Raw genomic sequence first — 208913 nt, forward strand, 5'->3', positions numbered from 1 at the left:
CTAGAGCTGCTTTGTAGGGCTTTACCGCAGGATGCTCGCTCGGCTCCAGCAGCAGTTCCGTTCCATCGGGCGCTTCACTCGATATAACCGTGAGCCAGCGGTTTTCGCCCAACGGCACGTCGTTCTTCACGACGAAGCCAAGGGTTTTGGTGTAGAATTCTAACGCCTTGGATTGGTCATCGACGAAGACACTTGTGACATAGATTTTCATGGGTCTTTCCCTTCTTGAAGATGCTTGTGAAGCCAGATGTCCGCCGCCTTTCGCAGCGGCATGAGGTCGAGAGTGTGGAGTTTGGTCCGGCCAGACCAAGAAACTTGAACCAGTCCGGCTTTCTCCAGCATGTCGAGATGTTGGGAGATCGCCTGCCGGGAGATGGCTTTTTCACCCTCTACAGCGGCCACGGCACAAATCTGGAAAAGCGACTGGTTGGGCTGCTTTCGCAGCCGATCTATGATCCTGCGACGGATAGGGTCGGCCAGTGCCTTGAAAATTTGGTCAAGCTGTTCGTCATCCACACCAGGGAATATGCAATGATTTTATTGCATGTCAATCGGCCGCGTATGGGACTTGCAAACCAAGCCCTCTCTGCCGCCCTGCACGACGCCCGTGATCTCGCGGCCGAACTGGCGGTCGATGAGCGACATACAAGGGAACGAAAGGGGTGGTTATGGCGGGCAGGCCATGATAGGTTACATGTAACTATAGATGCTAAGGCCGATCATGGCGACACCATCCAATTCCAAGCCCGTGCGGGTGAAGGTGCGCGAGCACCGCGACCGGCTGCGCGCCCAGGGATTGCGGCCCATCCAGATCTGGGTGCCGGACGTGCGCGCACCCTCTTTCCGGGACGAGGCGCATCGCCAGTCGCAGGCGGTCGCCGCAAGCGATCATGCACGCGAGGATCAGGCGTTCATCGACGCGGTTTCCGATTGGGACGATGAATGAGGCGCGGCGAGATCTGGACCGTCTCGGCCGGCAAGGACTATGCGGGCAAGCCGCGCCCGGTCGTGATCGTGCAGGACGATAGTTTCGACGCCACCGATTCCATCACGATCTGCTCCTTCACCACCGACCCGACCGACGCGCCTCTGTTCCGCCTTGTCGTGGAGCCGAATAAGCGTAACGGCCTGCGGTCCCCTTGCCGCTTGATGGTGGACAAGATCACCACCGTTCCCAAGACGAAGATGGGCGCACATGTTGGGCGGCTCGACGATGAGGACATGGTGCGGCTCAACCAAGCCATGACGGTATTCCTCGGCATGGCGGTCTCTCCCCGAACCGGAGTGAAGAAAGGGGCATGAGCATTGGAGCATCGACCTTGCCAGTAGGGCAGCGGCGGCAATCGGCGGCGTTCAGAGTTCTGTTCTGAAATGGCGCACCCGAAGGGATTCGAACCCCTGGCCTCTGCCTTCGGAGGGCAGCGCTCTATCCAGCTGAGCTACGGGTGCTGACCGGGCGCCGGTTGGGACCGGCCGGTTCGGTTCTGATACAGGAATGAAATCGTCTCGGCAACGGCTTTTCTGTTCTCTCGCGTGGATAGCAGGAAGGCGCAGAGTTGCGAGGTTCCGGCAAGACCTTGCGGCCTCATGCCTATGCCGGGTTCAGACCGTCCTTGTCCTGCGGCACGCGGCCTTGTTGGCGGCGTGGCGGGCTCCTCCTGTCAGTCAAGCCGGCAAGGAAAGGCTTGTGTCCATCTTCCGGCCATGCGGCGATGTTTCTTCGCCCGGACCAGTGATACAGCGCTGCGCCGGTTGCGTAGAGGTGGAAAAGGGAGGGGGGCTTGCCCGATCTCTCGCCATGCCCCCTCCGGCACCCTGCTGACGGCAGGGCCTGCCGGACAAAAGAGCTGCCTTTGCCCATGTCCCATCTGCCGGAAGCAGACGCCGCAACTGCCCGTAACTCTACCTTTGCGGATGCTCCGGCCTTTGCCGCTGCCCTTGCTGCTGTACCGCATGCACCGGCAGGTCCGGTGGAGACGCTTGTGCCCGTGCTGGGTGACCAGCTGTCGCTGAACCTGCCCTCGCTTGCCGCCGCAGACAGGGAGCGGTCTGTGGTGCTGATGGCGGAGGTGATGCGCGAGGCCAGCTATGTTGGCCATCACAAGCAGAAGATAGCCTTCATCTTCTCGGCCATGCGCCACTTTGCCATTGCTCTGCGCAAGGCCGGCTGGCGGGTGGACTACATCACGCTGGAGGACCCGGAGAATACGGGAAGCCTTGCCGCAGAGGTGCAGAGGGCAGCCGCGCGCCATGGCTGCGGCAGGGTCCTTGCCACAAAGCCCGGCGAATGGCGGGTGCTGGAGGACATGAGCGGCTGGGGCGCACTGACCGGATGCGAAACCGTGCTGCTGGAGGACACCCGCTTCCTCTGCCCGCTGGATGAGTTTGCCGCCTGGGCGGAAGGGCGCAAGCAGCTGCGCATGGAATATTTCTACCGCGAGATGCGGCGCAAGACCGGCCTTTTGATGGAGGGAGACGAACCGGCAGGGGGGCGCTGGAATTTTGATGCGGAGAACCGCAAGCTGGCGGAAGGCAGCCTGTTCCTGCCGCGGCCCTTCCGCGCCGTGCCCGATGCGGTGACGCAGGAGGTGCTGGTGCTGGTGGCTCAGCGCTTTGCGCAGAATTTCGGGCGGCTGGAGGGCTTTGCCTATGGCGTGACGGCGCAAGACGCGCAGGCGGCGCTGGACTGGTTCCTGCGCGAGGCGCTGCCCTGCTTCGGCGACTATCAGGACGCGATGCTCAAGGGCGAGGCCTGGCTCTATCATTCGGTGCTTTCGCCCTATCTCAACACCGGGCTTCTCGATCCGCTGGAGCTCTGCCGCCGGGTGGAGGCCGAATGGCGGGCCGGGCGGGTACCGCTCAATTCGGCGGAAGGCTATATCCGCCAGATCATCGGCTGGCGCGAATATGTGCGGGGGATCTACTGGCTGAAGATGCCCGGCTATACGGAAGAAAACGCGCTCGCAGCGCACCGGCCCCTGCCTGCCTTCTACTGGACGGGCGAAACGGACATGCGCTGTCTGCGCGAGGCCATCACCCAGACGCGCGACACAGCCTATGCCCATCACATCCAGCGGCTGATGGTGACCGGCAATTTCGCCATGCTGGCAGGGGTCAACCCGCGCGAGGTGCATGAATGGTATCTGGCGGTCTACATTGATGCCTTCGAATGGGTGGAGGCGCCCAACACCATCGGCATGAGCCAGTTTGCCGATGGCGGCCTGCTCGGCTCCAAGCCCTATGCGGCGGGGGGCAACTACATCAACCGCATGTCGGATTATTGCGGCAGCTGCCGGTATGACGTGAAACAGAGAACGGGGCGCGATGCCTGCCCGCTGAATGCCCTCTATTGGGACTTTCTGGTGCGCAACGGCGAAAAGCTGCGCGGCAATCCGCGTCTGGCACAGGTTTTCAGCACATACGGCAAGATGCCGGAAGAGGCCAAACGGGACCTGCACCGGCAGGCTGACGCTTTCCTCAAGGCGCTTTAACACCGGGGCATGCGGGAGGCTGGCGCCTCACGCCTGGGAATTGCTCGGGCGCCGCAGGGGCTTGAGCAGACCCTCTTGAGCCAGGCGCATTGAAGCTTTTGCATAATTCCTGGGCAGTCTGAAGCAGATGAAAAAAGCCGCGCCCTTCGGACGAAGGTGCGCGGCTCAAGTTTTGTGCACATGGCCCCATCGACCACGACGGCGAAATGTAACGTTCGCCTCTGATGCTGTCATTACTTAATGTCAGAGATCTTCATAAATAATGCTTCGCTCTTGCGGCGGAAGATAAAATGGCGCCTGTGCACCCGCATTATTAACAGTGCTTGCCGGCCTTAAGCTCACCATGCGGGCCAACGACCTTGACCCGGGCGGTCCCCTTGCCGGTGAAGCCCAGCTCGTTCGCAGCCTGCCGGGTCACGTCAATGACGCGGGACCGGATGAAGGGACCGCGATCGTTGATGCGGACCTTCACCTGCCTGCCGTTGTCCAGGTTGATGACCGTGACCACGGTGCCGAAGGGCAGGGACCGGTGGGCGGCTGTCAGCATGTTGGGATTGGCGCGCTCGCCACTGGCGGTCTTGCTGGTCATTGCATACCAGGATGCCATGCCGCACTGGCCGGATGTGGCGGCAGAAGCTGTCGCAGAGGCGGCCGCTGCCATGGAAAAAGCCAGTGCTGCCAAAGACCTGGCGTATACCGCGCGCGAGGCGCTGGTCTTCATTTCATATTCGGACTCTATTGTCTCATCCCCCGGTGATCTTCCTGCGGCGGCGTCCAGCACAGGGCTGAAACGGAATGGTAAATCCGCCAGGAGGGGCACGCAGCTACAGCCAGCCCTCACAGGATAGTCAGCAGTTCATCTGGAGCCAAACCTTCGATGACTCCGGAAGTCGATGGCGGCCTGATGCCTATACAATCGGGCCATATTGTGACGCTGCGTCTGAGCGCATCGTGGCCGGGTGCGGCGGAAACCCTCGCCAGCGCGTTAACAGTTTGTTAAGGTCACGGGGAACGCCATTGGGAAAACTGTCCGCGTCCCGGTTGCCCGCAGCGCGGTGGTGGTCCACTTCTGGAGATCGATTTGGGGGGAGAGAGGATCAGGAAGCCTGGTCCTTTTGCTGAGGGACACGGTTTGACTGAAGAGACCTCGATTTCTCCGCAGACCCATGTAGATGTCAGGCCGCTGACGGAACTTGATCTCGCCTGCGCGGCGGGAACATTGCTGCACAGCGTGCGCCATCCGGCTGCCCTGCTCACGGCGCGGGGAAGGTTTCTGCTGGCCAATCAGGCCTTGCTGGAAGAGCTGGCCTGCAGCAGCGCGCTTCTGACCGGGCGTCCCCTTGAAGCTGTGATCAACGAGCCGGCCCTGCGCCGCCTGAGGCCGCTGATCGAGATGGCGGCGCGCGGCAAGCCGGCCATGGCCGAGGGCATGTTTGCCTTTGACGAGGGGCGCGGGGCGCCGATGCGGCTGACCTGCACTCCCTTGCGCACCGCCGCTGCGCCGCGCCAGACGCAGCTGCTGTTTCTGGAGTTGCGCGAGCTTGCATTTGTTGGTCCTGCCGAGCGGCGCATGCGCATTGCCCAGCAGGCGGCGCATCTGCTGGCCGGGCGGGTGCTGATGCTGGGGCGCAATGGCCGGGTGGCCGATGTGCTCCCGGTCGATGACCATGATCCGCAGCTGGCCACGCTCCAGGATATGGATGAGAGCGCCCTTACCGGCATGCATCTGGCAGAGCTTGCCGGCCACGAGCTTTTCCGCCGGGCGCTGGAGCCGGCTTTTGATGCGGCGCTGGAGGGCGAATGCACCCATGTCACTCTGCCGTCCGGTCAGATGACGGGTGCGCTGGCGCAGCTGTGCCAGCGCAAGGCCGGTGCACCGGGCAGCGCGGAAATGCTCAAGGATGTGGTGCTGACCTTTGCGCCCAGCCGTGACTGGGTTGGCCGCGCCGACGGGGTCATGCTGGTGCTGGGCACTGCCTTGGGAGCCGGTGCAGGCCGCGAGCCGGAAGCGCGCACGCGGGAGCTGGAGCGCCTTGCCATGGAGGACCCGTTGACGGGCCTGGCCAACCGGCGTGCCTTCCAGCAGGCGCTTGAGACGGAACTGACCCGGGTGCGGGCGGGCGCCTCTGCCGGCATTACGGTGCTGGTGGTGGATCTTGACCAGTTCAAGATCATCAATGACCGGGCCGGGCATATGGCAGGCGATGCCATGCTGGAGCGTATCGCCGCCCAGCTCCGCCAGATCGCGGGGGAAACGGCGCTTGTGGCGCGGCTTGGCGGTGACGAGTTTGCCATCATCCGCTTCAGCGCCGATGAGGATGGCGCCCATGGCTTTGCCGGCACCATCGCGGCCTCTCTGGCCCAGCTCAACTTCCCGTGGGACGGCGCGGTTTACCGCACCGGCGGCAGCATCGGCTTTGCCGTTCTGGACCGGCAGTTTGCCCGTACGCTCAATGCTTCGGCAGCGGATGTGCTGCGCTGGGCCGATCAGGCCTGCATTTCCAGTAAGGCGCTGGGCGGGGGCAAGGTGCTGCAGTTCCGCTTTGATGAGCATCTTCTGGCCTCCTACAAGGCCTCGCGCTCCAATCTGGAGCGGATCGAGCAGGCGCTGGCCGCTGACCGCCTGCAGCTCTTTTCCCAGCCGGTGTGCTGCACGGCCACGGGCCGCACGGTGATGACCGAATTGCTGCTGCGGGTGGACGACGAGGAACTGGGCCTTCTGGAGCCGCAGGGCGTGCTGTCGGCCGCCGCACGGCATGGCCTGCTGCCGCAGGTCGACCGGCGGGTGGTCGAACTGGCGCTGGCGCGGCTGCGCCGGGGCGGCCGGGCCGCAGCCGGGCAATTCTCCCTCAACCTGTCGGAGCAGTCGCTGGGCGACGGCGGATTTCTGGAGTTCCTGGATGGCGCTCTTGCTGGAAACCGGGGCATCGCCACACGGCTGGCCTTTGAGGTGTCCGAGCTGGCGGTCGCGCGCGAAACCGCAGGCATGACGCGGCTTGCCGCCATCCTCAAGGCCCATGGCGCAACGCTCATTCTGGACGATTTCGCCGGCAACTGGCCGAGAACCACGCATCTGAAGGGCCTTGGCCTCAAGTGGCTGAAGATCGACGGCAGCATGACGGCGAGCCTGCTGAGCGACCGGGTGCAGCGGGTCCAGGTCAAGGGCATCGTGCTGGTGGCCGCCTCGCTGGGGGCAAGGGTCATCGCCGAAGCGGTGGAGAATGAGGACACCGCCGTTTGCCTCGCCGAGCTTGGCGTCTTCACCGCGCAGGGCTTTCATTTCGGCGCCCCGCAGCCCTGGACCAGCGCCGCCGACCTCCTGAAAAAAGCCGCGTGAGGCGCCCCCGCAGGGACGCGGCGCAGAGCTGGAAGGCTGGGCTCTGCGCAGGAGCGGCTTGACAGCGCGGTTGCGCAAGGGCTCAATGAAGGTGGCTCAGGAATAATGCGTAGAGGCGGCAAGCCGTCCGCAAGCGCAAGGCACAGACCGGAATGACCGGAGCCACCTTCACATGCGGATGGGGCGTGGCACGCCATGAGGGAGCATTTCGCAGCACACGATTTTTCCGGCATCGGGGCCTTCCGGGAGGGGATCGCGAAGGTCTGCGGCTGCTTTGACGTGCGCGCAGCAGAGGGCGGAACGGCTTCCGCCAGCCCGGCCTTTCAGGCCAGCACGGCCTTGCGCCAGTCGAACGGGCTGGAACTGGCCTATGTGGCGGTGGCGGGCGCCAGCGTGCTGCGCAGCGGGCAGGCCTTCCGCACGGATCATCTCGATCATTTTGTCCTGACCATCCAGAACCGGGGTTCGGCCCGCATGCGCCAGCTGGAGGGGGATGTGGTCATGCGCCCCGGCGACATGTTCCTGATGGATGCGGCAAGGCCAAGCCACTTCAATTTCGAGCAGGGTTTCAGCGAACAGCTCTCCGTGCATCTGCCGCGGGAGGATCTGATCCGCCGCATTCCGGGCCTGCCGGGCGGGGGAATTGCGATCCGCCGGGAGGACAGCATCGCCATTGCCATGCAGGCGGTGCTGAACCGGCTCTGCGAAAGCCGGGAAGAGGCGGCAACGCCGCTGCAGGAGGCCTTGTTCGCGCTCTTCGGCAGCTACATGCATGATCTTGCCCGTGGCTCTGCGGACCATGGTGTGCAGGGAGAGGGGCTTTTCGGCGAGGCGCTGCGGCTGATCCGGCAGAATTTCCGTGATCCTGATTTCAGCGCCGGCACCCTCTGCGCGCTTCTGGGGGTTGCGCCCCGGCAGCTTCAGCGGGCCTTTGCCCGCCACGGGGACAGCCCGCGCGAACAGATCCTCGCCATCCGGCTCGATGCAGCGCGGCGGCGCCTCATGGCCGAGCCGCAGCGCACGGTGGCCGATATTGCCTATGAGCAGGGCTTTGGCGATCTGTCGCATTTCTACCGCGCCTACCGCCGCCGTTTCGGCCATGCACCGGGGGCCGCCAGCCATCACTGAAAACGGGCGGCCGCTGTGTCTGTTGTGACGCTTCACACCAAGGCATCTGTCGCATGCGCCCAAGACCGCACCCGGCGGGCGCGCCTAACCTTCCTTCATAATAATCCTGAAGGAGGGAACTGACATGACCTTGCATGCTTCGGATGCCGCTGCATCCGCGCCCGTCTATCCGCTCATCATCAATGGCCAGAAGGTCAATCTGGATACTGTCTTCGCGGTTGATGATCCTGCCACCGGTGCTGTCGTCGGCTTTGCCCCCAATGCGGGCGAGGCGGAGCTGAATGCCGCCGTTGCCGCAGCCGCTGCGGCCTTTCCGGGCTGGTCCTCGCGCCCGGATGCGGACCGTGTGGCTGCCTGCCATGCGATTGCAGACAAGTTGGAAGCCCATGCGGATGAACTCTCGCGCCTCATTACCCGCGAGCAGGGCAAGCCGCTCAACGGCGTTGGCTCCCGTTTCGAGGTGCAGGGTGCTGCGGGCTGGTGCCGCTACACGGCCGGTCTGACCTTGCCGGTGGAGGTGCTGCAGGACGGCGAGGCCGGGCGCGTCGAGATGCACCGCAAGCCGGTTGGCGTCGTCGGTTCCATCACGCCGTGGAACTGGCCGATGATCATTGCCGTCTGGCACATTCTTCCGGCCATCCGCAGCGGCTGCACGGTCGTATGCAAGCCCTCGCCCTACACACCGCTCTCCACCCTGCGCATGGTGGAACTGATGAACGAGGTCCTCCCCGCCGGTGTCGTCAACGTGGTGACCGGCGATGACAAGGGCACCAGCCTCGGCGGGCTCATTTCCGCCCATCCGGACATCCGCAAGGTGGTCTTCACCGGTTCGACGGCCACCGGCCAGAAGGTGATGCGCTCCGCCGCCGACACGATGAAGCGCCTGACGCTGGAGCTGGGCGGCAATGACGCGGGCATCGTGCTGCCCGATGCCGATCCGCAGGCCATTGCCGAAGGCCTGTTCTGGGGCGCCTTCATCAACATGGGCCAGACCTGCGCCGCGCTGAAGCGGCTCTATGTGCACGACAGCATCCATGATGCGGTGGTCGAGGCGCTGGCCGCCTATATCCGCAACATCCCGGTCGGCAATGGCCTGGAGGAAACCTCGGTGATGGGGCCGGTGGCCAACAAGATGCAGTTCGACAAGGTGGCAGCGCTGGTGGAAAGCGCCAAGGCCAAGGGCACTGTCGTCACCGGCGGGGCTCCGGGCGAAGGCCTGTTCTTCCCGCCGACGGTGATCACCGGCCTGTCGAACGGGGATCCGTTGGTTGATCAGGAGCAGTTCGGCCCGGCGCTGCCGGTCATCCGCTACACCGATCTGGAGGAGGCGATCCGCGCCGCCAATGACAGCCCGTCCGGCCTTGGCGGCTCGGTCTGGTCATCCGATCCGGAGAAGGTGCGGGCGGTTGCCTCGCGGCTCGAATGCGGCACCGTCTGGATCAACAAGCACGGCATGATCCAGCCCAACGCCCCCTTCGGCGGCACGAAGATGTCGGGCCTTGGTGTCGAGTTCGGCCAGGAGGGGCTGCTCGAATACACGGACATTCAGGTGATGATTCTCTGAGGGGGGCAGGCATGACCAAAGAGATGAACAACGGGCTCACCCGGCGCAGCTTTATCGGCAAGGTTGCCGTCGCCAGCGGTGTGCTGGTGCTGGCCAACGGCCTGCCGGGCGCATCCATCAACACGGCCGAAGCGCTGGACGGCAGCTTTGACTACATCATCTGCGGGGCAGGCAGCGCGGGCTGCGTGCTGGCGGCAAGGCTCAGCGAATCGGGGGCGAAGGTGCTGCTGATCGAGGCGGGAGGCCCCGACAACAGTGAAGCCATCTCCACCCCTGTCCGGCTGATCGAGCTGTGGCGTTCGGAATATGACTGGGCCTACCGCACCGTGCCGCAGAAACATGCGAACGGACGGCGGATCGACTGGCCGCGCGGCAAGACGCTGGGCGGATCGTCCTCGCTCAACGGCATGATCTATGTGCGCGGTGCGCCCACCGACTATGACCGCTGGGCCTCCTTCGGCAATGAGGGCTGGGCCTGGAAGGACGTGCTGCCCTATTTCCTCAAATCCGAGGATTACGATGGCGAGGCCTCGGCCTATCACGCCAAGGGCGGGCCGCTGCATGTGCGCTCGAAGATCACCCCGCACCCGGTCTGCAAGGCCATGCGCGATGCGGCCATCGAGGCCGGGCATGCGGACAATCCCGATTGCAACGGCGAAAGCCAGATGGGGGCGGGCTATTGCCACCTCAACATCAAGGACGGCAAGCGCCAGTCCACCGCCGTTGCCTTCCTGCGCCCGGCGCTGGAGCGGCCCAACCTGACGCTCATCACCAATGCCCGCGTGCTGAAGGTGGAGATCGAGAATGGCCGCGCCACCGGCGTCACCTACATGCAGGACAGCCAGATCCATACGGTCAAGGCGGCAAAGGAGGTGGTGCTGACGGGCGGTGCCATCGAAAGCCCGCGCATGCTGATGCTGTCCGGCATCGGCCCGAAGGCGCATCTGGAAGAGATGGGCATCGAGGTAAAGCTGGACCTGCCGGGTGTTGGCGAAAACCTGCATGACCACACTCTGCTGCCGGTCATCTGGGAAGCGTCCCAACCCGTGCCGCCGCCGCAGGATCCGGGGATGACCGTGCTGCATGTGCAGCTCTTTACCAAGACGAGGCCGGATCTGCCTGAGCCGGACCTGCAGCCGCTCGGCTTCCACGTGCCCACCTATGTGGAAGGGCAGGATGCCTCGGTCAGCAACGGCTTCACCTTCAACGCCGGTGGCGTGCGGCCGGTTTCGCGCGGCACGCTGCGGCTTTCCTCGGCCGATCCGGATGCAGAACTGCTGCTCGACCCGCAGCTTCTCTCCGCTCAGGAAGATGTGGACGCGCTTGTCCATTGCATCCGCCTGCTGCGCGAGGTGGCGGAACAGCCCTCGATGAAGGCGTGGGTGAAGCGGGAAATCTATCCGGGGCCGGAGGCGCAGTCGGATGAGGCGCTGGCAGACTATGCCCGCTCGGCGCTGGTGACCTATCACCACCAGTGCGGCACCTGCAAGATGGGCGACGATGAGCTGTCGGTCGTGGATGCGCAGCTGCGCGTGCGCGGGATTGACGGCCTTCGCATCGCCGATGCTTCGATCATGCCCGACGTGCCCACCGGCAACACCAATGCGCCGGTCATCATGATCGCCGAAAAGGCGGCCGACATGATCAAGGCGGACGCCTGACCCCGCAGCCTGAAAGGCATGCTTCGCGCCCCGGCTGCAGGAGACTGTGGCCGGGGTTTTTTGTTTTGCAGCAGCCTGCTGGCCAAAAGGAGGAAACTGCCGCAGGCCTTGCGGCTGGCCTTCGGGACTCTGGCAGGTTAATGTCGCGGCTCAGGGTGCAAGGCCAGTTCCTGCGCCGCAATGACTTCCCGCGGGACCCATGCAGGGACGCGGACCGGGAGCGCTGGGCGCACGGGGGAATGATGACGAGACGGGTTCGGGTCATCGGGATTGGCGCAGGCAATCCCGAGCATTTGACCATGGAAGCGGTCAATGCGCTGAACAGCTGCGACGCGCTTTTTCTGCCAAGGAAAGGCGGGGAAAAGGACTTCCTCGTGCGGCTGCGCGAACAGATCTGCGGCCGCTACATCACCCGCAATGACCCGAAACTCGTGCATTTCGACATGCCCGTCCGCCGCAAGGACAGCAACTACCCGGCGGCCGTGGACGACTGGCATCTGGCGATTGCCGGAATCTACGAGCAGCTTCTGGCGGAAGAGATTGGCCCGGAGGGGACCGCAGGCGTGCTCGTCTGGGGCGATCCCATGCTCTATGACAGCACCATCCGCATCATGGAGCACCTGCGCGACCGCGGGCGGATCGCCTTCGACTATGACGTCATTCCCGGCATCAGCAGCCTGCAGGTGCTGTGCGCAAGGCACAGGATTCCGCTCAACCGCATCGGCCAGCCGGTGGAGATCACCACCGGCCGCCGGCTGGCGCAGGGCTGGTCCGCAGGGTCCGAGGATGTGGCGGTGATGCTCGACGGGGTTCAGGCCTATGAGGGCGCCGGTGAGCCGGACGCGCAGATCTTCTGGGGCGCCTATCTGGGCACGGAGATGGAAATTCTCGTCTCGGGCCGGCTGGGAGACGTGGCGGCGGAGATTTCCCGCCTGCGGCAGGCCGCAAGGGCAAAGCATGGCTGGATCATGGACACCTATCTCATCCGCCGCCCGGCATCCAGTCTGACGGCGCAGGATGAAACCGTCCCCCTGAACCGGGAGGATGCGGCATGAGCGCGCTGAAGACACCGGCTCTGGCCGTTGGGGAGGCTCCACGTGTTCCGGTCAGGCGGGGGGCGTGCCCGTCGCTGGCCGCGCCCATGGCCACGGGCGATGGCCTTCTCGTGCGGCTGCGTCCGCAGGCGCCCGGCCTCAGCCCGGCCGGATGGATGACGATGGCAGGGCTTGCCCGCCGCACCGGCAACGGTCTACTGGAGGTGACCGCGCGCGGCAATCTGCAGATTCGCGGCCTGACGCCGGAGAGCGCCGCTCCGCTGGCCGAAGGGTTGCAGGCCGCCGGCATCGAGACGCGCACGGGCACGGCCATCGAGGTTCCGCCCCTGTCCGGGCTCGATCCGTCTGAAACGGCGGATGCCACAGAGCTTGCCGAAGCGATCCGGCAGGGCATTGCCAGCCATGTTCCGCCGCTCGCCCTTGCGCCGAAATTGGCAATCACGGTCAACGGCGGCGGCTGTTTCAACCTGTCCACGGCCAGCGCGGACATCCGGCTCGATGCGGTGAAGGCAGAGGGCGGCGTGCTTTGGCGCGTGGCACTGGCGGGCGATGCCGGATCGGCAAAGCCCGTTGCCCTTCTGCCGGAGGAAGCTGCAGTGGCCCGGGTGATGGAGCTGCTGCGCGCCCTGTCGCAGCGCGCCAGCCACGCACGCGGGCGGGATATTGCCCCTGATATCGAGGGGAGAGAGGACGGCGCAGATCCTGAGGCCGGCTTCCCCGCGCCGGTCAGGCCAGCGGGTGTGATCCGCAGCGGTGCTCTCCTCGTGCTGGCGCTCCGGCTCGCCTATGGCCGCATCCACGCGGATGAGCTGGAAGCACTGATGGCTGGGCTTCAGCGCCTCGGCGCCACGGAAATCCGGCTTGCGCCGGATCACGCGCTGCTGGTGCTGGGGCTGACGGAAGAGACGGTGGAAGCCGCCGCAACCCTTGCCGCGGCGCAAGGGCTCATCACATCGCCGTCTGATCCGGTGCATTTCATTTCCGCCTGTCCCGGCACCGGCTTTTGTGCGGCGGCAAGGATCAACACCCGCCAGCTGGCAGAATGTCTCATCAGCGCCGCTTCGGCCGCAGAACCGGGTGTGCTCGATGGCTCCTGCCGCGTTCATGTTTCCGGCTGTTCCAAGGGCTGTGCCCATCCGCAGGCGGCGGCGCTGACGGTCACCGGCACGGAGCAGGGGGCAGCCATCGTGCTGGGCGGACGGGCGGACAGCCGGCCGGACCTGCAGCTTTCTCCGCAGAGGCTGGAAACAGTTCTGCCCCGCCTGCAGCGCGGGATTGAACTGAACCGCCAACCGGGGCAAACAGCGCAGCACGTGCTCGGCGCAAGCGGAGCCGCCATCCTCGCCATGGCCGGGGCAGAAAGGGCATGATGCATTACGACTATATCAAGGACGGGACAGCCATCTACGAGCAGTCCTTCGCCATCATCCGCGCGGAGGCGGACCTGTCGCGGTTCTCCGTGGCGGAAGCGGATGTTGCCGTCCGGATGATTCATGCCTGCGGCCTGGTCGAGGCCGCCGCGCATTTCAGCTTCTCACCGGATTTCGTGTCTGCGGCGCGTCAGGCGCTGCTTTCGGGCGCGCCGGTGTTCTGTGATGCGGAAATGGTCGCGCGTGGGGTCACCGCGGCGCGCCTGCCGGCCAACAATGAGGTCATCTGCACCTTGCGCGATTCCCGCACGCCGGAGATGGCGGCTGAGATCGGCAACACCCGCTCGGCGGCGGCCATGCGGCTCTGGCTGGACCGGATGGCTGGCTCTGTCGTGGCCATTGGCAATGCCCCGACGGCGCTGTTCTACTTGCTGGAGCTGCTGCGCGATGGCGCGCCGAAGCCCGCAGCCATCATCGGCATGCCGGTGGGATTTGTCGGCGCGGCGGAGTCCAAGGAAGCGCTGGCGGATAACCCCTGGGGCGTGCCCTTTGCCACGGTGCACGGACGGCTGGGCGGCAGCGCAATGACGGCTGCCGCAGTCAACGCTCTGGCGAGGCCCGGCCTATGAGTGCGCAGAACGCTGCCCCCGGCCGCCTTTACGGGGTGGGAACGGGGCCGGGTGATCCGGAACTGATGACCGTCAAGGCCGTGCGCATATTGGGTGAGGCGGATGTGATCGCCTGGTTCGCCAAGGCCGGACGCACCGGCAATGGCCGCCGCATCGCGGACAGCATGATCCGGCCGGGCGTGGAAGAGCTGCCGCTCTACTATCCGGTCACCACTGAGATCGACAAGCATGAGGCGGCCTATACCTCCTGCCTTGAAGCCTTCTACGAGGAGTCGGCCGAGGCGATTGCGGCGCATCTGAATGCCGGGCGCACGGTCGCGGTCCTGTCCGAAGGCGATCCGATGTTCTACGGCTCCTACATGCACATGCATGTGCGGCTGGCGGACCGGTTTGACGTCGAAGTCATTCCCGGCATCACGGCAATGTCCGGCTGCTGGTCGCGCACCGGCGTGCCTATTGCGCAAGGGGATGACGTTCTGTCCGTGCTGCCGGGCACCATGGCCGAAGCCGAGCTGCAGCGCCGGCTTGCCGATACGGAGGCGGCGGTGATCATGAAGATCGGCCGCAACCTGCCGAAAGTCCGGCGGGCGCTGGCCGCCTGTGGCCGTCTGGAGGACGCGATCTACGTGGAGCGCGGCACCATGGCGGCGGAAAAGGTGGTGCGTCTGGCTGCCAAGCCGGATGACGCGGCGCCCTATTTCTCGCTGGTGCTCGTGCCGGGCTGGAGCGGGCTGCGATGAGCGGGCGCCTCTATGTGATCGGCACCGGGCCGGGCAATCCCTTGCAGATGACGCCGGAAGCCCAGGCTGCCGTGGATGATTCAACCGCCTTCCTCGGCTATCTGCCCTATCTGGAGCGGCTCACCCTGCGCCCGGATCAGATGCGGATCGCCTCGGACAACCGGGAAGAGCTGGCCCGTGCCCGCGATGCGCTGGAGAGAGCCGCGAGGGGCGAGCGGGTCTGCATGGTCTCCGGCGGTGATCCGGGCGTCTTTGCCATGGCGGCAGCCGTGTGCGAGGCCATCGAGCATGGGCCGGACGGCTGGAAGCAGGTCGATCTCGTCATTGTTCCAGGCATCACCGCCATGCTGGCCGTTGCTGCCCGGATTGGCGCGCCGCTTGGCCATGATTTCTGTGCCATTTCCCTGTCCGACAATCTGAAGCCTTGGCCGCTGATCGAAAAGCGGCTGCGCCTTGCCGCAGAAGCCGGGTTTGTCATGGCGTTCTACAATCCGGTCAGCAAGGCCCGGCCCTGGCAGTTGGACCGGGCCTTCGAGCTGCTGCGGGAAGTTCTGAAGCCGGAGACGCTGGTCATCTTCGGCCGGGCTGCGGGGCGTCCGGATGAACGGATCGTGGTGGCGCCGCTTTCCGCAGCCCATGCCGGAATGGCGGATATGGCCACCTGCGTCATCATCGGCTCGGCGGAGACACGGCGCGTGCCGCGTGAGGGCCTGCCGGATCTCGTCTACACGCCGCGCTTTGCAGCATCTTCAAGCCAGTGACTGATCAGGGTCATGGCTTCATCGGCACTGCCGGCACTGAGGGGCGCCTCATGAGCACTGCGTTCGATCATCATCACCGGAAGGCCGAGGTGGCGGGCGGCCTCCAGTTTGGCATAGGTCGCCTCGCCGCCGCTGTTCTTGCAGATGATGACGTCGATGCCCTGGCCGGTCAGAAGATCCAGCTCCGCCTCCACCGTGAAGGGACCGCGCGCCAGAATGTTCCGGGCATAGGGCACGGCAGGCGCCGGATCGACGGGATCGACGCTGCGGATCAGGTAGTGGTGCTGCGGCGCGGCCTCGATGGCCGAAGCCCCCTGCCGTCCTGTTGCGAGAAAGACGCGGCGTGGCGCGGCGCCGAGGGCTTCCACCGCCTCCCGGATCGTGCGGAACGGGGTCCAGTCGTCCCCCGGCTGCGCCGTCCAGGCGGGCCGCTCCAGCTTCAGCAGCGGTATTCCGGTCTGCCGGCTTGCTTCCACCGCATTGGCCGTCATGCGCCGGGCAAAAGGATGGGTGGCATCGATGAGCAGGCGGATATTCTCCTGCCGCAGATAGGCGGCAAGCCCCTCCGCGCCGCCAAACCCGCCGGAGCGCACCGGCGCGGGCAGGGCGGCAGGATCCAGCGTGCGGCCCGCAAGCGACAGGGTGACCGTCAGGTCCTCACGCTGAACGAGCCGTTCCGCCAGTGCCCGCGCGTCTGCCGTACCGGCCAGAATGAGGATATGTCTCGTGCCCAAGCGTGATCTCCCGCCGTCTCCCCAGCATCCCTGGCTGACCATCATCGGCATCGGTGAGGATGGTTTAGCGGGCATTGGCGAGGCTGCCAAGGCAGCGCTTGCAGCGGCGGAGGTGGTCTTCGGCGGTGTCCGGCATCTCGATCTTGCCGGGGCTGCGATCACCGGCGAAGCCCGCCCCTGGCTCAGCCCGTTCGAGCGCTCGGTCGGGGCCGTTGCCGCCGAACGCGGGCGGGCGGTTGTTGTGCTGGCTTCAGGTGATCCGTTTCTTTATGGCGCAGGGGCGACGCTTGCCCGTCGGATACCGGTGAGCGAGATGCAGGTCATTCCGCACCCGTCGTCCTTCAGCCTTGCCGCCTCACGCCTTGGCTGGGCTCTGGCGGAGACGGTCTGTGTGTCCGTGCATGGCCGCCCCGTGGAGCTGATCCGCCCGCATCTCCATCCCGGCGCCCGCATACTTGCGCTGACCTCGGATGAGCACGGACCTGCCGTCATCGCAAGCCTTCTGACCGCGGATGGCTTCGGCGCCTCGCAGGTTCATGTGCTGGAGGCGCTCGGCGGGGACAGGGAGTGCATCAGCTGCCAGACCGCCGGGGCTTTTGCCCCTCAGGACTTCCATGCGCTGAATGTCTGCGCCATCGAAGTACTGGCAGGTTCTGGTGCGCGGGTGCTGCCCTATGCGCCGGGGCTCGATGACAGCCTGTTCGAGCATGATGGCCAGATCACCAAGCGCGAGGTCAGGGCACTGACCCTGTCCGCCCTTGCCCCGAGGCGCGGGGAACTCCTGTGGGATGTTGGCGGCGGTTCCGGCTCGGTCAGCATCGAATGGATGCTGGCAGATGTTTCGCTCAAGTCGATCGCCATCGAAAGCGATGGCGAACGCGCCTCCCGCATCCGCCGCAATGCCGCAAGCTTCGGCGTGCCCGGCCTGCAGGTCATTGAGGGCGAAGCGCCTGCAGCGCTGACGGATCTGCCTGCGCCCGATGCCGTGTTCGTTGGCGGTGGCGGCACGAACCCCGGCGTCATGGAAACGGTCATCGAACGGCTGAAGCCGGGCGGCCGCCTTGTGGCCAATGCGGTGACGACAGAAATGGAAGCCGTGCTTCTTGCCCTGCATGCCCGCAACGGCGGCTCGCTGACGCGCATTGAAATCACCCGCGCCTCACCCATCGGCTCGATGCACGGCTGGCGGCCGGCCATGCCCGTCACCCAATGGAGCTGGACGAAGCCGGGTGCGGCTGCAGACCCAATCAAAGAGGAAGAATGATGAAGGTCCATTTTATCGGCGCAGGCCCGGGCGCGGCTGATCTGATCACCGTTCGGGGCCGCAGCCTGATCGAAAGCTGTCCGGTCTGCCTTTATGCCGGATCTCTCGTATCGGAAGAGCTGCTGGCTTTCTGTCCGGAGGGCGCGCGGATCATCGACACGGCGCCGCTGTCGCTGGACGAGATCGAGGCCGAGTTCCTGCGTGCTTCCGAAAACGGGCAGGATGTTGCCCGCCTGCACTCAGGCGACCTGTCGGTCTGGAGCGCGGTGGCCGAGCAGATCCGGCGGCTGGACCGGCTGGGCATCGGCTATACGATGACACCGGGCGTCCCTGCCTTTGCGGCGGCCGCCTCGGCGCTCGGGCGCGAGTTGACGATCCCCGCCGAGGCCCAGAGCCTTGTGCTGACCCGCGTGTCAGGCCGGGCATCGCCCATGCCGGAGGGGGAAACGCTTGAGCGGTTCGGTGCCACCGGCGCGACACTGGCGATCCACCTCGCCATCCATGCGCTTGACAGGGTGGTGGCGGAGCTGACCCCGCTTTACGGCGCGGATTGCCCGGTTGCCATCGTCGTCAAGGCGTCCTGGCCGGACGAGCGGATCGTCTCCGGCACGCTGGCGGATATCTGTGCCAAGGTGGCGGAGAACCCCATCGAGCGCACGGCGCTGATCTTTGTGGGCCACGGGCTTGGCGCCAAGGAGTTCCGCGAAAGCGCGCTCTACGATCCAGCCTATCAGCGCCGCTTCAGGGGCCGGGAAGGCTTGTGACGCAGCAAGCCGCCGCGTGAAAAAAAGAACAGGGCCTCACGCGCAAGCGTAAGGCCCTGAAATCATCCAAGCTTCTGGCCGGCTCTCAGAAATCCCAGTCTTCGTCTTCCGTCGCCACGGCCTTGCCGATGACATAGGACGAGCCGGAGCCGGAGAAGAAGTCGTGATTCTCGTCGGCATTCGGCGAAAGAGCCGAGAGAATTGCCGGGTTCACCTTGCAGGCCTCCGCCGGGAACAGGGCTTCATAGCCGAGATTCATCAGCGCCTTGTTGGCGTTGTAATGCAGGAACTTCTTCACGTCCTCGGTCAGGCCCGCACCGTCGTAAAGGTCTTCGGTGTAGCGGGTCTCGTTGTCGTAAAGCTCCAGCAGCAGGTCGAAGGCGAAATCCTTGATCTCCTGGCGGCGGGCTTCCGGCTCCCGGTCCAGCGCGCGCTGGAACTTGTAGCCGATGTAATAGCCATGCACCGCCTCGTCGCGGATAATCAGGCGGATAAGGTCCGCCGTGTTGGTCAGCCTGGCGCGGCTCGACCAGTACATCGGCAGATAGAAGCCGGAGTAGAACAGGAAGCTTTCGAGGAAGACGGAAGCCACCTTTTTCTTCAGCGGGTCGCCGCTCCCGTACTGCTCCATGATCAGCGCGGACTTCTTCTGCAGGAACTCGTTCTCCTCCGACCAGCGGTAGGCCTCGTCCACATCCGGCGTCAGGCAGAGCGTCGAGAAGATGGAGGAATAGGAGCGCGCATGCACCGCTTCCATGAAGGAGATGTTCGACAGAACCGCCTCTTCATGCTGGGTCACGGCATCTTCCATCAGCGTCACCGCGCCAACACCGTTCTGGATCGTGTCCAGCAGGGTGAGGCCGGTGAAGACGCGGATGGTCAGGCGCTGCTCTTCCGGGCGCAGGGTGGCCCAGGACTGAATGTCGTTGGACAGCGGAACTTTCTCGGGCAGCCAGAAATTGCCGGTCAGGCGGTTCCAGACTTCCAGATCCTTGTCGTCCTCGATGCGGTTCCAGTTGATGGCGCGCACGCGGGAGGCGGGCTTGATGTGCATGTTCATGATGCTTTCTCCACGGGCCAGACAGCTTATACCAATGCTCGATGAGCTTGACTTATCGAGCATTGGCTAAGCCCTTGCGGCGCTTGAGCATTTTCAAGGCGTGATGCGTCAGCATCTCAGAGCCTTGGTATTAGAGAGTGCAGGACACGCAGCCCTGAACCTGCGTGCCGTCCAGAGCCATCTGGCGCAGGCGGATGTAATAGATGGTCTTGATGCCCTGCTTCCAGGCGTAGATCTGCGCCCGGTTGATGTCGCGGGTCGTGGCCGTGTCGCGGAAGAACAGCGTCAGCGACAGGCCCTGATCCACGTGCTGGGTGGCTGCGGCATAGGTGTCGATGATCTTCTCCGGCCCGATCTCGTAGGCATCCTGATAATAGTCGAGGTTCTCGTTCGACATGTAGGGCGCCGGATAATAGACGCGGCCGATCTTGCCTTCCTTGCGGATCTCGATCTTCGACACGATCGGGTGGATCGAGGAGGTCGAGTGGTTGATGTAGGAGATCGAGCCGGTGGGCGGCACGGCCTGCAGGTTCTGGTTATAGAGCCCGCCTGCCATCACCTCGGCCTTGAGGGCGCGCCAGTCGTCCTGCGTCGGGATATGGATCCCGGCATCAGCGAAAAGCTGCGCCACGCGCTCGGTCTTCGGTGCCCAGACCTGATCCGTGTACTTGTCGAAATATTCGCCCGAAGCATACTTGGACTTCTCGAAGCCCTTGAAGCTGCGGCCCTTTTCGACAGCCAGACGGTTCGACGCGCGGACCGCATGATAGGTCACGGCGTAGAAGTAGATGTTGGTGAAGTCGATGCCTTCTTCCGAGCCGTAGAAGATGCGCTCGCGGGCGAGGTAGCCGTGCAGATTCATCTGGCCAAGGCCGATGGCATGGCTCTCCGCGTTGCCACGGGCGATGGAGGGCACGGAGGTGATGTTGCTCATCTCGGCGACCGCCGTCAGGGCGCGGATGGAGGTTTCGACCGTGCGGCCGAAATCATCCGAATCCATCGTCTTGGCGATGTTCAGCGAGCCGAGATTGCAGGAAATGTCCTTGCCGAGGTGCGAATAGGACAGGTCCTCCTCATAGAGGCTGGCCTCGCTCACCTGCAGGATTTCCGAGCACAGGTTGCTCATGGAAATGCGGCCGGCAATCGGGTTGGCCCGGTTCACCGTGTCCTCGAACATGAGGTAGGGATAGCCGCTCTCGAACTGGATCTCGGCGATGATCTGGAAGAACTCGCGGGCCTTGATCTTGGACTTGCGGATGCGCGCGTCCTCGACCATCTCGCGGTACTTCTCCGTCACCGAAATCTCGGAGAAGGGCACACCGTAGACCCGCTCCACGTCATAGGGCGAGAACAGGTACATGTCCTCGTTGTTGCGGGCGAGCTCGAAGGTGATGTCCGGCACGACGACACCCAGCGACAGGGTCTTGATGCGGATCTTCTCGTCCGCATTCTCGCGCTTGGTGTCGAGGAAGCGCATGATGTCCGGGTGGTGGGCGTTGAGATACACCGCGCCCGCACCCTGACGGGCACCCAGCTGGTTGGCATAGGAGAAGCTGTCTTCCAGCAGCTTCATCACCGGGATGACGCCGGAAGACTGGTTCTCGATGTGCTTGATAGGCGCACCCGATTCGCGCAGGTTCGTCAGGCACAGGGCCACACCGCCGCCGCGCTTGGACAGCTGCAGCGCCGAGTTGATCGACCGGCCGATGGACTCCATGTTGTCTTCGATGCGCAGCAGGAAGCAGGACACCAGCTCGCCACGGCTCTTCTTGCCCGCGTTGAGGAAGGTCGGCGTTGCCGGCTGGAAGCGGCCGGTGATGATCTCTTCCATCATCGCCATGGCCAGGGCTTCGTCGCCGCGCGCCAGCGCCAGCGCCACCATGCAGACGCGGTCCTCGTAACGCTCCAGATAGCGCTTACCGTCAAACGTCTTCAGCGTGTAGGACGTGTAATACTTGAAGGCGCCGAGGAAGGTCGGGAAGCGGAACTTCTTTGCATAGGCAGCGTCGAACAGGTCGCGCACGAAGGCAAAGGAATACTGCTCCAGAACCTCGGGCTCGTAGTAGCCTTCGGTGACCAGATAATCGAGCTTCTCCTTCAGGTTATGGAAGAAGACCGTGTTCTGGTTCACGTGCGAGAGGAAATACTGGCGCGCGGCCTCGCGGTCCTTCTCGAACTGGATCTTTCCCTCATCATCATAGAGGTTCAGCATCGCGTTCAGCGCGTGATAGTCCAGCGCCGTGGACTGGCGGGCATTGCTGCCGCCGGAAGCCGGGGCAACGGCTGCGGAGTGGGTCTTTGCGCCCGCGTCCTGCGGGGAATCCGTGTCTAGCATGTCCAAAACCGTTCCAGTCCGAGGGTGACGTTCTCGACATCCTCCGCCGTGCCCAGAAGCTCGAACCTGTAGAGGAACGGCACGTTGCACTTGGCGGAAATGATGTTGCCGGCAATGGCATAGCCTTCGCCGAAATTGGTGTTGCCCGCTGCGATGACGCCGCGGATGAGCTTGCGGTTCTGCTCCTCGTTGAGAAAGCGGATCACCGGTTTCGGCACCGCGCCCTTCGCCGTGCCGCCGCCATAGGTCGGCGTCACCAGCACGAAGGGCTCACTCACGAGGGGCACGGGCGCGCTGGCGTCCACGGGCAGGCGGATGGCGTCATACCCCAGCTTCTCGACGAAGCGGCGGGTGTTTTCCGACGTGCTGGAAAAATAGACGAGCCTGCCCATGGTGCACGCGCCCTTCAGGGGTTCAGCCGAGGCCGCCGATCAGGTCCGGGCGGAAACCGGCCCAGTGGTTTTCACCGGCGACAACCACCGGCACCTGACGGTAGCCAAGGCCGGTCACGTAGTCATAGGCCGCCGTGTCTTCGGAAATGTCCACCAGCGTGTAGTCGATGCCCTTGCGCTCCAGGGCGCGGGTGGTGGCATTGCACTGAACGCAGGCGGGCTTGCTGTAGACGGTGACGGTCATCGGTCGATCCTCATATGACGGACGTGACAAAGGGTTCGGCCACGCATCTGCGCAGCCGGCATCAGATAAAAACTCAAGGACAATTCCCACGCTGCGGCATCCGGACCAATCCGGTGGAGCGGGAGAAAACGGGCCGCAGGTGACTACCCCGGCGGAAACTCGAAAACGGCTCTCTTGATCATGCCTGCACCCCGAAGCACTGCTGCCGAAGCAGATGGCGCTGGCCAGAGGGAGCGGACAGCCCGGCAGAGCCGGACATGAACTGACCACACCCCTCCGGCACCCCGCCGGTGGACGTTACGCTCAAGGCAGGTCTCCTGGCTCACGGGTCATCACGCCGCCCCGCCTTCCCAGGCCTTGCGGCCAAGTGGCAGAATGGGACGAACGCTCACCGTTCACAGTTGCGGGGGCAGCCTGGGAATTGCCGGATTTCCGCCGGTTTCACCCTGTTCCCGTCTTAGCTCATCGGCGTTTCCGCCGGAGAACCCTGAACAGGACTCAACATAGCGGAGATTCGATTTTTATCAATCCCTATGTGAGCTGACGCAGGATACCCACAAGATGTAGTTATCTGGCTCAGAGGCCGGAGCGGGCCAAAATCTCTTCGAAGCGCTTGAGAGAGGCAGGGGGAACGCTTGCGTCGGGAAAACCCGCAGGCCGGGCGGCATCGCCGACCCGAATCACCATGACCATACCCATGGTATAGTGCGGTGAGCATTTGATGCCATAGAGTCCCGGTCGATCAAAGGTGATGGAAATCTCCTCGTTGATCTTGCCGGTGAAACCGGCGAAGCCCTCGGGCACCATTGTGGCGATAGAAGCGGCATTGTGGCTCTTGTGGCCAACCCGGAAGGTCACCGTATCGCCCGGCGCGATCTGCACGAAATCGGGCTCGAACACCATGGTGCCATGGGCGCCCCGGTTCAGCATCTGGACGTCGACAGTCCCGGCTCGGGTTGCAGCGGTGCTTGCCATGAGCAGGGACTGGGCAGAAACAAAGCTGAGGAAAAGGGTGCGGGCGAGGCTGCGCATCATCATGCTGCTGCTCCTTGAAGCGGGTGTTTGCTGCGGCGGCTGGATGGCCGGGCATACCGGATATGGCACTCGCCCTCCGGTCCCGTTTCCACCGTGGCCTCGACCTTGAAGACCCTGGCCAGAAGATCTGGGGTGAGAATGCTGCCGGGACGGCCCTGCGCAGCGATCCGGCCAGCGTCCATCACGATCAGCCGGTCGCAGAACATGGCCGCGTGATTGAGGTCATGCAGCGCGGCAATGACGCTGAGCCCCTGCGAGCTGACAAGGTCCAGCAGGCCGATCTGATGCTCGATGTCGAGGTGATTGGTGGGTTCATCCAGGATGAGGATCGCCGGCTGCTGTGCCAGGGCACGGGCGATCTGCAGCCGCTGCTTTTCCCCGCCGGAGAGGGTTAGCCATTCCCGTGTCTCGAACTCCTGCATGCCGGCCGCCGCGATGGCGCCCGAGACGATGGCATCGTCCTCGCTGGACCATTGCCGCAGAATGCTGAGATGCGGGGTGCGGCCAAGCTCCACGACCTGGCGCGCGGTCAGCCGCTCGCTGGTCTCCGCATGCTGCTCGACCACGGCAATCCGGCGTGCAATGTCACGCCGGGACAGATCCGTCATGGGCGTGCCCATGACGGTCACATGTCCGGATGCGGGCCTGCGCAGCCCGGAGAGCATGGACAGAAGGGTCGACTTCCCTGAGCCGTTGGGTCCGGCAATGCCCAGAAACTCGCCTTCTGCGAGATCAAGGCTGACCTTGTCGTTGATGAGGCGGCCTTGCGCGCGCCATGTCAGGTCATGAGCTGTCAGCATCATCGTGTCACTGGCCTGTGGATCAGGAGAAGGGCAAAGGCAGGGGCACCGGCAAGGGCGGTCATCACGCCGATGGGCAGCACCTGTCCGGGGATCAGGATCCGCGACAGAATGTCGGCAAAGATCATGAACACCGCACCGAGCCAAGCTGAAACCGGCAGCAGCAGCCCATGCCGGACGCCAACCAGCAGCCGGGCGGCATGGGGAATGACCAGTCCGACGAAGCCGATCGACCCGGCTATGCTGACCATGACGGCGGTCATGATGGCCGCCGTGGCGATCAGGATCATATAAACCCGGCGCACCGGAACCCCGGCAGATGCGGCGGCGTTGGTTCCGAAGGCAAAGGCGTCCAGATGCCTTGCATGCAGCAGGCAGACGAGGAAACCGGCCAGGGCCACCGGTACGGCCAGCCCGGCATCCGGCCAGCGCACGCCCGACAGATTGCCGAGCAGCCAGAACATGATGCCGCGTGCCTGATCGGCCGTCGCCGACTTGGTGACGATGAAGGAAGTGACCGCGTTGAAAAGCTGCGAACAGGCGATACCCGCCAGAATCACGGCGGCACTGCTGCGTCCGGCGAGGACGGCCAGCAGGCTGACCAGGCCGAAGGCCGTGAGCGCACCGGCAAAGGCCCCGAGGGGAAGGGACAGCAGCCCGCCCCCGAGCCCGAGAATGGCAACACTGACCGCGCCAGTGGAGGCTCCCGCCGAGATGCCCAGGATATAGGGGTCGGCCAGGGCATTGCGCAGCAGCGACTGGAGGATTGCCCCGCACAAGGCCAGAGATGCGCCGCAGGCCGCAGCAGCAACGGCACGGGCAACCCGGTAGTTCCAGATCACCCCTTCGTCGATCGGGTCAAGGACATAACCGGCTGCCCAGAGCCGGTTGGCGGCCGTCTGGAAGACGGTATCAACCGGGATGGAGGTCTCGCCAATGGCAGCCCCGGCGGCAAGAGCTGCAATGAGAGAGACGGTGCCAAGCGCACCGCCTCCCCATTTTCCTGCGTGGAAAGGAAGCGTCATCACTTGGCGAGACCGAAACCGGCCAGCGCATCGGCCAGCACTTCCATGCCTTCGATGGTGCGGATCGTCGGGTTCATGGCCTGTGCATCCATGACGATGATTCGGCCTTCCTTGACCGCAGGCATCAGACTGGTGACCGGATCCTCCTTGAGGAACTTCTGCTTCAGCTCCACGTCATCGGCGGGGAACCGGCGGCGGTCCATCTTGCCGGCGACGATCACCGTGGGGTTGGACCGGGCAATCGTCTCCCAGCCTACGGTCGGCCACTCTTCGTCGCTCTCGATCACATTCTTCAGGCCAAGGCTCGCGGTCATGTAGCCGGGTGCGCCCTTCTGACCCGCCACGTAAGGGTCGATTGCCAGATCGGCACTCGAGAACCAGAAGACGGCCGAGACTTCGCCGTTGACGGCCCCGATCTTCCGGCGTGCGGCCTCCTCCCGCTCCTTCAGCTCTGCGATCAGGGCAGCGCCCCTGTCCTCGACATCGAAGATGCGGGCGAGGTCGTCGATCTCCCGGTAGATCAGGTCCATGGAGAAGCTGGCCTTGCGCAGCCCGTCATCCCCGGCAGAATTGTCCTTGCCGGTGCAGTCGGCCGGAGAGGTGTAGACGGCGATCCCCAGTTCCTCGAACTGTTCCACAGTGGCAACGACGCCCTGCGGGCCGATCTGCCACTGAAACTGGGTGGTCACCAGCTCCGGCCGGGCCCCCGTCACACTTTCAAAGCTGGGCGCATTGTCTGCAAGGCGCGGCACCGTGGCGTTGACCTCCTCATAGCCCTCAATAACGGGGCCGATCCAAAGGGCTGTCCCGGTGATCTTGTCCGCCTGTCCCAGCAGATAGAGAATCTCGGTGGTGCTCTGGCCCACGGAGACGGTCCGCTCCGGTGCCCTGGTGAAGGTCAGTTCCTTGCCGCAGTTCTCCAGCGTCAGCGGATACTGGGTCTTTCCGGCGTGAGCGGCACCAGACAGGGCGAAAGATGCGCAGGCAGCAAGGCCTGCGGCGGCAGCAAAATTGCGCAGAAGCACGGGAGGTTTCCTTCCTTTGGGCAGATGTCATGTCAAGGCGCCGCAATGCGGTTGCATCACGCCTTGAAATGCTCAAGCTCCGCGCGGACCAGACAGCAGTCCGCTGAAGCGGCTGGAGCCAGCGCAGGACCGGGAAGGCAGGGAAGCGCATGCCCCCCGGAGGAAAGGGCAGCAAAACGTCTTGCAGGCTCGAAGGCCTGAGGCAGAAATACCGTCATTTTGATCCTCCTTGAGCATCCCCGCTCAAGCATCTGGATTTCACATGACGGCAGGTCTCCTGGCTCACAGATTTCAGGCTGGTCATTTGCCTTCCCGCACCAGTTGAGGACTGGCGCAGTGACCCGGCGCCTCGAAGGAAGCGCCGCAAGAATGACCGGCATCTGCTTACAGTTGCGGGGGCAGCCACGGATTTGGCCCCTGATTGGGTCGTCCGTACCGTGTTCCCTTTTAATCCCGGCAGCTCTCACTGCCAGAAACCGTCGCAGAAGTAGTATTTTCCGGAAGGCGAACCGTCAAGCTGCAGCTGTGCGGCGGTGCCAACAAAAAAGGCGCCCCTTGCGGGAGCGCCTTTCCGGATGTGCTCTGCGGCAGGCCAGTGGCCGGCGCCGCTCTGAGGATCAGTCTGCCAGATCCTCGACGCTGACCACCTGGCCGTCTTCATCCAGACGGTAGACGACCGGTGCGCCGGTGCCCAGTTCACGCTTGAGGATCTGTTCCGGCGTCAGCTTTTCCAGTTCCATGATCAGTGCGCGCAGGGAGTTGCCGTGGGCGGCAACGATGACGCGGGTGCCTTCCATGACGCGCGGCAGGATCTCGGCGCGGTAATAGGGCAGCACGCGCTCGGCGGTCATCTTCAGGCTTTCGCCGCCCGGAGGGGGCACGTCGAAGGAGCGGCGCCAGATGTGCACCTGCTCCTCGCCGAATTTCTCGCGGGCTTCATCCTTGTTCATGCCGGTGATGTCGCCGTAGTCGCGCTCGTTCAGGGCCTGATCGCGGATCGTCTCCAGACCGTCCTGGCCGAGTTCGGCAAGGATGAGCTTCAGCGTGTGCTGCGCGCGGGTCAGGTCCGAGGTGAAGGCGACATCGAACTTCAGCTTCATGTCGCGCAGCTTGCCGCCGGCGGCCTTGGCTTCACCGATGCCCTGTTCGGTCAGGTCCGGGTCCTTCCAGCCGGTGAAGAGGTTCTTGAGGTTCCATTCGCTCTGGCCGTGGCGGACGAGCACCAAGAGACGTTCCATGCACCGATCTCCTTGAATTTCTGAAGGTCTGTCAGTCGTTGAGGCCGAGCACGTCGGCCATGGAGTAGAGGCCCGGCTTGCGGTCGCGCGCCCACAGGGCCGCCCTGACTGCACCACGGGCAAAGATCTGGCGGTCTTCCGCCTTGTGGGTCAGCTCGACCCGCTCCCCCTCACCGGCGAGGATGACGGTGTGGTCGCCGACGACAGAGCCGCCGCGCAGGGTGGCAAAGCCGATGGTGCCGGCCTCACGCGGGCCGGTATGGCCGTCGCGCACCCGCACCGAATGCTCCGCCAGGCCGATGCCGCGCCCTTCGGCTGCAGCCTCGCCCAGCAGCAGCGCAGTGCCGGAGGGGGCATCCACCTTGTGGCGGTGGTGCATCTCGACGATTTCCAGATCGTAATCGGGGCCAAGGGCCGCAGCGGCCTTCTTCACCAGCGCCGCCAGCAGGTTGACGCCAAGGCTCATGTTGCCGGACTTGACGAGCCGGGCATGGCGTGCGGCAGCCTCCAGCTTCGGCAGGTCTTCATCCGTCCAGCCGGTGGTGCCGATGACATGCACGATGCGCGCCTGGGCGGCGAGTTCGGCAAAATGCAGGCTGGCCTTGGGAGCGGTGAAATCCAGCACGCCTTCGGCGGCCGCAAAGGCGGTCAGCGGATCATCCGTGATCCTGACGCCGAGGGGCCCGAGACCGGCGAGCTCGCCAGCATCTTTGCCGAGGGCCGGTGAGCCTTCCCGTTCGATGGCGGCAGCAAGCACGCTGCCTTCCATGGCGGTGATGGCGCGCACAAGGGCCTGGCCCATCCGGCCGGCAGCCCCGACGACGACAAGACGCATCTGGCTCATGTGTGTTCCTGAATTTGTTTCCGGCCCGATATATCAGGCGGGAGGGGCGCGCGAAAGGGTTTGTGGCGGTGAAGCTGTGTGCCCGGGCCACGTGTATTCGTGCCCGGGGTGCCTTGTCCGCACACGCGGGAGGGACGCGAGGGTGCCGCAGGCCGCAAGGGACGCAGCGGCAGCGCAGATCAAACCTGCCGGGCGCTGCCGGGCAAAAGAAAAGACCCGGGCTTGCGGCCCGGGTCCCATGTCTTTCAGGATGTGAAAGCGGATTATTCCGCTTCCTTTTCCTTCTCGATTTCCTTGCCGGTTGCCTGATCGACAACCTTCATGGACAGGCGGACCTTGCCGCGCTCGTCGAAGCCCATGAGCTTGACCCACACCTTGTCGCCTTCCTTGATCACGTCGGTGACCTTGGCGACCTTCTGCGGGGCGAGCTGGGAGATGTGGACGAGGCCGTCCTTGGCACCGAAGAAGTTCACGAAGGCGCCGAAATCGACGCACTTCACGACCGTGCCTTCGTAGATCATGCCGATCTCCGGCTCAGCGGCGATGGAGTTGATCCAGTTGATCGCAGCCTTGATCGCCTTGCCGTCGGAGGAGGCGACCTTGACGGTGCCGTCATCCTCGATGTTGATCTTGGCGCCGGTCTTTTCCACGATCTCGCGGATGACCTTGCCGCCCGAACCGATGACTTCACGGATCTTGTCGACCGGGATCTTCAGCACTTCGATGCGCGGCGCATGTTCGCCGAGTTCCGAACGGGCTTCGGTGATCGCGTTGGACATTTCGCCGAGGATGTGGATGCGGCCATCGCGGGCCTGATCCAGAGCGACCTTCATGATCTCTTCGGTGATGCCGTCGATCTTGATGTCCATCTGCAGCGAGGTGACACCCGTGGAGGTGCCGGCCACCTTGAAGTCCATGTCGCCGAGGTGGTCTTCATCGCCGAGAATGTCGGACAGAACAGCGAACTTGTCGCCTTCCTTGATGAGACCCATGGCGATACCGGCCACCGGAGCCTTCAGCGGAACGCCTGCATCCATCAGCGCCAGCGAGGTGCCGCAGACGGTTGCCATCGAGGACGAGCCGTTGGACTCGGTGATCTCGGAGACGACGCGCAGGGTGTAGGGGAACTCGTGGTGGTTCGGCAGCATCGGGTGGATGGCGCGCCATGCCAGCTTGCCATGGCCGATTTCACGGCGGCCCGGCGAGCCCATGCGGCCCGTCTCGCCCACGGAATAGGGCGGGAAGTTGTAGTGCAGCATGAAGTGCTGCTTGTAGGTGCCTTCCAGCGCGTCAACGAACTGCTCGTCTTCGCCGGTGCCGAGGGTGGCAACGACCATGGCCTGGGTTTCACCGCGGGTGAACAGGGCCGAGCCGTGTGCACGCGACAGGATGCCGACTTCCGAGACGATCGGACGGACGGTCTTCAGGTCGCGGCCGTCGATGCGGTGGCCGGTCTCGATGATGGCGCCGCGAACGATCTCGGCTTCCAGCTTCTTGAACAGCTCGCCGACAACGGTGCCAGCCGGAGCTGCGTCGCCGCCGTTGGTGATGACGGCTTCCACGACCTTGGCCTTGGCCGCGTCAACGGCGTTCTTGCGCTCGGTCTTGGAGGTGATCTTGTAGGCGGCGGTCAGATCGGCGGCAGCAATGCCCTTGATCTTGCCATAGAGTTCGGAGTGATCCGGCAGGTTGAGAGCGCGCGGCTCCTTGGCTGCGGTCTCGGCCAGCTTGATGATGGCGTCGATCACGGTCTGGAAACCGCGGTGACCGAACATCACGGCGCCGAGCATGATGTCTTCGTTCAGTTCCTTGGCTTCGGATTCCACCATCAGAACGGCGTCATTGGTGCCGGCGACGACGAGGTCGAGCAGCGAATCGGCCATGGTGTCAACGGCCGGGTTCAGCACGTATTCGCCATTGATGTAGCCGACGCGGGCGCCGCCGATCGGGCCCATGAACGGAACGCCCGACAGGGTCAGGGCAGCAGAGGCTGCGACCATGGCGAGGATGTCCGGGGCGTTTTCCATGTCATGCGACAGGACGGTCACGATCACCTGGGTGTCGTTCTTGTAGCCGTCGGCGAAGAGCGGGCGGATCGGGCGGTCGATCAGGCGCGAGGTCAGGGTCTCGTGCTCGGACGGACGGCCTTCACGCTTGAAGTAGCCACCCGGGATCTTGCCGGCCGCGAAGGCCTTTTCCTGGTAGTTGACGGTGAGCGGGAAGAAGTCCTGACCGGGCTTCGGCTCCTTGGCGGACACGACAGTGGCCAGCACCTTGGTCTCGCCATAGGTGGCCATCACGGCGCCGTCAGCCTGACGGGCAACCTTGCCGGTCTCGAGCACGAGCGGGCGGCCTGCCCAGTCGACTTCAACACGATGAATATTGAACATGCAATGTCCTTACATATGCGTCCGCAGCCCCTTGGCATGCGGGCGGTTTCCGGCTGGCCCCGGACGGGCCGGTTACCGGGGACAGATCATGGGCAAGACGGCAAGACGCTTCCCGTGCCCCTTGGCACTTCCGGGAGAGCATCCGGCGATCCTGCCCCATGACTGTCATGAGACTTCCTATAAGCAAACGCGGCGGGCAAATCCACCCACCGCGTTTCCTTGTTATCCTTAGCGACGGATCCCGAGGCGGCCGATCAGCGTCTTGTAACGCCCTTCGTCCTTGCGGTTCAGGTAGTCGAGCAGGGAACGGCGCAGGGCCACCATCTTCAGCAGGCCACGGCGGGAATGGTTGTCCTTGCCGTGTCCCTTGAAGTGTTCGGTCAGGTTGTTGATCCGTTCGGTTAGAACGGCGACCTGCACTTCCGGAGAACCGGTGTCACCTTCCTTGATGCCATATTCCTTGATGAGCTGCGCCTTGCGCTCTGCAGTGATCGACATCGGTATGTCCTTTCATGGGATGAAGCTGGCCGGGCCAGCTATATATTGGCGGCGCGTGGCCGCCGTGTGCCGCTCCTGCCGTTCAGCCAGGGCCGGGATGTCGTCCAGCAAAGGTCGGGCAGAAGGGATCGGGGCCATCATTGGCCCGATTGCGCGGGAATATGACGGAGACGGCCTGCAAATTCCAGAAGAATCTTGAAAGGCCGCACCCCGCCGTTCCTAAAGGTGAAGAATGCGCGAAGGCTGGAACCGGCCCTTGTCAATGAAGCCGAGCGCCACCGGCGTGCCGCCATGGCTGGCGAAGGCCAGATCGCAGGACAGCGGCGCATTGCGCCCGCGCAGCAGCACTGCCATGCCCTGACGGATGCGGGCGGCATCGTCGCTGCTGACCGGCACTTCCGGCAGGTCCTCCAGCGCCTCGCGCACGGGCAGCAGGAAGTCCATCAGGGCCTCCACATTGCCCTCCGCCTCTTCGGCTGCCTCGCTCAGCTCCTCCAGCGTCACCATGTCGGCTTCGCCAAAAGGCCCGACCAGCAGGCGGCGCAGCTCGGTGACATGGCCGCAGGTGCCAAGGCGGCGGCCCAGATCGCGCGCCAGAGCCCGGACATAGGTGCCCTTGCCGCATTCTGCCTCGAAGACGGCGCGGTCCGCGTCCGGCATGTCCACCAGCGTCAGGCGGTGCACGTCGATGGGCCGGGCTTCCAGCTCCACGTCCTCGCCGTCGCGGGCAAGGTCATAGGCGCGCTCGCCGTCCACCTTGATGGCCGAGAATTTCGGCGGCACCTGCAAGATGGTGCCTGTAAACTCGGGCAGCACGGCGCCGATGGCGGCAGCATCCGGCCTCACATCCGAGGTGGCGATGACTTCGCCCTCGGTGTCATCCGTATTGGTTTCCGCGCCCCAGGTGACTTCAAAGCGGTAGATCTTGCGCCCGTTCATCACCATGGGCACGGTCTTGGTCGCCTCGCCAAAGGCAATCGGCAGGCAGCCGGAGGCACGCGGGTCCAGCGTGCCGGCATGGCCCACCTTTTCCGGATGCAGGATGCGCTTCAGGCGCGACAGGGCGTCATTGGAGGTCAGGCCATAGGGCTTGTCGAGCACCAGCCAGCCGTCAATGGCGTTGCGCGGGCGGCGCTGCTTCTGCGGACGGGACATGTTTGTTTCCTGAAATTCCGGATGGACCCAAGGGCGCGGTTCAATCCTCGTGCTCTTCACCGTCATCGCCGTCTGCAATGTCGCGCTTCACATCGGGTGTGTGCAGCAGCGCGCCGATGCGGTCGTCGTCATCAAAGCGGGTATCGAGGATGAAGCGCAGGTCCGGCATGAATTTCATGGTCATGCGGCGGGACACCTGGCCGCGGAAGTACTTGGCGCTGCGGTTCAGCGCCTTCACCACCTTGTCGCCGTTCTGGCCGCCCAGCGGCATGATCAGGCAGGTGGCCAAACGCAGATCCGGCGTCATCCGCACTTCCGGGATGGTGATGATCACCCCGTCCAGGTCCGGGTCGGACAGCTGGCCGCGGGTAAGGATTTCCGACAGTTCCTTGCGCACGATTTCGCCGACGCGAAGCTGGCGCTGCGAGGGCATGCCGGCGCCCTCTCCTGATGTTCTGGCCATTGGGTCATCCACTCAAACAGGCCCACCGGGGACGGCCGGTGCCCTGCGAAAACAAACCGCCGGCGCAAAGGAAGCTCCTCGCGCCGGCGTGCAATCCTGCCAGCATTTCATCTGGCTCGATGCCCGGCGGATGCCGCCGGGCCTGGCGCTTGCCTTACAGCGTGCGGGCGATCTGCTCGACGCGGAAGCACTCGATGACATCGCCGACGCGCATGTCCTGGAAGTTGACGAAGTTCATGCCGCATTCCTGACCGGATTCGACAGACTTGACGTCATCCTTGAAGCGCTTGAGCGTGCCCAGCTTACCTTCGTGCACCACGACGTTGTCGCGGATGAGACGGACTTCGGCGCCGCGCTCGACGATACCTTCCGTGACAAGGCAGCCTGCCACCTTGCCCACCTTGGTGATGTCGAAGATCTCGCGGATCTCGGCATAACCGATGAAGGTTTCGCGCCGCTCGGGTGCCAGCATGCCGGACATCGCCGCCTTCACGTCATCCACGAGGTCGTAGATGATGTTGTAGTAGCGGATCTCGATGCCTTCACGCTCGGCCGCTTCACGGGCCTGCTTGTTGGCGCGCACGTTGAACGCGATGATCGAGGCATTCGAGGCGGTCGCCAGCGTGACGTCGCTCTCGGTGATGCCGCCAACGCCGGACAGGAGGATGCGGGCGCCGACTTCGTCGTTGCCGAGCTTCTCCAGCGCATGGGCGATGGCTTCCGCCGAACCCTGCACGTCCGCCTTGACCACCAGCGGGAAGTCCTTGCGGCCGCCGCTCTGCAGGCGGCTCATCATCTGCTCCAGCGAGCCGCGCGAACCGGCCTTCAGCACGGACAGCTTCTCGCGCTTCTGACGCTGACGGTAGTCCACGATCTCGCGGGCACGGGCCTCGTTCTCGACCACGGCGACCTGGTCACCGGCGTCCGGCGTGCCCTGGAAGCCGAGGATTTCGACCGGCTTGGAGGGACCTGCCTCCTTCACCTGGTTGCCGTCCTCGTCCAGCATGGCGCGGACCTTGCCCCACTCGCCGCCGGCGACAAGAATGTCACCAACGCGCAGGGTGCCCTTCTGCACCAGAACGGTTGCCACCGGACCACGGCCCTTGTCGAGCTGGGCTTCGATGACGAGACCTTCGGCGGTGCGCTCCGGGTTGGCGCGCAGTTCCAGAACTTCCGACTGCAGCAGGATCATTTCCAGCAGGCGGTCGAGGTTCAGGCCGGTCTTGGCCGAAACTTCCACGTCGATGGTGTCACCGCCCATGGATTCCACGACGATCTCGTCATGGAGCAGTTCGGTGCGCACGCGGTTCGGGTCAGCGGCCGGCTTGTCGATCTTGTTGATGGCAACGATGATCGGAACACCGGCAGCCTTGGCATGCGAAATCGCTTCCTTGGTCTGCGGCATGACGCCGTCATCGGCAGCCACCACCAGCACGACGATATCGGTCGCCTTGGCGCCACGGGCACGCATCTGCGTGAAGGCGGCGTGGCCCGGCGTATCGATGAAGGTGATCTTCTGACCATTCTTCTCGACCTGATAGGCGCCGATGTGCTGGGTGATGCCACCGGCTTCGCCCGTCACCACCTTGGAATTGCGGATCGCATCCAGCAGCGAGGTCTTGCCGTGGTCAACGTGACCCATGATCGTGACGACCGGCGGACGCGAGATCAGCGTGCCTTCCTCGTCGGCTGCGGAGAACAGGCCGTCCTCCACGTCCGCTTCGGAGACGCGCTTGACCGTGTGGCCCAGTTCGGAAGCGATCAGTTCGGCCGTGTCTGCGTCGATCACGTCGTTGATCTTCAGCATCTGGCCCTGCTTCATCAGCAGCTTGATCACGTCCACGGAACGCTCGGCCATACGGTTGGCGAGTTCCTGGATGGTGATGACTTCCGGCAGGATGACTTCACGCGAGATCTTCTCGCGCACAGCCTGCATGCCGCCACGCTTTTCCTTTTCACGGCGGCGGCGCAGGGAGGCAAGCGAGCGCGAACGCTGCTCGTCCGACCCGCCGGTCGCGGCAGAAATGGTCAGCTTGGAACGGCGGCGGTCATCGCCGGTGCTGCGCTTGGCAACCGGAGCTGCCGGAGCCTTCGGGCGTTTGACGGTTCTGAGGCCGTTCTTGCGCTCTTCCTCGGTTTCTTCCTCGGCAGTGCGGCCGACGGCCGGGCGCGGACGCTCGGGGGCAGCCGTTGCTTCGGGCTTGCGCGCGGCAGGGGCTTCAGCACGGGCAGCGGGAGCGGGCGCTGCAGCCGCCGGCTTCACCGGCTCAGGCTGAACTTCCGGCTCGGCTGCGCGGCGCTCGGCCTCTTCGGCCTCGCGGCGTGCGCGCTCTTCTTCCTCGACCTTGCGGCGGGCTTCTTCCTCAACGCGGCGGACCGCCTCTTCCTCGGCCCGGCGGATGGCTTCCTCTTCGGCGCGCTTGCGCTCCTCGATCTCGCGCTGCTGCGCAAGCTTGAGGGCGGCGGCACGGGCGGCTGCCTCTTCCTGGGTCAGGGAGCGGAGCACGGCACCGCCACCGGGGCGCTGCTGCTGGCCGCGGTTCTGCTGCTGCGGCCCACGGCGCTGCTGCTGATTGCGGTCGCCGCCCTGGTTCTGATTCTGGGGCTGCTGCTGGCGCTGGGGCGCCGGGGACTGGGCCTGTGCGGGGGCAGGAGCTGCCTCACGCGGACGCTCGGCCGGCGCAGATGCTGCTGCCGGGGCCTCGCCCTCGGGGCGCCCTTCCTGGCCGGGAACCACCACCCGGCGTTTCTTCTTTTCCACGACGACAGCCTTCGACCGGCCATGGGAGAAGCTCTGGCGAACAGTTCCCTGTTCGACGCCGCCCCGCTTGAGGCCGAGGGTCTTCCGCTCGACGTTGATCGTCTTGTCGCCTGGATTCTTCGTATCGTTCATATTTGCCTTCAGTCCTGCGCTACCGCACTGTCCGCGCCACAGCGTTCATACGTGACGGAACCTGCCCGGAAAGCCTCCAGTTGACGCACACGTTCAAGGAAGCCTTCGCTCGCCCGGCCAGCGAGCAGTGCAGCATGTATCACATTAGTGCGACCCAATGCCAAATCCAATTGAGTCGAATCGAACAAACGGACGACCGGACGGCCGCTTGCCAGCTCTGTCTGGCTCGCAGCGGCTGCCGCGAGCTTTCGAATCCCGTCCCCGGATGCATCCGAGGCATGAATGAGGGCGATCACCGGATCGCGCCGCAACGCGGCCTCGACCTTGGAAAACCCGGTCACCAGTTCCCCGGCCTTGCGGCACAGGGACAGTGCGGACAGCGCGCCCTTGACGAGCAGCGTATCGATAAGATCCGCCAGTCCGGGCTCCGCCTTCACCTCTGCCTTGAAGGCCTTGGCAAAGACACGCTTTTTCACGGCCGTCTCGACGGCCTCACGCTTTGCCGTGACCCAGACCCCGCGCCCTGGCAGCTGGCGCTTGAGGTCCGGCACGACCTGACCTTCCGGGTCCAGAACGAAGCGCATCAGCTCCGAAACCGGCAAGACCGCCCGCGAGAGCGCACATTGCCGTTCCAGCGGCTCGTTCTTCCTCGGCACCCGGTGGGCCTCCATTCCTTCCGCCCGCCTGCGCCTCACACAAGGCCGCAGGCAGGTTCTGGTTCCCGTTCATCCCGCAAGGCGGGCGCCGGCGCTGTGCCCCTGCCCGTCCTGCGGATGCGCTTCCCGGCGAAACCGCCCCGGAAGCCTTTTCGTCAGGCGGTCTCGCCGGCGTCTTCTTCTTCGCCGTCTTCCGCCTCTTCCTCGAAGGTGCCCATGTGGGCCGCAAGCTCTTCCTCGGTGATCCAGCCTGCCGCAAGGCGTGCAGCCATGACCATGCCCTCAGCATCGGTGCGCGACACCGCGAAGGACGACAGGGCGCCGTCGAAACGCTTGGTCTCGCCGTCCTTGCGCTCGGTCCAGCCCACCAGATCATCGGCGGCGCAACCCGCCAGATCCTCGATCGTCTTGATGCCTTCCTTGCCCAGGGCAACCAGCATCGCGGTGGTCAGGCCATCGATCTGGCGCAGCTCGTCGGCAACACCCAGAGCGCGGCGCTCCTCGTCCTGCTTGGCTTCCAGCTCGGCGAGGTAATCACGGGCACGGGCCTGGATTTCCTCGGCGGTGTCATCATCGAAGCCTTCGATCATCGAGATTTCCTCGAGATCGACATAGGCAACTTCCTCAACCGACGTGAAGCCTTCGGTCGCCAGCAGCTGGCCAACCATCTCGTCCACGTTGAGGCATTCCATGAACAGGGTGGAGCGCTCCTGGAATTCCTTCTGGCGCCGCTCGCTTTCTTCCTGCTCGGTCATGATGTCGATGGCCCAGCCGGTCAGCTGCGAAGCCAGGCGCACGTTCTGGCCGCGGCGGCCAATGGCCAGCGACAGCTGCTCGTCCGGCACCACGACCTCGATGCGCTCGGCATCCTCGTCCACCACGACCTTGGCGACTTCCGCCGGCTGCAGGGCGTTGACGATGAAGGTCGCCTCATCCGGGTTCCACGGAATGATGTCGATCTTCTCGCCCTGAAGCTCGCCCACAACGGCCTGAACACGCGAACCGCGCATACCGACGCAGGCGCCGACCGGGTCGATGGAGCTGTCCTTGGAAATGACGGCGATCTTGGCACGCGAACCCGGGTCACGGGCCACGGCCTTGATCTCGATGACGCCATCATAGATCTCCGGGACCTCCTGCGCAAAGAGTTTCGCCATGAATTGCGGATGGGTGCGCGACAGGAAGATCTGCGGGCCGCGCTGTTCGCGGCGCACGTCGTAGATATAGGCACGGATGCGGTCACCGGTGCGGAACAGCTCGCGCGGGATCAGCTCGTCACGGCGGACGATGCCTTCACCACGGCCAAGGTCGACGATGACGTTGCCATATTCGGCGCGCTTGACCGTGCCGTTGACCACTTCACCGATACGGTCCTTGAACTCGTCGAACTGACGGTCACGCTCGGCCTCGCGCACTTTCTGCACGATCACCTGCTTGGCGGACTGGGCGGCAATGCGGCCGAAGTCGAGCGGCGGCAGCGGCTCGGCGATATAGTCGCCGATGGTGGCTTCCGGGTTGCGCTGCTTGGCATCCTCGAGCGCGATCTCGGTGGAGAAATTCTCCACCGTCTCGACCACCTGGAGCAGGCGCTGCAGACGGATCTCACCGGTCTTCGGATTGATCTCTGCGCGCACTTCCGTCTCGGTGCCGTAACGGGAACGGGCCGCCTTCTGGATGGCGTCCTCCATGGCAGCGATCACGATGCCCCGGTCAATCGTCTTTTCCCGGGCAACCGCATCGGCGATCTGGAGCAGTTCCAGCCGGTTCGCGCTGATAGCCATTCTCGTTCACTCCTCTTGCGCGCCTGTTCTCCGCGCGCTTGTCTCAAAGCGTTGAAAAGGGGCAGGCCTCAGTTGGCCCGGTCTCCGGAGGAGCCGGAGCCGTCCCCGTCATCATCTTCGTCGTCGTCGTTATCGTGCTCGTATTCGAATTCCGTGTCCTCGTCGTCAAGGTCATCGGCATCGATGCCGCGGGCGGCAAGGGCAGCCTTTTCGGCCTTGAGCGCGGCGCGGATCAGGTCGTCGGTCAGCACCAGCCGGGCTTCGCCGATCTCGCCAAGCGGCAGCAGAACCGGGTTCGGCGTGCCTTCCGGCGCGTCGGAAAGACGCAGCACGGCAGCCCCGCCTTCAACGCCGGTGATGACGCCGCGGAAACGCTTGCGGCCATCCTGCGGCACCGACATTTCGACCTTGGCCTCGTGGCCGGACCAGCGGACGAAATCGCTCTCGCGCACCAGCGGGCGGTCGATGCCAGGCGAGGAGACTTCCAGATGATAGGCGCGGTTGATCGGATCGTCCACGTCGAGGGCGGGCGAAACGGCGCGGCTGATCTCTTCGCAGTCATCCACGGTCATCGTGCCGTCGGGCCGCTCGGCCATGATCTGCAGGGTGCAGCCGTTTGCGGCGCTGATCTTCACGCGCACCAGCCGGTAGCCAAGGTCGGCGATCACCGGCTCGACAATGGCCGCAACGCGGGCATCAAGGCCGTCTTCGATGACGATACGGGGCTCTTGCAAACTCAATGCATGTCTCCTGTCCGGGGGCGGTCCGGCGCCGGGATCTTCCGGCCGTCCATTCCGCCAGCATCACGACCGGCCTAAACAAAAAAGAGCGGGTCCTTCGCGGGGCCCACTCTCATACTGCTCCGATCGAGCCGCTAGAGAAGATGAATGTCGCCTTTATACGCAAGTCTGCCGGAAAAGCAAGGGCAAAGCCCGGATGCCGCCTTCCGGCAGATGCTCCTTCTGCGGGCTCAGCGCCGCAGGAAGGTGAGATAGCGCGGCACGCGGCCTTCCCTGAGGGCCTTGGCCTCATAGCGGGTGCCCGGCCAGCCGGCCCAGGGCTGGCGCCAGTCATCAGCCGTTTCGGCCGTCCATTCAAAGGCTTCGTGGTCACGGATGTGGCGCAGGGTCCAGTCCACATAGGTGTCGATGTCGCTGGCAAAGCGGAATTGCGATCCCGGACGCAGGGCGCGGGCGTAGCGGTCGAGGTTCTTCGGGCTGATGAACCGGCGCTTCCAGTGGCGCTTCTTGTGCCAGGGGTCCGGATAGAGCTGGTAGGCAAGAGACAGGCTTGCCTCCGGCAGCCAGTCAAGGATCTGCACCGCATCGTCGTCATAAAGGCGGACATTCTTCAGCCCGCCATCCACCACCTCGACCAGCGCCTTGCCCATGGAGGTGCTGAAAGGTTCGATACCGATGATGCCGACGTCCGGATTCTCGCGGGCCCGGTGCAGCAGATGCTCGCCGCCGCCGAAGCCCACTTCCAGCCAGACTTCGCGCACGGGCGCTTCAAACAGGCTGGCAAGATCCGCAGGCGCGGGAACGGACGGATCCAGCCGCAGGCGCGGCATGTCCGTTTCCATCAGCGTGCTCTGGCGCGGCGTCAGCGGCTTGCCCTTGCGCCGTCCATAGAAGGAACCGTCGTAGAAATCAGTCATGGGTCCATGCGGTCAAACGAATGGCTGGGCGCTTCAGGAAACGCGCCCCCGGATAGGAAACGCCGGCCGCCATCGGGCAGCCGGCGCTCCGGTTCATGAAGACGGGCTGCCTCAGCCGGCAAAGCCCTTGAGCGCGCCCACCAGATCGGTGGCTTCCCAGGAGAAGCCGCCATCGGCTTCCGGCGCACGGCCGAAGTGGCCGTAAGCGGCGGTGCGCTCATAGATCGGGGCATTGAGCTTCAGGTGCTGGCGGATGCCGCGCGGGGTGAGGCTCATGATGTCGCGCAGGCCCTTTTCGAGTCTGGCTTCATCGCAGCGGCCGGTGCCATGCAGGTCGACATAGACCGACAGCGGCTCGGACACGCCGATGGCGTAGGACAGCTGGATGGTGCAGCGGTCGGCAAGGTCGGCGGCCACGACGTTCTTGGCGAGGTAGCGCGCGGCATAGGCGGCCGAACGGTCCACCTTGGTCGGGTCCTTGCCGGAGAAGGCGCCGCCGCCATGGGGCGCTGCACCGCCGTAGGTGTCGACGATGATCTTGCGGCCGGTCAGGCCGCAGTCGCCGTCCGGACCGCCGATGACGAAGGCACCGGTCGGGTTCACGTGCCATGCGGTCTGCTCGTCGATCCAGCCATCCGGCAGGGCGCTGCGGATGTAGGGCTCGACGATGGTGCGCACATCGCGCGAGGTGAGCGTGGCATCGAGATGCTGGGTCGACAGCACGATGGAGCTGACGCCAACCGGAACGCCGCCCTTGTAGCGGACGGTCACCTGGCTCTTGGCATCAGGCCCCAGCACCGGCTCGCGGCCCGACTTGCGGGCTTCGGCGAGCAGGCGGAGAATCTTGTGGGAGTAGTAGATCGGCGCGGGCATCAGCTCCGGCGTCTCGCGGCAGGCATAGCCGAACATGATGCCCTGGTCGCCTGCGCCTTCGTCCTTGTTGTCGTCGGCGTCAACGCCCTGGGCGATATGGGCGGACTGGGCGTGCAGGTACACGGAGATGTCGCAGTTTTCCCAGTGGAAGCCTTCCTGGGCGTAGCCGATATCCTTGACGGCCAGGCGCGCCAGATGGGCCACGTAATCCTTGGTGATGGTCGCAGGACCACGGGTTTCACCGGCAATCACGATGCGGTTCGTGGTTGCAAGGGTCTCGCAGGCAACGCGTGCCTCGGGCATTTCACGCAGGTAAGCGTCAACGACGGCATCGGAAATGCGGTCGCACACCTTGTCGGGATGACCTTCCGAGACGGACTCGGAGGTGAAGAGATAGTCCTGACGGGCCATAGCCGAACGTCCTTCTGGGAAAATATGAACATGGCGGCGGAATTTCTCCGCCGCCAAGTCAAGTGATGAAGCAGATTGGCCAGCGAGCGTCAAGTTCCCTCGCCGTTGAAGATCATGTGACGCTGCATCCCGGTGAGCCTGTTTCTCCGGAGCGTTATCAAACCCTTATGCCGTCTCAGCATCTTCGAGGCGTGATGCAACAGTATCTTCAAAGCCTTGTGTCAGGCCTCGTCGCCGGCAAGCGCGCGGACCAGATCGACGATCTTGCGGCGCACCTTGGGGTCCTCGATCCGCACAAAGGCCTTGTTCAGGGACAGGCCTTCGGAGGAGGAGAGGAAGTCGACCACATAGGAGGTCGGCTGCGACTCGCCAAAGCCTTCGAAGTCGTCCGGCGAACCGGGGGCGTCCTCGAAGAAGAAGGCAACCGGCACCTTGAGCACGGTCGAGATGTGCTGCAGGCGCGAGGCACCGATGCGGTTGGTGCCTTTTTCGTATTTCTGGATCTGCTGGAACGTGATGCCGAGGCTCTCACCGAGCTTCTCCTGGCTCATGCCAAGCATCATGCGGCGCAGACGGACGCGGCTGCCGACATGCACGTCGATCGGGTTAGGTGCTTTCTTGCTGGGCATTGCCCTCATCTTTCGGTTCAGCGTGTCCTCCGGCCAGAAGGTGCACGCGGGTTTTCAAGAACACGAAACACACGTTGAGCTGCCATCCTGGCGCTTCGGGTGCGGACCGGACCACCCACTGCCGGCCCTCTGTTTCGCGGTTTCCACTGCTCCTCCGGAAGCTGCGGTTGTACTACACTATGCTGACGGACTCTCTCATTCAATATCAATTATGACGCGAAGGCAGGTTGAGGCTCGCTAAAGTAAAAAATGTAGTAAAAATGATCAGGAGTCCGGCCAGTCCCGCATCGCCATACCGGGCATAAAGCGTTGCCGGCAACGGAGCGGTGAGGTGTGCGTCAATCACGCCGGACCGGTTGAGGGCAAGGGACCCTGTTACCCGGCCATATGGATCGACAAAAGCTGATATACCTGTATTGGCAGATCTGACAAGGGGTAATCCCTGCTCAATGGCCCGGAACCGGGCTTGCGCCAGATGCTGATAGGGTCCTGCCGTATCGCCGAACCAGGCATCATTGGTGACATTGAGCAGCCACTCCGGCCGGTTTCCGGCCTCTGACGCCATTTGCGGAAAGATCGCCTCGTAGCAGATCAGGGGCAGAAAGGGGGGCAGTCCGCCCGTCGCCATGACGCGGGGTGCGTAGCCGGCGGTGAAGGCGCCAGGGGCATTGACCAGCTTGCGGATACCCAGCCGTTCGAGCAGGTCCGACAGGGGGAGATACTCTCCGAAGGGCACGAGCCGGACCTTGTCATAGGCGTCCAGAATCTCGCTGCCGTCGCCAATGACGTAGATGCTGTTGTAATATTTGGTTTCGTCAGGTCCTCTTTCGGCGCGGATTGCGCCTGTAACAAGTGTCTGATGCGGCTCCAGAAGAGAATCTATCTCGGATAAAGCTTCAGGAGAACTTGTCAGAAGAAAAGGAAATGCAGATTCGGGCCAGACAAAGACCGTGCGCGTGGTGCTGGCCATTTCATCATTTCTGGCAGATCGGCTCAACCCAAGATAGCTTCTGAAAATCGAAACTTTATTCTCGGGAAGCCATTTCTCTTTTTGCGCGATATTGGGTTGTATTATGCGGATGACGGCCGGAGGCTGCGCCAGCACGGCTGGTTCTGCAAGCCTAGCCGTGCCCCAGCCCCACAGCCCGGCGAGCAGTGCCAGGCTCAGGCCCAGCGGCAGCCAGTTGCGGCGCCCGGTATCGGCAAGGGCCGCCGGTGCGGTTGCACAGGCGATGACAAGGGCGCTCAGCCCGTAGATGCCGATGAGACTGGCGCTCTGGGACAGGGCGAGGCTGCCGGACACACTGTAGCCAAAGCTGTTCCAGGGAAATCCGGTCAGGATATGGCCGCGGAGCCAGTCCGAAATGGCCAGAAGCCCCGCAAGCAGCAGCATGCGGCCCGCATGTTCGGGCCAGAAGCGGGTGGCCAGTGCAATGGCCACAGCATGAAACAGCGCCAGCCCGGCCGGAAGACCCGCAATGGCAAAGGGCAGCATCCAGGCATATTGCTCGGCTTCCACCAGAAAGGCGCTGCCGATCCACCACAGGCCGGCAAGGAAATAGCCAAAGCCGAAGCACCAGCCAATGGCAAAGCCGGCCCGCATCCGCCGTCCGGGGGGAACGCTGTCCTTTGCGCCCGCCGCACCGTCGATCAGCCACACGAGAGCCGGCAGGGTGACAAAGAGCACGGGGAGAATGTTGAACGGCGGCAGGGCCAGAACCGACGCTGCGCCTGCGGCAAAGGCCAGAAGCCACCGTCTCTTGCCGTGCGCCAGAAGGAAGGGGCTGGCGGCGCGCCGTATCAGGTCTGGCAGGAAGGGCATTGTCATATTTCTCCGCCGCTTACGGCCTGCAGCATGTGGGAGGCGTCAGAGCGCAGGTCAAGCCTCCGGAAGCAGCCTTTGAGCTGGCAAGCCCGCGCGGCGGCCGGGCAACCTGAAGGCATCATGAGCCAGCGTTTCAAAACCTTGGCATTTACGTGGCCGGAGGCTCCGTGCCTGCTGTCTTATCGTCGCGCTTGGGCCGCCGCCGCTGGTCGCCCGTGCGGACTTCCACCCGGCGCTTGCGCACTCTGAGGCGCTTGATCCGGCGCGGGTCCGCATCCAGCACCTCGAATTCGTAGCCGGTGACCTCCTTGGGGGCGATCAGCTCGCCGCGCACCGGCACCCGGCCGAGCAGGGTGAACAGCAGGCCGCCCAGCGTGTCCACTTCCTCGGCCATTTCCCCAGCGTTGAAGTCGGTGCCCAGCTGTTCGGACAGTTCTTCCAGCGGAATGCGGGGATCGGCAATCCAGACGCCGTCCCCGGCCGGCTGAAGCATTGCCTCTTCGTCCTCGTCGTGCTCGTCCTCGATATCGCCGACGACTGTTTCGACGATATCCTCCAGCGAGACGAGACCGTCCGTGCCGCCATATTCATCGATGACCAGCGCCATCTGCACGCGGCTCGCCTGCATCTTGGCCATCAGGTCGGTTGCCGGCATGGAGGGAGGCACAAACAGAAGCGGACGCAGCAGGCCGGTCTCGGCGAGCGTCAGCGTCAGATCGACCGAGGTCAGATCGAGGGCGGAATTCTTCGCTGGCAGATCGGTGTCTTTTGCGGCCCCGGCCCCGGCCTCGGACGACGGCGTGGCAAGACGGGCGATGAAGGCCATGAGGTCCTTGATGTGAACCATGCCGCGCGGGTCATCAAGGCTCTCGTGATAGATTGGCATGCGGGAGTGGCCATTCTCGCGGAACACCTCCATGAGGCGGCCCAGGGTCACGCTATCATCCACCGCCTCGATATCCGCGCGGGGGACCATCACGTCATCGACGCGCAGCTCGCGCAGGCGAAGGATGTTGCCGAGCAGCAGCCGCTCTTCCGGCGAGAACGCCGTATCCCCGCCTTCAACCAGTTCGCGGGCCAGTTCATCCTGGAGATTTTCCCGCAGGCTCGACGCGCTGCTGCGCCGCAGCCGTGCCAGGCGCCCGGCAATCCGGGCCAGAGGCCCCGGTTTTCGGGGCCCGGATAGTCGTGGGTCGGCGCCGTCTTCCTGAACCGGCACGGAAGCCGGACTGGCCGCAGGCGTTGCGATACTGCCACTGTCAGAAACTGTCATCTGTCCATTCGTTCGTTGTCCCTGCTGTCACCCTTGCGGGGTCAGGGCTCCTGCGGGTCGTCCGCCACAAGCGGCGCATCCGCATAAGGGTCGGCAATGCCCATGCTGGCAAGGATCCGCCGCTCCAGATCTTCCATCTCTTCGGCTTCGGCCTCCATCTGGTGATCATACCCGAAAAGGTGAAGGAGTCCGTGCACTACAAGATGCAAAAAATGATCCTGAAACGAAATAGCCTGCTCTTCAGCCTCCTTCGAGACTGTTTCCAGCGCAAATACGATATCACCAAGCAGAGGGCCGTAAAGCCCGTTCATCTCTTCCCCGCCGGGGAAGGAGAGAACATTCGTGGCCTTGTCCTTGTTCCGCCACTCGGCGTTGAGCTCGCGGATGCGCGCATCATCGACGAAAAGGAGCGACAGTTCGGAGCCGGGCATGGCCTTGAGCCCGCCAATGCGGAAGGCGGCTTCCGCAGCGCGCAGGCTCAGGGCCTCCAGTTCGTCTTCTTCCGGCCAGCCATCACATTCGATGCTGAGGTCCAGCAGGAAATCTTCCGGCAGGCCGCTGGCGGCCGCAGAGGCAGGGGGCACAGGGCTTACTCCTGCTGCTGCGCGGCGGCAGCGCGCAGGGCATGCCGGCGCTCCCGCTCCTGCAGCTCTTCGCGGCTGGCGTCGTCATAGGCACGCACGATGCGGGCCACCAGCTCGTGGCGTACCACGTCCACATCGGTGAACTGCACGTGGGCAACACCCTCGATGTCCGGCAGCAGTTCCAGCGCCTCGCGCAGGCCCGACTTCTGGCCCATGGGCAAGTCGATCTGGCTGGGGTCGCCGGTGACGATCATCTTGGAGTTCTCGCCCAGACGGGTGAGGAACATCTTCATCTGCATCGTCGTGGTGTTCTGCGCCTCATCCAGCAGCACGACGGCATTGGAGAGCGTGCGCCCGCGCATGAAGGCGAGCGGCGCCACTTCGATCATGCCGGACTGCAGGCCGCGATCGACCTTTTCCGGCGGCATCATCTCGTAGAGCGCGTCATAGAGCGGGCGCAGATAGGGATCGACCTTCTCCTTCATGTCACCCGGCAGGAAGCCGAGGCGCTCGCCCGCTTCCACGGCCGGGCGGGAGAGGATCAGCCGCGAGGCATCACCGCGCTCGATCAGGGCAGCGGCATAGGCCACCGCAAGGAAGGTCTTGCCCGTACCGGCAGGGCCGGTGCCGAAAATCAGATCGGCGCGGTCCATGGAGCGGATATAGGCGTCCTGTGCTGCCGTGCGGGCGACAACGGTCTTCTTGCGGGTCGAGATCTGCGCGAAGGAAAGGCGCGAGCGCGGCTCCAGCGTCGGCAGCGGCAGCTGGGCATCGGCGGCCACCGCCATGCGCAGCGCGCCTTCCACGTCGGCCGGGTGGATTTCGTGGCCCTGCTGCAGGCGCTGGTAAAGTGATTCGAGGGCGTGGCGTGCCTGCACGCACTGGCGGTGCTTGCCCTTCAGCGTCACCTGATTGCCGCGGGCGATGGCATCGACGCCAAGGCGCTGCTCGATCAGGGCGAGGTTCTGATCAAACTGGCCGAAAAGGTCACCAATCAGCCTGTTGTCTTCGAACGCAAGGACAATGTGGGTCATGTCAGAGGCGGGGACTGCTCCCCGGTCAGAGGGCTTACGAAGCGTTGTCTGGCTGTCACGCGTCAATGGCCGCCTCCTTGGCAGGGCTCGTGGAACTGAGCTGAGCATCAGTGTGCCCTGCAATCAGCCGTCCGAACAGCGAATTGGAGCCCGTGTCGTAAATTTCCACGGTTTGGATTGTGCCGATCAGATCCTGCGGCCCGTCCACCTGCACCGGCTGCAGCCAGGGGGACTTGCCGGTGATCTGGCCGGGCATGCGCCCAACCTTCTCGAACAGCACGTCCATCCGCATGCCGACGCGGGACCGGTTGAAGGCGCGCTGCTGATCGGCGAGCAGCCCCTGCAGCTCGAGCAGCCGGGCGGTCTTCACGTCCTCCGGCACCTGATCTGCCATGGTTGCCCCCGGCGTGCCGGGGCGCTGGCTGTATTTGAAGGAGAAGCAGGCGGCATATTCCACGCGCCGCACCAGATCCAGCGTGTCCGCAAAGTCCTGATCCGTCTCGCCGGGGAAGCCGACGATGAAATCACCCGAAAGCGCCAGACCCGGCGCCGCTTCGCGGATGCGGTCAATCAGGCGGAAATAATCCTCGCGCGTATGGCGGCGGTTCATCGCCGCCAGAATCCGGTCGGAACCTGACTGCACCGGCAGATGCAGATAGGGCATCAGTTCCTTGAGGTCCCGGTGCGCGGCGATCAGTTCGTCATCCATGTCGCGCGGGTGGCTGGTGGTGTAGCGCAGCCGGTCGAGCCCCGGAACTTCCGCAAGGCGCCGCAGCAGATAGCCAAGGCCGAGGGGCTTTCCGTCCGGGCCATCGCCATGCCAGGCGTTGACGTTCTGGCCCAGCAGCGTCACCTCGCGCACGCCCTGCGCGGCCATCTGTTCCGCCTCGCGCAGGATCTGGGCCAGCGGGCGCGACACTTCCGAGCCGCGCGTATAGGGCACGACGCAGAAGGTGCAGAACTTGTCGCAGCCTTCCTGCACGGTCAGGAAGGCAGAAGGCGCCCGCTTCAGGCCCGGCTTTGCCGCTTCCTTCGACAGGTGCTCGAACTTGTCCTCGATCTCGAATTCGGTCTCGACCACGCTTTCCCCGCGTGAGGCGCGGGCGATCAGATCCGGCAGGCGGTGATAGCTCTGCGGGCCGAAGACCATGTCCACGACGGGCGCGCGGCGGGCGATTTCCTGCCCCTCCGCCTGCGCCACGCAGCCGGCAACGCCCACCATCAGCGGCTTGCCGCCGGGGCCGCGCTCGTCCTTCAGCTTGCGGATGCGGCCAAGCTCGGAATAGACCTTCTCGGCAGCCTTTTCGCGGATGTGGCAGGTGTTGAGGATCACCAGATCCGCGTCATCCATGCTGTCCGTGGTGCGGTAGCCCTGCGGGCCCAGCACATCGGCCATGCGGTCGCTGTCATAGACATTCATCTGGCAGCCATAGGTGCGCACGAAGACCTTCTTCATGCCGTCCTGATCACTGCCTTCCGCCCGTCGGCTGACCACAGCCTCGTCAGAGCCTTCGCCGCCCGCCGTCTGGCTGCCATTGGTGTGGGAATGGGCCGGGCTGGCCGGATGCAGTTCACTAGAACGCTGGGTCATGAGCTCCTCACGGCGCCCGGACGGTCAATACCATCACGCGGGCTCGCGCAGATCAGATATACAGGGGCCATGTGACGGTTTGCCGTCACAGGAGAGGTCACCCTCGATTTCCGCCAGCTTTAGCCGCTTTTACCGCCGATGAGAATAGGCGAGGCGTCATTGTGCTGTTTCGCTGGCCGGAACGTCAGCCTCACCGGCCTCCGGATCCAGCGGCTCGCGGCCCGTCAGCCCGGTAATGGTCATGCGCTCCACATCGGCGTGAAGGCGCGCGGTCAGGGCCTTGCGGTCGGTTCCGGGGCTCACTTCAACCGGCTCGCCCCAGGTCAGCTCCACATCGATGGCCCCATTGCAGAACACGCCCCACAGGTGGCCGCCCAGCTCCATGTCGCCATACCAGGCAATGCGTGCACGGGTCCGCCGGTCCAGCGGAATGCCGTGCTGGCGGGCATAGACGATGGACAGCGGCTGCACCTCAACCGGCGCGCCATTTTCCAGCGCCTTGGTGGCTGCGCCCAGCAGGGCCGAGCGGAAAGGCAGAACCCGGTTGCCGTCGTTGGAGGTGCCTTCGGCAAACAGCACCATGGCATCGCCGCTGGCCATGCGTCCGGCAATCTGGCTGGCGACAGCCCCCGTCTCGGTCCGGCGGGTGCGGTTGACGAAAACGGTGCGCTGAAGCTTGGCGAAAAGCCCGAGGATGGGCCAGCCTTCCACTTCCGACTTGGCGATGAAGGACAAGGGCATAACGGCGCCCAGAACGGTGATGTCCACCCAGGACGCATGATTGGCGACGATCAGCAGCGGCCGGTGGGTGGCGGGCTTGCCCTTCTGCGTGATGCGGATGCCGACAAGCCTTGTGGCAATGCGGTGCCACAGATACGGCAGCTGCCGCTGCACCGGATGGCCGGCCTTCATCGCCAGCCACTGCAGCGGAATGAGGATCAGGGAGACGATTGTCAGCAGAAAGATGACGCAGACCGCCTTACTCTGCTGCATCGCTGCCCTCCGGGGCCTTGGGCGCCAGCGGCACGCAGTAAAGCTCCAGCCGGTGGTCCACCAGCCGGTAGCCGAGCCGCTTGGCGATCAGCTCCTGCAGCGCCTCGATTTCCTCGCTGCGGAATTCGATCACCGTGCCGTTGCGCAGGTCGATCAGATGATCGTGATGCTCGTCCGGCACGGTCTCATAGCGTGAGCGCCCGTCGCGGAAATCGTGCCGTTCAATGATGCCGGCATCCTCGAACAGCTTCACGGTGCGGTAGACGGTGGAGATGGAAATGCGGGCATCGAGCGCCGAAGCACGGCGGTAGAGTTCCTCCACATCCGGATGGTCCGTCGCTTCCTCGATCACGGAAGCGATGATGCGGCGCTGCTCCGTCATGCGCATGCCTTTGGCGATGCACTGATCGGCAAGCGAGTTTTGCCGGTCACCGGACATGCCTGACCCCTTCCTTCCGCGTTGAACCCTGTCTTGAGCGATTAGCCAAGATCGGCGCGCATGACAAGCGCAGTCCCGTCTTTCTCGCTCTGCCGGTAATAGCCCTTGCGCTCGCCCACCTGCTGGAACCGGAGGCTCCGGTAAAGATGCAGAGCGGCTTCATTGGCGGCATCCACCTCCAGAAAGACACTGGCGCAGCGCTCGCCATAAAGGCGGAACATCGCTTCCTGCATCAGCCTGCGGGCAACGCCGCGCCCGCGCTGGCGCGGATCCACCGCCAGCGTCAGCACTTCCGCTTCATCGGCCACCTGGCGCATGATGACGAAGCCGACAGGCGCACGCGTGCCATAGGGGCTGGCGCGGCGGGCAAGCAGCATCAGCACGCCATCCTGCGAACGCAGGCGTGCCAGTTCGTCTTCATCCCAGCCATGGGCAAAGGATTTGGCGTGGATATCCGCAAGGCGCGGCAGATCCTCGTCTTCGACGGGCTCAATCACGGGCGGGGCTGACCAGAACCACCAGAAACTCATATCCGCTCGATCCTCCCTTTGAGCTGCGGCTTGGCATCCGGCGGGCGCAGGTAAAGCGGCACCGGCGGCAGGCCGCTGGCCTGTGCCGCCGCTCCGAGCCGCGCCACCGTGGCAATATCCGGCACGCTGGCCGCGCCATGCACCTTCACCCCGGCAAGGCCGCAAGCATCCGCCAAAGCAGGTGCTGCCGAACCGGTCAGCACCATGTCCGGCGTGATGCGGCCCGCCAGATCGTGCCTCAAGGCCACCTCCGGCTCGCCTGCCGGATGGCCCGTTTCATCATAAAAGGCTGCGTAGATTTCGTCTTCGCGGGCTTCCAGCACGGCCAGAACGGGCCGGCCTTCCGCCTCTGCCCGGGCCTCGGCGGCAAGGCCGTCGAGGACGGAAATGCCGATGGCCGGGATCTGCCGCACCAGCGCAAAGCCGCGGGCAACGGACAGGCCGACCCGCAGCCCGGTAAAGCTGCCGGGGCCACAGGTGACGGCGATCCGGTCAATATCCGCAAAGGTGACGCCCGCTTCGCCCATCACCGCCTCGATCATCGGCATCAAGGCTTCCGCATGGCCCCGGCCGATGGCCTCGCTGCGGGACACCAGCGTTTCGCCGCCGTCTGTCAGCGTCAGCACGGCAACCGCGCAATTGGCCTGGGCCGTATCGATGGCAAGCAGTCGGGTCATCGGCTGTCCCGGCCTCCGCAAGGCTTACTGGAGCGGCACCGGACTGGGGTGCGGCTTAAAGAAAATCCGGATGCAGCGGCTGCTGCATCCGGATTGCTGTAGTGGCCCGAACCCCGCTTGTCGAGAGCAGCTTTCGGTGAACCGGCTTACAGAGCGCGGACTTCCTCGACCTCGGGCACGAAATGCCGCAGCAGGTTCTGGATGCCGTGCTTCAGTGTCGCGGTGGAGGAGGGGCAGCCGGCACAGGCGCCGCGCATGGACAGGTAGACGATACCTTTCTTGAAGCCCTTGAAGGTGATGTCGCCGCCGTCCTGCGCCACAGCCGGGCGCACGCGGGTCTCGATCAGGTCCTTGATCACGGTGACGGTCTCTTCGTCGGCGGCGTCGAAGAACTCTTCGCCGTCCACCCCGTCATCCGTATTGCCGCCCATCTGCATCACGGGCTGGCCGGACATGAACTGCTCCATGATCGCGCCCAGGATGGCCGGCTTCATGTGCTGCCAGTCGGTGTCGTCCTTGGTCACGGTGATGAAGTCATGGCCGAAGAACACGGCCGAAACGCCCGGCACGTCGAACAGGCGCTGCGCCAGTGGCGAGGCGGCAGCGTCATGGGCCGAGCGGAAATCATGCGTGCCTTCCGGCAGCACGACACGGCCGGGCAGGAACTTCAGGGTCGAGGGATTCGGGGTTGCCTCGGTCTGGATGAACATGGGTCTGATCCTCAGTCGATCGTCGGGGCAAGGTCTCTTCGACTGGCGGTAACGGCTTGCCGGACGCGCCCCAGATTGGAATCTTTATAAACTACTTAGGTGCGTTTGACCACAGGTCAAGCACATCCGCGCGCGTCCGGCAGAAGAATTGGCGCTTCGTCCGCCCTCATGCAAGGGCGGCGATCTCGTCATCACCCAGATTGCCCGGCACGATGGTGACGGGGATCGGGAAATTGCCGGCTGCCTTGCCGGCGATGGAGGTGACCAGCGGTCCGGGGCCTTCCGAACTCATGCCGGCCGCCAGCACCAGAATGGCGATGTCGTCGTCGGATTCGATCAGCTTGACGATCTCGTCGGACTTGTTGCCCTCACGGATGACCAGTTCCGGCTCGGTGCGGGCCACAGCCCGGGCCCGGCCAGCGGCCCTGGCGAGGGTTTTCTCCGCCTCTTCCTGCGCTTCGGCGCGCATGATGTCCTCGACGCCCAGCCAGTGCTGGAAATCGCCGGGGGCAATGACGAAGAGCAGGGTGACCACGCCGCCCGTGCGGGCGGCGCGTTTTGCGGCGTAAATGATGGCACGGTCGCATTCCGGTGTGTCGTCCACGACCACCAGAAATTTGCGCCTGTGCCCTTCTTCAAAGCTTTTGCGGATCGCTACCATGGCCGCATGCTGCCATCTGGCCCGTCCGCCTGCAAGCGCGGCAAATTGCCGGATCTGTGCATGACGCAAAAGTTGTGATGCATCGCTGCGGCCTCAGAGGATGAAGCGGGACAGATCGACATTCTTCGCCAGTTCACCGATGTTGCTGCGCACGAAGTCCGCCGTGATCTCCACCTTGCTGCCGGACTGGTCCGGCGCGGTGTAGGACACCTCGTCCAGAATGCGCTCCATCACGGTCTGCAGGCGCCGGGCGCCGATGTTTTCGACGCTGGAATTGAGATCGACGGCGATGGTGGCGATCTCGTCAATCGCGTCATCGGCGAAGCTCAACTCCACCCCTTCGGTGCCCAGCAGCGCCACATATTGCTTGATGAGGCTGGCTTCCGGTTCGGTCAGGATGGCGCGGAAATCCTCCTGCGTCAGCGCCTTCAGCTCGACGCGGATCGGCAGGCGGCCCTGCAGCTCCGGCAGAAGATCGGAAGGCTTGGCCACATGGAAGGCGCCGGAGGCGATGAAGAGGATGTGGTCGGTCTTTACCGGCCCGTGCTTGGTGGACACCACCGTGCCCTCGATCAGCGGCAGCAGGTCACGCTGCACGCCCTCGCGCGACACATCCCCGCCGGTGCGGCCATCGCGGGCACAGATCTTGTCGATCTCGTCGAGGAAGACGATGCCGGAATTCTCCACGAGGTTGATGGCCTCGCGCACCACCTTCTCCTCGTCCAGCAGCTTGTCGGACTCCTCGGTGATGAGGATGTCGTGCGATTCCTTCACCGTCACGCGGCGCGGCTTGGTCTGGCCGCCAAGCGCCTTGCCGAGAATATCGGAGATGTTCATCACGCCGACGCTGGCGCCGGGCATGCCGGGCAGCTCGAAGCTGGGCATCTGCGGCTGGGCGCGGACCTGGATCTCGATTTCCTTGTCATCAAGGTCACCCTCGCGCAGCTTCTTGCGGAAGCTGTCACGGGTGGCCGGGCTGGCACTGCTGCCAACGAGGGCATCGAGCACCCGCTCTTCCGCCAGCACATGGGCCTTGGCCTTCACCTCCTCGCGGCGCAGCTCGCGCACCAGCGTGATGCCGGCCTCCACAAGGTCACGGACAATCTGCTCCACATCGCGGCCGACATAGCCGACCTCGGTGAACTTGGTGGCCTCCACCTTGACGAAGGGCGCATTGGCGAGGCGGGCGAGACGGCGGGCAATCTCGGTCTTGCCGACGCCCGTGGGTCCGATCATGAGAATGTTCTTCGGCAGAACCTCCTCGCGCATCGGGCTTTCCAGCTGCTGGCGGCGCCAGCGGTTGCGCAGGGCGATGGCCACGGCGCGCTTGGCATCCTTCTGCCCGACGATGTAGCGGTCGAGCTCGGAGACGATTTCCCGGGGTGAAAAATTGGTCATCGTGTCAGCTTTCAGTCATCAGGATCATTGGGCGGCAGGCACGTAACGCATCAGGCGCGTGCCGGTGAAAGGCGCAACCAGCCGCCGCCGCACGGGCACCCAGGCGGAGCCCAGCAGCAGGATGAAGCTGCCCAGCACCAGCAGCGTGATGGACGTGCCGGCCATGTTGGAAACTTCCGCGCTCCACAGCAGCATGCTGACGGCCACACCAAAGTAGCCGAGGCCCGAGACGAGGATCGCCCGCCGGTCCACCAGCACGGCGACAAAGGCCAGCATCAGCACCAGCGACAGCATCACCATCGCCTGCAGGATGTCGCCTGCGCCCGAACTGTCCAGGCCGGACAGCAGGAGGAGCTGCGTCGAATGCACCAGCAGGGGAGCTGCCAGAAAATGCAGCCAGAAGGCCTTGTCGCTGTTGGCCGTGCGCCGTGTCAGGTCACGGCTGTCAAAGCGCATGGCGACAGTGAAGGCGGCAAGACCGGCGCCGAGGCTGATCCACGGCAGATAGTTGCCGACGAAGGTCCCATCAATGGCATGTACCGTTGCCAGCAGGCTGCAGATCGCCCCTGCACAGATGACCGACACACCCACCGGGACGCGGAAGCGCCAGTAATGCAGCGCGGCGATGGCCGTTGCAGCCACTGTCAGCAGCACGAGCGCGGAACCGGGGAGTGCATCCAGCGCGGTCTGGAACTTCTGTGATGCATCCGGAGATGATCCTCCCGCAAACTGCGCCGCAACGAAAATCACCGCCAGCAGGGTTGCAGGCAGGAACAGGATCGACAGGATGAAGGAGGGCAGGGCAAGGCGCATGCGCCGGGCGAAAACCTCTGACAGCCCCCAGATGGCCAGTGCCTGAACGGAGAAGTTCAGGCCCCAGTTGCGGGAGAAGGTCAAAAAGAAAAACAGGCCGAACAGCAGGGTCAGAAGGCCGATGGAGATGAAGATGTCATGGAAGCCGCGCACGAAGCGCAGTTCCTCGGCATCCACGCTGGAGATGGCGGGCTGGCGCAATCCCTCCAGATAGGTGGAGAGCGCTTCGAGCTGCGGCGGCGAGAGGATGCCGGCGCGCACCGCGCCCTGCAGATCCTCCCGTGTGAAGGCCTCGTTGGTCATCTGTGGGTATCCGGTGAAGGGGCGGGATCAGCTGGCGCTGTCGAGGCTTTCAATCGTCAGATTGCCGTTGGTGTAGACGCAGATGTCTGCCGCGATGGCCATGGCCTTGCGCGCGATGGTCTCTGCATCAAAGTCCGTTTCCACCAGCGCACGGGCGGCGGCGAGCGCGTAGTTGCCACCCGATCCGATGCCCATGACGCCGCCTTCCGGCTCCAGCACGTCGCCCGTGCCGGTCAGCACCAGCGACACATCCTTGTCGGCCACCAGCATCATGGCTTCGAGGCGGCGCAGATAGCGGTCGGTGCGCCAGTCCTTGGCCAGTTCCACGCAGGCGCGCATCAGCTGGCCCGGATACTGTTCCAGCTTGGCTTCCAGCCGCTCGAACAGGGTGAAGGCGTCCGCCGTCGCCCCGGCAAAACCGCCGATGACGGTGCCCTTGGCCAGAGGGCGCACCTTGCGCGCGGTGTTCTTGATGACGGTCTGGCCTAGAGAGACCTGCCCGTCACCGGCAATCACCACCTTGCCGCCCTTGCGCACCATGAGAATGGTGGTGCCGTGCCAGGTGCCCATGCCGTGTTCTGAACTCATGCCTTGTCCGATCCTGCAGATGATTGGCTTGCATCGCCAAAAAAAAGGCGGCCGCAGGGCCGCCAGCGTTGTCTTCTATTTAGGAGGGAAAACCCCATCCGCCAAGCGGCAGGCTTTCACGGACCTGACCGGCCGGTGAAAAGCGCGTGGCGGTGAAGCCGGGTCAGACGAGAGCGCGGGTTTCGCGGATCAGCCGCTGCACGGCGGCATCCAGGGCGCGCGATGCCTTCTCGTTGACGAGATTGCCTTGCGGATCAAAGGCAGAGCCTGCATCCGGCACCATGGCCATCTCGGGCAGAACCAGCGCACCAAGGCCCACTTCCAGAACGGTGCGCGTGCCCATGAGCCCGCGGATGCCGCCCAGTGCGCTGGGCGAGGCGGCGCCGAGGCAAAACACCCTGTTCTTGAAGGCAGCGCCCGGCACGTCTCCCGGATCGCCCACACGGCTGATCCAGTCCAGTGTGTTCTTCAGAAGCGGCGTGATCCCGGCATTGTATTCCGGGCAGGCGATGAAAACGCCGTGCTGCTCCTGCATCAGGCGCTTGAGCTTGCGGGCGGCTTCCGGCGGGCCTTTTTCCTGTTCCAGATCGCCGTCATAAAGCGGCATCTGGTAGTCGGCGAGCGAGATGCGCGTCACTTCCGCATCGGCCAGGGCCAGCCGTTTGGCGGCAAGGCCTGCAAGGCGCGTGTTGAGCGAGCCGCCCCTGATGGAGCCTGAAAAAACCAGAATCTTCGGATGGCGCATACTGTCTCCTCATGGTGCCGCACCGCAGCCGGACACCCCCGGGAAGAAGGGGCATGATCAGTCGGCGACAGAAATTTCGCGCAGCCTGCCATCGCAGGGACCCGCAGCGCAAGCACAAAGGCAGGCTGTTCACCAGCTGCCGGCGAGCCTGATTACGGCTTGCGGTAGACCCAGACGCGGGCCGGCGGCAGGTTGGCAAAAATCCAGCCGGTCTTGTCGAGGTTGAGAACGCCCGGCTCCGGCTTCACCGGCGGTACCATGGCGTAAGAAAACTGGATATAGGGCGCGCCCGGCTCGCACAGATCGAGCGCATCCAGGATCAGCGCCTTTCTCTTTTCCACCGGCTGGGTGAACAGCGGCAGGCCGGAGACAATGCCGGCGAACATGCCATTCTGTACAGGCATAGCCGTTTCCAGCGTCTCGCGCAGCGCATAGGCATCGCCCTGAATGGTCGTCATGCGGGGAAACCGGTCGCGCAGCATGCGGCAGAATTCGCTGGTGTATTCCAGCGCGGTCAGCTGCGGCTGGGTTATGCCGCGGTCAAAGATGGCCTGTGTCACCACGCCGGTTCCGGGGCCAAGCTCCAGATAGCGCCCATCGGGCCGGACCGGCACGAGGGAGGCGATCCGGCGGGCAAGTTCGGGACCGGACGGAGAGATGGCACCAAGCGTCAGAGGGCTGTCGAGCCAGTTCCGGAAGAAGCGGAATTCGTCCTTGAGCTTTTTCTTCAAGGGCTTAGCGTCGAGCGTCCTGAATGCCGCCATAATGTCCTCCGGTCAGATTGGTAAAAACATCTAGCCGGGCAACAGTGGCCATTTCAAGGCCCCTGGCGGCAGTCAGCCTCCGGGGCCCTGACTGAAAGCGGCGGTCAATTGCCCAGGTTGTCGAGGAAATCCTTGACGCGGGCAAAGAAACCGGTGCTCTCCGGATTGTTCTCACCAGAGCTTTCTTTTTCGAATTCGGCCAGCAATTCGCGCTGGCGTTTGGTCAGGTTCGTCGGCGTTTCCACCGTGACCTGAATATACATGTCACCATGCTGCGTGGTGCGCATCACCGGCATGCCCTTGCCCTTGAGGCGGAACTGGCGGCCGTTCTGCGTCGCCTCCGGCACCTTGACCCGGGTCGTGCCGCCCTCGACGGTGGGCACGTCGAACTGGCCGCCAAGGGCAGCCGTCGTCATGGAAATGGGCACGCGGCAATAAAGATCTGCCCCGTCGCGCTGGAAGAACTCATGCGGCCTCAGCGACAGGAAGATATAGAGATCGCCCGACGGCCCGCCGCGCAGGCCCGCTTCGCCCTCGCCGGCAAGACGGATGCGCGTGCCATCCTCGATGCCGGCCGGGATGTTGACCGAGAGGGTGCGCTCCTGCGTCACCCGGCCAACGCCGGAGCAATGCGGGCAGGGATCGGAGATGACCTGGCCGCGCCCCTGACAACTCGGGCAGGTGCGCTCCAGAGTGAAGAAGCCCTGTGCCGCCCGCACGCGCCCCGAACCGCCGCAGGTGCGGCAGGTGGTGGGGCTGGAGCCGGGCTTGGCGCCGGAGCCGCTGCAAGGCTGGCAGGTGACGGAGGTCGGCACCTCGATCTCCACGGTCTTGCCCGTGAAGGCCTCTTCCAGCGTGATTTCCAGATTGTAGCGCAGGTCCGCACCGCGCTCGCGCCCGCCGGAGGAACGGCGCCCGCCGCCCATGCCGAAGAATTCCTCAAAGATGTCGGACATGGTGGAGGCGAAGTCGCCGCCGCCGCCAAATCCGGCACCGCCGCCGCCAAATCCGCCATTCTCAAAGGCGGCATGGCCATAACGGTCATAGGCAGCCCGCTTCTGGCCGTCCTTCAGGATGTCGTAAGCTTCGTTGACTTCCTTGAAGCTGGCCTCGGCCGAGGCATCGCCCGGATTGCGGTCCGGATGAAACTGCATCGCAAGCTTCCGGTAGGCGCTTTTCAGCACCTTCTCGTCCGCATCGCGCGCAACGCCGAGGATTTCATAAAAGTCGCGCTTCGCCATGAATTGCTGCCCGCTGGGTATCTGCCTGAGGGGGCCTGCCATCCGCCTCTGTCCGGCCATCCGTCAGGCCTCAGACAGGTTCTCCGCCACGCGTCATGCGCATCATCGGGGAAAAACGGTGCAGGCATCACGCCCTGCATCGCAGCGCTGGCAGACTGCCGGACTGGTCCGGTCGCCGCCAGCCGCCGCTGGAAAGCCGGAACGGCGCGGGTTCATCAAGAAACCGCGCCGTGCCAGTGACTTATTTCTTGTCGTCCTTGACTTCCTCGAAGTCGGCATCGACCACGTCGTCATCCTGCGCGGAGGAAGCACCGGCGTCTTCGCCGCCTTCTGCTTCCGCCTGCGAGGCCTTGTACATGGCTTCACCCAGCTTCATGGAAACCTCGGCCAAAGCCTGGGTCTTGGACTGGATGTCCGCCACGTCTTCCGTGGTCAGAGCCGTCTTCAGGGCGGCAATCGCGCTTTCGATCGAAGCCTTGTCGTCCGCAGAGACCTTGTCGCCGTAGTCCTTGAGGGACTTCTCGGTGGAATGCATCAGGGATTCACCCTGGTTGCGGGCTTCCACCAGCTCGCGGCGCTTCTTGTCTTCGTCCGCATGGGCTTCGGCGTCCTTGACCATCTTCTCGATGTCGGCGTCGCTGAGGCCGCCGGAGGCCTGGATGCGGATCTGCTGCTCCTTGCCGGTGCCCTTGTCCTTGGCCGACACGTTGACGATGCCGTTGGCGTCGATGTCGAAGGCAACCTCGATCTGCGGCACGCCGCGCGGGGCGGGCGGCAGGCCGACGAGATCGAACTGGCCGAGCATCTTGTTGTCGGCCGCCATCTCGCGCTCGCCCTGGAACACCCGGATCGTCACTGCGGTCTGGTTGTCCTCGGCGGTGGAGAAGGTCTGGCTCTTCTTCGTCGGGATCGTGGTGTTGCGGTCGATCAGACGGGTGAACACGCCGCCGAGCGTCTCGATGCCGAGCGACAGCGGGGTCACGTCGAGCAGCAGCACGTCCTTGACGTCGCCCTGCAGCACGCCGGCCTGGATGGCAGCGCCCATGGCCACCACTTCGTCCGGGTTCACGCCCTTGTGCGGCTCCTTGCCGAAGAAGGTCTTCACGACTTCCTGGATCTTCGGCATGCGGGTCATGCCGCCGACGAGAACCACTTCATCGATCTGGCCGGCGACGAGGCCGGCGTCCTTCAGAGCTGCCTTGCACGGCTCGATCGTGCGCTGGACCAGATCCTCGACGAGGCTCTCGAACTTGGCGCGCGTCAGCTTCATGGTCAGGTGCTTGGGACCGGACGCATCTGCCGTGATGAAGGGCAGGTTGATTTCGGTTTGCGACGAGGACGACAGCTCGATCTTGGCCTTTTCCGCAGCTTCCTTGAGGCGCTGCAGGGCCAGCTTGTCGTTCTTCAGGTCGATGCCCTGATCCTTCTTGAACTCGGCCGCGAGGTAATCGACCAGACGCATGTCGAAGTCTTCACCGCCGAGGAACGTGTCGCCGTTCGTCGACTTCACTTCGAAGACGCCGTCGCCGATTTCCAGAACCGACACGTCGAAGGTGCCGCCGCCAAGGTCATAGACAGCGATGGTCTTGCCATCGTTCTTGTCGAGGCCATAGGCGAGCGCGGCCGCGGTCGGCTCGTTGATGATGCGCAGGACTTCGAGACCGGCGATCTTGCCCGCATCCTTGGTGGCCTGACGCTGGGCGTCGTTGAAATAGGCCGGAACGGTGATGACTGCCTGGGTCACGGTCTCGCCGAGATAGCTCTCGGCGGTTTCCTTCATCTTCTGCAGGATGAAGGCGGAAATCTGGGAGGGCGAGTATTTCTGCCCGTTGGCCGAAACCCACGCATCGCCATTGTCCGCCTTGACGATGTCATAGGGCACGAGGCCCTTGTCCTTCGCCACGGTCGGATCATCGAAGCGGCGGCCGATGAGGCGCTTCACTGCGAAGAGCGTGTTGGTGGGGTTGGTGACGGCCTGGCGCTTGGCCGGCTGGCCGACGAGGCGCTCATTGTCGTCTGAGAAGGCGACCATGGAGGGCGTGGTACGTGCGCCTTCCGAGTTCTCGATCACCTTTGCATCCTTGCCGTCCATGACGGCGACGCACGAATTCGTCGTGCCGAGGTCGATACCGATGACCTTTGCCATTTCTTCCTCTCTTTCTAGCAAACCGGAAAAACCCGTATCGGCGTCAATCCGGCTCCCTTTCACAATCAGTGATGCCGGCGCGCTTAAGGCCTGATGCTCCGCCATGGGAGCACTGGCCCAAGCCCCTTTTGATCCCTGAGGCCCTGATCACGAGTTTTGACCCTTGGCCTTGTCCGGGGCTGTCAGCAGGTTGTTCCGCCTGTCAGCACTGAGCTTGACCGCTATATAGGCGGGAGACAGGCTTGCTGCAAGGCGTCTGCCTGCCTGATCTTGCTGTGCAAAAGCCCTTATCAGCGCAAGGATCGCTACATGCCTTGCGGACTTGCGTTCTTTGGCTGCCGGAGACTGTGGAATGACTTTGGACAACGCTGCACCGGAAAGTGCCCGCAAGCGGCAAAGCCCGCTGCCGGAGGGGGTGCGTTTCCTGCCCGGCCATCTGGACGGCACCGCACAGGCAGATCTGGCGGAGCAGCTGCGGACCATCGTGGCCGAAGCGCCGCTGTTCCGCCCGGTGATGCCGAAAAACGGCAAGCCCTTTTCCGTGCGCATGAGCAATTGCGGCCCGCTTGGCTGGGTATCGGACATTCGCGGCTACCGCTACCAGCCGCTGCATCCTGTGACGGGGAAGCCCTGGCCGCCCCTGCCCGGTGTACTGAAGGACCTCTGGCGCGAGCTTGCTCCGGATGCCCCGGAGCCTGAAGCCTGCCTTATCAATTTCTATGACGAGACGGCCCGGATGGGCCTGCATCAGGACCGGGACGAGGAAACCTTCGAGGCGCCGGTGCTGTCGGTCTCGCTGGGCGATTCGGCCCTCTTCCGCATCGGCGGCCTCACCCGCAAGGACCCGACCCGATCGTTCCGGCTGAATTCGGGCGATGTGCTCCTTCTGGAGGGCCCGTCCCGGCTCGCCTTCCACGGCATCGACCGGCTCTATCCGGGCACCTCCACCCTTCTGAAAAACGGCGGCCGCATCAACCTGACACTCCGCCGGGTGACAAAACCTGCCTGACGGCTCACAGCCGGCTGAGCGCCGCCACCGGGTCGAGGCGGGAGGCGTTGCGGGCGGGGAGGAAGCCGAAGACGATGCCGATCAGGGTTGAGATCCCGAAGGCATAGGCAATCGAGGCATTGGAGAAGATCAGCGAAAAGTCGCTGGTGAACAACGGGAAGAGCGCGCCGAAACTCAGGGCCGTAGCGATGCCCGCCAGCCCGCCGATGATGCAGACGGTGACGGCCTCGATGAGGAACTGCTGCAGGATATCGGACCGCCGCGCGCCGACAGCCATGCGCACGCCGATTTCCGACACGCGCTCGGAGACGGTCACCAGCATGATGTTCATCACCCCGATGCCGCCGACGATCAGCGAAATCACGGCAATGGCGGCGATCAGCAGTGTCATGGTGGCGGTGGTGCTGGTGATGGACTGGCGGATGTCGTCGGTGTTGAGGATGAAGAAGTCCTTGGTGCCGTGGCGCTGGGTCAGGAAGGCGGTGACCATCTGCTCGGCCAGCTTCATGTCCACATCATCCTCCACCCGCACGGTGATGCTGCGCAGGGTGCTGGAGCCGGTGAGGCGGGCCTGTACGGTGGTGTAGGGCAGGAACACGGAGAGATTCTGGCTGCTGCCGAAGCCGCCCTGCTGGGGCTGGGCCACGCCGACGATGCGGGCGGGCACGTTGTTGATCAGCAGAACCTTGCCGACAGCTCCGTCCGGTTCATTGGCAAACAGGGTCTTGCGGGTGTTCTCGTCGATGACGGCGACAGCATCGAGACTGTGCTCGCTGCGAGCATCGAAAAACTGGCCCGAGGCGATCTTGGTGCCTTTGGCATCGAAATAGGCAGTGCTGACGCCGTTGGCGAGGGCGGAGGCTTCCTTCGAACCATAGCGCAGGGTCGCGCTGGTGGAGACGGTTGGCGTGACGGCCCTGAGATAAGGCTGCCTGGCGAGTTCCTTGGCGTCGGAAATCACCAGCGTCGTCACCTTGCCGGAGCGCGCATCGCCGAAGTCCTTGCCGGGGAAGATTTCCAGCGTGCTGGTGCCGAGGCTGGCGATGTTGGCCAGCACCTTTTCCCGCGTGCCCGTGCCAAGCGCCACCACGCTGACCACCGACGCAATGCCGATGATGATGCCGAGCATGGTCAGGAAAGTGCGCAGCTTGTGCGCCTTCATGGACAGAAGCGCCATGCGGAAAGCTTCGCCGAAGCGGTCGGCCCAGGCGGTGACGCCCCGGTTCAGCTTGTGCGCCACGCCCTGTTCAGGCTGCGGCATCCGTGCCGGGGCGAGGGCTGCCGGAGCATCCGGTCCCTCCGACTTCGGGGCATCTGCCTTGCGCAGGTTGTCGGCGATGATCTCGCCGTCGAGAATTTCGATGGTCCGTTCCGCCAGCGCGGCCACATTGGGGTCATGGGTGACGATGATCACCGTCTTCCCCTCCCGGTGCAGCTCGCGCAGGATGTCGAGCACATCCTGTCCGCTGCGCGTGTCCAGCGCGCCGGTCGGCTCGTCGGCGAGGATGATGTCGCCGCCGTTCATCAGGGCTCGGGCGATGGAGACGCGCTGCTGCTGCCCGCCCGAAAGCTGCGGCGGGCGGTGCTCCATCCGGTCGCCAAGGCCCAGCCGCGTCAGGATATCCGCTGCCCGCTGCCGCCGTTTGGCAGGTGCCAGGCCTGCATAGACGGCTGGCACTTCCACATTCCCGAGGGCGGTCAGTTCCGCCAGCAGATTGTAGCGCTGGAAGATGAAGCCGAATTTCTCCCGCCTCAGAGCTGCCAGTTCGTCCGGCTCAAGGTCCGCCGTCTCGCGCCCGCCGATCCGGTAGCTGCCGCCCGTGGGGGTGTCGAGGCAGCCGAGGATGTTCATCAGCGTCGATTTGCCGGAGCCCGACTGGCCGATGATGGAGACGAACTCGCCCCGGGCGATGTCAAGGTCGATGCCCTTGAGGACCGCGACCTCTCCGTCTCCGGCCGGAAACGAGCGGTAGAGCGCCTTCAGGCTGATGAGCGGTTCCGTCATGACCCCGCCTCACAGTCCCATGGGCGGGCCGCGCCGTGTGGTGCTGCGGGTAACTGTGCCGGCATCCAGAGTGCCGGTGACGACCCTTTCGCCCTCCTTGAGGCCGGAGCGGATCTCCACGTTGATCTTGTCGTTGAGGCCGGTCTGCACCTGACGTGTTTCGATGCTGCCGTCCCGGCCCATCACCTGCACCGTGTAGCTGCCATCCGGATTGCGGGCACCGAGCGCGGTGGCGGCAATCACCGGCACATCCACGGCCTTGCCCAGCACGATGGTGACTTCCGCCGTCATGTAGGTGCGCAGCACCCCGTCCGGATTGGGCACATTGAAGATGCCGTTGTAATAGATTGCGGCGGTGCTGGAGCTGGAGGATGCGGCACTGGAGGAGCCGCTGACAGCCTTGTCGCTGGTGATCGACTCCGGCGCAGGCTCGATGAAGTCAAGCCGGGCCTGATATTTCGTGTCCGGCGCGCCGAGCACGTTGAAATAGACTTCCGTTTCCGGCTTCACCTTCACCACATCCGCTTCGGAAATTTCGGCCTGCACATTCATCACGTCGAGCTGGCCCATGATGATGATGGTGGGGGCGGACTGGGCCGCATTCACCGTCTGGCCTTCCTGGTTGACGATGGCCAGCACGGTGCCGTCCATCGGCGCGGTGATGCGGGTGTAGCCGAGATTGGCGCGTGCCGTTTCCACCGCCACCTTGGCTGCAACGATCTGGGCGTCCAGCGCCCGGATCTGTGCTTCGATGGTTTTGACCTGCGATTGTGCCGTGTCCAGATCCGCCTTCGAGGTGGCGTTCTGGGCGATCAGCGTCTGCTGGCGCTCCAGAGAGGTGCGGGCCAGCTGCAGCGAGGCTTCCTTCTCCACGCGCTGGGCCTCCACATTGGCCAGTGAGGCTTCCGCAGTGCGCAGGCTGTTGGTCTGGGTGGTGGCATCGATCTCCGCGACCAGATCCCCGGCCTTCAGTTCCTGCCCCAGCTTCACCTTCAGGGCGATGATGCGGCCCGAGGCTTGCGCGCCGACGGCGACAAGCTTCGCCGGTTTGAGGATGCCGGTGGCCAGCACCGTCTCCTCGATGGTTCCCTTGCGCACGGCAGAGGTCATCACGGTTGGGCCGGCAGCTGGCTGCAGAGCGGCGCGGGCGTAATAGGCGCCGCCCGCTGCGGCGGCGAGGAGGACGGCGGCCAGCAGCCAGCGGCCTTTCTTGCGGGGTCTTGATGCGTTCATTGAGAACACGCTTTCATCAGGCTGGGCCGGGCGGGCAGGAGGGCCGCCGTGGCGCTGCATCAATTGTCTGGCGTCAGTTTGCGCAGGCGCGGTCCGTTGCGCTCATCCCTGACGGCCGGAGTGCTGGTATCCACTGTTCCGTCCCAACCGCCGCCAAGGCTGCGGTTGAGGTTGATATAGGCCGAGGTGATGGCAAGCTGGCTGGCAATCAGGCTGTCCTCGGCGCTGTAGAGCGAGCGGTCGGCGTTGAGGACTTCCAGAAAGCTGCTGGAGCCGCTCTGATACTGGGTGCGGGCCAGGTCTGCAGCCTGCCGGTAGGCGCTGGCGGCGGTGGAGAGTCTGGCCGCCCGCTGGCGCTGCTGGCTGAGGCTGACCAGCGCGTTTTCCACCTCTTCGAGAGCGGTCAGCACGCCCTTGCGATAGGCCAGAAAACTCGCATCGCGCTGGGCCCGCGCCACTTCTGCGGCTGCGGCCAGCGCTCCGCCATTGAACACGGGCACGCTGAGTGAGGGGCCGAAGGACCAGCTGATCGATGAGTTCTTCGCCAGATCCCCGGTCTGCGCGGCCGCGGTGCTGATGTTGCCCGTCAGGCTGATGGCCGGATAGCGCGCAGCTTCCGCAGCGCCAATGGAGGCGGTGGACTGTGCCAGTTGCCGCTCCAGCACCTTCAGGTCAGGCCGGGAGTTGAGAAGATCTGCGGGTACGCCCACGGGAAGCGGCAGCTTCGGCCGGGGAATAGGGCGGGTCTTGGTCATGACGCTAGCTAGAGAGGCAGGCTCCCCGCCCGTCAGCACGCCCAGCCGGTGCAGGGATTCGGCATAGGATATCTGCAGGCTCGGGATATTCGCCTCGGTCGTCGAAGCCTGTCCGGTGGCGTTGGCAACATCCGCTGCCGATACGGCGCCGGCGTCGAACCTGGACTGTGTCAGCCGGACGGTTTCGGTCTGGGAGCTTGCGGTGCGCCGCGCCAGGGCAATGCGGGCCTGATAGGCGCGGGCCTGCGCGTAATAGGTGGTGATGTCGCCTATGAGCGTAACCATCGTGGCACGCAGATCTTCCTCTGCAGCGTCCAGGCCATAACGCGAGGCTTCTGCAGTCCGGGCATTGGCGCCAAACAGATCCACCTCCCAGCTGGCATCGACGCCGGCCTGAAAGAGATTGCTCATCTTCGGCGCGTCACCGGAGGAGCGGGAGCGGCTGGCGCTGCCGGAGCCATTGGCAGAGGGCAGAAGCCCGCCCGCATCCTTGGCATATGACGCCCGCGCTTCCCGCACCTTTGCCTTGGCCGTGGCGACATCAAGGTTCTGCCGGATCGCGGTTTCGACCAGCTGGTTCAGAACCGGATCGCCCAGGCGCTCCCACCAGCGCGCCAGTTCAGCCCGCTGGTTCTGATCCTTTCCGGTGGAATTGCTGTAGGCCCCGGACAAGGTCATCCGGGGGCTGGCGTAGTCCGGACCAACGGCACATCCCGCAAGGAGTGCAGAAACACTCAGAAGCAATGGGAGTGCTATTTTGCGCCTTTTGTTTCTGTCTGGAAACAAAGAGGAAGATAATTTTAACGAAATCACGGAACGCATGGACAGGACCGCCGTGGTCGAATTAAGAAACGCAATGGTACCTAAATTTTCGACGATGCTTCGTCAATGGGACCAAGTGTCATTATTTGTAACATGGACGGAAAATGGTAAGGATGGGGAATGCTGCGCACCCTGATCTGCTATGCAATGGCAGCGTGACGGGGGAGCTTCCGGAACCTGCATCGCAACACTTGCCTGACGGGCTCCCGCCAGCCGTCCGCAAGCGTGGCCGCCCGCCAGGGGCACCCCGGAATGTGCAGGTGCAGATGATCGTGCGGGCCGCGGTGCCGCTGTTTTCTGCTCAAGGCTACGGCGGCACGACGATGGAGCAGGTGGCCAAGGCTTGCCGCATATCCAAGCGCACCGTCTATGAGCTGTTTCCCTCCAAGGCCAGCCTATTTGCGGCCGTCGTCACCTCGCACCGTTTCTCGCTGCTTGCCCTGCCCGGCGACTACAGCCATCTGGCGCCGGAACAGGCGCTGGCCGCCATCGTCCGGCTGGACCTCGACGCAGAGAGCGATCTCGACCGGTTCAACTTCATGCACATGATGATGCATGAATTGCCGCGCAATCCGGATCTGAACCCCTTGATGCGCGAGCATGGCGGCCGTGCGGCCCAGGTGCTGCTGGCCAGTTGGCTGGAAGAGCGGACCGCCGCCGGTGAACTGGCGGTTGAGGATCCGATGCTGACCGCCAAGATCTTCCTCGACATGGTTCTGGGCATCCTCAAGCCGCACGGCGGACAGGTGGAGCCTTTCCGCGACCACGCACTGCGAAAACAGCATCTGGCGCTCTGCATCCGGATTTTTTTGCAAGGTATAGGCCGGAAGGAAACCGCATGAGGGGCAATTCCTGCAGCCTGGCAGGCTTCCGCAAGTCCTTGGCGGGTCACCCATTTTTTGTTCTCGCCGGCATACCCGGCAAAAACTGCCGGGCAAATAGGCAAAAAATTCTCACTAAGTGTTTGAAAAAATTGAGCTTTTATATTTTTTCCGCGCCTGATCGGAAAGCCTGCCCCGTTATAGGCTGGAGCGCAGCATTCCTTGTTCGCGCATGACTGGTGCAGCCGAGGGTATGGGCATGGGCTTCGCAACACTTTCCCGGGCTGGGGTAGGGCCCGGAGATGCTGGACAGACGGCAGTGGCAACAGGCGCGCATGACAGGGATCCTTTGACGCGCCTGCAGGATGCGTCGGATGATGCACTGCTCCATGCCATCGGTCTCGGGAGCGATGAAGCTTTCCGCATTCTTGTGGAACGTCATGTCGACAAGGCTTACGCAGTCGCCATTCGCATCCTGCGCAATCCCACGGATGCCGAAGACGTGGTTCAGGATGCTTTCATGCAGGTCTGGACAAGGCGGGGGGAATGGCAGCCCGGCAAGGCGCGGTTCTCCACCTGGCTGTTCCGCGTTGTCACCAACCGCTGCATCGACCAGCTTCGCCGCCCGCGCACCGAAGCCATGGAAGCTGCACCGGAGATTGCCGACCGTGCCACGGATCAGGTCCAGGCGATGATGCAGGAGGAAGCCGCATTCCTGTTGAGCGCGGCAATGGGACAACTGCCCGATCCTCAGCGGATTGCCCTTGTCTTCTCCTATCACGAGAACCTGTCCAACGCCGAGATTGCGGAAATCATGGAAACGTCCGTCTTCGCCGTGGAGTCTCTTCTGAAGCGGGGACGTCAGAAATTGCGCCATCTTTTGCGTAATCGTGCCGGGGAGATCCTTGCCTCGTTTACAAATGATTAACGAAAAACTCTGACGGCAGGCTCTTTCCTGCGCCTGAAATTGGCAGCTTCATTCGTTGAAATGGGCAGACGCAAGGACATGCGTCCGTACCGCGCCCGAATACTTGGCGTGGATTCAAGGATATCAGGAGTAGTCCATGCCCGTTATCACGACAAACACCGCAGCGAACACGGCTGTTCGCTATCTGAACTCCAACTCGGCCAGCCAGTCTGACTCTCTGGCCAAGCTGGCCAGCGGCTCGCGGATCACCAAGGCCTCCGATGACGCAGCGGGCCTGGCGATCTCCACCAAGATCAAGTCGGACGTTGCCGCTCTCGAGCAGGCCTCGACCAACGCCTCGCACGGCATCTCGATCCTGCAGACGGCTGATGGTGCCGCATCGAATGTCAGCGACATCCTGCAGCGTATGAAGGTGCTGGCCTCGCAGTCCGCCTCCGGTACCGTGACCGACACCGAGCGCGCCTACATCCAGGCCGAATTCGCCGAACTGCAGGACGAAATCGACGGCATCGCCTCGAGCACCCGTTACAACGGCCAGAGCCTGCTCGACGGCACCAGTGACTTCACCAAGGACATCGAGACGGCCGCGACCGCGGCGACTGCCACCACCACATTGACGGCCAGCATTACCGGTGATGATGGCGATACGCTGAGTTTTGATCTCAAGGGCACGTCCATCGAGCTGACTGTTGGCGCCACCACCGCCGGCGAAATCACCATCGACGACCTGATCACCGCGATCAATGCCGTCACTTCGTCAACCGGTGTCACTGCATCTGCCGATGAGGACACAGGCGCTCTGGTCCTGACGGACAAGACGAAGGGTGCAACCAGCACGATCTCCGTCTCGAACGTCACCGCCGGCGGCACAAACACCGGACTGACGGCGGCTGACCTGACGACCCTCGGCCTGACCGACGACGGTTCCGGCACATTTACGGAAACCGGCACCGCCGCAGTCGAAGCAGATACCAGCGGTTCCAAGATCATCGTCGGCTCGGATTCGTCGGACACCATCACGCTGAAGCTCAGCATCCTGACCAGTTCTGCCCTTGAGGTCGACACGCTCGACATCTCGACGCAGACCGGTGCGGAAGCGGCTCTGGACGCGCTGGATGCCGCCATCAACACGGTGTCGAATGCCCGCGCTGAAATGGGTGCGATCATGTCGCGCTTCGAGTTCCGCAGCTCGCAGATCGCCACCAGCATCGAGAACCTGGACGCTGCCCAGTCGGCCATCGCCGATGTGGACATCGCTTCCGAGCAGTCCAAGCTGTCGGCCACCTCCGTGATGGTGCAGGCCGCCGTTGCTGCCGCTTCCCAGGCCAACCAGATGCCGGAAAACCTGCTGAAGCTGCTGCAGTAACCGGCTTCACCTCAGGATGACAGGCAGCCCGCCCTGGAGGCGGGCTGCCTCAGACCCCGGCTTGCCCGCCAGGGGCAGCGCAGCAGAAGGCGGCAGTCATGGCAACGGTCTCCAGCACCACTTCGACCACAACAACCGCGTCGTCCTATACCTATTCGTCATCGACGGATATTGACTGGAGTGCGCTGGTCGAGGTTGCGGTTGCCGCAAAGACGGCTCCGGCTGACGCGATTGACGTGAAGATCGAAGCGAACGAAGTCAAGATCGCCGCTTATGAGGAGATGCAGAGCCTTCTGCAGGCCATCACCTCCGCGGCAGATGCGATGCGCGGCACGACCAATTCGATCGTCACGAAAGATGATGTCTTTTCCCTGCGTGAAGCCTACCTGACGTCGTCGAGCAGCAGTGTCACAGCCTCTTCTGCCGTTGTCGTTACTGCCGAGAATGGGGCGCAGACCGGCACCTATGATCTGCAGATCCTGCAGCTGGCGACCACGCAGAAAGTTGCCAGCAGCGACTTTTCAAGCCGCAGCAGCGATCTGGAGCTTTCGGGCACTTTCTCCATCGGCCTTGAAGGCATGGAAAGCGTCGAGATCACCGTCACCGAGGATATGTCGCTTTCCGAGATTGCGAGTGCAATCAATGCTGAGAGCGCGACGACCGGTGTCCAGGCCTCTGTCGTCAAGGTGACGGAAAGCACTTACCGGCTGGTTCTGTCCGGAACGGAGACGGGCAAGGAAATCTCGCTGGAAAGCATTTCAGGAGATGATATCGGCCAGGCTCTTGGGCTTACGGACAGTGACGGCGCCTTCGCCAGCGAGATTCAGGCCGCCAAGCAGGCGATTATCTCGCTCGACGGGATCGAGATCACCCGTTCGACAAACACGATTGATGATGTTCTGGATGGCATTTCCTTCACGATCTACCAGACGACGGGGTCTGATGCCACCATCTCGGTGGAGATCGCCAACGATCTGACCTCCATCAAGGACGCGATTGTCGCCCTGGTGGACGCCTACAATGCCTATCGCGAGTGGGCGCTGACCCAGCAGGAAGTGTCCTCCTCAGGCGGCGCCTCGGCCGATGCGACCCTGTTTGGCGACAGCACCCTGCGCAGTGCCAACAATGCCGTTGCCTCCGCACTGTCCACGATGATCGACAGTTCATCCATGGCGCTGCTCGGCCTCAGCTATGACACCTCGAATTATCTCGTCCTCAACGAGACGACGCTCAACTCGGTGCTGCTCAACGATCTGGACGCTTTGGAAAACATTCTGATGTTCCAGTTCGAGTCGTCTTCGGAAGATCTCGTGCTGCTCAGCCGCAACAGCAGCATGCCCTCCGAACTGACACTGGATATCCAGGTCGACAGCGACGGCAACATCACCTCTGTCAGCGTCAATGGTGACACCAGCCTCTTCACGGTTTCTGACACGCGTATCAAGGGGGCGGAAGGGACGATCTATGAAGGCATGACGCTGGTTTTTACCGGCTCCACCAGCCAGACCGTCACCATCCAGACTTCGTCTGGCATCGTCGAGAAGCTCTATAATTCAGTCGATCTCTATTCCAATTCATCCAGCGGCCTCGTGTCCGGGCTGATCGATAACCTGACAGAGAAGAACGAGGATTACAGCACCCGGGCGGCTGATATCCGGAGCCGGGCTGAAACCTACAGGACCAATCTGACCAATCGCTACGCCTCCTATCAGGCAGCGATCGAAGCGGCGAATTCCACACTTTTGTATCTTGAGGCCCTCCTCAACTCGGGAGACGACTAAAAAATGTCCTACGCCATGTCGCGCGCCATCTCCGCCTACCGCCAGGCAGCAACTGCGGTTTCTCCCATCGTTGCCGTCGTGATGCTTTACGATGAAGCCCTCAATGCCATCGTTCAGGCGCAGCATTTCCTCGAGCTCAAGGAATATGAAATGGGCCGTGCGCGCGTACAGCGCACTGTCGATATTCTGCGTGGCCTGCGCCAGAACCTTGATCTTGAGCAGGGGGGCACCGTGGGGCAGCAGCTCTGCGATACATATACGCGCAATATCTTCGCGTTGAACGCCACTCTTGGCAAACCCGACGCTGTCGAGCGGCTGCAGAAATTGTTCAACGGCCTTGTCGAACTTCGCAATGCCTTTGCTTCAATTCCCGGAATGCAGCCTCGAGGCTCGTAATTTTTATCTAGATAGAAACACTTCTGCGCAATCCGGCAAAATGCTGCTGCGGCAGCTTTGCTGGACAGTTTCCGCAAACCGCGTTAACGTATCTTCAGTTTTCCCAGAAGGCTGGATCATGACCTCGCCAAGCCAGAAGATGACCGAAGATGCTTTCCGCGATTGCCTTGACCGGTATGGCGAGGACATCCGCGACTGGCCATATCCGGAGGCGGCTGCCGGTCTTCTGGTGGAAAGCGCAGAGGCTCGCGGACGGCTTGAGGAAATGAAGCGCTTGCGGTCGCTGTTTGCGCTCGGTTCCCCCAGCGGAATCAAGGCCCCTGCCGGACTTGCGGCCCGGATCGCGGCAGCTGCAGCGCAGACCTGTTCTGACCGTCCCTCCGTGACGGCCGGGCATGGCAGCGAGAAGGGCAAGACATCCGGACCGGACAGGGTCTCTCCCCGCCAGGTCCGTTTCGCCTGACACAAGCGGTTTGCGTGCCGGCCGGACAGAGGACTGTCCAGGGTAACTTGTCGCTTTCTTTTCCAGATATTTCCAGATGCGTTTGCTGCGCCTTGTGCCAGATCCCGATGCGCTTGTCTTATCGGGATTTGGGCAAGCCCATGCAGCGTGGCCGGAAGAAACCGGAGCGGATGACCGGGCCGGCGCGCAACGGGCCGGCAGCTGACTTCCCCCCAAGCGGCTTGCAGGTTCTGGCGATTACCTGACGCGCGCCCGGCTGCGATCTTGTGCTGCGGTGTCATTGCCGCGGCGTATCCGGGACGGCTTGAAACATACTCTTCGAGAGTTTGTATCACCCGGTAAATCTTGCCTACGTCAAATATAGGCAAAATATTCCTAGTATTTATTTTCAAATACAGCGCCTGATTTCGATCTCACCTCCGTTTGAGAAGTGATCGGGGGCGTTCTATGCATGTTTTCATGCAGGCACCGGTCGATGACGAGAAAAACATCGCGGGGCTGCCATGAGCATCTCAACTCTGAACAGTTATAGCTCTGCCAGTTCGACCACAACGTCGAGCAGCAGCTCCAGTAATTCTCTCGGACTTACGAGTGCCGATTTTCTTAGTCTGATGCTTCAGCAGCTTCAGAACCAGAATCCGCTCGATCCGACGGATACGGACACCTACCTGGACCGGATGGTGTCCTACGCCAGCTTCGACACGCAGACGGCAATCAGCGAGCAGCTGACTTCGTTGTCCGCAAACGTCGCCTCAGTGATTTCAAGCTCCGGTCTCGGCTACCTGGGTCAGACGGTCGAGGCCTATGGCAACACGAACACCCTGACCGACGGGTCGGCGACCTGGGGCTACACACTCGACGAGAGTGCGGAGAGCGTCACGATCTCGATCTACGACGAGAGCGGCACGAAGGTCTGGAGCGGCGAAGGCGGGACCGAAGCGGGTTCGCACAGCTTCACCTGGGACGGCACGACCACGAGCGGCACACAGCTCGAGGATGGCGGTGTCTACACGATCTCCATCACGGCCAAGGACTCCAGCGGCAGCGAGATCGACGGCACGACCACGGTCAAGGGCACGGTTACCGGTGTCGATACGAGCGGCACAAGCTCCGTCCTGAAGATCGGCGGAGCATCCGTTCTCGTCAGCAATGTCATCAGTATTGGTTGAGAGTGAGGTGACGTCATGAGCCTGATGGGTTCCCTGAATTCCGCCATTTCCGCGCTTGCGGCACAGAGCCAGGCGCTATCCAACATCTCCTCGAACCTGGCGAACTCGTCGACCACGGCCTACAAGGCGAGTTCGACGAGTTTCTCGAACCTGATCGCTGGCTCCAGCACCTCGACGAGCGGCGGCGTAACGGCCTCGACACGTGCGTCCGTCTCCGATCAGGGCCTGCTGACAGCAACGGGCACGAGCACAAACCTCGCCATCGACGGGAGCGGCTTCTTCGTCGTCTCCTCGTCGGTCACGGGCGGGCAGACCTACTACACCCGTAACGGTGAGTTCGAAGTCGACCAGAACGGCTATCTGGTCAACAACGGCTATTATCTGATGGGCTGGCAGACGGATGCCGATGGCAACATCATCGGCGGAACCAGTGAAGCCTCGCTCGTTCCGATCGACATCGACGCCATTCAGAGTTCGGTTGGAGCAACCACTGCGGTCGGAATTCAGGCGAACCTGCCTGCGGATGCGGTCGAGGGAGATACCTTCTCCACCACGGTCGAAATTTATGACAGCCTGGGCTCCACGCACAACATGAGCGTGACCTGGACAAAGACCGGAGAAAACACCTGGGAGATGGCGTTCGACGATCCGACGCTGAACGGCACCACCAGTGGCACCGTGTCGACGGACGGAATCGAGATTACCTTCAACAGTGATGGCACGCTCGCCTCGACGAACCCATCTCCGGCCACGCTTTCCGTGACTGGATGGACGACGGGGGCCGCCGACACCGAGGTCACTCTGGATCTCGGGACCTCCGGCCTCGCCAATGGCCTGACGCAATATGCCTCCGGTTCCAGCGATCCCTACCTCAAGCTCGACAAGATCACGAATGACGGGCTGCCCTATGGTTCGCTGACGGGCGTTTCGATCACCTCGGACGGATCCGTGATTGCGTCCTATGACAACGGTGACGAGCGCACGATCTACAAGATCCCGGTCGCGACCTTCACCAACTCGAACGGGCTGACGCTCAACAGCGACGGCATGTATTCCCGGTCACCGACATCGGGCAACAGCACGTTGCAGATTGCGGGGACGAGTGGAGCGGGGTCCATCAACGGCGGCTATCTTGAAGCGAGCACGACGGATACCAGCACCGAGTTCAGCCGCATGCTGACCGCGCAGCAGGCCTATTCTGCGGCCTCCCAGATCATCTCGACCTCCAACAGCATGTTCGACTCGCTGCTGCAGGCCGTCCGCTGATGACTGACACGCCCGGACAGGATGACGGTCAGCGCCTGTTCGGCCAGCTCCGCCGCCTTCAGGCCGAAGCGGAAGCAGCCGCCGCCGCTCTGAAAGCGGGAGACAGCCACGCAAGGCTGAATGCCCTCGTGCTGCAGGACGAGCTGAAACGTCTGCTCGAGCAGCTCAAAGCGGGCCGGGACGCCGCCGCCAGCGAGTTGTCCCGGCTCACCCAGGCCAGTTCATCGGCATCGGCCTACATGCGCTGCGGCGCGGCCATGGCCAGATCAAGATAATTCTCAGGAGGTTCGGGTGTCAGCTATGAGAGAAGGAATTGCCCCCGAGGCGGCTGTCCGGCGGATGCTGGACCTGACGGAGGAACTGATCAGCCGGACCTCAGCAGAAAATGCAGGGCTTGCCGGGGGACTTCCTGTTTCTCTGGAAGACACCGGTATCAGCAAGCAGGAGCTTGCAGTCGAGTTCGAGCGCTGGTTCCGTGCCGTCAGCACGCAGCAGGTCATCCTGCACGGCGCGTCCGCCGAACTCTCGGCACGGCTCATGCAGCGCATCAGTGATCTGGAGCCTCTCCTGGAGGAAAACACACGGCTGTTGCAGCGGGCTCTTGCGGTCAGCCGCCGCCGGGTGGATGCGATCATGCGCGCCATCTGCGAAGAGCAGCTGCAGCCCATCGCCTATGGCAGCCGCGGCCGGTATCAGCAGCGCCGTGGAAACATGCCGCTTTCGATCCACCAGCCACGGGAAATCTGACGGAGGCCGCAATGACGACGCTATCCGCAGCAGGCAAGATCGCATCCAGCGCACTGGCCGCAGCCCAGGTGCAGATAGCCGTCACCTCCAGCAACATTGCCAATGCTGACACGGATGGCTACACCCGCAAGACCGTCTCGACCAGCACCACATCAAGTGGCGGGGTCACGGTTTCCGCGGCCAGTTCGGCGGTTGACCGTTTTCTGCTGGCAGACCTGTCCGCAGCAACCTCAGCCGCGGGCGGGGCGTCCGTGACGGCCGACTATATGGACCGTCTGCAATCGGCACTGGGCAACACGTCATCCAGTTCGGATACGGGCACGTCGCTCTCCAATCAGATCTCAAACCTTGAGAGCGCGCTGTCCTCGTTGACGGATACTCCCGAGAGTTCGACGCTGTCTGCGGCTGTGGTGTCATCGCTGGACGAACTGGCCAGCCAGATCCGGAGCCTCAGTTCGAGTGTTCAGGAACTGCGAACATCCGCGGACCAGCAGATCGCGGCGTCCGTCTCCGCCGCAAATGATGCCATAACCACGATCAATGAGCTCAACAAAGCGATTGCCACGGCGAAATCCCAGGGAGCGTCGACTTCCGATCTGGAAGACAAGCGCAATCAGGCGCTGATCGAGCTCTCGCAATATCTGGAGGTGACCAGTTTCACGTCCAGCGACGGGACGCTGAAGGTCTATACCAAGCAGGGCCAGGTCCTTGTGGATGGTTCTGCGCATCTGCTGGAGTTCACGGCCTCCTCGTCCGTGGGGGCAAGTGTTTCCTATGACGGATCGGGCTCCGGTCTGTCGGGGATTTCGGTCGATGGCAAGGACATCACCAGCCAGCTCTCGGAAGGGGCACTTGGCGCGCTGATCACCTTGCGTGACGAGACCCTGACGGATGCCCAGGACATGCTTGACGAACTGGCCGGAGCGCTGATTTCCTCGCTCAACAGCGCCTATCCGGACCTTTTGTCAGGAACGGATGGTTCCACCATTTCGGTCAACGCAAGCCTTCTGGCAGATCCGGGGTCACTGGCAGACAAATCCGGGTCAAGCGAGACGGCGGAAGCCCTGCTGGATGCTCTGACCGGAGGAGGCAGTTTTGGTGCGACCAGCCGCATCGGTGCGGGCGACTATGACTTCACCAGCTATGCCAACCGCATTCTGTCTGTCGTGGTTTCAGATGCGACGACGGCCCAGACGCGCCTGTCGGCAACGACCGCCACCCTGACGCAAATTTCGGACACGATGTCTTCGCTCTACGGCGTGAACATTGATGAAGAAACGGCACGGGCATCGGAACTGGAGCAGCTGTATTCCGCGGCCGCCCAGATCCTGACGGTGCTGAAGCAGATGTATGAAGACCTTCTGGCTGCAGTGAAGTGATCACGGTCAGGTCGAGGCAAGCTTGTCTTATCGAGAGCCGGCCGCGTCAGGGCGAAGTGTAGTAGTTTCGAGGCGTGATGTGTCAGCATATTAGCGTCTTGGTGTAACAAGGGAGTTTGGTAATGGTCGGACGCGTTGCGACATTCGCACATTCGAGCAAGCTTCTCTCCCTTGCCATGCAGACCCAGTCCCGGCTGGCCGAAAAGCAGGTCCAGGAAGCGTCGGGGCTGATCTCCTCCACCTATGGCGGGCTCGGAGCCGATGCCGGGTCAGTGGTCAATCTTGAGGTTTCCCTGACCCGTGCGCAGAGCTATCTGTCTTCTGCCCAGACGGCCCTGTCCCGCGTGGAAATGATGTATTCAGCCGTTGGCGGCATCAGTGACATTCTGACGAGCATCAGAAGTTCGGTGAACGGCGTCATCACGGAAGATCAGCTCAGCGATCTCCAGGCCCTCGCCGCAAGTTATCTCGAAGATATATCCAGCCTGCTGAACACCCGGTATGAAGGCCGCTATCTCTTTGGCGGAGGCATGACATCGTCGGCTCCCGTCGATACAGGCTCCTATGTGGTGACGGACCTGGACACTGCGGATACCAGCTACTACAGCGGTGACAGCGTCATCCAGAGCGTTCGCATCTCGGCAGACCGTGAGCTTTCCTATGGTGTGACGGGGGACAATGCCGCTTTCGAGGAAACTCTGCGCGTGCTGTCCTATCTGGCCAATGCGGCAGACCTCACTGTTGCCGGTCTGCCCGAGATTTCCGAGGCCCTTGTCTCCGCCCAGGACAAGGTCATCGCTGTCCAGAGCACGCTGTCCATCAAGGCGGCTTCGCTGGAGACGGCCATCGCCCGGGAAGAGGACTACATCACGGCAATCAGCGAGACGATCAACAGCAAGAAATCGGTCGATGTGGTTGCCCTTGCCGCCGAGATTTCCACCATGGAGACCCAGCTGCAGGCGAGCTATTCGATCATTGGCAAGCTTTCGAACTTCTCGCTGCTGGATTACCTGCGCTGATGCGCCGCTGGCCATTGCAGGCCGTCAGCGCCGGGCATGATTGAACGGGTGCCGCTTTGGCATTAGATATGGGGTCTGGAGATCCCTGATGCACCAAGGACGGCAACACACGGCGAACCTGCTGCGCATTCTTTGCGCCATGGGTTTTCTGTTGCTTGGCTTTGCCCATCAGCCGCCTGCCTTTGCCCTTTCCGCCAGCCAGCTGGAGGAACTGGAAGCGTTCCGTCTGCCGGATGGCAGCCTGCCGGTGCTGTGTCTCACCCCCACCGGAAAGGATGGCACGCCGCATCATTCCGGCTCCGAAGGATGCGAGGCCTGCCGCCTCTCGGCCTCCGTGGTTCTGCCGGAGCCTGCGCTGGGCACCGGCGAGGCCCTGTCCTTCGCACAACAGGGCAGCTGGGTCCTCTATCTGCCGCAGGTGCCAGCCTCCGGCGTGCCGCCGGGCAGCAGCGGCTCCAGGGCACCCCCTGCAAACATCCTGATCTAAACCGGCCGGGCCTTTCCGGCCTGTCCCTGTTCCGCCAGCCCCGCTGGCGCCAGACCGGATGTCTTCAGATGGAAATGCTATCCCCGCGCCGCGGCACGCAAACTGCCGTCCCGATTGATTTTCTCATTGACCCGCTGATGAGCGAGAATGGCCGCAAGATCGCCACGGTTGCCGCCCGTGCCAGCATCTTCCTGCCCGGTGTCAACCGCAGCGAGACCTTCCGCATCATCGAGGGCTGCATCGCGCTCTACCAGCGCCTGCCCGACGGGCGGCGGCAGATCCTCGATGTGCTGGGGCCTGGCAAGATGTTCGGCCGCGGCCTCTCGGATGTGCAGCAGTGCGGGGCCGAAGCCATGGCCCCGACCCGGCTGGAACTGGTGGCCGCCGGTCAGCGGCGCATGGAGGGCGAGTTGAACGCCGCCGTCCGCCTGCTGCTGCGCCGGGCGCAGGCCCATGCCATGCTGCTGGGGCGCAAGACGGCAACGGAAAAGGTGGCGTCGGCGCTGGTGGACCTGTGCCGCCAGTTCGCCAAGGTGGGGGCCGAAACCGCCGTGCTGCGCTTTCCGATGTATCTGACGCGGCAGGATCTGGCCGACTGGCTGGGGCTGACGCTGGAAACCGTCAGCCGCTGCATCAGCCGCCTGCGCCGCGATGGCTATATTTCGCTGAATGTGCAGGGCGATGTGGCCGTACATGATCTGCCCGCGCTGAGGGCGCTGGCCATGGGCACCGTTCCGCCGCAAGCCGCGTTCAGCGTTGCGGCGGAGTGAGTGAACTGGAAACCGGGGCTGTGCTTCCGGCTGGGTATCAGTCCAGCCGGAGCGCCATCCATGCGGTGACGGCTGCCCAGGCGCAGCGCATGTAGTCTTCGGCCCGGTAAAGCGCCGCCTCCGGCTCGCCCTGCAGGGCGCTCAGCTCCGCCGCCATGGCGAGGAAGGCGGCAAGGGCCGCTTCAGCCTCTGCGGCCTCCGCCGGACGGTCCGCCGAAGCAGTGGCAATGCCTTCGCGCATCAGCCGCTCGAACACGGCAAGGCCCCGGCCCTGATCGCGCCACAGGCGGCGGGTCAGGAAATCGATGGCCTGGATGCCGGTGGTGCCTTCGTAGATGGTCATCACCCGGCTGTCGCGCAGATGCTGCTCGACCGGCCATTCCTTGGTATAGCCTGCTGCGCCCATCACCTGAATGGCCCGGTTTGACACATCAAAGCCCGCTTCCGCACCGAAGGTCTTGATCATCGGCAGCATGAAGGCGCTGAAGTCGCGCATGTCTGCCCGCAGCTTTTCATCCGGTGACAGACGGGCAAGGTCCATACGCGCGGCACTTTCCAGAATGGCGGCGCGCGTGACCTCCGTCTGACGGCGCAGAAGCGAAAGCTGTCGGCGGACATCGGGATGCTGCGCGATCGGCACGGGCGGGCGGTCCGCGGGTCCGCCCTGCTTGCGGTCCTGCGCGTAGGCTTCCGCAATATCTGCGGAGGCGGAGGCAAGGCCTAGGCCCTGGCAGCCGGTCTGCAGGCGCATCAGTTCGATCATGTGGAACAGGGCATGCAGTCCTCGCCCCTCCTCGCCCAGCAGCCAGCCGCGCGCGCCATCAAAGCCGAGGATACAGGTGGGCGAGCCATGCAGGCCCATCTTCTCCTCGATCCGCTGCACGGTGATGCCGTTGGCCTTGCCGTCCATCCGGTCGGGCACGAGGAACAGGCTGAGCCCGGCAGTGCCCGCCGTCTTGCCGGTGCGGGCAAGCAGGCAATGGCCGATGCGCGCGGCAAGGTCGTGATCGCCGAAGGAAATCCAGCTCTTGACGCCATTGATCTGCCACAGGCCATCGCTGCCTTGAGCCGCCGTGGTGCGGATGCGGCCCACGTCGGACCCGGCATCAGGTTCGGAAATGCAGATCGTGGCGGTCCATTCACCGGCCAGAAGCTGGGAAATCCATTCCTCCGCCAGCGCCGGTTCGGCAACAGCGGCGAGCAGATGGCAGGCGGCCCGGGAGGAGCCGGCCGCCATCATCATGGAAACGCAGCCGCGCTCGAACAGGGGCAGGCAGGCGGCCTGAAGCGTCAGCGGCAGGCCCTGTCCGCCATGAGCTTCCGGCAGATCCATGCCGAGCCATCCGGCTTCAGCATAGCGGCGGTAGGCCTGCGCGAAACCGGCTGGGGTCTTCACCCGGCCATCCACGACGCGGCAGCCCTGCCGGTCGGAAACCGAGTTCAGCGGGGCAAGTTCGGTTACAGCGAAGGCAGCAGCCTCCCGCAGGACCGCCTCCACCGTTTCGCTGTCATAATCGGGCAGGATCGCCTGAACGGCCTGCCAGCCGGGGGTTGCCTGCAACAGTCTGGCGGTGCGGTCCGCCTGCGCGCGAAAGCCTTCCATGGCGGTCAGCGCGGCTGCATGCGCAGGGCGCCATCCAGCCGGATGACCTCGCCATTGACGTAAGGATTGGCCACCAGATAGCGGACCGTATCGGCAAATTCCTCCGGCGTGCCCAGACGCGCGGGACCGGGGATGGCGGCGGCAAGACTGTCTTGCGCCTCCTGCGGCAGGCCCGCGAGCAGCGGGGTGCGGAACAGGCCCGGCGCAATGGTGTTGACGCGGATGCCGAAACGGGCCAGCTCGCGCGCCGCAGGCAGGGCCATGGAGACGATCCCGCCCTTGGAGGCCGAATAGGCGATCTGGCCAATCTGGCCCTCGAAAGCAGCCACCGAGGCGGTGTTAACGATCACGCCCCGGCCCAGCCCCTCAAGCTCCGCCGTTTCGGCGATGCGGGCTGCGGCAAGGCGCATCATGTTGAAGGTGCCGACCAGATTGACGCGGATCACCCGCTCGAAGGCATCGAGCGGCATCGGCCCGTCGCGGCCCAGAAGCCGGGCGGCGGTGCCGATCCCGGCGCAATTAACGAGAATGCGCAAGCCATTTCCGGCAGCCGCTGCCGTGTCGAGCGCGGCGCTGGCGTCCGCCTCGCTGGTCACATCCCCGACGATGGCAACGCCGCCAATCTCTGCGGCCACACGCTCAGCACCCGCAGCATCGCGGTCGAACACATGCACGATGGCCCCTTCTGCGGCCAGCAGCCGGGCAGTGGCCTCGCCCAGCCCCGAGCCGCCACCGGTGACGAGTGCGCTGGAACCTGAAATCTTCATGCTGCTGCCTCTTCCCTTGCCAGAATGACGTCCGCGCCGCCTGCATAAAGCGCTGCGATCTGCTCGTGCCGGTGGCTGCGCAGGGCGCGCTGGTTGAGCGAGCCCTTTTCGGTGATTTCGCCCTTGTCGAGGCGCGGCGGGTCCATCAGCACCGCAAGGCGCATGACGCGGCTGGCCGAGCCCGTCGCCTGCTTCTGGTGCCGGTAGAGCCGGGCAGCGAGCGCTGCCTGCACCGCTGGGTGCGCCTGGACCGCTGCATCATCAAGGCTTTCACCGCCGTCGATCAGCTTGCGTGCCGCAGGCAGGGAGAGCAGCACAAGCGCGCCGAGTTCTGCCTCGTTCTCGCCGGTGATCACCGCATCGCGGATCAATCCGGCGAACTGATCGACCAGTTGCGCGCGCAAGGGGCCGACAGCCACCCAGGTGCCGGTCTGCAGCTTGAAGTTCTCGGCAATGCGTCCGTCGAAGAAGAAGCCACGGGTGGGATCGCCTTCTTCGGCGAACTTCAGCGCGTCACCGATGCGGTAGAAACCTTCCTCGTCAAAGGCCGCTGCCGTCAGCTCGGGGTTGCGCCAGTAGCCGGGGGTCACGTTCGGGCCCTTCAGCCGCAACTCGTATTTGTCCTCCACCGGGATCAGCTTCATGGTGATGCCCTGCGCCGGGATGCCGACATTGCCGGCCTTTTCCTCCTGCGTGGTGCAGAAGAGCGAGAAGGGGCTTGTTTCCGTGGCGCCAAGGCCGGTGCTCAGCAGCACGCTGTGGCCGAGAATGCCTTGTGAGATTTCGCGCAAGGAATCCCAAGTGTGCTGCGCCATTCCGGCGCCCGCATACATCATCAGCTTCAGGTTCTTGAAGAAGTTCCGCGCCAGCTCCGGATCGGCCTCGAAGGCATGCACCAGCATCTCGTAACCGGCGGGCACATTGAAATACCATGTCGGGGAGACGTCCTTGAGATTGCGCAGCGTCTCGCCGATGTGCTGGGGCGAGGGGCGGCCATTGTCGATGTAGAAGGTGCCGCCGTTGTAGAGCGCCATATTGAAGATCTTGCTGCCCGCCGCCACGTGGTTCCACGGCGCCCAGTCAACGATGACCGGCGGCTCGTCCTTCAGGAACTGGTAGCAGTCGCGGATCATCTCCTGATTGGAGCACAGCATCCGCTGGGTCTGGATCACCGCCTTGGGCGAGCCTGTCGTGCCGGAGGTGAAGAGGAACTTCGCCACCGTATCCGGCCCCACCGCATCGAATGCGGCATCAACCGCTGCCGTGGCTTCTGTCTTCAGCAGGTCTTCGAAAAGGAAGCTGTTGGGCCGGTCCGCGGGCAGATTGCGGGCCGCGACCAGCACGCAATCCTCGCCGAAGGTTGCGTCAATTGCGGCGCGGAAGCGCATGCCGTCTTCCACGAAGGCAAGGCCCGGCGTGATCTGCTGCGCGATTTCGGTCAGCTTGCCGAAGTCGGTGGCCAGCGTCACGTAATTGGGGGAGATGGCGGCCGAAGGTATGCCAACATGCTGGGCGCTGAGCGCCATCAACGCATGTTCGAGCGAGTTTTCGGCCAGAATGGCAACGGGCCGGTCCATGGACAGGCCGTGGTCGAGAAAGGCCTGCGCAAGGCTGCGTACATGGGTCAGGGCCTGCGCATAGGAAATGCGCTTCCAGCCGTCGCTTTCGCGGGCCGCCATCCAGGTGCGGTCCGGGGCTGCTTGCGCCCAGTGAACAAGCCGTTCGTTGATCTTGCTGGCATAGGCCCCCAGCGCGTCCTCGCGCCAGATGACGATCGAGCCGTCGGCCCGGGTTTCCCATGCAAGTTCCGGCGTCCAGAATTCCTTCCGGACCATAGCTCCTGCGGTCATGACTCCTCCCAGACGTCAATCACGTGAACAAACTTTTAGGCCGGATGGCCCCTCCTGAAATTTGTTTACAAGGAAACAATCCATCTGTAAACAATCAAAATCATGCACACGAAGATGGGCAGCGGGAGTAACGCCATGGACAGCACCGTCACCGGGGACATCGTCACCTATGAACTGAAGGGCAATGTTGCCCATGTCGGCCTCAACCGGGCCGAAAAGCGCAATGCCATCAGTGACCGGGTGGTCGAGGCGCTGGCCCTGGCCATTGCCCGCGCCGAACGCGAGGCCAAGGCCGCCGTGCTCTTCGGCTATGGCAGCCACTTCTGCGCCGGGCTGGATCTGGCCGAGCATGTGGAGCGTTCGCCGATCGAGGGCGTGCGCAACTCCCGCCGCTGGCATGCGGTGTTTGGCGGCATCGAGCATGGCACCATTCCCTGGATCTCGGCCCTGCATGGCGCCGTTGTCGGCGGCGGCCTCGAGCTTGCCGCCTCCACCCATATCCGCGTTGCCGATGCGACCACCTTCTTCGCCCTGCCGGAAGGTCAGCGCGGCATCTTCGTCGGCGGCGGCGGCTCGGTGCGCGTGGCGCGGCTGACAGGCGTTGCCCGCATGACCGACATGATGCTCACGGGCCGCGTCGTGCCCGCTTCCAGCGCCGAAGCCTGGAACCTTGCGCAATATGTGGTGGATGAGGGTGAGGCTCTGGCCAAGGCCACCGAACTGGCGCAAGCCGCCGCCAGCAATGCGGAACTGTCCAACTATGCCGTCATCAATGCGCTGCCGCGCATTCAGGACATGGCAAAGGAGGATGGACTTTTCGTCGAATCCTTTATTGCATCCTTCACGGCCACGAGCCCGGAAGCCGAAGAGCGCCTGCGCGCCTTCCTCGAGAAGCGCGCCGCGCGGCTGAAGGCTCCGGGCGCCGCCTGAAGGAGATGCCATCATGGCCATGGATGCGGACGTGATCTGCCCGAAACAGGGTGAGGTGGAAATCGGCAAGCTGGATGGCGCCGTCGGCTTCCTGCTGCGCATGGCGCAGCTCAAGGTCTACGAGCAGTTCTTCGCCGATGATGCCGAGTTGGTGATGAAGCCGGGCGAATTCTCCGTGCTGTGGGTCATCTCCTGCAATCCGGGCATCCGCCAGAGCGCGCTGGGCAACCGGCTGATGATCAAGCGGGCGCATATGACCAAGCTCATCCGCGCCTTCGAGGATCAGGGGCTTGTCTCCCGCCGGGTGCCGGACGAGGACCGCCGGGCGGTGGAACTGACGCTGACGGCGGAAGGCGAGGATCTGGTGGAGCGGACGAGCCGCTGGTTCTTCCGCCACGAGGAAAGAATTGGCGCCAATCTGGCCGCGGAGGAGCGCGATCAACTGGTGCATCTGTTGCGCAAGTTCATCGGGATTGAAGGGAGGCCCACATGAACATCGACGATCTGATTGCCATCGACTTTCACACCCACGCGGAAGAGCCCTGCTGCGGCCCGCGCGATGACGGCTATGACGAGTTTCAGGCCGGCATGGCCAAGTATTTCCGCAATCCGGTGTCGCACAATCACCTGCCCACGGTGCAGGAGACGGCGGACTATTTCCGCGAGCGCAAGATCGGCGCGGTGATCTTTCCCGTCGATGCGGAGCGCGAAACCGGCTTCCGCCGCTATGATAACGAGGAAGTGGCCCGGATCGCAGCCGAAAACAGCGACATCCTCATCCCCTTCGCCTCCATCGATCCGGCCAAGGGCAAGGCCGGTGCGCGCGAAGCACGCCGTCTGGTGCGCGATTTCGGCGTGCGGGGTTTCAAGTTCCACCCCACCATGCAGGGCTTTTATCCCAACGACCGCTCGGCCTATGTGCTCTATGAGGCCATTGCCGAGGAAGGGGCGATCACCCTGTTCCACACCGGCCAGACGGGTGTGGGTGCCGGCATGCGCGGCGGCATGGGCATGCGGCTGAAATATTCCAACCCGATGTATCTTGATGACGTGGCGGTGGATTTCCCCGACATGCCCATCGTGCTGGCGCACCCGTCCTTCCCCTGGCAGGAAGAGGCCCTGTCGGTGGCAACCCACAAGCCGAATGTCTACATCGACATGTCCGGCTGGTCGCCGAAATACTTCCCGCCGATCCTCGTGAAATATGCAAACAGCCTCTTGAAGCACAAGATGCTGTTCGGCTCCGACTGGCCGGCCATCACGCCGGACCGCTGGCTCGCCGATTTCGAGCAGATCGACATCCGCGACGACGTGCGCCCGCTGATCCTCAAGGAAAACGCAAGGCGCCTTCTGAAGCTCTGAACGCTTCGCATTCCCTCTCTGATACCTGTCCCTGCCCGTCTGGCCTTGCCAGGCGGGTTTTTCATGTGGAGTTCAAAATATTCGAAAACTGGAAAATACTGTAAATGGAGTTTTGCCCGGTGGTATTGGTTATCTGGAAAACACCTATAAGACAGTGTAATAGCGCTCGATTGCACTATATAGTTTCAGTTTATATGTTCACCCTTGAGTTGAATCTGGCAAAAAATCAACCGATAAACGCGTGTAAACTGTAAATATTGCTTATTGAATAAAACAAATATTGGTGAGTAGAGTCTTGTTAGACTTTTACTGAAATTTTCAATTAAGGAATGAGCGATAGATTGAGAGAATGTCTATATTTTTGGAGTTCGTGATGACAATCCGCATCAAGCTTTTTCTTTCGCTGTGCCTTCTGGCGCTGGCGCTGTTTGCAACAAGCCTCGAAGGCTGGATTGCGTTGCAGGATGCATCCGACAGAACAGAATCCATCGTTGAAGGCCGGGTTGTTCCCATGGAACAGCTCAAGACCGTCTCGGACATGTATGCGGTCAACATCAAGGATACAGCGCACAAGGTCCGGTCAGGATACATGCCCTGGGCCGACGGCGAAGCCCAGGTGAAGGAGGCGCTGGCCATCATCGAGGCTCAGTGGATGGCCTATAGTTCAACTTCCATGGGGTCTGAGGAAAAAAGGCTGGCTGCCGAGGTTGTCTCTACCAAGTCCCGCGCAGAGCCTGCCATCAACAAGCTGGCGGGCATTCTGCAGGCACAGGACGCGGGGGCTCTCGACGCCTTTGTGCTGAATGAGCTTTATCCTGCGGTTGATCCGGTCGGCGAACCGATTGCGCGGCTGATGAACATGCAGATCCAGATGGCACAGCAGGTCTACGCGGAAGCGGTGAAAGACCGCATACAGTCCAAGACGATCATGATCGTCATTGCCGCCGCATCCATTCTTGTCATCGCTTTCGCCGGATACACCGTGGTTACGGGTGTGACGCGGCCTCTGGCTGGCATGCAGGGCGCCATGCGCCAGCTGGCTGAGGGCAATCTGGAAGCCGATGTGCCCTATCTCACCCGCAAGGACGAGATCGGCTCCATGGCAGCTGCCGTGCAGGTGTTCAAGGACAATGGCCTGGAGCGCCGCCGTCTGGAAGCTGAACAGGCGGAACAGCGTGCCGTCGCCGAGCGCCGGGCGATGGCCATCGAGCAGGTGATCAATGGCTTTGACAGCGATGTGAGCCTGATCCTGCGCACCGTCGCCGCCGCCTCTTCCGAACTTGAGGCAACGGCTGCGTCTCTGTCTGCTTCGGCAGAAGAAAGTGCCCAGAGCGCCACAACGGTCAGCGCGGCCTCGGAGCAGGCGTCGGCCAATGTGCAGACTGTTGCCGGGGCGTCGGAAGAGCTGGATGCATCCATCGCGGAAATCGCCAACCGGGTGCAGTCATCGGCAGATGTGGCCGGCAAGGCCCTGAAGGCCGCCAATGAGACCGAGACGATGGTGGAGGGGCTGGTGGCCTCCGCCGAGAAGATCGGCAGCGTTGTGGAACTGATCAACGACATTGCCGGCCAGACCAATCTGCTGGCACTCAACGCAACCATCGAGGCGGCGCGGGCCGGAGAGGCGGGCAAGGGCTTTGCCGTCGTCGCTACGGAAGTGAAATCGCTGGCCAGCCAGACCGCGAAGGCCACCGAAGAGATTGATGCCCAGATCACCGGCATGCAGGGTGCCACGGGCCGTGTCGCCGCCGCAATCCGCTCGATTGGCGACATCATCCAGCGGATTTCGGAATCGTCTTCTGCCGTTGCGGCCGCCGTGGAGCAGCAGAGCGCGGCGACGCGCGAGATTGTCCGCAACATCACGGAAGCTGCCACAGGCACGCAGCAGGTGTCGTCCAACATTGTTGCCGTTACGCAGGCGGCAACTCACACGGGGGCGGGCGCATCGCAGGTTCTCACCTCCTCACAGGAGCTGGCACGCCAGTCCGAAACACTGAAGGGCAAGGTGGAAACCTTCTTTGCCGATATCCGCGCGGCGTGAGATCCCCCAGCGGCCTCGAAAGCTCTGGCCTCGAAAGCTCTGGCAGGAAACAGGCCTGCATATGACATGAAAAACCCTCCGGCGGTTCACCCGCCGGAGGGTTTTTCCATTGTGCGCCCTGGTATCAACGCGCCCCGGTATCAGAGCGTGAAGCCGCTGTCCGTGGCGAGGGACTTGAGGCTTTTCTGCGGGCGGGCGCCCACGTGGGCAATGACTTCAGAGGCGCACAGGCAGCCGAGGCTGGCGGAGGTGGCCAGATCGAAATCATGGGCAAGGCCATAGAGGAAGCCGGAGGCGAAGAGATCGCCCGCTCCGGTCAGGTCGGCGACCTCGCTCACCTCGTTGGCGCGCACGTGCACGGTTTCCTCGCGGGTGATCGCCATGGCGCCATCCTCGCCGCGGGTCAGGGCGGTCAGCTTGCAGCTCCCGGCTGCGGCGCGGATGGCCGTATCGATGTCGGCGGTCTGGTAGAGTGCCTTCAGCTCGTGTTCGTTGGCAAACATCAGATCCACCACGCCGTCGCGCAGCAGTCCCTGGAACTCGCTGCGGTAGCGGTCGACACAGAAGGAATCGGACAGGGAGATTGCGACCAGCCGGCCATTTTCATGGGCGATCCGGGCAGCCTGCAGGAAGGCCTCCTTGGCAGCGGGGGGATCCCACAGATAGCCTTCCATGTAGGTGACGGCCGAGGCGCCGACGACCGCCGGGTCCACGTCTGCCGGCGACAGCTCGACGCAGGCCCCCAGGTAGGTGTTCATGGTGCGCTCGCCATCCGGCGTGATCAGGATCATGGAGCGGGCCGTCGGCACGCTGTCCACCAGCGGGGCCGTCTCGAAATGCACGCCCGTGCCCTTCATGTCATGGGCGTAGCTGGCGCCCAGAACGTCATTGGCCACCTTGCCGAGATAAGCCGGCTTGCCGCCGAGCGACGCAATGCCTGCCGCCGTGTTGCCCGCGCTGCCGCCCGAGATCAGCACGGTCTGGCCCATGCGCTCGTAAAGGCGCAAGGCTTCCGCCGTGTCGATGAGGCGCATGGAGCCCTTCACAAGGTTCTCCCGCACGAGGAAATCTTCCTCCACATGGGCGAAGACGTCGCAGATCGCATTGCCGATGCACAGGGCATCAAAGGCCGGTTTGGTCATATGGCAGTCCACAGTTGCCGGGCCGCGCAGACGGTGCGCGGCCGGAAGGATTGGAGATCAGACGGAAGGGGTCGGGCGCAGGGCGCGGTTGGCCTCGGGCTCGCGGATCTTCTCGCGGAAGGGGCTGGCCCGGTAGACGCCGAGGATCTTCAGTTCGGCGCAGTAGAAGGCAAGCTCTTCCAGCGCCAGCGCCACGGACGGATCATCCGGATGGCCCTCGATATCGGCATAGAACATGGAGGCGAAGAACTGGCCTTCCAGCTGGTAGGATTCCAGCTTGGTCATGTTCACACCGTTCGTGGCAAAGCCGCCGAGCGCCTTGTAAAGCGCGGCCGGCACGTTGCGGACGCGGAAGATGAAGGTGGTGATCACCGGCTGGCCGTTGTTGGCCGCACGCGCCGGGCTGCGCGAGAGAATGAGGAAGCGCGTCGTGTTGTGCTCCGCATCCTCCACATTGCGCCTCAGAATATCGAGGCCATAGACATCCGCCGCCATTTCCGGGGCAAGGGCCGAGGCCGTCAGGTCGCCGCTCTCCGCGATCTGGCGGGCAGAGCCTGCGGTGTCGGCGCCGACAATGGCTTTCAGGCCCAGTTCGCGGATGATGTTGCGGCACTGGCCAAGGGCCATCACATGGCTCTGCACGCTCTTCAGCCCGTCCAGCGTCGCGCCCTTCAGCGCCATCAGCTGGAAGCGGATCGGCATGAAATATTCGCCGATGATGTGCAGGCTGGAGCGCGGCAGCAGGTAATGGATGTCGGCCACGCGGCCCGCGATGGAATTCTCCACCGGGATCATGCCGAAATCGGCCTCACCCGATTCCATGGCCGTAAAGCAGTCCTCGAACGTCGCGCAAGGGATGGCCTGGTAATCCGGGTAAACGCTGTGGCAGGCCATGTGCGAATTGGCACCGGTCTCGCCCTGGAACACGATTTTCTTGCGGTCAGACATGGACGTCCGCTTTCTGCTGTTTGAGGCTCTCTGCGATTAAAGAGGAAGTGCCCGGAGGGCAAGGCCGGAAGAGGGGCTTAGCGCCCCTCGAACAGCTTGCGCACGTGATCGAGATCCTCCGGTGTGTTCACGTCGATGGGGACGGTCGGCGTCAGGCACACATCGATTCGCATGCCGTCTTCCAGCGCGCGCAACTGCTCCAGCTTTTCCCGCAGCTCAAGGCCGGAGGGCGGCAGGGAGACGAACCGGTCCAGCGCGCTGCGCCGGTAGGCATAGACGCCGATGTGCTGGTAGAGCGGGCCGGAGCCGGTGGGGGCGGTGGCCCGGGTGAAATAGAGGGCGCGGAAGCGATCGCCCTCCACCGGTGTCACCACGGCCTTCACGAAGGCCGGGTTGTTGCGGCCCTCTTCGGTGCGGATCTCGGTCATGATGGTGCCGATGTCCACGGAGGGATCGGCCAGCGGCAGGAAGGCGGCGCGGGCCGCTTCCGGGGCAATCAGCGGCACATCCCCCTGCAGATTCAGCACCACATCGAACTTGCGCTCCGGATCGAGAATGTTCGCCGCTTCCTGGATGCGGTCCGAGCCGGACTGGTGATCGGGACTGGTCATGACGGCGTGGCCGCCGTGATCGCGGACGGCCTCGAAGATGCGCCTGTCATCGCAGGCAACCGCTACCGGGCCGATATCCACCGCCAGAGCCTGCTCCAGAACCCGGACGATCATGGGTTTGCCAGCTATGTCTGCAAGGGGTTTTTCCGGCAAACGAGTCGCTGCCAGACGCGAGGGTATAATAACAAGTGCCGATGTCACGCCTTGCTCCGGGTGCTGCCGGGCCCCCACTTCTGCGTCTTAATGCGTAGAAGGCCCAATTTCCTTGTGCCGGGACTTTTATACCTATGGACAGCGGCGTCAAAAAATTTGTAGTTTCCAGCCCAAATTCATGGAGCAGATTATGGTTCCGCCTCTGGGGGGGCGGGCCATGGACGCGTTAATCTGGAGCCAGACCTGATGGATTCCTTCGAGCTGAACAAGGCCGCGGGAGCGGTTTTGATGGTGCTTCTTCTGACGATGGGCGTGGGCATCGTCTCTGATGTGATTTTTGAGACCAAGGTGCCGGAGAAGCCTGGGTACGAAATCGAGGTGGCAGAGGCAGGTGAAGGTGCGGCTGCACCGGCTGCCGCGGAAGCTGTTCCGCTGCCGCAGCTGCTGGCTGCTGCTTCGCTTTCTGATGGCGAAAGGGCCGCCAGAAAGTGCGTTGCCTGCCACAGCTTTGAAAAGGGCGGCCCGAACAAGGTCGGTCCGGATCTGTGGGACATCGTCGGCCGTGCGCCGGGTGCGCATGAGGGCTTTGCCTATTCCGCCGCGATGAAGGCCTATGGCGAAACCCATACCGCCTGGACCATCGAAGAGCTGGATGCCTTCATCGAGAACCCGCGCGGCCACATGCCTGGCACGGCCATGGGCTTTGCCGGTCTCAAGCGTGCAGAGGAGCGCGCTTCCATGCTGGTTTACCTGAACAGCCTGTCGGACAATCCGGCTCCGCTGCCGCAGTAAAGCTGCACGGCACAGAAAACGCAGGAACCGCGTCCCCCCAGGGCGCGGTTTTTGTTTGCGTGGATTTCCGGTTCCCCGGACTTGCGCTTCCGTGTCCGGCGGGCACTGCCGGTTAAATTTCTGTCATCTCCCGTTTTACCCGGTGACGGCACGGCACATCGCCTTTTACTATAGCGGCGGTTGCGGCTGATTTGAGCCCGCGGCAGGCTGTATCCATCATGGGCGGCTGGCTGGCGGACCGCTGGACAGGAGAACAGTTGATGACGCTAGCCCGCAAGGCTTCCTTCCGTGCATTGATGACAGCGGCAGTCATGACCATGGCTTGCTGGCAAATGAGCGGGGGGCAGGCAAGGGCTGCAGAGGAGCCGCAATGGCGCCATGCCACGGCACTCACCGGTGAACCGCGCTACGGGGCGGATGCCACCCACTTCAACTATGTCAATCCGGACGCCCCCAAGGGCGGTACGGTCAAACTGTCTTCCATCGGCGGCTTCGACAATTTCAACGTGCTCGCCCCGCGCGGCAATCTCGCGCCGGGCCTTGGTCTCATCTACGAAAGCCTGATGGAATCCTCGCTCGACGAGTATGACATCAGCTCGATGTATGGCGTCATTGCCGAAGCCATGCGCTATCCTGACGATTATTCCTGGGTCGAGTACCGGCTCAACCCCAAGGCCCGCTGGCAGGACGGCACGCCCATCACGGCGCAGGATGTGATCTGGTCCTTTGAAAAGGCGATCGAACTCAGCCCGCAGCAGAAATTCTACTACAAGGACGTGAGCAAGGTGGAGGAGCTGCCGGGCGGCGTCATCCGCTTCAGCTTTGCCTCTGCCGGCAACCGCGAACTGCCGCACACGGTCGGCCAGATCCTCGTCTTGCCGAAGCACTGGTGGGAAGGCACGGACGCGCGAGGCAACAAGCGCGACATTTCCCGCACCACGCTGGAGCCGCCGCTTGCCTCGGGTCCTTACCGGATGAAGAGCTTCGTCGCCAACCGCGAAGTCGTCTATGAGCGTGTCCAGGATTACTGGGGGGAAGACCTGCCGATCCGGGTAGGCACCAACAATTTCGATGAAGTCCGCTACATTTCCTTCCTCGACCGCACGGTTGCCTTCGAGGCTTTCAAGGGCGGCCAGTACGACTTTCACCTGGAGAACAGCGCCAGCGCCTGGCTGAAGAACTATGACTTTCCGGCTGCGCGCGATGGCCGCGTGGTGAAAGAGGAGTTCATCGACCACGGTTCGGGCCGGATGCAGGCCTTCGTGCCGAATCTGCGGCTGAAGAAGTTCCAGGATCCGCGCGTCCGCCTGGCGCTGAACTACGCCTATGACTTCGAAACCAGCAACACCATCATCTCCGGCGGGTTGAACAAGCGGATCAACTCCTATTTCGCCGGCACCGATGAACTGGAAGCCAAGGGCCTGCCCGAGGGCAAGGAGCTGGAGATTCTGGAAACCGTGCGCGATGAGGTGCCGCCGGAGGTCTTCACCACGCCCTATGTCAACCCGGTCGGGGGCTCTTCTGAAAAGGCGCGCGCCAACCTGCGCGAGGCGGTGAAACTGCTGCGCGAGGCAGGCTACAGCCTTCAGAACGGCAGGATGGTGGATGCACAGGGCACTCCGCTCTCCTTTGAGATGCTCTATTTCGACCAGGGCGCGGAGCGCACGCTGCTGCCCTATCAGCAGAATCTGCGGGACATCGGTATCACGATGACCCTGCGGGTCGTTGACATGCCCCAGTACATCAACCGCGTGAACAGCCGCGATTTCGAAATGACGACGCTGGTTTGGGCACAGTCCCTGTCTCCGGGCAACGAGCAGCGCAACATGTGGGGCTCGGAATCGGCTGACCGCGAGAATTCGCAGAATTACGCCGGCATCCGCAATCCAGCCGTGGACAAGCTGATCGACAGGGTCATTTTCGCCAAGGACCGCGAAGAGCTGGTGGCCGCCACGCGGGCGCTGGACCGGGTGCTGCTCTGGAACCAGTACGTGATCCCGCAATTCTATGCTGACGTGGACCGCACGGCCCGCTGGAACCGCTTCGGCCATCCGGACAACATGCCGGAGTTTACCTACGGATTCCCAACGATCTGGTGGCATGACGCCAGCCTGGCAGCCAAGACGGGAGGCGCGCAATGAACCGGCCTGACACCCTTTCCCGCCGTTCCATTCTCAAGCTGGGCGCCTCGGCGTCCGCGCTCGGTGTCCTGCCTTGGGGCGCCTCGGCCCTGGCGCAGGGGACAAGTCCTGCGGCAGCCGATGCTCCGGCCACTGCAGCAGCGGAAGCGGCGGCAAGGCCGGAGTTGCGCCACGGCCTGTCGGTCTTCGGTGACCTGAAATATGCGCCTGATTTCACCGCCTTTGACTATGTGAACCGGGAGGCGCCGAAGGGCGGGCGGATCGTTTTCACGCCGCCGAGCTGGGCCTTCAACCAGAACCCGCAGACCTTCAACACCTTCAACACCTTCATCCTGAAGGGTGATGCGCCGCCGCGCATGGAGATGTGCTTCGACACGCTGATGACCCGGGCGCTTGACGAACCGGATGCGGCCTATGGCTTGCTCGCTTCGGGCGTGGAAATTCTCGATGACGGCAACCGCTATGTCTTCCATCTGCGGCCCGAGGCCGTGTTCCATGACGGATCGCGTCTGACGGCGGAAGACGTGGCCTTTTCCTTCAATCTGCTGAAGGAGAAGGGCCATCCGCTGCTCGTCCAGATGCTGCAGGAGTTCACCACCGCCAATGCGCTGGATGTGTCGCGGGTGGAGGTGATCCTCTCCGGCAATCACAGCCGCCAGCTGCCGCTGATCGTGGCCGGTCTGCCGGTCTTCTCCAAGCGCTACTACACGGCCTATGACTTCACCCAGTCGACGCTGACGCCGCCGCTGTCCTCCGGCCCCTACAAGGTGGGCCGCTACGAAGTCGGCCGCTTCATCGAATATGAGCGGGTGAAGGACTGGTGGGCCAAGGACCTGCCGGTCAGCGTGGGACAGGGCAATTTCGACGTGATCCGGCTTGAGTTCTTCCGGGAGCGTCAGGTCGCCTTCGAGGCCTTCAAGAAGGGGGTGATGACCTTCCAGGAGGAATTCACCGCCAGAACCTGGGCGACCGAATACAACTTCCCCGCCGTGCAGGACGGCCGCGTGGTGAAGAAGGAATTCCCCGACAACCGGCCGAGCGGGGCGCAGGGCTGGTTCTTCAACACCCGCCTGCCGAAATTTGCCGATCCGCGCGTGCGCGAGGCGATCGGTTTGGTCTTCGACTTCGAATGGTCGAACCAGAACCTCTTCCACAGCGCCTATACCCGCACCCAGTCCTTCTTCCAGAAGACGGAGATGATGGCCGAAGGCACGCCTTCGGCGGAGGAACTGGCACTGCTGGAGCCTTTCCGCGCTGATCTGCCGGAAGCTGTTTTTGAGGAAGCCGTCGTGGCGCCGGTTTCCGACGCGTCAGGCAATGACCGCAACCTGCTGCGCCGTGCCGCCGGCCTTCTGGCCGAAGCCGGGCTGAAGCGGGATGGCGGCACGCTGCTGGATGCGGATGGCAGGCCCTTCACCATCGAATTCCTCGACAATTCCTCCGCGTTCGACCGTGTCGTTCAGCCCTTCATCACCAACTTGCGCCGCCTCGGCATCGCGGCAACGTCCCGCGTTGTCGATCCGGCGCAGTATGAGTCGCGGCTGAACAGCTTTGACTTCGAGATGACCAGCCGCCGCTTCTCCCTGTCGCCGACGCTGGGCGAATCGGTCCGCAGTTTCTGGGGCAGCCGGGCCGCCAGGACCAATGGCAGCTACAATCTGGCCGGTATCAGCAGTCCGGTCATCGATGCGCTGCTTGAAAAGGCCATCGGCGCAGCCACCCGCGAGGAGATGAACATCGCTGCGCGGGCGCTCGACCGGGTTCTGCGGGCCGGGCATTACTGGGTGCCGCACTGGTTCAAGCCTGTTCACACGGTGGCAATCTGGGATGTGTTCGGCTATCCCGATGAGCCGCCGTATTATGATTTTCCGGTGGAATCGACCTGGTGGTTTGACACCGAAAAGGCAAAGAAGATTGGCATGGGGGGCTGAGAGGCACTGACGCCTCGCATCCATTCCGGCACAAGGGCACAAGACCAGACACATGGGCGCCTATATTCTCCGCCGCTTGCTCCTCATGATCCCGACGCTTGTGGGGATCATGGCGATCAATTTCGTCATCATTCAGTTTGCCCCCGGTGGTCCGGTGGAGCGGGTCATCGCCCAGCTTTCGGGCACCGATGTTTCGGCCACATCGCGCATCAGCGGCGGTGGCGGCGGCGACTTCGGCGGTGCGGGCGGACAGGCGCAGGCCACCGCCGGCGACAGCGTCAGCTCCAAGTACCGCGGTGCACAGGGGCTGGATCCCGACTTCATCAAGCAGCTTGAGGCGCAGTTCGGCTTCGATAAGCCGCCGCTGGAGCGGTTCCTCACCATGCTGTGGAATTATGCCCGCTTCGATTTCGGCGAGAGCTACTTCCGCGACATCCGCATCATCGACCTGATCAAGGAAAAGCTGCCGGTTTCCATGTCGCTCGGCATCTGGATGACGCTGATTTCCTACACGATTTCCATCCCGCTCGGCATCCGCAAGGCGGTGAAGGACGGCTCGCGCTTCGATATCTGGACGTCAGGGGTGATCATCGTCGCCTACGCGATCCCCAGCTTCCTCTTTGCCGTGCTGCTGATCGTGCTGTTTGCAGGCGGCTCCTTCTACGACTGGTTCCCCTTGCGCGGCCTCACCTCCGACAATTGGGAGCAATTGTCGCTCTTCGGCAAGATCGCGGATTACTTCTGGCATATGACCCTGCCGCTGGCGGCCATGGTGCTCTCGGCCTTTGCCACGACGACCCTGCTCACCAAGAATTCGTTCCTCGACGAAATCCGCAAGCAATACGTGATCACTGCCCGTTCCAAGGGCCTGACAGAGCGGCAGGTGCTCTATGGCCATGTGTTCCGCAATGCCATGCTGATCGTGGTGGCGGGCTTCCCCGGTGCCTTCATCTCGTCCTTCTTTGCCGGATCGCTGCTGATCGAAACCATCTTCTCCCTCGATGGTCTGGGTCTGCTCGGCTTTGAATCGGTCATCAACCGGGACTATGCGGTGGTCTTTGCGACGCTCTACATCTTCTCGCTCATGGGGCTTCTGGTGAACCTCCTCTCCGATCTCACCTACACCTGGATCGATCCCCGGATCGACTTTGAAAGCCGGGAGGTCTGAGCCATGGACAGCACCAGCACGGCATCCGCCTCTTCCGTGGCAGCGCCTGCCCCGCGCGGCCGCTTCTCCCTGTCGCCGATCAACCGGCGCCGCCTTGCCAATTTCCGGGCCAACCGGCGCGGCTACTGGTCGCTCTGGATCTTCCTCGTGCTTTTCGGCCTGTCGCTCATTGCGGAGGTTCTGGTCAACGACAAGCCGGTGCTCGTCTCCTACAAGGGCGAGCTGCTGGCACCGGTTCTGGTCGACTATCCGGAAGAGAAGTTCGGCGGATTTCTGGCCGTCACCGATTACCGCGATCCCTTCATTCAGGACGAAATCAGCGCCAATGGCTGGATGATCTGGCCGCCGGTGCGCTATTCATACCGGACGGTCAACCGCGACATTCCGGTGCCGGCCCCGGCGCCGCCCTCCTGGATGATGGACAAGGAGCAGCGCTGTGCCCGCTATCCGCTGGGGGCGGAAGATCCCGGCTGCACCATGGGCAACTGGAACTGGCTCGGAACCGATGATCAGGGCCGCGATATCCTCGCCCGTCTTGTCTACGGTTTCCGCATTTCGGTGATCTTCGGTCTCGTGCTCACCATTGCCTCTTCCGGCATCGGCATCGGTGCGGGCGCTGTGCAGGGCTTTTATGGCGGCTGGGTCGACCTTCTGTTCCAGCGTTTCATCGAGATCTGGAGCGCCATCCCGACGCTCTATCTCATCCTCATCATCTCCTCCGTGCTGATACCCGGCTTCTGGACCCTGTTCTTCATCCTGCTTGCCTTCTCATGGGTATCTCTCGTGGGCGTCGTGCGGGCGGAATTCCTGCGCGGGCGGAATTTTGAATATATCGCCGCAGCCCGTGCGCTCGGGGTGTCCAACCGCACGATCATGTGGCGGCACCTCCTGCCCAACGCCATGGTGGCGACGCTGACCTTCATGCCCTTCATCCTCAACGGCTCGATCTCGACGCTGACGGCGCTGGATTTCCTCGGCTTCGGCCTGCCGCCCGGTTCCGCCTCGCTGGGCGAAATGCTGGCGCAGGGCAAGAACAACCTTCAGGCCCCCTGGATCGCCATCACCGGCTTCTTCGTCATCTCGCTCATGCTCAGCCTGCTGATCTTCATCGGCGAGGCGGTGCGCGACGCCTTCGATCCGCGCAAGAGTTTTGTCTGATGAGCTTGCACCAAGGGAGTCCGGCCATGAACATGACCGACACGCCGCTTCTTTCCGTCAAGGATCTCTGCACCGCCTTCACGCAAGGCGGGGCAACCAGTCTTGCGGTCAACAAGGTGAGCTTCGATCTGCGGCCCGGCGAAACGCTGGCGCTTGTGGGGGAAAGCGGATCGGGCAAGTCGGTGACGGCCATGTCGATCCTCAAGCTCCTGAACTATCCGTCTGCGTCCCATCCGGGCGGCACGATCCATTTCAAGGGCAAGGAGCTTGTGTCAGCCAGCGAAGAGGAAATGCGCAAGCTTCGCGGCAACGACATTTCCGTGATCTTCCAGGAGCCGATGACCTCACTCAACCCGCTGCATACGGTGGAGCGGCAGATCGAGGAAATCCTCAAGGTGCATCGCGGCATGGGCGGCAAGGCGGCCCGGGCGCGGGTGCTGGAACTGCTGACGCAGGTGGGCATTCCCGAGCCGGAAAGCCGCCTCGGCTCCTATCCGCACCAGCTCTCCGGTGGCCAGCGCCAGCGTGTCATGATCGCCATGACGCTGGCCAACGAGCCGGAGCTCTTGATCGCCGACGAGCCGACCACGGCGCTCGACGTGACCGTGCAGGCGCAGATCCTCAAGCTCCTGAAGGACCTTCAGACGGCGCGCGGCATGGCCATGCTGTTCATCACCCATGACCTTGGCATCGTGCGCAAGATCGCTGACCGGGTCTGCGTCATGACGAAGGGTGAGATTGTCGAGCAGGGGACGGTGGAAGAGGTGTTCCGCAATCCCCAGCACACCTATACCCGCCATCTGCTGGCTGCCGAGCCCAAGGGTGAGCCGCCTGCCGAGGACCTGAGCCGCCCGGTGGTGGTGGAAACAAAGGACCTGAAGGTGTGGTTCCCCATCCGCCGCGGCCTGCTGCGCCGCACGGTGGGCCACGTGAAGGCGGTGGACGGCATTGACCTCACCCTGCGCGAAGGGCAGACGCTCGGCATCGTCGGCGAAAGCGGCTCCGGCAAGACGACGCTGGGTCTTGCCATCCTGCGCATGATCTCCTCACAGGGCGCCATCCGTTTCAAGGACAAGACCATTTCCGGCCTGTCCTGGGATGACATGCGCCCGCTGCGGCGCGACATGCAGATCGTGTTCCAGGACCCCTTCGGCGCGCTCAGCCCGCGCATGTCCGTTGCCGATATCGTCGGCGAGGGCCTCAAGGTGCATCAGCCGCGCCTGAGCGAGGCAGAGCGTGACCGGATCGTTGCCAAGGCATTGGAAGAAGTGGGGCTCGATGCTGCTTCCCGCTTCCGTTATCCGCATGAGTTTTCCGGCGGCCAGCGCCAGCGGATCTCCATCGCCCGTGCCCTCGTGCTGGAGCCGAAATTCGTCATGCTGGACGAGCCGACGTCTGCCCTCGACATGAGCGTGCAGGCGCAGGTGGTGGACCTCCTGCGCGACCTGCAGAAGCGGCGCGGCCTTGCCTATCTGTTCATCTCGCACGACCTCAAGGTGGTGCGGGCGCTGGCGAATGACGTCATCGTCATGCGCCATGGCAAGGTGGTGGAGGCAGGCCCGGCGGCGCAGGTCTTCACCAATCCCGCCTCAGGCTACACCCGCGCCCTCATGTCCGCCGCCTTTAATCTGGAAACGGCCGATGCGGGAGTGGTGAGTGAGTAATATCAAATCCCGATGAGCACGCTTGCCTCACTCCAGCCAGCAGGTGGCCCTGCGGCCGGCCTTTTCCTGCATCAGGCCTAGGGAGCGGCGGGTCTTGAAGCCGATGAGGCCGTCGGGCTTGCCGACGTCATAGCCTGCCTTCTGCATCTTCAGCTGCAGGTCGCGCACGGCGCCGCGTGACAGGTGCGGCGTGGGGTCCCAGTTCGCGGCAAAGCCCTCGTCGCGGCCATAGCGGTCGGCCAGATGGCCGACGAAGAGGGCGTAGACGTCGCTCTCGTTATAGGCCTTCAGCACATAGAAGTTTGCCGTCGCCAGAAAGGCCGGGCCATGGCGCCCGGCGGGCATCAGGATATTGGCGGGCTTGCCGAGTTCGGCCTTGGGAAATTCGCGCCCGCGCACCCGGGTGACGCCCTCGCGGACAAAGCGGGAGATCGCCTGCTGCTGGTCCGGCCCCTCGCGGGAGCAGGAGACGGAGTGCGGCAGCACCACCTCATAGCCCCAGTCGCGGCCACGCTCCCAGCCATGCTGGCTGAGATAATTGGCGATGGAGGCCAGCGTATCGGGCACGGAGCGCCAGATGTCGCGGCGGCCGTCACCGTCGAAATCGACGGCATATTTCAGGAAGGATGAGGGCAGGAACTGCGGCTGGCCCATGGCCCCGCCCCAGGAGCTTTTCAGTTCCGCGCGGGTGATATGACCATCGGCAAGGATCTGCAGCGCGGCCACCGTCTCACCCAGAAAGAACTCCCGCCGCTCTCCCATGAAGGCGCGCGTCGCCACCACGCGCAGGCCGTCATGCGGGATCTTCGCCGCGCCATAGCCGGTCTCCCGGCCCCAGATAGCAACGATGATCCGCGCCGGAACGCCATAGCGCGCTTCCACCGCCTTCAGGGTGGCGCCATGTTTCTGCATCAGGCTGCGGCCGGGGCCTGCCAGTGCGCGGAACTGCTTGTCCTGGAAGTAGCCGCCGGGGGCTTTGAACTCGGCCTGGAAATTCACGGCAGGCGGGGCTTCCGGCCGGTCCGGGCGGCTGAGGCCGGGCAACTTTTCATCCGGCGTCAGGCCGGAGAGTTCCCGGTCGATCACAGCCTGCGGCACGCCTGCGGCGCGGGCGGCAGGTGCCACCTTGCCGGACAGGAAGGCACGGAACTCCGCCTCATAGGCGGCCTGCACCGGGCCGAGGACGGCAAGAAGCGCAGCAAGCGGCAGCAGTGCGGAAAGGAACCTGCGGTGAACCAGCCTCATGCGCCTTCCTCCGCCAGCCAGCCTGCGATCAGCTGATGGGCGATGGAGATGGGCGGCGGGGTGCGGTGGCCGAGCGGATGGGTGCCGGCCATCATCTGGCGGACTTCAGCCCGGTCACACCAGCGGCAGGCCTCCAGCTCGTCCTGCTCGAAGGCAATCTCATCCGTCAGCGCCTCGCCCGTGCAGCCCAGCATCAGGTTGGCGGGGAAGGGCCATGGCTGGTTCAGCACAATGGAGACATCACCGACACGGATGCGCGATTCCTCGTAAGTCTCGCGCCGCACCGCGTCTTCAATGGTCTCGCCCGGCTCCATGAAGCCGGCCAGAACGGTGAAGATGCCTTCCGCAAGGCGCGGCGGGCGGCCCAGCAGCACCTTGTCTTGATGGGTGATGAGCATGATCACCACCGGGTCCGTGCGGGGGAAATGCATGGCGCCGCAGGCCGGGCAATCGCGCCGGTAACCGGCCTCCGCCATCACGCTTTTCTGGCCGCAGCGCGAGCAGAAACGGTGGCTCATGTGCCAGTGCACAAGTGCACGCGTCTGCGCCAGCGCGCCCAGATCGGCCTCCGGCAGATCGGCGCGGACGGCCAGGCTGCGCAGATCGATGACTTCGAGGTCCGGCCGCAGTTCCAGTTCCTCGTCCGTGCCGGTGCAGGCAAAGGCGAACAGCGGACGGCGCTCGTCCCCTTCCAGACCCAGCAGAATGGCCTCCGCCGGATCAAAACCCAGCCGGTCGGCACCGGTCCGGTCATGGCGGATCGCAGGGGTGCCGCTGGTCTTCGTCAGCACCAGTTTGCCGGCGGTGGAAGCAACGAAGCGTGCTTCGGGGCGGGTGATCTGTTCAATCAGCCACTCCGCCTTGCCGCGCAGCTCCGAGCAGCGGTCCAGCGGGTTTACGGTAAAGCTCATGCTGGCCGGGCTTTTTGCCAGGACCACTGCGTCCGATGCCATAAGTTCAGTCTCCCTCGGAAATTCGCTGGCTCAGGCCTGCTGTCCGGCGCCCAATGCGATGCGAAGGCGGCTGACAAGATCCTCCGCAACGCCCGGCTCATAGGGCTTGGCCGGAACGGCGCCCCAGACCGGGCCGGGCCAGGCCGGGTCCTCGTGGAACCTGGCAATGATGTGCAGATGGAGCTGGGAGACCATGTTGCCAAGGGCGCCGACATTCAGCTTTTCGCAGGCTGTGATGGCACGCAGGGCCTCGCTGACACGGGCAATCTCACGCATCAGCTGCAGCCGGTCCTCTTCGGAAAGGTCGATGATCTCGATCAGGTCGCTGTGGCGCGGCACCAGCAGCACCCAGGGGTAATTGGCATCCTTCATCAGCCGCACTGCGCAGAGCGGCAGATCGGTGACGTGCAGGCTGTCGCCTTCAAGGCGGGGATTGAGGTCAAAGCGGATCATGAGCGTCCCGGCGTCCTTCCAGCGCCCCGGTTTCCGGGGCAGAGGCGGCAGACTACACGCGCCGTCCCGTCTTGGCGAGAGATGCCCCCGCACAAACAAAACGCCCCGGCTTTTGACCGGGGCGCTCCAGTTTCAGGTCAGGCGACCGGACGGGGATCAATCCTCGTCGCGGGCCTTCAGAGCAGCGCTCAGGATGTCGCCGAGCGAGGCACCCGTGTCGGAAGAACCGTACTGTGCCACGGCTTCCTTCTCCTCGGCGATTTCAAGCGCCTTGATGGAGACGGAGATGCGGCGGGTCTTCTTGTCGAACTGGGTGATGCGGGCGTCGAACTTGTCGCCAACCGAGAAACGCTCGGGGCGCTGGCCGTCGCGGTCGCGGGCCAGATCGGCGCGGCGGACGAAGGCGGTGAGATCGCCGTCGGCAACCTTCACTTCCAGACCGCCATCCTTCACTTCGATGACTTCGCAGGAGACGATGGCGTTCTTGCGCAGTTCGCCAGCGGCGCCAGCTTCGAACGGGTCACCGCCGAGCTGCTTGATGCCGAGCGAGATACGCTCCTTCTCCACGTCCACGTCGAGCACCACGGCCTTGACCATGTCGCCCTTCTTGTACTCCTCGATGACCTGCTCGCCCGGACGGTTCCAGTCGAGGTCGGAGAGGTGCACCATGCCGTCCACGTCGCCTTCGAGGCCGATGAACAGACCGAATTCGGTCTTGTTCTTGACTTCGCCTTCGACTTCCGTGTTGACCGGGAAGCGTTCTGCGAAAGCATCCCACGGGTTCTGCAGGGTCTGCTTGAGACCGAGCGAGATGCGGCGCTTGACCGGATCAACTTCCAGGACCATGACGTCGACTTCCTGAGAGGTCGAAACGATCTTGCCCGGATGGACGTTCTTCTTGGTCCAGGACATTTCGGACACGTGGATCAGGCCTTCGATGCCCGGCTCCAGCTCAACGAATGCACCGTAATCGGTGATGTTGGTCACGCGGCCCGAGAACTTGGCGCTGATCGGGTACTTGGCTTCGATGCCATCCCACGGATCAGTTTCAAGCTGCTTCATGCCGAGGCTGATGCGGTGCGTGTCCTGGTTGACGCGGATGATCTGCACGCGGACGGACTGGCCGATGGTGAGAACTTCCGACGGGTGGTTGATGCGGCGCCATGCAATGTCGGTGACATGCAGCAGGCCGTCGATGCCGCCGAGGTCGACGAACGCACCGTAATCGGTGATGTTCTTGACCACGCCTTCCACGGTCTGGCCTTCTTCCAGGCTCTGCACCAGCTCCGAACGCTGCTCGGCGCGGGTCTCTTCCAGCACGACGCGGCGGGACACCACGATGTTGCCGCGGCGCTTGTCCATCTTCAGGATCTGGAACGGCTGCGGGGTGTGCATCAGCGGGGTGACATCGCGCACCGGGCGGATATCGACCTGCGAACGCGGCAGGAAGGCAACGGCGCCATCCAGATCGACGGTGAAGCCGCCCTTGACCTGGTTGAAGATCTGGCCGGTGACCTTCTCGCCCTTCTCGAACGACACTTCGAGACGGACCCAGCTTTCTTCGCGGCGCGCCTTTTCGCGCGACAGCACGGCTTCGCCGAGAGCGTTTTCGACGCGCTCGAGATAGACCTCGACCTCGTCGCCAACCTTCAGGTCGCCATCACGGCCCTTGACGCCGAATTCCTTCATCGGAACGCGGCCTTCGACCTTCAGACCGACGTCGATGACGGCGAGGTCCTTCTCGATGGCAACGATGATGCCCTTGACGACGGACCCTTCATAGAGGTCGTTCGTGGTGAAGGACTCGTTCAGAAGGGCGGCGAAATCCTCGGTGGAGGGGTTCATTGCAGACATAAAAACTCCTGGTGCCATTGCTGGCGTCGCCGGCTGGGCTGGTGTTGATGATGGACCCCCATTCCTTCCGGGACACCACCGCAAGGTGGCATCCTTCCACGCAGAACCTGCCCCAAAAGCAGATCCGGCGCGGGCCGGCGGACGGAAGGCGGAGATCCGTAACGTCCTTGGTCCGGGCACTGCATCAGCGGCTGCCCGAACCGGAATTCCTTCATGCGGCCCATGCCGGCGGAGAGGGGGGCTGACCCGCCTGCCCGTCACAAGGCTGCCTGTTTGATCAAGCCGAAATCCCGCTCTCCGGCATGGCCGGGCGGGTCTTTCCGAGGCTCCTGATCAGGATGCCCGGGCGGAGGTGACGATATCCACAGCCGCCTGGAACGCCGTCTCTATACCCATTCCGGTCGTATCTAGCAAGTGCGCACCGTCCGCCTGGCGCAGCGGAGCGACGGTTCTGTTCATGTCCCGCTCGTCCCGGCGCTTCAGATCCTCCAGCACGGAGGCGAATTCCGCCTCCTTGCCCTGCGAGAGGATTTCCGCCGTGCGGCGCCGGGCGCGCGCCTCGGGGGCGGCGGTGACATAGAGCTTCACATCCGCATCCGGGCAGACCACCGTGCCGATGTCGCGCCCGTCCAGAACCGCACCGGGAGGGGTCTGGGCAAAGGCGCGCTGCAGGCGGACGAGTTCATCCCTGAGGCCCGGCAGCACGGCAATGCGTGAGGCGGCCTCGCCAACCTCGTGGGCGGAGAGGGCGCTGCGGTCCATGTGGCCAAGGTCAAGACGCCCGGCAATATCGACGGCCACCTTCTCGTCCCCGAGCGGCAGGCCCTGCGCCAGAAGCGCAGCGGCAACCGCCCGGTAGGTGAGGCCGGTGTCAAGATGCCGCAGGCCGAAATGGGCGGCGAGGCGGCGGGCAAGCGTGCCCTTGCCGGAAGCGGCGGGTCCGTCGATGGCAATGATCATGCGCGCGCGTCCTCCAGTTCGCTGATCTCGGCGCCAAGGCCTGCAAAGAGGCTGGTGAAGGTGGGGAAGCTGGTGGCGATCACCGCCCCGTCGTCCACCGTCACGGCCTTGCCGCTGGCAAGGCCAAGCACGAGGAAGCTCATGGCGATGCGGTGGTCGAGATGGGTGGTCACGATGCCGCCGCCGATGCCGGAGGCGCCGCCCGTCACGGTCAGCTCTGCCTCGCCTTCCTTGCAAGGAATGCCGTTGGCTTCCAGTCCGCGCGCCACAGCGGCCAGACGGTCGGACTCCTTCACGCGCAGCTCTTCAAGGCCGGGCATGTGAGTGTCCCCCTCGGCAAAGGCCGCTGCCACGGCGAGCACCGGATATTCGTCGATCATGGACGGCGCGCGGTTCGCGGGGACGGTGACGCCCTTCAGCTTGCTGGCCCTGACGCGGATGTCGCCCACCCGCTCACCGCCCGCCATGCGCTCGTTCTCGATGGTGATGTCGCCGCCCATCTCGATCAGCGTGGTGATAAGGCCGGTGCGGTGCTCGTTGAGCAGCACGTTTTCCACCGTCACATCGGAGCCCGGTGTGATCAGTGCGGCGACGATCGGGAAGGCGGCAGAGGAGGGATCGCCCGGCACGTCGATGGCCTGCGCCTTCAGTTCCGGACGGCCCTTGAGGCGGATGATGCGGGCACCCTGCTCGTCAATCGTCACGGAGATATCGGCGCCGAAACCGGCGAGCATCTTCTCGGTGTGGTCGCGGGTGGCGATGGGCTCGATCACGACGGTTTCGCCTGGTGTGTTGAGGCCGGCCAGCAGCACCGCCGACTTCACCTGCGCCGAAGGCATCGGCACACGGTAGGTGATCGGCAGCGGCATGTCGGCGCCGCGGATGGACAGCGGCAGCCGGTCCCCGGCGCGGGCGACGACCTGCGTGCCCATCTGGCGCAGCGGATCCAGCACGCGGCCCATCGGGCGGCGGGACAGGGAGGCATCACCCACGAAGGTGGCGGCAATCGGATGGGTGCCGAAGATGCCCATGGTCAGGCGTACGCCGGTGCCGGCATTGCCGAAGTCGATCACGTCTTCCGGCTCCAGCAGGCTGCCGAGGCCAACACCGTCGATGTGATAGGTGCCGTTCTCATCCTTGTGGATGCGTGCACCGGCCGCGCGCATGGCACCGGCGGTGTTCAGCACATCCTCGCCTTCCAGCAGGCCGGTCACGGTGGTGCGGCCGACAGCCAGGGCGCCGAACATCAGCGAGCGGTGCGAGACGGATTTGTCCCCCGGCACGCGGATGCGGCCCGTGAGGGCGGAACCGGCGCGCGAACGCAAGGGGCGGGGCGTCGAAGCGTGAGACATGGTCAATTCCGGAAGTTGCGGAGCCTGAAAAAGTGGTCACTCCTAACACGGGTCCATGCCCCCGTCATCCGCGAGTGCGGGATGGCACGAATTTTTGCTTGCGCAGCGCCTGAGAATGCTTCAGTCAACGAGGCCGGTCATTTGGCTTTGACATGAGGGCGCGCCGCATTTAAGGGCCGCGCCTTGAGCAAGACGGCCCCGGCGTTTGCGGACTGGACAGAGGCGTTCCAGCCCGGAAGTGCCGGAGACAGAATTTTGGACAAACCCTCGAGCACGAACAAAGGGTAAGCACGGTGGCAAAACCTGAACTCGGCACAAAGCGGCTGTGCCCTAGCTGCGGCGCCAAATATTACGACCTGAACCGCAACCCCATCACCTGCCCGAAGTGCGGCACCCTGTTCGACATCGTGTCGAGCAGCCGCGCTGCCAAGGCTTCCCGCGTCGTCCAGCAGGAGGACGAGGACGAGGATGAAGAGGATCTGGTGGCTCCCGAGCTGGTCTCCCTGGAAGAGGCCGATGCCGAGGTCGAGGGCGATATCGTTCCGGATCTGGGCGATGACGACGAAGCGGCCATCGACGATGACGCCGATGACGATGTCTTCATCGAAGACGAGGAAGACGAAGACGAAGCCGTCCCGGGCATCGTTGTCGAGATGGACGACGATACCGACCGCTAAGGCCGGCAGCTGTTGAAAAGGGCATCCGGCAAGCTGCTGCTGCCGGATCCTTATTCTCCAGTCTTCAAGGGGGCGGGGCTGCAGGCCATCGGGGCAACCGGTGCGCCAGGGCCTCGCCCCTTGCTGTTCCGGGCCTTTGCCGGCTCATGGATGCGCAGATTTCTGCGGGGTTTTTCAAGGGGTTGAGTTGTCCACAGGCGGTTTTTGATTTTTCTGGCAAAAGCCTCTTGATCAATTCGAAGACCCCCTCTATAACCCGCCTCCACAGACGCTGGTGACCCAAGCCGGTTCAAAAGTTTCGGGGCCATAGCTCAGTTGGGAGAGCGCTTGAATGGCATTCAAGAGGTCGTCGGTTCGATTCCGATTGGCTCCACCACTTCGAGGGTAACCTCGGCGAGGCAGGTTCAGGAAACTGAACCTGCCTTTTTCGTTTTCCCGTCCTGTGCCATGGTCTGGAACCGTCTCCGGAAATGCAGCGAGGCCGCATGAAGCACTTTCTTCCGCTCGATCTGGATCAGCTGACGCCGGAGCACGATGCACCGGCCCCCGAAAAGGTGATCTCGGGGGACCCGCGCTTCACCACCTGGCTGCTCGAGACCCGCGATGGTGAGCGGCAGTTCACCGGCGCCTGGGAATCAACGCCGGGCGCCTGGCGTGTCTCCTATGATGAATGGGAGTTCTGCACGATCCTGTCCGGCCATTCCCGCCTGACCGATGCGGACGGTTCTGTGCGCGATCTGAAGACCGGCGACAGCTTCATCATCCAGCCCGGCTTTTCCGGCATCTGGGAGGTGATCGAAACCACCCGCAAGCTGTTCGTCATCCGTTTGTGATACCAACTCCCGGTGAGCTTGGCTCACCGGGAGTTGGTCAAGCCCGTGCGGCGCCTGAGCAATCTCAAGGCGAGATGCGTCAGCATCGAAAGCCTTGGCATAAGAGGTTCTGACTTCACGCAGAAGCGTCTGCAGCGTCCTGTCTGGCGCTGGGCAGCACCCGGTCGCGGCCGATGATGATGACGCGCTCCATGGCCTTTGCAGCGGCCTGAGGGTCGCGCTGGCCGATGGCATCGGCAATGGCGCGGTGCGTGCCAGCGGTTTCGGCAAAGCCTTCGCGGCTGCCCGTGGGAGAGCTGAGGCGGAAAATGCTGACGAGGGCCGCGCCGATGAGGCTGCCGACCGAGCTCATGAACGGATTGCGCGAGGCTTCCAGCACGGCCAGATGGAACTTCATGTCGGCTTCGGCGAAGGCGCGGGCGTCTTCCGCGTCGCGCATGGCATCGGTCAGCCGGTGCAGGGTGCGGATGTCATCGTCACTGGCGTTGAGGGCGGCCATGGATGCGGCCGCTGGCTCCAGTGCCAGCCGCACATCGGACAGATGATTGAAGAGGGCGGCATCGACGCCGCCGCTGAAGTGCCAGCTCAGCACATCGCCGTCGAACAGGTTCCAGAACTTGCGGTCGGTGACCTTGGTGCCGATGCGCGCGCGGGCCTGCACCATGCCCTTGGCGGCCAGCGTCTTCATCGCCTCGCGCAGCACGGTGCGCGACACCTGGAAGCGCTCGGCCAGCTCATTGTCACCCGGAAGAACGGCGCCGGAAGGGTATTTCCCTTCCACGATTTCCCGGCCCAGCACATCCACCACGCGCCCATGGCTGTTGCGCGGGGAGAAGTTTGCGATACTGGGCTCCATCACGTTCATGTCCGGTTCCCAAGGCCCTCCGGGGGCCTCCTCTAGCTGGCTTGATGCATGCGCCTGTCCACCCCGCCGGTAAACCAAACCAGGCCCTTCTGCAACAAAATGAAGGCAAAGAGCAGCAATCCGATCACGATCTTGGTCCACCAGCTCGAAAGTGAGCCATCGAAGATGATATAGGTCTGGATCAGGCCCATGATCAGGACCCCGGCAAAAGTTCCCGCCACATAGCCGCTGCCGCCTGTGAGCAGGGTGCCGCCGATGACGACGGCGGCAATCGCGTCCAGCTCCACCCCCACCGCTGCCAGCGAGTAACCGGCCGAAGTGTAGAGCGAAAAGACGATGCCCGCGAGGCCCGACAGGAAGCCGGAAAGGGCATAGACCTGCACCGTGGTGCGGCCCACCGGCACGCCCATCAGCCGGGCCGTCTGCACCCCGCCGCCCAGGGCATAGACATTGGTGCCGAAGCGGGTGCGGTGGGCCAGGAAGATGCCGGCCGCAACGGTCAGCAGCATGATGCCGCCGATCAACGTCAGGCGCCCCTTGCCCGGCAGGCGGATGAACATGTCCTGCAGCGTGCCGTAGAATTCATGGGTGACGGGGATGGATTCGGTCGACAGGACGAAGGCAAGCCCCCGCGCCAGAAACATTCCCGCCAGCGTGACGATGAAGGCCGGCATGGCGAGGGCGTGGATGATGCCGCCCATGGCCGCACCGAAAGCCGATGTCAGCACCAGCACCAATGCGAAAGCCGCCAGCGGATGAATGGATGTGTCGCGCAGCAGCACCGCGAGCAGCACACCGGTGAAGGCGATGACCGAACCTGCGGACAGGTCAATGCCGCCCGAGAGGATGACAAAGGTCATGCCGACGGCGGCAATGCCGAGAAAGGCGTTATCGGTCAGAAGGTTGCCCGCAACACGGGTGGACAGCATGGCCGGATACTGGGTGTAGCAGATGGCATAGGCCAGCACGAAGACGGCGAGCGTGATGAGAAGCGGAAGCTGGCGGGATGTCATGGCTTGGACAGCTCCCTCTTGGCTGGTCTTTCCGGCTGGCGGCGCAACACGGTGAAAAGGCTCTGGATGGCAGGCGACTGGATCAGCAGGATCACGATGATGATGCTGGCCTTGATCACCAGATTGAATTCCGGCGGAAAGCCGGAGATCAGAATGCCGGTGTTGATCGACTGGATAATGAGTGCGCCAAGGGCGGTGCCGAACAGGGTGAAGCGCCCGCCGAGCAGCGAGGTGCCGCCGATGACGACGGCGAGAATGGCGTCCAGCTCCAGCCACAGCCCGGCATTGTTGGCATCGGCGCCGCGGATATCGGCGGCGGCGATGATGCCTGCCACCGCTGCGGCAAGGCCGGAGATCATGTAGACGGCGACGATCAGCACCCCGGCATTGACACCGGCGAGGCTGCTGGCGCGGCGGTTGATGCCGACGGCCTCGATGAGAAGGCCAAGGGCGGTGCGGCGCACCAGAAGAGCTGCAATGAGGGCGGCCGCCAGCCACAGCACAACCGGCATGGGCAGGCCGAAGAGCGAGCCGCTGCCGACAAAGATCAGCCCCTCGTGGGTGAAGGTGAGGATGGTGCCTTCGGTGATGAGCTGGGCAATGCCGCGCCCGGCGACCATAAGGATGAGCGTGGCAATGATCGGCTGGATGTTCAGCAGCGCAACGAGAATGCCGTTCCACAGCCCGCAGGCCAGACCAATCCCAAGGGCAACGGTGATGGCCGCCACGGCGCTGCCGCTGCTGGCCACCGTTGCCGCCGCCGCCGCGCCGCAAATCGCCATGACGGCGCCCACCGACAGGTCGATGCCGCGCGTGGCGATGACCAGCGTCATGCCGATGGCGAGCAGGGCCACCGGTGCGCCGCGGTTGAGAATGTCGATCAGGCTGCCGTAGAGCCGCCCGTTGGCAATGCCGATGTCGAGAAAGCCGGGAAACAGCAGGGTGTTCAGCGTCAGCACCACGGCGAGGGTGATCAGCTGCGGGGCAAAGCGACGGAAAAAGCCGCCTGCGGCCTCGAGGAAGGGCTTCATTCGGCTGCTCCTCTGGCCTGGTCCTGAGCGGGCACATGTCCATGTCCGGCCTCTGCGATGGCCTGCATCACCTTGTGCGGGGTCACGTCCTCTCCTGTCAGTTCGGCCACATGCGCCCGGTCGCGCACCACGATCACCCGGTGGCTGTAGACCACCAGTTCCTCCAGTTCGGAGGAAATCACCAGCAGCGACATGCCCTTGGCGCAAAGATCCTCGATCAGGCGGATGATTTCCGCATGGGCGCCCACGTCGATGCCGCGCGTCGGCTCGTCGAGGATGAGGAACTTGGGATTGAGCGCCAGCCAGCGGGCCAGAAGCGCCTTCTGCTGGTTGCCGCCGGAAAGCTGGCCGATGGGCTTTTCCCGGCTGGTGGTGCGGATATCGAGCGCCTTGATGTATTTGTCGGCGAGCGCCACCTGCTCCTTGCGCGGCACGGGCCGCATCCAGCCGCGCCGCGCCTGCAGCGCAAGGGCAATGTTCTCGCGGATCGAAAGCTCGGCGATGATGCCGTCATGCTTGCGGTCTTCCGGGCAGAAGGCAAAGCCTTCGGCAATGGCCTGACGCGGCGAGCCGAGTTTCAACACCCGCCCATCCATCCGTGCCTCGCCCGTATCGGCGGGGGGGGCGCCGAACAGAACTTCGGCGGTTTCCGTGCGGCCGGAGCCGAGCAGGCCCGCCATGCCCACCACTTCACCCGGATGGACCGCGAGGTCGAAGGGGGCAACATGACCCTTGCGGCCGAACTGGCGGAACTGCAGCGCAGCTTCGCCTTCCGGTGCCGTGTGAACGGCCCGCTCCCGCGTTTCGGCCTCCAGATCGCGGCCCAGCATCAGGGCCACCAGATCAAGGCGCGGCAGCCCCAGGGCGGCACGGGTGGCGACCTTGCGGCCATTGCGCAGGATCGTCACCGTGTCGCAGATTTCGTAGACCTGATCGAGGAAGTGGGAAATGAAGACGATGCCGAGGCCGCGCGCCTTGAGGCCGCGCACCACGTTGAACAGCATCTCCACTTCCTGGGTGTCGAGGCTGGCGGTGGGCTCGTCCAGGATCAGCACCTTGCCGGAGAGATCCGCCGCACGGGCGATGGCGATGATCTGCTGCACGGCGACCGGATAGGCCGACAGGCTGCGCCGCACGTCGATATCAAGGCCGTAGCCGGCCAGCAGCACCTTGGCGCGTGCTTCCATCTCGCGGGTGTGGACCATGCCGAAGCGCATGGGCTGGCGGCCGAGAAAGAGGTTTTCGGCCACCGTCAGGTTACCGAGGAGATTGACCTCCTGATAGACGGTGCCGATGCCCATGGTCTGGGCGTCCAGCGTGTCGCGCGGGTCGATCCTGCGGCCTTCCAGCAGGATGTCGCCCCGGTCGCGCCGGTAGGCGCCGGTCAGGCATTTCACCAGCGTGGATTTGCCCGCGCCATTCTCGCCGAGCAGGGCATGCACCTCGCCCGCCTGCAGGGTGAAATCCACGTTGTCGAGGGCGAGCGCGCCGGGAAAGGATTTGGTGATGCCGGTGGCCTGCAGCAGATGCTGCGGCCCGGCGTGGAAAGATCTGTCTGTCACGGCGCTGCTCCGCAGGCATTGCCCGCCGCAAGGGCGGTCTGAAGCTGGAGGACCGGCAGGAGGGTGTCTGCCGGTCCCCCGATCAGGACCGGCTCAGTAGCCGAGGTCCTTCTTCTCTTCGTAGACCTTCTGCGGGTCGTCAGCCTTGGTGTAGAGCTTCGATTCCGTCTGGATGAACTTTGCAGGCAAAGTGCCGTCCTTGCGGAAGGCTTCCAGCGCGTCGAAGGCGGGGCCTGCCATGTTCGGCGTCAGTTCCACCGTGGCATTGGCTTCACCGGCGGCCATGGCGAGGAAAATATCCGGCACGGCGTCGATGGAGACGACGAGAATGTCGGTGCCCGGCTTCAGGCCTGCTTCCTTGATGGCCTGAATGGCGCCGACAGCCATGTCGTCATTGTGGGCATAAAGCGCACAGATGTTCTTGCCGCCGTTTTCCGCCTTGAGGAAGCTTTCCATGACTTCCTTGCCCTTGGTGCGGGTGAAGTCGCCGGTCTGGCTGCGGATGATCTTCAGGTTGTCATGCCCGGCCAGCGCCTGCTCGAAGCCCTTCTTGCGGTCGATGGCGGGGGATGAGCCGGTCGTGCCCTGCAGCTCCACCACGTTGCACGGCTTGCCGTTCACTTCCTTGACCAGCCATTCGCCGGCGACGGAGCCTTCATGCACCAGATCGGACCCCACGGCCGTCAGGTACAGGTCCTTGTCGCTGTCGACCATGCGGTCGAGAAGGATCACCGGAATTTCCGCTTCCTTGGCTTCCTTCAGCACCGCGTCCCAGCCGGTGGCGACGACAGGTGCGAGCAGGATGGCATCCACGCCCTGTGCGATGAAGGAGCGCAGCGCCTTGATCTGGTTTTCCTGCTTCTGCTGGGCATCGGCGAACTTCAGGTCGATGCCGCGCTGTTCCGCCTGCTGGCGGGTCAGGGTCGTCTCGGCGGCGCGCCAGCCGGATTCAGATCCGATCTGCGAAAAGCCGACCGTCAGCGCCATGGCTGAGGTGGAGGCAAGCGCGACCGTTGCGAGCATCGTCATGCCCGCCAGAGCTGTCTTCAATTTCATTGGTTCCTCCCAGAACACGAATGGCCGTGGCCGGAAATCAAAAAATCATACTATATTATTATTGTAAAGATGGTGTTTGAGTCCTGATGCAACATTGCATTGTGCATGTGCGAAAGCGCGCAGCGCCGGATGCCCGAATGATGCAGATAAAATTTTGAAATATATGAGAATTTTTCGGAGCAGAGAGGCCTGAATTTTCTCAGGCCGTCTGCTCCTGCATCTGGCTGCTGCGCCCGGCGAGGCGGCTTTCGAGGATCAGGCCCTGTTCGGCGAGGATAGGATGGGCGACGGTGACCAGCAAGGAGTTGATCTCCTTGAAGGCCCGCACCAGCTCCAGATGCATGTTCGAGGTCGCCATGCTGGCCGGATTGCCGGTCTGCAGCCGCTTCAGGTGGCGGTTCTGGCTGTCGCGCTCCAGTTTGCGCAGGACTTCCTTCTCACGCATCAACTGCTCGGCTGAATCGATGTCGGCGGATATCAGCACATTCATCGCCATCTGCATGTTGGCCAGAACCCGCTCGTGCAGGCGGGTGATCTCGGCCCAGCCTTCGTCGGAGAAGCGCAAGCCCAGCCGGTTGCGCTCCTCGGCCAGCGGCAGCAGCATCTTGGCGATGATGTCGCCGATATGCTCCAGGTTGATGGCAAAGTCGGTCAGCTCGATGCTGCGCCGGGCATCTTCCTGCTTCAGCTCGCCCCGGTTCACCTCGGCAATGAACAGCTTGATCTCGGTGTGCCGCCGGTTGACCTCCTCATCAAGGGCGCGCAGCGCGGCAATCTGGCCGTCCTGCGCCCCGGCCAGAAGGTCGATGACTGGCCGGTACATCTGTTCCACCGTTTCGCCCATCAGCAGCAGCTCGCGTTTGGCCGAAGCCAGGGCAAGGCTGGGGATCCTGACGGTCGAGCGGTCCAGCGCGGAGCGCGGGCGCGTCTGCACCGGGTCCGCCACCACCGGCGGACGGGGCAGAATCAGCGCCGTCAGAGCCTGCATCGGCCCGGTAAAGGGCAGCGCCAGCACCAGCAGAACGGCATTGAACAGCACATGGGCGTTGACGATGCGGCTTTCCGGGGCAGCGCCGAGCCAGTCCAGCGGCGGGCTGGCCATCCAAAGCGTGAGCAGCACGGCGGCAGACCCGGCCGCACGAAATACAAGGTTGCCCATGGGGATGCGGCGCGCCTCGATGCTGAGCCCGCGCGTCAGCCACACGGCAATCAGGCCTGCGCCCATATTGGCACCCAGAACCATCGGCAGGGCCGCATTGAACGGCAGCAGGCCCGCGCCGGCAAGGCTGGCGATCAGCAGCACCATGGCGACAGAGGAATGCATGGCCCAGGTCAGCAATGCGGCCAGGGCGAAGGCGGTGAGCGGGTCGCCCTGCAGATAGGTGATCACCGCCGGCAATGCCTCGCTGTGGCGCAGGGGCGCGGTCGCCTCACCGATCATCTTCAGCGACAGCAGCACGAAGCCGATGCCCAGAATGATGCGGCCCAGCTGGCGCACCTGCCGGGCTTCAAACTTGAGGAACAGCACGCAGCCTGTCAGCAGCAGCAGCGGAATGAGCTCGGAGAGATCGAAGGCCAGAATGCGCACCACCAGCGCAGACCCAAGGTCCGCCCCCAGAAGCGCAGCGAGCCCCATGGAGGCACCCAGCAACCCGCTGGCGGCAAAGCCCGCGGCCAGCACGCCCACGGCCGTGGAGCTTTGCAGCAGGATGGCCAGAACCATGCCGGCGAACGCCATGCCGAAGCGCCCGCCCTTTGCCTGCCTCAGCGCATCGCGCAGAGCAGGCCCATGCGCCCGCTCCATACCGGTGCGCACCATCCGGACAGCCCAGAGCAGAAGCATGACGGCCGCAGCCAGATGCAGGATGACGAGAAAGGGATGCATGGCGGCTCCAAGAATAGCCCGTCAAACGGGAAGGCTGATTGTATACGCACTGCACAACCTGTTGTTCCTTCATACGCCCGAATGATGCAAATGATAAGGCGGAGAAGGAAAAATGCCGCTGAAACGCGCCATTTTGACATCAAAAAGAAAATAAGCTGGCAAAATTAATGAGACTTGGCAAGGGCGATGCCTGTGGTGCGGCGCTGCCGTGGTGATTTGGCGCTCAGGGTTGCATGTCTTTATGCCCCTTCGGGAGGAGGGGGCCGGACATGGCCGTTGTCCTGTTCAAGGAACTGTCGTACAACGTTCATATGAGCGACATATGCCGTTCATATGAACATAATAAGAAGCGCGGGGACAAACACAGACTGCAGCCGGAAAGCCCGTCTTTCAGGCCCGGTTCGAGTGTTCCAAGCGCTGTGTGGAGCCGGACCCGTGGAGCGGGGCGGTTCCTTGTTAGGGAGCAGAAAACCAATGGCTAAGCGTCATATCGCAGCCGGCCTCTTTGCCGCTGCCGCCCTCATGGGCACCACTTCCGTTTCGTTCGCTGCCACGGAAATCACCTGGTGGCACGCCATGGGCGGTGAACTGGGCCAGAAGCTTGAAGATATCGCCACCAAGTACAACGCCACCCAGAGCGAGTACAAGGTTGTCCCGACCTACAAGGGCAGCTACGCCGAGACCATGACGGCCGCCATCGCCGCCTTCCGCGCCGGCCAGCAGCCGCACATCGTTCAGGTGTTCGAAGTCGGCACCGGCACCATGATGGCCGCCAAGGGCGCCGTCTATCCGGTCTACCAGCTGATGGCTGACGCTGGCGAAGCCTTTGATCCGAAGGCCTTCCTGCCGGCCGTCGTCGGCTACTACACCGACACGGACGGCAACATGCTGTCCATGCCGTTCAACTCCTCCACCCCGGTGCTCTATTACAACAAGGACGTCTTCGAGAAGGCTGGCCTTGATCCGGAAACCCCGCCGAAGACCTGGGAAGAGCTTGAGAGCTTCTCCAAGAAGATCATGGAATCCGGCGCTGCCAAGTGCGGCTTCACCACGGCCTGGGTTTCCTGGGCGCAGACCGAAAACTTCTCTGCCTGGCACAACCTGCCGATCGGCACCCTGGAAAACGGCTTCGGCGGCCTCGGCACCGAGCTGACGCTGAACGGCGAGACCCAGGCCCGTCACTGGGGCAACCTGAAGAAGTGGCAGGACGAGGGCATCTTCCAGTACGGCGGCCCGGCCGGCGGCAACGACGCCCCCCCGAAGTTCTACTCGCAGGAATGCGCCATCTACATGAACTCCTCGGCTGCCCGCGCCGCCGTGAACGCAAACGCCAAGGACTTCAAGGTCGGCGTTGGCATGCTGCCCTATTACAGCGACGTTCAGGGCGCTCCGCAGAACTCGATCATCGGCGGCGCCACCCTGTGGGTGCTGCAGGGCAAGCAGGCTGAGGAATACAAGGGCGTAGCCTCCTTCTTCAGCTACCTGTCCTCCGCTGAAGTTCAGGCTGAATGGCACCAGGCCACCGGTTACCTGCCGATCACGCAGGCTGCCTATGACCTGTCCACGGAACAGGGCTACTACGAGAAGAACCCGGGCGCTGACGTCTCCATCAAGCAGATGACGCTGAATGCCCCGACCGCTAACTCCAAGGGCCTGCGCTTCGGCAACTACGTCCAGATTCGTGCGATCATCGACGAAGAGTTCGAGCAGCTGCTCAGCGGTTCGAAGACCTCGCAGCAGGCTCTCGATGACCTCGTCAAGCGCGGTAATGCGCTGATCCGCGAGTTCGAAGCAGCCAACAAGTAAGCCGGAAACGGCAAGCAAGCCCGCGCTTCCCGCGCGGGCTTGCTTCTTTTTGCGTTCAGGGTGGGACCCATGCAGACAAAACGCGCCATCTTTCCCAACAGGCTGCTGCCCTATCTCTTGCTGGCGCCGCAGCTTGCGATCACGGGTATCTTCTTCCTCTGGCCGGCAAGCCAGGCGATCTGGCAGTCGTTCCTCAGAGAGGATGCCTTCGGCTTCAAGACCACGTTTGTCGGGGTGGACAATTACATCCGCCTGCTGGCAGATCCCACCTATCTGAATTCGCTCTATGTTTCGGCGATCTTCGCCGTTTCGACGGCGCTGCTGTCGCTGGGTCTGGCGCTCGTGCTGGCCGTGGCGGTCAACAGCCTGATCCGCTCGCGCAATGTCTATTCCACCCTGCTGGTCTGGCCCTATGCGGTGGCCCCTGCGGTGGCGGGCATCCTGTGGTGGTTCATGTTCAACCCGTCCATCGGCATCTTCCCCTATCTGCTGCATGGGCTCGGCTACAACTGGAACCACAGCACCAGCAAGGTGGACGGGATGATCCTCGTGATCCTCGCCGCAAGCTGGAAGCAGATCTCCTACAACTTCATTTTCTTCCTGGCGGGGCTTCAGTCCATTCCGCAGTCGCTGCTGGAAGCAGGAGCCATTGACGGCGCCCGTCCGGTGAAGCGCTTCTTCACCATCGTGCTGCCGCTGCTCTCGCCCACCACCTTCTTCCTGATGGTCGTCAACTTCGTCTATGCGATGTTCGACACCTTCCCGGTGATTGATGCGACCACCAAGGGCGGCCCGGCGCAGGCCACCAACATTCTCGTCTACAAGGTCTATTCCGACGGCTTCGTCGGCCTCAACCTTGGCTCCTCGGCGGCTCAGTCCGTCATTCTGATGGCGATCGTCATCGTGCTCACCATCATCCAGTTCCGCTTCATCGAGCGGCGCGTGGCTTACTGAGAGAGGCGCAAATGGTTGAGAACAAACCCTGGCTGACCGTCCTCACGCATCTTGTGCTGCTGACGGGCCTCTTCATCGTCGCCTTCCCGGTCTATGTGGCGGTGATTGCCTCCACCCATGGCCCGAGTGACTTCATGACCGGCGTCATCCCCATGCTGCCGGGCAACGAGGCGATTGCCAATTTCACCACCATGATGACGAGCGGCAACAGCTCGGCCGGCGCCCCGCCGCTCGGGCCGATGATGTTCAACTCGCTGATCATGGCCCTGGCGATCGCCATCGGGAAGATCACCATCTCGATCATCTCGGCCTTCGCCATCGTCTATTTCCGCTTCCCCTTCCGCCAGCTGGCCTTCTGGCTGATTTTCATCACCCTGATGCTGCCGGTGGAAGTGCGCATCCTGCCCACCTACAAGGTGGTGGCGGATCTGGGCATGCTGAACAGCTACTCCGGCCTTGCCATTCCGCTGATCGCCTCGGCAACGGCGACGTTCCTCTTCCGCCAGTTCTTCCTGACGGTGCCCGAGGAACTGATGGAAGCCGCGCGTGTGGACGGGGCAGGCCCGATGAAGTTCTTCCGCGACATCCTGCTGCCGCTGAGCCGGACGAATATCGCGGCGCTCTTCGTCATTCTCTTCATCTACGGCTGGAACCAGTATCTCTGGCCGCTGCTGGTGACCACCGACACGTCCTATTACACGATCGTCATGGGCATCAAGCGCATGGCCGACGTGGCTGATGCGCATCCGCAATGGCATCTGGTGATGACCACCGCCGTGCTGGCCATGCTGCCGCCGGTCATCGTCGTCATCGTCATGCAGAAACTCTTCGTCAAAGGTCTCGTGGAGACGGAAAAGTAATGGCTACCATCACTCTTGATAACGTCCGCAAGGTCTATGCCGGCGGCGTCGAAGCGGTCAAAGGCGTGTCCATGGACATTGCCGACGGCGAGTTCATCGTGCTGGTCGGCCCTTCCGGCTGCGGCAAGTCCACCCTGCTGCGCATGATCGCGGGGCTTGAGGAAATCTCCTCCGGCGACATCCGCATCGGCGACCGGGTGGTGAACCGCGTGGACCCGTCCGAGCGCGACATCGCCATGGTGTTCCAGAACTATGCGCTCTATCCGCATATGACGGTCTACAACAACCTCGCCTATGGCCTGCGCAACCGCGGTGTGCCGAAGGACGAGATCGACCGCCGCGTCAAGGAAGCTGCGCGCATCCTGGAAATCGGCGCCTATCTCGACCGCAAGCCCAAGGCGCTTTCCGGCGGCCAGCGCCAGCGCGTCGCCATGGGCCGTGCCATCGTGCGCGAGCCGGCGGCCTTCCTCTTCGATGAGCCGCTGTCGAACCTCGATGCCAAGCTGCGCGTGCAGATGCGCGTGGAAATCAAGCGCCTGCAGAAGTCGCTGGCCACCACCTCCGTCTATGTGACGCATGACCAGCTCGAAGCCATGACGCTGGCCGACCGGCTGGTGGTGCTGAACGGCGGCCAGATCGAGCAGATCGGCGATCCGATCTCCGTCTATGAACGCCCCGCGTCCACTTTCGTGGCCTCGTTCATCGGCTCTCCGGCCATGAACCTGATCACGACGGCTTCCGCCAATGGCCGCCTGTCACTGCCGGGCGGTGCCGGTCTTGATGCGCCGGACATGGGCAAGGGCGCAGAGGTCATCCTCGGCGTGCGGCCGGAGCATCTGACCCTCGCCAGCGAGCAGCCTGCGGAAGCGGGCGGTCTGACGCTGGACGTGGTGGCCGGTGTGCTGGAGCCGGTGGGGGCCGAAAGCTTCCTCTATGGCACCGTGGGCAGCGAAACCGGGCCGCAGGTGGTCATCCGCGTGCCCGCCCATGCCCGCTACGAGCTTGGCCAGCGCGTCAGCTTCACCGCCAGCGCCGCCAAACTCCATGCCTTCGACAAGGCAACGGGCAAGCGCATCGAAGACTGATCACGGCACGCCCGCTGATCTGAAGGCCCGGCCCTGCGCCGGGCCTTTGCATGTCCGGGGCCGGCCGCAGCGTGATCAAGCCCGTGCGGCACCGGCATCCGGAGGCTGAAAGGGACCGGAGGCTGAAAGGGACGGGGGATTGTCCATGAACGCGCGGCAGGTGTTTTTCATCCAGCGTTCATGTTCGGCTCAGACGTATGACAGGATGGGGAGCTACATCTCCTTCAGGCAAGACGCCTGAACACGAGGAGATGAAAATGCTGACGTCAACCCGCCTTACCGCCACTGGCCTGCTGGCAGGCCTTGCCCTGTCCTTTGCCGTCCCTGCCATGGCCGTCACGGCCACCATCTTCCCCGCTTCGGAAATCACCCAGGCGGAAGTCGAGGCCGCTCAGCGTGCCTGGGCCGATGCCCTTCTGGAGATCGGCGCGGCCGGTGAACCGGACAAGGCAAAGGAAATCGCCGTCAAGCGCGTGGGCGAGCTTTATGGATATGAGATCGGCCCCGTCCTCTTCAAGCCGACCCTGACGGAGACCCCGCAGACGTTCCGGACCACGCAGGAGGGAGCCATTTCCTACTTCGTTGGCCAGAACCCGGACTATCCCAAGGACAAGGGCTTCGCGCTGCAGGGCTGGACGGACGTGCAGATCGAAAATGCCGCGATCTTCATCTCTGATGAAACGGCGCAGACCATGGGCAAGGTCCGTTTCACCAGCAAGGACGGCGGTATCGTCGAGGTGGACAAGACCTGGGGATACGTCCGTGACGCGTCGGGCAAGCTGCAGATCATGGTGCACCACTCGTCGCTGCCCAACACCCCTGCTCAGTGAGCCGGGTCCGCACTGTCTGAAGGTAGGATAAGCCGGTAGCCAAGTCCCCGAAGGGTCTGGATCTTTGGAAGATCCGGGCCCTTCCCGATTTTCTTGCGCAGCCGTGCCACATAGACATCAATGACATTCGTCAGCGGGTCCCTGTCCGCCTCCCACACCTCCGCCAGCAGCCGCTCGCGCGAGAACAGCCGCCCGGGTGCTGCGGCGAAGGTCATCAGCATGCGCAGTTCGGTTGCCGTCAGATCCAGCGGCGTTCCCCGGCATGTGGCTGTCATGGCATTGCGGTCCAGCAGCAGGCTTCCAAGGCGCGTCACCTGTGTGCTGCCGGCCGGACCGGCACTTGCCTGCGGCAGTCCTGCCCGGCGGGTAAGGGCTTCGATCCGCGCCAGCAGCTCCTCGAAGTCGAAGGGCTTGCACAGATAGTCATCTGCGCCCATCCGCAAGCCGGTGACCCGGTCGGTGGTTTCGCGCATGGCTGTCAGCATCAGCACGGGCAGTCCGATTCCCTGCCGCCGCAGAGTGCGGCACAGGTCAAGCCCGTGAATATCGGGAAGCATCAGGTCGAGGATCACGACAGCGCGCTCGCCGCCTGCCTGCAACTCGCGCGCCGCCTGCAGCCCGTCGCTGCCATTGGCTGCATGCCGGACATTGAAGCCCTCAGCCCGCAGGCCCCGGGTCAGAAATCCGGCGATCCTGGTATCATCCTCGATCAGCAGCACATGCGTCATGCAGGTTTCATCTCCGGCAGGGTGAGGGTGGCGATGGTGCCGCGGCCGGTTTCGCCGGTCTCCAGATGCAGGCTGCCCCCCATGCGGACAATCAGGTCTTCCGTAATGGCAAGGCCAAGGCCAAGACCGCCCGGACGCCTTTCCCGGGCGAGGCCCCCCCGGTAGGAACGGTCCCGCACATGGGGCAAATCTTCCGGATCTATGCCGATGCCCTCGTCAATCACGGCAAGCGACCACTGGCCGTCCTGCCAGCGCGAGGCCAGCTTCACCGTACTGTCCGAATAGTGCAGCGCATTGTCCAGAAGCGCGCCCGCCGCCTGCTGCAGCCGCAGGGGGTCGGCCATCACGCGGCGGCTGGTCATGCCGGAGGGCAGCCAGCGCGTGCGCTTGCTGTTTCCGCCGAAAAGCCGGATGGCGGCCTTCACTTCCATCTCGGGGTTGAGCGGCTGGACAGACAGCGTCAGGCTTGCATCCTCTTCGCGGGCAAGCATCAGCAGGTCATCGATCATCCGGCCCAGCTGGCGGCTGGACATGAGGATCTGGCCAAGGACTTCCTGATACTCCTCGACGGTGCGCGGCCCCTTGCGCAGGGCCACCTGTGCCTCCCCATGCAGAACGGTAAGGGGTGTGCGCAGCTCGTGGCCGATGTTGCCCATCAATTCGCGGCGGCGCAGTTCGGTCTGTTCCAGATCCGCGAGCGCCCGCCGCAGATCGGCGGTGCGCAAGGAGACTTCCGATTCCAGCGAGGCCAGCAACTGGCGCTCGCTCTCCTGCGCCTTCCGCAGCTCCGCCGCCATTGTGTTGGCATCATCGGCGAGACCTCCAAATTCGTCCTCGCGCAGAACCGGAATCCGGTGGCTGAGTTCTCCGGCGCGCATGGCCCGGAGCCCCTTGGACAGCAGCTGGATGGGTGCCTGCAGCCGGCGGGACAAAAGGAAAGCCATGCCGAGGCTGATGGCGATGAAAGCCGAGATCGAGACCCAGACGGCGATGCGCAACTCTGCCAGCATGCCATTGACGGCAGCCCGCTTGCGCTCGATGGCGGTCTCCTCCGCAGCTATGCTGCGGTCAAGAATCCCGCCGAAACCATCATCCACCAGAGTTGGGGAAGAGACTTGCTGCTCCGCTGCGGGGGGCTCGCCACGGGCGAGCGCCATGACCTCGACGCGTTTCCGGGCAAGGGCACCCCTGAGGCTTGCGAGTGCCTGCTCCTGGCGCCGGGCGTCTGCGTCCAGACCGTCATCCGTACCATTGGCGCTCCGGGAGGTTTTCGCAAGCTGCCCGATACGGTCGAGCCGTGCCTCCATCCGGTCCAGCAAGGTTGAGGCTTCCTGTTCCAGCGGCTGTGCCGGGTCTGGTCCGGAAACAATCCGCAGCTGCAGCAGCCGCCGGTCGGAACGCAGTTCCAGAAACTCGGCCATCAGATCGCTGCTCGCCCGGCTGCGCAGCACTCTCTCGGCAGTCAGATCAAAGATCTGCCAGGCAAAACCGGCGAAAATCACCGCCAGCCCCGCCAGCAAGGCAAAGGACAGTCTCAGACTGCGCAGAAAACTGGGCTGTGGCTTGGCTAGTGGCAGCAGGGCGGGCTCCTGGATCTGGCTGTCGAACATTCTTATACGGTGGCCGCCCTTCGCGTGGGGCTCATTACATATGGGGACAGCCGCGTCTCATCCCAGCCCCAGTTCGAGCCGGAGCTTGCGGGTGAGTTTGGCGGCAACGAGGCTGTGGGCGGCGCGGATATAGGCGAAGAGATCGGTTTCGCTCAGCGCATCAAGCTCATGCAGCTGGATCCATTTGGCGCGGGCGAGATAGGGGGCGGGAGCAAGGCCGGGCTGTTCGCTCAGCATCTGATAGGCCATGTCCGAGCACTTGAAGCTGACGGCGGGCGTGCCCTTCCAGTCAGACCAGATGGCAAAGATCTTGCCGCCGACCTTCCAGACGGACGCCCCTTCCCATTGAATGACGTGGGTGGTGGCAGGCAGCGAGGCGCAGAAGCTGTCGTACCTTGCTCTGGTGGCCCGGCCGGACGCTTCGTCTGCGATGTGCTCTTCATGAGCCTTTTTGTTAGCCATGTTTGGTCTCCCCTGTGCAGGGCGCTGCTGCCCCTTGCTTGAAACTGCTGTCGCCAGCCGCCATATTGAGGACAAGCGGGGTGATTGGCACCCCGGCTCCGGATGCCTCAAGAGAGGGTCCGGTTCTCAAGGTCGCTTTGTAGAGGACTTTGACGATGACGCGAATGTCAGCGTTTTCAAGCCCGTTCATGCTCGGCTTCGACGACATTGAACGGGTTCTCGACCGGGTGTCAAAAGCCGCCAATGACGGCTATCCGCCCTATAATATCGAACGTCTTCCCAAGTCGGACGAGCATGGCGAAGTCATTCGCATCACGCTGGCCGTGGCAGGCTTCACCCGTGATCAGCTCGATGTCTCCGTGGAGGAGCGCCAGCTGGTGATTCGCGGGCGCCAGTCCGAAGACAAGTCCCGGCAGTATCTGCATCGCGGCATCGCTGCCCGCCAGTTCCAGCGCGCCTTCGTGCTGGCGGAGGGCATCGAAATCCTCGGAGCCGATCTCAAGGATGGGCTTTTGTCGATCGATCTTGTCCGTCCGGAGCCCGAACGCGTGGTGCGCCGGATTGAGATCACTGCAAGGGACTGACTTTCAAGGGGGCAGGGTCTGCCGCCCAATCAAGGAGACAATGCCATGACGCGCGACACCAATGAACGCGCAATGGACCCGCATGACCTGACGCCGGAGCTGTTCGCACGGCTCGGCGCCGGACAGGTGGGTTATCTGCGCCAGATGAGTTCCGATGATCTTGCCCGGCTTTTCCCCGGTGCGGCCCATATCGCCAGGGGCTTGCGCCTGTGGGCGCTGCTCAACGCGGACGGCACGCCGATCATCGTGGCCGACAGCCGCGAGGCGGCCATCGCCAATGCCTACGAGCACGACCTGACCATGCTGTCGGTTCACTGACCGGCAGCCGCCAGACCAGAATAGAGAAAAGGCGCAGCCCGTGAAGCTGCGCCTTTTGCGTTTGAAGGGATCTGGCTGGCGCGTTCAGGCACCTTGCGGCAGGGCGCCCGGTGTCCGCGAAGGCCGTGCCGGCGGCCCGTAGGCGGGAACGGCGGTCCGGCCGGACGGAGCCGCAACAGGGGGCTTGGCCGGCAGCGGTGCCGGAGCAGGCTTGGGCACCTTGCGCCAGGGCTGGCTCTTGAACCAGGCAGCGATATAAGCGACGGCCGCAATGGCGGCGAGGCCTGCAATGTTGGAAATGGCCTGGATCAGCCAGTCACCGCGTCCGCCTGCCATGTCGCGCAGGATCGCCGTGGCCTGGGCGATGGGAAGGCTGGCGAGGAACACCGGCAGCGACTGCTGGCCCACCTTGCGCAGCACGGCCACCACCGGGCCGGTAATGCGCCCCTCGGCATGCAGCCGCACGCCGTTGGGGCCCACGGCGACATAGGCGATATAGGCCAGCGCCAGGAAGTGGATATAGCGGAGGATGCCGAGGTCGGTCTTGATCCAGAGCGGCCTTGAGGCATCCCGCAGCGCCTGGAAGCCCGGCACAGCCTCGTAGATCCGGAAATTGGTGAAGGGGATGCTGACCAGAACCAGCGCAACCGCCAGCCAGACAAGGCGCCGGTCGACGGGAGGCGCCGGAATCCAGCCCTTCATGAAGGCAAAACCGGTGAAGAACACCAGCTGCCAGGCGAAGGGGTTGAAGAACCACTGGCGGTTCGACCAGGGCTCGGCCGGAAAGCTGACCAGATGCAGGGTGGCGGCAACCCACATGCCGATCATCGCTGCAAAGAAGGCAATGCGGCTCTTGGCGGCGATGAACATCATCACCGGCACCATGGCGAGCAGCGCCACATACATCGGCAGGATGTCGAAGTAGTTCGGCACATAGGTGAGGCTGAGCAGGCCCGGCAGGTTGCCCACCGGATCATTGAAGAAATAGCGCAGGTTCAGAGCCTGCACGTAATCTTCCTTGAGCCCGCAGCAGCGCTCCAGATAGCCGCTGTTCATGAGCGCGGCAAGGCCTGCGGCGATCACCAGGAACTGGCAGATATGCGCCCAGTAGACCTGCCACATGCGGTGGCCGATGCGGGCGGTGCCCATCAGCATGCCGCTCTGGTCGAAGATCTTGCCGAAGGCAATGGCCGAGGCCATGCCGGAGCAGAAAACGAAGATCTCCGTGGCGTCGGAAAAGCCGAAGCGCGCCGGAATCCAGTTCGCCCACCAGCTCTGCGGCAGATGGGAGATGAAGATGATGAACATGCCAAGGCCACGAAACACATCAAGGCGAATGTCTCGTGGTCTTTGCACGGCCTGAGCCGGCAACTGAGGGGTCGGATGGAAGGTCAAGCGCTTCAGGCTCCCCGCTGGACAGTTGATCGAAATGCCACGCCGGAGCGGCACGGGGCCGCGAACCGGGCATGAAACATGTGCAACGCCGCGCAGTGGCACGGGCGGCAAATTGCTGTCCGGCGGTCGCGGCTGTGCCTGCGGCCCGGGTGAGGGGCGTGGGGCTTGGACGGCCGGACATCTCCGGCCGGACTTGCGCGCAAGGCTCCGGTCAGGCCTCTTGGCCTGCAGCCGGTGCGCCGTGCCCGTCCAGATGCAGACAGTCCGGGTGCAGCAGAGCGGCAAAGCCAGCCTGGCACGGGCATGGTGGGGGAGGCATAGCCCCCCGGCTGCCCATGCTCAACCCTGAAAGGTCCTGCCGTCTGAGGGGTCTCCACAGATTTAGCCAGCTCATGACCGGCATGAGAAAATGCAGCTCCATGTGCCAGCCTGCCGGCCCTATGCAATTGCCGCTGCATCGCAGCCTCCCTGTTGGACAAGCCAGAGTGCAGGATCCTGATGGCGGATCTGGGGATGATCTGTGGCGATCTTCGCCCAAATTTGCCGCCATCGTGCACCGGGTTTCATGCGGACTGGAACGCGGCGGTCCGCCATTTGGTTGCCTCTGGCGGCGCAGAATCTGCAAAATTGTGGCGGCATCTGGGAGAGGGTGAATAAATTCAGGGACTTGCGTTCGTTCGTCGCAGCGGCATTCACGGGTAATTGATCTTGCGCTTGCGGATGTACGCGTTAAGCTCATCCTGTCTGCAACTGTTGAAAGGAGGTGAGCCCATGTCGAGTGAGACCCCGAGCCTGACCCTGATGTCTGGGCGGAACGGAACGGTGCTGGAGCAGCCTCTGGCAGCGCGAGGTTTTGCCGGGATCTGATCCGGACGCGAGGTCAGCCGATCTCACGGAAGGGCCGCCAGCGCGGCCCTTCTTTGTTTTTATTGGCTTTGTTTTTGCAGGATCGGACAGTCAGCCTTCTGCGGCCCGGGCGTGGGAGGTAAGGCCAAAGACCTTGCGGGCCATGCCGAAGGCAAAGCGGCTCCAGTTGCCAAGCGGATCGGCAGGCGGGATGCCGGCGGACTGCGGCAGAAGGTGTCCCACCACGTCGCCGCATTCGAAGCTGAGATCGGCGGAGAACTTGCGGGCGAGGGCCTGCATGGAGCGGTTGGTGGCCAGGCAGTTCATGTAGATATGCTGGCAGTCGCGCGCTCTGGCGGCAATCAGCAGCAGTTCCATCAGTTCGGTGCCCAGCCCCATGCCGCGCCAGCCTTCTTCCACGCAAAAGGCGGCTTCTGCAGCCGCGGCGCTGCCGACGGGGCGCAATTCTGCCGTGCCGCGCAGCACTCCGTCCTCGAAATAGCCGTAAATGACTGTATCAAGCGCAAAGCTGGTTTCCACATAGGCCCGCAGAAAGCTGTCGCCGACGAGCATGGCAAAGCGGCTGCGGCGGGTCTCTGGGTCCAGACGCAGGAGATGATCACGGAAGAGATGTTTGTCGGCGCTGCCCAAGAGGCGGATACGCCCATTGGTGCTGCCATTGTTGTTAAGGTGCGGCATTCCAGCGGTCCTTCGGTGAAGTGACTCGCCGCCCTTGGGTCCTCCATAGACTTGGACCATATATGACGCGGAATGGCGTCCGGATCAATCACGTTTGCCCCATACGGTGAATTGGGGCATAGCGGGGGAAGAAATTTTTCGCCCTTGCGGTTAGACTAAACGTCCCTGTGGGGCAGGAAGGACTGATTCGACATGACACGAGTTGCAACGATCGCGGTTCTGGCATTTGCCGTTGGTGTGGCCGGCTGTTCGCGGCTGGGCATGGATGGCGGCCGGGCTCCGGCGCCGCTGCCGGCTTCCCCGACGACGCCGGTGGCCGGTGGTCAGCTGCAGCCGCTCACGCCTGCGCCGGGCATGGTGATGAGCGACCCGTCAATGTCCGGGCCGCAGCCCGGCCAGCCCATGGGCCAGCCGCTGGGTGCGCCGCAGCCAGGCACGGCTGCGCCCGGTGCCATGGCCTCGGTCACGCCGCCCGCAGGCGCCACGGAAGTGGGACGCAACGACATGCTCGGCGGCTGGAAGATCGCCTCCGGCAGCTCCAATTGCATGCTGTTCATGACCTTGACCACCTGGTCGGGCGGCTACCGCGCCAACACCCGCGGCTGCAATGACAGCACGCTCGCCGGTATTGCCGCCTGGGATCTGAGCGGCAAGCAGGTCGTGCTCAAGGATGGCACCGGCGCCACAGTGGCCCAGCTCTACGGCGCAGGCGGCGAGCGCTTCAACGGCCAGACCGTGGGCGGCATGCCGGTATCTCTTTCCCGCTGAAGCCGGAAACGCCTGAGCGCATACGGACTTGCACCCCCAAACCCGTTTCCCGGAAATTTCACGGGAAACGGGTAAGTGTGTCGGGGTGTAACTATCGGATGCTGCTGGCCCATGGCAAAATACGACCCGCTGCGTGAACATCTGGCCCGTCTGGACGAAGTCGTCTGGGCTGCGAAGCTTGACGAACTGGAGATGATCCTCGGCGTCAGCCTGCCAATGAGTGCCCGGGAGCACCGGACCTGGTGGGCCAATTCCGGCGGAAGCCTGGTGCACCAGAATGCCTGGCTCGACGCCGGCTGGCGGGTCGATCATACGGATCTGCGCCGGGATCTGGTCGTCTTCCGCCGTCTGCGTATTTCCGGCACCTCGGCTGCTGCCGAAAATGCCGGGCCCTCGCGCTCCGGGCGTCATCAGGAAAACCTTGATCAGTTGCGGCGGCATGCCCGCGAAATGCGGGAGCCGGTCAATCTGACCGTTCGCGCCGAATGGACCGAGATCGGCATCGTGACTGAAACCCCCTGCAACAGCCGCCTTGTGCCCGCGCTTCCGGGCCTCTACCGGCTGGCGGTGCTGGCCGGCGGCAAGGTTCAGACTTTCATTCTGGATACGGGCGATCTGGGCGCGCTGCACCGGGATCTTCAACGGCTCAGCCACCCGGATGGGCCGGATGTCACCCGGATCGCAGAGAAGCTCGGCCTTGCGGCGGGAACAGCCGCCATGGCCGACATGGTGACGCCCGGCAACATCTGGCTGATTGCAGATGGCCGCGGCAAGCCGGCTGATCTGGCCAGCCCGGCCGGGCGCGAGCTTGCGGGCCGCCTGCTGTGCCTTCATGAAAGGCAGAACGGCCGCAAATCCCGTTTCGTGCGCCTGTGACGGCCTGCCGTCCCTGAGTGACGGATACCAGCTCACGATGAGCCTGATGCCACGTAAGCTGGTTGAGCCCGTGCGGCGCTTGAGCAATTTCAAGGCGTGATACGTGAGCATTGGAAAACTGAGCATCCGAATGCAGCCGCATGTCTGAGCGGCTGCGCATTGCTGTACTCTGTCTGCCAGCCGTCTCCCGCAGCTGAGCGGGCAACGTGTGCCCGCCAACCAGCCGTCTGGCCGCATTTTTCCTGAAACTGTGCCGATTGCAATCCCGCGGGATACACCTTCCTGCCGGCGCCTCTGATGGTTGTGTTGCGGAGGCGCCGGGCCCGGGAAAGGCCGCGCTTTTGCCGCTTTCCTCTTGCAATTGACGAAGAAGCTTTACGTTTGGGTGCCCGTCTTGTGCTAAAAAGCGCGCGCCGGCTGGAGAAGGGGCTTGCGCCGACGTGGCTTTGTCCGTATCGCAACAGCGGAAAATTGTATGCGCTTGTGCGCAGTCGTGCAGCAGATGCCCGTCTGGCAGACCGTACAGGAAGGCGGAAGGCCATTCGGTGCAGGCGGAGAGCCTACATTGAAGCCGACGATGAACATGGATCTGCCGGTTGCAACCGCACTGGCCAGCAGGTACGACGCGCTGGTTGCATCCGGCGCAATTGCCCGTGACGACGCTCAGGCGGAAGTCGTCCGCAAACTCGATTCCCTCAATGCACGCCTTGCGGAAGTCCGCCTCGCCTCGAAGAAGAGTGCGCTGGGCTGGCTGTTTGCGCGCAAGAAGAACGAGATGTGGGCCGCCGTGCATGGCCTCTACATCTGGGGCGGTGTCGGGCGTGGCAAGACCATGCTGATGGACCTTTTCATGGAAGTGACGGTCATCCGCCGCAAGCGCCGGGTACATTTCCATGAGTTCATGGCCGAGACGCATGAGCGCATTTTTGCCTGGCGTGAGGCCCTGAAAAGGGGCGAAGTGAAGGGGGATGATCCCATCCCCCCGGTGGCTGACCAGATCGCCGCCGAGACCCGCCTCCTGTGCTTTGACGAGTTCTCCGTGACCGATATTGCCGATGCCATGATCCTCGGCCGGCTGTTCACACAGCTCTTCGCAAGAGGGGTTGTTATGGTTGCAACGTCGAATGTTGCACCCAACAATCTTTACAAGGACGGGCTCAACCGGCAGCTCTTCATGCCCTTCATCAACCTGCTGCAGAAACAGGTCGAGGTGCTGATGCTCGATTCGCCAACCGACTACCGGATGGAGAAGCTGGGCGGCGCCGAGGTCTATATCAGCCCGCTTGGCGAGGCGGCAAAAGCGGCTGCGGACGGCATCTGGGCGAAGCTCACGAACGGCTTTCCGGAAGAGCGCCAGCAGCTGGACATGAAGGGCCGGCATATTGACGTGCCGCGCGCCGCCAACGGCGTGGCCCGCTTCACTTTCGCAGATCTCTGCGCAAAACCGCTGGGTGCAGCGGACTATCTGCGCATCGCCCATACCTATGATACGGTCTTCATCGAGGATGTGCCTGCGATGGACCAGACCCGCCGGAACGAGGCCAAGCGCTTCATCAATCTCATAGATGCACTCTATGACAACGGGGTGAAGACGGTGGTCACCGCAGAGGTTGAACCCGATGGCCTCTACAGGGCGCCAAGCGGGGCAGAGGTGTTCGAATTCGACCGGACAGTATCCCGTCTCATCGAGATGAGGTCCGAGGCTTACCTGTCCGGAGACAACAGAAGTCATGCACGCGCTGATATGCATTCCGTATAGGTCATGCACGTAAGCGCGCAGGGGGCGCCAGAATCTTCAGGTGTCCTAGCGTAATATTCTTTTGATTGGCTTGCGTGAGCGGATCAAAGGGAGTAGTGCCATCCCCAGTCATCGGCGGATGGCATTGAGTTCCATCTTACGTAAAGGGAAACGTTCGGATATGGCGCGCAATAAGATTGCTTTGATCGGTTCGGGTCAGATCGGCGGCACGCTCGCTCATCTTGCCGGTCTCAAGGAACTCGGGGACATCGTCCTCTTCGACATCGCCGAGGGCACGCCGCAGGGCAAGGCGCTCGACATTGCCGAGTCTTCCCCGGTGGATGGCTTCGATGCCAAGCTGGCCGGTGCCAACTCCTACGAGGCGATTGCCGGCTCCGACGTGGTGATCGTCACTGCCGGTGTGCCGCGCAAGCCCGGCATGAGCCGCGACGATCTTCTGGAAATCAACCTGAAGGTCATGGAGCAGGTGGGTGCGGGCATCGCCAAGCACGCTCCGGACGCTTTCGTCATCTGCATCACCAACCCGCTCGACGCGATGGTCTGGGCCCTGCAGAAGTTCTCCGGCCTGCCCGCGCACAAGGTTGTCGGCATGGCCGGCGTCCTGGACAGCGCCCGCTTCCGCTACTTCCTGGCCGACGAGTTCAACGTTTCCGTTGAAGACGTCACGGCCTTCGTTCTGGGCGGCCACGGCGACACCATGGTGCCGCTGACCCGCTACTCCACGGTTGCCGGCATCCCGCTGCCGGATCTGGTCAAGATGGGCTGGTGCACGGCCGAGCGTCTGGAGCAGATCGTTCAGCGCACCCGTGACGGCGGCGCCGAAATCGTCGGCCTGCTCAAGACCGGTTCTGCCTTCTATGCTCCGGCTTCTTCCGCCATTGCCATGGCTGAAAGCTACCTCAAGGACAAGAAGCGCGTTCTGCCCTGCGCTGCTGCTCTCAGCGGCCAGTACGGCCTCAAGGACACCTATGTCGGCGTTCCGGTCGTGATCGGTGCCGGCGGCGTCGAGCGCGTCATCGAAATCGACATGAATGCCGACGAGAAGGCCATGTTCGACAAGTCCGTCGCATCCGTCGACGGTCTGGTTGAGGCCTGCAAGAAGATCCAGCCGTCGCTCGCCTGAGCCCGGTTGTAACCTCACAGGAATGACGTCCGCTGCCGGGTCCCCCGGCGGCGGTTCTCCGAACACACGGGGGAGAGAATGAACATTCACGAGTACCAGGCCAAAGCGGTCCTGAAGGAATATGGCGCTCCGGTTGCCGAGGGCGTTGCAATCTTTTCGGCGTCTGAAGCCGAAGCGGCTGCAAAGCAGCTCCCTGGCCCGCTCTGGGTCGTCAAATCCCAGATCCACGCCGGTGGCCGCGGCAAGGGCAAGTTCAAGGAACTGCCCGCTGATGCCAAGGGCGGTGTGCGTCTCGCCTTCTCGCTGGAAGACGTGGTCAAGCACGCTGGCGAAATGCTCGGCAACACCCTCGTCACCGCCCAGACGGGCGATGCCGGCAAGGTGGTGAACCGCCTCTACATCGAGGACGGCGCCGACATCGAGCGCGAGCTGTATCTCTCCATCCTCGTGGACCGTTCCGTTGGCCGCCCGGCCTTCGTGGTTTCCACCGAGGGCGGCATGGACATCGAGGCCGTTGCCGAACACACCCCGGAAAAGATCGTCACCCTGCCGATCGATCCGGACACCGGTGTGACGGATGCCGACGCTGACAAGCTCTGCGATGCGCTGAAGCTTGAAGGCGAGGCCCGCGCCGACGCGCTGAAGCTGTTCCCGATCCTCTACAAGGCCTTCATGGAAAAAGACATGAGCCTTCTGGAGATCAACCCGCTGATCGTCATGAAGAACGGCCGCGTGCGCGTTCTCGACGCCAAGGTCTCCTTCGACGGCAACGCCCTGTTCCGTCACCCGGAAATCGTTGCCCTGCGCGACGAGACCGAAGAGGACGCCAAGGAAATCGAAGCTTCCAAGTGGGAGCTGGCCTACGTTGCCCTCGACGGCAACATCGGCTGCATGGTCAACGGCGCCGGCCTTGCCATGGCAACCATGGACATCATCAAGCTCTACGGCAAGGAGCCGGCGAACTTCTGTGACGTCGGTGGTGGCGCAGGCAAGGAGAAGGTCGCTGCGGCCTTCAAGATCATCACGGCTGACCCGAAGGTCGAGGGCATCCTCGTCAACATCTTCGGTGGCATCATGAAGTGCGACGTCATCGCGGAAGGCGTTCTCGCCGCCGTGAAGGAAGTCGGCCTCAAGGTTCCGCTGGTGGTGCGCCTAGAAGGCACCAACGTCGAACTCGGCAAGAAGATCATCGCCGAAAGCGGTCTGAATGTGATCGCCGCTGATGATCTGGACGATGCCGCCCAGAAGATTGTCGCTGCCGTGAAGGGAGCCGCCTGATGTCCATTCTCGTCAATAAGGACACCAAGATCATTGTCCAGGGCCTGACCGGCAAGACCGGCACGTTCCACACGGAACAGGCGCTGGCCTATTACGGCACCCAGATGGTCGCGGGCGTGCACCCGGCCAAGGGCGGCGAAAAGTGGTCCGGCTCCAAGGGCGAAAGCCTGCCGATCTTCGCCTCCGTCGCTCAGGCCAAGGACGCCACGGGCGCTGATGCATCGGTGATCTACGTGCCGCCTGCCGGTGCTGCCGCTGCCATCATCGAGGCGATCGACGCCGAGATCCCCTTCATCGTCTGCATCACGGAAGGCATTCCGGTTGCCGACATGGTGAAGGTCAAGGCGAAGCTGGAGAAGTCCAAGTCGCGCCTGCTCGGCCCGAACTGCCCCGGCATCCTGACCCCTGAAGAATGCAAGATCGGCATCATGCCGGGCTCCATCTTCAAGAAAGGTTCGGTCGGTATTGTGTCGCGCTCCGGCACGCTTACCTATGAAGCCGTGTTCCAGACCTCCAACGCCGGCCTCGGCCAGACGACGGCTGTGGGCATTGGCGGTGACCCGGTCAAGGGCACCGAGTTCATCGACGTGCTGGAGATGTTCCTGGCCGACGAAGCCACCCAGTCGATCATCATGATCGGTGAAATCGGTGGCTCCGCCGAAGAGGATGCAGCCCAGTTCCTCAAGGACGAGGCCAAGAAGGGCCGCAAGAAGCCGATGGCCGGCTTCATCGCGGGCCGCACGGCTCCCAAGGGCCGCACGATGGGTCACGCCGGTGCCGTGATCTCCGGCGGCAAGGGCGGTGCGGAAGACAAGATTGCCGCCATGGAATCGGCCGGCATCCGCGTCTCTCCGTCTCCGGCCAAGCTCGGCGAGACCCTCGTCGAAGTCCTGAAGGGCTGATACGATTTCCGGGCGGGGCGCATGGCGCCCCGCTTCGGCAACCACCGGGCCCCCGGCGGCCACGCGGTAATCCAGGGGGATTTCCGCCAGCAAAGTGCCGGAAACGTGTCTTGGCTGCGTAGTTTGTTTACGTATCGTAAGGCATAAGGGACACCCGAGCGGACGCGGCGTCGCCGTCTCGTTCGCACTCTTGAGCGGGGTCCGCGCCGCAAGGCCGGGCCCGAACGTGCAAACCAAGGGCCTGCCATCCGGCCGGTCCGCCAAAATAAGGGCGGAGCAACCCTCCGCTGATGCAGCATGGCTCGGCAGGACGCGAACAATGTCTTCGCGATGACGTCGTTTCTCTACGGCGCCAACGCAGCCTATATCGAAGAACTCTACGCCCAGTATCAGGAGAACCCCGCCTCGGTTGACGCCGAGTGGCAGGACTTCTTTGCTGCGCTGAAGGACGACAAGGCCGATGTGCTGAAGGAAGCGCGTGGCGCTCCCTGGAAGCGCGCCGACTGGCCGCTCGCCGCGAAAGGCGATCTCGTCAATGCCTGTGACGGCAACTGGGCTCCGGTCGAAAAGGCCGTGGGCGACAAGCTGAAGCAGAAGGGCGATGCCAAGGGCAAGCCGCTCTCGGATGCCGAAGTGCAGCAGGCGACCCGCGACAGCGTGCGTGCGCTGATGATGATCCGCGCCTACCGCATGCGCGGCCATCTGCATGCCGATCTCGATCCGCTGCGCCTCTCGCCCCCGGGCGATCACGAGGAGCTGCACCCCTCGTCCTACGGCTTCACGGATGCCGACTGGGACCGTCCGATCTTCATCGATCACGTGCTGGGCCTGGAATATGCCACCCTGCGCCAGATGCTGGAGATCCTGAAGCGTACCTATTGCTCGACCCTCGGCGTCGAGTTCATGCACATTTCCGATCCGGCCGCCAAGGCCTGGATCCAGGAGCGCATCGAAGGGCCGGACAAGCACGTCGAGTTCACCCCGCAGGGCAAGCGCGCCATCCTGAACAAGCTGGTCGAGGCCGAAGGCTTCGAGAAGTTCATTGATGTGAAGTACACCGGCACCAAGCGCTTCGGCCTTGATGGCGGCGAAGCGCTGATCCCGGCGCTGGAGCAGATCATCAAGCGCGGCGGCCAGATGGGCCTCAAGGACATCGTTCTCGGCATGGCCCACCGCGGCCGCCTGAACGTGCTGACCCAGGTGATGGGCAAGCCGCACCGCGCCGTGTTCCACGAGTTCAAGGGCGGCTCCTACGCCCCGGACGATGTGGAAGGTTCGGGCGATGTGAAGTATCACCTCGGTGCGTCTTCCGACCGTTCCTTCGACGGCAACGAGGTTCACCTGTCGCTGACGGCGAACCCCTCGCATCTGGAAATCGTCAACCCGGTGGTGCTCGGCAAGTCCCGCGCCAAGCAGGACCAGATTTCCGCCGTTGACGGCCGCTGGATGGTGGATACCGCCCAGATCGACCGCTCCCCGGTTCTGCCGCTGCTGATCCACGGTGACGCGGCCTTTGCCGGCCAGGGCGTCGTGGCAGAGTGCTTCGGCCTGTCGGGCCTGCGCGGCCACCGCACCGGCGGCTCGATCCACGTCATCATCAACAACCAGATCGGCTTCACCACCAATCCGCGCTTCTCGCGCTCCTCGCCCTATCCCTCGGATGTGGCGAAGGTCATCGAGGCGCCGATCCTGCATGTCAACGGCGACGATCCGGAAGCCGTGGTCTATGCGGCCAAGATCGCAACCGAGTTCCGCCAGACCTTTGGCCGCCCGGTCGTGATCGACATGATCTGCTACCGCCGCTTCGGCCATAACGAAGGCGACGAGCCGGCGTTCACGCAGCCGATCATGTACCGCAAGATCCGCAAGCATCCGACGACGCTGCAGCTCTACACCGACCGCCTGATCGCGGAAGGCGTGGTTTCGGCTGAAGAGGTCGAGGGCATGAAGGCCGCCTGGCGCGCCAAGCTCGACACCGAGTTCGAGGCTGGCCAGGTCTACAAGCCGAACAAGGCCGACTGGCTGGATGGCAAGTGGTCCGGTCTGAAGCGGGCTGACGACGAGGAAGATCCGCGCCGCGGCTCGACCGGCGTTGCCATGGATGACCTGAAGGCTCTGGGCAAGAAACTTACGGAAGTGCCGGAAGGCTTCAACGTCCACCGCACCATCTCGCGCTTCCTTGCCAACCGTCAGACCATGATGGAAACCGGTGAGGGCATCGACTGGGCGACGGCCGAGGCGCTGGCCTTTGCAAGCCTGCTGAAGGAGGGCCACCCGGTCCGCCTGTCCGGCCAGGACTGCGAACGCGGCACCTTCTCCCAGCGCCACAGCGTGCTCTACGATCAGGAAGACGAAAGCCGCTACATCCCGCTGAACCATGTCAGCGACGATCAGGCCCGTTACGAGGTCATCAACTCGATGCTCTCGGAAGAGGCCGTGCTCGGCTTCGAATACGGCTACTCGCTGGCTGAGCCGAACGCGCTGACCATGTGGGAAGCCCAGTTCGGTGACTTTGCCAACGGTGCCCAGGTGCTGTTCGACCAGTTCATCTCGTCTGGCGAGCGCAAGTGGCTGCGTATGTCCGGTCTCGTCTGCCTTCTGCCGCATGGCTATGAAGGTCAGGGTCCGGAACACTCCTCCGCCCGTCTGGAGCGTTTCCTCCAGCTCTGCGCGGAAGACAACATGCAGGTCGCCAACTGCACCACGCCGGCGAACTACTTCCACATCCTGCGCCGTCAGCTGAAGCGCGACATCCGCAAGCCGCTGATCCTGATGACGCCGAAGTCGCTGCTGCGCCACAAGCGTGCGGTGTCCAAGCTCGTTGAGCTGGGTGAGGATTCCACGTTCCACCGCCTGCTGTGGGATGATGCCGAGTACCAGCCGGATGGCGCCACCCGCCTCGTCGCGGATGACAAGATCCGCCGGGTCGTCATGTGCTCCGGCAAGGTCTACTACGACCTGCTGGAAGAGCGTGAGAAGCGCGGCATCAACGACGTGTACCTGCTCCGCGTCGAGCAGATCTACCCGTTCCCGAAGAAGGCCCTCGCTCAGGAACTGGCCCGCTTCCGCAACGCCGACATGGTCTGGTGTCAGGAAGAGCCCAAGAACATGGGCAGCTGGTTCTTCGTCGAACCCTACATCGAATGGGTGCTCGACCAGATCGGCGCCAAGTGCCGCCGCCCGCGCTATGCCGGCCGCGACGCCATGGCCTCGACGGCAACGGGCCTGATGTCCAAGCATCTGGCCCAGCTCCAGGCATTCCTGGACGAAGCATTCGCAAGCTGATCCGGTCCGGCCTGCCATCCCCGGGATGGCGGGCCACCGGTCTACAGAATTGGCCAAGGCAGATTTTTTAAGAGAAGGCGACCATGGCAACCGAAATCCGCGTGCCCACCCTGGGCGAATCCGTGTCCGAAGCGACGATTGCCCAGTGGTTCAAGAAGCCGGGCGAAGCCATCAAGGCCGACGAGCCGCTGGTGGAACTGGAGACCGACAAGGTCACCGTTGAAGTTCCCGCTCCCGCTTCCGGCGTTCTGGAAAGCATCGTCGTCAAGGAAGGCGAGACCGTTGGCGTCAACGCTCTCCTCGGCTACATCGCAGCTGGCGAAGGCGCCGCTGCAGCTCCCGCTGCCAAGGCAGAGGCTCCGGCCCCGGCCCCGGCGGCAGCTCCGGCCGCTGCTCCCGCAGCTCCGTCCTCCATGCCCCCGGCCCCGGCTGCGGGCAAGCTGCTGGCCGAAACCGGTCTGTCGGCTGATCAGGTTGCCGGTTCCGGCAAGCGCGGCCAGGTGCTGAAGGGCGACGTGCTGGCAGCCGTTGCCGCCGGCGTTTCCGCAGCTCCGGCTGCCGCGGCTGCTCCCGCCGCCGTGCGTGCGTCCGTTCCGGCGGATGACGAGGCCCGCGAAGAGCGCGTGCGCATGACCAAGCTGCGCCAGACCATCGCGCGCCGCCTGAAGGATGCCCAGAACACCGCCGCCATGCTCACCACCTATAACGAGGTGGACATGGGCCCGGTGATGGAGCTGCGCAGCGCCTACAAGGACGTGTTCGAGAAGAAGCACGGCGTGAAGCTCGGCTTCATGGGCTTCTTCACCAAGGCCGTCTGCCACGCCCTGAAGGAAATCCCGGCCGTGAACGCCGAGATCGACGGCACGGATGTGATCTACAAGAACTTCTGCCACATCGGTGTGGCCGTTGGCACGGACAAGGGCCTTGTCGTGCCGGTGGTGCGTGATGCGGACCAGATGTCGATCGCCGAGATCGAGAAGGAAATCGGCAACCTCGGCCGCAAGGCCCGTGACGGCAAGCTCGGCGTGGCCGACATGCAGGGCGGCACCTTCACCATCTCCAACGGCGGCGTCTATGGCTCGCTGATGTCCTCGCCGATCCTCAATGCCCCGCAGTCGGGCATTCTGGGCATGCACAAGATCCAGGAACGTCCGATGGCCGCGAACGGTCAGGTCGTCATCCGTCCGATGATGTATCTGGCGCTGTCCTACGATCACCGCATCGTTGACGGCAAGGAAGCCGTGACCTTCCTCGTCCGCGTCAAGGAAAGCCTGGAAGATCCGCGCCGTCTGGTGCTGGACCTCTAAGCGCTCCACAGCTCATCCGCCGCCGGCTCTCCGGCGGCGGGCCTGCAAAAGGGCCGCTGGTCATGAGAGGCACGCTCGAAAGGCTGCAAGCCAACTGGGTCTACGGCGGTTTCCTCGCCGGTCTCGTCCTGCTGGCCATGACCAGCGTCTTCACCAAGACCTGGCCCTTTTCGGAAAAGCTCGTCTATCTGAGCCTTCCCTTCTATATGCTGCATCAGCTTGAAGAGCATGATGCCGACCGTTTCCGCCGCTTCGTGAACTATGTCATCGGCCGGGGGCATGATGTGCTCACGGTTCGTGCCGTGTTCATCATCAACGTGGCGGGCGTGTGGGGCGTCGTGGCGCTGTCGCTCTGGCTCATGCGCTCCATCGCGCCGGGCTGGGGGCTGATTGCGGTCTATCTGCTGCTGATCAACGCAGCCTTGCATGTGGCGCAGGGGCTTGTCCTGCGCCTCTACAATCCGGGCCTTGCCACCGCCGTGGCCCTGTTCATTCCCCTGGGCGTCTATGCGATCTATGGCCTCTGGCCTCTGACGACGCCCCTCCAGCACGGGGTGTCGATCCTCCTTGTGCTGGCGCTCCATGGCGCCATTGCCTTGCGCGTGCGCCAGAGGCTGCAACGGTTCGAAGCCGCAGCCGCATCTTCAAACGATTTCCCTTCGCAAACCTAGAGGCGACCTCATGTCCCAATACGATCTCGTCGTCATCGGCACCGGCCCCGGTGGTTATGTCTGCGCCATCAAGGCGGCCCAGCTTGGCCTGAAGGTCGCCGTTGTCGAAAAGCGCGCCACCCATGGCGGCACCTGCCTGAACGTCGGCTGCATTCCCTCCAAGGCGCTGCTGCATGCTTCGGAACTGTTCCATGAAGCCGGCCACGGCTTTGAAAGCCTCGGCATCAAGGTGGGCGCACCCACGCTCGACCTGCCGGCCATGATGCAGCACAAGCAGGCCACCATCGACGCCAATGTCGGCGGCGTCGGCTTCCTGCTGAAGAAGAACAAGATCGATGCCTTCCACGGCACCGGCAAGATCCTGGCCGCAGGCAAGGTCTCTGTTACCGCTGAAGACGGCAAGGTCACCGAGATCGAGACCAAGTCCATCGTCATCGCCACCGGCTCCGACGTGATGCCGCTGCCGGGCGTCGAGATCGACGAAAAGACGGTCGTTTCCTCCACCGGCGCGCTGACGCTGGAGAAGGTTCCGGGTCATCTGGTGGTCGTCGGCGGCGGCGTCATCGGTCTGGAGCTCGGCTCCGTCTGGGGCCGCCTGGGCGCCAAGGTCACCGTGGTCGAGTTCATGGACAAGATCCTCGGGCCGATGGACGGGGACATTTCCAAGCAGTTCCAGCGCATCCTTGCCAAGCAGGGCATGGAGTTCAAGCTGTCGTCCAAGGTGACGGACGTTGAGAAGAAGGGCGGCAGCCTTGCCGTCAGCATCGAGCCTGCCGCCGGTGGCGCTGCCGAAGTGCTGGAAGCCGACGTGGTTCTGGTCGCCATTGGCCGCCGTCCCTACACCGCCGGTCTTGGCCTTGAGGAAGCCGGCGTCAAGCTGGACAACCGCGGCCGCGTCGAGATCGATGGCCATTACCAGACCAACGTCCCGGGCATCTATGCCATCGGCGACGTGGTCGTTGGCCAGATGCTGGCCCACAAGGCGGAAGACGAGGGCGTGGCTCTCGCCGAAATCCTCGCCGGTCAGGCTGGCCATGTGAACTATGACGTCATCCCGGGTGTGGTCTACACCTCGCCGGAAGTCGCCTCCGTCGGCAAGACCGAGGAAGAGCTGAAGGCTGCCGGCGTCAACTACAAGACCGGCAAGTTCAACTTCACCGCCAATGGCCGCGCCCGCGCCATGAACCACACCGACGGTTTCGTCAAGGTTCTGGCCGATGCCGCGACCGACCGCGTGCTGGGCGTGCACATCCTCGGCCATGGTGCTGGCGAGATGATCCACGAAGCTGCCGTGCTGATGGAATTCGGCGGTTCTTCGGAAGACCTCGGCCGCACCTGCCACGCGCATCCGACCATGTCGGAAGCCGTCAAGGAAGCCGCCATGGCCACCTTCGCCAAGCCGATCCACGCCTGATTGGTGCTGGATCTGCAGACATGAGAAAGGCCGGAGCGGCAACGCTCCGGCCTTTTTTCTTTACGGGCGGCCTGCCAATTTTCTCCGTCATGCCATGGCTCGACCATGGCATCCATGCCGTTTCACCTCCGCACGCTCCCGCGCGTATGGGGTGGAGTTTCCTGAAATCTGCATGGTTGGAAAGGTCATGGAATGGATGGCATGATCAAGTCATGCCATGACGAAAAACAGATATGCCCCCTCACCCTTCCGGCACATACCAGAGCCCGTCATCGCCCTTTTCCAGCATCGGGGTCTCGAAGCAGCCCACGGTGCGGGTGGTCCAGTGGTCCGGGCCTTCGGCGCCCTCGCACCAGCGGCGGGACTGCAGCATGGCGGCGCCAATGACCACGGGAGTGAGGCCGAGACCGGCCAGAAGGGCAAGCGCGGCGCGGATGGAAGCGCCGCTGGAGATCACGTCATCCACCAGCGCGATCCGGCGGCCCTGAAGCAGGGGCAGCATGCGCGGGTCCACATAGAGCCGCTTGATCTGGTCCGGCGTGGTGATGGAGGACAGCGGCACGGAAAGGCTGTCGTCGTACCAGAACTTGCGTGATGTGCCGAGCGGCACATAGCGGCTGTGGTCGAGCCTGCGGGCGGTCTCGGCGGCGAGCGTCAGGCCCAGCGTCGGCAGGCCCACCACCACATCGGGGGCGAAAGGCGCGAGCCTCTCCGCAAGCCCTTGCGCCAGTGCATCCAGAACGGCAAAGCCCGCCTGATTGACGATGAGCGAGGCCAGCGCGTGCTTGCCATCGGCCAGCGGGCGGATCGGCAGGCGCAGCTGTTCGCCGTTGGCCAGCGTTGCCGGGAAGAAGGTGCGATGGCCAATGTTGACCGGGAAGCTGCCGGGCGCATGCAATTCCTGCCAGAACGCATGAGGCTCAAGTGCGGGCCGGTGCGGCTCAGTCATGGGCGGCCTCACCGGAAAGCTCCCGTTCCACCAGCCGCACCCAGAAGCGCACGCCCGGGCCGATGGCCGCGTCGTTGAAGTCATAGGCCGTGTTGTGATGCAGCGCGCCATCCACCGCCGGGCCATTGCCGAGCCAGACATAGCAGCCGGGTGCTTCACCGGCAAAGTAAGCGAAATCATCGCCTGCCGTGGAGGGCGGGAAGGCGGTGCGCACCTTGGAGCCAAACACATCCCGCGCCGCGCCAAGTGCCCGCTGCGTTGCGTCCGGATCGTTGATCACCGGCGGAATGCGGCGGGTATAGGTATAGTCTGCAGCAATGGCGAACATCTGCGCCGTGCCCTGCGCCAGACGGCCGATCTCCGCCTCCAGCTGATCGCGCACCTCCGGCGAATAGGCGCGGGCCGTGCCGCCGATCTCCACCAGATCCGGGATGACATTCAGCGCCTTGGGGTCGCCTGCCTGAACGGAACATGCGCTGACGACAGCAGGCTGCAGCGGATCGACAACGCGGCCCGGAATGGTTTGCAAGGCGGAGAGGAAAGCTCCAGCGGCAGTGATGGGATCGCGGCCCAGATGCGGCTTGGCGCCATGGGTGCCGGTGCCCCGGAAGGTGACGCGCCAGCTGTCGGACGAGGCAAGCTGCGGGCCTTCCACAACGGCCATCTCGTCCGGGTCCAGCCCCGGCATGTTGTGCAGGCCATAGACCGCATCACAGGGGAACAGGCGGAAGAGGCCGTCCTCCACCATGCGCTTTGCCCCGCCCCTGCCTTCTTCGGCGGGCTGGAAGATAAAATGCACCGTGCCGGAGAAATTGCGCGTTTTCGCCAGCGCCCGTGCCGCACCCAGCAGCAAGGTGGTGTGGCCATCATGGCCGCAGGCGTGCATCTTGCCGGGGACGGTGGATTTCCATGGCCGGTCTGCGGTTTCCGGCATGGCGAGCGCATCCATGTCGGCGCGCAGGCCAATGCTGCGCGGGCCGTTGCCGCAGCGCAGGGTGCCGACAACGCCGGTGCCGCCAAGGCCCCTGTGCACCTCCAGCCCCGCCTCTTCCAGCAGGTTCGCAACGATGGCGCTGGTGCGCTCTTCCTCAAAGCCCAGCTCCGGGTGGGCGTGCAGGCTGCGGCGCAGGTCCGTCAGAAACGGAAGGTCAGCGTCGATCAGGTCGCTCATGGCTGGCTTTCCCTGTCAGCTCAGGATTTCGAGAACGGGAGACTCCAGCACGTGCCCGGTCTCCACATCGGCAATGCCCCGGTCGGTCTGATGCGGTCCTGCATTGCAGGCCAGCGTGGCGCCGAAACAGGCCTTGAACACGAGATAGGGCGGCTGCCAGGTGACAACCTCGTCCATGGCGGTGCGGATGCGGGCAAAGCCTTCGGCCACTTCGCCCAGCGGGGCGTCCGACACAAGGCCGGAAAGCGGCAGGGGCAGCACGGCCAGCACCTTGCCATTGGAAGCCACGGCCATGCCGCCGCCTGCCTCGATCACCGCATTGGCGGCCATGGCGAGGTCTTCGGCACTGCCGCCAAAGACCGTCAGGTTATGGCTGTCATGGGAAACAGTGGTGGCAAAGGCGCCGTTCCAGCGGCCCCATTCGCGCAGGAAACCGACGCGCGGACGGCTGTCCGCCCGGCCATGCCGGTGGGCAACGGCGATCAGCGTTGTCTCCTCCGGCGGCACCACAAAACCGCCGCGCACGTCTGCCTCCACCGTGCCCCATCGGGTGAAACGGGGCCGGTCGATCGTGGCGAGTTTGACGCGGGAGCCTGCGGCCGGGACACGGAAATCATCGGGATTTAGCTGGCTAACCTTCATCGATCCGCGCAGGCCAGAGAGAGAGTTGGAGAGGGTCTCAGAGCGCAGCTCTGCCAGCATCTGTCCGTCCCGAGCCACCACTTTACCGCTGACGATCACCTGCCGGGCGGCAAAGGTCTCAAGGTCCGCGAAGAGGACGAGGTCGGCCCGGCGCCCGGCGGCGATGAGGCCCAGATCCTCGCGGCCAAGGCGTCTTGCGCCGTTGAGCGTTGCCGCCTGCAGGGCCCATTCGGGCTTGAGGCCATAGCGCACCAGCCGCCGCACCACGTCATCAAGGCCGCCGGCCTTCGCAAGGTCATCGGGGAACACGTCATCGGTGCAGAGCGTCACGGTCTGCGGCAGATGGCCGAGCGTGTTCAGGGCCTCCACGAACTCCGGCAGCAGATGATCGTGGGAGCCGCGCAGCTCGATGGAGAGCCCGGCACGCAGTTTTTCCATCAGGTCAGCGGCAGAAGTCAGCTCATGATCGGAGGTGACACCGGCGGCCATGAAGGCGGCAAGGTCCTGGCCGGTGAGGCCGCGCGCATGGCCGCAGACCGGCTTTCCGGCGGCAAGCCCAGCCTGCACGATGCCGGTCATGCGCGGCTCGCCCGCGATGACGCCGCGCATGTTCATCACTTCCGCAATCCCGGCAATGCCGGGGCGGGCGAGCAGGGCGGCGATTTCTTCAGGCCCGAAATCAGCGCCAGCCAGCTCCAGCCCCGGCGCGGAAGGCACGCAGGAAGGGGCGAGCACGGCAAAGCGCAGCGGCAGACCGGCGCTGGCGGCAAGGGCAGCATCGACACCCGCAAGCCCGTGCACATTGCCGAATTCATGCGGGTCCCACACGGCGGTGGTGACGCCCCGGGGCACAACGGCTGCGGCATAGGCGGCGGGTGTCATCATGGAGCTTTCGACATGCATATGCGTGTCGATGAGGCCGGGGGAGAGATAGCCGCCCTGCGCGTCGATGATGTCCGTGGCATCGCTGCGGCTGCCGGGGGCGTGGACGGAAGCAATCAGCGGCCCCGTCAGCCCCACATCGGCGGCGCGGCGCTCGCCGGTCACCATGTCGATAAGGGTGGCGTTGACGATCAGCCGGTCAAACGGGGCATCGCCTCTGGCAGCAGCAACGGCGCGCAGGCGAAGGGCAGGATCTGCAAGATCGAAGGGCTCGCGTGTCTGGTGTGTGGTCATGGCCGGGCTGCCTCCCGCGTCAAGGCGGTGAGGATCATGCCTCGCACGGCGTCCACATCGCAGGCACAGGCATAGGCGGCGTTGAAGCGGGCATGGGTGGCGCGGGTTTCCACCACGGTGCGCCCGCGCGTGTGCTGACCGGCCGTTTCCATGGCGATGTGCGCCGGGGTGAAGGTGGCGAGTTCCGGCCGGGCGAAGATGGCAGCAACTGCCGGATCGTAGAGCGCCATGGCGGGCCGTCCCCGGCTGGTGGCGATGGCGATGAAGCCTTCCAGCATGTCTGCCAGAAGCGCTGCGTTACGCCCGCCTGCGGCCCGCACGGGGGCAGCGTCCTCGGGGCTTGCGAGGATCTGGCGGCAGAAATCGAGGTCCACCATCTTCAGCGGCAGTCCCTGCGCCAGTACAATGGCCACGGCCTCGGGGTCGGCATAGGCGTTGAATTCGGCAGAGGCGGTGTGGTTGCCTTTCGTCAGCCCGCCGCCCATCCACACCAGCTCGTCAATGCGCGCAGCAAGGGCAGGGCGGGCGAGCGCCAGCGCCGCAAGGTTCGTCAGCGGCCCCAGCGCCAGAATGCGGCGGGGGGCAGGGGCGCTCTCCAGCCAGTCACAGAGTGCTGCAAAGCCATCGCCTTCCGGCAGCGGCTGATCCTGCGGCACGGTGAGACCAATCGTCGGAATGCCGGTTGCGCCGAGAATGGCCTCCGCCGTCTCCATCTGGCCCATGACGGGGCGGGCAAGGCCGCTGTGCAAGGGCACGCGCCAGCCGAAGGCCGAAGCCGCGCCCGCAGCGTTGCGGCGCACCTGATCCAGCGGCGTGTTGCCGAAGACCAGCGAAATGCCGTCCACCTCAAGCCCTGCATCCATCACGGTCACAATGGCCGCGATGTCGTCAAAGCCCATATCCGTGTCGATCCACACACCCATGGTCTATCCGAACCTGTTGAGTTCCGCCGCGCCGGAAACCGGCATGTCGAAGGCAAGGCTGGCCCCCAGCGCATGGGCGGGAAGGGCGGCGTCTGTTTCGGCTTTTACCAGCCCCAGCGGTGTTTCCAGCACATATTCGCGGGCGCTGCCTGCAAAGGATACGCCGCGCACGATGCCCTTGTGCGGCCCCGTTTCAAGCTGGATGGCGCGGGGCCGCCAGGCAAGGCCGGCCGCCTGCGGCAGCGGGCCGGACACTTCCAGAGCGCCTGCGTCCGTCACCAGCCTGTTGCCGTCGATGCGGGCGATGTTTTCGAAGCCGACGAAATCGGCGACGAAGCTGGAAGCCGGGTGATTGTAGATCTCCTCCGGCGTGCCAATCTGTTCGATGGCGCCATTGCGCATGACGACGATGCGGTCGGCGAGAGCAAGGGCTTCCACCTGATCATGGGTGACGAAGATCATCGTTACGCCGCTTTCCTTCTGCACGCGCTGCAGCTCCGTGCGCATTTCAAGGCGCAGGCGGGCGTCAAGGTTGGACAGCGGCTCGTCCAGCATCAGGAGCTTGGGCTGCATCACCAGCGAGCGGGCCAGCGCCACACGCTGCTGCTGGCCGCCGGAAAGCTCCGGCGTCTTGCGAGCGGCAAAGGCGGACAGGCCCACGGTCTTGAGCCCGGCCTCCACCGTCTGCTTCAGCGCCTCGCCGCTCATGCCCTTCAGCCGCAGCCCGAAGGCGACATTCTCGAACACCGTCAGATGTGGGAACAGGGCGTAGGACTGGAAGACGAGGCCGATCTCGCGCTTGTTCGCGCCCACGCGGGTGATGTCGCGGCCATCCAGCACGATGCGGCCCGACTGCACCGGCATCAGCCCGGCAATGGCGCGCATGGTTGTCGTCTTGCCGCAGCCGGACGGGCCTAGCAGGGCGAGGAGTTCGCCGCGCCGGATGGTAAGGTCAAGGCTCTCCACGGCCGTGGTCTTGCCATAGGCGAGCGACAGCTTGTCCAGGGTCAGATAGGTGGCGTCAGACATAGCGTGAGAACCCCAGGAAACGTTCGGCGGCAAAGACGATGCCGATGGACAGGAAGGCGAGCAGCGACGACAGGGCGGCAATGGAGGGATCGAAGACGATCTCCATGTAGCCCAGCATGTCGATGGGCAGGGTGCGCACGCCGGGGCCGGAAAGGAACAGCGACACCGGCACCTGATTGAAGCTCGTCACGAAGCCGAGGATGAAGGCGGAGAGAATACCGCCGCGAATGTTGGGCAGCACCACCCGGAAGAAAGCGCCGAGCCGTGAGGAGCCGAGCAGCACGGCCGCCTCCTCCATGTCGGAACGCAGGTTCGCAAGGCTGGCGGACACCACCCGCACCGCATAGGGCAGCACCAGCGCCGTATGGGCGACGAACAGCGCCAGGCTGATCGACAGGCCGATGGGCAGCACGAAATAGCGCAGCAGGGCAAGGCCGACAATGATGCCGGGCACGATGATGGGCATCGACACCATGAAGCGCACGGTCTCCGCCCCCGGCAGCCGGTAGCGCGACATGGCATAGGCCGCAGGCACGCCCAGAACGAGCGCCGACAGGGTGCCGCCAATGGCGAGGATCATCGAGGTGACGAAGCTCTGCTGGAAACTCTCCACCGTGAAGACCTTTGCGATCCAGCGGAAGGAAAAGCCCTGCGGCGGAAAGGCCAGGGTCTCGCCGGCAGAAAAGGACGCGGCGACGATGATGAAGAACGGACCGATGAGGAAGGTCAGCACCAGCGTCAGGATGATCCAGCTGGACAGTCTCTGGGTCATGACTTGCTCCGGGCCGTGGCAATGCGGCGCAACAGGATGTTGGCGGCAAAGCTCATGACGATGAGGATGAGGGCGATGACGCTGGCGGCAACAAAATTGCCTGCGACGGTGACCTGCTGGTAGAGCAGGGTTTCCAGCATCAGCACCTTGGAGCCGCCGAGGATGGCCGGGGTGATGTAGGCGGTGAGCGATCCGGTGAAGACCAGCGTGCCGCCAACCACCAGCCCCTCGCGGGAGAGCGGCAGGATCACCTTCCAGAACACCTGGAACCAGTTGGCCCCCAGCACCCTTGCGGCAGGCACGGCATCACGCGGCAGGTTCTCCAGCGCGCTGATCAGCGACAGGATCATCAAGGGCAGGAACAGCTGCAACAGGCCGATGAAGACGGCAGTCTCGGTGAAGAGGATGCGCAAGGGGCCATCCGTCAGGCCGATGCCCTGCAGCGCCTGATTGACGATGCCGGTGCGCCCCAGAATGACAATCCAGGCATAGGTGCGGGCCACCGGCGAGATCATCAGCGGCAGCACGATCAGCCCCGTGACGCGGCCCTTGGAGCCCGGCGGCAGGGTGACGATGGCATAGGCTGCGGCATAGCCGATGACGGCGGCCACCACGGTGACCATCGCCCCCAGCTTCAGCGTGCGCAGGAAAACCGTCTGGTTCAGCGGCTGCGAAAAGAAATCCGTGTAGGCCGACAGCGTCCAGCCTTCGGCGGAGCGGAAGCCCTCCGACAGCAGCAGCACGACAGGCACGAGAAAGACCACGGCCGCGAAGAGCGCCGCAGGCAGCGCAAGTGCCAGAGCTTCCGCCCGGTTCTGGAACATGATGTCCGCCTTAGCTTCTGGAGGGAGAAAAAGTCGGGGTGCGGCGGCAGAGCGGAGCCCGCCCGCCGCACCCCCAGCCTTGGGAGGCATTCGTCCGGCAGCGCGAAGCTGCCAATGCTGGTTCGGAAGCCGGGCCTTACTGGGCGACCTTGGCGTTCCACTCCGTTAGCCAGGCGTCGCGGTTGTCCAGAATGGTGGCGGACGGCATCAGCTTCAGGGTCTCAGCCGTTTCTTCGCCGAAGGTGATGTTGTCGGCGATGGCCGGGGAAACGGTCACTTCCTTGTTGGCCGGGCTGTCGACCAGCTTTTCGGCAAGCTTGGTCTGCACTTCGGTGGAGAGCCAGTAGTCCATGAACTGCAGCGCCAGATCCTGGTTCTTGGAGCCCTTGGTCAGCACCATCACGTTCATGCCGCCGGTCTGACCTTCATCGGGCATCGCCCATGCCAGCGGCAGGCCGAGCTTGGTGAAGGGCGCCCAGGAGAAGCGGCCGATGGGGGCAGCCCAGATCTCTTCCTGCTGCATCAGCTGCACCAGCTGGGAGGACTTGACGTAGAAGGTGACGATTTCGTCCTTCTTGGCGCCAACGGCCTCGATCGGGCCCTTCAGATCCGGCGTGTTGTTGCCGAGGGCTTCGCCCAGCATGTACAGCGCCGGCGGGCCCTGATTGGTGGTCACGTTCGGGAAGGCGACATGGGAGACATATTCGTCCTTCAGCAGGTCGGCCCAGGAGCGGATGGTCATCTTGTCGGTGCGATAGACGATCGACGTGGCATAGAAGGTGTAGCCAACGCTCATGCCGTCGCCATTCGGGTCCTTGGCGATGTCATAAAGCTTGTCGAAGTTGGACAGCTTGGCGGTCTCGATCTTGTCGATCAGGCCCTTGCGGGAAGCGGCCAGCGCATCGGCCATGGAAACGACGGCCATATCCACCACCGGATTGGCCATGTTGGCTTCCATCTTCGCAAGACGCTCGACGCTGTTGCCGGTCTCCACCACCAGCTTGCAGCCGCATTTCTCTTCAAAGGGCGTGTAGAGCAGTTCCTTGAACTCGTCCTGCGCAAAGGCATAGACGGAGATTGTCAGGGTCTTGTCCTGGGCAGCGGCTGCGCCCATGGTCAGGGCAAGCGCGGTGGCCGCGCAGAGCATCCGTTTAACGGTCATTGGCTGTCTCCTGCTGGTGTCTGTTGTTGTTCTGCGGTTATGCGGGGGGATGGGCCGCAGGTCTGGCGGACCACCAGGCTCATGGGCACGCTGGGGCGGCTGGCGCGGGCAATGCCCGGGTCGCGCGGAGCAGTCCCCGTGTCCTGGCTTTCGATGAGGCGGAGGAGGGCCTGGATAGCCTCTTCCGCAATGGCGGGCATGTCCATCCGCACGCTGGTGATGGCCGGCGTGATGGCGGAGGACCAGATGAGATCGTCAAAGCCGGTGAGGCTGGCGTCCTGCGGTACACGCAGTCCTGCCTGCTGCAGCTCGGTGAGGGCGCGCAGGGCCTGAAGATCGGAGAGGGCGGCAAAGGCGGTGAAGCCTTCCGCCACACGGGCCGCGAGCCCAAGGCTTGCACCCGGTCCATGCAGGGCTTCATGCGGTTCGATCCACAGCACCTCAACCCGCCGGTCCGGCCCGAGGGCGGAGCGGATGCCGCCCACCCGGTCGTTCTGCACGTTGGAGGCCGGATTGCTGCCGATGATCACCACGTCCCTGTGGCCGAGGGCTGCAAGATGGGCGCCGGCCAGCGCACCACCCTGCCAGTGGTCGGCCGAAACCGTGTTGCCGGGGGTGGAGGGGCTGTCGATCACCGCTACCGGGCTGCCGGTGCTGATGATCCGCGTGCCCCGGCGCGGCACGATGATGATGCCGTCCACGCCCCGGTCCTGAAGGCGGGTGATCGCCTGTGTCTGCATGGCCGCATCACCGCGCGAGTCGGCGATGAGCACGCCATAGCCGGCAGCAGCGGCCGCATGCTCGATGGCCTGTGCGATCTGCGGGAACAGGGGATTGGCGATGTCCGGCAGCACGAGGCCCAGAACCTGCGACCGGCCGGTGCGCAGTGCCCGTCCCGCCTGGCTGGGCATATAGCCGAGTTCGGCCGCCTTTGTCCGGATCCGCTCTGCCAGTTCAGCCGAAACGCGGCCCTTGCCGGACAGCGCATTCGACACCGTTGCCGCTGAGACATCCAGCAGCGCGGCGATCTGGGTGAGGTTTGGCCGTGACCGGGGGGCGTTCATCCTGCGGGCACCTGATTAATCGATTAATCCGAGTGCTAGATGAAGTTTCTGCCGCTGTCGATGGCTTTTCAGGCCCAGAACGGCTCTTGCCTAAAAGAAATGCAACTTCATGTATCGTACTGGTTGAGCCTGGTGACGGGGTGCCGCTTCTGATCAGTGGTCGCTGGCGCAAAGGGCGTGATTGCCGAGCGCGCGTAGCACCTGACAGTCGGCCACCACATGATCATGTCCGCAGGCGGCGACGATGCGCTTGAGTTCGGATTCCAGCCGCTTGAGGCGGGCAATCTTGTCCTGCACGGCCTTGAGTTGGGTCGCGGCGATCTCGTCGGCGCGGTTGCAGGGGGCTTCCGGGTGGGCGCTCAGCTCCAGCAGATCACGGATGGCCTCCATCGGCAGGCCGAGATCGCGGGCATGGCGGATGAATTGCAGCCGCTCCAGATCCGGCTGGCCAAAGCGGCGCTGGTTACCTTCCGTGCGCACCGGCGGCGGCAGCAGGCCTGCCTGCTCATAATAGCGGATGGTCGGTACCTTGACGCCGCTCAGCCGTGCCAGATCGCCAATCGAAAAGTCCATCGCCGCTCTCCCCTCTTGCGCTTGCAAGGAGAAGTCTAGGAAGCCCCCGGAGCCTTCGCAAGAGGCTGGCTGCCTATCTGCGGCGTGTCAGCATATGGGTGGTGATCGTCTCCACGAGACGTGGATCATGAGGATCGGCAATCACGGTTGCTTCCATCCGCTGGTCCCCGAACATGCGCATATCGATGATGCGCATGCCATAGAAGCCCTTGAGTTCCACTCTCAGGCTGCCATCCGCCCTGTAGAAGGCCTCGGTCCAGCCCCATTTGCAGTCGCGGGGGATGCAGGAGGTGAAGGCGCGCGCGCGAATGAACACACGGTCGTCCTCGCAGCGGCTGGTGACCTCGATCTGCGTCAGCTCTCTTGGCTTGGCGCCACGGGTGACCCAGGTTCCATGCTCGGGAATCGGGCAATAGCTGCGCTGCTCCTGCGCTGTGGCGGGCACAACGGGCAGGATGAAAAGACCGGTCATGAGCGCCAGGGCGGCAAGGCCAGTGTTGAACATCACGTCCTCCTGTCCTCAGCCTGAAGCCTGCGCATTAACGTTGCGTTAACGGATTGGCAGGAAAGGGCACAGGGTGTGACGGGCAAAAGAAAAACCCCCGCTGGCAACGGGATCATCCCGTGTCAGTCAGGGGTCTTTTCATCCGGCTGTCCGGAGATGCCCTGCCAGATGCTTCCATCCGGCAGATCGGCAATTAGCGGCGCGGACCTGCGGCGGCCTTGCGCTTCGGACCTGCGATCAGGCCTTCGCGCTGGGCGAGCTTGCGCGCAGCCTTGCGGGCGCGGCGAACAGCTTCGGCCTTTTCACGGACGCGCTTTTCGGACGGCTTTTCGAAGGAGCGGCGCGCCTTCATCTCACGCAGCACGCCCTCGCGCTGCAGCTTCTTCTTCAGGACGCGGAGCGCCTGCTCGATGTTGTTGTCGCGAACGAGTACCTGCAAGGTAAATCCTGACGTTGCCTGCGCCGCAGCACTCATGTGAGGGCAGCAGGGGTTAGACCTAAAGCCATATGGCACGAGAAGTGGCGCAACCTAACAGGTTCCGCGCAAATTGCACCCCCTTGGGCGCAAAAAAATGCTGCGAGCCCGAACTTTCTTTGTGGCGCGCCAGTTCTGACCGGTTTTTCCGGGTCCGATACATGACGTTCCGCGCTGTCTGCTGAACTGCGGGGAAGGTTTCCTTGGCCCGGACAGTCCCCATTCGGGCAGAGCTGCCGGTCAACAGAAACGCCGCAGATACAGGCTTGCGCCACGCTGAATGCAGAAACGGGCACCCCATGGATGCCCGGTCCTTGTCACGTGCAGAGGAAGCAGGTCTGCTGCCGTGCCCTTTCAGGCTGGCGCAGGGGGCGCTTCCGCCTGAAATCAGGCGATCTGCAGGTTGGCAGCGGCGCTGCGGCCCTGACGGTCGGTTTCCAGCTCGAAGCTGACCTTCTGACCTTCATTGAGGTGGCCGATGCCAGAACGCTCGACGGCACTGATGTGAACGAACACATCGCGCTCGCCGTTGTCCGGCTGGATGAAGCCGAAGCCCTTCTGGGTGTTGAAGAACTTTACGGTTCCAGTTTTCATGATGATAGTACCTTGCAAAAAGAGTCATACCCGCCCCGCAGGACAGGCGTCGATACATCGCCGGATTTTTCGAAGAAAGATTTGGCGGGTCGATATCGTTGACACCGCAAACAGCCAAGTCAGGCCCAAAAAGACGATGACTTACTGTGACGGGAGAATGAGGCTTATGCAAGGCATTCTTTTATTTTATTTTCGCGGGTGAGCCTTGTCATAGGCCTCCAGCAGCCGTGCCGCATCCACTTCCGTATAAATCTGGGTGGTGGAAAGGCTTGCGTGGCCCAGAAGCTCCTGAATTGTACGCAGGTCCCCGCCCCCGGCCAGAAGATGGGTTGCGAAGGAATGACGCAGGGCATGCGGCGTGGCGCTGTCCGGCAGGCCGAGCGCTCCACGAAGCTTTGCCATGGCCAGCTGGATCAGGCGCGGATTGAGCGGTCCTCCGCGTGCACCAAAGAACAACGGCCCGTTGGGCTCCGGCGTGTAGGGGCAGAGCTTGAGATAGGCCTCCACGGCCTCGCAGACGACCGGCAGCACCGGCACCACCCGTTCCTTGCCGCCCTTGCCCATGATGCGAAGGCTGCGCGTACCTGTGCGCGGCGCATTGCGCCCGGTGATCGACAGGGCCTCGGAAATGCGCAACCCGCAACCATAGAGCAGTGTCAGCACCGCGGCATTGCGGGCCTCGATCCAGGCCTCGCTTTCCATCGCCAGGTCACCGGAGGCAACGGCGGTGGCATCAGAGGCGGTGAGTGGCTTGGGCAGGGAGCGGGGCTGGCGCGGCGCGCGCACGGCACCGGCTGCCGCAGCATTCACCTCGCCCTTGCGTTCCAGAAAGCCGAGAAAGGACCGGATGCCGGCAAGGCCGCGCGCCAGCGAGCGGCTGCCCGTTCCGCCGGTGCGGCGGCGGGCCATGAAGGCGCGGAAGTCGGCAGGCTTCAAATCCTGCACATCCTTGAGATCCGGCGCCCCGCCCAGATGGCCTGTCAGAAACCGCAGGAACTGGCGCACGTCGCGCTCATAGGCAACCAGCGTCTTGTCTGCGAGGCGCCGCTCATCGCCCAGATGATCCAGCCATGCCCCAACGCGGGCGTTCAGCTGCGGTGTTGCGGTGACCAGCAGGGAATCAGTGTCGCTCATCGTGTGAGTTTACCGTGCCCAAGGGCAGCACCAAAGCGAAAGAGGCGGCCCCTGCAAGGTGCCGCCTCCTGACACGGTTGCGCTCGTGCCTCGGGATCAGGCCGTTGTGTCGACGCCGCCGGTCTGGCCACCTGTCTGGCCGGCCTGCGGGGCTTCCTTGGGGCCGCCCTTGGACACGCCAACGAGAGCCGGGCGCAGCACGCGGTCGCCGATGACGTAACCGGCCTGCACCACCTGCACGACGGTGTTGTTCGGCACTTCGGTGTTGGGCACTTCGAACATGGCCTGATGGAAGTTCGGATCGAACTTCTGGCCTGCCGGGTCCAGTTTCTTGACGCCGTGCTTGTCGAGCTGGTTCAGCAGCTCGCGCTCGGTCATTTCCACGCCTTCGATCAGGGCGGTCAGGCCGGCATCGGCGCTCTCGCGGGCGTCAGCGGGCAGGGCGTCCAGCGCGCGGCGCAGATTGTCGGACACGGTCAGGATGTCGCGGGCAAAGCCGGTCACGGCATAGACGCGGGTGTCCTTGATTTCCTTTTCCGTGCGGCGGCGCAGGTTTTCCATTTCGGCCATGACGCGCAGCGCACGGTCCTTCAGCTCCGCGTTCTCCGCCTGGAGAGCCTCAATGGGATCGACGGTGGTCCCGGCCTCGGGCGCAGCGGCTGCTTCGTTTTCCGCTTCGGGGGTCTTGTTCTCGTCGGTCATCTGGGTTCCATCAATTGGGTCTGCGAATATGAAAACGCAGGCCGTTTCACCGTCAGGCAGGGCGTGTTTCCGCTGGGGAAACGTCTCACCCGATCCTTGCCCGTGGCTGAAAGCGGCCTGCGGCTGTCTTTATCCATTCCCGCCGCCGCTGCCAACCTCTGCGCGCAGGGGCATGGCGTGCGGCGGGAAAAGGAGCTGCGGGATCAGAGGGCGCTCTTGATCCAGTCGGACAGCTTGCTCTTGGGAGCAGCGCCAACCTGAACAGCCATCGGCTCGCCGTTCTTGAACATGACGAGCATCGGGATGGAGCGCACGCCATACTTGACGGCCATGGCCTGGTTCTCGTCGATGTTGATCTTGGCGATCTTCACCTGGCCTGCCAGCTCTTCGGAAATTTCCTCAAGAGCCGGGGCAATCATCTTGCACGGGCCGCACCACTCGGCCCAGAAATCAACCACGACCGGCTCGGACGACTTGAGGACGTCGGCATCGAAGCTGGCGTCGGTGACTGCGGTGGTAGCCATTTGCGTTCACTTTCCATGCGGTGGTCCCTTGAAACGGGCGTTTGCCCGGACTCACCTTGTTGCGTTGTCCCGAACGTAGGAAGGCGGGCCTTCTGCGTCAAGTAATCTGGCCCGTGCTCTTCAGGTTTGCCAGCACTGCGTCCAGTGCATCGCCGGGGACTGGCATCAGCTTCGGCGCGCTGGTCCACAGCAGGGCGGCCGTCACCTTGCGGTCCGGATAGATGTCCGAAACCAGCCGCCGGTAGACGGCAAGCTGAGCGAGATAGTCCGGCGGAATGCCTGAAGCATCGGCCGGCACGTGCCGGTTGGTCTTGTAATCGGCAATCAGCACCTCGTCCGGGCGCACCACCAGCCGGTCGATCTGGCCGGACACAGAGGCCGTCACCCCGTCCGCCGTCACCATATGGCCGGAGATGGGCACCTCCGCCCGCCCGCCGGGGGCAAAGAGGGGAGCAAGATCCGGGTCTTCCAGAATGGCCATCACCTCGCCCAGCAGCTCGTCCTTGCGGGCGGCAAAACGGGCGGGCAGGGAGGTTGCGACAAAGCGCTGCCCGGCAGCCGCGCGTTCGGCTTCAGGCAGATCCGGCAGCAGTTCCAGCAGCCGGTGCAGCAGACGGCCGCGCTCCAGCGGATAGGCCTCCGCCTGCCGGTGTGCTTCCAGCGCGGAAAGCCCGTCCGGCGCCTCGATGCCCTCCTTCATCTCCATCGCGTCAAACACGCGGGAGGGCTGAAGCCGGGGCATGCGGGCGGGCGGCGTCACCGGGCGGGTCAGCCACTCCGGCACAGGGGCGGCGGGTTTTTCCGCTTCAGGCTCAGCGTGGGCACTGTGCTTTTTCAAGGGAGCAGCCGGATCCGTGCCGGGCTTGCGCCACAGCCAGGCGGTGACGGTGCCATCGGGGGCGGTCACTTCCTCGGCTTCCGGCTTCAGCGCGCTGGCGGCCAGATCATACCAGCAGCCTTCTTTGGGGCCCTTGGCAGGCTGCCAGCCGCAGACGATCAGCCGGTCCTCGGCGCGGGTCATGGCCACATAGAGCAGGCGCCGGTATTCTTCGGCGGCGCTGGCGCGGAACTTGTCGATGGCCGCAGTCTGCCAGCCCATGCGCTCTGCCTTCACCGGCAGCCACACCAGTGCGGGGGCCTGTTCTGCGTCATCCTTCGGCTTGAAGGGCAGGAAGGACGGGTCGTGATGGCTGCTGACGGGGGCATTGCAGGGGTCCACCAGAATGACAATCGGTGCTTCCAGCCCCTTGGAGCCGTGCACAGTCATGATGCGCACAAGTCCGGCGGCATTTGTCAGCTCGCGCTTGATCTCGGTGGGAGCAGCGGCGAGCCAGGCAAGAAAGCCTTCAAGGCCGGGAATGCCGGTCTGCTCATAGCCCATGGCCAGGGCCAGAAACTCGTCCAGCACGTCGTCCACTTCAGGCCCCATGCGGCCCCGGAAGGCCCGCCGCCCGCCATCGACGGACAGCAGCCTTGCGTAGAACTCGAAGGGCGGCATGAAGTCGGCCCTTGCCCGCCAGGCTTCCAGCTGCTGGCGCACATGGTCCCAGCGGTTGCCGTCTAGCGCCTTCTTCAAAAGCCCCTGCCAAAGGGTGCCGGGGCGCAGCCGTTCCACCGGATCGCGGGCAATTTCCAGCAGGGCATCGTCATCAAGGCCGAACAGCGGGCTCTTCAGCACGGCGGCCAGCGACAGGTCGTCTTCGGGCAGCAGCATGAAGCGGCCAAGGGCGACCAGATCCATCACCGCAATATGCTCGGTCAGCACCAGCCGGTCACTGCCTGCGGCAGGCACGCCAAGCCGTTTCATCTCCCGGTTCAGTGCTTCCACGAAGGGCCCGCGCTTGCGCACCAGGATCATCACGTCGCCGGGCCCAGCGGTGCCCTCATCCATCCACTGGCGCAAGGTGGCGGCAATGCGCCTGGCCACCCGCAGCATGGGTGATCCGGTGCCCAGATGGTCCACCGGCAAGGTCCAGTCCTCCGGTTCTTCGTTTTCCAGCGGCTCTTCCAGAGGCCAGATTTCAACGAGCCCCGGATCCCGGCGGATCGCCTCATGCACCGGGGGCTTCACCTCCTGCGACAGGCCGACATGGGCTTCGGCGGGCAGGAACACCCGGTCCACCGCGCCCAGCACATCCGGCGTCGAGCGGAAGGACAGCTGCAGCTCCACCGGATGGAACGGCTGGTCCGCCTGGCCGGCGCGCTTGTCGAAATAGCGGCGCATCTCGTCGAAATAGGCGGGCACGGCGCCTTGAAAGGAATAGATCGACTGCTTCTCGTCGCCCACGGCGAAGATGGTGCGCGGGCCGCGTCTTGCGCCTTCGCCGGAGAAGAATTCCTCCGCCAGCGAGCGGATCACCTGCCACTGCCGGGGGCTGGTGTCCTGCGCCTCGTCCACCAGAATGTGGTCAAGGCCCTGATCCAGCTTGAACTGCACCCACTGGGCTGCATCGCTGTTGGCCAGAAGATTGGCGGCACGCACCACGAGGTCTTCAAAGTCCAGCAACCCGCGCCGGGCCTTGCCCGCCTCGTAATGGCCGATGACGCCATCAGCGAGGCGGAAGATGGCGGCAGTGCCTTCCAGCGTGACGATGGCCCGGCGCTTGTCCAGCAGGGCCACAAGCCGGGCCTGCTCGGCCAGCATGGCCTCTGCCACTTGCGGAAACTGCTTGGTGACGCCAGCCGTGCACAGGCGCTTCGCCGGTTCCATGGCCTGCGTGAAGAATGCCCGCAGCCAGTTGTGACGGAAGGCGGCGGGATCGCCGCCGGGCTTCAGTCCTTCAGCGGCAGCGGCCAGAAGGTCCGCCTTGTCGCCATCGGTCTTGGTGCCCTGCCGCAGCGCTTCGGCAACGGCCAGCGGATCGCGGATGAGGCGGCCTTCCAGAAGCTCCTCCTCCAGCGCCTCAAGGCTTGCCTCCGGTTCCAGCCCGAAATCCCGCGCAAGGCTATCGAGTGCCGCGTCCAGATCTCCGGCGCTGACGATCCAGTTGCGCAAGGCATCGCGGCGGTTGATGGCCTCGGCCAGGACCTCCTCGACAGCCGCATCCGGCATCAGGCCGATCAGCCGTTGCAGGGCCGCGCCCAGCGGGCTTTCCGGCGCGGTTTCTGCGGCATGCAGCACGAAGGCGCGGGCTTCCGCCATCAGTTCTGCCGCCAGCCGGTCGTCGAGCACCGAGAAATGCCCGGCCACATTGGCTTCCAGCGGAAACTGGTGCAGCAGCGCCTCGCAGAAGGCGTGGATGGTCTGGATCTTCAGCCCGCCCGGTGTTTCCAGCGCCTGCGCGAACAGCCGCCGTGCCCCGGCAAGGCGGGCGCGGGAGGGGGGCGTTCCATCGATGGCGGCAATTTCCTTTGCCAGCTCATCATCGCTCAAGGCGATCCATTGGCCGAGGATCTTGAACACACGGGTTGCCATCTCGGCAGCGGCGGCCTTGGTGAAGGTGAGGCACAGAATGCGCGAGGGATCGGTGCCATCCAGCAGCTGGCGCACCACCCGGCGGGAGAGAACGAAGGTCTTGCCCGAGCCCGCATTGGCACTCACCCAGGCCGAGGCGTGAGGCCGGGAGGCAAGGTCCTGCCGCTGAAGCGTTGCAAGGGGGATCTGCGGCCCGCTCATTCGCTGTCCTCCGAACCGCTGGCCCATTCCTTCACCCGGGCAAGGTGATCATAGGGGCCGTTGAGGTCGCGCTCCTTCTCCACCCTTGCGCGGGAGAGATAGCCGCGTCCCTCGTCCTGATAGGCGGCCACCAGCTGTTCCAGCCGCTTCCAGGCATCTTCCGCCAGTTCCTCGATGGTGCGGTCCTTCGGCTGGCGCGATTCCACCTTCAGTGCCGTGCGCCCGCCTTTCAGCTCGATGTAGAGCATGTCGGACACCGGGTCGCCCGCAGGCACGCTGCCAAAGCCGCCGCGCCGGATCATGGCGACTTCCAGCGGCAGCTGCGGTGAGAGCAGCGCTTCCACCTGTTTGATGCTGGGCACCGCGCCGGTCTTGTAGTCGATTACCGCCAGCGTGCCGTCCTGCATCAGGTCGATGCGGTCGGCGCGGCCCGTGAGCCGGAATTCGGCACCCGGCAGGGTCAACTCGACACCGCCGGAAATTTCGAGGAAACGCTGGCGGATGGAGGGTTCCCGCTGGCGTTCAAAGGCGACAAACTCTTCGGCAATGCGCAGGAAACGCGGCCACCACAGGGCGCGGATGGCGGGGAAGGCATCAAGCGGGGCAAACAGCTCCGCGCCGATTTCGACCAGCCGCGCCACGGCCTTGTGGTCGAGATCCCCATGCCATTCGGACAGGAACAGCGCCAGCGCGTCATGGATGATCGAGCCCTTGTCCGCCAGCGTCGGCGAGCCGCCGATGGGGTCCACCGGCTCAAGGCCGAGGATGCGGCGGGCAAAGATGGCATAAGGATCACGCACCAGCCGTTCGACTTCGGTGACGGACAGGCGCACCGGCCTTGCGCTCAGGGGCGGCTTCGGGGCAGGCCGTTCCGCCGGGGTGACGGGCCCTTCGGCAAGATCGAGGAGGCCGGCGAGCTCCGTCCAGCGCCGCCCGCGTTCCAGCATGGCAGCTTCCGCCTCAGGTCCGGCCAGTGTCAGCAGCCGTTGCAGCCAGCGGGAGGTCACAGTGGGGGCGCCATCGGCTCGGCTGGCGCGGGAGAGGATCACCCGGCGTGCGCCCAGCCCTTGCACGAAGTCATGGGCGCCAGCCCCGATGCGCCGTTCCGGCGGCTCCAGCCCCATGTCGCGCTTCATCGGGCGGTTCAGCCATGGGTCGTTGCGGGTGCGCTGCGGCCAGATGCCTTCGTTGAGCCCGCCGAGAATGACCAGGTCCGGCCGCTGCAAGCGCGCTTCCATCGGGCCGAGGATCTGCACCCGCGGATCCCCCGGCAGGCGGCGGCGCACGGCGGTTCCGGCAATCAGCGCTGCGAAGACGGAGGGCCATTCGCGCGCAGGCACGGCAAGGCCTGCACGGCTGCTGTCCATCAGCCCGGTCAGCATCAGCGCCAGCGCATCGCCCGTCTCGCCCCGGTAAAGCTCCGCATCCGAGCCGGTGGGGTCGCCTGCAATCTGTTGCAGCACCCTTGCATGGGCACGGGCGAGTTCATCGACGGGAATGGGCTCCTTCCGCTCCAGCAGGCATTCCAGCGGCTCCAGCGCCGTGATGAGGCGGGTGGCGAGGTCACTGACTGCGGCCCAGTCCTCTTCCACCAGCTTCTTCCAGCGGGGCGTATGGGCGTCCTCGGCCGCAAGGCGTGCGGCGGCAATCGCATCAGGCAGCCCGCGTGAGCCGAATTTCGGCGCAGGCCCGCGTAAGACGCCGCGTTCCAGCGAGCGGGCGGCGGAGCGGATGTCTTTTGTCTCCAGCCCGAGGCGTGCCAGCGGATGTTTCAGCAGGGCGAGAAGATCCAGCGGCGCGCAGCCTTCCAGTGCAAGGCGCGCGGCCAGCATCGCCAGCACGGCGGGCGGCGTCTGGTCGAGCGGGCGTCCGGCGCTGTCATCCACGGTGATGTTCCAGCGGCCCAGCTCTTCCGCCACGCGGCGGGCGAGCAGGCGGTCGGGGGAGACAAGGGCTGCCGTCCCGCCGCGCTCCACCGCCTCGCGCAGGGCAATGGCGAGGCTGAGGGCTTCTTCCGCCTCGTTGCGGGCAATCACCAGTTCCACCCCGTCAAGCGCGGCCTTGCGCTCCTCCGCTGGGGTCTGCTGCAGGAAGGAAGTCCATGCGTCGGTGGTGGAGGCCGGACGCAGGGCTTCGCTCACCAGCGCCTCGCGGGCGGCCAGTTCCGGTGTTTCCGGCGGGCAGAGCGGTGTCACCTCGCGCCGGTCTACACCAAGCCGGTCGAGCAGCTGTTTCAGGCCATATTGCGGGTGGCCGTTGGCGCTGGGCTCGTCCTGCGGCAGTGCGGCTTTACCTGCATTCACCCGCCGCTGCGGGGCGCGGCCAAGGGCGGACCAGGAGGCATCATCCATGCGCATGTCCAGCCCCGGCAGCACGATGGCGCCCTGCGGCAGGTCTGCAATGGCTTTCAGCAGCTCGGCTGTGGCGGGCACGGTGCCGGTCGATCCGGCGGCGATCACGGGGCCCTTGGGCGGGTTGAGGCGCAGGCGCTCCGCCTCACGCCGGATCAGCGCCGACCGGCGGGCCTTGGGGTCCATGGCGCCGCATTCGGCCAGATAAGCAGGCCAGGCAAGGCGCACGATATCAAGGAATTCCAGCGTCACCTGCCAGTAACGGGCATGATCCTCCGGCACGAGGCTGGCGAGCGCCGACCAGTCGGCTTCCTCGGTTTCCAGCTCGTCCATCAGGGTGATGAGGTCACCGGCCAGCCACGCGGCATCAGCGGCGGAAGCAGGAAGGCCCAGCGGCTCGTCTTCGCCAAGGGCCAGAACCTGACGGCGCAGGGCCGCCTTCCAGCCCATCACCAGCCGCGTCATCGCCAGCTTGCGCTCCAGCGGCGGCAGTTCGGGTGGCAGCGCCTCGCCGTCACCGGGGGCGGAGAGAAGCTGCAGGTCCTCATCCGCATCGCCCAGCGGGCGGATGCGCGGCAGCAGCACGGGCCGGCCGCCGAACATTTCCTGCACCAGCGCGGGCAGGGCGCGGGCGGCACGGCGGGTCGGCAGATAGAGGGTGACATCGGAGAGCAGCAGCGGATCATCCAGCGGCCGGAAGCCCTCGATCAGCCGCCCGTCCACCAGCGCCGCGATCAGCTCCCGGGAAAAATCCGCCGAGGGCGGAATGGAGAAAATCCGCGCTGCCATCAGTCCTGCCTGCCGTCTGGATCGGGTTTCAGTCTGCGCTTTCGCGCACGGCCAGTTCCGCCTCGGCAATGGCTTCCGGCGTGCCGATATGCAGCCAGATGCCTTCCATCAGCGTGCCATGCAGGCGCCCGGCCTCGATGGCCCGGTCAAACAGCAGGTTGAGCGAGAACTTGCCCTCCGGCGCATCGCGGAAGAGGCGGGGATGCAGGATGGCCGCGCCCGCATAGGCAAAGGGCGCCACCGAACGCTCCGGCCGGCGCTCCAGTACGCCGTTCGGGTCCATCAGGAAATCGCCGCGCCCGTGATAGCCGGCGCTGTGTACCATGTCCGAGAGCAGCAGCAGCGCATCCATGCGCTCCGGATCAAAGGCTTCGATCATGTGTTCCAGATTGGGCTTCACGCCTTCCACCCAATAGGCGGTGTCGGCATTCAGCACGAAGAACGGATCATCACCCAGCAGCGGCAGGGCCTTGGCGATGCCGCCGCCGGTTTCCAGCAGGGCCTCGCGCTCGTCGGAAATCATGACCTCAAGGTCCTTGCGGCGGCGGGCATGCACTTCCACCAGATCGGCAAGGTAATGCACGTTGACGACGCAGCGCTTCACCCCGGCAGCCGCCAGCTTGTCCATGCCATGGTCGATCAGCGCCTTGCCGTTCACCTCGATCAGGGGTTTGGGTGTTGTCGCCGTGATCGGGCGCATGCGCTTGCCAAGCCCGGCAGCCAGGATCATTGCGCTATGGGGACGGAAAACGCCGTTCGTCATGAGAAACCTGCAAACTGCTCCGGTTGAAATCGCCTGCCGGAGATAGGAAGTGCCGAAGCCCCCGGCAAGCAGGGGCCACTGCCTAGCAGTGCCTGCTTCGCGCTCTCAAGGCAAGTGCAGCCGGGTGCGGCTTGAGAGCCTCTTGCAGCCATGAGGCAGCAGGATGACCAGCAGGCAGCTGGAACGTGACTGAATCTTCGCGGCACATGAGCATTTTTCGCGATGTGCCGTTTGACCGGTCTTTCCCGCCATGCAAAGCACAGGGTACGTTGGTGAGGCCTCTCAAGAGTCCGGTCCGGAGTTCGCCATGACAGTGAATGCGTCAGTTCTGCTCTTTTCCTACGGTACGCTGCAGCTGCCTTCCGTGCAGCAGTCTTCCTTCGGACGGCTGCTTTCGGGGGAAGAGGACGCCATGACCGGCTACACCACCAGCATGATCGAGATCACCGATCCCGAAGTTCTGCGCCAGAGCGGGCAGCGGTTCCATCCGGTCGTCGTGCCCAGCAGCAATCCGGACGATGAAGTGAAGGGCACCGTGTTTGCGATCACGGACGAAGAGCTTGCAGCCGCGGATGCCTATGAAGTGGATGACTACATCCGGACCGAGGTGCAGCTGAAGTCCGGAAAGCGGGCCTGGGTCTACGTCAAGGCCTGATCTGACGGCATCAGAGACACTGGCGCCTCACAGTTTGCCAATGCCCGGGCACCGCGTGAGCCTAGCTAATCCGCGCCCGGAACCAGTTCGCCAGTTCCTCCAGCGCCGGATGGGCGAGGGTGCGGTCGAGATAGTCCGTCATGCGTGGCATGTGGGCCATGTACTGCGGCTTGCCATAGGCATATTTCAGCCGCACGAAGGCCCCGAGGATCTTGGCGATGCGCTGCGCGCCCATGACGGCATAGGCAGCCCGGAACAGCTCTTCGTCAAAGCCCGCGTCCTGCGCCTTGCGGCGGGCGAGATAACCGGTCAGCAACTCCTCTTCCAGCGCGCGCGGGATATCCACCCTTGCATCGAGCAGCAGGGAGGCAAGGTCATAGGCAACGGGGCCAATGACGCAATCCTGATAGTCGATGAGACCCAGCTTCGCGTGCCCCTCGCGCCCGTCCAGCCACAGGATGTTGGGGGAGTGATAGTCCCGCATCACCCAGCCGGTCTGCGCATCCCTGATCCGGGCAAAGGCCGTCTGCCACAGGGCGCGGTATTCCGCCCGCTCCTGCGTATCCGGCGCTGCGGGCAGGGTGGCGGGATCCGCTCCGGCACGCCAGGGCACATACCATTCGAGAAAGAGATCGGCCTCCGTCAGCAGGGCATTTTCCGAATAGGCCGGGATGATGTGGCGGGCCAGCACCGTACCGTCCATGCCGGTCACGGGCAGATCCTGCGGCCAGTCCGTGTCCGAGTGCATGTCCGCCAGCAGCTGCGCGGCGGCGGCGTAGCGCTCCGCGATGGGCTGCCTGTCCGGCGTGATGATGCCTTCGCCGCCAAGGTTCTCCTGCAGCAGCAGGCCCGCATCCCGGTCGATGGCGTAAAGCTCCGGCGCGCTGTAACCGCGCCGCCGCAATTCACCCGTCAGTGCGATGAAGGCATCGACGGTGCGGGCGCGGTGCACGGTCTCGCTGTAGCTGGGTATTTCGCCCGGCTTCGCCAGGTCATAGGCAGCGGGAGAGTTCATCAGCACGGCGGATTTCTGCGGCGTGCGGATCACCTCATAGGCCCGCGCCGAGGCATCGCCGGTCAGATAGCGCCGCTCCGCGCCTGTGAAACCGGCCTCCTCTGCCAGTGCCCGGATGCGCTGCGTCCGCGCCAGCCGCTGCACCCAGCGGCCTTCTGCGGCAGGGCTGGCATATGAGAAAGTCACCGCACGGGCGTCATTCTCGCCGGAATGGGCGATGGACAGGATCAGCCGGCTGGCGGGAAGGAAACGGCCGGCCTTTTCCGGCCATTCGATCAGCGCCGCGCCCGTGGCCGTCAGATCCTCCAGACCCAGTTCTTCCAGCTCCTCCGGCTCTTCCAGCCGGTAAAGATCGAGATGGGAGATGGTCAGCCGGTTCAGATCATAGGTCTGGACGAGGGTGAAGGTGGGGCTCGGCACTTCCAGCGCGGGATCACCGGCAAAGGCGCGCAGCAGGGCGCGGCTGAAGGTGGACTTGCCCGCGCCCAGATCACCGCTGAGCGCAATCACATCGCCGGGGCCAAGGATGGCCGCCACGTCTTCGGCCAGCCGTTCCATGGCGGCTTCATCCGGGATGGTGAGGCTGAGCGTGGGGGAGAGCGGGTGCGCGGGGCTCATGCCGGGCTTACTCGGCAGCGACCCGGCCGGTCACTTCGGGCTTGGCGGGAAACGTGCAGGTCACGGTCGTGCCGTTCCCCTCCCGCGACTGGATCTCCACATGCCCGCCGTGCAGTTCCACGAAGCTCTTGACGATGGACAGGCCCAGCCCGGCGCCCCGGCGTCTTGCGCCCGAGTCATGGCCGACAAAGCGGTTGAACACGGCCTCGATCATCTCCTGCGGAATACCGCAGCCGTGGTCCTTGACGGTGAAGACGACGCTGGCGCCCTGCCGGGTGCAGGTCACATCGATGATGCCGCCTTCCTCGGAATAGCGCACGGCATTGGCAATCAGGTTGAACAGCACCTGCCGCAGCCGGCGCTCATCCGCCAGCATGGTGCCGATGTCATCCGGCACATGGGTGCGCAGCACGATCTGCGATTCGACCAGCCGGTCCTTCAGGCCCTCGACGGCGGCGGACACGGTCTGCGCCACATCCACTTCGCTGAGGTCCAGCTCCATGATGCCGGCATCAATCGTCGCCAGGTCGAGAATGTCGTTGATGATAGCGAGCAACGCCGAGGACGAGGACAGGATATATTCCGCGTATTCGCCCTGCTTGTCGGAAAGCTCGCCGAATTTCGGATCGGACAGAAGCTGCGCAAAGCCGATGATGTTGGTCAGCGGCGAACGCAATTCGTAGGAAACATGCTGGATGAAGGCGTTCTTCAGATCGTCCGCCTGCTGCAGCGCCTCGTTCTTTTCAACGAGCGCACGCTCCATGTTGACGCTGTCGGTAACGTTAACGAAGGTCACCAGCGTGCCGCCATCCGGCAGGGGCACGGTGGCGTAATCCAGCACCGAGCCATCGCGCCGCTCCATGCGGCCGGCCAGATGCGTGCGGCTGTCCATCAGCCCGGTGATCGAGCCTGCCAGCAGGCGCCAGGCTTCCATCTCGCCGGTGTTGGCGGCGCAGGTGTTCACGATGTCATTGACATGCGGCATGACCGAAAGCTGGTCTTCCGGCATGGCCCAGATTTCGCTGAAGGCCGGGTTCCACAGGCGCAGGCGCCCGTCGGAGCCGAACACGGCGACGGCTTCGGACAGATTGTCCAGCGTCTCGCCCTGCACGCGGATCAGGGCGTTGTAGCGGCTTTCCAGATCCAGCCGCTCGGTCACGTTCTCGTAGATGTAGGTCACGCCGCCCTGCGGATGCGGGTTGGCGATGACGCGCAGCGTGCGGCCGTCCGGAAGGTGCCACCAGCTTTCGCGCGCTTCCAGCGACTGGTAGCTTTCCAGCATCTTGGTGCGCCAGACGCGGTAATCGGCCTGTTCGGGCAGCTTGCGCCCGGCACGCAGCGTGTCGAGCACGATGCCGTCTTCCGGCTGGCCATCGAGGAAACCGGTGTCGAGATCCCACAGCGCGCGGAAGGCGGCATTGTAGAACTGCAGCTTGCGGTCAGCGCCGTAGATGGCCACCGCTGTCGCCAACTGGTCCAGCGTGCGCCCGTGGAATTCCTCGGTGCGCTTCAGTTCCTTCTTGGTGCGGTCCAGCTCGGAAATGTCGATGGCCATGCCGGCGCTGCCGACGTTGGAGCGCACATCGGTGACTTCAAAGACGCGGCGCTCACCGGCCGCCACAATCGGCATGCGCGAGCGGAAGCAGCCGTCGTCATTGCGCTCGCGGCTCATGGCCTCGCGCGCCGGGGCATCGAGGAATTCGACTGCGCCGCTGACGGCCGCCTCGGGCGAGGCGCAATCGACGGCGCGGGCATAGGCGCGGTTGGCCCAGTTGACCTTGCCTTCCGCATCCGTCTGCCAGGCCGGGGCGGGCATCGCCTCCAGCAGGGCATGCAGCATGTAAAGTTCGCCGGAGAGGCGCGCGTTGCGGGCGGCAAGTTCCGCCTGCGACTGGCGGTCGCCGGTCAGATCGCGCAGACGCAGCACGGAGGCAGCACCCGCCGTGCGGCCCACGGCCTCGATATAGGTGCGGTGGCGGGTTTCCAGCGTGATGCAGAAAGCCTCGCCGATGCTGCGCAGGCGCGCCAGATGATCTTCCAGCAGCTCGGCCGATTTTGCATCCAGCCAGCTGCCGAAGCTCAGAAGCTGGGCGGCGCTGCGCGGCGCGCCGCAGCTGTCCGGCAGATTGCCCCAGACATGCGGCGTCAGACCCGGGCGTTCGCCAAGTCCGGTCCAGGCAATGATCCGCTGCTCTTCGGTGTTGAGCATGGATTCCAGCCGGTCGACGAAAAGCTTGAGATCGCGGTTCTCGCGCGAAAGGGCACCGATGCGGGCAGCGCTGGTGCGGCGGTTGCGCAGAAAGGCGAAGGAGGCCGTGACGGCAAAGGCGCAGGCGCCGCCAAGGGCGGCCAGCCAGACCATCTGGTCGGCGCCGAACTGTGCGGTGGAGGTGCTTGCCGCCTGTGCCAGGCTGCTGCCCATGCTGGCGGCGAGGGCAAGGGCGCTCACGCCCGAGAGGGAGAGCGTTTTCAGAATCCGTCTCCGCCGCCCTGCGCCCTTGCGCAAGCGTGAACCGCCGTCTACCGGCATCTGCCTACCTCTTTTGCCGCCATTCAGTCCGGCCGGAGGCCGGAGTCGTCAGGGAGCTGCCTCAATCCCCTGATTCGTTTTGACCATACCTTGTTCGGGAATCGCGCTAAAGAGTCTGTTGATGAAAAGTTAACAGGCCCCGTCCGGGTGGACGGGGCCTGCATTTGTGCTTCTACGCAAGTCAGATTCCATATGGCACAATATGTAGTGTGTCGTATGCTTGAAATCAGTACTTGTAGTGTTCCGACTTGAACGGACCGGTCTTGTTAATCCCCAGATATTGGGCCTGGTCGTCCGTCAGTTCGGTTAACGAGACGCCCAGCTTGGCGAGGTGCAGGCGGGCCACCTTCTCGTCCAGGTGCTTCGGCAGCACGTAGACCTCGTTCTGGTACTGCTCACCGCGGGTGAAGAGTTCGATCTGCGCCAGCACCTGGTTGGTGAAGCTGGCGGACATCACGAAGCTCGGATGGCCGGTGGCATTGCCAAGGTTGACGAGGCGGCCCTGCGACAGAAGGATCATGCGCTTGCCGTCCGGGAAGACGACCATGTCGACCTGATCCTTGACCGGGCGCCACTGCAGGTTCTTCAGCGCGGCAACCTGGATCTCGTTGTCGAAGTGGCCGATGTTGCAGACGATGGCCATGTCCTTCATCGCCCGCATGTGGTCGAGGGTGATGATGTCCTTGTTGCCGGTGGCGGTGACGAAGATATCACCCGTGCCGGCCACCTGATCCAGCGTCTTCACGTCGAAGCCGTCCATGGCGGCCTGCAGGGCGCAGATCGGGTCGATTTCGGTGACGATGACGCGCGCGCCCGCACCAGCCAGCGACTGGGCCGAGCCCTTGCCCACATCGCCATAGCCGCAAACCACGGCGACCTTGCCCGACATCATCACGTCGGTGCCGCGGCGGATGCCGTCCACCAGCGATTCACGGCAGCCATAGCGGTTGTCGAACTTGGACTTGGTGACGCTGTCGTTCACGTTGATGGCCGGGAAGGGCAGCTGGCCCTTCTTCTGCATCTCGTAAAGGCGCAGCACGCCCGTGGTGGTCTCTTCGGTGACGCCCTGGATCAGATCGCGCTGCTTGGTGAACCAGCCCGGGTTCTTGGCCATGCGCTTCTTGATCTGGGCAAAGAGGTATTCTTCCTCTTCGGACTTCGGGTCTTCGATGAGGCCGGTCTCACCGGCTTCGACGCGGGCGCCGAGCAGGATGTAGAGCGTGGCATCGCCGCCATCGTCGAGGATCATGTTGGCGCCTTCCGGGAAGTCGAAGATCCGGTCGGCATAGTCCCAGTATTCTTCCAGCGTCTCGCCCTTGATGGCGAAGACCGGAATGCCCGCAGCGGCAATGGCGGCAGCGGCCTGGTCCTGGGTGGAATAGATGTTGCAGGAAGCCCAGCGGACTTCGGCGCCAAGGGCCACCAGCGTCTCGATGAGCACGGCCGTCTGGATGGTCATGTGCAGCGAGCCGGCGATGCGGGCGCCCTTCAGCGGCTTGGACGCGGCGAATTCGGCGCGGCTGGCCATCAGGCCCGGCATTTCGGTTTCGGCGATCTCGATTTCCGTCCGGCCCCAATCGGCGAGCTTGATGTCCTTGACGATATAGTCGGTCATGACCCTGATCCTGTTCTGATCTGTTTCAGCAGCCGCCCGCTGGCGGCACGAAGGTGCACTGCACCCGGCCAGGCCTGCCCGCCTCACGGCAACAGCCCCGGAATCCCATTCCGCTCCTTATATAGCGGCCTTTCAGCCCTATCAATGCGGATATAAAGATTTCTTTATATGAGGAGGGAAATGCGGGAACGGGGTTAAGGGAGTGTTGGCGGGGACGTCAGCGCAAGGATGATGGCTTCAACGATTTAAGCGGAAGTTCGAACATCGAGCCGGGTGCGACATTTGCAGCGATCGATTCTATGGCAGGCCACAGAGCAATCAGGCGCTCAGCCTGTTTCAGGACGGGTGATTTATACAGACCTGATGACAGGAACATCCCGATAATCTTGGAGGACTGGAAAGCCGACTTTTCAGTCTTGTTGCGGGTAATGCGCCGGTCACCCGATATCAGAACCCAGCCCCCTTCGCGGTTAAGTGCAGTGATAAGATCTATGTCTTTGATGCTGGGATCGAATTTTTCTTTCAGAGCAATGATCTCATATCCATCACCCATTAAGGCCTGTAATGCCCGGGGAATGCGTGGTGACAGATTATGGTCAAACAACACTTTCAAGCGGCTAGCTGTTCCTCATATGCGACGGCGTCACGGACGACTTGAACAGGAACCTCATAAAGTTCTGAAACCAGCTGCTCTGATCCTTCGGCTTTGACCGCCTGTGCCAGGGTAATGGTGGGAATGTTGTAGTGAGCAGTCGTTGGCTGGCCGAAAACAAGGTCCGGGTCGATGATGATGGAAGGCTTTCCCTTGAACGGCCGCCAGCGGGTAACCGAGCCCTCTTCAATATCAAGATCCTTGAACGTCCGCTCAATCACGCTCTTCAGGACATATTGCTTCTGGCGCAGGTCAAGCAGTGTTTCCTGGTCGTCAGGTGAAACACTGTTGAGGAATATGGTCCGTCCATCGGTCAGGAAGCGCTGGGTCGAAAATGGATGTGAGGCCCCGACACACTCCTGAGCATGGATGAGACAGCGCCTGATTGTCTGGACCGCAAGTCCTGCACTGATGAATTCCTTCACGAACCGAAGTTCTATCAGGTCCCTGAAGCCCAACTCGAGAGTGTCATCGTCTGTCTGGAGCTGTGGCTTCCAGAGGGGGGGCACTTGAACATGTTCCGCATCATGCTTGTAGCTGTAGCCGCCAAGCCAGCGGCGGATGCTGCGCACAGGTATGCCGAGCAGGCGGGCTGCGTCGCCTGCCGTATAGAAACCCGTTCCAATAGCTGCTGATGGCGCACTCATTAGTGAGCACCCTTATGCGTCAAACTTCAAATACAGTATCGGCCAGAGCTGAAGCCGGTCAAATGAGAAAGATAAAAACTGCAAATATAAATAGATGTAATATCCCGGTTGAGCGTGTGAGGAAGCAGCGCCCCTCAATCCTCCTCGCCGAACCTGTCTGCCACAAGCGCGGCGATGGCGGTCAGGGCGGCTTCGGCTTCGGGTCCGGTCACTTCCACGTGGATGCAGCAGCCCGGCGCTGCGGCCAGCATCATCAGGCCCATGATCGAGGTGCCGCCAACCGTCTGCCCGTCCTTCGACACGCGCACATCCGCGTTGAACGTATCGACCAGCTTCACCAGCTTGGCGGAGGCGCGGGCGTGGAGGCCGCGCTGGTTGACGATCAGCAGGCTGCGTTCGAGGCGTGTCATGTTTGGCGCGGCATCCATCGTGGTCAGTGTCTTTCTTCGGGGCGCGGGCGTCAGCCGTTGCCGGACAGAACCTGGCTGGCGACGGAGATGTATTTCTGGCCGGCCTTGCGGGCTTCCTCCACCGCATCGGCAAGGCCCCGGTCGGCGCGCACGCTCGCCAGCTTGATCAGCATCGGCAGGTTCACCCCGGCAATCACCTCGATGGTCTTGCCGTCCATCACGGAGATGGCAAGGTTCGAGGGCGTGCCGCCGAACATGTCGGTCAGGAGCACGACACCTGCGCCGGTGTTCACCTCCTCGACAGCGCCGAGGATATCCTGACGGCGCTGCTCCATGTTGTCCTCCGGACCGATCGCAATCGTTGCGACCTGCGTCTGCGGGCCAACCACGTGCTCAAGTGCCGCCTTGAACTCTTCCGCCAAGCGGCCATGGGTCACGAGTACCAGTCCAATCATGCCTTGCCGACCTGTGTCTTTCGTCGTGGGTCCGGTCTGTCCGGTTTCCCGGGGCTTGCGCCGGATCTGAACGCTGTTGCCGCAATGTCGGCAAGCGTGGCGCCCAAAGCAAGCAGTTTTCTCATTAACACGGCCTAAACAGGCGGCCGCTTTCCCGGATAAATCGCGCGCAGGGCCTCCCGGATCAAGGCCACTGCGCCTGCCGCATCGCCGGAGGGCACCGGCTGGCGGGCAATCAGCCGGTCCAGCAGCACCGTGGAAAGGGCATCTGCCTCCGGCATGCGCTCGAGTTCTGCTGCCGGCTCAAGATCGGCCACAAGGCTGATCAGGGCCGCAGGCTCATGGAGAACCGGCACGATGCCGCGCCCGCGCAGCTCCGCCCGCCCGGCGATGGTCTGCGGCGCCCGCGCCCTCAGGCCTGCCGCTGCCGCGTCCAGCAGGCACTGGTCATCGGCCACATGGGCGGCGAAATGGCCGTTGCGGCCAGCCCGCTCCACCAGTTCTGCCGCCAGCCGCGACTTGCCGGAGCCCGAGGGGCCGCGGATCAGCACACCCGTGGTGCCGAGGATGACCGCGCAGCCATGCACCAGCAGGCCGCCATGAGCTGCATGGCCGCTCATGCACTGCCGCCTGCGGGCAGGGTGATGATGAAGCGCGCGCCCAGAATGGTCTTCTCACCGGTTTCCGGATCGGTCTCCGTGCGGTTCTCCGCCGTGATCGTGCCCCGGTGCGCCTCGATGATCTGGCGCGAGATGGAGAGGCCAAGGCCGGAATTGTTGCCGAAGGCCTCGCCATCGGGCCGGTCGGTGTAGAAGCGCTCGAAGATGCGCTCGATCTTCTCGGCCCGGATGCCGGGGCCATCATCATCAACGGTGATGACGACCGCGCTGCCCTTGCGGCTGGCGCCGATGCGCACGGTGCCGCCGGGGGGCGAGAAGGAGCGGGCATTGTCGATCAGATTGTTGATCACCTGCGCCAGACGGCTGTCATGGCCGAGGATCAGATAGCCTTTCTCCTCCGCCTTTTCTGCGGCCTTGTCGGCATGCCGGTCCTGACGGGTGCTGCTGCCCTTCACATTGGCATTCTTCACGTCCGCGATGGTCAGGATCACGCGCGGGGCATCTTCGGCGGCACGCTGGTTGGCCATGTCGGCGACATTGCGCAACAGGCGGCTCGCATCCAGCGCTTCCGCACTGCCGCGCGCCAGTTCCGCATCCAGCCGCGAGGCGTCGGAAATGTCGGTGATCAGGCGGTCGAGGCGGCGCACGTCATGCTGGATCACTTCCAGCAGGCGGGCGCGCGAATTGTCTGATTTCGCCAGCGGCAGCGTTTCCACGGCGCTGCGCAGCGAGGTCAGCGGGTTTTTCAACTCATGCGCCACATCGGCCGCAAAGCGCTCGATCGCATCCATACGGTTATAGAGCGCATTGGTCATGTCGCGGAAGGAGCGGGCAAGATGGCCGATTTCGTCCTGCCGGTCCGAGAACTCCGGGATCTCCTGGCGCGATTTGCCACCGCGCCGCACCCGCTCTGCCGCCGCAGCAAGGCGGCGAACGGGGCCGGCAATGGTGCCGGCCGTCAGGATCGACATGACGAGCATGACGCCTGCGGCCACCATGAACACGCGGATGATCGCGATCCGTTCGGCGCTGACGATGGCGTCAATGTCTCCCCCTTGCGTGGAGAGCAGCAGCGCGCCCACCACCTGCCGGAACCGCTGGATCGGCACGGCCACCGAGACGATCAGCTCGCCGCGCGGCGACAGGCGCACGATGCTGGCGGGGGAGCCGGAAACGGCGGCTTCCACCTCAGGATAGATCAGCCCGTCACCGGCACCGGCTTCCTGATAGACCGGCAGATCACCGCGCCGCAGCCAGATCTTCACCGACTGCCAGATCCGGTCAAAGAAGCCGTCCTCCTGCACCGTGGGCGGGGACAGGTCGTAGCGCATCACCTGGCTGTAAAGCTGGCGCGAATCAAGGATCAGCATGCCTTGCGTGTCATAGATCCGGGCGCGGGTCTTGGTCGGCGAAATCAGCCGCCGCAGCACCGGCCCGACACGCTCGGGATTGACCGGGAAATCGAGGGATTCCACCGTTGTCGTGCTCGGCATCAGAGTTTCGCCCGCCTGCATCTGCAGCAGGCGTTCCGGGTCAACCGTAATGGCGCCCGTGTCCACCGTGGCCGAGGCGGCGATGGCGCCGGCGATGATTTCGCCCTGCGTCAGAAGGCTCTGCACACGGGCGTCGATCAGCCCGGCGCGGAACTGGTTGAGGTAGAGAATGCCGGAGACCAGCGCGATGAGCCCCGCGAGGTTCAGCACCACGATGCGCCGGGTCAGCGAGGAGAAGACATAGGTGCCGAGCAGTGCTCCGGCCCGGTTCAGGAACCTTCGGCGCAGGCGCGGGTTGCCAAGGTGGCGCAGGGCGGCCGGAGACGTGCGTTCGCCCGCGCTGTCCTCTGCGCGGGCGTTGCCGTCTTGCTCCTTCGCGTGAAGGCGCATGTCTTCCCCGGTGTCAGTTGCCATCTGGCGTCAGGAACCCTCAGGTCTCCCGGAACCGGTAGCCGACGCCATAAAGGGTCTCGATCATGTCGAAGTCGTCGTCCACCATCTTGAATTTCTTGCGCAGGCGCTTGATGTGGCTGTCGATGGTCCGGTCGTCCACATAGACCTGATCATCATAGGCCGCGTCCATCAGTGCATTGCGGCTCTTCACCACGCCCGGGCGCTGGGCCAGCGCCGAGAGGATGAGGAACTCGGTCACAGTCAGCGTCACCGGCTTGCCGTTCCAGGTGCAGGTATGACGCTCCTGATCCATCAGAAGCTGGCCGCGTTCCAGCAGCTTGTCGCCATCCTCGCGCGGGGCGGAGGCATCGCGCGGCTGCACCCGGCGCAGCACGGCGCGCACGCGCTCCACCAGCAGGCGCTGTGAGAAGGGTTTGCGGATGAAATCGTCCGCGCCCATCTTCAGGCCGAACAGTTCGTCGATCTCGTCATCCTTGGAGGTGAGGAAGATCACCGGCAGATCCGAGGTCTGGCGCAGGCGGCGCAGCAGTTCCATCCCGTCCATCCGCGGCATCTTGATGTCGAAGATCGCAAGATTGGGTGTGTCGCTGAGAAGACCATCCAGGGCGGAAGCGCCATCCGTATAGGTCTGGACCCTGTATCCTTCCGATTCCAGCGCAATGGAAACCGAAGTCAGGATGTTACGGTCATCGTCGACGAGTGCAATAGTCGGCATGATGCGGGTCTTCGTCCTTTGATCCGTCAATGTCGTAACTCACCTTCAGCCTTTGGCCCCGCAATTGCGCATAAAATAAGGCAAAGGCAATTGCATACCAACTCTTTAATCTTCTGCCGGTTCCATTAGCCGCCGTTTTTTATACGGCGGGAACCTCGGCGCCCGTCTGTCATGTGGGTGTGATCTGCGAAAGACAAAGTGTTCTGCGTCACAGTTTTGCTTAAATTCACGGTCCAAAATAAATCGATCTGCCAAGTCTTTGTTTTTTAATCGATTAAATGGTCAAATCATCCTTTCTGTTCTCTTGTTGCGCGGCGGCAGATCAACTAGGGTCCGCCTGCGCCGGGACTTGAGGGGAGGCAGATCAGTTGCGTCTCTCCGGCCCTCCGGCGCGTGTAGACAGATTAAGGGACTGCGCGATCATGAAAGAGACAGGTGTCCGGAACCCGGCCTGCGGCCTTGAAACAATCGGCCTGACGGGGCTCGGTGCGATTTATTGGAACCAGAACGAGCCGTCTCTTTACGAATACGCGCTGCAGCGCGGTGAGGCGCGGCTGTCGGCCGGCGGGGCTCTGGTGGCTGACACCGGCACCCACACGGGCCGTTCGCCGAAGGACAAGCTCGTTGTCTGTGATGCTTCGACCGAAGATCAGGTCTGGTGGGACAACAACGCAAAGATGACGCCGGAGCAGTTCGACGTTCTGCTGGGCGACTTCCTCGATCATGCCAAGGGTAAGGATCTGTTCGCGCAGGATCTCTACGGTGGCGCCGAGGCAGCCTATCGTCTTCCCGTGCGTGTCTATACCCAGTTTGCCTGGCACTCGCTGTTTATCCGCAACCTGCTGATCCGCCCGAAGGCGGAAGAGCTGGCCACCTTCGTGCCGAAGATGACCATCATCGATCTGCCGGACTTCAAGGCCGATCCGGCCCGTCACGGCTGCCGCTCCGAAACGGTCATTGCCTGCGACCTGTCGCGCATGATCGTGCTCATCGGCGGCACGTCCTATGCCGGCGAGATGAAGAAGTCCGTCTTCACCTTCCTCAACTACCTGCTGCCGCCGCAGGGCGTCATGCCGATGCATTGCTCGGCCAACGTCGGCAAGGACGGTGACACGGCTGTCTTCTTCGGCCTGTCGGGCACCGGCAAGACCACGCTCTCCGCTGATCCGGAGCGCACTCTCATCGGTGACGACGAGCACGGCTGGGGCAAGACCGGCGTCTTCAACTTCGAAGGCGGCTGCTACGCCAAGACCATCAAGCTGTCGAAGGAAGCTGAGCCGGAGATCTTCTCCACGACGCAGCGCTTCGGCACCGTGCTGGAAAACGTGGTGCTGGATGACGCCCGCGTGCCGGACTTCGACAATGGCTCGAAGACCGAGAACACCCGTGCGGCCTATCCGATCCACTTCATCTCCAACGCCAGTGCCACGGGCGTTGCACCGCAGCCGAAGACGATCATCATGCTGGCCGCCGATGCCTTCGGCGTGATGCCTCCGATCGCCCGTCTGACCCCGGCGCAGGCCATGTATCACTTCCTTTCCGGCTACACCGCCAAGGTGGCCGGCACGGAAAAGGGCGTGACCGAGCCGCAGGCGACCTTCTCGACCTGCTTCGGCGCACCCTTCATCCCGCGCCACCCGAGCGAATATGGCAACCTGCTGCGTGATCTCATCGCCGAGCAGGGCGTGGACTGCTGGCTGGTGAACACCGGCTGGACGGGCGGCGCCTATGGCACCGGCAGCCGCATGCCGATCAAGGCAACCCGCACGCTGCTGCGCGCCGCGCTGGATGGTTCTCTGAAGACCGCCGCCTTCCGCATGGACCCGAACTTCGGCTTTGCCGTTCCGGAAGCCGTGCCGGGCGTCGACAGCGCCATCCTGAACCCGCGCGAAACCTGGGCCGACAAGGCCGCCTATGACGCGCAGGCCAAGAAGCTGGTGCAGATGTTCATCGACAACTTCGCCAAGTTCGAAGACGCGGTGGACAGCTCCGTTCTGGCTGCAGCTCCGGCTTCGCGCAACGCGGCTGAGTGATCCGCTTTCCCGTACGGGAATGACATGAGAGACAGCCGCAGCCCCGCTGCGGCTGTCTCTCGTTTTACAGCTTTCCAAACGGGCCCCGGCATGCGCACCCATCATGCCTGGTTCCGCTGCAGCGCCCCGGCCCTCCGGGGCGCTGTTCCTTTTCCGGCCAGTATTTTGGCAGCAGCCCGGTTGAATGGGTTTTTCTTTCCAGCGCCTGCATCCTCCCTGTATCCTTGCGGGAAAGACCATGAGGGAGAGTGCCATGGCGGATGAACTGGCAGTGGCAGAAGCTTGGGTGAAGGCGGGCCGCAAGGTGGCGGTTGCGACGGTGGTGGAGACCTGGGGTTCTGCGCCCCGGCCGGTTGGCTCCCATCTCGTCATTGATGCGCAGGGCAATTTCGAGGGCTCCGTCTCCGGCGGCTGTGTCGAAGGCGCGGTCGTCGCCGAGGCGGCGGACGTGATTGCCTCCGGCAAGGCCTCGATGCTGGAATTCGGCGTCGCCGATGAAACTGCCTGGCGGGTCGGCCTGTCCTGCGGCGGGCGCATCCGCGTCTATGTGGAGCCGGTCACCCATGCAGCTTGATCTTCTTGCCGCTCTCAATGAGGAGCGTTCGGCCCGCCGTGCAGCCATTCTGGTGACGGAGCTTGCCAGCGGCGCCCAGCGGCTGGTGAAAAAGGGGGTGGTCGCGGCTGAGGACCCTCTCGCCGCAGAGCTGGAAAAGCGGTTCCTGTCCGGCGCGTCCGGGCTGGTGAGCGCGGAGGATGGAACGCAGTCCTTCCTCACCGTTTCCGTGCCATCGCCGCGCCTCGTGATCATCGGCGCGGTGCATATCTCGCAGGCGCTTCTGCCCATGGCGCAGATTGCCGGGTTTGACGTGACGGTGATTGATCCGCGCACCGCCTTTGCCAGTCCCGAGCGGTTCCCGGCGGATGTGCTGATGGCCGAATGGCCGCAGGATGCACTGCGCGCGCGCCCGCTGGATGCCTATACGGCGCTGGCCGCCGTCACCCATGACCCGAAGATCGATGACTTTGCGCTGGAAAGCGCGCTGCGGGCGGGGTGCTTTTATGTGGGCGCGCTGGGCAGCCGCAAGACGCATGGCTCCCGCCTGCAGCGGCTGGCGGCGGCAGGTGTCGCAGAAGCGGATCTTGCCCGCATCCGCGCGCCCATCGGCCTTGATATCGGGGCAGCCTCACCGGCCGAAATCGCCGTCGCGGTGCTGGGTGAGGTGATTGCCGCGCTGCGCAAGCCGGGTGGAGGGCGCTGATGCAGTTTGGTCCCCTCCCTCTGGCGCAAGCCGAAGGCGCGCTGCTGGTTCATGCGACGCGCACGGCTGGCGGCTTGCTGAAGAAGGGGCACCGCCTCACCGCAGCCGACATCGAGGCGCTGGCCGCAGCGGGGCTGACGGATGTGACGGTGGCGCGGCTGGAGCCCGGCGATGTGGATGAAAACACGGCGGCCCAGCGGCTGGCAAAGGCCGCAGCGGGCAGCGGCTTGATCCGGGACGGGGTGCAGACCGGCCGCGTCAATCTTCATGCGGAGGTGAATGGTGTGCTGGTGATCGACCGGCAGAAGGTCGATGCCATGAACCGCATTGATCCGGCGCTGACCTTCGCCACCCTGCCGGAATTTGCCGCCGTTAATGCGGGCCGGATGGTGGCAACAGCCAAGATCATCCCCTATGCGGTGGCCGAACACCATCTGGCTGCGGCGGAATTGGCTGGGGCAGGGGCAATCCGCGTCGCGCCCTACCGCGCCCGCCGGGTGGGGCTGGTGGCGACCCTGCTGCCGCAACTGAAGCCGGTTACCCTGGACAAGACCCGCAAGGTGCTGGAGCGGCGGCTTGAGGCCTCCGGCAGCGTGGTGATTGGCGAGCACCGGGTGGCCCATGACAGGGACGCGGTGGCAGAGGCGCTTGCCGCCCTGAAGCGTCAGGGGGCGGATTTCTTCGTGCTCTTCGGCGCCTCCGCCATTGCCGACCGGCGCGATATTCTGCCCGGCGCCATCGAACAGGCCGGTGGCAGGGTGATCCACTTCGGCATGCCGGTGGATCCGGGCAATCTGATGCTGCTGGGCGAATTGGACGGCATGCCGGTCATCGGCGCGCCGGGCTGTGCCCGCAGTCCGGCAGAAAACGGCTTCGACTGGGTGCTGGACCGGCTGCTGGCGGGGCTTCCTGTCACGCCAGAGGTGGTGACCGGGCTTGGCGTCGGCGGCCTTCTGATGGAGATCGCCAGCCGCCCGCAGCCCCGGCAGCAGGGGGCGGGCAAGTTTTCAGCCGCCAGTGCCAGCGGGCGCTATGGCGGCATCATTCTGGCGGCGGGCCGTTCCAGCCGCATGGCGGGCGGCAACAAGCTTCTGGCGCAGCTGGATGGAAAAAGCGTCGTACGCCATGTCATTGACGCGGCCGCAGCCAGTCAGCTCGAAAAGGTGATCCTGGTCACCGGCCACATGGCGGAACGGGTGAGTGAAGAAGCAGACGGAAGCCGTGTGCGGGCGGTCATCAACCCCGGTTTTGCGGAGGGTATGGCCAGTTCCATCCGCCTTGGGCTGCGGGCCTTGCCGGACAATCTCGATGGCGTCGTGATTCTGCTGGGCGACATGCCGCGCATCACCGGTGCCATGATTGATGCGCTGATTGCGGCCCATGACCGCAGCGAGGGGCATCTGATCGTGCTGGCGACGGCAGAGGGCAAGCGCGGCAATCCGGTGCTCATCGACATGCGCTTCCGCGAAGATCTGATGCAGCTTCAAGGTGATACGGGTGCCAGGCATCTCATCGGCGCGCATGATGATGTGTGTACCGAAGTTGAACTGGGCCGTGCCGCGCGGCTTGATCTCGACACGCGTGAGTCTCTGGCCGCGGAGGGCGGAGTATTGACAGAAGGTTAACTGCAGTTGCAGCCATGCTTTGTCTGCAGGTCTTCCATGACGGCTAAGCTCTTGCGCAAAGTCTGCAGGGGCATTATGTAACCTGCACTTGATTTGCGGTTGCTGGCCTGACCTTGTTCCGGTTCGGCGCCGCCATGAGATTCCAGCACGAGAATGCGACGTCTGGCCGCCCGGCAAGTTCCGGAGGAGCGGCCGGTCTTTTGCGTTTTCGTGCAACAGAGACCGGCAAGAAGGAAAAGAAGATGGATAATGCTCTGAGCCTCCCGCGTCCTGGCCGCTGCAAGTGGGCCGAAGGTGACAGCGGCAACTACACGTTCCCGTGCAATGTGCGCGTCGAGTCCGGAACGTCCTACTGCACGGACCACCGCGCGCTGGTCTACATGCCGCCGGAAGAGCGCCGCCGCTCCAGGAGCGCGTCTGCTCCGGCCTTCAAGCGCATCGCGGCCTGAGGCACGGAAACTCAAGACAGGGCAGCTTTCCTCCTCCCGGCTGTCCTCTTTCAACCCGGCTCCCCGTTGAGCCGGGTTTTTTCTTGTTCGGGCCAACGTGGAGCAGGGAGGAGGATTGTCCTGCGGCAAACAAAAAACGCGGCTCCGGAGAACCGCGTTTCGAAAAATGTCCGCTCTGAGCGAGACCGGCCGCTATCCTCAGGCTGCCTTGAGCGCCGTCTGGATTTCGATCAGCTGGGCCAGCGTTGCTTCGGCCTTGGTGCGCGCTTCGTCGTCGCGGGCGTCGGCAACGTCCTCACGGGCGTCCTGCACCTGCTGGGCGATAACGTCGGCCTTCAGCTCAGTCACCGGAATGGCCTGTTCGGCCAGAACGGTGAGACCGCTGGTGGACACGTCGGCAAAGCCGCCGCGCACGAAGTACTCGACCAGCTTGCCTTCGCCGGTGCGGACCTTCAGCAGGCCCGGACGCATGGTGGCCATGAACGGGCTGTGATCCTTCAGGACACCAAACTCGCCTTCGCTGCCGGGAACGGTGACCTCGAGAACCTTGTCCGACAGGAGAAGGCGCTCAGGGGAGACAAGCTCAAACTGAAATGGCTGTGCCATCTGGCGTGTCCTTTGTTCGTCGCAATGCGGGCGGCAAAGCCGCCCTGCAAGAAGCGGCGCCACGCGGGCGCCCGCCAATTATACCAAGTCTTACGATGCTAACGCATCATGCCTTGAACAGGCTCAAACGCCGCACGGGCTGGTATTACAGGCCGCTGCCGGGAAGCCCGGCAGCGGCAGATTGCATCAGGCAGCTTCAGCAGCCAGGCGCTGGGCCTTCTCGATCGCTTCCTGCATGTTGCCGACCATGTAGAAGGCAGCTTCCGGCAGGTGATCGTACTCGCCTTCGACCAGGCCCTTGAAGCCCTTGATCGTGTCTTCGAGGGCGACGAGCTTGCCCGGCGAACCGGTGAAGACTTCGGCCACGAAGAACGGCTGGGACAGGAAGCGCTCGATCTTGCGGGCGCGGGCCACGGTCAGCTTGTCTTCTTCAGACAGCTCGTCCATGCCCAGGATCGCGATGATGTCCTGCAGGGCCTTGTAACGCTGCAGAGTCTGCTGCACCTGGCGAGCCACATTGTAGTGCTCATCGCCGATGATGCGGGCATCCAGCATGCGCGAGGTCGAGTCCAGCGGGTCCACGGCCGGGTAGATGCCCTTTTCGGCGATCGAGCGGTTAAGAACCGTCGTTGCGTCGAGGTGGGCGAAGGTCGAAGCCGGCGCCGGGTCGGTCAGATCGTCGGCGGGCACGTAAACGGCCTGCACCGAGGTGATCGAGCCCTTGGTGGTGGTGGTGATGCGTTCCTGCATGGTGCCCATGTCGGTCGCCAGCGTCGGCTGGTAACCCACGGCCGACGGGATACGGCCGAGCAGAGCGGACACTTCGGAACCGGCCTGGGTGAAGCGGAAGATGTTGTCCACGAAGAACAGCACGTCCTGGCCCTGGTCACGGAAATGCTCGGCGACGGTGAGACCGGTCAGAGCAACGCGTGCACGTGCCCCGGGGGGCTCGTTCATCTGGCCATAAACAAGTGCAGCCTTGGAGCCTTCGCCGCCGCCCTTCTTGTTCACGCCCGATTCGATCATTTCCCAGTAAAGGTCGTTGCCTTCACGGGTACGCTCACCCACGCCGGCGAACACGGAGTAACCGCCGTGCGCCTTTGCGACGTTGTTGATGAGTTCCATGATCAGAACGGTCTTGCCGACGCCGGCGCCGCCGAACAGGCCGATCTTGCCGCCCTTGGCGTAAGGAGCCAGCAGATCCACCACCTTGATGCCGGTGACCAGGATCTGGGCTTCGGTCGACTGCTCGACGAAGCTCGGAGCTTCCTGGTGGATGGCGCGCTTGGCGTCATGGGGGATCGGGCCGGCTTCGTCAACCGGCTCGCCGATCACGTTCATGATGCGGCCCAGGGTACCGGCGCCAACCGGTACAGCAATCGGCGCACCGGTGTCGGTGACCTTCTGGCCGCGCACGAGGCCTTCGGTGGAGTCCATCGCAATGGTGCGAACGGTGTTTTCGCCGAGATGCTGGGCAACTTCGAGCACCAGACGGGTGCCCTGGTTGTCCGCTTCCAGGCTGTTCAGAATCTGCGGCAGGTGGCCGTCGAACTTGACGTCGACCACGGCGCCGATGACCTGGGTGATCTGTCCGACTTTGTTGTCAGCCATCCCTCAATCCTCGATCCGGTCAGAGCGCTTCGGCGCCCGAGATGATTTCAATCAGTTCCTTGGTGATCTGAGCCTGACGCTGGCGGTTGTAGCGCAGTGTCAGTCTCTTGATCATGTCGCCTGCGTTGCGGGTCGCATTGTCCATGGCGGACATGCGGGCGCCCTGCTCGGAGGCGGCGTTCTCAAGGAGCGCACGGAAGATCTGCACCGACACGTTGCGGGGCAGAAGGTCGGTCAGAATAGCGGCCTCGTCGGGCTCGTACTCGTACACCAGCGACGCGCCATCGGCAGCCTTGGCCGTCTCCGGCAGCTTGGCCGGAATGAGCTGCTGCGCCGTCGGCACCTGGCTGATCACCGACTTGAATTCGGCAAAGAACAGGGTGCAGACGTCGAACTCGCCGGCCTCGAACATCTTGAAGACGACGTCCGAGATGTCAGTCGCGTTGGCATAGCCAACGGACTTCACGCCGCGCAGCTCGATGGTGCGGATGACGTACTTGCCAAGCTCGCGCTTGATGGCATCGAAGCCCTTCTTGCCGACGCAGAGGATTTTCACCTCCTTGCCCTGTGCAATGAGGCTCCGGGCCCGCTCGCGCGCCAGCTTGGCGATCGAGGAGTTGAAGCCGCCGCACAGGCCGCGTTCGGCGGTGGCGACGATCAGGAGATGTACCTGATCGCGCCCCGTTCCGGTCATCAGCTTCGGCGCATCATCGCGGCCTTCAAAGGCAGCGGCAATGTTGGCCAGCACCTGCTCCATGCGTTCCGCATAGGGCCGGGCCGCCTCCGCAGCGTCCTGGGCGCGACGCAGCTTCGCCGCGGCCACCATTTTCATGGCCTTGGTGATCTTCTGCGTCGCCTTGACCGAGGCGATACGGTTTCTTAGGTCCTTCAGGCTCGGCATGGCCGCCCCTGCTCCTTATCCCGACAGCGTTTCTGGTTTACGAGAAGCTCTTGGCGAAAGCTTCGATCGCGGCACGAAGGCGCGCGGTCAGCTCATCGTCGAGGGCCTTCTTCTGCCAGATGGCGTCGAGGAGGTCCGCATGCTCACCACGCAGGGAGAGCAGCAGGCCAGCCTCGAACTCGCGAACGCGGTCCACCGGGATCTTGTCCAGGTAGCCGTTCACGCCGGCGTAGATGACCGCAACCTGCTCCTGCGTCTTCAGCGGCGAGAACTGCGGCTGCTTCAGCAGTTCGACCAGACGGGCACCACGGTTCAGCAGGCGCTGGGTGGTGGCGTCGAGGTCGGAGCCGAACTGGGCAAAGGCCGCCATTTCGCGGTACTGAGCCAACTCGCCCTTGATCGGGCCTGCCACCTGCTTCATCGCCTTGATCTGGGCCGAGGAGCCGACGCGCGACACCGACAGACCCACGTTCACGGCCGGGCGGACGCCCTGGTAGAACAGGTCGGTTTCAAGGAAGATCTGACCGTCGGTGATCGAGATCACGTTGGTCGGAATGTAGGCCGACACGTCGTTTGCCTGGGTCTCGATGACCGGCAGAGCGGTGAGCGAACCGAGGCCGTTGTCCTCGTTCAGCTTGGCCGCACGCTCCAGCAGACGGGAGTGCAGGTAGAACACGTCGCCCGGGAAAGCTTCGCGCCCGGGCGGGCGGCGGAGCAGCAGGGACATCTGGCGGTAAGCCACGGCCTGCTTGGAAAGGTCGTCGTAACCGATCACGGCATGCATGCCGTTGTCGCGGAAGTATTCGCCCATGGCGCAGCCAGCGAACGGAGCCAGGAACTGCAGCGGGGCTGCATCCGAAGCGGTTGCGGCGACGACGATGGAGTAGGCGAGAGCACCGCTGTCTTCCAGGGTCTTCACGAACTGGGCGACGGTGGAGCGCTTCTGGCCGACTGCGACATAGATGCAGTACAGCTTGTTGCTCTCGTCCGAGCCTTCATGAAGCGGCTTCTGGTTGAGGAAGGTGTCGAGGATGATCGCGGTCTTGCCGGTCTGGCGGTCACCGATGACGAGCTCGCGCTGGCCGCGGCCGATCGGGATCAGGGCGTCAATCGCCTTGAGACCGGTGGACATGGGCTCGTGCACGGACTTGCGCGGCAGAATGCCGGGAGCCTTGACGTCGACGCGGCGCATTTCGGCAGCTTCGATCGGGCCCTTGCCGTCCAGCGGGTTGCCCAGCGGATCGACAACGCGGCCGAGCAGGCCCTTGCCGACCGGGACTTCCACGATGGCGCCGGTACGCTTGACAGTGTCGCCTTCCTTGATGTCGCGGTCGGAACCGAAAATCACGACACCGACGTTGTCGGTTTCAAGGTTGAGCGCCATGCCCCGGATACCGCCCGGGAACTCGACCATTTCACCGGCCTGGACGTTGTCCAGTCCGTAAACGCGCGCAATACCGTCACCGACGGAAAGCACTTGACCGACTTCGGACACTTCGGCTTCTTGGCCGAAACCCTTGATCTGGTCCTTGAGGATAGCGGAAATCTCCGCGGCCCGAATATCCATCAGCCGACCTCTTTCATTGCGAACTTGAGAGTATTGAGCTTGGTGCGCAGCGACGTGTCGATCATGCGGCTGCCGACCTTGACGACAAGGCCGCCAATGAGGGCAGGATCAACGCTCGCGGCGATCTTGACGGACTTGCCCGTGGAAGCAGAGAGCGCTTCCTTGAGGGCAGCGACATGCGCATCCGACAGGGGAGCAGCGGAAACGACTTCAGCAGTCGTCTCGCCACGCTTCTCGGCAAGAAGCGCCCGGAAGGCCTTGATCATGTCGGGAAGAACGAAGAGGCGGCGGTTCTTTGCAGCCAGCTTCACGAAATTCGCGGCAAGACCGGTGATACCGGCCTTGGCAAGCAGCGCGTCCAGAGCCGCAAGCTGCTCATCGGCGCTGAATACGGGGCTGCGCACCAGACGGACGAGATCCGCGCTTTCGGCAAGCATGCCTTCAAACGCATTGAGATCACGCTCGACGTCTGCGGTCACGCCGCCGTCCCCGGCAAGGTCCAGCAGGGCAGAAGCATAGCGCTTCGCGACGCCGGATACGAGAGATACGTTGTCAGTCACCAGGTCCGAGCTCTCTGACACATTTCTTGGCACCGGCAAGGGGAAACCCCGAGTCAATGCCTTGAAAATTATTGGTTTTTCAGGGTCATAAGGTTTGACGGCAGAACCGCACCCCCCAGAAGCCGCGCCTCGAATAACACAGCCCACCGAGGTGTGCAACTTTGCCAGTGGGCAGAAATGCTGCATTTTGGGCGGAATCTTGCCGCAACGCGCAACAGCGGTCACAAAAACTGCTGCGGGTCGATATCGATCTGCAGCCGCAACCCGCCGCGGGCGGGTGGAACAAGGCTCATCCAGTGCCGCAGATAGCTCTGAAGGTCCACCTGACGCGGCGCCATGGCGAGCAGGCGGAACCGGTGCCGGCCGCGCACCAGCGCCATCGCCGCCTCGGCCGGGCCCAGCACGGTGATGCCCTGATGCGGCGGGGCAGCGCGCAGCACGGCACGGGCAAAGCCTTCCGCCTGCGCCTTTTCCGGACCCGAGATGATCAGCGCCGCCAGCCGGCCGAACGGCGGCAGGCCAGTGACGCGGCGGGTCTCGATCTCGGCCTGGTAAAAGGCCTCGCGGTCGGCGGAAACCAGCGCTTTCAGCACCGGATGATCGGGCGAATAGCTTTGCAGCAACCCGCGCCCGCCGCCGGTCATCCGTCCGGCACGCCCCGTCACCTGCGCCAGAAGCTGGAAGGTGCGCTCGGCCGCGCGCGGGTCGCCATGGGCAAGGCCCAGGTCCGCATCGACCACGCCGACAAGCCGCATCAGCGGAAAGTTGTGGCCCTTGGCGACGAGCTGCGTGCCGATGATGATGTCGGCACCGCCCTCCTCGACGATCTTCATCTCCCGCCGCAGCCGCTCCGGGCCGCCGCTGATATCCGACGAAAGGATGAGGGTGCGGGCCTGCGGAAAAAGCCCTTCCACCTCTTCGGCGATTCTCTCCACGCCGGGGCCGCAGGCGACCAGGGCATCCTGCGTGCCGCAGGCGGGGCAGGCGCGGGGCACGGGTTCCTGATGGCCGCAGTGGTGGCACACCAGCTTGCCCTTCATCCGGTGCTCCACCAGCCAGGCGCTGCAATGGCTGCACTGGAACCGGTGGCCGCAGGAACGGCAGAGCGTCAGCGGCGCATAGCCGCGCCGGTTTAGGAACAGGAGCGACTGGTGTTTTTCGGCAAAGGTCTGGCGGATGGCCTCGATCATGGCAGGCGCCAGCCAGCGGCCGCGCTCCGGCCCTTCGGTGCGCATGTCGATGAGCCCCAGCTCCGGCAGGGCGGCGCCCGTGGCGCGCTCCGGCAGAACATGGCGCACGTAGCGGCCCGTATCCGCATTCACCCGGCTCTCGACCGACGGCGTGGCTGAGGCCAGCACCACAGGAAAGCGCGCCAGATGCCCGCGCACCACGGACATGTCGCGGGCGTTGTAGGACACCCGGTCATCCTGCTTGAAGGCGGTGTCGTGCTCTTCGTCGACGACAATGAGCCCCAGCTTGGCAAAGGGCAGGAACAGCGCCGAGCGCGCGCCCACCACCACGGGGATCTCGCCCTTCGCCACCCCGCGCCAGACGCGGGCGCGTTTCTTCGGCGTGATTTCCGAATGCCACTCAGCAGGCGGCACGCCGAAGCGCTGCTCGAAGCGGCGCAGGAATTGTTCCGTCAGGCCGATTTCCGGCACCAGAATCACCGCCTGCCGTCCGCGCCTTATGGCTTCTGCCACGGCCTCGAAATAGACCTCCGTCTTGCCCGAGCCCGTGACGCCATCGATGAGCGATACCACGCCGCCTTTCTCGAAGCTCTCCACCAGTGCGGATGACACGGCACTCTGGGCAGGTGTCAGCTGCGGCGGGGCAAAGGCCGGATCCGGCGGCAGGGGCAGGGGGCTGGCGGTCATCGCCACGGTTTCCAGAACGCCCTGCTGCAACAGCCCGTCGATGACCGAGGCGCTGACACCGGCCGTCGAGGCAAGGCCGGCTTTCGTCCAGGCCATGCCGTCTTCCATCAGCGCCAGCACCTTGGCGCGGGCAGGCGTTGCCCGGTCCGGCGCGGCGTCCTCGACGCGGATGACGCCGGAAACGGGCGCCTCCGGCTCCAGCGCATCTTCCGAACGCAGCACCATGCGGGTCACCATGCCCGGCGCGGCCAGCGTCCAGTTGGCGACCCAGTCGATGAAGCGGCGCAGTTCATCGCCCAGCGGCGGGGCGTCATAGACATGGGTGATGGACTTGAGCTTGCGCGGATCGATGCCCGCCTCCGGCTCCACATCCCAGACGACACCCACCACCTCGCGCGGGCCCAGCGGCACACGCACGATGGCACCGGGCCGCACGCTCATCTCCGCCGGCACCTTGTAGGTATAGGGCGCAGGCACGGCGACCGGCACCAGCACGCTGACGATGGTTTCATGGTTGCGGGGCAGATCGTCAAACAGCATGGGTCCTCGCTTCGCGGAGGCTCATGCGTCCTGCGCCAGAAAACCGGGTCAAATGCTGAGGTGCGTACCGCAATCGCTTGTCACATTCCGAATCGGGGGTGTTGCTCGGCGCAATCCTACGCTAAAGAGGCAGGGACGGGACAGACGCGCGGCACCTCCATCGCACGCGTCTCAACTCATGCCTGATTGCCCCAGAGGGCAAGCCGGGCGCAAGGGGAGTGGATACTCGCATGAAATTCTTTGTCGATACCGCAGACACCGCCGAGATTGCCGAGCTGGAATCCACCGGCCTGCTCGATGGCGTCACCACCAATCCGTCGCTCGTGATGAAGGCCGGCCGCCCGATGAAGGAGGTCATTGCCGAGATCTGCAAGATCACCAAGGGCCCCGTGTCCGCCGAAGTGGCCGCGACCGACTATGAAGGCATGATGCGCGAGGCCAAGGTGCTGGCCGCCATTGCTGACAATGTCGTCATCAAGCTGCCGCTGACCATGGATGGCCTCAAGGCCTGCAAGGCGCTGACCTCTGCCGGCCACAAGACCAACGTCACCCTGTGCTTCTCCGCCACGCAGGCGCTGCTGGCTGCCAAGGCCGGTGCCACCTACATCTCGCCCTTCATCGGCCGTCTCGATGACATCAACATCGACGGCATGGAGCTGATCCGCGAGATCCGGGTGATCTACGACAACTACGGCTTCCAGACCGAAATCCTGGCCGCGTCGATCCGCACCATCAACCACGTCAAGGATTGCGCCATCGCCGGCGCCGATGTTGCCACCATTCCCCCGGCAACGCTGAAGGCACTGGTCAAGCATCCGCTGACCGACAAGGGCCTCGAAACCTTCCTGGCCGACTGGGCCAAGACCGGCCAGTCGATCGCCTGATTGACCGGTTCACCGGGTTTCGAAGATGCACGGCGCCCCCAGCGGGCGCCGTTTGCTTTTTGGCGGGCTATTCCGCGTCGGGCTGATTCTGCGGGGCGGCGGCGATGAAGGCGGGGAGGTCCATGGCGGCGGCGTGGATGCGGGAGATCACCGGATAGGGGCTCATGTCCACGCCGAAGCGGCCGTTGTTGGCCACCTGCGCCACAAGGCAGAGATCGGCCATGGTCACTGCGTCGCCGTGGCAGAAGCGGCCGGTTTCCGGGCTCTGCGCCAGCAGCATCTCCAGCGGAGCGAAGGTCTCGGCCACCCATGTGCGGAACCAGTCCGCGACGGCCGCGTCATCGGCGCCGAAGCGGCTGCGCAGGGCGTTGAGGATGCGCAGGTTGTTCACCGGGTGGATGTCGCAGGCAATCATCTGCGACAGCATCCGCACCCGCGCCCGGCCCCTGGCATTCTCCGGCAGCAGCCGCGGCTCCGGCACCATCTCGTCCAGAAACTCGATGATGGCCAGCGACTGGCTCAGCACCGTGCCGTCGCTCCACTCCAGCGTGGGCACCAGGCCTTGCGGGTTGACGGCAAGATATCCGGGCTCCCGGTGCTTGCCGAGGCGCAGGTGATGAAACACCGGCTCATAGGCAATGCCCTTCATCGCCAGCGCAATGCGCACCCGGTAGGACGTGGAACTGCGGAAATAGGTGTGAAGGACAACGCGGCCCATAAGCCCCTCCCAAGGCGGACTGGAAATGCAATTGATTGCAAATGCAACTATATGCCGTCAAGCGGGGAAGGGGAATTCAAGGGGGACACGAACGGACAGCCGCGCGCTTCCCTCAGACGTGCACCAACCCCCTCCCCACGAGGGCTACCGGATTCACACATCGTGCTTGAAGCCGGAGACGGCTTGGGGAAAGCCCGCAGTCTGGTCATTCCGGCACGGCGTTTCAGCCCCCCTCCCCCTCGTGGGGAGGGGTTAGGGGTGGGGGGAAGGCCTTTCCGGCTGGTAGAGTATCCATTGATTACAGATAGATTCCCCTCGTAATGCCTCTTCAGGAAAATATCTGTCTTTCATATAGTTGCGGGCTCAGATCCCCCCACCCCTTACCCCTCCCCACCAGGGGGAGGGGAGCGGCGAGGTCCTGCCACAGATCAGATGCATCACTGCGGCCGATGTCCGCAACGGATGTGTGCATGCCGTAGCTCAAGGAAGGAGAGGTCGGCAAAAGGAGGGGGCCTTTCGGCCCCTCACAGCCCGTCGAACCAGGCCTTCCACTGCGGGGTGGCGCGGGCGAAGGTGCCGCGGTGGGTGGTGTCGCCGGTGGAGACGGCTTCCACAGCCGGGTTTCCGGCGCCGATGGCCTGCTGATAGGTCATGGCCATGCGGCCGACGCCCACGGAGATGGCTTCGTCCGTTTCGCCGTAATAGTTGCGCACCGGGGTCTTGTAGATCCAGCGGAAGACCTCGTTCTGCGCCGCAAGGCGGCCAAAGGCGGAGGCGGCGAAGAACTGGGTGTCGAAATATTCCGGCTTCAGCAGCTTGTGCAGGTCACCCGGGATCGTGGACGGATCAATGGGCTCGCGCAGATAGGCCTTCTGCGCCACGTCATAATATTCCTCCGCGATCATCGAGCGGGCAAGGCCGGGCAGGCCGTAGTAGTGCTCGTAGGAGAAGGACGACAGGATGAACAGGCTGTTGACCCAATCCGCATCGAACTTGCGCGGGAAATTCAGGAAGCCGTTGAGCGCGGCGAAAATGTCGATGGGCGCGCTGGCGGTGGCGGCGGCCGTGACGGGCACACCGGCCTGTTCCAGCTTCTGCACCATGGCCATGGTGACATAGCCGCCCTGCGACCAGCCGGCGAGGAACAGCTTGCTGTCCTCCAGCTTCATGGCAGTGAGCACGGACCGGCTGGCGGTGAGCATGTCATAGGTGGCCTGCTGGTGGCTGGCCTTGACCATGTAGCCTTCCGTCTCGGGCGAATCGCCGAGGCCGAAATAGTCCGCACCGATGAGCAGATAACCCTGCCCGGCGAACTGCGCGATCATCAGCTGGGTTTCCGGCGACTGATCCGGATAGGACGGCACCTGCTGCTTCAGGTAGACCGTGCCGTGCTGGTAGGACACGACGGGGAAGCTGCTGCCGTCCACGTCTGGAACGGCGAGCAGGCCGGTGGCGGTGGTCGGCTTGTTGCCGCGCTCCGGGATCACGGACGGATAGGTGACGCGGTAGAGCTTCACCGCATTGCGGGCCGGGGTGTAGGTCTCGGTAATGCCGGCAAAGGCAGGCGTATCCTTGGTCAGGATTTCGTTCAGCTTGTCCACGTCCCAGCGGTCGAGATATTCGTAGGTCACGCCCTGTTCGACGGAGACAGGGCCGTTATCTGCGGCGTAAGCTGCGGGCGCCACGGCGAAAATGGCGGCGCAGAAGCTGGCGGCGGCCAGCAGATGACGGAAAATCGAAAGCTGCCCTTGCACGGAAGGTCCCCTTCATGGCTGCGGCGCACCCCGCGCCGGATGCCGTGTTTTACCGCAAGGGAAGCGAAAAAAGCGTTAGGACCTCAAACCCTTGATGTCAGGCGTGCTCCATCACCAGCAGCAGCACCGTTCCGGGCTCAAGGGCTTCGTAGAGATGGGCCGTATCGCCGGGATAGGTGTAGTAATCGCCGGGTGAGAGGTCTTCGGTTTCCGTCTCCGGGCCGACGCGGGCGCGGCCGGATGCGACCAGCACATGTTCCGTCGAACCGGCAATATGGGCCGGAGAGCGCCGCGCGCGTCCGGGTTCAAGGTCCATGCGGTAAATGTCCCGCCTCGCGCCGGTGCTGCCGGTGGACAGAAGCGTTGCGCGGACGGCGGCTTCTTCCGAAAAGGTGTAAGGGCCTTCGCCCGCCCGCACCAGACGGGTGCTGCGCTCCGGCCGGTCGACAAGGCGGCTGAAGGGAATGTTGAGCGCGACCGCCAGCATCCACAGCGTCTCGATGCCCGGATTGCCGTTGCCCGCCTCCAACTGGGACAGGGTGGACTTGGAAAGGCCCGCCCGCCGCGCCAACTCGCTGAGGCTCAGTCCCGCCTTCTCGCGCTCGGTCTTGAGTGCGATGGAAATCCATTGCCGGAGGGCTTCGGCGGTGTCTGACATGCGGGGCCTTTGTGCCTGGTTTGGTGTTTTTAAGTCGAACGAATGTTCGACTTGACGAACGATGTGGCTTTGTCCATTTTATCGCACATGCGGACGATATTTCAAACACTCACGCGCCGGGACTGGATGGACGTGCTGCTGGTCTGCGGCGCCACCACCATTGCCGGTGTTTCCTTCGGGGCCATAGCCACGGGCGGCGGATTGCCGTTCTGGGTGCCGCTGGCCATGTCCACCATCGTCTTTGCCGGGGCCTCGCAGTTCGCTGCCGTTGGCGTGGTGCTCGCGGGCGGCGGGCCGGTGGCTGCGGTTCTGGCCGGGCTGGTGCTCAACGCCCGGCATCTGCCCTTCGGCTTTTCGGTGGCAGGCCTGCTGCGCGGCGGGCTCTTGCAGAAACTGCTCGGATCGCACCTTCTGACCGACGAGGCGCTGGCCTTTTCGCTGAAGGACAGCAACCCGGAGCGCGCTCGTGCGCTTTACTGGGCCTGCGCCATCGGTCTCTACATCCTGTGGAACGTGGGGACATTCGCCGGGGCGTTGCTCGGTCAGGCGGTGGGCGATGCTTCGGCGCTGGGCCTTGATGCGGCCTTCCCGGCGGTGCTGCTGGCACTGGTGCTGCCGGCGCTGAAGGATGCCCGGCTGCGGCTTGCTGCGGGTCTGGGGGCGGCCATCGCCTTCGTGCTGACACCGGTGCTGCCCGCAGGTGTCCCGGTGCTGGCCGCACTCAGCGGGCTGGTGGTTTTCATCGTCTGGCCGCGTACTGTCCCGCCAGAGGGAGATCCTGCACATGACTGAGAACCTGATGCCGATGGCCGCCATTCTGGCGCTGGCGGCTGGCACCTTCGCCTTCCGCGCCACCGGTCCCCTGCTGCATGGGCGGCTGGTCCTGTCGGGGCGCATGCAGCAGCTGTTTCAGGCTGCGGCTGTCGTGATTCTGGTGTCGCTGATGGCCAGTTCCGCCCTGCTGGACGGGGCTGCCTTTGCGGGCTGGGCGAGACCTGCAGGCGTTGCCGCCGGTCTTGGGTTCTATCTGCTGCGGGCGCCGTTTCCCGTCATCGTCATTGGCGCGGCTGCCGTGACGGCGGCGCTCAGGGCCTCCGGCATCGCCTGAGGCTTGATACCAAGGCTTTCGATGCTGACGCATCACGCCTTGAAATTGCTCATGCGCCGCACGGGCTTGACCAACCCTCAATGAGGCAAGCTCATCGAGGGTTGGTATGAGCCGCTTATCCGAAGAAATAGAGACCGGCAAAGCCGGCAAGGCCGACGCCAATGCGCCACCAGGCGAAAGGCGCAAAGCCGTGGCGCGAGACGAAGTCCAGCAGCCTGCGCACCACAAATACGGCCGCCACGAAGGACGTGACAAAGCCGATGGCGATGATCGTGGCGTCGTCCATGGAGAGAACATCGCGGTTCTTGTAGAGGTCATAGGCAAAGGCGCCTGCCATGGTCGGCATGGCCAGGAAGAACGAGAATTCCGCTGCAGAGCGCTTGTCCGTACCCATCAGCAGGGAACCGGCGATGGTCGAGCCGGAGCGCGACACGCCCGGAACCATGGCAAGGCACTGGACGAAGCCGATGGCAAGGCACAGGTGCAGGGGGAAATCCATGGCGTTGTGATAGCGCGGCTTCAGCGGCAGCCGGTCGATCACCAGCAGTGCAACACCGCCCAGCAGCAGGGTGGTGCAGATCAGGGCCGGTGATTCAAACAGCACCGACTTGATGAAGCCATGCGCCAGCACGCCGATGACGGCTGCCGGCAGGAAGGCAAGCAGGATGCCCGCGACAAAGCGCTGGGCGCGCCGGTCGTTCGGCAGGGCGGTGGCGATGGACCACAGGCGGCCGAAATAGACGCTGAGGATGGCGAGGATCGCGCCGAGCTGGATCAGCACCTCGAAGGTCTTGCCCGTGCTCTCAAAGCCGAGGAAGTGGCCGAGCAGCAGGATGTGGCCGGTGGAGGAGACCGGAATGAACTCGGTCAGACCCTCGACAATGCCCAGAATGAAGGCGCTGATGATCGTATCGCTTGTCATCGGAAATGAACTCCTGAAAAGACCTGTTGAGAGGCTATTGAATCCCGCTGCGGGGCATGATCTATGCGGGCGCGCTGGCTCGCGGGAAAAGAGGGCGGCAGCAACAGGATGCTAACCATATCCTACTAGAGTTGTGGCGGGCGCTTGGGGGGCACCCGGCGCTGAAGGTCCAAATCACTGAATGCTCACGCTTTATCATCATCCGTTCTCGCCGTCTTCCCGTTTTGTGCGTCTCATCCTCGGGGAGTACGGCGCAAATTACGAGATGCACACCATCAACCCCTGGGAACGGCGCCGGGAATTCCTGATGCTCAATCCGGCCGGAACCGTGCCGGTTCTGATCGAGAACGGCGGCACGCCGGTCTGCGGTCCCTATGCCATCATGGAATATCTCGATGAAACGCGCGGCTATGCGATGGGCGACCGGCGGCTGATGCCGGACCATCCGGAGCTGCGGGCAGAAACCCGCCGTCTGGTGGAATGGGGCCTGCGCAAGTTCGATGATGAGGTGGCCGGCCATTTCGTGCGCGAGCGCATCTACAAGCAGGACATGCCCCGCTCTGTCGGCGGCGGCGAGCCTGATTCGGCCATTCTGCGCGTGGCGCGCGCCAATATTCACCATCACATGCGTTATTTCGGCTATCTTGCGGCCTCGCGCAAATGGCTGGGCGGCGACCGGCTGAGCTTTGCGGATTTCGCGCTCGCCGCCGAACTGTCCTGCGCCGATTATCTGGGCGAAGTGCCATGGGACACCGAGGAGAACGTCAAGGCCTGGTATGCGCGGGTGAAATCGCGCCCGAGCTTCCGTCCGCTCCTGAGCGAAAAGATGCTCGGCATGCCGCCGTCGATGACCTACGCGGATCTGGACTTCTGACGCAGAGCCGCAACAGCCCAGCCGTGCCTTCAAACCCGGTGCTTTCGGCAAAGGCTCTGGACCGCCTTTGCCGCCAGCTCAGGGACAAGGCCGCCCAGCTGGGCTTCGATGATCTCGCCATCACCCGGCCCGATGCCATTCCGCTAGCGCCGCAGCGGCTGGCGCAGTTTCTCGCCGATGGCCATCACGGCTCCATGGGCTGGATGGAGGAAACGGCGGACCGGCGCGCCAGCCCCGGTGTGCTGTGGCCGGACGTGCGCTCGGTCATCATGCTGGCCATGAATTATGGCCCTGCCGGGGATGCGCTGGAGAACCTTGCCCATCCGGACCGGGGCAATATTTCCGTCTACGCCCGCCACCGGGATTATCACGATGTCATCAAGGGCAAGCTGAAAGAGCTGGCGAGCTTTCTTGTCTCGCGTGCGGGCGGCGGTGATGTGAAGGTCTTCGTCGATACGGCGCCGGTGATGGAAAAGCCGCTGGCACAGGCTGCAGGCCTTGGCTGGCAGGGCAAGCACACCAATCTGGTGTCACGGCGGCTCGGCTCCTGGTTCTTTCTCGCCAGCATCTTCACCACGCTGGATCTTGCTGCCGCAGAGCCGGAGCGCGACCATTGCGGCTCCTGCCGGGCCTGCCTGTCCGCCTGTCCGACAGACGCCTTCCCGCAGCCCTACCGGCTCGATGCCCGCCGCTGCATTTCCTATCTGACCATCGAGCACGCCGGACCGATTCCGGACGAGTTCCGCGTGGCCATGGGCAACCGCATCTATGGCTGTGACGATTGCCTTGCCGCCTGCCCCTGGAACAAGTTTGCCGTGGAAGCCCGCGAAGCCAAGCTGCAGGCGCGGGAGGATCTGGAGGCGCCGTCACTGGCCACGCTCTTGAGGCTGGATGATCCGGCCTTCCGCCAGCTTTTTTCCGGCTCGCCGGTGAAGCGCATCGGCCGGGACCGCTTCATCCGCAACTGCCTGATCGCGGCAGGAAACAGCGCCGATGCCGGTCATGTGCCACAGGCCGTGGCGCTGCTGGACGATGATGCGGCTGTCGTGCGCGGTGCCGCCGTCTGGGCCCTGTCCCGCCTGCTTGCGCCGGAAGCCTTTGCAGCATTGGCAGAGGACCGGCTCACCCAGGAAACAGACGCAGATGTGCGCCGCGAATGGCAGGCCGCAAAAGCCAGGGCGGCATCAGAGACAAGGTAAAGCCGGAGCCGTGCCACACACCGGGCGTCGTCCCGGACGCAGCGGAGCGAAGATCCGGGATCCACTCGTTTGCAGAGCGGTGAGGTTGAAGCGCGGCGCAGACACTTGCTCCGGGCGGGAGCCTGCCGCAAGACTGTGGAAACAAGCATCTCTCTGCGAACGAGTAGGCCCCGGCTCGCGCTGCGCTTGGCCGGGGTGACTCAGTGCCTGTTACAAGGCGCAGTGCCTCGTGGTGGGGCTATCCGCAAAGGCCAAGGCGGCATCAGAGACGAGGTAAAGCCGGAGCGGTGCCGCAGGCCCGGACATCATGAATGCGCCCTGGAGCAGGATCAAAGCCCCGGCACAAGCCTTGCGAAGGCCTCAACCACCTGCTGATAGACATGCCGCTTGAAGGGGACGATCAACTCCGGAAGCCTTGCAGCCTCCTCCCAGCGCCAGCCGTCAAACTCCTGCGAATGGCCCTTGGGCGGGGTGAGGATGTCGATCTCGCTGTCCTCGCCTTCAAAGCGCAGGGCATACCATTTCTGCGCCTGTCCCCGGTATCTGCCATGCCGGGTGCTGGCGAGCACTTCGGGCGGATAGTCGTAGGTGAACCAGCCGGGGGCTTCGGCAATCAGCGATGCGGAGCGGACGGAGGTTTCCTCATAGAGCTCGCGGAAGGCTGCGGTCAGCGGATCTTCACCCGCATCGATGCCGCCTTGCGGCATCTGCCAGGCGTATTCTTCCTCGATCTTGCGCCCCTTGTGGGCGGCCTTGGGATCGAACCGGTGACCGGCCCAGACACGGCCTTCCCGGTTGACAAGCATGATGCCCACACAGGGGCGGTAGGGCAGCTGGCCGGGTGCACCCGCACCCGGAAAATCATGCAAGGCCTTGCTCACGTCTTACTCCACATCCCGTCAGCCAGGTCAGACTATCACAAAACCGCAGGCTGCCATCCGCTGAAATACGGGCGGCCTCTCCGGTATCAGCCTTGCGGTGCTCTGTCGATGGTGGCGCTGACGGGAACCAGCTGCAGGCCGCGCCGTTCCAGATCCGCAGCCCATTCCTGCAGCGTCTTGATGGTAACGGGCAGGGCCGTGCCCGATGCAACGGCAACGCCGCGGGCCCGCGCCAGAGCCTCCAGCTGCAGAAGCTGGCCGTTGATATCTTCTGCCCGCGGGACGGCATCCAGCACAACATCGACCCGGCTGAAGGGTGTGCGGGCCGCAGAGGCGGCCGCCGGTGCGACCGTGCGGGAGGACGATCCGTCATCCACATACATCAGGCCCCGCTGGGTGACCTGTTCCAGCAGCAGCTGCATGGAAGGCTCGGCTGCGGTGAAACGGCCGCCTTGCGTGTTGATTACACCGGCATAGTTGGTGGTCCGCGACAGAAGCCAGCTCAGCCGGTCAAGAAACTCGGGGCTGCGCAGGCTCACCAGCAGCGTGTGCGGGCCGGGATCATTGTCCGGATAATCGAACGGCTCCAGCGGCAGCTGCATCAAAAGCTCATGGCCTGCCGCCCGCGCCTGTTTCATCCAGCGGTCGGGTGTGGCGGCATAGGGCGCGATGGCCAGCGTGACTTCCGGCGGCAGGCTCTTCAGCGCATTCTGGCTGCCTGCTTCCGACAGGCCGATCCCGCCGATGACAACGGCAATGCGTGGTGCGGACAGAAGATCACCTGACAGCGGCCTTGCATAAAGATCCAGCGGCCGGATGCCATCACCGCCAACCTTGGGCAAATAGCCATATTCGACACGCTCTGTGACCCGCTGATCGGGCGTCACCGACAGGCCTTCGCCGATGCGGCTGGGCTGGTTGGCCTCATCGTCAAAGCGGGGCCCCAGGGTGGCGTGCTGCTTGCCTGCCCGGCCATCTTCGTCGGAACTGAGATCCTGCTGCACGCTCAAGGCTGCGATGTCACGGGCGGCCAGGCCCTCGACCGTGCGTTCCAGCGGCACCACGGCGGTGGGCTCACCGCCGAGCGGATCATCGACGACGCCCATCCACAGCAGGCCGGTGGTGATGACCACCGTCATCAGTCCCATACCGATCAGGCCGAACGGCAAACGGATCAGTTTCCGCTTGCCCATGCCCAAAGGCGCTGTGAGGTCCTTCGCCGCCATGACGCTCCAAATATCCTTGCGCCGCCTTCCGGGTGACGGAACGCGGCGCCTGCCTGCTGGTTCAGATGCTGCTCAACTCCGGCAGGCCTACAAGCGACGAAGGGCCTGCCGGAGAGTGATTTTGCGGACGTCTCCGGTCAGTTCGGAACAGCTGCCTTCTGCTGGTCAGCCGACGGCGGGAAGGCGCTGTTGGCCTGCACGCCGCGCAGAAGATCCAGTGCAAGGTTCAGCTGCTTGTCGTCCTTCGGGTCGGCCGGCACATAAGCCTGGCTGCCGGATTCTTCCTTCTGCTCGGCGTCTTCCTGATTGCCGGCCGAAAGATGCCCGCGCAGGCCTGCCTCGCCGGTGGTTTCAGCGCGGCCCTGCATGTCTTCCGGCAGGTCCTGCAGGGCAATGATATCCGGCTGGATGCCCTTGGCCTGGATCGAGGTGCCCGACGGGGTGTAGTAGCGTGCCGTGGTCAGCCGGATCGCCCCATTGGCGCCCAGAGGAATGATGGTCTGCACGGAGCCCTTGCCGAAGGACCGGCTGCCCAGAACGGTTGCGCGGCGGTGGTCCTGCAGGGCGCCAGCCACGATTTCCGAGGCTGAGGCCGAACCGCCGTTCACCAGCACGATGACCGGCTTGCCGCGGGTCAGATCACCGGCGCGGGCGTTGTAGCGCTGGGTCTCCTCGGCGTTGCGGCCGCGCGTCGAGACGATCTCGCCCCGGTCAAGGAAGGCGTCGGAGACGGCAATCGCCTGATCCAGCAGACCGCCCGGGTTGTTGCGCAGGTCGAGCACATAGCCCTTCAGCTTGTCGCCACCGATCTTGGTGGAGATTTCGTCGATGGCCTTCTGCAGCCCGTCATAGGTCTGCTCGTTGAACTGGGTGACGCGGATATAGCCGACGTCGCCTTCTTCACGCCAGCGGACGGAGCGGATGCGGATGGTGTCGCGGGTCAGGGTCACGTCAAAGGGGTCGGCACGGCCGTCCCGGCGGATGGTGACCTTGATCTGGGTCTTGACCGGGCCGCGCATCTTCTCGACCGCCTGGTTCAGGGTCAGGCCCTGCACCTGCTCGCCATCGATCTGCACGATGAAATCGCCGGCCATGAGGCCTGCCTTGGCGGCCGGGGTGTCATCGATCGGCGAGACGACCTTGACGAGGCCGTCTTCCATCGTCACCTCGATGCCAAGGCCGCCGAACTCGCCGCGGGTCTGCACCTGCATGTCGCGGAAAGCCTTCGGTGGCATGTAGCTGGAATGCGGATCCAGCGAGGTCAGCATGCCGTTGATGGCAGATTCGATCAGCTCAGCGTCATCCGGCACCTCGACATAGTCCGAGCGGACACGCTCGAACACGTCACCAAACAGGTTCAGCTGGCGGTAGGTATCCGAAGCTGCTGCGTTGGCTGCGCCGCTCAGACGAATGGGCAGGTTTGAAAAGGTTGTGACCGCCACAGCGCCGATCAGTGCGCCGGTGAACAGCAGAGAAGCTTTCCGTATCATCCGCGAGCCTTTTCTTCCTCTGTGCTGGCCCACCAGGGGGTGGGGTCAATCGCACTGCCATCTTTTCTGAATTCAACATATAGGACCGGGCTGGTCGATCCCAAGCCATAGGTCGAAGCACTCGCCCATTGGGTGGAGCCCATCACACCGACGGGCTCTCCGGCAAGAACAAACTGCCCCAGTTCGACATCAATCCTGTCCATTCCGGCAAGCAGCACATGATAACCGTCGCCGGCGTTCAGGATCAAGAGTTGGCCGAAAGACCGGAAGGGGCCGGAATAGACCACCCAGCCGTCGCCGGGGGCGGTCACCTGCGCGCCCGGACGGGTGGAGAAGGTCTGGCCTTCCGTCTGCCCGCCATAGTCGTCGCTCTGGCCGTAGTCCTTCAGCATGCCGCCTGCAACTGGCCGTGCCAGCAGGCCTTTTGTCTCTGCAAAGGCGACCGCCGGGCTGAGCCGGCCCGGATCGGGCGGCGCCGTGCGGGAGGGTGCGCGGCCGCTCTGGCGCAGGGCCGTAGCAGCCGCTGCCGCCTCCGCAGCCTTGCGGGCGCTCTCGATTTCCGTCTCCAGCGAGGCGATCAATTCCTTGAGAGATCCAGCCTGCGCTGCAAGGTCCTCTGCCTTCTGCCGCTCTGCGGCCAGTTCCCCGGCCGATCTTTCCCGCTCCTGCCGCTTGGCGGCCATCAGCAGTTCCAGACGTGATTTTTCCTCTGCAAGCCGTGTGGCATCGGCCCGCAGCTTGTCCTTCTCGGCCACAATACCGGACTTGAGGCGGTTCAGTTCCTCAAGATCGGAGGCAAGCGCTTCTGCCTCGATGCGCAGGCCCGGCATCACCGCGTTCAGCAGGATGGCGCTGCGCACCGCTGACAGGGCGTCGCTCGGCTGCACCACCAGCGCAGGCGGCGGACGCCGCCCGATCCGCTGCAGCGAAGCGAGGATTTCGGCCAGCGTGTCCCGGCGCTGCCATAGTGAGGCGCGCACGGTGTCTTCATTGGCCGTCAGCCGCTCCAGCCGGCGTTCGGTATCGGCAATGTTGCCTTCCAGTCCCTTGATCCGTCCGGCCGTGCTCAGGATCGAATTGGTCAGGGATTCGCTATCCCGGTCGAGCGAGGCAATTTCCTGCTCGATTTCCTGCTGGCGCCCGGAGGACAGCTCGATGTCCCGCGACAGGGCCGCCAGTTCCGCTTCGCGCTCCAGCTTGCGCTTCAGCACCTCTGCCGCATGGCCGGACACGCCGGCCTCCACGGCCGGGACAGCCTGAGCCGCGGCGGGCTGCGGAAGAGCCGAAATGAGCGCAAGCAGACCCGCCAGCGCCAGAGGGCGCCGCGACTGCAAAGCTCTGCTGCTTCCCGCCATTCGCAAGGGCTGCACCACGATCGTCCTGTCAGATGTGCCGAGGCACCTGTCTCGGCATACCCTCCGCCCGGAGAGTGATTCCACCGGGACAGCCAGATATGTGAGGCGAGGATGCGGCCTTGTCATTAACGAAGCGTTTACCGTCCCGTTCGCTCCACAGCAGAGAAACTAGAGCGCAAATGCGGCGGGATCCGGGCCGGAAAAGCTGGTGCAGATGATCATTTTGTCATCTTGCGTGAAGCTGACCGCAGATCTTGCCCATGCCAGGGCGCTGGGATGCCAGCGCATCACGCCTTGGCCTTGCTCAGACACCGCACGGGCTTGCCATCAAACTCTGTGATAGGGGTGGCCGGACTGGATCGTCAGCGCCCGGTAGACCTGTTCTGCCACCAGAATGCGCACGATCTGATGCGGCCAGGTCATGGCGCCGAAGGCAAGCTTCAGGTCCGCACGGGCCAGAAGATCGGGGCCGTGGCCGTCCGCGCCGCCGATGGCCAGCACGATTTCCGGGCAGCCTTCGTCCATCCAGCCGCGCAGAACCTCTGCAAAGGCCGGGCTCGCCATGGTCTTGCCGGTTTCATCGAGGGCAATCAGCCTTGCGCGCGGATGCAGGCCCGAGAGCAGAACCTGCGCCTCTTCCGCCTTGCGGTCCTCGGAGCGCTGGGCACGGCTTTCCACTGTCTCGGTGACATCGACCGCAGTCACGCCAAGGGCCCGGCCGGTCTTGCGGGCACGGTCGAGATAACGGTCCAGCAGCTCGCGCTCCGGACCGGATTTCATGCGGCCGACAGCCGCTATGACATAGCGCATGAATTACGTTCCCCCGGCGTTTGCTGCCGGGAGCTCCAAGGGCCGTCAGGCCAGATGCCTTTTGCGCATCTGGCCGGGCCAGCTTTGGCCTTACTGCACGTCGTTCGCGTCGGCGGACCACATCTTCTCAAGATTGTAGAAGCCGCGGACTTCCGGACGGAAGACGTGGACAATCACGTCACCGGCGTCGATCAGCACCCAGTCACAATGGGTCTGGCCTTCGATACGGGCATTGCCGAAGCCCAATTCCTTGATGTCGCGCAGCAGGTGGTCGGCGATGGCGCCCACATGCCGGTGCGAACGCCCGGAGGCGATCACCATGAAATCGGCCAGCGAGCTTTTGCCCGCGATGTCGAGGGAAACGATCTCTTCCGCTTTCGAAGCGTCGAGACTGGAGAGGATCGCGTCGATCAGATTGCCTTTGGGAGCTACATCCAAAGACGGCTGAGTGGGAGAGGACACGTGTGCCTCTCCGGAGTGCAAGGTCATGCTCAGGTGTTTCGCCTTTCGCCACAGGTTGGATAGGGATGCCCGGGCATCCCCGTTTCGCACCACAAGGACGGCAGAGTTTCAGACCCTGGATCTGCCATCTGCCCCAAGAATAGTGCTTCATATCTGTCATTTTCAAGACACAAGCCGTGTCAGTGTTAATTCTTTGCCGTCTCAGGCTCGGGCGCCGGGATGCAGAGGTTCAGGCCCTGCTTGTGTCCGGATGCCGCAAGTGCCTGTATTCAGAGCCCTTCCTTCTGTCTGGCGCGCAGGACTGTCGAGGAGACCGGGTCCAGCGGCGCATGCAGGAAAACCCAGTGCGGCGGCTTCATGGACAGCGCCAGCGGCGCATCCACTTCGGCCAGCCGGTAGCGGGCAAAGGCTCTTGCTGCGGGAGCAAAGAGAGGTGACAGGGACGCGCCGGGCCGGTTGACCACGGCGACGGTGACCTGATTGAGAATTCCCCGCCAGTCCTGCCAGCGGTGGAAGCTGGCGAGATTGTCCGCCCCCATGATCCAGGCGAAGGCAAGATCCGGCCGCAGGCCCTTCAGCCGTGCCAGCGTCTCAGCCGTATAGGCCGTGCGCAGCCGCGCTTCAATGGCCGTCACCTTCATGCGCGGATGGCGCGCAAGGGCGGCGGCCTGTTCCAGCCGCTGGCTCAGGGGCGCAAGGTCCGCATGATCCTTCAGCGGATTTCCGGGTGTCACCAGCCACCACACCTGATCCAGCTTCAGCCGGTTCAGCGCCGTTTCCGCCACGAGGCGGTGCCCCGAATGGGCCGGATTGAACGAGCCGCCGAAAAGGCCGATCCGGTTTCCCGGTTCCGCATGCGGCAGTCTGGTCCAGCGGGGATCGGCCTCGAACCGGCCGGTGGCGGATGATGTCACGTCATGGGTCCGTTACGGGCGAAGCTGGCCGTTGCCGTGCACGCGGTACTTGAAGGAGGTCAGCTGCTCGACCCCCACAGGCCCGCGCGCATGCATGCGGCCCGTGGCAATGCCGATTTCCGCGCCCATGCCGAATTCGCCGCCATCGGCAAACTGGGTGGAGGCATTGTGCAGCACGATGGCCGAATCCACCTCGGCAAAGAAACGGCGCGCCGCCTCTTCGTCCCCGGTCAGGATGCAGTCGGTGTGATGCGAGCCGTAGGTCTCGATATGCTCGATCGCCTCATTCAGCCCGCCAACGATGCGCACGGAGAGGATCTTGTCGAGATACTCGGTCGTCCAGTCCTCATCCGTGGCCGGCAGTGCGCCGGGGCACAGGTGCTGCACCTCGGCGTCGCCGCGCACCTCGCAGCCCTTGTCCTGAAGCGCTTTGATGATGCCGGGCAGCAGGTCCCGGGCAACGGCGCGGTCCACCAGCAGCGTTTCCAGCGCGCCGCATATGCCGGTGCGGCGCAGCTTGGAATTGACGATCACATCCGTTGCCTTGGCCGGATCTGCCGCCTTGTCGAGGAAGATGTGCACGATGCCTTCCAGATGCGCGAAGACGGGCACGCGCGCGTCGTTCTGCACCCGTGCGACAAGGCTCTTGCCGCCGCGCGGCACGATCACGTCCAGATTGCCGCCAAGGCCCTTCAGCATTTCGCCGACGGCATCGCGGTCTGCCACCGGCACCAGCTGGATGGCATCGCCCGGCAGGCCGGCAGCCTCCAGGCCCTTCTGCAGGGCGGCGTGAATGGCAAGGTTTGACTGCAGCGTGTCGGACCCGCCGCGCAGGATCACCGCATTGCCGGCCTTCAGGCACAGCGCGCCGGCATCGGCCGTCACGTTGGGGCGGCTTTCGTAGATGACGCCGATGACGCCGAGCGGCGTCCGCACACGCTCGATCTTCAGCCCGTTGGGCCTCTCCCATTCGGACATGACGCTGCCGACCGGATCGGGCAGGGCGCCAATGGCCTCGAGCGCCTGGGCGATATCCTCGATCCGCTCCGCCGTCAGGGTGCCGCGGTCGAGGAATGAGGCAATCTGGCCGTTGGCCGTCATGGTTTCCACGTCCTGCGCATTGGCGGCAAGGATCGCAGGCGTTGCCTCGCGCACGGCAGAGGCCATGGCGCGCAGGGCGCGGTTCTTCTGTTCCTCTGGGGCAAGGCTGAGCTTGCGGGCTGCGGCGCGGGCACGCTTGCCCAGATCCGCCATCAGTGCCGTGATGCTGCTTGCTTCAACCTTGTCCTGCATCGGATTTTCCTCAGGCTTCTTTCTCGAACTGGGCATCGTCCAGCGCCAGATCATCGCGGTGGATCATCTCGGCGCGGCCCGGATAGCCGACGATGGCTTCGATCTCGCGGCTGTTGCGGCCCGCGATCATGCGTGCCTCTGCCGCATCATAGGCAATGAGGCCGCGCCCAAGCACCCGGCCTTCCGGGGCAAGGATCTTGACCGTATCCCCGCGTGAGAAGCCACCCGAAATGTGAGTGACGCCTGCGGGCAGCAGGCTCTTGCCGGATTTGAGCGCGGAAACCGCGCCTGCATCCAGATGCACCTCGCCGCGCGGCTCCAGATGGCCGTTGATCCAGGCCTTGCGGGCCGTGGCGGGGGTGGAGGCGGCAAGGAACCACGTGCAGCGCACGCCCTCATCAATGGCGCGCAGCGGGTTCATGCGCTTGCCCGAGGCAATCGCCATCACCGTTCCGGCTGAGGTGGCAATCTTGGCCGCGTCGATCTTGGTCTTCATGCCGCCGCGCGACAGCTCCGACCCGGCGCTGCCTGCCATCGCCTCGATCTCCGGCGTGATGCGCGGCACTTCGGGCAGGAACACCGCGTCCGGATTGATGGCCGGGGGGGCAGTGTAGAGCCCGTCGATGTCCGACAGCAGCACGAGACAGTCGGCGGTCGTCATGGTGGCAACACGGGCGGCGAGCCGGTCATTGTCGCCATAACGGATTTCCGAGGTGGCGACCGTATCATTCTCGTTGATGATCGGCACCGCCCCCATGCGCAGCAGCGTGCCGATGGTGGCGCGGGCGTTGAGATAGCGGCGGCGTTCTTCCGTGTCGCCCAGCGTCAGCAGAACCTGCCCCGCCTTCAGCCCCTTGCGGCCAAGGCATTCGGAATAGGCCTGCGCCAGCGCGATCTGGCCCACGGCGGCGGCGGCCTGGCTTTCTTCCAGCTTCAGCGGCCCGCGCGGCAGGCCGAGCACGCCGCGCCCCAGGGCGATGGAGCCGGAAGATACCACCAGCAGCTCGCAGCCCTTTTCCGCCAGCGCGGCAAGGTCATCGACGATGGCTTCCAGCCACTCGCGCCGCAGCTTGCCGTTTTCGACAAGCAGAGCCGAGCCGATCTTCACAACAATGCGCTTGAACTCGCCAAGCTGCCGGGTTGCCTGCTTCACGGACGCCATCCCTCTTCAGGACGGGAGGGCACCTCGTTTGCGGCGTCCTCCTTGTCCTTGTCGATTGCCCTGATGATCATGCGCAGCGCCGTGTCCACATTCTCGCGGCTGGCCGAAGACAGGATCAGCGGCTTGCGGCCGCAGGCGGCTTCCAGCGAGGCGGCCCGTTCGGCGCGCAGCTCCGGCGACAGGGCGTCGGCCTTGGACATGGCGACGATTTCCGGCTTGTCTTCCAGCCCGTTGCCATAGGCCTCCAGCTCGCCGCGCACCACGCGATAAGCTTCGCCCGGATCTTCCACGCCCGAGCCATCGACCAGATGCAGCAGCACGCGGGTGCGCTCGATATGGCCAAGGAACCGGTCGCCCAGGCCCGTGCCTTCATGCGCGCCCTCGATGAGACCGGGAATATCGGCCAGCACGAAGCCGCGCCCGTCCAGCTCGACCACGCCGAGGTTCGGGTGCAGGGTGGTGAAGGGATAGTCGGCGATCTTGGGCTTGGCCGCCGACACGGAGGCCAGGAACGTGGACTTGCCCGCATTGGGCAGGCCGACGAGGCCGGCATCGGCGATGAGTTTCAGCCGCAGCCAGATCCACTTCTCGATGCCCTCAAGGCCCGGATTGGCATGGCGCGGCGCCTGATTGGTGGAGGACTTGAACTGGGCATTGCCGAAGCCGCCATTGCCGCCGCGCAGCAGCAGCAGGCGCTGGCCGGGCTCGGTCAGGTCGGCGATGACGGTTTCGTTGTCTTCTTCGAGGATCTCCGTGCCCACCGGCACGCGCAGCACCACATCATTGCCCTTGGCGCCCGTGCGGTTGCGGCCCATGCCGTGGATGCCGGTTCCGGCCTTGAAATGCTGCTGGTAGCGGTAGTCGATGAGCGTGTTCAGCCCTTCGACGCATTCGACCCAGACGTCGCCGCCGCGCCCGCCGTCGCCGCCGTCGGGGCCGCCGAATTCGATGAACTTCTCCCGCCGGAAGGAGACCGCACCGGCACCGCCATTGCCGGAGCGTACATAAATCTTGGCCTGGTCGAGGAACTTCATCTCATGTCCATTTCTGCTGCCCGCGCGTCAGGCATCACTAGATTCCAGAAAACGCGCGCGCTCAAGGCGTGTGCGGATTGAAGCCGCCGCCGTGCCGGTGGCAAGGCTGGCGCAGGTGCCGGTGCCCGTCTCGCGGAACCCCAGCCTGCGCAGCGCAGCCAGCGACGCGGCATTGCCCGTCATGACCTCTGCCTCCAGAGCCTCATGATCTGTGACGGCAAAGAACCAGCCAAGCGCAGCCTTCAGGGCTTCGCTCATCAGGCCCTGACCCCAGAAGGGGCGGCCAAGCCAATACCCGATCAGGGGGCTTGCGTGCAACTCGCGAAACGTGATCGAGCCAATGAAGGCATCATTCCGGTCAAGAACCAGATTGATGGTGGTCAGATCCGTCCCGTCCATCGCCGCCTGCAGCCAGGCTTGCGCATGGTCAGCCGTATAGGGATGGGGCATCCGCGCCAGCGTGCGGGAGACCTCGATATCCCCGGCCAGCGGGACAATATCAGCGGCATCGGCGGTCCGTGCCGGGCGCAAGGTCAGCCGGGGTGTGGCGAGCGGCAGGCCCTGCCATTTGCCGCCGCTCTCCGACGCGCCCATCAGGCGGCCGCCTTGCGCTGGCGGAAGGCCTTGCCATCCAGCCGCACGACGATGTTGCGCACCTTGCGGTCCAGTGCCCTTGCATAGCGCTCGGTGATGGCTTCCGGCTGGAAGCCAAGCTTGCGCAAAAGCGCCCGCGAGGCGGCATTTTCCTCGAACACCCGCGCGGCAACGGCCGTGCAGCCATGGGCGGCAAAGGCCCAGTCGAGCGCCGCTTCCGCTGCTTCCCCGGCATAGCCGAAGCCCTGGAAGGGGCGGCCCAGCCAGTAGCCGATGGTCGGGCAGCCGGCCGCTTCCGCCAGCTCGCCCGGCGCGTCGATCGCCATGACGCCGATGAAGACGCCGCCCAGCGTGATGGCGAAGACGGCCGCCTCCTCCACCGGATCACAGGTCATCGCCCGGGCGGTGAAAGCCTCGGCCGAGCCCTCTTCATAGGGCCAGGCCATGCTCGTCAGCCAGCGGACAACCTCGAATTCCTGCCCGCACAGGCGGGCGATGGCCTCCGAATCCTCTCCGCGCAAGGGGCGCAGGATGAGGCGGCGGGTGCGCAGTTCCGGCAAGCGGCTCATGACCGGCCTCCCCATTGCTTCAGCGAGCGCCAGACGGAGCGCTCCAGCACGAAGCGCTCGATGGGCACATTGCCGCCAGCCCCCAGCGACCGGGCCATGCCCTGGTCGCGGTACTGGAAGCCGCTCTTGATCAGCACCCGGCGCGAGGCCGGATTGGTGACGCGGCAGCTGCCCTGCAGCTCATACATGTCACCGTTGCTGAAGGCGTGATCGACCAGCCGGTGCAGCGCTTCGGTGGCAAAGCCGCAGCCCCAGAAGGGCTCGCCCAGCCAGTAGCCGACCTGGATCGGACCGCCGGGTTCGGCGGCGGCATACTTGGCCTGGCCGATGAAGCGGCCGGTGGCCTTCAGGCGGATGGCAAAACTTGCGTAATGGGGAGTTGCCGTCTGGCTCTTCTGCACGATGGCCCGCGCATCCTCCAGAGCGAAGGGATGGGGCATGGTGGCCAGATGCGAGGCAATCTTGCGGTTGTTGGCGAGAAATACAATGTCTGCCAGATCGTCCTTGCGCGGCGTATCGAGCCGGACACGAACCCCTTCCAGCGGCATCCGGGCCGCAACCAGACTGCTTTCGTCTAAGTATCCTTCACTCTCGACAACCATAACTTCCTCCGGTCAAAGAAAAACGAAAAGGGGAGATGGCGTCCCATCTCCCCTTGAACTTTGACCGGTTCACCAGAACCGCCGGGTCGATCAGGACGCCGGCGAACATGGTTTCACTCGGCTTTACTCCGCTGCTACCGCTGCCGGCAGCACGTTAATGAAGGTTCGGCCGTTGGATTTGGCCTGGAATTCCACTTTGCCCTCTACGGTCGCAAAAATGGTGTGATCCTTGCCCATGCCGACGCCGTTGCCCGGATGCCAGGTGGTGCCGCGCTGACGTGCGATGATGTTGCCCGGAATCACGGCTTCGCCGCCGAACTTCTTGACGCCGAGGCGGCGGCCGGCGGAGTCGCGGCCGTTGCGGGATGAACCGCCTGCTTTTTTGTGTGCCATGACGAAACTCCTCGTCTTTCGCTGTTCAAGTTGCGCTAAGGTGGCGGCGATTACTCGCCAGCAGCTTCCTCAGCCTTTGCCTTCTTGGTGGTCTTCTTCGCCGGCTTTGCGTCGCCGGTGGAGATGGCCGTCACCTTGACCAGCGTATACGACTGACGGTGACCGTTGCGGCGCCGGGAATTCTGACGGCGGCGCTTCTTGAAAATGATGATCTTGCGGGTGCGGGCCTGGTCGACCACTTCCGCAGTCACGGTGGCGCCAGCCACGAGCGGCGCGCCAACGGTGGTTTCTTCGCCATTGCCGACCATCAGGACCTCTTCAAAGGTCACGGTAGCGCCGGCTTCGGCGTCGAGCTTTTCGACCTTCAGGAGGTCGTCCTGTGCGACGGTGTACTGCTTACCGCCGGTCTTGATCACTGCGAACATGTCTTGCACGTCCTTTTTGTCGTTCTGTTGCCGTATCTCCCGGTCCTCTCCCGCCGGTCAAAACCACGCCGCAGGCCGCCTGGCCCATGCCGGAGTTTCTTCTCTTCGGGAACAGCCAGCCCTGCGGAAAAACCGGCAGCAATGCTGGATGGTTGGAGGTCTGGAGACAGCACAATGCACAGAGCCTGTTGGCCCCATTTCACTGAGCAGAGGCTGTATAACGCCGCGATCAAAGGAAAGTCAATCCACAACCCGCCGCAAACCGCCATTTTTCCTGCCCCGGTAAAGGGGCGGGCATGGAGCGGCAGCTTTTCTCCCAGCCGTTCTCCTGATCGTCAGGTGCGGCACTGCCGGATACACCGGGTCGCCCCGGCCAAGCGCAGCGCGAGCCCGGGTCCACTCGCTTGCAGAGAGGTGCCATCGTCCTGAGCCTTGGCAAGGGGTTGCCGCCGGAAGCTCCACTGACCGCTCTGCGAACGAGTGGTTCCCGGATCTCCGCTGCGCTTCGTCCGGGACGACGCCTCGTGTGCCGGTCCCGTGCCGTCTGCACCGGGGTGCCGGTGGCCTCGGCAAGTGGCGTCTGCTGGTAGCGCTGCGCGTGTGTTGAGGCGGCGTTGCTGCCGGGCATGATGGCGTGCCATGGGGGCGGTCATCCCCACACAGGTGGGGATCCATATGTGGACGGCCCCGTGGTCGCAAGGTTTAAGTTCGCAGGTGCTCCGGATCGCTTGCGGTCATATGTACGGCCTATTTTGCGATCCGTGAGACCGCTGGCCAAGATGGGTTCC

Annotated in this window: 191 protein-coding genes, 2 tRNA genes, 3 pseudogenes and 2 riboswitches (1 of these 198 running past the window's edge); of the genes and pseudogenes, 72 read left to right on the plus strand and 124 right to left on the minus strand. The window is 64.0% G+C overall.

The features are described from left to right. Both IF10I1_RS19880 and IF10I1_RS19885 read right to left on the minus strand, forming a co-directional pair. On the minus strand, positions 1-211 hold the 5' portion of the coding sequence (locus IF10I1_RS19880; protein WP_186391517.1) for a VOC family protein. 182 nt of this gene lie to the left of the window's left edge; only the first 211 of its 393 coding nucleotides appear in the window; its start codon is at positions 209-211; the stop codon falls past the left edge of the window. Continuing rightward, on the minus strand, positions 208-516 hold the full coding sequence (locus IF10I1_RS19885) for a helix-turn-helix transcriptional regulator (protein ID WP_186391518.1): 309 nt from the start codon (positions 514-516) through the stop codon (positions 208-210). The genes IF10I1_RS19880 and IF10I1_RS19885 overlap by 4 nt, the downstream gene beginning before the upstream one ends. 205 nt (positions 517-721) lie before the next feature. Between IF10I1_RS19885 and IF10I1_RS19890 the strand changes: the two genes are divergently transcribed. Both IF10I1_RS19890 and IF10I1_RS19895 read left to right on the plus strand, forming a co-directional pair. Next, a complete protein-coding gene (locus tag IF10I1_RS19890; protein WP_186391630.1) occupies positions 722-946 on the plus strand; it encodes an antitoxin MazE family protein in 225 nt (74 codons plus the stop codon). Continuing rightward, complete coding sequence (locus tag IF10I1_RS19895; protein ID WP_186391519.1) at positions 943-1302, plus strand: type II toxin-antitoxin system PemK/MazF family toxin; 360 nt, start codon at positions 943-945, stop codon at positions 1300-1302. The genes IF10I1_RS19890 and IF10I1_RS19895 overlap by 4 nt, the downstream gene beginning before the upstream one ends. 70 nt (positions 1303-1372) lie before the next feature. On the opposite strand, the gene IF10I1_RS19900 is transcribed toward IF10I1_RS19895, so the two are convergent. After that, a tRNA-Arg gene (locus IF10I1_RS19900) sits at positions 1373-1449 on the minus strand. A 410-nt stretch (positions 1450-1859) separates the two neighbouring features. On the opposite strand from IF10I1_RS19900, the gene IF10I1_RS19905 reads away from it, so the two are divergent. Beyond that, complete coding sequence (locus IF10I1_RS19905) at positions 1860-3491, plus strand: cryptochrome/photolyase family protein (RefSeq protein WP_208977092.1); 1632 nt, start codon at positions 1860-1862, stop codon at positions 3489-3491. Between the two features lie 313 nt (positions 3492-3804). Here the strand turns inward: IF10I1_RS19905 and IF10I1_RS19910 are convergent, their stop codons facing one another. Next, a complete protein-coding gene (locus tag IF10I1_RS19910; protein ID WP_050473496.1) occupies positions 3805-4212 on the minus strand; it encodes a septal ring lytic transglycosylase RlpA family protein in 408 nt (135 codons plus the stop codon). Positions 4213-4623: 411 nt separating this feature from the next. Between IF10I1_RS19910 and IF10I1_RS19915 the strand changes: the two genes are divergently transcribed. The 9 genes from IF10I1_RS19915 (at position 4624) to IF10I1_RS19955 (ending at position 15736) form a co-directional block, all read left to right on the plus strand. Further along, positions 4624-6828 carry an EAL domain-containing protein gene (locus IF10I1_RS19915; protein WP_186391520.1) on the plus strand — a complete coding sequence of 735 codons (2205 nt, stop codon included), beginning with the start codon at positions 4624-4626 and terminating at the stop codon, positions 6826-6828. A 195-nt stretch (positions 6829-7023) separates the two neighbouring features. Next, positions 7024-7956 carry a helix-turn-helix domain-containing protein gene (locus tag IF10I1_RS19920; RefSeq protein WP_186391521.1) on the plus strand — a complete coding sequence of 311 codons (933 nt, stop codon included), beginning with the start codon at positions 7024-7026 and terminating at the stop codon, positions 7954-7956. 124 nt (positions 7957-8080) lie between these two features. Then, positions 8081-9520 carry an aldehyde dehydrogenase family protein gene (locus IF10I1_RS19925; protein WP_208994295.1) on the plus strand — a complete coding sequence of 480 codons (1440 nt, stop codon included), beginning with the start codon at positions 8081-8083 and terminating at the stop codon, positions 9518-9520. A gap of 11 nt (positions 9521-9531) precedes the next feature. Then, on the plus strand, positions 9532-11181 hold the full coding sequence (locus IF10I1_RS19930) for a GMC family oxidoreductase (protein WP_186391522.1): 1650 nt from the start codon (positions 9532-9534) through the stop codon (positions 11179-11181). 239 nt (positions 11182-11420) lie between these two features. Further along, positions 11421-12236 carry a precorrin-6A synthase (deacetylating) gene (cobF, locus tag IF10I1_RS19935; RefSeq protein WP_371328521.1) on the plus strand — a complete coding sequence of 272 codons (816 nt, stop codon included), beginning with the start codon at positions 11421-11423 and terminating at the stop codon, positions 12234-12236. Then, positions 12233-13606: a precorrin-3B synthase gene (cobG, locus tag IF10I1_RS19940; RefSeq protein WP_186391524.1), complete on the plus strand. Its 1374-nt coding sequence runs from the start codon at positions 12233-12235 to the stop codon at positions 13604-13606. The genes cobF and cobG overlap by 4 nt, the downstream gene beginning before the upstream one ends. Further along, a complete protein-coding gene (locus IF10I1_RS19945; protein ID WP_186391525.1) occupies positions 13603-14235 on the plus strand; it encodes a precorrin-8X methylmutase in 633 nt (210 codons plus the stop codon). Before cobG ends, IF10I1_RS19945 begins: the two co-directional genes overlap by 4 nt. Further along, positions 14232-14975, plus strand: coding sequence for a precorrin-2 C(20)-methyltransferase (locus IF10I1_RS19950; RefSeq protein ID WP_186391526.1), 744 nt, complete (start codon positions 14232-14234; stop codon positions 14973-14975). The genes IF10I1_RS19945 and IF10I1_RS19950 overlap by 4 nt, the downstream gene beginning before the upstream one ends. Continuing rightward, positions 14972-15736, plus strand: a complete 765-nt coding sequence (locus IF10I1_RS19955) for a precorrin-3B C(17)-methyltransferase (RefSeq protein ID WP_186391527.1) — start codon at positions 14972-14974, stop codon at positions 15734-15736. Before IF10I1_RS19950 ends, IF10I1_RS19955 begins: the two co-directional genes overlap by 4 nt. On the opposite strand, the gene IF10I1_RS19960 is transcribed toward IF10I1_RS19955, so the two are convergent. Beyond that, positions 15700-16512: a cobalt-precorrin-6A reductase gene (locus IF10I1_RS19960; RefSeq protein ID WP_208977094.1), complete on the minus strand. Its 813-nt coding sequence runs from the start codon at positions 16510-16512 to the stop codon at positions 15700-15702. The genes IF10I1_RS19955 and IF10I1_RS19960 overlap by 37 nt on opposite strands. On the opposite strand from IF10I1_RS19960, the gene cbiE reads away from it, so the two are divergent. Continuing rightward, on the plus strand, positions 16448-17734 hold the full coding sequence (gene cbiE / locus IF10I1_RS19965; RefSeq protein ID WP_186391528.1) for a precorrin-6y C5,15-methyltransferase (decarboxylating) subunit CbiE: 1287 nt from the start codon (positions 16448-16450) through the stop codon (positions 17732-17734). The genes IF10I1_RS19960 and cbiE overlap by 65 nt on opposite strands. Beyond that, the gene (gene cobM, locus IF10I1_RS19970; protein ID WP_050473485.1) at positions 17734-18498 is read left to right on the plus strand and encodes a precorrin-4 C(11)-methyltransferase; all 765 of its coding nucleotides are present in this window, start codon (positions 17734-17736) and stop codon (positions 18496-18498) included. Before cbiE ends, cobM begins: the two co-directional genes overlap by 1 nt. Before the next feature lie 85 nt (positions 18499-18583). Here cobM and nrdF read toward each other — a convergent pair whose 3' ends face one another. The 39 genes from nrdF to dnaK form a co-directional block, all read right to left on the minus strand. Further along, positions 18584-19558 carry a class 1b ribonucleoside-diphosphate reductase subunit beta gene (gene nrdF / locus IF10I1_RS19975; protein ID WP_186424622.1) on the minus strand — a complete coding sequence of 325 codons (975 nt, stop codon included), beginning with the start codon at positions 19556-19558 and terminating at the stop codon, positions 18584-18586. Positions 19559-19688: 130 nt separating this feature from the next. Then, entirely contained in the window at positions 19689-21893 is a 2205-nt protein-coding gene (gene nrdE / locus IF10I1_RS19980; RefSeq protein ID WP_186424623.1) for a class 1b ribonucleoside-diphosphate reductase subunit alpha, read from the minus strand. Further along, a complete protein-coding gene (gene nrdI, locus IF10I1_RS19985; RefSeq protein WP_019963800.1) occupies positions 21887-22285 on the minus strand; it encodes a class Ib ribonucleoside-diphosphate reductase assembly flavoprotein NrdI in 399 nt (132 codons plus the stop codon). Before nrdI ends, nrdE begins: the two co-directional genes overlap by 7 nt. Before the next feature lie 22 nt (positions 22286-22307). Continuing rightward, positions 22308-22529: a glutaredoxin-like protein NrdH gene (gene nrdH / locus IF10I1_RS19990; protein WP_019963799.1), complete on the minus strand. Its 222-nt coding sequence runs from the start codon at positions 22527-22529 to the stop codon at positions 22308-22310. A gap of 289 nt (positions 22530-22818) precedes the next feature. Next, positions 22819-23034: riboswitch (cobalamin riboswitch) on the minus strand. 71 nt (positions 23035-23105) lie between these two features. Beyond that, positions 23106-23567 carry a pseudoazurin gene (locus IF10I1_RS19995; RefSeq protein ID WP_186424624.1) on the minus strand — a complete coding sequence of 154 codons (462 nt, stop codon included), beginning with the start codon at positions 23565-23567 and terminating at the stop codon, positions 23106-23108. After that, complete coding sequence (locus IF10I1_RS20000; RefSeq protein WP_186424625.1) at positions 23564-24367, minus strand: ABC transporter ATP-binding protein; 804 nt, start codon at positions 24365-24367, stop codon at positions 23564-23566. Before IF10I1_RS20000 ends, IF10I1_RS19995 begins: the two co-directional genes overlap by 4 nt. Beyond that, positions 24364-25389 carry an iron ABC transporter permease gene (locus tag IF10I1_RS20005; RefSeq protein ID WP_186424626.1) on the minus strand — a complete coding sequence of 342 codons (1026 nt, stop codon included), beginning with the start codon at positions 25387-25389 and terminating at the stop codon, positions 24364-24366. Before IF10I1_RS20005 ends, IF10I1_RS20000 begins: the two co-directional genes overlap by 4 nt. Then, positions 25389-26414 (minus strand): ABC transporter substrate-binding protein, encoded by a 1026-nt coding sequence (locus IF10I1_RS20010; RefSeq protein WP_186391533.1) that lies wholly within the window; start codon positions 26412-26414, stop codon positions 25389-25391. Before IF10I1_RS20010 ends, IF10I1_RS20005 begins: the two co-directional genes overlap by 1 nt. Positions 26415-26663: 249 nt before the next feature. Next, positions 26664-26910: riboswitch (cobalamin riboswitch) on the minus strand. Positions 26911-27031: 121 nt separating this feature from the next. Beyond that, positions 27032-27652: a 2,3-bisphosphoglycerate-dependent phosphoglycerate mutase gene (locus tag IF10I1_RS20015; RefSeq protein ID WP_019963794.1), complete on the minus strand. Its 621-nt coding sequence runs from the start codon at positions 27650-27652 to the stop codon at positions 27032-27034. A gap of 31 nt (positions 27653-27683) precedes the next feature. Next, positions 27684-28487: a 4-hydroxy-tetrahydrodipicolinate reductase gene (dapB, locus tag IF10I1_RS20020; protein WP_026355534.1), complete on the minus strand. Its 804-nt coding sequence runs from the start codon at positions 28485-28487 to the stop codon at positions 27684-27686. 272 nt (positions 28488-28759) lie between these two features. Then, a complete protein-coding gene (gene pnp / locus IF10I1_RS20025) occupies positions 28760-30886 on the minus strand; it encodes a polyribonucleotide nucleotidyltransferase (RefSeq protein WP_186391534.1) in 2127 nt (708 codons plus the stop codon). Positions 30887-31114: 228 nt separating this feature from the next. Then, positions 31115-31384: a 30S ribosomal protein S15 gene (gene rpsO / locus IF10I1_RS20030; RefSeq protein WP_050473478.1), complete on the minus strand. Its 270-nt coding sequence runs from the start codon at positions 31382-31384 to the stop codon at positions 31115-31117. A gap of 219 nt (positions 31385-31603) precedes the next feature. Next, positions 31604-32539 carry a tRNA pseudouridine(55) synthase TruB gene (truB, locus tag IF10I1_RS20035; RefSeq protein ID WP_050473477.1) on the minus strand — a complete coding sequence of 312 codons (936 nt, stop codon included), beginning with the start codon at positions 32537-32539 and terminating at the stop codon, positions 31604-31606. 40 nt (positions 32540-32579) lie between these two features. Continuing rightward, the gene (rbfA, locus tag IF10I1_RS20040) at positions 32580-33002 is read right to left on the minus strand and encodes a 30S ribosome-binding factor RbfA (protein ID WP_050473476.1); all 423 of its coding nucleotides are present in this window, start codon (positions 33000-33002) and stop codon (positions 32580-32582) included. Positions 33003-33156: 154 nt separating this feature from the next. Beyond that, positions 33157-35895, minus strand: a complete 2739-nt coding sequence (gene infB, locus IF10I1_RS20045; protein WP_186391535.1) for a translation initiation factor IF-2 — start codon at positions 35893-35895, stop codon at positions 33157-33159. A gap of 8 nt (positions 35896-35903) precedes the next feature. Further along, positions 35904-36566: an RNA-binding protein gene (locus IF10I1_RS20050; protein ID WP_082205984.1), complete on the minus strand. Its 663-nt coding sequence runs from the start codon at positions 36564-36566 to the stop codon at positions 35904-35906. A gap of 140 nt (positions 36567-36706) precedes the next feature. Then, on the minus strand, positions 36707-38332 hold the full coding sequence (gene nusA, locus IF10I1_RS20055; RefSeq protein ID WP_058898246.1) for a transcription termination factor NusA: 1626 nt from the start codon (positions 38330-38332) through the stop codon (positions 36707-36709). Positions 38333-38400: 68 nt separating this feature from the next. Next, positions 38401-39072 carry a ribosome maturation factor RimP gene (gene rimP, locus IF10I1_RS20060; protein ID WP_082205983.1) on the minus strand — a complete coding sequence of 224 codons (672 nt, stop codon included), beginning with the start codon at positions 39070-39072 and terminating at the stop codon, positions 38401-38403. A gap of 230 nt (positions 39073-39302) precedes the next feature. After that, a complete protein-coding gene (gene trmB / locus IF10I1_RS20065) occupies positions 39303-39989 on the minus strand; it encodes a tRNA (guanosine(46)-N7)-methyltransferase TrmB (RefSeq protein WP_094462741.1) in 687 nt (228 codons plus the stop codon). A 111-nt stretch (positions 39990-40100) separates the two neighbouring features. Further along, positions 40101-41273 (minus strand): methionine adenosyltransferase, encoded by a 1173-nt coding sequence (metK, locus tag IF10I1_RS20070; RefSeq protein WP_186391536.1) that lies wholly within the window; start codon positions 41271-41273, stop codon positions 40101-40103. Positions 41274-41494: 221 nt separating this feature from the next. Further along, complete coding sequence (locus IF10I1_RS20075) at positions 41495-41902, minus strand: helix-turn-helix domain-containing protein (protein ID WP_019963782.1); 408 nt, start codon at positions 41900-41902, stop codon at positions 41495-41497. Positions 41903-42107: 205 nt separating this feature from the next. Continuing rightward, complete coding sequence (lnt, locus tag IF10I1_RS20080; protein ID WP_186391537.1) at positions 42108-43724, minus strand: apolipoprotein N-acyltransferase; 1617 nt, start codon at positions 43722-43724, stop codon at positions 42108-42110. 151 nt (positions 43725-43875) lie between these two features. Next, the gene (locus IF10I1_RS20085; protein ID WP_208977095.1) at positions 43876-45000 is read right to left on the minus strand and encodes a transporter associated domain-containing protein; all 1125 of its coding nucleotides are present in this window, start codon (positions 44998-45000) and stop codon (positions 43876-43878) included. Positions 45001-45041: 41 nt separating this feature from the next. Next, positions 45042-45584 (minus strand): rRNA maturation RNase YbeY, encoded by a 543-nt coding sequence (gene ybeY / locus IF10I1_RS20090; protein WP_186391538.1) that lies wholly within the window; start codon positions 45582-45584, stop codon positions 45042-45044. A gap of 5 nt (positions 45585-45589) precedes the next feature. Next, a complete protein-coding gene (locus tag IF10I1_RS20095; RefSeq protein WP_050473467.1) occupies positions 45590-46618 on the minus strand; it encodes a PhoH family protein in 1029 nt (342 codons plus the stop codon). Positions 46619-46673: 55 nt separating this feature from the next. After that, entirely contained in the window at positions 46674-48074 is a 1401-nt protein-coding gene (gene miaB, locus IF10I1_RS20100; protein WP_208977107.1) for a tRNA (N6-isopentenyl adenosine(37)-C2)-methylthiotransferase MiaB, read from the minus strand. Positions 48075-48365: 291 nt separating this feature from the next. Beyond that, positions 48366-49202 carry a 1-acyl-sn-glycerol-3-phosphate acyltransferase gene (locus IF10I1_RS20105; RefSeq protein ID WP_186414893.1) on the minus strand — a complete coding sequence of 279 codons (837 nt, stop codon included), beginning with the start codon at positions 49200-49202 and terminating at the stop codon, positions 48366-48368. Continuing rightward, positions 49189-49641, minus strand: coding sequence for a Fur family transcriptional regulator (locus IF10I1_RS20110; protein WP_123193310.1), 453 nt, complete (start codon positions 49639-49641; stop codon positions 49189-49191). The genes IF10I1_RS20105 and IF10I1_RS20110 overlap by 14 nt, the downstream gene beginning before the upstream one ends. 41 nt (positions 49642-49682) lie before the next feature. Further along, on the minus strand, positions 49683-50171 hold the full coding sequence (gene rimI / locus IF10I1_RS20115) for a ribosomal protein S18-alanine N-acetyltransferase (RefSeq protein WP_050473464.1): 489 nt from the start codon (positions 50169-50171) through the stop codon (positions 49683-49685). Further along, positions 50168-50848: a tRNA (adenosine(37)-N6)-threonylcarbamoyltransferase complex dimerization subunit type 1 TsaB gene (gene tsaB / locus IF10I1_RS20120; protein WP_186414894.1), complete on the minus strand. Its 681-nt coding sequence runs from the start codon at positions 50846-50848 to the stop codon at positions 50168-50170. Before tsaB ends, rimI begins: the two co-directional genes overlap by 4 nt. A gap of 146 nt (positions 50849-50994) precedes the next feature. Further along, positions 50995-51558: a NifU family protein gene (locus tag IF10I1_RS20125; protein ID WP_186414895.1), complete on the minus strand. Its 564-nt coding sequence runs from the start codon at positions 51556-51558 to the stop codon at positions 50995-50997. Positions 51559-51724: 166 nt separating this feature from the next. Further along, positions 51725-52219, minus strand: coding sequence for a universal stress protein (locus IF10I1_RS20130; RefSeq protein ID WP_019963771.1), 495 nt, complete (start codon positions 52217-52219; stop codon positions 51725-51727). A gap of 93 nt (positions 52220-52312) precedes the next feature. Beyond that, on the minus strand, positions 52313-53617 hold the full coding sequence (gene hslU / locus IF10I1_RS20135; protein WP_186414896.1) for an ATP-dependent protease ATPase subunit HslU: 1305 nt from the start codon (positions 53615-53617) through the stop codon (positions 52313-52315). A 24-nt stretch (positions 53618-53641) separates the two neighbouring features. Then, a complete protein-coding gene (locus IF10I1_RS20140; protein WP_186391543.1) occupies positions 53642-54733 on the minus strand; it encodes a hypothetical protein in 1092 nt (363 codons plus the stop codon). Between the two features lie 27 nt (positions 54734-54760). Then, positions 54761-55321 carry an ATP-dependent protease subunit HslV gene (gene hslV / locus IF10I1_RS20145; protein WP_305790724.1) on the minus strand — a complete coding sequence of 187 codons (561 nt, stop codon included), beginning with the start codon at positions 55319-55321 and terminating at the stop codon, positions 54761-54763. A gap of 163 nt (positions 55322-55484) precedes the next feature. Further along, positions 55485-56066, minus strand: coding sequence for an NADPH-dependent FMN reductase (locus tag IF10I1_RS20150; RefSeq protein WP_050473455.1), 582 nt, complete (start codon positions 56064-56066; stop codon positions 55485-55487). A gap of 152 nt (positions 56067-56218) precedes the next feature. Further along, positions 56219-56830, minus strand: a complete 612-nt coding sequence (locus IF10I1_RS20155; protein WP_050473454.1) for a class I SAM-dependent methyltransferase — start codon at positions 56828-56830, stop codon at positions 56219-56221. Positions 56831-56934: 104 nt separating this feature from the next. Beyond that, positions 56935-58071: a molecular chaperone DnaJ gene (gene dnaJ, locus IF10I1_RS20160; RefSeq protein WP_186391544.1), complete on the minus strand. Its 1137-nt coding sequence runs from the start codon at positions 58069-58071 to the stop codon at positions 56935-56937. 241 nt (positions 58072-58312) lie between these two features. Beyond that, on the minus strand, positions 58313-60217 hold the full coding sequence (gene dnaK, locus IF10I1_RS20165) for a molecular chaperone DnaK (protein ID WP_050473450.1): 1905 nt from the start codon (positions 60215-60217) through the stop codon (positions 58313-58315). Between the two features lie 352 nt (positions 60218-60569). Here dnaK and IF10I1_RS20170 point away from each other — a divergent pair, with 352 nt between their 5' ends. Beyond that, positions 60570-61226: an alpha-ketoglutarate-dependent dioxygenase AlkB gene (locus tag IF10I1_RS20170; RefSeq protein ID WP_186424627.1), complete on the plus strand. Its 657-nt coding sequence runs from the start codon at positions 60570-60572 to the stop codon at positions 61224-61226. Positions 61227-61230: 4 nt separating this feature from the next. Here IF10I1_RS20170 and IF10I1_RS20175 read toward each other — a convergent pair whose 3' ends face one another. From IF10I1_RS20175 to IF10I1_RS20185, 3 genes are read right to left on the minus strand one after another with little or no spacing between them, the layout of a single operon-like run. Further along, complete coding sequence (locus IF10I1_RS20175; RefSeq protein WP_186424628.1) at positions 61231-63231, minus strand: MacB family efflux pump subunit; 2001 nt, start codon at positions 63229-63231, stop codon at positions 61231-61233. Between the two features lie 9 nt (positions 63232-63240). Further along, positions 63241-64464, minus strand: coding sequence for an efflux RND transporter periplasmic adaptor subunit (locus IF10I1_RS20180; RefSeq protein WP_186414898.1), 1224 nt, complete (start codon positions 64462-64464; stop codon positions 63241-63243). 59 nt (positions 64465-64523) lie between these two features. After that, positions 64524-66041, minus strand: coding sequence for an efflux transporter outer membrane subunit (locus IF10I1_RS20185; RefSeq protein ID WP_186414899.1), 1518 nt, complete (start codon positions 66039-66041; stop codon positions 64524-64526). A gap of 266 nt (positions 66042-66307) precedes the next feature. Between IF10I1_RS20185 and IF10I1_RS20190 the strand changes: the two genes are divergently transcribed. The 16 genes and pseudogenes from IF10I1_RS20190 (at position 66308) to IF10I1_RS20255 (ending at position 78633) form a co-directional block, all read left to right on the plus strand. Further along, positions 66308-66883 (plus strand): TetR/AcrR family transcriptional regulator, encoded by a 576-nt coding sequence (locus IF10I1_RS20190; RefSeq protein WP_186391549.1) that lies wholly within the window; start codon positions 66308-66310, stop codon positions 66881-66883. Positions 66884-67211: 328 nt separating this feature from the next. After that, positions 67212-67790, plus strand: a complete 579-nt coding sequence (locus IF10I1_RS20195) for an RNA polymerase sigma factor (RefSeq protein ID WP_244274513.1) — start codon at positions 67212-67214, stop codon at positions 67788-67790. Between the two features lie 136 nt (positions 67791-67926). Continuing rightward, positions 67927-68356, plus strand: a pseudogene (locus IF10I1_RS23175) (flagellin); the annotation flags it as partial. 47 nt (positions 68357-68403) lie between these two features. Next, entirely contained in the window at positions 68404-69156 is a 753-nt protein-coding gene (locus tag IF10I1_RS23180) for a flagellin (RefSeq protein WP_371328524.1), read from the plus strand. A gap of 98 nt (positions 69157-69254) precedes the next feature. Beyond that, on the plus strand, positions 69255-70937 hold the full coding sequence (gene fliD, locus IF10I1_RS20205; RefSeq protein ID WP_186391551.1) for a flagellar filament capping protein FliD: 1683 nt from the start codon (positions 69255-69257) through the stop codon (positions 70935-70937). Between the two features lie 3 nt (positions 70938-70940). After that, positions 70941-71333, plus strand: coding sequence for a flagellar export chaperone FliS (gene fliS, locus IF10I1_RS20210; RefSeq protein WP_050473437.1), 393 nt, complete (start codon positions 70941-70943; stop codon positions 71331-71333). A 118-nt stretch (positions 71334-71451) separates the two neighbouring features. Further along, a complete protein-coding gene (locus IF10I1_RS20215; RefSeq protein ID WP_186391552.1) occupies positions 71452-71796 on the plus strand; it encodes a hypothetical protein in 345 nt (114 codons plus the stop codon). 503 nt (positions 71797-72299) lie between these two features. Then, a pseudogene (locus IF10I1_RS23030) lies at positions 72300-72518 on the plus strand (flagellar hook capping FlgD N-terminal domain-containing protein); the annotation flags it as partial. Between the two features lie 12 nt (positions 72519-72530). Further along, a complete protein-coding gene (locus IF10I1_RS20220) occupies positions 72531-72965 on the plus strand; it encodes a flagellar hook assembly protein FlgD (protein WP_244284592.1) in 435 nt (144 codons plus the stop codon). A 15-nt stretch (positions 72966-72980) separates the two neighbouring features. Continuing rightward, positions 72981-74231 (plus strand): flagellar hook protein FlgE, encoded by a 1251-nt coding sequence (gene flgE, locus IF10I1_RS20225; RefSeq protein WP_186391553.1) that lies wholly within the window; start codon positions 72981-72983, stop codon positions 74229-74231. Further along, positions 74231-74506: a hypothetical protein gene (locus tag IF10I1_RS20230; protein ID WP_186391554.1), complete on the plus strand. Its 276-nt coding sequence runs from the start codon at positions 74231-74233 to the stop codon at positions 74504-74506. The genes flgE and IF10I1_RS20230 overlap by 1 nt, the downstream gene beginning before the upstream one ends. Before the next feature lie 16 nt (positions 74507-74522). Next, a complete protein-coding gene (locus IF10I1_RS20235; RefSeq protein ID WP_157757096.1) occupies positions 74523-74978 on the plus strand; it encodes a hypothetical protein in 456 nt (151 codons plus the stop codon). An 11-nt stretch (positions 74979-74989) separates the two neighbouring features. Further along, positions 74990-76357, plus strand: a complete 1368-nt coding sequence (flgK, locus tag IF10I1_RS20240; RefSeq protein WP_186391555.1) for a flagellar hook-associated protein FlgK — start codon at positions 74990-74992, stop codon at positions 76355-76357. Positions 76358-76479: 122 nt separating this feature from the next. Then, entirely contained in the window at positions 76480-77376 is an 897-nt protein-coding gene (locus IF10I1_RS20245; protein ID WP_050473428.1) for a flagellin, read from the plus strand. Between the two features lie 88 nt (positions 77377-77464). Then, positions 77465-77863: a hypothetical protein gene (locus tag IF10I1_RS20250; protein WP_152967545.1), complete on the plus strand. Its 399-nt coding sequence runs from the start codon at positions 77465-77467 to the stop codon at positions 77861-77863. A gap of 68 nt (positions 77864-77931) precedes the next feature. Then, complete coding sequence (locus IF10I1_RS20255) at positions 77932-78633, plus strand: helix-turn-helix domain-containing protein (RefSeq protein ID WP_186391556.1); 702 nt, start codon at positions 77932-77934, stop codon at positions 78631-78633. A 37-nt stretch (positions 78634-78670) separates the two neighbouring features. Here the strand turns inward: IF10I1_RS20255 and IF10I1_RS20260 are convergent, their stop codons facing one another. The 3 genes from IF10I1_RS20260 to IF10I1_RS20270 are packed head-to-tail and all read right to left on the minus strand — an operon-like array spanning position 78671 to position 82853. After that, a complete protein-coding gene (locus IF10I1_RS20260) occupies positions 78671-80236 on the minus strand; it encodes an acyl-CoA dehydrogenase family protein (RefSeq protein ID WP_186391557.1) in 1566 nt (521 codons plus the stop codon). A 5-nt stretch (positions 80237-80241) separates the two neighbouring features. Then, positions 80242-81003 (minus strand): SDR family NAD(P)-dependent oxidoreductase, encoded by a 762-nt coding sequence (locus tag IF10I1_RS20265; RefSeq protein ID WP_186424629.1) that lies wholly within the window; start codon positions 81001-81003, stop codon positions 80242-80244. Continuing rightward, positions 81000-82853 carry a feruloyl-CoA synthase gene (locus IF10I1_RS20270; RefSeq protein WP_208994296.1) on the minus strand — a complete coding sequence of 618 codons (1854 nt, stop codon included), beginning with the start codon at positions 82851-82853 and terminating at the stop codon, positions 81000-81002. The genes IF10I1_RS20265 and IF10I1_RS20270 overlap by 4 nt, the downstream gene beginning before the upstream one ends. A gap of 135 nt (positions 82854-82988) precedes the next feature. Here IF10I1_RS20270 and IF10I1_RS20275 point away from each other — a divergent pair, with 135 nt between their 5' ends. From IF10I1_RS20275 to IF10I1_RS20290, 4 genes and pseudogenes are all read left to right on the plus strand, one after another. Further along, entirely contained in the window at positions 82989-83783 is a 795-nt protein-coding gene (locus tag IF10I1_RS20275) for a crotonase/enoyl-CoA hydratase family protein (RefSeq protein WP_123193331.1), read from the plus strand. A 214-nt stretch (positions 83784-83997) separates the two neighbouring features. Then, a pseudogene (locus IF10I1_RS23185) lies at positions 83998-84276 on the plus strand (MarR family winged helix-turn-helix transcriptional regulator); the annotation flags it as partial. Beyond that, the gene (locus IF10I1_RS20285) at positions 84273-85145 is read left to right on the plus strand and encodes an amidohydrolase family protein (protein ID WP_094462760.1); all 873 of its coding nucleotides are present in this window, start codon (positions 84273-84275) and stop codon (positions 85143-85145) included. The pseudogene IF10I1_RS23185 and the gene IF10I1_RS20285, both read left to right, overlap by 4 nt. 373 nt (positions 85146-85518) lie before the next feature. Beyond that, entirely contained in the window at positions 85519-87186 is a 1668-nt protein-coding gene (locus IF10I1_RS20290; RefSeq protein WP_186424630.1) for a methyl-accepting chemotaxis protein, read from the plus strand. Between the two features lie 140 nt (positions 87187-87326). Here IF10I1_RS20290 and IF10I1_RS20295 read toward each other — a convergent pair whose 3' ends face one another. From IF10I1_RS20295 to IF10I1_RS20305, 3 genes are all read right to left on the minus strand, one after another. Then, positions 87327-88328: an adenosine kinase gene (locus IF10I1_RS20295; RefSeq protein WP_186424631.1), complete on the minus strand. Its 1002-nt coding sequence runs from the start codon at positions 88326-88328 to the stop codon at positions 87327-87329. Between the two features lie 57 nt (positions 88329-88385). Next, complete coding sequence (locus IF10I1_RS20300) at positions 88386-89276, minus strand: prephenate dehydratase (RefSeq protein WP_050473415.1); 891 nt, start codon at positions 89274-89276, stop codon at positions 88386-88388. A gap of 77 nt (positions 89277-89353) precedes the next feature. Then, the gene (locus IF10I1_RS20305) at positions 89354-90088 is read right to left on the minus strand and encodes a 3-deoxy-manno-octulosonate cytidylyltransferase (RefSeq protein ID WP_186391560.1); all 735 of its coding nucleotides are present in this window, start codon (positions 90086-90088) and stop codon (positions 89354-89356) included. Between the two features lie 198 nt (positions 90089-90286). Between IF10I1_RS20305 and IF10I1_RS20310 the strand changes: the two genes are divergently transcribed. From IF10I1_RS20310 to IF10I1_RS20335, 6 genes are all read left to right on the plus strand, one after another. Beyond that, positions 90287-90832, plus strand: coding sequence for a cytochrome c family protein (locus IF10I1_RS20310; RefSeq protein WP_050473413.1), 546 nt, complete (start codon positions 90287-90289; stop codon positions 90830-90832). A 260-nt stretch (positions 90833-91092) separates the two neighbouring features. Next, entirely contained in the window at positions 91093-92973 is a 1881-nt protein-coding gene (locus tag IF10I1_RS20315) for an extracellular solute-binding protein (protein ID WP_186391561.1), read from the plus strand. Next, positions 92970-94904 carry an extracellular solute-binding protein gene (locus IF10I1_RS20320; protein WP_186391562.1) on the plus strand — a complete coding sequence of 645 codons (1935 nt, stop codon included), beginning with the start codon at positions 92970-92972 and terminating at the stop codon, positions 94902-94904. Before IF10I1_RS20315 ends, IF10I1_RS20320 begins: the two co-directional genes overlap by 4 nt. Positions 94905-94956: 52 nt before the next feature. After that, positions 94957-96072, plus strand: a complete 1116-nt coding sequence (locus IF10I1_RS20325; RefSeq protein WP_019963744.1) for a microcin C ABC transporter permease YejB — start codon at positions 94957-94959, stop codon at positions 96070-96072. A 3-nt stretch (positions 96073-96075) separates the two neighbouring features. Beyond that, positions 96076-97230: an ABC transporter permease gene (locus IF10I1_RS20330; protein WP_186391563.1), complete on the plus strand. Its 1155-nt coding sequence runs from the start codon at positions 96076-96078 to the stop codon at positions 97228-97230. A gap of 32 nt (positions 97231-97262) precedes the next feature. Beyond that, a complete protein-coding gene (locus tag IF10I1_RS20335; RefSeq protein WP_186424639.1) occupies positions 97263-98894 on the plus strand; it encodes an ABC transporter ATP-binding protein in 1632 nt (543 codons plus the stop codon). Positions 98895-98921: 27 nt separating this feature from the next. Here the strand turns inward: IF10I1_RS20335 and IF10I1_RS20340 are convergent, their stop codons facing one another. The 6 genes from IF10I1_RS20340 to aroA form a co-directional block, all read right to left on the minus strand. Continuing rightward, a complete protein-coding gene (locus tag IF10I1_RS20340) occupies positions 98922-100139 on the minus strand; it encodes a lytic murein transglycosylase (protein WP_186424632.1) in 1218 nt (405 codons plus the stop codon). Then, a complete protein-coding gene (gene nudC, locus IF10I1_RS20345; RefSeq protein ID WP_186424633.1) occupies positions 100136-101092 on the minus strand; it encodes an NAD(+) diphosphatase in 957 nt (318 codons plus the stop codon). The genes IF10I1_RS20340 and nudC overlap by 4 nt, the downstream gene beginning before the upstream one ends. Before the next feature lie 30 nt (positions 101093-101122). Further along, positions 101123-101545 (minus strand): HIT domain-containing protein, encoded by a 423-nt coding sequence (locus tag IF10I1_RS20350; RefSeq protein ID WP_186424634.1) that lies wholly within the window; start codon positions 101543-101545, stop codon positions 101123-101125. A 156-nt stretch (positions 101546-101701) separates the two neighbouring features. Then, positions 101702-103399 carry a 30S ribosomal protein S1 gene (rpsA, locus tag IF10I1_RS20355; RefSeq protein WP_186424635.1) on the minus strand — a complete coding sequence of 566 codons (1698 nt, stop codon included), beginning with the start codon at positions 103397-103399 and terminating at the stop codon, positions 101702-101704. A gap of 333 nt (positions 103400-103732) precedes the next feature. Next, positions 103733-104359: a (d)CMP kinase gene (gene cmk, locus IF10I1_RS20360; RefSeq protein ID WP_122519051.1), complete on the minus strand. Its 627-nt coding sequence runs from the start codon at positions 104357-104359 to the stop codon at positions 103733-103735. Next, positions 104356-105711 (minus strand): 3-phosphoshikimate 1-carboxyvinyltransferase, encoded by a 1356-nt coding sequence (gene aroA, locus IF10I1_RS20365; protein WP_058898281.1) that lies wholly within the window; start codon positions 105709-105711, stop codon positions 104356-104358. The genes cmk and aroA overlap by 4 nt, the downstream gene beginning before the upstream one ends. A 293-nt stretch (positions 105712-106004) precedes the next feature. Here aroA and IF10I1_RS20370 point away from each other — a divergent pair, with 293 nt between their 5' ends. The 3 genes from IF10I1_RS20370 (at position 106005) to IF10I1_RS20380 (ending at position 107221) form a co-directional block, all read left to right on the plus strand. Then, on the plus strand, positions 106005-106388 hold the full coding sequence (locus IF10I1_RS20370; RefSeq protein ID WP_019963733.1) for a TIGR02300 family protein: 384 nt from the start codon (positions 106005-106007) through the stop codon (positions 106386-106388). Between the two features lie 300 nt (positions 106389-106688). After that, positions 106689-106764 (plus strand) — tRNA-Ala (locus tag IF10I1_RS20375). Positions 106765-106873: 109 nt separating this feature from the next. Continuing rightward, positions 106874-107221 (plus strand): cupin domain-containing protein, encoded by a 348-nt coding sequence (locus tag IF10I1_RS20380; protein ID WP_186391571.1) that lies wholly within the window; start codon positions 106874-106876, stop codon positions 107219-107221. A 115-nt stretch (positions 107222-107336) separates the two neighbouring features. On the opposite strand, the gene IF10I1_RS20385 is transcribed toward IF10I1_RS20380, so the two are convergent. The 6 genes from IF10I1_RS20385 to IF10I1_RS20410 form a co-directional block, all read right to left on the minus strand. Then, the gene (locus IF10I1_RS20385) at positions 107337-108077 is read right to left on the minus strand and encodes a FadR/GntR family transcriptional regulator (RefSeq protein ID WP_186391637.1); all 741 of its coding nucleotides are present in this window, start codon (positions 108075-108077) and stop codon (positions 107337-107339) included. A 41-nt stretch (positions 108078-108118) separates the two neighbouring features. After that, the gene (gene yjfF / locus IF10I1_RS20390; protein WP_186391572.1) at positions 108119-109099 is read right to left on the minus strand and encodes a galactofuranose ABC transporter, permease protein YjfF; all 981 of its coding nucleotides are present in this window, start codon (positions 109097-109099) and stop codon (positions 108119-108121) included. Beyond that, positions 109096-110130 (minus strand): ABC transporter permease, encoded by a 1035-nt coding sequence (locus IF10I1_RS20395; RefSeq protein WP_186391573.1) that lies wholly within the window; start codon positions 110128-110130, stop codon positions 109096-109098. Before IF10I1_RS20395 ends, yjfF begins: the two co-directional genes overlap by 4 nt. After that, complete coding sequence (gene ytfR / locus IF10I1_RS20400) at positions 110127-111692, minus strand: galactofuranose ABC transporter, ATP-binding protein YtfR (RefSeq protein ID WP_186391574.1); 1566 nt, start codon at positions 111690-111692, stop codon at positions 110127-110129. The genes IF10I1_RS20395 and ytfR overlap by 4 nt, the downstream gene beginning before the upstream one ends. Before the next feature lie 93 nt (positions 111693-111785). Further along, positions 111786-112748: a galactofuranose ABC transporter, galactofuranose-binding protein YtfQ gene (gene ytfQ, locus IF10I1_RS20405; protein ID WP_058898287.1), complete on the minus strand. Its 963-nt coding sequence runs from the start codon at positions 112746-112748 to the stop codon at positions 111786-111788. 199 nt (positions 112749-112947) lie between these two features. Beyond that, the gene (locus IF10I1_RS20410; protein WP_186391575.1) at positions 112948-114633 is read right to left on the minus strand and encodes a Na/Pi cotransporter family protein; all 1686 of its coding nucleotides are present in this window, start codon (positions 114631-114633) and stop codon (positions 112948-112950) included. Between the two features lie 474 nt (positions 114634-115107). Here IF10I1_RS20410 and ugpB point away from each other — a divergent pair, with 474 nt between their 5' ends. The 5 genes from ugpB to IF10I1_RS20435 all read left to right on the plus strand — a co-directional run bounded on the left by ugpB (position 115108) and on the right by IF10I1_RS20435 (position 120168). Further along, complete coding sequence (gene ugpB, locus IF10I1_RS20415) at positions 115108-116439, plus strand: sn-glycerol-3-phosphate ABC transporter substrate-binding protein UgpB (protein WP_050473393.1); 1332 nt, start codon at positions 115108-115110, stop codon at positions 116437-116439. 69 nt (positions 116440-116508) lie between these two features. Next, positions 116509-117393, plus strand: coding sequence for a sn-glycerol-3-phosphate ABC transporter permease UgpA (gene ugpA, locus IF10I1_RS20420; protein WP_058898289.1), 885 nt, complete (start codon positions 116509-116511; stop codon positions 117391-117393). A gap of 11 nt (positions 117394-117404) precedes the next feature. Then, complete coding sequence (ugpE, locus tag IF10I1_RS20425) at positions 117405-118253, plus strand: sn-glycerol-3-phosphate ABC transporter permease UgpE (RefSeq protein ID WP_050473391.1); 849 nt, start codon at positions 117405-117407, stop codon at positions 118251-118253. Next, the gene (locus tag IF10I1_RS20430) at positions 118253-119338 is read left to right on the plus strand and encodes a sn-glycerol-3-phosphate import ATP-binding protein UgpC (RefSeq protein WP_050473390.1); all 1086 of its coding nucleotides are present in this window, start codon (positions 118253-118255) and stop codon (positions 119336-119338) included. The genes ugpE and IF10I1_RS20430 overlap by 1 nt, the downstream gene beginning before the upstream one ends. 257 nt (positions 119339-119595) lie before the next feature. Beyond that, on the plus strand, positions 119596-120168 hold the full coding sequence (locus IF10I1_RS20435) for a hypothetical protein (RefSeq protein ID WP_186391576.1): 573 nt from the start codon (positions 119596-119598) through the stop codon (positions 120166-120168). On the opposite strand, the gene IF10I1_RS20440 is transcribed toward IF10I1_RS20435, so the two are convergent. The 3 genes from IF10I1_RS20440 to IF10I1_RS20450 are packed head-to-tail and all read right to left on the minus strand — an operon-like array spanning position 120162 to position 122968. Continuing rightward, positions 120162-120896: a response regulator transcription factor gene (locus IF10I1_RS20440; RefSeq protein ID WP_186391577.1), complete on the minus strand. Its 735-nt coding sequence runs from the start codon at positions 120894-120896 to the stop codon at positions 120162-120164. The genes IF10I1_RS20435 and IF10I1_RS20440 overlap by 7 nt on opposite strands. Further along, a complete protein-coding gene (locus IF10I1_RS20445) occupies positions 120893-122506 on the minus strand; it encodes an ATP-binding protein (RefSeq protein WP_186391578.1) in 1614 nt (537 codons plus the stop codon). The genes IF10I1_RS20440 and IF10I1_RS20445 overlap by 4 nt, the downstream gene beginning before the upstream one ends. A gap of 57 nt (positions 122507-122563) precedes the next feature. After that, positions 122564-122968, minus strand: a complete 405-nt coding sequence (locus tag IF10I1_RS20450; protein ID WP_186391579.1) for an MmcQ/YjbR family DNA-binding protein — start codon at positions 122966-122968, stop codon at positions 122564-122566. Between the two features lie 155 nt (positions 122969-123123). Between IF10I1_RS20450 and IF10I1_RS20455 the strand changes: the two genes are divergently transcribed. Further along, positions 123124-123552: an Hsp20 family protein gene (locus tag IF10I1_RS20455; RefSeq protein ID WP_050473386.1), complete on the plus strand. Its 429-nt coding sequence runs from the start codon at positions 123124-123126 to the stop codon at positions 123550-123552. A 45-nt stretch (positions 123553-123597) separates the two neighbouring features. Continuing rightward, on the plus strand, positions 123598-123870 hold the full coding sequence (locus tag IF10I1_RS20460) for a DUF1150 domain-containing protein (protein ID WP_174235442.1): 273 nt from the start codon (positions 123598-123600) through the stop codon (positions 123868-123870). A gap of 84 nt (positions 123871-123954) precedes the next feature. Here the strand turns inward: IF10I1_RS20460 and IF10I1_RS20465 are convergent, their stop codons facing one another. Together IF10I1_RS20465 and IF10I1_RS20470 are read right to left on the minus strand one after the other, a co-directional pair. Next, positions 123955-125226 carry an OpgC family protein gene (locus IF10I1_RS20465; RefSeq protein WP_256387634.1) on the minus strand — a complete coding sequence of 424 codons (1272 nt, stop codon included), beginning with the start codon at positions 125224-125226 and terminating at the stop codon, positions 123955-123957. A gap of 996 nt (positions 125227-126222) precedes the next feature. After that, complete coding sequence (locus tag IF10I1_RS20470; protein ID WP_050473385.1) at positions 126223-126810, minus strand: GNAT family N-acetyltransferase; 588 nt, start codon at positions 126808-126810, stop codon at positions 126223-126225. A gap of 192 nt (positions 126811-127002) precedes the next feature. Here IF10I1_RS20470 and IF10I1_RS20475 point away from each other — a divergent pair, with 192 nt between their 5' ends. The 10 genes from IF10I1_RS20475 to lpdA all read left to right on the plus strand — a co-directional run bounded on the left by IF10I1_RS20475 (position 127003) and on the right by lpdA (position 140193). After that, positions 127003-127578, plus strand: a complete 576-nt coding sequence (locus IF10I1_RS20475) for a protease inhibitor Inh/omp19 family protein (protein ID WP_050473384.1) — start codon at positions 127003-127005, stop codon at positions 127576-127578. Between the two features lie 111 nt (positions 127579-127689). After that, a complete protein-coding gene (locus IF10I1_RS20480) occupies positions 127690-128454 on the plus strand; it encodes a hypothetical protein (RefSeq protein WP_186391581.1) in 765 nt (254 codons plus the stop codon). A 577-nt stretch (positions 128455-129031) separates the two neighbouring features. Next, complete coding sequence (gene zapE / locus IF10I1_RS20485; protein WP_050473382.1) at positions 129032-130213, plus strand: cell division protein ZapE; 1182 nt, start codon at positions 129032-129034, stop codon at positions 130211-130213. A 160-nt stretch (positions 130214-130373) separates the two neighbouring features. Beyond that, a complete protein-coding gene (gene mdh / locus IF10I1_RS20490; protein ID WP_050473381.1) occupies positions 130374-131336 on the plus strand; it encodes a malate dehydrogenase in 963 nt (320 codons plus the stop codon). 78 nt (positions 131337-131414) lie between these two features. After that, the gene (sucC, locus tag IF10I1_RS20495; protein ID WP_186391582.1) at positions 131415-132614 is read left to right on the plus strand and encodes an ADP-forming succinate--CoA ligase subunit beta; all 1200 of its coding nucleotides are present in this window, start codon (positions 131415-131417) and stop codon (positions 132612-132614) included. Continuing rightward, positions 132614-133516 (plus strand): succinate--CoA ligase subunit alpha, encoded by a 903-nt coding sequence (sucD, locus tag IF10I1_RS20500; RefSeq protein ID WP_019963709.1) that lies wholly within the window; start codon positions 132614-132616, stop codon positions 133514-133516. Before sucC ends, sucD begins: the two co-directional genes overlap by 1 nt. A gap of 297 nt (positions 133517-133813) precedes the next feature. Continuing rightward, entirely contained in the window at positions 133814-136801 is a 2988-nt protein-coding gene (locus tag IF10I1_RS20505; RefSeq protein ID WP_186391583.1) for a 2-oxoglutarate dehydrogenase E1 component, read from the plus strand. Between the two features lie 83 nt (positions 136802-136884). After that, positions 136885-138108, plus strand: a complete 1224-nt coding sequence (gene odhB / locus IF10I1_RS20510; RefSeq protein WP_186391584.1) for a 2-oxoglutarate dehydrogenase complex dihydrolipoyllysine-residue succinyltransferase — start codon at positions 136885-136887, stop codon at positions 138106-138108. Positions 138109-138170: 62 nt separating this feature from the next. Next, positions 138171-138779 carry an HXXEE domain-containing protein gene (locus tag IF10I1_RS20515; protein ID WP_186391585.1) on the plus strand — a complete coding sequence of 203 codons (609 nt, stop codon included), beginning with the start codon at positions 138171-138173 and terminating at the stop codon, positions 138777-138779. 10 nt (positions 138780-138789) lie between these two features. Then, the gene (gene lpdA / locus IF10I1_RS20520) at positions 138790-140193 is read left to right on the plus strand and encodes a dihydrolipoyl dehydrogenase (RefSeq protein ID WP_186391586.1); all 1404 of its coding nucleotides are present in this window, start codon (positions 138790-138792) and stop codon (positions 140191-140193) included. 241 nt (positions 140194-140434) lie between these two features. On the opposite strand, the gene IF10I1_RS20525 is transcribed toward lpdA, so the two are convergent. The 19 genes from IF10I1_RS20525 to IF10I1_RS20615 all read right to left on the minus strand — a co-directional run bounded on the left by IF10I1_RS20525 (position 140435) and on the right by IF10I1_RS20615 (position 161931). After that, positions 140435-141142, minus strand: coding sequence for a phosphoribosyltransferase (locus IF10I1_RS20525; protein WP_186391587.1), 708 nt, complete (start codon positions 141140-141142; stop codon positions 140435-140437). Next, on the minus strand, positions 141135-142313 hold the full coding sequence (locus IF10I1_RS20530; RefSeq protein WP_186414908.1) for a M20 aminoacylase family protein: 1179 nt from the start codon (positions 142311-142313) through the stop codon (positions 141135-141137). Before IF10I1_RS20530 ends, IF10I1_RS20525 begins: the two co-directional genes overlap by 8 nt. Before the next feature lie 15 nt (positions 142314-142328). Further along, positions 142329-144131 carry an adenine deaminase gene (locus IF10I1_RS20535; RefSeq protein WP_186391589.1) on the minus strand — a complete coding sequence of 601 codons (1803 nt, stop codon included), beginning with the start codon at positions 144129-144131 and terminating at the stop codon, positions 142329-142331. Next, positions 144128-145054 carry a nucleoside hydrolase gene (locus tag IF10I1_RS20540; protein ID WP_186391590.1) on the minus strand — a complete coding sequence of 309 codons (927 nt, stop codon included), beginning with the start codon at positions 145052-145054 and terminating at the stop codon, positions 144128-144130. Before IF10I1_RS20540 ends, IF10I1_RS20535 begins: the two co-directional genes overlap by 4 nt. Before the next feature lie 3 nt (positions 145055-145057). After that, positions 145058-146083 (minus strand): ABC transporter ATP-binding protein, encoded by a 1026-nt coding sequence (locus IF10I1_RS20545; RefSeq protein WP_186391591.1) that lies wholly within the window; start codon positions 146081-146083, stop codon positions 145058-145060. Further along, a complete protein-coding gene (locus IF10I1_RS20550) occupies positions 146076-146855 on the minus strand; it encodes an ABC transporter permease (RefSeq protein ID WP_019963699.1) in 780 nt (259 codons plus the stop codon). The genes IF10I1_RS20545 and IF10I1_RS20550 overlap by 8 nt, the downstream gene beginning before the upstream one ends. Continuing rightward, the gene (locus IF10I1_RS20555) at positions 146852-147679 is read right to left on the minus strand and encodes an ABC transporter permease (RefSeq protein ID WP_019963698.1); all 828 of its coding nucleotides are present in this window, start codon (positions 147677-147679) and stop codon (positions 146852-146854) included. Before IF10I1_RS20555 ends, IF10I1_RS20550 begins: the two co-directional genes overlap by 4 nt. Positions 147680-147815: 136 nt before the next feature. Continuing rightward, complete coding sequence (locus IF10I1_RS20560; protein ID WP_186391592.1) at positions 147816-148841, minus strand: PotD/PotF family extracellular solute-binding protein; 1026 nt, start codon at positions 148839-148841, stop codon at positions 147816-147818. Then, entirely contained in the window at positions 148838-149905 is a 1068-nt protein-coding gene (locus tag IF10I1_RS20565; RefSeq protein ID WP_019963696.1) for a LacI family DNA-binding transcriptional regulator, read from the minus strand. The genes IF10I1_RS20560 and IF10I1_RS20565 overlap by 4 nt, the downstream gene beginning before the upstream one ends. Before the next feature lie 153 nt (positions 149906-150058). Beyond that, positions 150059-150478 carry a helix-turn-helix domain-containing protein gene (locus tag IF10I1_RS20570; RefSeq protein ID WP_186391593.1) on the minus strand — a complete coding sequence of 140 codons (420 nt, stop codon included), beginning with the start codon at positions 150476-150478 and terminating at the stop codon, positions 150059-150061. 73 nt (positions 150479-150551) lie between these two features. After that, positions 150552-150983: a hypothetical protein gene (locus tag IF10I1_RS20575; RefSeq protein ID WP_094462791.1), complete on the minus strand. Its 432-nt coding sequence runs from the start codon at positions 150981-150983 to the stop codon at positions 150552-150554. 193 nt (positions 150984-151176) lie between these two features. Beyond that, a complete protein-coding gene (gene rpsU, locus IF10I1_RS20580; RefSeq protein WP_019963693.1) occupies positions 151177-151422 on the minus strand; it encodes a 30S ribosomal protein S21 in 246 nt (81 codons plus the stop codon). Positions 151423-151845: 423 nt separating this feature from the next. Further along, on the minus strand, positions 151846-152052 hold the full coding sequence (locus IF10I1_RS20585; protein ID WP_019963692.1) for a cold-shock protein: 207 nt from the start codon (positions 152050-152052) through the stop codon (positions 151846-151848). 186 nt (positions 152053-152238) lie between these two features. After that, positions 152239-153186 (minus strand): tyrosine recombinase XerC, encoded by a 948-nt coding sequence (locus IF10I1_RS20590; RefSeq protein ID WP_186391594.1) that lies wholly within the window; start codon positions 153184-153186, stop codon positions 152239-152241. Between the two features lie 96 nt (positions 153187-153282). Beyond that, on the minus strand, positions 153283-153888 hold the full coding sequence (gene grpE / locus IF10I1_RS20595) for a nucleotide exchange factor GrpE (RefSeq protein ID WP_186391595.1): 606 nt from the start codon (positions 153886-153888) through the stop codon (positions 153283-153285). Positions 153889-154091: 203 nt separating this feature from the next. Further along, positions 154092-154412, minus strand: a complete 321-nt coding sequence (gene trxA / locus IF10I1_RS20600) for a thioredoxin (protein WP_019963689.1) — start codon at positions 154410-154412, stop codon at positions 154092-154094. A gap of 97 nt (positions 154413-154509) precedes the next feature. Further along, positions 154510-158028: a double-strand break repair helicase AddA gene (gene addA, locus IF10I1_RS20605; RefSeq protein ID WP_186391596.1), complete on the minus strand. Its 3519-nt coding sequence runs from the start codon at positions 158026-158028 to the stop codon at positions 154510-154512. After that, a complete protein-coding gene (addB, locus tag IF10I1_RS20610; protein WP_186391597.1) occupies positions 158025-161168 on the minus strand; it encodes a double-strand break repair protein AddB in 3144 nt (1047 codons plus the stop codon). Before addB ends, addA begins: the two co-directional genes overlap by 4 nt. 28 nt (positions 161169-161196) lie before the next feature. Further along, the gene (locus tag IF10I1_RS20615; protein WP_058898314.1) at positions 161197-161931 is read right to left on the minus strand and encodes a nucleotidyltransferase family protein; all 735 of its coding nucleotides are present in this window, start codon (positions 161929-161931) and stop codon (positions 161197-161199) included. A gap of 307 nt (positions 161932-162238) precedes the next feature. Between IF10I1_RS20615 and IF10I1_RS20620 the strand changes: the two genes are divergently transcribed. Beyond that, positions 162239-162586 carry a gamma-glutamylcyclotransferase family protein gene (locus IF10I1_RS20620; protein WP_050473360.1) on the plus strand — a complete coding sequence of 116 codons (348 nt, stop codon included), beginning with the start codon at positions 162239-162241 and terminating at the stop codon, positions 162584-162586. Positions 162587-162647: 61 nt separating this feature from the next. Here IF10I1_RS20620 and tsaE read toward each other — a convergent pair whose 3' ends face one another. From tsaE to IF10I1_RS20670, 10 genes are all read right to left on the minus strand, one after another. Further along, positions 162648-164219 (minus strand): tRNA (adenosine(37)-N6)-threonylcarbamoyltransferase complex ATPase subunit type 1 TsaE, encoded by a 1572-nt coding sequence (gene tsaE / locus IF10I1_RS20625; protein ID WP_186391598.1) that lies wholly within the window; start codon positions 164217-164219, stop codon positions 162648-162650. Between the two features lie 7 nt (positions 164220-164226). Then, on the minus strand, positions 164227-166749 hold the full coding sequence (locus IF10I1_RS20630; RefSeq protein WP_208977099.1) for an ATP-binding protein: 2523 nt from the start codon (positions 166747-166749) through the stop codon (positions 164227-164229). 226 nt (positions 166750-166975) lie between these two features. Further along, complete coding sequence (gene ahcY / locus IF10I1_RS20635) at positions 166976-168364, minus strand: adenosylhomocysteinase (protein WP_186391599.1); 1389 nt, start codon at positions 168362-168364, stop codon at positions 166976-166978. Positions 168365-168581: 217 nt separating this feature from the next. Then, positions 168582-168971 (minus strand): hypothetical protein, encoded by a 390-nt coding sequence (locus tag IF10I1_RS20640; protein ID WP_244274524.1) that lies wholly within the window; start codon positions 168969-168971, stop codon positions 168582-168584. Between the two features lie 2 nt (positions 168972-168973). Beyond that, positions 168974-169663, minus strand: coding sequence for a hypothetical protein (locus IF10I1_RS20645; RefSeq protein WP_186391600.1), 690 nt, complete (start codon positions 169661-169663; stop codon positions 168974-168976). A 134-nt stretch (positions 169664-169797) separates the two neighbouring features. Next, positions 169798-170091 (minus strand): HPr family phosphocarrier protein, encoded by a 294-nt coding sequence (locus tag IF10I1_RS20650; protein ID WP_058898317.1) that lies wholly within the window; start codon positions 170089-170091, stop codon positions 169798-169800. A 32-nt stretch (positions 170092-170123) separates the two neighbouring features. Then, on the minus strand, positions 170124-170528 hold the full coding sequence (locus tag IF10I1_RS20655; protein WP_019963681.1) for a PTS sugar transporter subunit IIA: 405 nt from the start codon (positions 170526-170528) through the stop codon (positions 170124-170126). 134 nt (positions 170529-170662) lie between these two features. After that, complete coding sequence (locus tag IF10I1_RS20660) at positions 170663-171148, minus strand: HPr kinase/phosphorylase (RefSeq protein WP_186391601.1); 486 nt, start codon at positions 171146-171148, stop codon at positions 170663-170665. Continuing rightward, positions 171145-173055, minus strand: a complete 1911-nt coding sequence (locus tag IF10I1_RS20665; RefSeq protein WP_186391602.1) for a sensor histidine kinase — start codon at positions 173053-173055, stop codon at positions 171145-171147. The genes IF10I1_RS20660 and IF10I1_RS20665 overlap by 4 nt, the downstream gene beginning before the upstream one ends. Before the next feature lie 16 nt (positions 173056-173071). After that, on the minus strand, positions 173072-173770 hold the full coding sequence (locus IF10I1_RS20670; RefSeq protein WP_026355512.1) for a response regulator transcription factor: 699 nt from the start codon (positions 173768-173770) through the stop codon (positions 173072-173074). Between the two features lie 422 nt (positions 173771-174192). Here IF10I1_RS20670 and IF10I1_RS20675 point away from each other — a divergent pair, with 422 nt between their 5' ends. The 5 genes from IF10I1_RS20675 to IF10I1_RS20695 all read left to right on the plus strand — a co-directional run bounded on the left by IF10I1_RS20675 (position 174193) and on the right by IF10I1_RS20695 (position 179136). Further along, entirely contained in the window at positions 174193-175803 is a 1611-nt protein-coding gene (locus tag IF10I1_RS20675) for a phosphoenolpyruvate carboxykinase (RefSeq protein ID WP_186391603.1), read from the plus strand. Positions 175804-176056: 253 nt separating this feature from the next. Continuing rightward, positions 176057-176377, plus strand: coding sequence for an XdhC family protein (locus IF10I1_RS20680; protein WP_019963676.1), 321 nt, complete (start codon positions 176057-176059; stop codon positions 176375-176377). After that, entirely contained in the window at positions 176367-177062 is a 696-nt protein-coding gene (locus IF10I1_RS20685; protein WP_186391604.1) for an XdhC family protein, read from the plus strand. The genes IF10I1_RS20680 and IF10I1_RS20685 overlap by 11 nt, the downstream gene beginning before the upstream one ends. Continuing rightward, the gene (locus tag IF10I1_RS20690; protein WP_186391605.1) at positions 177062-178687 is read left to right on the plus strand and encodes an NTP transferase domain-containing protein; all 1626 of its coding nucleotides are present in this window, start codon (positions 177062-177064) and stop codon (positions 178685-178687) included. Before IF10I1_RS20685 ends, IF10I1_RS20690 begins: the two co-directional genes overlap by 1 nt. Before the next feature lie 242 nt (positions 178688-178929). Further along, positions 178930-179136: a hypothetical protein gene (locus IF10I1_RS20695; protein WP_050473644.1), complete on the plus strand. Its 207-nt coding sequence runs from the start codon at positions 178930-178932 to the stop codon at positions 179134-179136. 198 nt (positions 179137-179334) lie between these two features. Here the strand turns inward: IF10I1_RS20695 and IF10I1_RS20700 are convergent, their stop codons facing one another. The 6 genes from IF10I1_RS20700 to IF10I1_RS20725 form a co-directional block, all read right to left on the minus strand. Continuing rightward, on the minus strand, positions 179335-179742 hold the full coding sequence (locus IF10I1_RS20700; protein WP_050473351.1) for a F0F1 ATP synthase subunit epsilon: 408 nt from the start codon (positions 179740-179742) through the stop codon (positions 179335-179337). Positions 179743-179928: 186 nt separating this feature from the next. Beyond that, a complete protein-coding gene (gene atpD, locus IF10I1_RS20705) occupies positions 179929-181353 on the minus strand; it encodes a F0F1 ATP synthase subunit beta (protein WP_050473350.1) in 1425 nt (474 codons plus the stop codon). 19 nt (positions 181354-181372) lie between these two features. Continuing rightward, positions 181373-182254 carry a F0F1 ATP synthase subunit gamma gene (locus IF10I1_RS20710; protein WP_058898322.1) on the minus strand — a complete coding sequence of 294 codons (882 nt, stop codon included), beginning with the start codon at positions 182252-182254 and terminating at the stop codon, positions 181373-181375. Positions 182255-182291: 37 nt separating this feature from the next. Further along, positions 182292-183821 (minus strand): F0F1 ATP synthase subunit alpha, encoded by a 1530-nt coding sequence (gene atpA / locus IF10I1_RS20715; RefSeq protein WP_050473348.1) that lies wholly within the window; start codon positions 183819-183821, stop codon positions 182292-182294. Then, positions 183821-184381, minus strand: a complete 561-nt coding sequence (locus tag IF10I1_RS20720; protein ID WP_050473643.1) for a F0F1 ATP synthase subunit delta — start codon at positions 184379-184381, stop codon at positions 183821-183823. Before IF10I1_RS20720 ends, atpA begins: the two co-directional genes overlap by 1 nt. Positions 184382-184602: 221 nt before the next feature. Next, on the minus strand, positions 184603-186798 hold the full coding sequence (locus IF10I1_RS20725; protein WP_186391606.1) for a primosomal protein N': 2196 nt from the start codon (positions 186796-186798) through the stop codon (positions 184603-184605). A 230-nt stretch (positions 186799-187028) separates the two neighbouring features. Here IF10I1_RS20725 and fsa point away from each other — a divergent pair, with 230 nt between their 5' ends. Continuing rightward, the gene (gene fsa / locus IF10I1_RS20730) at positions 187029-187682 is read left to right on the plus strand and encodes a fructose-6-phosphate aldolase (protein ID WP_050473346.1); all 654 of its coding nucleotides are present in this window, start codon (positions 187029-187031) and stop codon (positions 187680-187682) included. A 67-nt stretch (positions 187683-187749) separates the two neighbouring features. Here fsa and maiA read toward each other — a convergent pair whose 3' ends face one another. The 3 genes from maiA to IF10I1_RS20745 form a co-directional block, all read right to left on the minus strand. Beyond that, complete coding sequence (gene maiA, locus IF10I1_RS20735) at positions 187750-188400, minus strand: maleylacetoacetate isomerase (protein WP_186391607.1); 651 nt, start codon at positions 188398-188400, stop codon at positions 187750-187752. 524 nt (positions 188401-188924) lie between these two features. Continuing rightward, positions 188925-190154 (minus strand): S9 family peptidase, encoded by a 1230-nt coding sequence (locus tag IF10I1_RS20740; RefSeq protein ID WP_186391608.1) that lies wholly within the window; start codon positions 190152-190154, stop codon positions 188925-188927. Positions 190155-190251: 97 nt separating this feature from the next. Further along, positions 190252-190812, minus strand: a complete 561-nt coding sequence (locus IF10I1_RS20745) for a helix-turn-helix domain-containing protein (RefSeq protein ID WP_094462800.1) — start codon at positions 190810-190812, stop codon at positions 190252-190254. A gap of 42 nt (positions 190813-190854) precedes the next feature. Here IF10I1_RS20745 and IF10I1_RS20750 point away from each other — a divergent pair, with 42 nt between their 5' ends. Then, positions 190855-191604 (plus strand): AzlC family ABC transporter permease, encoded by a 750-nt coding sequence (locus tag IF10I1_RS20750; RefSeq protein WP_208977101.1) that lies wholly within the window; start codon positions 190855-190857, stop codon positions 191602-191604. Beyond that, positions 191597-191920, plus strand: coding sequence for an AzlD domain-containing protein (locus IF10I1_RS20755; RefSeq protein WP_186391609.1), 324 nt, complete (start codon positions 191597-191599; stop codon positions 191918-191920). Before IF10I1_RS20750 ends, IF10I1_RS20755 begins: the two co-directional genes overlap by 8 nt. Positions 191921-192035: 115 nt before the next feature. On the opposite strand, the gene IF10I1_RS20760 is transcribed toward IF10I1_RS20755, so the two are convergent. After that, positions 192036-192842 (minus strand): undecaprenyl-diphosphate phosphatase, encoded by an 807-nt coding sequence (locus tag IF10I1_RS20760; RefSeq protein ID WP_050473342.1) that lies wholly within the window; start codon positions 192840-192842, stop codon positions 192036-192038. Between the two features lie 181 nt (positions 192843-193023). Between IF10I1_RS20760 and IF10I1_RS20765 the strand changes: the two genes are divergently transcribed. Together IF10I1_RS20765 and queG are read left to right on the plus strand one after the other, a co-directional pair. Next, positions 193024-193716, plus strand: coding sequence for a glutathione S-transferase family protein (locus IF10I1_RS20765; protein WP_019963659.1), 693 nt, complete (start codon positions 193024-193026; stop codon positions 193714-193716). Positions 193717-193739: 23 nt separating this feature from the next. After that, complete coding sequence (queG, locus tag IF10I1_RS20770; RefSeq protein WP_244284586.1) at positions 193740-194915, plus strand: tRNA epoxyqueuosine(34) reductase QueG; 1176 nt, start codon at positions 193740-193742, stop codon at positions 194913-194915. Positions 194916-195244: 329 nt separating this feature from the next. Here the strand turns inward: queG and IF10I1_RS20775 are convergent, their stop codons facing one another. The 15 genes from IF10I1_RS20775 to rplU form a co-directional block, all read right to left on the minus strand. Beyond that, on the minus strand, positions 195245-195796 hold the full coding sequence (locus IF10I1_RS20775; protein WP_058898331.1) for an RNA pyrophosphohydrolase: 552 nt from the start codon (positions 195794-195796) through the stop codon (positions 195245-195247). 86 nt (positions 195797-195882) lie between these two features. Continuing rightward, positions 195883-197022, minus strand: coding sequence for a divergent polysaccharide deacetylase family protein (locus IF10I1_RS20780; protein ID WP_082205973.1), 1140 nt, complete (start codon positions 197020-197022; stop codon positions 195883-195885). Positions 197023-197159: 137 nt separating this feature from the next. Continuing rightward, on the minus strand, positions 197160-198512 hold the full coding sequence (locus tag IF10I1_RS20785) for a S41 family peptidase (protein WP_186391610.1): 1353 nt from the start codon (positions 198510-198512) through the stop codon (positions 197160-197162). Further along, positions 198509-199813, minus strand: coding sequence for a peptidoglycan DD-metalloendopeptidase family protein (locus tag IF10I1_RS20790; protein ID WP_082676130.1), 1305 nt, complete (start codon positions 199811-199813; stop codon positions 198509-198511). The genes IF10I1_RS20785 and IF10I1_RS20790 overlap by 4 nt, the downstream gene beginning before the upstream one ends. 381 nt (positions 199814-200194) lie before the next feature. Further along, positions 200195-200677, minus strand: coding sequence for a 23S rRNA (pseudouridine(1915)-N(3))-methyltransferase RlmH (rlmH, locus tag IF10I1_RS20795; RefSeq protein WP_019963653.1), 483 nt, complete (start codon positions 200675-200677; stop codon positions 200195-200197). Between the two features lie 90 nt (positions 200678-200767). After that, positions 200768-201166: a ribosome silencing factor gene (gene rsfS / locus IF10I1_RS20800; RefSeq protein WP_081625965.1), complete on the minus strand. Its 399-nt coding sequence runs from the start codon at positions 201164-201166 to the stop codon at positions 200768-200770. Between the two features lie 242 nt (positions 201167-201408). Continuing rightward, positions 201409-202053 carry a nicotinate-nucleotide adenylyltransferase gene (locus tag IF10I1_RS20805; RefSeq protein ID WP_186391611.1) on the minus strand — a complete coding sequence of 215 codons (645 nt, stop codon included), beginning with the start codon at positions 202051-202053 and terminating at the stop codon, positions 201409-201411. Between the two features lie 12 nt (positions 202054-202065). After that, positions 202066-203346 (minus strand): glutamate-5-semialdehyde dehydrogenase, encoded by a 1281-nt coding sequence (locus IF10I1_RS20810; protein ID WP_244284589.1) that lies wholly within the window; start codon positions 203344-203346, stop codon positions 202066-202068. A gap of 10 nt (positions 203347-203356) precedes the next feature. After that, on the minus strand, positions 203357-204508 hold the full coding sequence (proB, locus tag IF10I1_RS20815) for a glutamate 5-kinase (protein WP_186414910.1): 1152 nt from the start codon (positions 204506-204508) through the stop codon (positions 203357-203359). Then, positions 204496-205542 (minus strand): GTPase ObgE, encoded by a 1047-nt coding sequence (gene obgE / locus IF10I1_RS20820; protein ID WP_050473333.1) that lies wholly within the window; start codon positions 205540-205542, stop codon positions 204496-204498. The genes proB and obgE overlap by 13 nt, the downstream gene beginning before the upstream one ends. 27 nt (positions 205543-205569) lie before the next feature. Beyond that, a complete protein-coding gene (locus IF10I1_RS20825) occupies positions 205570-206136 on the minus strand; it encodes a GNAT family N-acetyltransferase (protein ID WP_186391614.1) in 567 nt (188 codons plus the stop codon). Continuing rightward, positions 206136-206705, minus strand: coding sequence for a GNAT family N-acetyltransferase (locus tag IF10I1_RS20830; protein ID WP_050473331.1), 570 nt, complete (start codon positions 206703-206705; stop codon positions 206136-206138). The genes IF10I1_RS20825 and IF10I1_RS20830 overlap by 1 nt, the downstream gene beginning before the upstream one ends. Further along, on the minus strand, positions 206702-207307 hold the full coding sequence (locus tag IF10I1_RS20835; protein ID WP_094462809.1) for a GNAT family N-acetyltransferase: 606 nt from the start codon (positions 207305-207307) through the stop codon (positions 206702-206704). The genes IF10I1_RS20830 and IF10I1_RS20835 overlap by 4 nt, the downstream gene beginning before the upstream one ends. 123 nt (positions 207308-207430) lie before the next feature. Further along, positions 207431-207700 (minus strand): 50S ribosomal protein L27, encoded by a 270-nt coding sequence (gene rpmA, locus IF10I1_RS20840; RefSeq protein WP_019963644.1) that lies wholly within the window; start codon positions 207698-207700, stop codon positions 207431-207433. A 50-nt stretch (positions 207701-207750) separates the two neighbouring features. Beyond that, positions 207751-208125 carry a 50S ribosomal protein L21 gene (gene rplU / locus IF10I1_RS20845; protein ID WP_050473329.1) on the minus strand — a complete coding sequence of 125 codons (375 nt, stop codon included), beginning with the start codon at positions 208123-208125 and terminating at the stop codon, positions 207751-207753. Between the last annotated feature and the right edge of the window lie 788 nt (positions 208126-208913).

It is taken from the genome of Pannonibacter sp. I15F10I1 (genome assembly GCF_900185665.1).
GTDB lineage: Bacteria > Pseudomonadota > Alphaproteobacteria > Rhizobiales > Stappiaceae > Pannonibacter > Pannonibacter indicus.

Coding starts and splice junctions, on each gene's coding strand:
- IF10I1_RS19890 (WP_186391630.1), top strand. CDS start 722: ATGGCGACACCATCCAATTCCAAGCCCGTGCGGGTGAAGGTGCGCGAG.
- IF10I1_RS19895 (WP_186391519.1), top strand. CDS start 943: ATGAGGCGCGGCGAGATCTGGACCGTCTCGGCCGGCAAGGACTATGCG.
- IF10I1_RS19905 (WP_208977092.1), top strand. CDS start 1,860: ATGTCCCATCTGCCGGAAGCAGACGCCGCAACTGCCCGTAACTCTACC.
- IF10I1_RS19910 (WP_050473496.1), bottom strand. CDS start 4,212: ATGAAGACCAGCGCCTCGCGCGCGGTATACGCCAGGTCTTTGGCAGCA.
- IF10I1_RS19920 (WP_186391521.1), top strand. CDS start 7,024: ATGAGGGAGCATTTCGCAGCACACGATTTTTCCGGCATCGGGGCCTTC.
- IF10I1_RS19925 (WP_208994295.1), top strand. CDS start 8,081: ATGACCTTGCATGCTTCGGATGCCGCTGCATCCGCGCCCGTCTATCCG.
- IF10I1_RS19930 (WP_186391522.1), top strand. CDS start 9,532: ATGACCAAAGAGATGAACAACGGGCTCACCCGGCGCAGCTTTATCGGC.
- cobF (WP_371328521.1), top strand. CDS start 11,421: ATGATGACGAGACGGGTTCGGGTCATCGGGATTGGCGCAGGCAATCCC.
- cobG (WP_186391524.1), top strand. CDS start 12,233: ATGAGCGCGCTGAAGACACCGGCTCTGGCCGTTGGGGAGGCTCCACGT.
- IF10I1_RS19945 (WP_186391525.1), top strand. CDS start 13,603: ATGATGCATTACGACTATATCAAGGACGGGACAGCCATCTACGAGCAG.
- IF10I1_RS19950 (WP_186391526.1), top strand. CDS start 14,232: ATGAGTGCGCAGAACGCTGCCCCCGGCCGCCTTTACGGGGTGGGAACG.
- IF10I1_RS19955 (WP_186391527.1), top strand. CDS start 14,972: ATGAGCGGGCGCCTCTATGTGATCGGCACCGGGCCGGGCAATCCCTTG.
- cbiE (WP_186391528.1), top strand. CDS start 16,448: ATGAGGATATGTCTCGTGCCCAAGCGTGATCTCCCGCCGTCTCCCCAG.
- IF10I1_RS19960 (WP_208977094.1), bottom strand. CDS start 16,512: ATGGTCAGCCAGGGATGCTGGGGAGACGGCGGGAGATCACGCTTGGGC.
- cobM (WP_050473485.1), top strand. CDS start 17,734: ATGAAGGTCCATTTTATCGGCGCAGGCCCGGGCGCGGCTGATCTGATC.
- nrdF (WP_186424622.1), bottom strand. CDS start 19,558: ATGAACATGCACATCAAGCCCGCCTCCCGCGTGCGCGCCATCAACTGG.
- nrdE (WP_186424623.1), bottom strand. CDS start 21,893: ATGCTAGACACGGATTCCCCGCAGGACGCGGGCGCAAAGACCCACTCC.
- nrdI (WP_019963800.1), bottom strand. CDS start 22,285: ATGGGCAGGCTCGTCTATTTTTCCAGCACGTCGGAAAACACCCGCCGC.
- nrdH (WP_019963799.1), bottom strand. CDS start 22,529: ATGACCGTCACCGTCTACAGCAAGCCCGCCTGCGTTCAGTGCAATGCC.
- IF10I1_RS19995 (WP_186424624.1), bottom strand. CDS start 23,567: ATGATGATGCGCAGCCTCGCCCGCACCCTTTTCCTCAGCTTTGTTTCT.
- IF10I1_RS20000 (WP_186424625.1), bottom strand. CDS start 24,367: ATGATGCTGACAGCTCATGACCTGACATGGCGCGCGCAAGGCCGCCTC.
- IF10I1_RS20005 (WP_186424626.1), bottom strand. CDS start 25,389: ATGACGCTTCCTTTCCACGCAGGAAAATGGGGAGGCGGTGCGCTTGGC.
- IF10I1_RS20015 (WP_019963794.1), bottom strand. CDS start 27,652: ATGGAACGTCTCTTGGTGCTCGTCCGCCACGGCCAGAGCGAATGGAAC.
- dapB (WP_026355534.1), bottom strand. CDS start 28,487: ATGCGTCTTGTCGTCGTCGGGGCTGCCGGCCGGATGGGCCAGGCCCTT.
- pnp (WP_186391534.1), bottom strand. CDS start 30,886: ATGTTCAATATTCATCGTGTTGAAGTCGACTGGGCAGGCCGCCCGCTC.
- rpsO (WP_050473478.1), bottom strand. CDS start 31,384: ATGTCGATCACTGCAGAGCGCAAGGCGCAGCTCATCAAGGAATATGGC.
- truB (WP_050473477.1), bottom strand. CDS start 32,539: ATGTCCCGTCCGCAGAAGCAGCGCCGCCCGCGCAACGCCATTGACGGC.
- rbfA (WP_050473476.1), bottom strand. CDS start 33,002: ATGGCCAGAACATCAGGAGAGGGCGCCGGCATGCCCTCGCAGCGCCAG.
- infB (WP_186391535.1), bottom strand. CDS start 35,895: ATGAACGATACGAAGAATCCAGGCGACAAGACGATCAACGTCGAGCGG.
- IF10I1_RS20050 (WP_082205984.1), bottom strand. CDS start 36,566: ATGGAGGCCCACCGGGTGCCGAGGAAGAACGAGCCGCTGGAACGGCAA.
- nusA (WP_058898246.1), bottom strand. CDS start 38,332: ATGGCTATCAGCGCGAACCGGCTGGAACTGCTCCAGATCGCCGATGCG.
- trmB (WP_094462741.1), bottom strand. CDS start 39,989: ATGACTGATTTCTACGACGGTTCCTTCTATGGACGGCGCAAGGGCAAG.
- metK (WP_186391536.1), bottom strand. CDS start 41,273: ATGGCCCGTCAGGACTATCTCTTCACCTCCGAGTCCGTCTCGGAAGGT.
- IF10I1_RS20075 (WP_019963782.1), bottom strand. CDS start 41,902: ATGCCCAGCAAGAAAGCACCTAACCCGATCGACGTGCATGTCGGCAGC.
- lnt (WP_186391537.1), bottom strand. CDS start 43,724: ATGCCCTTCCTGCCAGACCTGATACGGCGCGCCGCCAGCCCCTTCCTT.
- IF10I1_RS20085 (WP_208977095.1), bottom strand. CDS start 45,000: ATGACAGTTTCTGACAGTGGCAGTATCGCAACGCCTGCGGCCAGTCCG.
- IF10I1_RS20095 (WP_050473467.1), bottom strand. CDS start 46,618: ATGACCCACATTGTCCTTGCGTTCGAAGACAACAGGCTGATTGGTGAC.
- miaB (WP_208977107.1), bottom strand. CDS start 48,074: ATGAAGAAGGTCTTCGTGCGCACCTATGGCTGCCAGATGAATGTCTAT.
- IF10I1_RS20105 (WP_186414893.1), bottom strand. CDS start 49,202: ATGCAGCAGAGTAAGGCGGTCTGCGTCATCTTTCTGCTGACAATCGTC.
- IF10I1_RS20110 (WP_123193310.1), bottom strand. CDS start 49,641: ATGTCCGGTGACCGGCAAAACTCGCTTGCCGATCAGTGCATCGCCAAA.
- rimI (WP_050473464.1), bottom strand. CDS start 50,171: ATGAGTTTCTGGTGGTTCTGGTCAGCCCCGCCCGTGATTGAGCCCGTC.
- tsaB (WP_186414894.1), bottom strand. CDS start 50,848: ATGACCCGACTGCTTGCCATCGATACGGCCCAGGCCAATTGCGCGGTT.
- IF10I1_RS20125 (WP_186414895.1), bottom strand. CDS start 51,558: ATGTTCATCCAGACCGAGGCAACCCCGAATCCCTCGACCCTGAAGTTC.
- IF10I1_RS20130 (WP_019963771.1), bottom strand. CDS start 52,219: ATGGTAGCGATCCGCAAAAGCTTTGAAGAAGGGCACAGGCGCAAATTT.
- hslU (WP_186414896.1), bottom strand. CDS start 53,617: ATGACCAATTTTTCACCCCGGGAAATCGTCTCCGAGCTCGACCGCTAC.
- IF10I1_RS20140 (WP_186391543.1), bottom strand. CDS start 54,733: ATGACCAACGAGGCCTTCACACGGGAGGATCTGCAGGGCGCGGTGCGC.
- hslV (WP_305790724.1), bottom strand. CDS start 55,321: ATGAGTTCAGAACACGGCATGGGCACCTGGCACGGCACCACCATTCTC.
- IF10I1_RS20150 (WP_050473455.1), bottom strand. CDS start 56,066: ATGCGCCATCCGAAGATTCTGGTTTTTTCAGGCTCCATCAGGGGCGGC.
- IF10I1_RS20155 (WP_050473454.1), bottom strand. CDS start 56,830: ATGGCGGCATTCAGGACGCTCGACGCTAAGCCCTTGAAGAAAAAGCTC.
- dnaJ (WP_186391544.1), bottom strand. CDS start 58,071: ATGGCGAAGCGCGACTTTTATGAAATCCTCGGCGTTGCGCGCGATGCG.
- dnaK (WP_050473450.1), bottom strand. CDS start 60,217: ATGGCAAAGGTCATCGGTATCGACCTCGGCACGACGAATTCGTGCGTC.
- IF10I1_RS20170 (WP_186424627.1), top strand. CDS start 60,570: ATGACTTTGGACAACGCTGCACCGGAAAGTGCCCGCAAGCGGCAAAGC.
- IF10I1_RS20175 (WP_186424628.1), bottom strand. CDS start 63,231: ATGACGGAACCGCTCATCAGCCTGAAGGCGCTCTACCGCTCGTTTCCG.
- IF10I1_RS20180 (WP_186414898.1), bottom strand. CDS start 64,464: ATGAACGCATCAAGACCCCGCAAGAAAGGCCGCTGGCTGCTGGCCGCC.
- IF10I1_RS20185 (WP_186414899.1), bottom strand. CDS start 66,041: ATGCGTTCCGTGATTTCGTTAAAATTATCTTCCTCTTTGTTTCCAGAC.
- IF10I1_RS20190 (WP_186391549.1), top strand. CDS start 66,308: ATGATCGTGCGGGCCGCGGTGCCGCTGTTTTCTGCTCAAGGCTACGGC.
- fliD (WP_186391551.1), top strand. CDS start 69,255: ATGGCAACGGTCTCCAGCACCACTTCGACCACAACAACCGCGTCGTCC.
- fliS (WP_050473437.1), top strand. CDS start 70,941: ATGTCCTACGCCATGTCGCGCGCCATCTCCGCCTACCGCCAGGCAGCA.
- IF10I1_RS20215 (WP_186391552.1), top strand. CDS start 71,452: ATGACCTCGCCAAGCCAGAAGATGACCGAAGATGCTTTCCGCGATTGC.
- flgE (WP_186391553.1), top strand. CDS start 72,981: ATGAGCCTGATGGGTTCCCTGAATTCCGCCATTTCCGCGCTTGCGGCA.
- IF10I1_RS20230 (WP_186391554.1), top strand. CDS start 74,231: ATGACTGACACGCCCGGACAGGATGACGGTCAGCGCCTGTTCGGCCAG.
- flgK (WP_186391555.1), top strand. CDS start 74,990: ATGACGACGCTATCCGCAGCAGGCAAGATCGCATCCAGCGCACTGGCC.
- IF10I1_RS20245 (WP_050473428.1), top strand. CDS start 76,480: ATGGTCGGACGCGTTGCGACATTCGCACATTCGAGCAAGCTTCTCTCC.
- IF10I1_RS20250 (WP_152967545.1), top strand. CDS start 77,465: ATGCACCAAGGACGGCAACACACGGCGAACCTGCTGCGCATTCTTTGC.
- IF10I1_RS20255 (WP_186391556.1), top strand. CDS start 77,932: ATGGAAATGCTATCCCCGCGCCGCGGCACGCAAACTGCCGTCCCGATT.
- IF10I1_RS20260 (WP_186391557.1), bottom strand. CDS start 80,236: ATGGAAGGCTTTCGCGCGCAGGCGGACCGCACCGCCAGACTGTTGCAG.
- IF10I1_RS20265 (WP_186424629.1), bottom strand. CDS start 81,003: ATGAAGATTTCAGGTTCCAGCGCACTCGTCACCGGTGGCGGCTCGGGG.
- IF10I1_RS20270 (WP_208994296.1), bottom strand. CDS start 82,853: ATGACCGCAGGAGCTATGGTCCGGAAGGAATTCTGGACGCCGGAACTT.
- IF10I1_RS20275 (WP_123193331.1), top strand. CDS start 82,989: ATGGACAGCACCGTCACCGGGGACATCGTCACCTATGAACTGAAGGGC.
- IF10I1_RS20285 (WP_094462760.1), top strand. CDS start 84,273: ATGAACATCGACGATCTGATTGCCATCGACTTTCACACCCACGCGGAA.
- IF10I1_RS20290 (WP_186424630.1), top strand. CDS start 85,519: ATGACAATCCGCATCAAGCTTTTTCTTTCGCTGTGCCTTCTGGCGCTG.
- IF10I1_RS20295 (WP_186424631.1), bottom strand. CDS start 88,328: ATGACCAAACCGGCCTTTGATGCCCTGTGCATCGGCAATGCGATCTGC.
- IF10I1_RS20300 (WP_050473415.1), bottom strand. CDS start 89,276: ATGTCTGACCGCAAGAAAATCGTGTTCCAGGGCGAGACCGGTGCCAAT.
- IF10I1_RS20310 (WP_050473413.1), top strand. CDS start 90,287: ATGGATTCCTTCGAGCTGAACAAGGCCGCGGGAGCGGTTTTGATGGTG.
- IF10I1_RS20315 (WP_186391561.1), top strand. CDS start 91,093: ATGACGCTAGCCCGCAAGGCTTCCTTCCGTGCATTGATGACAGCGGCA.
- IF10I1_RS20320 (WP_186391562.1), top strand. CDS start 92,970: ATGAACCGGCCTGACACCCTTTCCCGCCGTTCCATTCTCAAGCTGGGC.
- IF10I1_RS20325 (WP_019963744.1), top strand. CDS start 94,957: ATGGGCGCCTATATTCTCCGCCGCTTGCTCCTCATGATCCCGACGCTT.
- IF10I1_RS20330 (WP_186391563.1), top strand. CDS start 96,076: ATGGACAGCACCAGCACGGCATCCGCCTCTTCCGTGGCAGCGCCTGCC.
- IF10I1_RS20335 (WP_186424639.1), top strand. CDS start 97,263: ATGACCGACACGCCGCTTCTTTCCGTCAAGGATCTCTGCACCGCCTTC.
- IF10I1_RS20340 (WP_186424632.1), bottom strand. CDS start 100,139: ATGAGGCTGGTTCACCGCAGGTTCCTTTCCGCACTGCTGCCGCTTGCT.
- nudC (WP_186424633.1), bottom strand. CDS start 101,092: ATGGCATCGGACGCAGTGGTCCTGGCAAAAAGCCCGGCCAGCATGAGC.
- IF10I1_RS20350 (WP_186424634.1), bottom strand. CDS start 101,545: ATGATCCGCTTTGACCTCAATCCCCGCCTTGAAGGCGACAGCCTGCAC.
- rpsA (WP_186424635.1), bottom strand. CDS start 103,399: ATGTCTGCAATGAACCCCTCCACCGAGGATTTCGCCGCCCTTCTGAAC.
- cmk (WP_122519051.1), bottom strand. CDS start 104,359: ATGATCATTGCCATCGACGGACCCGCCGCTTCCGGCAAGGGCACGCTT.
- aroA (WP_058898281.1), bottom strand. CDS start 105,711: ATGTCTCACGCTTCGACGCCCCGCCCCTTGCGTTCGCGCGCCGGTTCC.
- IF10I1_RS20380 (WP_186391571.1), top strand. CDS start 106,874: ATGAAGCACTTTCTTCCGCTCGATCTGGATCAGCTGACGCCGGAGCAC.
- IF10I1_RS20385 (WP_186391637.1), bottom strand. CDS start 108,077: ATGGAGCCCAGTATCGCAAACTTCTCCCCGCGCAACAGCCATGGGCGC.
- yjfF (WP_186391572.1), bottom strand. CDS start 109,099: ATGACATCCCGCCAGCTTCCGCTTCTCATCACGCTCGCCGTCTTCGTG.
- IF10I1_RS20395 (WP_186391573.1), bottom strand. CDS start 110,130: ATGAAGCCCTTCCTCGAGGCCGCAGGCGGCTTTTTCCGTCGCTTTGCC.
- ytfQ (WP_058898287.1), bottom strand. CDS start 112,748: ATGAAATTGAAGACAGCTCTGGCGGGCATGACGATGCTCGCAACGGTC.
- IF10I1_RS20410 (WP_186391575.1), bottom strand. CDS start 114,633: ATGCATCCCTTTCTCGTCATCCTGCATCTGGCTGCGGCCGTCATGCTT.
- ugpB (WP_050473393.1), top strand. CDS start 115,108: ATGGCTAAGCGTCATATCGCAGCCGGCCTCTTTGCCGCTGCCGCCCTC.
- ugpA (WP_058898289.1), top strand. CDS start 116,509: ATGCAGACAAAACGCGCCATCTTTCCCAACAGGCTGCTGCCCTATCTC.
- ugpE (WP_050473391.1), top strand. CDS start 117,405: ATGGTTGAGAACAAACCCTGGCTGACCGTCCTCACGCATCTTGTGCTG.
- IF10I1_RS20430 (WP_050473390.1), top strand. CDS start 118,253: ATGGCTACCATCACTCTTGATAACGTCCGCAAGGTCTATGCCGGCGGC.
- IF10I1_RS20435 (WP_186391576.1), top strand. CDS start 119,596: ATGCTGACGTCAACCCGCCTTACCGCCACTGGCCTGCTGGCAGGCCTT.
- IF10I1_RS20440 (WP_186391577.1), bottom strand. CDS start 120,896: ATGACGCATGTGCTGCTGATCGAGGATGATACCAGGATCGCCGGATTT.
- IF10I1_RS20445 (WP_186391578.1), bottom strand. CDS start 122,506: ATGTTCGACAGCCAGATCCAGGAGCCCGCCCTGCTGCCACTAGCCAAG.
- IF10I1_RS20450 (WP_186391579.1), bottom strand. CDS start 122,968: ATGGCTAACAAAAAGGCTCATGAAGAGCACATCGCAGACGAAGCGTCC.
- IF10I1_RS20455 (WP_050473386.1), top strand. CDS start 123,124: ATGACGCGAATGTCAGCGTTTTCAAGCCCGTTCATGCTCGGCTTCGAC.
- IF10I1_RS20460 (WP_174235442.1), top strand. CDS start 123,598: ATGACGCGCGACACCAATGAACGCGCAATGGACCCGCATGACCTGACG.
- IF10I1_RS20470 (WP_050473385.1), bottom strand. CDS start 126,810: ATGCCGCACCTTAACAACAATGGCAGCACCAATGGGCGTATCCGCCTC.
- IF10I1_RS20475 (WP_050473384.1), top strand. CDS start 127,003: ATGACACGAGTTGCAACGATCGCGGTTCTGGCATTTGCCGTTGGTGTG.
- IF10I1_RS20480 (WP_186391581.1), top strand. CDS start 127,690: ATGGCAAAATACGACCCGCTGCGTGAACATCTGGCCCGTCTGGACGAA.
- zapE (WP_050473382.1), top strand. CDS start 129,032: ATGAACATGGATCTGCCGGTTGCAACCGCACTGGCCAGCAGGTACGAC.
- mdh (WP_050473381.1), top strand. CDS start 130,374: ATGGCGCGCAATAAGATTGCTTTGATCGGTTCGGGTCAGATCGGCGGC.
- sucC (WP_186391582.1), top strand. CDS start 131,415: ATGAACATTCACGAGTACCAGGCCAAAGCGGTCCTGAAGGAATATGGC.
- sucD (WP_019963709.1), top strand. CDS start 132,614: ATGTCCATTCTCGTCAATAAGGACACCAAGATCATTGTCCAGGGCCTG.
- IF10I1_RS20505 (WP_186391583.1), top strand. CDS start 133,814: ATGGCTCGGCAGGACGCGAACAATGTCTTCGCGATGACGTCGTTTCTC.
- odhB (WP_186391584.1), top strand. CDS start 136,885: ATGGCAACCGAAATCCGCGTGCCCACCCTGGGCGAATCCGTGTCCGAA.
- IF10I1_RS20515 (WP_186391585.1), top strand. CDS start 138,171: ATGAGAGGCACGCTCGAAAGGCTGCAAGCCAACTGGGTCTACGGCGGT.
- lpdA (WP_186391586.1), top strand. CDS start 138,790: ATGTCCCAATACGATCTCGTCGTCATCGGCACCGGCCCCGGTGGTTAT.
- IF10I1_RS20525 (WP_186391587.1), bottom strand. CDS start 141,142: ATGACTGAGCCGCACCGGCCCGCACTTGAGCCTCATGCGTTCTGGCAG.
- IF10I1_RS20530 (WP_186414908.1), bottom strand. CDS start 142,313: ATGAGCGACCTGATCGACGCTGACCTTCCGTTTCTGACGGACCTGCGC.
- IF10I1_RS20535 (WP_186391589.1), bottom strand. CDS start 144,131: ATGACCACACACCAGACACGCGAGCCCTTCGATCTTGCAGATCCTGCC.
- IF10I1_RS20540 (WP_186391590.1), bottom strand. CDS start 145,054: ATGGGTGTGTGGATCGACACGGATATGGGCTTTGACGACATCGCGGCC.
- IF10I1_RS20545 (WP_186391591.1), bottom strand. CDS start 146,083: ATGTCTGACGCCACCTATCTGACCCTGGACAAGCTGTCGCTCGCCTAT.
- IF10I1_RS20550 (WP_019963699.1), bottom strand. CDS start 146,855: ATGACCCAGAGACTGTCCAGCTGGATCATCCTGACGCTGGTGCTGACC.
- IF10I1_RS20555 (WP_019963698.1), bottom strand. CDS start 147,679: ATGTTCCAGAACCGGGCGGAAGCTCTGGCACTTGCGCTGCCTGCGGCG.
- IF10I1_RS20560 (WP_186391592.1), bottom strand. CDS start 148,841: ATGACCGTTAAACGGATGCTCTGCGCGGCCACCGCGCTTGCCCTGACC.
- IF10I1_RS20565 (WP_019963696.1), bottom strand. CDS start 149,905: ATGAACGCCCCCCGGTCACGGCCAAACCTCACCCAGATCGCCGCGCTG.
- IF10I1_RS20570 (WP_186391593.1), bottom strand. CDS start 150,478: ATGGACTTTTCGATTGGCGATCTGGCACGGCTGAGCGGCGTCAAGGTA.
- IF10I1_RS20575 (WP_094462791.1), bottom strand. CDS start 150,983: ATGTTCAACACTGGCCTTGCCGCCCTGGCGCTCATGACCGGTCTTTTC.
- IF10I1_RS20585 (WP_019963692.1), bottom strand. CDS start 152,052: ATGAAAACTGGAACCGTAAAGTTCTTCAACACCCAGAAGGGCTTCGGC.
- IF10I1_RS20590 (WP_186391594.1), bottom strand. CDS start 153,186: ATGAGCGACACTGATTCCCTGCTGGTCACCGCAACACCGCAGCTGAAC.
- grpE (WP_186391595.1), bottom strand. CDS start 153,888: ATGACCGACGAGAACAAGACCCCCGAAGCGGAAAACGAAGCAGCCGCT.
- trxA (WP_019963689.1), bottom strand. CDS start 154,412: ATGGCTACCACCGCAGTCACCGACGCCAGCTTCGATGCCGACGTCCTC.
- addA (WP_186391596.1), bottom strand. CDS start 158,028: ATGAGCGGGCCGCAGATCCCCCTTGCAACGCTTCAGCGGCAGGACCTT.
- addB (WP_186391597.1), bottom strand. CDS start 161,168: ATGGCAGCGCGGATTTTCTCCATTCCGCCCTCGGCGGATTTTTCCCGG.
- IF10I1_RS20615 (WP_058898314.1), bottom strand. CDS start 161,931: ATGACGAACGGCGTTTTCCGTCCCCATAGCGCAATGATCCTGGCTGCC.
- IF10I1_RS20620 (WP_050473360.1), top strand. CDS start 162,239: ATGACAGTGAATGCGTCAGTTCTGCTCTTTTCCTACGGTACGCTGCAG.
- tsaE (WP_186391598.1), bottom strand. CDS start 164,219: ATGAGCCCCGCGCACCCGCTCTCCCCCACGCTCAGCCTCACCATCCCG.
- IF10I1_RS20630 (WP_208977099.1), bottom strand. CDS start 166,749: ATGCCGGTAGACGGCGGTTCACGCTTGCGCAAGGGCGCAGGGCGGCGG.
- ahcY (WP_186391599.1), bottom strand. CDS start 168,364: ATGACCGACTATATCGTCAAGGACATCAAGCTCGCCGATTGGGGCCGG.
- IF10I1_RS20645 (WP_186391600.1), bottom strand. CDS start 169,663: ATGAGTGCGCCATCAGCAGCTATTGGAACGGGTTTCTATACGGCAGGC.
- IF10I1_RS20650 (WP_058898317.1), bottom strand. CDS start 170,091: ATGGATGCCGCGCCAAACATGACACGCCTCGAACGCAGCCTGCTGATC.
- IF10I1_RS20655 (WP_019963681.1), bottom strand. CDS start 170,528: ATGATTGGACTGGTACTCGTGACCCATGGCCGCTTGGCGGAAGAGTTC.
- IF10I1_RS20660 (WP_186391601.1), bottom strand. CDS start 171,148: ATGAGCGGCCATGCAGCTCATGGCGGCCTGCTGGTGCATGGCTGCGCG.
- IF10I1_RS20665 (WP_186391602.1), bottom strand. CDS start 173,055: ATGGCAACTGACACCGGGGAAGACATGCGCCTTCACGCGAAGGAGCAA.
- IF10I1_RS20670 (WP_026355512.1), bottom strand. CDS start 173,770: ATGCCGACTATTGCACTCGTCGACGATGACCGTAACATCCTGACTTCG.
- IF10I1_RS20675 (WP_186391603.1), top strand. CDS start 174,193: ATGAAAGAGACAGGTGTCCGGAACCCGGCCTGCGGCCTTGAAACAATC.
- IF10I1_RS20680 (WP_019963676.1), top strand. CDS start 176,057: ATGGCGGATGAACTGGCAGTGGCAGAAGCTTGGGTGAAGGCGGGCCGC.
- IF10I1_RS20685 (WP_186391604.1), top strand. CDS start 176,367: ATGCAGCTTGATCTTCTTGCCGCTCTCAATGAGGAGCGTTCGGCCCGC.
- IF10I1_RS20690 (WP_186391605.1), top strand. CDS start 177,062: ATGCAGTTTGGTCCCCTCCCTCTGGCGCAAGCCGAAGGCGCGCTGCTG.
- IF10I1_RS20695 (WP_050473644.1), top strand. CDS start 178,930: ATGGATAATGCTCTGAGCCTCCCGCGTCCTGGCCGCTGCAAGTGGGCC.
- IF10I1_RS20700 (WP_050473351.1), bottom strand. CDS start 179,742: ATGGCACAGCCATTTCAGTTTGAGCTTGTCTCCCCTGAGCGCCTTCTC.
- atpD (WP_050473350.1), bottom strand. CDS start 181,353: ATGGCTGACAACAAAGTCGGACAGATCACCCAGGTCATCGGCGCCGTG.
- IF10I1_RS20710 (WP_058898322.1), bottom strand. CDS start 182,254: ATGCCGAGCCTGAAGGACCTAAGAAACCGTATCGCCTCGGTCAAGGCG.
- atpA (WP_050473348.1), bottom strand. CDS start 183,821: ATGGATATTCGGGCCGCGGAGATTTCCGCTATCCTCAAGGACCAGATC.
- IF10I1_RS20725 (WP_186391606.1), bottom strand. CDS start 186,798: ATGCTGTTTGACGATCTGCCCCGCAACCATGAAACCATCGTCAGCGTG.
- fsa (WP_050473346.1), top strand. CDS start 187,029: ATGAAATTCTTTGTCGATACCGCAGACACCGCCGAGATTGCCGAGCTG.
- maiA (WP_186391607.1), bottom strand. CDS start 188,400: ATGGGCCGCGTTGTCCTTCACACCTATTTCCGCAGTTCCACGTCCTAC.
- IF10I1_RS20745 (WP_094462800.1), bottom strand. CDS start 190,812: ATGTCAGACACCGCCGAAGCCCTCCGGCAATGGATTTCCATCGCACTC.
- IF10I1_RS20750 (WP_208977101.1), top strand. CDS start 190,855: ATGTTCGACTTGACGAACGATGTGGCTTTGTCCATTTTATCGCACATG.
- IF10I1_RS20755 (WP_186391609.1), top strand. CDS start 191,597: ATGACTGAGAACCTGATGCCGATGGCCGCCATTCTGGCGCTGGCGGCT.
- IF10I1_RS20760 (WP_050473342.1), bottom strand. CDS start 192,842: ATGACAAGCGATACGATCATCAGCGCCTTCATTCTGGGCATTGTCGAG.
- IF10I1_RS20765 (WP_019963659.1), top strand. CDS start 193,024: ATGCTCACGCTTTATCATCATCCGTTCTCGCCGTCTTCCCGTTTTGTG.
- IF10I1_RS20780 (WP_082205973.1), bottom strand. CDS start 197,022: ATGGCGGCGAAGGACCTCACAGCGCCTTTGGGCATGGGCAAGCGGAAA.
- IF10I1_RS20785 (WP_186391610.1), bottom strand. CDS start 198,512: ATGATACGGAAAGCTTCTCTGCTGTTCACCGGCGCACTGATCGGCGCT.
- rlmH (WP_019963653.1), bottom strand. CDS start 200,677: ATGCGCTATGTCATAGCGGCTGTCGGCCGCATGAAATCCGGTCCGGAG.
- rsfS (WP_081625965.1), bottom strand. CDS start 201,166: ATGACCTTGCACTCCGGAGAGGCACACGTGTCCTCTCCCACTCAGCCG.
- IF10I1_RS20810 (WP_244284589.1), bottom strand. CDS start 203,346: ATGCAGGACAAGGTTGAAGCAAGCAGCATCACGGCACTGATGGCGGAT.
- proB (WP_186414910.1), bottom strand. CDS start 204,508: ATGGCGTCCGTGAAGCAGGCAACCCGGCAGCTTGGCGAGTTCAAGCGC.
- obgE (WP_050473333.1), bottom strand. CDS start 205,542: ATGAAGTTCCTCGACCAGGCCAAGATTTATGTACGCTCCGGCAATGGC.
- IF10I1_RS20825 (WP_186391614.1), bottom strand. CDS start 206,136: ATGGGCGCGTCGGAGAGCGGCGGCAAATGGCAGGGCCTGCCGCTCGCC.
- IF10I1_RS20830 (WP_050473331.1), bottom strand. CDS start 206,705: ATGAGCCGCTTGCCGGAACTGCGCACCCGCCGCCTCATCCTGCGCCCC.
- IF10I1_RS20835 (WP_094462809.1), bottom strand. CDS start 207,307: ATGGTTGTCGAGAGTGAAGGATACTTAGACGAAAGCAGTCTGGTTGCG.
- rpmA (WP_019963644.1), bottom strand. CDS start 207,700: ATGGCACACAAAAAAGCAGGCGGTTCATCCCGCAACGGCCGCGACTCC.
- rplU (WP_050473329.1), bottom strand. CDS start 208,125: ATGTTCGCAGTGATCAAGACCGGCGGTAAGCAGTACACCGTCGCACAG.